200 protein-coding genes, 3 tRNA genes and 2 pseudogenes (2 of these 205 running past the window's edge) are annotated in these 227,459 nt (G+C 65.3%); 96 read left to right on the top strand and 109 right to left on the bottom strand.

What is annotated here, in order from left to right:
- From HHL27_RS11945 to HHL27_RS11930, 4 genes are all read left to right on the top strand, one after another.
- Positions 1-13, top strand: partial view of a hypothetical protein gene (locus tag HHL27_RS11945; protein WP_107968763.1) — the final stretch only. 314 nt of this gene lie to the left of the window's left edge; only the last 13 of its 327 coding nucleotides appear in the window; the start codon falls outside the window, past its left edge; the stop codon is at positions 11-13.
- On the top strand, positions 10-2,379 hold the full coding sequence (locus tag HHL27_RS11940; protein WP_169493611.1) for a type IV secretion system DNA-binding domain-containing protein: 2,370 nt from the start codon (positions 10-12) through the stop codon (positions 2,377-2,379). The genes HHL27_RS11945 and HHL27_RS11940 overlap by 4 nt, the downstream gene beginning before the upstream one ends.
- A 37-nt stretch (positions 2,380-2,416) precedes the next feature.
- Positions 2,417-5,353, top strand: a complete 2,937-nt coding sequence (mobF, locus tag HHL27_RS11935) for a MobF family relaxase (RefSeq protein WP_169493610.1) — start codon at positions 2,417-2,419, stop codon at positions 5,351-5,353.
- Positions 5,354-5,422: 69 nt separating this feature from the next.
- Positions 5,423-5,662 (top strand): hypothetical protein, encoded by a 240-nt coding sequence (locus HHL27_RS11930; protein ID WP_169493609.1) that lies wholly within the window; start codon positions 5,423-5,425, stop codon positions 5,660-5,662.
- Between the two features lie 24 nt (positions 5,663-5,686).
- Here HHL27_RS11930 and HHL27_RS11925 read toward each other — a convergent pair whose 3' ends face one another.
- The 4 genes from HHL27_RS11925 to HHL27_RS11910 are packed head-to-tail and all read right to left on the bottom strand — an operon-like array spanning position 5,687 to position 7,266.
- Positions 5,687-5,884: a DUF6961 family protein gene (locus HHL27_RS11925; RefSeq protein WP_169493608.1), complete on the bottom strand. Its 198-nt coding sequence runs from the start codon at positions 5,882-5,884 to the stop codon at positions 5,687-5,689.
- A complete protein-coding gene (locus HHL27_RS11920) occupies positions 5,884-6,192 on the bottom strand; it encodes a DUF5818 domain-containing protein (RefSeq protein ID WP_338114886.1) in 309 nt (102 codons plus the stop codon). The genes HHL27_RS11925 and HHL27_RS11920 overlap by 1 nt, the downstream gene beginning before the upstream one ends.
- Positions 6,183-6,608 (bottom strand): thermonuclease family protein, encoded by a 426-nt coding sequence (locus HHL27_RS11915; protein WP_169493607.1) that lies wholly within the window; start codon positions 6,606-6,608, stop codon positions 6,183-6,185. The genes HHL27_RS11920 and HHL27_RS11915 overlap by 10 nt, the downstream gene beginning before the upstream one ends.
- Before the next feature lie 13 nt (positions 6,609-6,621).
- On the bottom strand, positions 6,622-7,266 hold the full coding sequence (locus tag HHL27_RS11910; protein WP_169493606.1) for a S24 family peptidase: 645 nt from the start codon (positions 7,264-7,266) through the stop codon (positions 6,622-6,624).
- A 437-nt stretch (positions 7,267-7,703) separates the two neighbouring features.
- Between HHL27_RS11910 and HHL27_RS11905 the strand changes: the two genes are divergently transcribed.
- The 11 genes from HHL27_RS11905 to HHL27_RS11855 all read left to right on the top strand — a co-directional run bounded on the left by HHL27_RS11905 (position 7,704) and on the right by HHL27_RS11855 (position 20,886).
- The gene (locus HHL27_RS11905) at positions 7,704-7,910 is read left to right on the top strand and encodes a hypothetical protein (RefSeq protein ID WP_169493605.1); all 207 of its coding nucleotides are present in this window, start codon (positions 7,704-7,706) and stop codon (positions 7,908-7,910) included.
- A complete protein-coding gene (hsdR, locus tag HHL27_RS11900) occupies positions 7,900-10,269 on the top strand; it encodes an EcoAI/FtnUII family type I restriction enzme subunit R (RefSeq protein ID WP_169493604.1) in 2,370 nt (789 codons plus the stop codon). Before HHL27_RS11905 ends, hsdR begins: the two co-directional genes overlap by 11 nt.
- Positions 10,256-12,445: an N-6 DNA methylase gene (locus tag HHL27_RS11895; RefSeq protein WP_206069550.1), complete on the top strand. Its 2,190-nt coding sequence runs from the start codon at positions 10,256-10,258 to the stop codon at positions 12,443-12,445. The genes hsdR and HHL27_RS11895 overlap by 14 nt, the downstream gene beginning before the upstream one ends.
- A gap of 204 nt (positions 12,446-12,649) precedes the next feature.
- Complete coding sequence (locus tag HHL27_RS11890; protein WP_169493603.1) at positions 12,650-13,432, top strand: RNA polymerase sigma factor; 783 nt, start codon at positions 12,650-12,652, stop codon at positions 13,430-13,432.
- Positions 13,429-14,094, top strand: coding sequence for a hypothetical protein (locus tag HHL27_RS11885; protein ID WP_169493602.1), 666 nt, complete (start codon positions 13,429-13,431; stop codon positions 14,092-14,094). The genes HHL27_RS11890 and HHL27_RS11885 overlap by 4 nt, the downstream gene beginning before the upstream one ends.
- Before the next feature lie 3 nt (positions 14,095-14,097).
- A complete protein-coding gene (locus tag HHL27_RS11880) occupies positions 14,098-17,526 on the top strand; it encodes an ATP-dependent helicase (protein WP_169493601.1) in 3,429 nt (1,142 codons plus the stop codon).
- Positions 17,527-17,634: 108 nt separating this feature from the next.
- Positions 17,635-18,144, top strand: a complete 510-nt coding sequence (locus tag HHL27_RS11875; protein WP_169493600.1) for a hypothetical protein — start codon at positions 17,635-17,637, stop codon at positions 18,142-18,144.
- Entirely contained in the window at positions 18,141-18,614 is a 474-nt protein-coding gene (locus HHL27_RS11870) for a DUF7665 family protein (protein ID WP_169493599.1), read from the top strand. Before HHL27_RS11875 ends, HHL27_RS11870 begins: the two co-directional genes overlap by 4 nt.
- Positions 18,562-19,080, top strand: coding sequence for a hypothetical protein (locus HHL27_RS11865; protein WP_169493598.1), 519 nt, complete (start codon positions 18,562-18,564; stop codon positions 19,078-19,080). Before HHL27_RS11870 ends, HHL27_RS11865 begins: the two co-directional genes overlap by 53 nt.
- Positions 19,081-19,359: 279 nt before the next feature.
- Positions 19,360-20,451, top strand: a complete 1,092-nt coding sequence (locus tag HHL27_RS11860) for a thiamine biosynthesis protein ThiF (RefSeq protein ID WP_169493597.1) — start codon at positions 19,360-19,362, stop codon at positions 20,449-20,451.
- Between the two features lie 204 nt (positions 20,452-20,655).
- A complete protein-coding gene (locus HHL27_RS11855; protein WP_169493596.1) occupies positions 20,656-20,886 on the top strand; it encodes a hypothetical protein in 231 nt (76 codons plus the stop codon).
- A gap of 10 nt (positions 20,887-20,896) precedes the next feature.
- On the opposite strand, the gene HHL27_RS11850 is transcribed toward HHL27_RS11855, so the two are convergent.
- From HHL27_RS11850 to HHL27_RS11765, 18 genes are read right to left on the bottom strand one after another with little or no spacing between them, the layout of a single operon-like run.
- Complete coding sequence (locus HHL27_RS11850; protein WP_169493595.1) at positions 20,897-23,599, bottom strand: conjugal transfer protein TraG N-terminal domain-containing protein; 2,703 nt, start codon at positions 23,597-23,599, stop codon at positions 20,897-20,899.
- A 35-nt stretch (positions 23,600-23,634) separates the two neighbouring features.
- On the bottom strand, positions 23,635-25,059 hold the full coding sequence (locus HHL27_RS11845; RefSeq protein ID WP_169493594.1) for a conjugal transfer protein TraH: 1,425 nt from the start codon (positions 25,057-25,059) through the stop codon (positions 23,635-23,637).
- A 1-nt stretch (position 25,060) separates the two neighbouring features.
- Positions 25,061-25,897, bottom strand: coding sequence for a conjugal transfer protein TraF (locus HHL27_RS11840; protein ID WP_169493593.1), 837 nt, complete (start codon positions 25,895-25,897; stop codon positions 25,061-25,063).
- Complete coding sequence (locus HHL27_RS11835) at positions 25,878-27,599, bottom strand: conjugal transfer protein TraN (protein ID WP_169493592.1); 1,722 nt, start codon at positions 27,597-27,599, stop codon at positions 25,878-25,880. Before HHL27_RS11835 ends, HHL27_RS11840 begins: the two co-directional genes overlap by 20 nt.
- Positions 27,596-28,360: a type-F conjugative transfer system pilin assembly protein TrbC gene (gene trbC, locus HHL27_RS11830; protein ID WP_169493591.1), complete on the bottom strand. Its 765-nt coding sequence runs from the start codon at positions 28,358-28,360 to the stop codon at positions 27,596-27,598. Before trbC ends, HHL27_RS11835 begins: the two co-directional genes overlap by 4 nt.
- A complete protein-coding gene (gene traU / locus HHL27_RS11825; protein WP_169493590.1) occupies positions 28,357-29,385 on the bottom strand; it encodes a conjugal transfer pilus assembly protein TraU in 1,029 nt (342 codons plus the stop codon). Before traU ends, trbC begins: the two co-directional genes overlap by 4 nt.
- The gene (gene traW / locus HHL27_RS11820; protein ID WP_169493589.1) at positions 29,382-30,029 is read right to left on the bottom strand and encodes a type-F conjugative transfer system protein TraW; all 648 of its coding nucleotides are present in this window, start codon (positions 30,027-30,029) and stop codon (positions 29,382-29,384) included. The genes traU and traW overlap by 4 nt, the downstream gene beginning before the upstream one ends.
- On the bottom strand, positions 30,026-30,550 hold the full coding sequence (locus HHL27_RS11815) for a S26 family signal peptidase (protein ID WP_169493588.1): 525 nt from the start codon (positions 30,548-30,550) through the stop codon (positions 30,026-30,028). The genes traW and HHL27_RS11815 overlap by 4 nt, the downstream gene beginning before the upstream one ends.
- Complete coding sequence (locus tag HHL27_RS11810; protein ID WP_169493587.1) at positions 30,537-30,944, bottom strand: TrbI F-type domain-containing protein; 408 nt, start codon at positions 30,942-30,944, stop codon at positions 30,537-30,539. The genes HHL27_RS11815 and HHL27_RS11810 overlap by 14 nt, the downstream gene beginning before the upstream one ends.
- Positions 30,941-31,336, bottom strand: coding sequence for a hypothetical protein (locus tag HHL27_RS11805; RefSeq protein WP_169493586.1), 396 nt, complete (start codon positions 31,334-31,336; stop codon positions 30,941-30,943). Before HHL27_RS11805 ends, HHL27_RS11810 begins: the two co-directional genes overlap by 4 nt.
- 30 nt (positions 31,337-31,366) lie before the next feature.
- On the bottom strand, positions 31,367-33,913 hold the full coding sequence (gene traC / locus HHL27_RS11800) for a type IV secretion system protein TraC (RefSeq protein WP_169493585.1): 2,547 nt from the start codon (positions 33,911-33,913) through the stop codon (positions 31,367-31,369).
- Positions 33,913-34,680, bottom strand: coding sequence for a conjugal transfer protein TraV (locus HHL27_RS11795; protein ID WP_169493584.1), 768 nt, complete (start codon positions 34,678-34,680; stop codon positions 33,913-33,915). The genes traC and HHL27_RS11795 overlap by 1 nt, the downstream gene beginning before the upstream one ends.
- On the bottom strand, positions 34,673-35,554 hold the full coding sequence (locus HHL27_RS11790; protein ID WP_169493583.1) for a DsbC family protein: 882 nt from the start codon (positions 35,552-35,554) through the stop codon (positions 34,673-34,675). Before HHL27_RS11790 ends, HHL27_RS11795 begins: the two co-directional genes overlap by 8 nt.
- Entirely contained in the window at positions 35,551-36,888 is a 1,338-nt protein-coding gene (locus tag HHL27_RS11785) for a TraB/TrbI/VirB10 family type IV secretion system protein (RefSeq protein ID WP_169493582.1), read from the bottom strand. Before HHL27_RS11785 ends, HHL27_RS11790 begins: the two co-directional genes overlap by 4 nt.
- Positions 36,881-37,636: a type-F conjugative transfer system secretin TraK gene (locus tag HHL27_RS11780; protein ID WP_169493581.1), complete on the bottom strand. Its 756-nt coding sequence runs from the start codon at positions 37,634-37,636 to the stop codon at positions 36,881-36,883. Before HHL27_RS11780 ends, HHL27_RS11785 begins: the two co-directional genes overlap by 8 nt.
- Positions 37,636-38,208: a type IV conjugative transfer system protein TraE gene (locus HHL27_RS11775; protein ID WP_169493580.1), complete on the bottom strand. Its 573-nt coding sequence runs from the start codon at positions 38,206-38,208 to the stop codon at positions 37,636-37,638. The genes HHL27_RS11780 and HHL27_RS11775 overlap by 1 nt, the downstream gene beginning before the upstream one ends.
- A 12-nt stretch (positions 38,209-38,220) precedes the next feature.
- Positions 38,221-38,508: a type IV conjugative transfer system protein TraL gene (gene traL / locus HHL27_RS11770; RefSeq protein ID WP_169493579.1), complete on the bottom strand. Its 288-nt coding sequence runs from the start codon at positions 38,506-38,508 to the stop codon at positions 38,221-38,223.
- Positions 38,509-38,535: 27 nt separating this feature from the next.
- The gene (locus tag HHL27_RS11765) at positions 38,536-38,865 is read right to left on the bottom strand and encodes a hypothetical protein (protein WP_169493578.1); all 330 of its coding nucleotides are present in this window, start codon (positions 38,863-38,865) and stop codon (positions 38,536-38,538) included.
- Between the two features lie 348 nt (positions 38,866-39,213).
- On the opposite strand from HHL27_RS11765, the gene HHL27_RS11760 reads away from it, so the two are divergent.
- Together HHL27_RS11760 and HHL27_RS11755 are read left to right on the top strand one after the other, a co-directional pair.
- Positions 39,214-39,675 carry a transcriptional regulator gene (locus tag HHL27_RS11760; protein WP_169493577.1) on the top strand — a complete coding sequence of 154 codons (462 nt, stop codon included), beginning with the start codon at positions 39,214-39,216 and terminating at the stop codon, positions 39,673-39,675.
- Positions 39,676-39,722: 47 nt separating this feature from the next.
- On the top strand, positions 39,723-39,977 hold the full coding sequence (locus HHL27_RS11755) for an AlpA family transcriptional regulator (RefSeq protein ID WP_206069549.1): 255 nt from the start codon (positions 39,723-39,725) through the stop codon (positions 39,975-39,977).
- 258 nt (positions 39,978-40,235) lie between these two features.
- Here the strand turns inward: HHL27_RS11755 and HHL27_RS11750 are convergent, their stop codons facing one another.
- The 13 genes from HHL27_RS11750 to copC all read right to left on the bottom strand — a co-directional run bounded on the left by HHL27_RS11750 (position 40,236) and on the right by copC (position 55,374).
- Positions 40,236-42,062, bottom strand: a complete 1,827-nt coding sequence (locus HHL27_RS11750) for a UvrD-helicase domain-containing protein (RefSeq protein WP_169493576.1) — start codon at positions 42,060-42,062, stop codon at positions 40,236-40,238.
- 8 nt (positions 42,063-42,070) lie between these two features.
- Positions 42,071-43,903, bottom strand: coding sequence for an AAA family ATPase (locus HHL27_RS11745; protein WP_169493575.1), 1,833 nt, complete (start codon positions 43,901-43,903; stop codon positions 42,071-42,073).
- 285 nt (positions 43,904-44,188) lie between these two features.
- Positions 44,189-44,563, bottom strand: a complete 375-nt coding sequence (locus tag HHL27_RS11740; RefSeq protein WP_338114885.1) for a copper-binding protein — start codon at positions 44,561-44,563, stop codon at positions 44,189-44,191.
- The gene (locus HHL27_RS11735) at positions 44,560-47,694 is read right to left on the bottom strand and encodes an efflux RND transporter permease subunit (RefSeq protein ID WP_169493574.1); all 3,135 of its coding nucleotides are present in this window, start codon (positions 47,692-47,694) and stop codon (positions 44,560-44,562) included. Before HHL27_RS11735 ends, HHL27_RS11740 begins: the two co-directional genes overlap by 4 nt.
- On the bottom strand, positions 47,691-48,764 hold the full coding sequence (locus HHL27_RS11730; RefSeq protein ID WP_240959703.1) for an efflux RND transporter periplasmic adaptor subunit: 1,074 nt from the start codon (positions 48,762-48,764) through the stop codon (positions 47,691-47,693). Before HHL27_RS11730 ends, HHL27_RS11735 begins: the two co-directional genes overlap by 4 nt.
- A 158-nt stretch (positions 48,765-48,922) precedes the next feature.
- Positions 48,923-50,152, bottom strand: coding sequence for a TolC family protein (locus HHL27_RS11725; protein ID WP_169493572.1), 1,230 nt, complete (start codon positions 50,150-50,152; stop codon positions 48,923-48,925).
- Positions 50,153-50,290: 138 nt separating this feature from the next.
- On the bottom strand, positions 50,291-50,557 hold the full coding sequence (locus HHL27_RS11720; RefSeq protein ID WP_169493571.1) for a hypothetical protein: 267 nt from the start codon (positions 50,555-50,557) through the stop codon (positions 50,291-50,293).
- Positions 50,558-50,628: 71 nt separating this feature from the next.
- Positions 50,629-51,000, bottom strand: a complete 372-nt coding sequence (locus HHL27_RS11715) for a hypothetical protein (RefSeq protein WP_169493570.1) — start codon at positions 50,998-51,000, stop codon at positions 50,629-50,631.
- Positions 50,997-51,443, bottom strand: a complete 447-nt coding sequence (gene cueR / locus HHL27_RS11710) for a Cu(I)-responsive transcriptional regulator (protein ID WP_169493569.1) — start codon at positions 51,441-51,443, stop codon at positions 50,997-50,999. The genes HHL27_RS11715 and cueR overlap by 4 nt, the downstream gene beginning before the upstream one ends.
- Positions 51,440-51,643, bottom strand: coding sequence for a DUF2933 domain-containing protein (locus HHL27_RS11705; RefSeq protein ID WP_206069548.1), 204 nt, complete (start codon positions 51,641-51,643; stop codon positions 51,440-51,442). Before HHL27_RS11705 ends, cueR begins: the two co-directional genes overlap by 4 nt.
- Entirely contained in the window at positions 51,640-53,988 is a 2,349-nt protein-coding gene (locus HHL27_RS11700) for a heavy metal translocating P-type ATPase (RefSeq protein ID WP_169493674.1), read from the bottom strand. The genes HHL27_RS11705 and HHL27_RS11700 overlap by 4 nt, the downstream gene beginning before the upstream one ends.
- Before the next feature lie 63 nt (positions 53,989-54,051).
- Entirely contained in the window at positions 54,052-54,984 is a 933-nt protein-coding gene (gene copD, locus HHL27_RS11695; protein WP_169493568.1) for a copper homeostasis membrane protein CopD, read from the bottom strand.
- Between the two features lie 6 nt (positions 54,985-54,990).
- The gene (gene copC / locus HHL27_RS11690; protein WP_169493567.1) at positions 54,991-55,374 is read right to left on the bottom strand and encodes a copper homeostasis periplasmic binding protein CopC; all 384 of its coding nucleotides are present in this window, start codon (positions 55,372-55,374) and stop codon (positions 54,991-54,993) included.
- A 138-nt stretch (positions 55,375-55,512) separates the two neighbouring features.
- Between copC and HHL27_RS11685 the strand changes: the two genes are divergently transcribed.
- The 3 genes from HHL27_RS11685 to HHL27_RS11675 are packed head-to-tail and all read left to right on the top strand — an operon-like array spanning position 55,513 to position 56,806.
- Positions 55,513-55,791, top strand: a complete 279-nt coding sequence (locus tag HHL27_RS11685) for a hypothetical protein (protein ID WP_169493566.1) — start codon at positions 55,513-55,515, stop codon at positions 55,789-55,791.
- Positions 55,788-56,243 carry a periplasmic heavy metal sensor gene (locus HHL27_RS11680; RefSeq protein WP_169493565.1) on the top strand — a complete coding sequence of 152 codons (456 nt, stop codon included), beginning with the start codon at positions 55,788-55,790 and terminating at the stop codon, positions 56,241-56,243. The genes HHL27_RS11685 and HHL27_RS11680 overlap by 4 nt, the downstream gene beginning before the upstream one ends.
- A 2-nt stretch (positions 56,244-56,245) precedes the next feature.
- Positions 56,246-56,806: an RNA polymerase sigma factor gene (locus HHL27_RS11675; RefSeq protein WP_206069547.1), complete on the top strand. Its 561-nt coding sequence runs from the start codon at positions 56,246-56,248 to the stop codon at positions 56,804-56,806.
- Between the two features lie 94 nt (positions 56,807-56,900).
- Here the strand turns inward: HHL27_RS11675 and HHL27_RS11670 are convergent, their stop codons facing one another.
- From HHL27_RS11670 to HHL27_RS11655, 4 genes are all read right to left on the bottom strand, one after another.
- Complete coding sequence (locus tag HHL27_RS11670) at positions 56,901-57,371, bottom strand: DUF305 domain-containing protein (protein ID WP_240959701.1); 471 nt, start codon at positions 57,369-57,371, stop codon at positions 56,901-56,903.
- Positions 57,372-57,419: 48 nt separating this feature from the next.
- Positions 57,420-58,616 carry a copper resistance protein B gene (locus tag HHL27_RS11665; RefSeq protein ID WP_420874055.1) on the bottom strand — a complete coding sequence of 399 codons (1,197 nt, stop codon included), beginning with the start codon at positions 58,614-58,616 and terminating at the stop codon, positions 57,420-57,422.
- Entirely contained in the window at positions 58,613-60,574 is a 1,962-nt protein-coding gene (locus HHL27_RS11660) for a copper resistance system multicopper oxidase (RefSeq protein ID WP_169493668.1), read from the bottom strand. Before HHL27_RS11660 ends, HHL27_RS11665 begins: the two co-directional genes overlap by 4 nt.
- Positions 60,575-60,670: 96 nt before the next feature.
- Complete coding sequence (locus tag HHL27_RS11655; protein ID WP_169493563.1) at positions 60,671-61,084, bottom strand: MerR family transcriptional regulator; 414 nt, start codon at positions 61,082-61,084, stop codon at positions 60,671-60,673.
- A 75-nt stretch (positions 61,085-61,159) separates the two neighbouring features.
- On the opposite strand from HHL27_RS11655, the gene HHL27_RS11650 reads away from it, so the two are divergent.
- From HHL27_RS11650 to HHL27_RS11615, 8 genes are all read left to right on the top strand, one after another.
- The gene (locus HHL27_RS11650) at positions 61,160-63,133 is read left to right on the top strand and encodes a cytochrome c/FTR1 family iron permease (RefSeq protein WP_169493562.1); all 1,974 of its coding nucleotides are present in this window, start codon (positions 61,160-61,162) and stop codon (positions 63,131-63,133) included.
- A gap of 14 nt (positions 63,134-63,147) precedes the next feature.
- Positions 63,148-65,331 carry a heavy metal translocating P-type ATPase gene (locus HHL27_RS11645; RefSeq protein WP_240959698.1) on the top strand — a complete coding sequence of 728 codons (2,184 nt, stop codon included), beginning with the start codon at positions 63,148-63,150 and terminating at the stop codon, positions 65,329-65,331.
- Between the two features lie 527 nt (positions 65,332-65,858).
- Entirely contained in the window at positions 65,859-66,314 is a 456-nt protein-coding gene (locus tag HHL27_RS11640) for a hypothetical protein (protein ID WP_169493561.1), read from the top strand.
- Positions 66,314-67,516, top strand: coding sequence for a TolC family protein (locus HHL27_RS11635; protein ID WP_169493560.1), 1,203 nt, complete (start codon positions 66,314-66,316; stop codon positions 67,514-67,516). The genes HHL27_RS11640 and HHL27_RS11635 overlap by 1 nt, the downstream gene beginning before the upstream one ends.
- Before the next feature lie 11 nt (positions 67,517-67,527).
- Positions 67,528-68,712 carry an efflux RND transporter periplasmic adaptor subunit gene (locus HHL27_RS11630; RefSeq protein ID WP_169493559.1) on the top strand — a complete coding sequence of 395 codons (1,185 nt, stop codon included), beginning with the start codon at positions 67,528-67,530 and terminating at the stop codon, positions 68,710-68,712.
- A gap of 1 nt (position 68,713) precedes the next feature.
- Positions 68,714-71,965, top strand: a complete 3,252-nt coding sequence (locus tag HHL27_RS11625) for an efflux RND transporter permease subunit (protein ID WP_169493558.1) — start codon at positions 68,714-68,716, stop codon at positions 71,963-71,965.
- An 11-nt stretch (positions 71,966-71,976) separates the two neighbouring features.
- A complete protein-coding gene (locus HHL27_RS11620; RefSeq protein ID WP_169493557.1) occupies positions 71,977-72,939 on the top strand; it encodes a cation diffusion facilitator family transporter in 963 nt (320 codons plus the stop codon).
- Between the two features lie 18 nt (positions 72,940-72,957).
- Positions 72,958-73,644: a ZIP family metal transporter gene (locus HHL27_RS11615; RefSeq protein ID WP_169493556.1), complete on the top strand. Its 687-nt coding sequence runs from the start codon at positions 72,958-72,960 to the stop codon at positions 73,642-73,644.
- 251 nt (positions 73,645-73,895) lie between these two features.
- Here the strand turns inward: HHL27_RS11615 and HHL27_RS11610 are convergent.
- The 7 genes from HHL27_RS11610 to HHL27_RS11580 form a co-directional block, all read right to left on the bottom strand.
- Positions 73,896-73,971: transfer RNA gene (locus HHL27_RS11610), tRNA-Lys, on the bottom strand.
- Between the two features lie 39 nt (positions 73,972-74,010).
- Positions 74,011-74,086 (bottom strand) — tRNA-Lys (locus HHL27_RS11605).
- 84 nt (positions 74,087-74,170) lie between these two features.
- Positions 74,171-75,286: a rod shape-determining protein RodA gene (gene rodA, locus HHL27_RS11600; protein WP_169493555.1), complete on the bottom strand. Its 1,116-nt coding sequence runs from the start codon at positions 75,284-75,286 to the stop codon at positions 74,171-74,173.
- Positions 75,287-75,293: 7 nt separating this feature from the next.
- Positions 75,294-77,354 carry a penicillin-binding protein 2 gene (gene mrdA / locus HHL27_RS11595; RefSeq protein ID WP_206069568.1) on the bottom strand — a complete coding sequence of 687 codons (2,061 nt, stop codon included), beginning with the start codon at positions 77,352-77,354 and terminating at the stop codon, positions 75,294-75,296.
- 23 nt (positions 77,355-77,377) lie between these two features.
- A complete protein-coding gene (locus HHL27_RS11590) occupies positions 77,378-77,929 on the bottom strand; it encodes a rod shape-determining protein MreD (protein ID WP_169493553.1) in 552 nt (183 codons plus the stop codon).
- Entirely contained in the window at positions 77,926-78,834 is a 909-nt protein-coding gene (gene mreC, locus HHL27_RS11585) for a rod shape-determining protein MreC (RefSeq protein ID WP_169493552.1), read from the bottom strand. The genes HHL27_RS11590 and mreC overlap by 4 nt, the downstream gene beginning before the upstream one ends.
- An 82-nt stretch (positions 78,835-78,916) precedes the next feature.
- Positions 78,917-79,963 carry a rod shape-determining protein gene (locus HHL27_RS11580; RefSeq protein ID WP_169493551.1) on the bottom strand — a complete coding sequence of 349 codons (1,047 nt, stop codon included), beginning with the start codon at positions 79,961-79,963 and terminating at the stop codon, positions 78,917-78,919.
- Positions 79,964-80,157: 194 nt separating this feature from the next.
- On the opposite strand from HHL27_RS11580, the gene mutL reads away from it, so the two are divergent.
- Positions 80,158-81,984, top strand: coding sequence for a DNA mismatch repair endonuclease MutL (gene mutL / locus HHL27_RS11575; protein WP_169493550.1), 1,827 nt, complete (start codon positions 80,158-80,160; stop codon positions 81,982-81,984).
- A gap of 10 nt (positions 81,985-81,994) precedes the next feature.
- Here the strand turns inward: mutL and HHL27_RS11570 are convergent, their stop codons facing one another.
- Positions 81,995-82,591, bottom strand: coding sequence for a carboxymuconolactone decarboxylase family protein (locus tag HHL27_RS11570; protein ID WP_169493549.1), 597 nt, complete (start codon positions 82,589-82,591; stop codon positions 81,995-81,997).
- A gap of 109 nt (positions 82,592-82,700) precedes the next feature.
- Here HHL27_RS11570 and HHL27_RS11565 point away from each other — a divergent pair, with 109 nt between their 5' ends.
- Positions 82,701-83,195: a hypothetical protein gene (locus HHL27_RS11565; protein ID WP_169493548.1), complete on the top strand. Its 495-nt coding sequence runs from the start codon at positions 82,701-82,703 to the stop codon at positions 83,193-83,195.
- Positions 83,196-83,216: 21 nt separating this feature from the next.
- On the opposite strand, the gene HHL27_RS11560 is transcribed toward HHL27_RS11565, so the two are convergent.
- The 3 genes from HHL27_RS11560 to ychF form a co-directional block, all read right to left on the bottom strand.
- Positions 83,217-83,675: a MaoC family dehydratase gene (locus HHL27_RS11560; RefSeq protein WP_169493547.1), complete on the bottom strand. Its 459-nt coding sequence runs from the start codon at positions 83,673-83,675 to the stop codon at positions 83,217-83,219.
- A 40-nt stretch (positions 83,676-83,715) separates the two neighbouring features.
- Complete coding sequence (locus HHL27_RS11555) at positions 83,716-84,519, bottom strand: DUF1206 domain-containing protein (RefSeq protein WP_169493546.1); 804 nt, start codon at positions 84,517-84,519, stop codon at positions 83,716-83,718.
- 79 nt (positions 84,520-84,598) lie between these two features.
- Complete coding sequence (gene ychF / locus HHL27_RS11550; protein WP_169493545.1) at positions 84,599-85,699, bottom strand: redox-regulated ATPase YchF; 1,101 nt, start codon at positions 85,697-85,699, stop codon at positions 84,599-84,601.
- 174 nt (positions 85,700-85,873) lie between these two features.
- Here ychF and HHL27_RS11545 point away from each other — a divergent pair, with 174 nt between their 5' ends.
- Positions 85,874-87,403 (top strand): tetratricopeptide repeat protein, encoded by a 1,530-nt coding sequence (locus tag HHL27_RS11545; protein WP_169493544.1) that lies wholly within the window; start codon positions 85,874-85,876, stop codon positions 87,401-87,403.
- Positions 87,404-87,466: 63 nt separating this feature from the next.
- Here the strand turns inward: HHL27_RS11545 and HHL27_RS11540 are convergent, their stop codons facing one another.
- A complete protein-coding gene (locus HHL27_RS11540) occupies positions 87,467-88,180 on the bottom strand; it encodes a cistern family PEP-CTERM protein (RefSeq protein WP_240959696.1) in 714 nt (237 codons plus the stop codon).
- Between the two features lie 309 nt (positions 88,181-88,489).
- Here HHL27_RS11540 and HHL27_RS11535 point away from each other — a divergent pair, with 309 nt between their 5' ends.
- Positions 88,490-90,016, top strand: a complete 1,527-nt coding sequence (locus HHL27_RS11535) for a tetratricopeptide repeat protein (protein WP_169493543.1) — start codon at positions 88,490-88,492, stop codon at positions 90,014-90,016.
- Between the two features lie 27 nt (positions 90,017-90,043).
- Here the strand turns inward: HHL27_RS11535 and HHL27_RS11530 are convergent, their stop codons facing one another.
- From HHL27_RS11530 to HHL27_RS11515, 4 genes are all read right to left on the bottom strand, one after another.
- Positions 90,044-90,409, bottom strand: coding sequence for a PEP-CTERM sorting domain-containing protein (locus tag HHL27_RS11530; RefSeq protein ID WP_169493542.1), 366 nt, complete (start codon positions 90,407-90,409; stop codon positions 90,044-90,046).
- Positions 90,410-90,601: 192 nt separating this feature from the next.
- Positions 90,602-91,171 carry an aminoacyl-tRNA hydrolase gene (gene pth, locus HHL27_RS11525; protein WP_169493541.1) on the bottom strand — a complete coding sequence of 190 codons (570 nt, stop codon included), beginning with the start codon at positions 91,169-91,171 and terminating at the stop codon, positions 90,602-90,604.
- 143 nt (positions 91,172-91,314) lie between these two features.
- Entirely contained in the window at positions 91,315-91,920 is a 606-nt protein-coding gene (locus tag HHL27_RS11520; RefSeq protein ID WP_169493540.1) for a 50S ribosomal protein L25/general stress protein Ctc, read from the bottom strand.
- A 259-nt stretch (positions 91,921-92,179) separates the two neighbouring features.
- Positions 92,180-93,064, bottom strand: coding sequence for a TraB/GumN family protein (locus tag HHL27_RS11515; protein ID WP_169493539.1), 885 nt, complete (start codon positions 93,062-93,064; stop codon positions 92,180-92,182).
- A 102-nt stretch (positions 93,065-93,166) separates the two neighbouring features.
- Between HHL27_RS11515 and HHL27_RS11510 the strand changes: the two genes are divergently transcribed.
- The 3 genes from HHL27_RS11510 (at position 93,167) to ppdK (ending at position 99,215) form a co-directional block, all read left to right on the top strand.
- Entirely contained in the window at positions 93,167-94,087 is a 921-nt protein-coding gene (locus HHL27_RS11510; protein WP_169493538.1) for a glycine--tRNA ligase subunit alpha, read from the top strand.
- Between the two features lie 178 nt (positions 94,088-94,265).
- Positions 94,266-96,485, top strand: a complete 2,220-nt coding sequence (gene glyS, locus HHL27_RS11505) for a glycine--tRNA ligase subunit beta (RefSeq protein ID WP_240959727.1) — start codon at positions 94,266-94,268, stop codon at positions 96,483-96,485.
- A 66-nt stretch (positions 96,486-96,551) separates the two neighbouring features.
- Positions 96,552-99,215, top strand: coding sequence for a pyruvate, phosphate dikinase (gene ppdK / locus HHL27_RS11500; protein ID WP_169493536.1), 2,664 nt, complete (start codon positions 96,552-96,554; stop codon positions 99,213-99,215).
- Here ppdK and HHL27_RS11495 read toward each other — a convergent pair.
- On the bottom strand, positions 99,164-100,048 hold the full coding sequence (locus HHL27_RS11495; protein WP_206069545.1) for an SDR family NAD(P)-dependent oxidoreductase: 885 nt from the start codon (positions 100,046-100,048) through the stop codon (positions 99,164-99,166). The two genes, ppdK and HHL27_RS11495, sit on opposite strands and share 52 nt — an antisense overlap.
- Positions 100,049-100,141: 93 nt before the next feature.
- Positions 100,142-100,951 (bottom strand): class I SAM-dependent methyltransferase, encoded by an 810-nt coding sequence (locus HHL27_RS11490; protein WP_169493664.1) that lies wholly within the window; start codon positions 100,949-100,951, stop codon positions 100,142-100,144.
- Between the two features lie 64 nt (positions 100,952-101,015).
- Here HHL27_RS11490 and HHL27_RS11485 point away from each other — a divergent pair, with 64 nt between their 5' ends.
- The 5 genes from HHL27_RS11485 to HHL27_RS11465 all read left to right on the top strand — a co-directional run bounded on the left by HHL27_RS11485 (position 101,016) and on the right by HHL27_RS11465 (position 106,494).
- On the top strand, positions 101,016-101,816 hold the full coding sequence (locus HHL27_RS11485) for a ComF family protein (protein WP_169493535.1): 801 nt from the start codon (positions 101,016-101,018) through the stop codon (positions 101,814-101,816).
- Positions 101,817-102,295: 479 nt separating this feature from the next.
- Positions 102,296-102,634 (top strand): phosphoribosyl-AMP cyclohydrolase, encoded by a 339-nt coding sequence (gene hisI, locus HHL27_RS22435; RefSeq protein ID WP_240959695.1) that lies wholly within the window; start codon positions 102,296-102,298, stop codon positions 102,632-102,634.
- A 40-nt stretch (positions 102,635-102,674) separates the two neighbouring features.
- Positions 102,675-103,142, top strand: coding sequence for a MerR family transcriptional regulator (locus HHL27_RS11475; protein WP_169493533.1), 468 nt, complete (start codon positions 102,675-102,677; stop codon positions 103,140-103,142).
- A 28-nt stretch (positions 103,143-103,170) separates the two neighbouring features.
- Complete coding sequence (locus tag HHL27_RS11470) at positions 103,171-104,964, top strand: acyl-CoA dehydrogenase C-terminal domain-containing protein (RefSeq protein WP_169493532.1); 1,794 nt, start codon at positions 103,171-103,173, stop codon at positions 104,962-104,964.
- 72 nt (positions 104,965-105,036) lie between these two features.
- Entirely contained in the window at positions 105,037-106,494 is a 1,458-nt protein-coding gene (locus HHL27_RS11465; RefSeq protein WP_169493531.1) for a phosphotransferase, read from the top strand.
- On the opposite strand, the gene HHL27_RS11460 is transcribed toward HHL27_RS11465, so the two are convergent.
- From HHL27_RS11460 to tyrS, 6 genes are all read right to left on the bottom strand, one after another.
- A complete protein-coding gene (locus HHL27_RS11460; protein WP_169493530.1) occupies positions 106,491-107,192 on the bottom strand; it encodes a dienelactone hydrolase family protein in 702 nt (233 codons plus the stop codon). The genes HHL27_RS11465 and HHL27_RS11460 overlap by 4 nt on opposite strands.
- Before the next feature lie 5 nt (positions 107,193-107,197).
- A complete protein-coding gene (cysK, locus tag HHL27_RS11455) occupies positions 107,198-108,115 on the bottom strand; it encodes a cysteine synthase A (RefSeq protein WP_169493529.1) in 918 nt (305 codons plus the stop codon).
- Positions 108,116-108,166: 51 nt separating this feature from the next.
- A complete protein-coding gene (locus HHL27_RS11450; protein WP_169493662.1) occupies positions 108,167-109,450 on the bottom strand; it encodes an MFS transporter in 1,284 nt (427 codons plus the stop codon).
- 1,046 nt (positions 109,451-110,496) lie between these two features.
- Positions 110,497-112,668, bottom strand: coding sequence for a TonB-dependent receptor (locus HHL27_RS11445; RefSeq protein ID WP_240959693.1), 2,172 nt, complete (start codon positions 112,666-112,668; stop codon positions 110,497-110,499).
- Between the two features lie 136 nt (positions 112,669-112,804).
- A complete protein-coding gene (locus HHL27_RS11440; RefSeq protein WP_169493528.1) occupies positions 112,805-113,143 on the bottom strand; it encodes a PilZ domain-containing protein in 339 nt (112 codons plus the stop codon).
- Positions 113,144-113,262: 119 nt separating this feature from the next.
- Positions 113,263-114,492 carry a tyrosine--tRNA ligase gene (gene tyrS, locus HHL27_RS11435; protein ID WP_169493527.1) on the bottom strand — a complete coding sequence of 410 codons (1,230 nt, stop codon included), beginning with the start codon at positions 114,490-114,492 and terminating at the stop codon, positions 113,263-113,265.
- A 259-nt stretch (positions 114,493-114,751) separates the two neighbouring features.
- Between tyrS and HHL27_RS11430 the strand changes: the two genes are divergently transcribed.
- The 4 genes from HHL27_RS11430 to HHL27_RS11415 all read left to right on the top strand — a co-directional run bounded on the left by HHL27_RS11430 (position 114,752) and on the right by HHL27_RS11415 (position 118,769).
- Positions 114,752-115,138, top strand: a complete 387-nt coding sequence (locus HHL27_RS11430) for a GIY-YIG nuclease family protein (RefSeq protein ID WP_169493526.1) — start codon at positions 114,752-114,754, stop codon at positions 115,136-115,138.
- 170 nt (positions 115,139-115,308) lie between these two features.
- Positions 115,309-115,839 (top strand): DOMON-like domain-containing protein, encoded by a 531-nt coding sequence (locus HHL27_RS11425; RefSeq protein ID WP_169493525.1) that lies wholly within the window; start codon positions 115,309-115,311, stop codon positions 115,837-115,839.
- Complete coding sequence (locus tag HHL27_RS11420; protein WP_169493524.1) at positions 115,836-117,038, top strand: exo-beta-N-acetylmuramidase NamZ family protein; 1,203 nt, start codon at positions 115,836-115,838, stop codon at positions 117,036-117,038. Before HHL27_RS11425 ends, HHL27_RS11420 begins: the two co-directional genes overlap by 4 nt.
- A gap of 81 nt (positions 117,039-117,119) precedes the next feature.
- Positions 117,120-118,769, top strand: a complete 1,650-nt coding sequence (locus HHL27_RS11415) for a family 43 glycosylhydrolase (protein ID WP_169493523.1) — start codon at positions 117,120-117,122, stop codon at positions 118,767-118,769.
- Between the two features lie 296 nt (positions 118,770-119,065).
- On the opposite strand, the gene HHL27_RS11410 is transcribed toward HHL27_RS11415, so the two are convergent.
- Genes HHL27_RS11410 through HHL27_RS11400 form a run of 3 tightly spaced genes read right to left on the bottom strand, consistent with a single transcriptional unit; the run spans position 119,066 to position 121,598 of the window.
- Positions 119,066-120,247: a vWA domain-containing protein gene (locus HHL27_RS11410; protein WP_169493522.1), complete on the bottom strand. Its 1,182-nt coding sequence runs from the start codon at positions 120,245-120,247 to the stop codon at positions 119,066-119,068.
- A gap of 4 nt (positions 120,248-120,251) precedes the next feature.
- The gene (locus HHL27_RS11405) at positions 120,252-120,716 is read right to left on the bottom strand and encodes a GFA family protein (protein ID WP_169493521.1); all 465 of its coding nucleotides are present in this window, start codon (positions 120,714-120,716) and stop codon (positions 120,252-120,254) included.
- Positions 120,717-120,755: 39 nt separating this feature from the next.
- Complete coding sequence (locus tag HHL27_RS11400; protein ID WP_169493520.1) at positions 120,756-121,598, bottom strand: AAA family ATPase; 843 nt, start codon at positions 121,596-121,598, stop codon at positions 120,756-120,758.
- 147 nt (positions 121,599-121,745) lie between these two features.
- On the opposite strand from HHL27_RS11400, the gene HHL27_RS11395 reads away from it, so the two are divergent.
- Entirely contained in the window at positions 121,746-122,540 is a 795-nt protein-coding gene (locus HHL27_RS11395; RefSeq protein ID WP_169493519.1) for a hypothetical protein, read from the top strand.
- On the opposite strand, the gene HHL27_RS11390 is transcribed toward HHL27_RS11395, so the two are convergent.
- Positions 122,537-123,616, bottom strand: coding sequence for an acyltransferase family protein (locus HHL27_RS11390; RefSeq protein ID WP_169493518.1), 1,080 nt, complete (start codon positions 123,614-123,616; stop codon positions 122,537-122,539). The two genes, HHL27_RS11395 and HHL27_RS11390, sit on opposite strands and share 4 nt — an antisense overlap.
- A gap of 120 nt (positions 123,617-123,736) precedes the next feature.
- Here HHL27_RS11390 and HHL27_RS11385 point away from each other — a divergent pair, with 120 nt between their 5' ends.
- The gene (locus HHL27_RS11385; RefSeq protein ID WP_169493517.1) at positions 123,737-123,976 is read left to right on the top strand and encodes a hypothetical protein; all 240 of its coding nucleotides are present in this window, start codon (positions 123,737-123,739) and stop codon (positions 123,974-123,976) included.
- Between the two features lie 25 nt (positions 123,977-124,001).
- On the opposite strand, the gene parE is transcribed toward HHL27_RS11385, so the two are convergent.
- Together parE and HHL27_RS11375 are read right to left on the bottom strand one after the other, a co-directional pair.
- The gene (parE, locus tag HHL27_RS11380; protein WP_169493516.1) at positions 124,002-126,014 is read right to left on the bottom strand and encodes a DNA topoisomerase IV subunit B; all 2,013 of its coding nucleotides are present in this window, start codon (positions 126,012-126,014) and stop codon (positions 124,002-124,004) included.
- A gap of 107 nt (positions 126,015-126,121) precedes the next feature.
- On the bottom strand, positions 126,122-127,318 hold the full coding sequence (locus HHL27_RS11375) for a penicillin-binding protein activator (protein ID WP_338114884.1): 1,197 nt from the start codon (positions 127,316-127,318) through the stop codon (positions 126,122-126,124).
- On the opposite strand from HHL27_RS11375, the gene rsmI reads away from it, so the two are divergent.
- The gene (rsmI, locus tag HHL27_RS11370; protein ID WP_169493515.1) at positions 127,317-128,150 is read left to right on the top strand and encodes a 16S rRNA (cytidine(1402)-2'-O)-methyltransferase; all 834 of its coding nucleotides are present in this window, start codon (positions 127,317-127,319) and stop codon (positions 128,148-128,150) included. The two genes, HHL27_RS11375 and rsmI, sit on opposite strands and share 2 nt — an antisense overlap.
- Positions 128,147-128,518: a YraN family protein gene (locus tag HHL27_RS11365; RefSeq protein ID WP_169493514.1), complete on the top strand. Its 372-nt coding sequence runs from the start codon at positions 128,147-128,149 to the stop codon at positions 128,516-128,518. The genes rsmI and HHL27_RS11365 overlap by 4 nt, the downstream gene beginning before the upstream one ends.
- Before the next feature lie 48 nt (positions 128,519-128,566).
- On the opposite strand, the gene HHL27_RS11360 is transcribed toward HHL27_RS11365, so the two are convergent.
- Positions 128,567-128,728 (bottom strand): hypothetical protein, encoded by a 162-nt coding sequence (locus HHL27_RS11360; protein WP_169493513.1) that lies wholly within the window; start codon positions 128,726-128,728, stop codon positions 128,567-128,569.
- A 118-nt stretch (positions 128,729-128,846) separates the two neighbouring features.
- On the opposite strand from HHL27_RS11360, the gene gshB reads away from it, so the two are divergent.
- On the top strand, positions 128,847-129,794 hold the full coding sequence (gene gshB / locus HHL27_RS11355; protein ID WP_169493512.1) for a glutathione synthase: 948 nt from the start codon (positions 128,847-128,849) through the stop codon (positions 129,792-129,794).
- A 134-nt stretch (positions 129,795-129,928) separates the two neighbouring features.
- Positions 129,929-130,531, top strand: a complete 603-nt coding sequence (locus tag HHL27_RS11350) for a DedA family protein (RefSeq protein ID WP_169493511.1) — start codon at positions 129,929-129,931, stop codon at positions 130,529-130,531.
- Positions 130,532-130,588: 57 nt separating this feature from the next.
- On the opposite strand, the gene accC is transcribed toward HHL27_RS11350, so the two are convergent.
- From accC to HHL27_RS11325, 5 genes and pseudogenes are all read right to left on the bottom strand, one after another.
- On the bottom strand, positions 130,589-131,935 hold the full coding sequence (gene accC, locus HHL27_RS11345) for an acetyl-CoA carboxylase biotin carboxylase subunit (RefSeq protein WP_169493510.1): 1,347 nt from the start codon (positions 131,933-131,935) through the stop codon (positions 130,589-130,591).
- 10 nt (positions 131,936-131,945) lie between these two features.
- On the bottom strand, positions 131,946-132,431 hold the full coding sequence (accB, locus tag HHL27_RS11340; RefSeq protein ID WP_169493509.1) for an acetyl-CoA carboxylase biotin carboxyl carrier protein: 486 nt from the start codon (positions 132,429-132,431) through the stop codon (positions 131,946-131,948).
- 123 nt (positions 132,432-132,554) lie between these two features.
- On the bottom strand, positions 132,555-132,989 hold the full coding sequence (gene aroQ / locus HHL27_RS11335) for a type II 3-dehydroquinate dehydratase (RefSeq protein ID WP_169493508.1): 435 nt from the start codon (positions 132,987-132,989) through the stop codon (positions 132,555-132,557).
- Positions 132,990-133,059: 70 nt separating this feature from the next.
- On the bottom strand, positions 133,060-133,419 hold the full coding sequence (locus HHL27_RS11330) for a carbohydrate porin (protein WP_169493507.1): 360 nt from the start codon (positions 133,417-133,419) through the stop codon (positions 133,060-133,062).
- A gap of 84 nt (positions 133,420-133,503) precedes the next feature.
- Positions 133,504-133,746, bottom strand: a pseudogene (locus HHL27_RS11325) (3TM-type holin); the annotation flags it as partial.
- A 475-nt stretch (positions 133,747-134,221) separates the two neighbouring features.
- Between HHL27_RS11325 and HHL27_RS11320 the strand changes: the two are divergent.
- Both HHL27_RS11320 and HHL27_RS11315 read left to right on the top strand, forming a co-directional pair.
- Complete coding sequence (locus HHL27_RS11320) at positions 134,222-134,986, top strand: SDR family NAD(P)-dependent oxidoreductase (RefSeq protein WP_169493505.1); 765 nt, start codon at positions 134,222-134,224, stop codon at positions 134,984-134,986.
- A gap of 80 nt (positions 134,987-135,066) precedes the next feature.
- Positions 135,067-135,363, top strand: a complete 297-nt coding sequence (locus tag HHL27_RS11315) for a hypothetical protein (RefSeq protein ID WP_169493504.1) — start codon at positions 135,067-135,069, stop codon at positions 135,361-135,363.
- A 37-nt stretch (positions 135,364-135,400) separates the two neighbouring features.
- Here the strand turns inward: HHL27_RS11315 and HHL27_RS11310 are convergent, their stop codons facing one another.
- Positions 135,401-137,905: a TonB-dependent receptor gene (locus tag HHL27_RS11310; protein WP_169493503.1), complete on the bottom strand. Its 2,505-nt coding sequence runs from the start codon at positions 137,903-137,905 to the stop codon at positions 135,401-135,403.
- A gap of 146 nt (positions 137,906-138,051) precedes the next feature.
- On the opposite strand from HHL27_RS11310, the gene HHL27_RS11305 reads away from it, so the two are divergent.
- The 7 genes from HHL27_RS11305 (at position 138,052) to HHL27_RS11275 (ending at position 147,583) form a co-directional block, all read left to right on the top strand.
- The gene (locus HHL27_RS11305) at positions 138,052-138,729 is read left to right on the top strand and encodes an FCD domain-containing protein (RefSeq protein ID WP_169493502.1); all 678 of its coding nucleotides are present in this window, start codon (positions 138,052-138,054) and stop codon (positions 138,727-138,729) included.
- On the top strand, positions 138,729-139,637 hold the full coding sequence (locus HHL27_RS11300; protein WP_169493501.1) for a hydroxymethylglutaryl-CoA lyase: 909 nt from the start codon (positions 138,729-138,731) through the stop codon (positions 139,635-139,637). Before HHL27_RS11305 ends, HHL27_RS11300 begins: the two co-directional genes overlap by 1 nt.
- A gap of 20 nt (positions 139,638-139,657) precedes the next feature.
- Positions 139,658-141,706 (top strand): hydantoinase/oxoprolinase family protein, encoded by a 2,049-nt coding sequence (locus HHL27_RS11295; protein ID WP_169493500.1) that lies wholly within the window; start codon positions 139,658-139,660, stop codon positions 141,704-141,706.
- 16 nt (positions 141,707-141,722) lie between these two features.
- Complete coding sequence (locus HHL27_RS11290) at positions 141,723-143,609, top strand: hydantoinase B/oxoprolinase family protein (RefSeq protein ID WP_169493499.1); 1,887 nt, start codon at positions 141,723-141,725, stop codon at positions 143,607-143,609.
- Between the two features lie 3 nt (positions 143,610-143,612).
- A complete protein-coding gene (locus tag HHL27_RS11285; protein ID WP_338114882.1) occupies positions 143,613-144,800 on the top strand; it encodes a CaiB/BaiF CoA transferase family protein in 1,188 nt (395 codons plus the stop codon).
- Entirely contained in the window at positions 144,800-145,432 is a 633-nt protein-coding gene (locus HHL27_RS11280) for an N-carbamoylsarcosine amidohydrolase (RefSeq protein WP_169493498.1), read from the top strand. The genes HHL27_RS11285 and HHL27_RS11280 overlap by 1 nt, the downstream gene beginning before the upstream one ends.
- Positions 145,433-145,792: 360 nt before the next feature.
- Entirely contained in the window at positions 145,793-147,583 is a 1,791-nt protein-coding gene (locus HHL27_RS11275; RefSeq protein ID WP_169493497.1) for a flavin-containing monooxygenase, read from the top strand.
- A gap of 83 nt (positions 147,584-147,666) precedes the next feature.
- Here the strand turns inward: HHL27_RS11275 and HHL27_RS11270 are convergent.
- Positions 147,667-147,743: transfer RNA gene (locus HHL27_RS11270), tRNA-Pro, on the bottom strand.
- 257 nt (positions 147,744-148,000) lie between these two features.
- On the opposite strand from HHL27_RS11270, the gene yajC reads away from it, so the two are divergent.
- Genes yajC through secF form a run of 3 tightly spaced genes read left to right on the top strand, consistent with a single transcriptional unit; the run spans position 148,001 to position 150,948 of the window.
- On the top strand, positions 148,001-148,333 hold the full coding sequence (yajC, locus tag HHL27_RS11265) for a preprotein translocase subunit YajC (RefSeq protein WP_169493496.1): 333 nt from the start codon (positions 148,001-148,003) through the stop codon (positions 148,331-148,333).
- 22 nt (positions 148,334-148,355) lie between these two features.
- Positions 148,356-149,957 (top strand): protein translocase subunit SecD, encoded by a 1,602-nt coding sequence (gene secD / locus HHL27_RS11260; RefSeq protein WP_169493495.1) that lies wholly within the window; start codon positions 148,356-148,358, stop codon positions 149,955-149,957.
- Between the two features lie 13 nt (positions 149,958-149,970).
- Entirely contained in the window at positions 149,971-150,948 is a 978-nt protein-coding gene (gene secF / locus HHL27_RS11255; RefSeq protein WP_169493494.1) for a protein translocase subunit SecF, read from the top strand.
- Positions 150,949-150,965: 17 nt separating this feature from the next.
- Here the strand turns inward: secF and HHL27_RS11250 are convergent, their stop codons facing one another.
- Positions 150,966-152,153, bottom strand: coding sequence for a glycosyltransferase (locus HHL27_RS11250; RefSeq protein ID WP_338114881.1), 1,188 nt, complete (start codon positions 152,151-152,153; stop codon positions 150,966-150,968).
- A 25-nt stretch (positions 152,154-152,178) separates the two neighbouring features.
- Positions 152,179-152,751 (bottom strand): helix-turn-helix domain-containing protein, encoded by a 573-nt coding sequence (locus tag HHL27_RS11245; RefSeq protein ID WP_169493493.1) that lies wholly within the window; start codon positions 152,749-152,751, stop codon positions 152,179-152,181.
- Between the two features lie 502 nt (positions 152,752-153,253).
- Between HHL27_RS11245 and HHL27_RS11240 the strand changes: the two genes are divergently transcribed.
- Both HHL27_RS11240 and HHL27_RS11235 read left to right on the top strand, forming a co-directional pair.
- The gene (locus HHL27_RS11240; protein WP_169493492.1) at positions 153,254-155,065 is read left to right on the top strand and encodes a DUF885 domain-containing protein; all 1,812 of its coding nucleotides are present in this window, start codon (positions 153,254-153,256) and stop codon (positions 155,063-155,065) included.
- 25 nt (positions 155,066-155,090) lie between these two features.
- Positions 155,091-156,896 (top strand): DUF885 domain-containing protein, encoded by a 1,806-nt coding sequence (locus HHL27_RS11235; RefSeq protein WP_169493491.1) that lies wholly within the window; start codon positions 155,091-155,093, stop codon positions 156,894-156,896.
- Positions 156,897-156,934: 38 nt separating this feature from the next.
- Here the strand turns inward: HHL27_RS11235 and HHL27_RS11230 are convergent, their stop codons facing one another.
- Positions 156,935-158,746 carry an ABC-F family ATP-binding cassette domain-containing protein gene (locus tag HHL27_RS11230; RefSeq protein WP_169493490.1) on the bottom strand — a complete coding sequence of 604 codons (1,812 nt, stop codon included), beginning with the start codon at positions 158,744-158,746 and terminating at the stop codon, positions 156,935-156,937.
- Between the two features lie 119 nt (positions 158,747-158,865).
- On the opposite strand from HHL27_RS11230, the gene HHL27_RS11225 reads away from it, so the two are divergent.
- The 3 genes from HHL27_RS11225 (at position 158,866) to HHL27_RS11215 (ending at position 161,399) form a co-directional block, all read left to right on the top strand.
- Positions 158,866-159,168 (top strand): PepSY domain-containing protein, encoded by a 303-nt coding sequence (locus HHL27_RS11225; RefSeq protein ID WP_169493489.1) that lies wholly within the window; start codon positions 158,866-158,868, stop codon positions 159,166-159,168.
- 119 nt (positions 159,169-159,287) lie between these two features.
- Entirely contained in the window at positions 159,288-159,962 is a 675-nt protein-coding gene (locus HHL27_RS11220) for a response regulator transcription factor (RefSeq protein WP_169493488.1), read from the top strand.
- Between the two features lie 27 nt (positions 159,963-159,989).
- Positions 159,990-161,399, top strand: a complete 1,410-nt coding sequence (locus tag HHL27_RS11215) for a sensor histidine kinase (RefSeq protein ID WP_420874054.1) — start codon at positions 159,990-159,992, stop codon at positions 161,397-161,399.
- Positions 161,400-161,403: 4 nt separating this feature from the next.
- On the opposite strand, the gene HHL27_RS11210 is transcribed toward HHL27_RS11215, so the two are convergent.
- The 4 genes from HHL27_RS11210 to rph are packed head-to-tail and all read right to left on the bottom strand — an operon-like array spanning position 161,404 to position 164,800.
- Entirely contained in the window at positions 161,404-162,282 is an 879-nt protein-coding gene (locus tag HHL27_RS11210) for a tyrosine recombinase XerC (RefSeq protein WP_169493650.1), read from the bottom strand.
- Between the two features lie 14 nt (positions 162,283-162,296).
- Positions 162,297-163,460 (bottom strand): radical SAM family heme chaperone HemW, encoded by a 1,164-nt coding sequence (gene hemW / locus HHL27_RS11205; protein WP_169493487.1) that lies wholly within the window; start codon positions 163,458-163,460, stop codon positions 162,297-162,299.
- A 3-nt stretch (positions 163,461-163,463) separates the two neighbouring features.
- Positions 163,464-164,087 (bottom strand): RdgB/HAM1 family non-canonical purine NTP pyrophosphatase, encoded by a 624-nt coding sequence (rdgB, locus tag HHL27_RS11200; protein WP_169493486.1) that lies wholly within the window; start codon positions 164,085-164,087, stop codon positions 163,464-163,466.
- Entirely contained in the window at positions 164,084-164,800 is a 717-nt protein-coding gene (gene rph / locus HHL27_RS11195; RefSeq protein WP_169493648.1) for a ribonuclease PH, read from the bottom strand. Before rph ends, rdgB begins: the two co-directional genes overlap by 4 nt.
- 114 nt (positions 164,801-164,914) lie before the next feature.
- Between rph and HHL27_RS11190 the strand changes: the two genes are divergently transcribed.
- From HHL27_RS11190 to HHL27_RS11175, 4 genes are all read left to right on the top strand, one after another.
- Positions 164,915-165,388, top strand: a complete 474-nt coding sequence (locus HHL27_RS11190; protein ID WP_169493485.1) for a hypothetical protein — start codon at positions 164,915-164,917, stop codon at positions 165,386-165,388.
- Positions 165,385-166,449, top strand: coding sequence for a heat-inducible transcriptional repressor HrcA (gene hrcA / locus HHL27_RS11185; RefSeq protein ID WP_169493484.1), 1,065 nt, complete (start codon positions 165,385-165,387; stop codon positions 166,447-166,449). Before HHL27_RS11190 ends, hrcA begins: the two co-directional genes overlap by 4 nt.
- Entirely contained in the window at positions 166,446-167,018 is a 573-nt protein-coding gene (locus HHL27_RS11180) for a nucleotide exchange factor GrpE (RefSeq protein WP_169493483.1), read from the top strand. Before hrcA ends, HHL27_RS11180 begins: the two co-directional genes overlap by 4 nt.
- A 74-nt stretch (positions 167,019-167,092) precedes the next feature.
- Positions 167,093-167,347 carry a glycine zipper domain-containing protein gene (locus tag HHL27_RS11175; protein WP_169493482.1) on the top strand — a complete coding sequence of 85 codons (255 nt, stop codon included), beginning with the start codon at positions 167,093-167,095 and terminating at the stop codon, positions 167,345-167,347.
- Here HHL27_RS11175 and HHL27_RS11170 read toward each other — a convergent pair whose 3' ends face one another.
- Positions 167,348-167,812, bottom strand: coding sequence for a vgr related protein (locus HHL27_RS11170; RefSeq protein WP_169493481.1), 465 nt, complete (start codon positions 167,810-167,812; stop codon positions 167,348-167,350).
- A 7-nt stretch (positions 167,813-167,819) separates the two neighbouring features.
- Positions 167,820-168,362, bottom strand: coding sequence for a copper chaperone PCu(A)C (locus HHL27_RS11165; RefSeq protein ID WP_169493480.1), 543 nt, complete (start codon positions 168,360-168,362; stop codon positions 167,820-167,822).
- A 167-nt stretch (positions 168,363-168,529) separates the two neighbouring features.
- On the opposite strand from HHL27_RS11165, the gene dnaK reads away from it, so the two are divergent.
- Both dnaK and dnaJ read left to right on the top strand, forming a co-directional pair.
- Positions 168,530-170,437 carry a molecular chaperone DnaK gene (dnaK, locus tag HHL27_RS11160; RefSeq protein ID WP_169493479.1) on the top strand — a complete coding sequence of 636 codons (1,908 nt, stop codon included), beginning with the start codon at positions 168,530-168,532 and terminating at the stop codon, positions 170,435-170,437.
- Positions 170,438-170,507: 70 nt separating this feature from the next.
- On the top strand, positions 170,508-171,638 hold the full coding sequence (dnaJ, locus tag HHL27_RS11155; protein WP_169493478.1) for a molecular chaperone DnaJ: 1,131 nt from the start codon (positions 170,508-170,510) through the stop codon (positions 171,636-171,638).
- Positions 171,639-171,653: 15 nt separating this feature from the next.
- Here dnaJ and HHL27_RS11150 read toward each other — a convergent pair whose 3' ends face one another.
- The gene (locus HHL27_RS11150) at positions 171,654-173,981 is read right to left on the bottom strand and encodes a patatin-like protein (RefSeq protein ID WP_169493646.1); all 2,328 of its coding nucleotides are present in this window, start codon (positions 173,979-173,981) and stop codon (positions 171,654-171,656) included.
- A gap of 131 nt (positions 173,982-174,112) precedes the next feature.
- Here HHL27_RS11150 and HHL27_RS11145 point away from each other — a divergent pair, with 131 nt between their 5' ends.
- The 7 genes and pseudogenes from HHL27_RS11145 to HHL27_RS11120 all read left to right on the top strand — a co-directional run bounded on the left by HHL27_RS11145 (position 174,113) and on the right by HHL27_RS11120 (position 182,242).
- Complete coding sequence (locus HHL27_RS11145) at positions 174,113-174,397, top strand: hypothetical protein (RefSeq protein WP_169493477.1); 285 nt, start codon at positions 174,113-174,115, stop codon at positions 174,395-174,397.
- A gap of 187 nt (positions 174,398-174,584) precedes the next feature.
- Positions 174,585-175,970 (top strand): TIGR03013 family XrtA/PEP-CTERM system glycosyltransferase, encoded by a 1,386-nt coding sequence (locus HHL27_RS11140; RefSeq protein ID WP_169493476.1) that lies wholly within the window; start codon positions 174,585-174,587, stop codon positions 175,968-175,970.
- 13 nt (positions 175,971-175,983) lie between these two features.
- Positions 175,984-178,146: an XrtA/PEP-CTERM system histidine kinase PrsK gene (prsK, locus tag HHL27_RS11135; protein WP_169493475.1), complete on the top strand. Its 2,163-nt coding sequence runs from the start codon at positions 175,984-175,986 to the stop codon at positions 178,144-178,146.
- The gene (gene prsR, locus HHL27_RS11130) at positions 178,146-179,510 is read left to right on the top strand and encodes a PEP-CTERM-box response regulator transcription factor (protein WP_169493645.1); all 1,365 of its coding nucleotides are present in this window, start codon (positions 178,146-178,148) and stop codon (positions 179,508-179,510) included. Before prsK ends, prsR begins: the two co-directional genes overlap by 1 nt.
- A pseudogene (locus tag HHL27_RS22920) lies at positions 179,404-180,093 on the top strand (tetratricopeptide repeat protein); the annotation flags it as partial. The gene prsR and the pseudogene HHL27_RS22920, both read left to right, overlap by 107 nt.
- 201 nt (positions 180,094-180,294) lie before the next feature.
- Entirely contained in the window at positions 180,295-181,098 is an 804-nt protein-coding gene (locus HHL27_RS22915) for a tetratricopeptide repeat protein (RefSeq protein WP_420874057.1), read from the top strand.
- A gap of 76 nt (positions 181,099-181,174) precedes the next feature.
- Positions 181,175-182,242 (top strand): CaiB/BaiF CoA transferase family protein, encoded by a 1,068-nt coding sequence (locus tag HHL27_RS11120; RefSeq protein WP_169493473.1) that lies wholly within the window; start codon positions 181,175-181,177, stop codon positions 182,240-182,242.
- A 4-nt stretch (positions 182,243-182,246) separates the two neighbouring features.
- On the opposite strand, the gene HHL27_RS11115 is transcribed toward HHL27_RS11120, so the two are convergent.
- Both HHL27_RS11115 and panB read right to left on the bottom strand, forming a co-directional pair.
- Entirely contained in the window at positions 182,247-183,314 is a 1,068-nt protein-coding gene (locus HHL27_RS11115) for a DUF475 domain-containing protein (RefSeq protein WP_169493472.1), read from the bottom strand.
- A gap of 117 nt (positions 183,315-183,431) precedes the next feature.
- Positions 183,432-184,313 (bottom strand): 3-methyl-2-oxobutanoate hydroxymethyltransferase, encoded by an 882-nt coding sequence (gene panB / locus HHL27_RS11110; protein WP_169493471.1) that lies wholly within the window; start codon positions 184,311-184,313, stop codon positions 183,432-183,434.
- Positions 184,314-184,509: 196 nt separating this feature from the next.
- Here panB and HHL27_RS11105 point away from each other — a divergent pair, with 196 nt between their 5' ends.
- A complete protein-coding gene (locus HHL27_RS11105) occupies positions 184,510-186,087 on the top strand; it encodes an amino acid permease (protein ID WP_169493470.1) in 1,578 nt (525 codons plus the stop codon).
- Between the two features lie 73 nt (positions 186,088-186,160).
- Here HHL27_RS11105 and HHL27_RS11100 read toward each other — a convergent pair whose 3' ends face one another.
- Positions 186,161-186,643 (bottom strand): pyridoxamine 5'-phosphate oxidase family protein, encoded by a 483-nt coding sequence (locus HHL27_RS11100; RefSeq protein WP_169493469.1) that lies wholly within the window; start codon positions 186,641-186,643, stop codon positions 186,161-186,163.
- Positions 186,644-186,790: 147 nt separating this feature from the next.
- Between HHL27_RS11100 and HHL27_RS11095 the strand changes: the two genes are divergently transcribed.
- Positions 186,791-187,579: a hypothetical protein gene (locus HHL27_RS11095; RefSeq protein ID WP_240959691.1), complete on the top strand. Its 789-nt coding sequence runs from the start codon at positions 186,791-186,793 to the stop codon at positions 187,577-187,579.
- Positions 187,476-189,065: a DUF6504 family protein gene (locus HHL27_RS11090; RefSeq protein WP_169493468.1), complete on the top strand. Its 1,590-nt coding sequence runs from the start codon at positions 187,476-187,478 to the stop codon at positions 189,063-189,065. The genes HHL27_RS11095 and HHL27_RS11090 overlap by 104 nt, the downstream gene beginning before the upstream one ends.
- A gap of 18 nt (positions 189,066-189,083) precedes the next feature.
- Here the strand turns inward: HHL27_RS11090 and HHL27_RS11085 are convergent, their stop codons facing one another.
- A complete protein-coding gene (locus tag HHL27_RS11085; RefSeq protein WP_169493467.1) occupies positions 189,084-189,977 on the bottom strand; it encodes an alpha/beta fold hydrolase in 894 nt (297 codons plus the stop codon).
- A gap of 157 nt (positions 189,978-190,134) precedes the next feature.
- Between HHL27_RS11085 and HHL27_RS11080 the strand changes: the two genes are divergently transcribed.
- From HHL27_RS11080 to HHL27_RS11065, 4 genes are read left to right on the top strand one after another with little or no spacing between them, the layout of a single operon-like run.
- Positions 190,135-191,382: a putative DNA modification/repair radical SAM protein gene (locus HHL27_RS11080; protein ID WP_169493466.1), complete on the top strand. Its 1,248-nt coding sequence runs from the start codon at positions 190,135-190,137 to the stop codon at positions 191,380-191,382.
- On the top strand, positions 191,379-192,833 hold the full coding sequence (locus tag HHL27_RS11075) for a UdgX family uracil-DNA binding protein (RefSeq protein WP_169493465.1): 1,455 nt from the start codon (positions 191,379-191,381) through the stop codon (positions 192,831-192,833). Before HHL27_RS11080 ends, HHL27_RS11075 begins: the two co-directional genes overlap by 4 nt.
- Before the next feature lie 19 nt (positions 192,834-192,852).
- On the top strand, positions 192,853-196,332 hold the full coding sequence (locus HHL27_RS11070) for an error-prone DNA polymerase (protein ID WP_169493642.1): 3,480 nt from the start codon (positions 192,853-192,855) through the stop codon (positions 196,330-196,332).
- 38 nt (positions 196,333-196,370) lie between these two features.
- Entirely contained in the window at positions 196,371-196,859 is a 489-nt protein-coding gene (locus HHL27_RS11065) for a GNAT family N-acetyltransferase (RefSeq protein ID WP_169493464.1), read from the top strand.
- Between the two features lie 10 nt (positions 196,860-196,869).
- On the opposite strand, the gene HHL27_RS11060 is transcribed toward HHL27_RS11065, so the two are convergent.
- Positions 196,870-199,299 carry a coiled-coil domain-containing protein gene (locus HHL27_RS11060; protein ID WP_169493463.1) on the bottom strand — a complete coding sequence of 810 codons (2,430 nt, stop codon included), beginning with the start codon at positions 199,297-199,299 and terminating at the stop codon, positions 196,870-196,872.
- A gap of 182 nt (positions 199,300-199,481) precedes the next feature.
- On the opposite strand from HHL27_RS11060, the gene HHL27_RS11055 reads away from it, so the two are divergent.
- The 3 genes from HHL27_RS11055 to HHL27_RS11045 are packed head-to-tail and all read left to right on the top strand — an operon-like array spanning position 199,482 to position 203,098.
- Complete coding sequence (locus HHL27_RS11055; RefSeq protein ID WP_240959690.1) at positions 199,482-200,741, top strand: hypothetical protein; 1,260 nt, start codon at positions 199,482-199,484, stop codon at positions 200,739-200,741.
- A 9-nt stretch (positions 200,742-200,750) separates the two neighbouring features.
- A complete protein-coding gene (locus tag HHL27_RS11050; protein WP_169493462.1) occupies positions 200,751-201,716 on the top strand; it encodes a hypothetical protein in 966 nt (321 codons plus the stop codon).
- Complete coding sequence (locus tag HHL27_RS11045; RefSeq protein WP_169493461.1) at positions 201,713-203,098, top strand: sensor histidine kinase; 1,386 nt, start codon at positions 201,713-201,715, stop codon at positions 203,096-203,098. The genes HHL27_RS11050 and HHL27_RS11045 overlap by 4 nt, the downstream gene beginning before the upstream one ends.
- A gap of 15 nt (positions 203,099-203,113) precedes the next feature.
- Here the strand turns inward: HHL27_RS11045 and HHL27_RS11040 are convergent, their stop codons facing one another.
- The 3 genes from HHL27_RS11040 to gltX form a co-directional block, all read right to left on the bottom strand.
- A complete protein-coding gene (locus tag HHL27_RS11040; protein ID WP_169493460.1) occupies positions 203,114-203,302 on the bottom strand; it encodes a hypothetical protein in 189 nt (62 codons plus the stop codon).
- Between the two features lie 152 nt (positions 203,303-203,454).
- Positions 203,455-204,741 carry a citrate synthase gene (locus HHL27_RS11035; RefSeq protein ID WP_169493459.1) on the bottom strand — a complete coding sequence of 429 codons (1,287 nt, stop codon included), beginning with the start codon at positions 204,739-204,741 and terminating at the stop codon, positions 203,455-203,457.
- 57 nt (positions 204,742-204,798) lie between these two features.
- Positions 204,799-206,292 (bottom strand): glutamate--tRNA ligase, encoded by a 1,494-nt coding sequence (gene gltX / locus HHL27_RS11030; protein WP_169493458.1) that lies wholly within the window; start codon positions 206,290-206,292, stop codon positions 204,799-204,801.
- A gap of 140 nt (positions 206,293-206,432) precedes the next feature.
- On the opposite strand from gltX, the gene HHL27_RS11025 reads away from it, so the two are divergent.
- Entirely contained in the window at positions 206,433-208,589 is a 2,157-nt protein-coding gene (locus HHL27_RS11025) for a ComEC/Rec2 family competence protein (protein WP_240959689.1), read from the top strand.
- Here the strand turns inward: HHL27_RS11025 and lexA are convergent.
- From lexA to HHL27_RS10995, 6 genes are all read right to left on the bottom strand, one after another.
- A complete protein-coding gene (lexA, locus tag HHL27_RS11020) occupies positions 208,583-209,305 on the bottom strand; it encodes a transcriptional repressor LexA (protein WP_169493456.1) in 723 nt (240 codons plus the stop codon). The genes HHL27_RS11025 and lexA overlap by 7 nt on opposite strands.
- Before the next feature lie 90 nt (positions 209,306-209,395).
- Positions 209,396-210,652 (bottom strand): molybdopterin molybdotransferase MoeA, encoded by a 1,257-nt coding sequence (locus HHL27_RS11015; RefSeq protein ID WP_169493455.1) that lies wholly within the window; start codon positions 210,650-210,652, stop codon positions 209,396-209,398.
- Positions 210,649-211,140 carry a cyclic pyranopterin monophosphate synthase MoaC gene (gene moaC, locus HHL27_RS11010; RefSeq protein WP_169493454.1) on the bottom strand — a complete coding sequence of 164 codons (492 nt, stop codon included), beginning with the start codon at positions 211,138-211,140 and terminating at the stop codon, positions 210,649-210,651. Before moaC ends, HHL27_RS11015 begins: the two co-directional genes overlap by 4 nt.
- Before the next feature lie 246 nt (positions 211,141-211,386).
- Positions 211,387-212,103, bottom strand: coding sequence for an aspartate/glutamate racemase family protein (locus HHL27_RS11005; protein ID WP_277350567.1), 717 nt, complete (start codon positions 212,101-212,103; stop codon positions 211,387-211,389).
- Between the two features lie 5 nt (positions 212,104-212,108).
- Positions 212,109-212,363 (bottom strand): hypothetical protein, encoded by a 255-nt coding sequence (locus HHL27_RS11000; RefSeq protein WP_169493453.1) that lies wholly within the window; start codon positions 212,361-212,363, stop codon positions 212,109-212,111.
- Entirely contained in the window at positions 212,354-212,755 is a 402-nt protein-coding gene (locus HHL27_RS10995; protein ID WP_169493452.1) for a hypothetical protein, read from the bottom strand. The genes HHL27_RS11000 and HHL27_RS10995 overlap by 10 nt, the downstream gene beginning before the upstream one ends.
- A gap of 95 nt (positions 212,756-212,850) precedes the next feature.
- Between HHL27_RS10995 and HHL27_RS10990 the strand changes: the two genes are divergently transcribed.
- On the top strand, positions 212,851-213,441 hold the full coding sequence (locus HHL27_RS10990) for an NUDIX hydrolase (protein ID WP_338114879.1): 591 nt from the start codon (positions 212,851-212,853) through the stop codon (positions 213,439-213,441).
- 40 nt (positions 213,442-213,481) lie between these two features.
- On the opposite strand, the gene trpC is transcribed toward HHL27_RS10990, so the two are convergent.
- The 5 genes from trpC to HHL27_RS10965 form a co-directional block, all read right to left on the bottom strand.
- Positions 213,482-214,270 (bottom strand): indole-3-glycerol phosphate synthase TrpC, encoded by a 789-nt coding sequence (trpC, locus tag HHL27_RS10985; protein ID WP_169493451.1) that lies wholly within the window; start codon positions 214,268-214,270, stop codon positions 213,482-213,484.
- 56 nt (positions 214,271-214,326) lie between these two features.
- Positions 214,327-215,325: an anthranilate phosphoribosyltransferase gene (gene trpD / locus HHL27_RS10980; RefSeq protein WP_169493450.1), complete on the bottom strand. Its 999-nt coding sequence runs from the start codon at positions 215,323-215,325 to the stop codon at positions 214,327-214,329.
- 8 nt (positions 215,326-215,333) lie between these two features.
- Positions 215,334-215,921, bottom strand: a complete 588-nt coding sequence (locus HHL27_RS10975) for an anthranilate synthase component II (protein ID WP_169493449.1) — start codon at positions 215,919-215,921, stop codon at positions 215,334-215,336.
- A gap of 12 nt (positions 215,922-215,933) precedes the next feature.
- Positions 215,934-217,382, bottom strand: coding sequence for an anthranilate synthase component I family protein (locus tag HHL27_RS10970; RefSeq protein ID WP_420874056.1), 1,449 nt, complete (start codon positions 217,380-217,382; stop codon positions 215,934-215,936).
- Positions 217,383-217,491: 109 nt separating this feature from the next.
- Complete coding sequence (locus tag HHL27_RS10965; RefSeq protein WP_169493448.1) at positions 217,492-219,423, bottom strand: SurA N-terminal domain-containing protein; 1,932 nt, start codon at positions 219,421-219,423, stop codon at positions 217,492-217,494.
- A gap of 248 nt (positions 219,424-219,671) precedes the next feature.
- Between HHL27_RS10965 and tpiA the strand changes: the two genes are divergently transcribed.
- The 3 genes from tpiA to HHL27_RS10950 all read left to right on the top strand — a co-directional run bounded on the left by tpiA (position 219,672) and on the right by HHL27_RS10950 (position 222,736).
- Entirely contained in the window at positions 219,672-220,442 is a 771-nt protein-coding gene (gene tpiA / locus HHL27_RS10960; RefSeq protein ID WP_169493447.1) for a triose-phosphate isomerase, read from the top strand.
- 89 nt (positions 220,443-220,531) lie between these two features.
- A complete protein-coding gene (gene secG, locus HHL27_RS10955; protein WP_169493446.1) occupies positions 220,532-220,933 on the top strand; it encodes a preprotein translocase subunit SecG in 402 nt (133 codons plus the stop codon).
- 171 nt (positions 220,934-221,104) lie between these two features.
- Positions 221,105-222,736 (top strand): CTP synthase, encoded by a 1,632-nt coding sequence (locus HHL27_RS10950; RefSeq protein ID WP_169493445.1) that lies wholly within the window; start codon positions 221,105-221,107, stop codon positions 222,734-222,736.
- An 18-nt stretch (positions 222,737-222,754) separates the two neighbouring features.
- Here the strand turns inward: HHL27_RS10950 and HHL27_RS10945 are convergent, their stop codons facing one another.
- Positions 222,755-223,897 (bottom strand): aromatic ring-hydroxylating oxygenase subunit alpha, encoded by a 1,143-nt coding sequence (locus HHL27_RS10945; protein ID WP_169493444.1) that lies wholly within the window; start codon positions 223,895-223,897, stop codon positions 222,755-222,757.
- A 100-nt stretch (positions 223,898-223,997) separates the two neighbouring features.
- Here HHL27_RS10945 and HHL27_RS10940 point away from each other — a divergent pair, with 100 nt between their 5' ends.
- Positions 223,998-225,683, top strand: a complete 1,686-nt coding sequence (locus HHL27_RS10940) for an AmpG family muropeptide MFS transporter (protein ID WP_169493443.1) — start codon at positions 223,998-224,000, stop codon at positions 225,681-225,683.
- A gap of 45 nt (positions 225,684-225,728) precedes the next feature.
- On the opposite strand, the gene HHL27_RS10935 is transcribed toward HHL27_RS10940, so the two are convergent.
- Positions 225,729-226,283 carry a DMP19 family protein gene (locus HHL27_RS10935; protein WP_206069542.1) on the bottom strand — a complete coding sequence of 185 codons (555 nt, stop codon included), beginning with the start codon at positions 226,281-226,283 and terminating at the stop codon, positions 225,729-225,731.
- 344 nt (positions 226,284-226,627) lie between these two features.
- Positions 226,628-227,459, bottom strand: partial view of a bifunctional folylpolyglutamate synthase/dihydrofolate synthase gene (locus HHL27_RS10930; protein WP_169493442.1) — the 3' portion only. It continues 476 nt past the right edge of the window; 832 of the gene's 1,308 nt are visible here — the last part of the coding sequence; its start codon lies off the right edge, out of view — the gene reads right to left on this strand; its stop codon occupies positions 226,628-226,630.

Genomic DNA, 227,459 nt, shown 5'->3' with positions numbered 1-227,459 from the left:
AGGCGTCTCATGAAACGCAACCTCGTCAATTTCACCCGCGGCAGTCAGCTCCTAGGACACTTCAGCTTCATGTTCGCAGCCGGCCTCAAGGGGCCGTTGATCATCGCTGCCATCGTTATCGCATGGACCTCGTGGTGGACCCTTTCGACGGGTCTGACCGACCAGGAAGTCTATCTCGTCTGGATGCGGGCCTATGCCGCATTTTACGGCTTTATGGAGTTCGATCCGACCAAGAGGATCGCACTCGAAACGGCGTTTGGCGGATCCATTCAATTCCCCATCGCGATGCTCGACACCTTCCCGCCTGTGGTTCGCGCCTGGGAGCATATGCTCGATTTGCTTAGCGCCGCGCTTGTGCGATCGGCGCTGTTTCTCGTGCCCAGTTTCGCGTTGTTTTACTGGTTTGCCGCGCGGTTCGGCAGCCGCTCCAAGGAGCGCAAGCACGAGCGCGGCGCAATGCTTGTCACGCTTCCCGAACTCGTTGACGAATTGCGTGATCACAACCGGCGCGAGCGTGCCCGTGAATTGTCGGAAACGCTCGGGTGGAAATGGCGCCTGTGTACCCCGCGCGAACTGGCCCGGGCGTTTCCCTACCAGCCATCGCACCTCGCCACGGTCATCTATCCCTGGCGTCTCGAACAGAGCCACGCGATGCTCATCGGCACGACCGGAATGGGCAAGACCGTCGCCATGTCGGACATGCTGGCGGAGGCCCGGGCGAAATGGCAACGCTGCGTCGTCTTCGATCTCACCGGCGCGTACATCGAGCATTTTCACGAGGGCCATCGGGACACCATCCTCAATCCCCTCGACGCCCGCTGCCCGCAGTGGAGCCTGTTCGACGAATGCCGCACAGAGGGTGAGTTCTGGGCGGCTGCCGAAGCACTTGTCCCGCATGATGGCGGCGGGGAAGCACAGTTCTGGGTGATCGCTGCCCGTGCGCTGTTCGTCGAGTTCTGCCTGAAGCTGGTCGCCGAGGGCAGGGGTACGAACGAGGCGCTCGCGCGCGAATTGATGACTGCCGATCTGTCGCGCGTCCATGCCATGATGCGCGGCACGATCGCCGATCCGCTAACCGCGCCGGAAGCGGCCCGCATGGCGGAATCGATCCGTGCCGTGTTCAACGTGAACGCCAAGGCGCTGAAGCTCCTCCCGACTTCGGGGAGGCGCTTCTCGGTTCGCCAGTGGATCGAGAACGACGGTCACGACGCCGAGGGCAAGGGCTCGGTCGTGTTCATCTCGGCGCGCTATGTCGACATGAGTGTTTGCGCGCAGTTGCTCACGCTCTGGCTCGACATGGCGATGAACACGTTGATGACTGGCCCACGAACCCGGGACCTCAAGTGCTGGTTTTTCGTCGACGAGCTGGGAGCGCTGCACAGGCTTCCGGCGCTTGAGAAAGGGCTCCAGACCGTGCGCAATTTCGGCGGCGCGATCGTCCTGGGCCTGCACGCCTATGCCAAGCTCAAGGAGGTCTACGGCGAGAACATGGCGATGACCTTGTCGTCGCTGGCCCGCACCAAACTGATCCTCGGCACGGCCGACCGCGAGACGGCGACCTGGTGCTCGGATTTTATCGGCCACCGTCAGGTCCGGGACATGGAGGAGGGCTACACCTACGGCTACAACAACGCCCGAGATGCGGTCAGCCTGACGCCGCGCAAACATATCGAGCCGCTGCTCCTGCCCGATCAGCTGATGAACCTGTCCCGGCTTTCGGGGTACATCAAGTTCCCCGACGGCTTCCCGGCGGCTCCCATCAGGTTGAAGCCGATAAGTCGGCCGAGGTTGGCGGAGACCTTCATCGGGCGGGCCGAGGAGCGTCCTGTTGCCGCCTCGTCTCACCGGCAGAAGCCCCCCAGCTTTTCGCCCAATCCGTCGACCTCTACCGCTGCCGAGCATCCGTCTTCCAACGACGATGGGGCGGGCAAGCCGGTGGTGCCCAAACAGGGTGTTCTCGCGCTCGAGCCGGGCGCCAGCGACCTGACGCCGACGACACAGGAAGGCTTGAAGAAAGCCGATCGTGCGCGAGCGAATGATCCTACAGACAAGCCTTCCCGCGCCGCCCAACCGGGCGAGAAGACGAGGGGTGCGAAGGCGTCATCGGATGCCGCGCCAATCCCGATTGCGTCTCCCACGGGACTAGGATCTCGCAGCGATCGGACCACCGCCGAGAGCGATCCTGAAAGGGACGCGAGAGAAGCCGGCCGGCCGGATGCTCCACCGGCAAAGGCACCGGCAAGCCGGCCATCCGATTCCGACAAGGCGGCAGGTCGAACCGGTGAGCCCGAGGCCCGTCGGCTGATGGTCGAGGACGGATTGCCTGAGCGCGATACCCCGTCACGCGAAGGTCCCGATCTCGGCGATCTGGAACTGTGATGCGTGAGCTAGGCGCCGCACGGCCGGGTTGGGCATCATGCTCTCTGTAGCCAATGTCCGCACCGCCGGCGGCGCTGCCAATTACTTCGCCGCCGACAATTACTACACGCGCGCCGATGCCGACCGATCGGGCGAATGGCTCGGCAAGGGCGCCGACAGACTTGGCCTGCGTGGGCCAATCGAGGCGAAGCAGTTCGAGGCTGTGTTGAAGGGATTGCTGCCAGACGGGAGCCGCGTCGGCAGCGAAACCCGTGTTCATCGTGCGGGCACGGATCTCACCTTCTCGATGCCCAAAAGCTGGTCGATCCTCGCGCTCGTCGGCGGGGACAAGCGCATCCTCGATGCCTATGCCGCAGCGGTCAGGGAGACTCTGGTCTGGGCCGAGAAGAACCTCGCGGAGACGCGGATGGAGGTGCGCGGCAAGGAGCGGGTCGTCACGACGGGCAATCTCGTCGTGGGTCTGTTTCAGCACGACACGAACCGCAACCAGGAGCCCAATGCGCACCTTCATGCGGTCGTTGCCAATGTGACGCAGGGTCCAGACGGCAAGTGGCGGGCGCTCCGCAACGACAAGCTCTGGGAGCACAATACCTTGCTCAACGCGATGACCATGGCGCGCTTTCGGCTGGCGGTCGAAAAGCTCGGCTATGAGGTCGGCGAATATGGCAAGCACGGCAATTTCGAGGCCGTGGGCGTTCCCAAAGCCATTCGCGACGCCTTCAGTTCCCGGCGCGCGGAAATCCTCGATCGGCTTGCCACGATGGAGGGAAAAGGTCTTGCGGCACGCAATGTCGCGAACCTCATGACGCGAGCGGAGAAGGGCCGGATCGTGGATCGCGATGCGCTTGCGCGGCAGTGGGGAGAGGCCGCCGCCAGGCTCGGTTTCGATCCCGCACAGGTGATCGCCCGGGCCAACGCGCGCGCAGCGCAGGACATCGGCAACGTCGCGGGCTTTGGACAGGCGGCGCTCCGGCTCGTGCGGCAGGGCAGCGCGCTTGCCGCAGCCTTCGCGACCCGTCTCGGCCTCAGGGAGCGTGACCCGCTCCTGCCTGCGCGGATGGGGAACCGGACACCGGAGCAGATTGCCGCGGTCCATGCTGTTGCCTCCGCCATCCGCCACCTCGGCGAGCGTGAGGCGGCCTTCACGCGCGCCGATATATTCCGCGCGGCGCTCGGTTTCGCGCTCCCCACATCGATCATGGAAATCGAGAACCGTGTCGACCAGTTGCTGCGCCAGGGGCACCTCCTGAAGGGCAAGGGCGCCGATCGCGACCTTGTCACGACCCGCGATGCGCTCGGCCTTGAACAGCGCATCATAGCCGCCGTCGAAAGCGGGCGCGGCCTCGCTCCCGCGATCGTCCCGCCCGATGTTGCCGGGGAGCGGCTGCAGGCACTCTCCCAGCTCAAATACGGCATGACGCTGAACCCGGGCCAGGAAGGAGCGGGACGCCTGCTGCTGGCCTCGCACAACCGGATCGTCGCGATCCAGGGTGTCGCCGGCGCCGGCAAGAGCACCGTCCTGAAACCGGTTGCCGATGTGCTGCGCGAGGAAGGCAGGGCCGTGCTCGGCCTCGCGGTGCAGAACACGCTGGTCCAGATGCTCGAGCGTGAAACCGGCATTCCCTCGATGACGGTGTCGCGCTTCCTGCGCCAGCATCGAGACCTGCTCGAAGGGGCCGGCCCATCGCGGGTAGCGGAGGCAAAGGCCGCGATGCGCGGCACCGTCGTGCTGCTCGACGAAGCCTCAATGGTCGGCAATGCCGACAAGGAGAAGCTCGTTCGTCTGGCTAATCTGCTGGAACTGGACCGCTTCGCCAGCATCGGCGACAGGAAGCAGCTTGGCGCAGTCGATGCCGGGAAACCCTTCGACGTCATGCAGCAGGTGGGCGTCGAAACCGCAATCATGAGCGTCAACCTCCGCGCTAGAGAGAAGGCGCTGCGCGACGCCCAATATGCGGCCCAGGGCGGTCATATCGACGAGGCCCTGCGGCATCTGGGAACCCATGTTGTGGAAGCCGGAAATGGGGCTGCCGTCGAAGCGGCTGCGGCTTGGCTCTCGCTGTCGCCGGCCGAGCGCGAAAGGACGTCGATTTATGCTTCGGGCCGGGCGCTACGCGGTGAGGTCAACGAGGCCGTCCAGACCGGCTTGAAGGCCAATGGCGAACTGGGGCCAGGGCCGATGCGGCTCGGAACCCTCTCGCGCATCAACGTGACGCGCGAGGAGCTGCGCTATGCACGCAGCTATGCAGCCGGCACGGTGGTCGAGGTCGATCGGCGCCAGCGAGCCCAGGGTCTGCGGCCCGGGCGCTATCGGGTGGTCGAAACCGACATAGCGCGGGAGCGGGTCAGCCTCGAGAACGAACGTGGCCGCCGCTTCGAGTTCCGGCCCGGCCAGTTGCGCCCGCAAGGCGAGCAGGATCCGCTGCGCTTGTTCGAAGTTCGCGCGCTCGACATCCATGCGGGTGACCGGATCCGCTGGACCGAGACCGATCACAAGCGTGGCCTCCTTAATGCCGATCAGGCGCGCATCACCGCTATCGACGGCAAATCCGTCACGGTGAAGACTTCGCTCGGGGCCGAGCACACGCTGGGGCGCGATGATCCGATGCTCGAACGGCTCGATCTCGCCTATGCACTCAATGCCCATATGGCACAGGGCCTGACTTCCGATCGGGGGATCGCGGTCATGGACAGCCGGGAACGTAACTTGGCGAACCAGCAAACCTTCCTGGTGACGGTCACCCGCTTGCGCGATGGATTGACGCTGTTCGTCGATGACGCCGGCAAGCTCGAGGCCGCAGTCCAACGCAATCCGGGAATGAAGCGCTCGGCTCTCGAGACCGTCGATCTCCTGCGCGACGCAGCCGCGCGAGGCCAGGCGAAGGACCGAGCGCCGGCACCGGCACCGGCACCTGCGCGCGAACCGCCGGAACTGGACCGCTCGCTCACCAAGCCTTTCGAGATCGGAATCTGACCGGGCTTTCCGCATCCATCCGCATGCGGCTGATTGACTAAAAGTTCTATATTTGTTCTCATTGCGATCATGCCCCGAATCGCTGACGATGTCCTGCTGACCCATCTCGAAGTTGCGCTTGCTGTGGCGCCCGAGCCGACGCTCGCTGGTCTGAATGCCGATGATCCGCGCGCGCAGCGCAGCGCCCGTGTCGATCTTGCACGGCATCTGGTCGAGAGGATGCGTGGCTTCGTTATCGAGGGTGATGGCTATGCCAGTGGCGGAATTCAGCCCTGCCTGTTTCCGGGCGACCTGGCGCCGATCGGGTAAGCCGCATGTCGCGTGATGCTCTGCTCATTGCAGCGGCGTATCGCCATCTTTTCCGGTCAACTGCGCAATCCGTCGGGCGATAGCTTGCCAGGTTTGGATGCCTGCCTTGTCGCCGGCCAGCGCCTGAGCGCCAATCCGTGCGGCGACATGGAGCGGGGCCTTGTCGCCATGCGTCGTCAGCACCTGATTGGCACAAGCCCAGAGTTCCCACTCGCTGAGCATCAGTGGAGATGTCCGGCGAGGCCGAATAGCAAGGCTATGAAGCCGTAGCCTACGAATGCTGCGGTCAGCAGATATTCGACGTTGAGCCTGATCCTGCGAGGGCGGGGCTGTCCTGCCGGCCAAATCTGATCGCAGACGATCCCGTTGAACCCGGCACGCTGGCCCGTGACTTCGACCTCGCAGCCGATCAGACGATGCGACGGGCGGCGCGCGTCCAGTTCCCACACGCCGCCGCCACTACGAAGAAGCAGGCCATATGGTCCTTCGTCCAGGTATCCGGTGAGATGCAGGTCGGCGCCTAGCGGCACGCCGGACCCTTCCAATAGCGATCCCAGCGAAGAACCGTCCCCGTGCGGATCATGGCGCAGGAGAGATCGGCGCCCGAAGGCAGGCGGCACCAGGCGGCTGTCCTGCTGCCTCCGGCAGACCCTTCGGAGCGGCATGTCAGCCTCGGACCTCGAACGACGACATGACCTGTCGGGATGGTGCCGCGCGGCCCGCCCAGCAGGCCTACCAGCGCACCACGGGCTTCTACCGCCGAGGCAGAGGGGCAGGGCTGGTTGGAGCGGCATGTGCCATCCATTTCGCGCGCCGCGATCCCCGCGATGCGGAGATGTGGTCCCTCTGCGCACCAGACGGGGCCATCGCCGTCCCAGACATGGGTGGGCGTGCAAGTGAAGGTCTGCCCGGCGGCGACAATCGAGGCGGCAAGAATGACAAGCATCGGTATGGTGAGCCTAGCGCAGAGCTCGGCCGAACCAGAGAACGCGGCCGACGATATTGATGGTGCGCTTTTCGAGACCGCGCCAACTAGGATAGGCGGGATTGTCGCTCAGCACCGAGACCCGCTTGCCTTGCGGTTCGATCGCCACGCGCTTGACGTTGAGCATGTCATCCATGCGCATCACATAGATTCCGTCGCGCAGGCGCGATTGGCCATCGCCCAGATCGACCATCACTTCGTCGCCGTCATGCAAGGTGGGTTCCATCGAGTCTCCATGAACCGCGATGATCGACAGGTTCGTTGCCTTGCTGGCTGTCAGCCGTCGCAGCCATTTTTCATCGAATCCGAATTGGGCGCATTTGGCTTCCATTTCGGCGAGCGCACCGTGACCGGCGGACGCCTCGACCGCGAGAACCGGCACATGGACCAGTTCGACAACGGGTCCAGAACGCCGTTCCGGGGCGCCGAGAACCTTCTCATCGACGCCAAAGAAACGGGCGAGCACCGCGCGATCCTGTTCGTCCAGCTGCCTGGGGCTGCCGCGCCGAATGTACTGCTGGATATAGGCGGCATTGCGTCCCAGGAGGCGCGATATCGAGGAGTAATTGACCCCTCGCTTCTGGATCAGCTCGTCCAGGGCTCTACGTGCGTCTTCCATCGCGGGCAGTCCTATCGCATCCATCTAGGAAATTCGATCCTAGACTCTAGGAAGCCTTCCTAGTAGGAACATAACAAGAACACAAGCGCAAAGCGAGTCGAAGGCGATGGAGCTACTGGAGCAGATCGAGTCATATTTGGTGCGTAGCAGCGTGTCGCCCAGTACATTTGGCAGATTGGCGGTTGGCGATCCTAGATTTGTTGTGGATCTCCGCTCGGGGAGAACGCCTCGACGTAAAACACAGGAACGTGTGAGCCAGTACCTTTTGGCGAAAAGCTAAGCGAATTATCGGACGGAATCGCCAACATCTTGGTCGTGCTCGCCTGAAATTCAGAAGCCGGATAGCTGATCTCGTATGATTGATCGCGCGATCATGGCCTTCTCTCAATCTGATTTCTCGCTACCCATTTGTGTATCCTTTGGTTACACCGCAACCCATGAAGACCAAGGACGCGGGGTTGAGAATCCGGATTGACCGTGAGTTGCGCGAGGCGTTCGTGGAAGTGTGCCGAGGTCAGGACAAGCCGGCAGCCCAAGTTCTGCGCGAGTTCATGAAAGAGTACGTCAGCGCCCACCAGCCGCTTTCGAGCAAGCACAAGCGGGATAGGCAGCCGAGCGGCAAGGGGGCGGCTCATGAGCAATGAGGCGGACACCTGCCGCAAGCACGTCGTTCCGAAGCTTCAGGAAGCCGGGTGGGATAACGAGCCGCACTCAATCGCTGAACAGCGCAGCATTACGGACGGCCGCGTCATTCCCGTGGGCAAGGGCTTTATCAGAAAACCGCCAAAGCGCGTGGACTATCTTCTGCGTCACACGCGCGACTTTCCGATAGCCGTTGTCGAAGCGAAGGCGAGCTACAGGACGGCGGCTGACGCCGTGCAGCAAGCGCGCGACTATGCCCAGATGCTCGGCCTGAAGTTTGCCTATGCGACCAACGGCGCGGACATCATCGAGATCGACTATTTTACCGGGCGCGAGAACCGGGTCTCCGCCTATCCTACACCGGACGAGTTGTGGCGGCGCTATCAGGCCGGGTCGGGCATTACCAATGACTCGCAGGTTTCCCAACTTCTTGCGCCCTACAATCACGTCGGCGGCAAGACGCCGCGCTATTATCAGCAGATCGCCATCAACCGCACGATTGAGGCTATACTCGGCGGCAAGAAACGCGTGCTTCTCACCATGGCGACGGGCACGGGCAAGACCGTCGTTGCGTTCCAGATATGCTGGAAGCTCTGGTCAAGCCGCTGGAACATGAGCGGCGAGCACCGCAAGCCGCGAATTCTCTTCCTTGCCGACCGTAACATTCTGATCGACGATCCCAAGGACAAGACGTTCGCGCCATTCGGTGATGCGCGTCACAAGATCGCGTCAGGAGAAATCGTCTTTAGCCGCGAAATGTATTTCGCGATCTATCAGGCCCTCGCGGAGGATGAGCGCCGGGAAGGGTTGTTCCGCGACTACCCGCCGGATTTCTTTGACCTTATCATCGTGGACGAATGCCATCGCGGCAGTTCCCGCGATGACAGTTCCTGGCGCGTGATCCTCGATCATTTCAAACCAGCCTTTCAACTTGGCATGACGGCGACGCCGCTGCGCGATGATAACCGCGACAGCTATCTCTACTTCGGAAACCCGATTTACGAATACAGCCTGCGCCAGGGGATCGATGACGGCTTCCTTGCCCCCTACCGTGTCCACCGGGTGGTCACGGCATGGGATGCCGCAGGTTGGCGCCCCAGCAAGGATGAGCTGGATCGCTACGGCAGATCGATTCCGGACGATGAGTACCAGACCAAAGATTTCGAGCGCGTGGTTGCGTTGCGCGCGCGCACGCAGGCTATGGCTCGCCATCTGACGGACTTCCTCAAAAAGACGGATCGCTTCGCCAAGACCATCGTCTTCTGCGTGGATCAGGAGCACGCGGCCGAGATGCGCGAGGCTCTCGTCAATCTGAATTCCGATCTGGTGGCGCAGTTTCCCGACTACGTAGCCCGTGTGACCGCCGACGAAGGTGCGATCGGGCGCGGCCATCTGTCCCGCTTTCAGGATGTCGATAAGGAAACGCCAGTCATCCTGACCTCATCGCAGTTGCTCACCACGGGCGTTGACGCGCCAACCTGTAAGAACGTCGTGCTCGCACGGGTCGTCGGATCGATAAGCGAGTTCAAACAGATCATCGGACGGGGCACCCGCCTGCGTGATGATTACGGCAAGCTGTGGTTCAACATCATTGACTACACGGGGACGGCGACCCGCATGTTCGCTGATCCCGCGTTCGATGGCGATCCGGCGCGGATTACCGAGGAAGAGATTACGGATGAGGGGGAGACGATTTCGGTTACGGAGACCGAAGTCCGGCCTGAAGGCGATGATGACGCTCCGGCGGACGGAGACCCCGGCGTCATCGAGCCTTCTACCACCGAACCCCGCAAGTTCTACTTCGATGGGGGACAGGTTGAAGTGGTGGCCCATCTCGTCCATGAGCTTGATCCCACCGGCAAGCAGCTCAGGGTGGTCAAGTTCACCGACTATGCCGCTGAGAGCGTCCGGTCGATCGCAACATCATCGGCGGAGCTGCGCTCGCGCTGGGCCGATGCCGACAAGCGCCGCGACATCATTGAGGCGCTCGCCGAGCGCGGAATCGATTTTGGCGAGCTGATCGAACAGTCAGGCCAGCCGGACGCTGACCCCTTCGACCTGCTCTGCCATCTTGCCTTCAACGCCCCGTTGCGGACGCGGCGCGAGCGCGCGCAGCGTGTCAAGGCGGAGCGGAAGGATTTCTTTGAGCGGTTTTCGCCCGAAGCTCGGGAAATCCTGGACGAGCTTCTTGAAAAATACGCAGATCATGGCGATGCACAGTTCGTCTTGCCGGACGTTCTGCGCGTCCCGCCCATTTCCACCCACGGTCAGCCCGCGGAAATCATCAGGCTATTCGGCGGCGCCGATCAGCTCCGCGCGGCCGTGAACGACCTTCAGGAATTGCTTTATGGCCAAGCGTAAGAAGAAGACCGGCAAGAGCAGTGCGCCGATGACGACGGCGCAGATGCTGGGCAGTCTGCTCAAATCCGCGCGCGACATCATGCGTAAGGACAAGGGGCTTAACGGCGATCTTGACCGTTTGCCCCTTCTGACCTGGATCATGTTTCTCAAGTTCCTCGACGATCTTGAGCGGCAGCGCGAGGACGAGGCACTGCTCGGAGGCAACAAGTTCAAAGCCGCGATCGAGGCGCCGTACCGCTGGCGAGACTGGGCTGCGAACGCCCAGGGCATCACCGGTGATGAGCTGCTCGCGTTCATCAACAACGATGAAGCAATCCGGCCTAACGGGACGCGGGGGCCGGGCCTGTTCGCCTATCTGCGCTCGCTTTCCAGCTCCAACGGCGACAACCGCCGTGACGTCATCGCGACCGTCTTCAGGGGCGTCGATAACCGCATGAGGAGCGGTTACCTGCTCCGTGACGTCATCAACAAGATCGGCGCAATACATTTCACCTCCTCGGAGGAGCTGCACACGCTGGGCGCGCTCTACGAGTCGATGCTGCGCGAGATGCGCGATGCGGCGGGAGACTCTGGCGAGTTCTACACGCCGCGCGCGGTCGTCCGGTTCATGGTCGATATCATCGATCCGCGCCTTGGAGAGATCGTCCTCGATCCCGCGAGCGGCACGGGCGGCTTCCTGGTCGAGGCGTACACTCATCTTGCAAAGCAGGTGAAGACGGTCGCCGATCGTAATCGCCTGCAATCTGAGACCATCATGGGCTGCGAGCCAAAGTCGCTGCCCTATCTGCTCTGCCAGATGAACTTGCTTCTGCACGGTTTAGATGCGCCGCAGATCGATCCCGGCAACGCGCTCCGCTTCAAGCTCTCCGAGATCGGCGAAAAGGATCGGGTCGATGTGATCCTCACGAATCCGCCCTTTGGAGGCGAGGAGGAAAAAGGCATTCAGGGGAATTTCCCCGATGATCGCAAGACGGCCGAGACGGCGCTGCTGTTCCTTCAGCTCATCATGCGCAAGCTGCGGCGTCAGCCGACCATCGCCGGGCGGCCCGCGCGGGCGGCAGTTGTCGTGCCCAACGGCACGCTGTCGACTCCGGGCGTCGCCACGCGCATCCGGGAGAGCCTGCTTGCGGATTTCAGGATCAAGGCCATCGTCCGGCTGCCGCACAACGTATTTGCGCCGTACACGGACATCAAGTCGAACATCATCATCTTCGAGCGGGGCGAGCCTGCGGACGAGATTTTCTACTGCGAGCCTTCGCTGCCTCTTGGTTACTCCCTCAGCAAGACAAAGCCGCTGCTCTACGAGTGGATGGAGCCGCTCAAAGAACTGATCGAAACCCGCGAGGAAACGGAAAGCTCGTGGTCGGTCAAACGCGCGGAACTGGACGCTAGCCTCAACCTCGACATCAAGAACCCGCGCCGCCAGCTCGTATCACTGGAGGATCGCGGCGATCTTTCAGTGCTTGCCGCGCAGCTGCGGTCGTTCGCCGACGAGGCAGACGCAATCCATGCAGACCTTGACGAAACGCTCAAGCTTTTGAGCGAAGCTCCCCTTGAGCTGATTGGCAAATATACGGCTGAGTCCGATGAACGCATCGGCCTTGATTACAGCGATGAACTCGCCCTCGTGGGCGTTTCCGCAGAGGAGGGCCTGACGAATCCGAAGACGGCTATTGGCAAGTCGCCCGGACGCTACAAGGTTCTGCGAGCCGGTTACCTTGCCTATAACCCGATGCGCATCAACATCGGCTCGGTCGGCGTTGTCAGGGATTCATCGCAGGAAGGCATCACCAGTCCCGACTATGTTGTCTTCTACTGCGATCCCGATCTGCTGCCGGAGTACGTCTATCATTACCTGCGCAGCGAGGCCGGGCGGCACGAGATCAACCTCAAAACGAAGGGTTCTGTGCGCTTCAGGCTCTATTACGAGCAGCTCTCGCAGATATCGATCCCAGTGCCGGCCGACGTTGCGGTTCAGCAGCGCTTTGTGAATGCCTGCAACAGGCTCGAAGGCCTTAGACGCATGGTTTCCGCATCGGAAAGCGCGGTCGGCGATTGCCTGAATGCGGCAACGCGCGCGGCATTTCTGCCGCAGGATGCAGACAAGAATATACCTGAGCCAACGGCTGAACGGGATGTTTCAGATCGGACCATTGCCCATGAGCAGGCAGCATAACAGTGCGCCGGTAGTCAGGTGAGGCCTCGTCGAGCAATCGGGATATCGCCGGGCAACTAAATATCAGAGATAAACATCTGCGCGAAAAATCGCAAAAAAGCGAAAAACGGCTTTCCGGATTTCCGACACCGCCGCGATCAGCGGTGACGAGCGGGCTTATGGGACGCTCGCAGAACCGCTGTTGTTTGTTGCAAAGGGGGCAGGATGGCTCGACCGCTGACAAAAACTCAGGAGGATGACGATCCCCTTGTTCGCCCCCAGGCGATCGAGTCGCAGATTGACGACGCCCTCAAGCTCTCATCCTCCATGCTCCGGTCCCGGCTTTCGCTTGCCGATCGGCGAGACCCTGATCATCTAAGATCGGAGACGTTAGTGCATCTTGTCCGACATGGACGCCGAACGGGTGATCAGTCCCTCATAAGCCTTGCCCTACCGGTATTGCTGATGCGGTGCGAAGCCAACCTCTTCGTTAAGGTCCCGGACGGCCAGTTGCCGGAGGCGGCGACCATTCGTGAGGAGATATTGGGCGCATTCGGCGAACTGTTTGCGAGCGACGGAACCGGCGAAGCGCCCGACGAACTCGACTTTTATGAATGTAAATTCAACCGCGCGTTCAGGTTCTTTCGCATCGATGTCGTCCGGCGCGAGATCGCACGGCTGGCAAAGGTCGCGCAGATGCCGGAGCCGGATGACGAGGCTGAGCAAGGACCGTATGATGAGGTCTTCGCACGTGTCTCTGAGGCGTTCCGCTCACCGGCAACGCAAGAAGGCGATGTTCTCCGCGGTGAAATCTACGATGCAATTCTCGCGCTCCCTCCCGACGAGCGCGACGCCGTTATCCTTGTCCACGTCATGGGCTATCAAGAGGAGTCCGACGATCCGGACAAGGAAACCGCGGCGACGCGTTGCGACTGCAAAGGAAGGACTATCCGCAACCGACTGACACGGGCGGCAGCGAAGCTCGCCCGATTCAAGGAGGCTCTATGACCCCGACACTCACCGCGAGCCCCAGCGGCCTCCGCGATGCGCTCTACGCGTTGTCGATAGCGAAGGCCATTCCCGATGCTGCGCTGCTTGATGATATGGTGCGACGTTATCCGCAGTTCGCGGACGAACTCACCGAGCATGCCATTGCGATTGCGATCGACGCCCTCCGCGGCGAACTCGCTGTCGATGCGGCCGAGGCTGCGCTCGATCCGATGGTGGTGAGCCCGGCTGTTTCGCGTGCGATGAGCCGGTTTCAGAATCGCCTTCACGCGGTTTCTGCGCCAATGGCTGAGCAGGCTGTCGAGCCTGTGCGCGCCCGATCAACAGATGCGGCCAATCCATTCGCCTCGCTCAGCCGCACGGAATTTCGCGATTTCGCAAAACGGCTCGACGCGAACAGTGTATTCGTCGCCAAGCTTCGTGACAGGCAAATAGATCCAGGCACTTTTACTCCGGGCTTCCGCAAGCGGGTGTCAGACGATTTGCGAGCTCCGCTCGACGTCGTCGTTGCTCATTTTGCAGCGACCCAAACGGCCGGTGCATCGGCTCAATTCTTCAAGGCTGACGGCAAGCCAAACGAGGGCGGACGGCAGAGTTTTGAAGAGGCGGTGCGCAGCTCTGGTCTTACTGAGGCGCAGCAGAACGCCCTGTTGGCGCTTTAGGCGATGGATGCGTTCGAGCCGATCCGGATCGAGGCAGCGGCGCTCCACGATCGTCTGATCGCGACGGGCGTCGATTCGCTTGATCCGATGGCGCTCGTCCAAGCCGCAATCACGGATCTCGATCTCGAGCTAGTGTGGCTCTCTGCTGGCGATCCAGCGCTAAAGGGGGCTCGCGCACTCTACGACGACCAAAGTGGAACGATCTGCTGTGAGCGCGTCGGCGAACATGCCGCGCGTGCGCTGCTGGTCGCACACGAAATCGGGCATGCGCGGCTGCATGCGGGCTCGGCAACATGCGCGTCCGGGGACATAGATGTCACACGTTCAACGGAGTCAGCTCCTGTCGGGCTCCAGCGGGTCGAGGACTACGGGGCGCGAGAGCGGCGCGAGCTTCAGGCAAATGTCTTCGCCCGAGAGCTTGTGCTGCCACGCCCGCATGCCAAGGCGCTTCACGTCGATCAGGGTCTCGGCGCTGCGGATATCGCGCAGCGAACCGGCCTTCCGCTGCCGCTTGTACGGCAACAGCTTTTCGACGCGCTGCTCCTGCCACCGTCCGTGCTGGCGACCGAGATCGTCCCGTCGAGCCATGCGCCGCGACCCGATCCATCGCAGGATCGTGCTTCCGATCATCGCGGCTCGCCGTTTCAATTGCAAGCCGGTCCTGGCACCGGGAAGACGCGCACGCTCGTGAAGCGGATTTCGTCGCTTATACACGACGGCATCGACCCTGCGGCGATGCTTATCCTAACTTTCTCGAACCGGGCTGCGGGCGAGCTGTCGGAGCGCTTGTCCAGCACGGTCCCCCAAGCCGCGCCCAAGCTCTGGATTGGTACTTTCCATGCCTTCGGTCTCGACCTGGTACGCAGACATCATGACCGTCTTGGACTCAGCGCTAATCCGACGCTGTTCGACCGAAGCGATGCGATTGCGCTCCTCGAAGAAATTCTGCCGACACTGCCACTGGTCCATTACCGCAACCTGTGGGATCCCGCGATGGTGTTGCGAGACGTTGTGGCGGCAATATCGCGCGCCAAAGACGAAATAGCCGATCCCGCGCGCTACCGTGCGCTGGCTGTGGCGATGCGAGAGGCGGCCGGCGGTGACGAGGACAAGCGCATAGCCGCTGCCAAGTGCCTGGAGATCGCCGACATCTACGATCTCTATGAAGAGGCGAAAATACGGCATGGGGGCGTGGACTTCGGCGACTTGATCATGCTTCCGGCACGGCTGCTCGAAACCGATGAAGCGCTAAGAACGGCTGTCCAGCTTCGCCACCGGCACGTCCTGGTGGACGAGTATCAAGATGTGAATCGTGCGAGCGCTCGCCTGCTCAGGGCTGTCGCGGGCAATGGCGAGCGATTGTGGGTCGTGGGCGACTCCCGACAGTCGATCTATCGATTTCGTGGCGCGTCCTCGACGAATATGGCCCAATTTTCTGCCGACTATCCCGGTGCGACCGTCGATCAGCTCGGCGTCAATTATCGATCCACCGAGCAAATCGTTCAAACCGTCGTCGCAGTCGCGCCGCGAATGGGGGCGTCGCAGGGCATGCTCCCTCTGGCGCTGGAAGCCGACCGCGGCGCTGGCCCGAGCGCTCCAGACGTGCGCAGCTTCGAGACTCTGTCCGATGAGGAGGCCGGGATTGCGGCTCGCATAAAGGAACTGGAGGCTGCGGGTGTCGCGCTTCGTGACCAGGCCGTTCTCGCCCGGTCCAACAATCGGCTGAATGAAATTGCCGCAGCGCTTGAGGCGCGTGATATTCCCGTGCTGCACCTCGGGAGCCTGTTCGAGCGAGAGGAAGTCCGCGATTTGCTGGCGCTTCTTAGCCTTGCGGTCGATCCATTCGGTGACGCGCTGGTGCGCGTCGGCGCGATGCCGCGGTATGATCTTAGCCTACAGGATGTTCTGGCGGTGTCCCGACACTTGCGCACAGCCAATCGACCGGCCCTAACCGGCTTGGCCGATGCAGTTCATGCGCCGGGCCTTTCTCCGGATGGACAAGTGACGGTAAAGCGACTTGCTGCGGATCTGGTCGGCCTATCGACCGGTGCTTCGGCATGGGACTATCTTGCCACCTATCTACTCGATCGAACTGATCTTGCCCGTCGCGCGAGCATGGCGACAACCGTAACGCAGCGTATGCGCGCGGTGGCGACGTGGCAGTTCCTCAATTTCGTGCGCGAGCAGAGTCCCGTCGGGGCCGGCTCGCCCATTCAGCGCACACTCGATCGGGTCCGGCAGCTAGTATTGCTGGCCGAAGAACGCGACCTCAGACAAGTGCCGGCAGCGGCACTGCATTTCGATGCCGTGCGTCTGATGACCGTCCACGGCAGCAAAGGCCTGGAATTCGAGGCCGTGCACGTGCCGGGTCTCACTAAGGCGAGCTTTCCAACGTCGAACCGCGGTCAACGGTGTCCGCCGCCACTAGGAATGATTGAGAGCGCCGAGGATCAGTCAGTTGCCGATGAGGCCCGGCAAGCGCACGAGAAGGAAGAGGAATGCCTGTTCTTCGTGGCCTTATCGCGGGCGCGAACATACCTGACGCTGTCATTGGCCCGTAAGCAGCCCAACGGCAACAACCGGTCCCCATCACCGTATCTCGAATGGCTACCAAGTGGCCAAGTCAACACGATCACCCGCCCGCCGATGCTTCCCTTGGCGGATGATTTTGCGACTCCAGGACCTGTTTCCGTGCGCTGGCCGGACGACTGGGCGCTGACCGATCGCCGGCTCGGCGCTTATGACAAGTGCCCACGTCGCTTCTTCTATACCCATGTTCTGGGGCTCGGGAGCGCCCGAAAGCCTACAGCATTCACGCGCACCCACGATTGCCTCTATGATCTTCTACGGTGGCTGGCCGACACTCGCCGAACATCTGTGCCTTCGCTTGGCGAGACCGAGATCGCCTTCGAAACCATCTGGACGCAGCGCGGCCCCACCGATCATGCTTTCGCGGCTGAGTATCGACAGCTTGCGACACGCCTGATCACAGCCTTGGTGAATGCCGGCGCGGGAAGGCGCTTTCGCGAGGCGCAGCCGCTAGCGATCGACTTCGCCAACGGACGGGTGCTCGTTGAACCCGACGAACTTGCAGAACTGGCCGACGGCTCGGTTGTGATACTGCGGGTGCGTACAGGGCAGAAGCGGAGCGACGAATATGACCGCCTCGAATATACCCTCTACCAGCTCGCAGCGCAGGCGGAGTTCGGGCCGGGCGCCACAGTCCATGCGCTGCACTTGACCGACGAAACGGCCGAGCCCGTCGTGATCTCGCCAACTAAGGTCGGCAACCGTCGAACCAAGAGCGAGACCATGCTGGCCGGCATCGCCGCTGGCGCATTTCCCATCGAAGTCGACACGGTGACTTGCCCGCGCTGCCCGCATTTCTTCATTTGTGCCGCAACGCCCAAAGGCCCCCTCGACCTGACCTAAAAATCGACACACCCAGCTTTCCGGTTTCGCCACCCGCTTTCGATCAGGGAAGCGAGGGACGAAAGAGGGGCGATCAGGCCTCACACTTCGATCCCGGAGTGTGAAACCATGAAGACCATTGACCTTTTCTACCAGGGCGAGGGCGTCACCGAGATCGAGCACCTCGAGATCGAGCCCGACAGCACTTTTGCCGATATCAAGGCTCGCCTCATCGCGAAGCACGGCTGCGCCCACGATGCGCTGCTGTTCCTCGAAGATGAAGACGATCCGCTCGACGATGCGGTGAAGGTGAAGGAGCGCGACACCGGCAAGGGCCTCAAGCTGCACCTGAACCGCTGCCGTCAGATTGGGGTGTCGGTCTGCTACAACGGCGAGACCATCGACCGGAAGTTCGCGCCCGGCGCGACCGTGGCCCGCGTGAAGCGCTGGGCGGCCGAGCGCAAGTTCGGCATGTCCGACGAGGAGGCCGGCGAGCACGTCCTCCAGATCGCGGGCACGCACGAGCGCCCGGCTCCCGGCACGCACATCGGTACGCTCGCCAACCGCCAGTCCTGCACGCTGGCGTTCGACTTGGTCGCCGACGAGCGCGTCAACGGTGCGATCGAGGATGCGCAGTGATCGGCCCCGATCAGCGGGCCTTCGAGGCGGACGCGGCGCGAGCCGTGTTCCGCCTCGGACAGGCCGAAGGGCGGTGGCGGCTGATACAGGTACGTTGGCCGCACGTCTTCATCGCGGTCAAGGCCAAGGATGATCGCGAATTCGTGCTGCGCCTGAACTGCACAGGTTACCCGCAGACCCCGCCGACCGGGGGGCCGTGGGACATGGAAGCTGATCGCATTCTCGCGTTCGACCTCTGGCCGCGAGGTCAGGGTGGGCGGGTCTCGGCGGTTTTCCGCCCCGACTGGAAGAACGGCACCGCGCTGTACCTGCCGTGCGACCGCGAAAGCTTCGCCGGTCACGAGAACTGGCGTCACGAGATGCCGTCGAAAATCTGGCGCCCGGCCGATGGCGTCGTTCAATATCTGGAGCTTATCCATGAACTTCTCCATTGCCGCGATTATGCGCCGCCGCTTCGCGCCGCGGCATGAGCTGTCCTGTTCCTGGTGGCTCTGGTGGCGCCTTTGCCGCGCGCTCCGAGCGCGAGGTCGCCGCAATAGCCGCGAGAGCGGCGCTTTCCTGCTCGGGCACCAGGAAAACGGGCGGCGTCGGATCGTCGATTTCGTCCTCTATGACGACCTCGATCCGCACTGTCTCGACACCGGGATCGTGCGCTTCGACGGACGCCATTTCGGTGCTCTGTGGGCGCTATGTAAGGATCGGGCGCTGAGCGTCGTTGCGGACATCCACGTCCACCCGGGCGGGGCTGGTCAGAGCGACTCCGACCAAGATCATCCGATGATTTCGCGCGCGGGTCACGTCGCGCTGATCCTGCCCAATTTCGCCGCACCGCCGCAGCCCCGCGGGGGCATCGGCATCTACCGCTACCTGGGTGGCAAGCGCTGGGAAACGATCCCGCGCGGCGAGCGCCGGGCTTTCTTCCATATTGGATTCTGAGGTTTTGAGATGAACAAAACAATTTCGCCGGATTCGCTTCACCGCCTCGTCAAGCAGGCGCTCGACAGCGGTGCCGTCGCCAGCATTGCCGAGGCCGAGACGCTGTTTCAGGGCTTTCGTCTCGCCATCGCGTTCAACCCTGACGAGCCCTGCGATCCTGTCGAGCAGGCGATATTGCTCACGGCTGTAGCGCTTTCGCGGCGCGTCTTCCTCGGCGGCGTGTCCGTCTCGGGTCAGTTGGGAGCTGTAGTTACCGCGCCCTTGCCCTACGGTTCGACCTTGGCTGATGCCGTTGCAGCACTCGGCGGCCATATCGGCCGCGCCGCCAACGATGTACCGACGATCGTCATTGGCCCGCAACAGGCCTGCCGGGACGGCTTCGGCATCCGCGCCATCGCGCGTGGCTGGCGGGGCGGCATCGTCCCCGCCCATGCTGAGATCGAGGCTGCGGCCGGCGCTCGCAACCCTCTCGCGGGCATGTTGGCCGCCGGCCTTGCGGTCAATGAAGCCTTCAAACACGTCAATGGTGCCAAGGCCGCCGGGCGGGCGCCCGTCGGGCTATCTTTGTGGCGGCCCAGCGCGGCGATCGATTGGCTTGCGCCTGACCCTTCGGAACCAGCACTCACCTTCCTGCCGTCGCGCCTCTGGCTGATCGGCCTTGGTCATCTCGGTCAAGCCTATCTGTGGGGCTTGGGACTTCTGCCCTATGCAGCGCCCAGCGATGTCACGCTTGTGCTGCAGGATGTCGACGACATCACGGAATCGACCGAGAGCACCTCCATCCTGTCCGACGCCGCGATGATTGGGATAAAAAAGACCCGTGCGATGGCGGCGTGGGCGGAACGCCGCGGATTTCGCGGATCCATTCTGGAACGATTGTTCGCCGCCGACTTCAAGCGACAGCCTGACGAGCCGGCGATCGCGCTGTGCGGACTCGACAACGCAGTCGGGCGCCGCGCCCTCGACCAGGTCGGCTTCGACATGATCGTTGAGGCGGGCCTCGGGCGCGGTTATCGGGATTTCCGAACGATGCGCCTGCACACCCTGCCGGGCCGGCGGCCGACGACCGAAATGTGGAAGGCGGCGCCCAACGTCGAATTGGTCGAAGACCGCCCGGCCTATGCCAAGCTGTTGGCAGAGGGCACGCTCGATCGCTGCGGCATGACGCTCCTCGCCGGCAAAGCCGTGGGCGCGCCCTTCGTTGGCGCTGTCGCTGCATCGCTGGCGCTTTCTGAGATCCTTCGCTTGTTGCATGGCGGGCCGGTACATCGGTTGATCGATCTCGACTTGCTCGGCGTGGATCACCGTACCGTCGCGCCTCACGACGATGGGTTCGATCGCCTAAATCCTGGGTTTACAGCAGCCAGCTAGATCATTTTCGGCCTGCCGTTGGTGCCCCTTCGGTCATCGACCCGAAGGAAGGGCGAGTATCCGTAGCCGAAGCCTGAAAACGAGCTGATAGGGGATCGACAGAGTGGCGTCGGGAGGAGAGGTTGCCGCGGATAGGCGCAGCTAGGGGGGATCGAAATCTCTATGCCTCCTTTGTGTTTCTGCTATGTTCTAGGGAGCGATGAGATGAACGCCATTATGACGAATTTCGATATTGAAAGCGCCGAGGCGCGCGAAACCCGCAAGTGGGAGGGGCTGTCTGAGATAGATCAGGCAATCCGCGACAATCGCCTGATGGAGTATCGGATCAAGAAGTCTTGGGCCGACCCTTGGGGACGCAAGCTCACGATTATCGGGATTTTCGTCATTCTAGCCGTGTTTGCTTTTCTGGCTGGCGCTTCATTCGGATTGTGGTGATCTCGTTCAATCACCACTCCTTTACATCATCCGCTGACTCTGCACTGGCACCTTGCGCCCCCTTGGTAACCGCGTCCAGACTTCCCCTAGATCTGCTAATCTTCTGGCGGCCGGCAGCCTGAGCCCCTTGAACCTCATCATGAAGACTGCTGGGATGCACCTTGGGCACTGTTCCAGAGCCCCCTCCGCCAGTCTGCGCGCGCGCGCGTACTGATCCGGCGCCAGAGATAGCCGGACGGGACACGGGCTGTCCGGGGGGCAGGACCAGGCGATCTTCGATCCCGTCGCGAAGCTGCTCGGCATAACTGTCAATGAACTTGGCCTGCAACGCCTGGCCTTCCGGGCTGAGCTGGAAGGTCACGTCGTCAAACCGCACGTTGCCGTAGAAGTCTCGGTTGCGCTCGATCTCGACCAATCCCCATTCACGATAAGCCTGGGACAGATTGAGGCTTCCAGCTGCGCTGTTGCCTTTGAAGAACGATGCTTGGCTTTCAAGGCGGTTAGCAAGTTCCTCGGCGCGTCTTGCCTCGCGGCTGTAGCTTTGTGCTTCAGTGAGGGACCCGTTCATACCGCTTGCTGTGCTCGAAATTGAGGAGCTGCTCGAGGTGCTGACCGACCGAACGAACCCGTCGCGGGTGCTCGACCAATTCCTGCTGTCGGACATCTGGGCCAAGCTGCCGAAGATCCGCGAGCGGTCCTCCGACGCGATGCCAATGTCGCTGTCGGTCCATGTCCGCGTACCTCCGCCCTTGGCCCCAACATTGGCGGAGAGCACGCCGTTCGTGACGCCGGCGCTGGCGCCCGCCTCGCCGCCGAGGAACCAAGCCGTCGAGATGTCGTCCGCCGCCCGGCGCGAAAGTCCGAACTGCCGTTGCAGATTGGTCGAGGCCTGATCGACCTCGCTGAAGGCGGTCTGGATGCTGTCGGAATTGGATGTGCCGGTGGTGCTTTCGAAAGCCGAGCCGCGGCTGAACTGATCTCTCAGTTCCCGGAACCTCGTCACGGCGCTGGCGGTCGATTCCGTCGCGACATTCGCATAGGTCTCGCTGTTCGAACGAGCCTGCGATGCCATTGTTGACAGGCGCGCGGTAAACTCCTGGCCCAAGCTCGGCGTGAAGGGGTAGCTCGAGTTCGGGATTTGGTCGTAGCTGCCTTCGGGGAAGCTCGTGGTCATCGAGCCTGTCTCGCTGAAGGTTCGCGTCTGGGCGGCGCCATAGGTAAAGCTCGGCGCGATCGTCCCCTGCGCGAATTGCCGGGTCAGTACGGTCGAGTTCTCGATGCTGGTATTGCCAAGGGCGACGTTGCCGGTGCTTGCCTCGCGCGCGGCCTCTTCGGCGGCATTCTGGCTCGGATTGAGATAGCTGGTCGCGTGGTGCGAAATAGCCATCGCGCCCTTGGCGACCCCGCCGGCGAGAAAGGGCACCGAGGCTATAAGGTAGCCTGCCAGCAGCCCGATATCGCTGTTGACGTCGGCCATGCCAGTAAAGCTCGCAAGACTAAGGCCATTGGATCCGGCGACCGCCGTCATGTCGGTGGCGCCCTTATACATCAGCATCATGTGCAGGATCACAAAGAGCGGCCCCCAGGCGGCGAGATAGAAGAAGCCGGTGATATAACCCTTGAGGGCGACCGGGCCGCTCTTGGGCAGCAGGAACAACGGAAAGAGGACCGGGAAGAGGGCGTAGAACAGAACCGTCAGGACGATGTTCAGGAGCGGCACCCACTTCATCGCATTGCTGGCGATCGAGCTATAGGTGCGTTCGGTCTGGATGTCGGCACGCGTCTGGGAATAGACGTCGACACTCGACGCCCCGCTGCCGCCGGCCATCGAATGCATCGCCTGGCTCATCGCGTTGATCGTCAGGGTCTGCTTGAAGATTTCGGCCGCATTGGCCGAGACGCCGCTCAGATATTGATAGGCCACGGGCAGGTCGGCGAACAGCTTGGCCTTGGCGAGCGCTGCGGTCTGGTTGGGATAGAGCTGGCGGCCGAATGCAGTGCCCATGTCGTCGACAAGGCCTGCCCACTGATTGTTTAGCGCATCATAGGCTTCCCGGCAGGTCACGATGGTCGAGCTTACCTGGCCCGAGGTCGAATCGCGGGTCAGGAAGCGCTGTGCCCGGGCCTGACTGCCCGGCGCGATCGTTGCCCAGATGTCGTTGGATTCGGCGAGCTGCTTCATCGAATAGCGGCCGAGCAGCACATCGTAGAAGACGCATTGCCGGAAATGCTCGTCGAGGTTGGCGGCAAATTCGGGATCGGAGATGCGCAGCGACCGCGTGGCGTCATAGAGCCTGGCGCCATAGATCATGCCGTTCTTGGAGTAATTGAGATCGCCGGGTAGGCCGAACACGACCTCGGCCGAGCCGGTGAGATAGTCGCCCACCTGGCTGGTGAAGCTCGCCATGAGCGCGAGACCCAAGGGCACATTGCTGACATTAGCCGGAGCAAGACTGGGATTGAGCCGGTCGGTCACATGGACGTCGAGACGCGGCACCATCAGGCAGGAGTAAATCAGGGTCGCGCCCAGGAACCAGTTGATCCAGGCGCGCCAGTCCTGATTGAAGGCGAGCGTGAGGGCGGACAGGCCTAGGCCCATCACCATGACGACCTGAAGCAGGCTCTTGTAACCGCCATTGCCGGTCCAGGCCGCGACCGCCTGAAACACGTTCACCAGATAATCGCCGCCGCCGACCGTGAAGATTTCAACCATGTCTCGTGTCCCGCTTGGGTATGCGCTCTGGGGAATCAGTGGGTGAGGGCGCGGTTCTGGACGCCGCGCGACCAGTCGAGCGAGGCGGCCATGCCCGGAGACAGGGAGGCTGCGAGGACGTTCTCGATGAACGCCGTCTTCTCGATGATCTGCATGATCGCGTTGACCTTGAGGTGCGTGTTCGCCTGCCGGTCGGCTAGCGCCTGGCGCACCACGTTGACCTGGCCCTGCCACATGGCGATCTTCGCCTCGTCCGCGCCGATGAAGCTCGACATCGAGCGGCCGGCCTCCCCGACGATGCGGTCGAGAACGGCAAACAGCAGATCGACGCTTGCGATTTCGGCCAAGGTCTCACGATCATCAGTCGGCATGCCGCGGCCATAGGCAGCCTGCACCGTCAGGATCTTGTAGAGCGGCGCCGACGAGACCTGCAGCAGTTCCTTCTGCGCCTCGGTGATTGCCGTATCGTCGCGGATCGCCTGGACCATGCCGGCGATGAGCGCGGAGACACGCGGCCGCAGGGCCTTCGAGGCCGGCAGGCTCAGCGACTTGAATCCCGGATCAAGGCACTTGTCGGGCTCGTCGCAGTGAAAGATAAGGACATTGCTGCCGCTCGTGCCGTCGAGCAGCGACGTCACGAGGGTGGATGAGGATTCCCCGACGATCGGCACGAACTTGCCCGGCTCGTCATCCTTGGGCGGCACATAGATGATCGTGCCGAGGAGCGTCATGGCGTATTCGGCAAGCTCCTGGTCGAACGTGCCGTTCGGCGAGAAGAACGCGGACTTCTTGAGGATGGTCCAGGTGTAGTTGCGCGCGACGCCCGTGTTGACGTCGTCATACTTCCCTGCGCCCTGGGCGGTGGTACTGGCGCGCTGGCCTTTGGTCCCGCAGCCGTGCTTGGCAGCCGCATAGTCGGTGAAGATCCCCTCGGAATTGCCGATTGCCTCGCAGATCGCCTTGTCGGCGAGATCGCCCTTGGGCCAGATTCCGCCCACCAGACCCTGGGCCAGCTCGCAGCTGTTGATATTGAGATTGTTCATGAGCTGAGCCTTCTGGCTGAACTCCTGCATGATCTTCGAGCACTCGGGGCAGACCGTGTCGATCGCCAGGCTGAAGGCGAAGCCCACGGCATTGTTCGCGACCGCTTTCAGCATGGCCACGATCTCGCTCGCGTTGATGAAGCTGAAGGAGCCGGCAAAGATGTCGATGCCGCCGCAGCCGGCGCGGGCGCGTGGCAGTTGCAGGTTCGCGATATTGGTCGTCTTCTGCGGGAAGCGCGTCCAGATGTTGCCAAGGCTGTAATAGCCCGCCGATTGCCCCTGGAAGGCGGTCGGGCCGTTGACGTTTGCCGCGCCGCCGACATCGTTGAGGAACGAGTCCATCGAACTGCCGACGTCGGCGGAAACGCCGGCGAGGGGGAGGGTGGCCGCGACGATCGCGGCGATGACGCGTTTCATCCTAGTAGTCACGTCCGGCTTCCTTCGAAGTGAGGAGATAGATGCGGTCCTGAAGCTCGTCGGCGGACATCACGCCGTAGCCGATCGGTATCGCCTGGCCCTTAGCGGCATCCCACAGCACGACGGCCGGGGTGATCTTGGGCTCGAGCCCCATGCGGCTCCGCTGGTTGGTCTCGACCGTGTAAGCCGGGAAGTGCCGGGAGGGGCCGCCATCGGTCGAGATCGCGCGCACCGTGATATGCCAGGTCGTGGCGACGCTTTGCACGATCGGCGACATTACCTCACAGGCGCCGCAGCTCTGGGCGAAGAAATAGAACAGGCCGTAGCGTTCGGAGAGATGCGCCATCACCGCGTTGCGTTCCGCACCGCGCGCGTCCTGCCATTGTCGCTTGCCCAGCGTCGAAACCGGGCGCTGGAGCGTGTAATCGAGGTCTGGATCCTGCCAGATTGCCCGCTGCCAGACGTCGCTGAACAGTGATGCCCGGTCGAGCTGCTCGCGCTGGAAGCGAATGTAGGCCGTCACGTTGGCCGGTGTCGGCTCGAGGATCGCCTTCGCCTTGAGTTCCCGCAGTTCGGCGGTGACCGCGTCGAGCTGGCTTGTCGCGCTTGTCGCTGGCGGCGCCTGCGCGTTGTCTCGCTGGGGCGGCTTTGGCCGCGTACAATAGAACCAGTATCCGAGCCTGCGCTTCTGGCAGTAGAAGCTGTCCTGGCTGTCATCGGTTGTGACGAGCGGCGGCTCCCCGGCCCGCGCTGGAGCGGTGACAAAGGGATAGATGGTAGTGAAGGCGAGGCTGGCGGCCAGAAACCGCCGGCTGACCTTACTGGCGTGCGCGGGCATAATAGTCCTCGATCTTCTGCTGGATTTCTTGGGTTGCCTGCAGTTCGTCGGGCAGGCGGGCGGCATCGGTGAACTCGGCATAGACCTCGCTGAAGTCCATTTTCGAGAGGTCGAGCCGGGCAAACTCGTCGATGGTGAAGCCGAGGCACTGCTCGGTCTTGGGCTTGCCCCAGGGCTTGTTCAGCTGCTGGCGACCCTGCTCCTGGAGGATCCGCGACAGCTTGGATTCAAAGCAGCAGTAGACCTTCCGCTTGGTCAGGCACACGCCAAGGAACGAGGAGGAGCAATAGGTGCCGACGTAGGCGCACAGACCCTGCGCGTCCTTCTGATGAAGCAGCATCTCCTCGCGGCTGCAGCCGAGCGCCACGAGCAATTGGATGCCCGGGATGAGCGGGAAGCCCTTGCCCTTGCAGCAGTTGAGCACGCCGAAGACCTTGGATGAGCAGGTCTCGCGCGTTCCCTTGAACAGGGTGAGATTGTCGGGATCGAATTCGCGCCGGGCCTGGTTCATCGCGTTCAAGGCAACGACGGCATCCTTGAACTCGTCATTGGCCTCGCGCTCGATCGTCTCGCACGACCCGTCGATGCAGTAGACATCGCCATCGCAGATGAACTGATTGGTGGTCGCCGGCTGGTCGGGCACCGGGCAGTCGTAGACGCGCTCCCAGGTCCGGCAAGGCTCGTCGGTCAGGCAGTCTTCGCGCACCAGATTGCAGCCGGGCGTAGTTTCGAGCGCCTGGCAGTCCTGCGCTTGCGTGAACTTCGCACAGGTATAGCTGCGCGACCAGGCCCAGCATGGCTGTGTGACGGAAACCCCATCGACGATGCGCGTGACCGGATCGCTGTCGGTGCAGCTCTCGGTGTCCTGCTGGCAGGTGCTGTCTGATGCTAGCCCCGCGCATTGGCTCTCGTCGCGGGTTGTCGTGACGACGTTCTCGCCGGTCACCGTGTACGGCGTGGCGCCATCGATTGGCGCCGTGCAGCTCATTTCGTTGATCGTAAACGACGTACAGCCGAACGAGGGGTCGCAGATGTTGACGGGGATGGACTGAACGAGGCGGCATTGCGGCGCGGGGTAGCGCGCGCAGTCGTAAACCGCGTTGGGGTCGCCCGAGGCGGGCAAACAATAATAGCCGTAGGCCTGCCGCTGCTCGACTTTGGCGACCAGCGCGACCGGGCAGTTCCGCGTTTCCTGGGTTGCCGTATAGCCGGTGTTGCAGGTGGCCATGTACCGGCCGGCGGTGCCGCTCCCCGGAGGCAGGGGAACGCAGCGCCCCTGGCTGCCGCTTATGCCCATCCCGCTGGTATACGAGAGTGGGTCGCCGCCGATGACCTTGCTGCGCGCGATGGTGGCATCGAGGTCCTGCGGTGCGAAGCGCGCGCGCCGGTCCATTGAGTCCCGCATCGTCCGGTAGCCAGTGCTCGACGTCGCCTGACTGGCGGCCTCCCGGCTCATACGGTCAGGATCGTCGAAATAACCCGACTGGCTCGGCACGCCGCCGAAATTGGGGATGCGGCTCGCATCGGGATCGGTGGTGGCGGCCCCCTGTGCTGCGGCGGCCTTGTCGCGGCCGAAGGCCTTGCCGTCCGCTTTTGCCGCATCGGTCGTCGTCTGGGCACGAAGCGGTACGGCCGGGTTGAGGGCAGTGACAGCAAGGCAGGCAATGGCCCACTTACCAATCAAGGGGAGCAGCCGTTTCATGGGACGGGCCTTTCGAGGCGGGCAAGATGTTGGGCGGCGAGCAGCGCTCCGGGGCCGCCGCCGCGCGCGAAGGTCTCCAGTGCGTAGTGAGCCGTCACGTTGCCGGTCATCCGGTCGTGCGGGGGAACCTCGCTCTGGCAGTCAAATCCGTCGCACAGGTCGAAGTCGCTGCTGGTAACGACATAGGTCGGAGCGGTATCGATTCCGAAAGCGCGGAACAGCCGAGGATCGATCCCGACGCCGTCCAGTTGCTCGCCTTCACGGGCGACCTTGGACAGTGTGGCGGTCAGCGCCTTGGCGCTGTTTTGCGGCAAACCCCGAAAGACCACGACGCCGCCGGCGTGAGTCACATCCTCGATCATCGCGCGAAGCGCCGTCGGTGGCATCGAAGTGCTGGCGAAGGCGATGAACCGGGGCGCTTGACCCATGCCTTCGCTCGTCATCGCGCCCGCGGCGGCGACCATCTTGTCGAAATCGAAGGTGCTGTCTGGACCGAGCCGTTTGGCCGTCGCGGCTTCCTCGACGTAGCGCTTGCCGTGGGCCTCAGCGTCTGCCGCGCTCGTTTTTGCCTCGTCGGCCACCCTTTCGGCGCGGGAACGGGCATTCGCCGCGAGGGCGTCGGCTTCGGCCGCTTGCACGGCGGCACGCGCGCGGATCGCCTCCAGATCGAGGTCGGATCCTGCGGTCTGCGCCGCGGCGCCAGCAAAAGCGGCAACGCTTGCAATGCACGCGATTACAGCCAGATGAGGAAATGTCTTCATAGCGCACAACAGTTCCGCTTGCGCCAGACCAGATAGCCCATGTCCTCGCCGATGGCGGGGTAGACCTGGCCTGCCGACATGAATGTGGTGGAAGCGCCAATGGGCGCGCAGGCGTAGCGGCCCTTGGTCTGCGGATTGGGATTGGTGGCCTGAAAGCGGTATTGCTGCTTGCGCATCACCGGCATCAGGTATTTGCCGCAAAGACCTTTGCTGCCCATCGTGCCCCAGGCGACCAGCTCGCGGTGAAGCTTGTAGGAGAAGCGGGCAAGCGCGAGCCGAGAGGCCTGGACGTGACCGATCGTCGCCGAGACGTTGCCGTTGAGCGGGTACATGGTCCCCTGGCAGCCGGCGCACCAGAACAGTTCGTCGGTTGGCAGTTTCGCCGTCGCCGCCACGCAATCGGCGGCACATGCGGCAAGCGCCAAGGGATTGGCAAAGAGGACCGCCTCGGGATTGATGATCGCGGTGAGTTCGCTGTCCTGCCAGAGCGGGTCGATCTCGGTGATATAGAGAATGTCGATCGAGCCGGACTCAAGACACAGGAAATCCGCGACGATCTCCATCCAGTAGATCAGCGGATAGGCATACCAGTGGACGTGCCACTGCGAGTTGTACTGCGTCGCACCGCCCACGGCCGAGGGGCCGGCCATCGACTTGAAGCCGATGTTAAAACCGGGATCGAGCTTCATCCCACCCAGATTGACAAAGCACCACGGCTTCATGCTGACGTCGGCAAGCCGGACCGGCTCCCAAAAACCCATCGCGATCCCGGGCCTGAGGCCGCACAGACAGACAGGGAGCGCCGGATTACCCGTGTCGGGGCGGCTCGAGGGCCAGATCTTCAGGCCGCCGATCGAGATCGGGAACAGGCAGGACCAGCATATGTCGGTGATGGGGTTGACGAACTTGCCCGTGCAGCGGCCCGGCCCTGCGGAGGCTTGAGCGGGTGCGCTGACCGCAAGGCTCAGGCTCGCGAACAGCAATATGCCGCAAAGCCATGCGAAGATGCCCTTTTTCCTGTTCATGACGGGGTTCGCTCCTGCGGCTTGATCGGCAACTCCTTGACGATGAGGATGCGGCCCTGCTGCTCGACGGTGGCCGGCACCGCGCGAATGCCGAAGTGCTTCACGAGGGTGCCGCCCTGGTCGAAATAGAAGCGGCGCTGGCGGGCCTTCATGAGTTCGAGCGGGGCACCGCGCACGAGGATCAGCTTCGCGGCGGTTGGACCGAAACGTCGGCTCGCCCAGGCCAGCTGAGCGGGATCATCGCCGTCGAGGAAGACCAGGGGAGCACGCAGCGGAACCGTGTCGAGTGGATTGACCCGCGTACCAGCCGCGATGATGGTCCGCCCCTTGTCGTCGGCGATATCCCGTTCGACCGTGATCGTCGGATCGAACCGCCACACCCGGGTATCCGCGGCCAGGCTCACGCCGGCGACAGGTTCGGGCCGGTTGACCCGCGCGATGGTCCGCCGCTTCAACTCTTCGTTGAGCCTTGCGGTCTCGCCGGTCGCTTCCAGATGCTGGAGACGTGCGTGGATCTGTCGAAGCAGATCCGGCTCGATTACCGGCCAGACAGCGCCCTGCAGACCGTAGTCGCGCGCTGCGGCAGGGACTGCACCGACCGTGCAGCCAAGGAGGAGGCCGAGGGCGAGGAGGCGGTGTGTCACAGGATCGGCCTCCCCACACCCAGAATGCGCTGACGGCAGATCCAACCGATCGCCGCATAGCGACTGTCGAAGCCGTCCTTGTGCCCGGTCGTCACGAAGTAGCAGCCTCTGGGCACCGTGCCGGTAGGGCCGAGGGCCAGCGGCTCGCCCCGCCGGCTCTTGAGCTTCGCCTTGGCGACCTGGCGGCCGTTGACGAAGTAGACGCGGTCCTTTTCGGTGACGACGTCACCCGGCATGCCGCTGACACGCTTGCCGAAGGGTTTCGGCTCCTTGCCGAAATGCTTCGCGAGGAGCGGCGAGGCTGGCGGATCGAACAGGATGATATCGCCGCGCTGCGGAGCGGCTCCGCGGTCCAGCCAGATCGCCCAGTAGGGCAGGCTCGGGCTCGCGTTGATCATCAGCGCATGGCCTGCCGCAAAGGCGGCCAGCGACGAGAGCGCGAATGCCCCGGCGCCGAGACCACTCCAGAGCGCTACGCGGCGCCATGTCTGGGATCTGAGGATGATATCAGCGGCGCGCATCGGGAATGGCTCCCATCCGGCGCTCGACATCGACGCGCACGGTTTCGGTGAGGTCGGGGGTGCTGCCGGCAACCACAGCTTCGGCGACCAGGACCGTGCGTCCGTCGCGCGCCAGGCGCTGGACGGATGCCTCGACCGCCTGGAGGTAGGCTTGCACCCGCTGCTTGGTTTCTTCCGGCGTCCGCCCCGCGCGAGCTTCGGCTTCGATGAAGTCGCCCATGATGCGGCTCAGTTGCACCGTCACGACCTCGCGCTTGCGCAGATCGAGGAGTGCTTGGGTCGCCCAGACGCCCCAGAGGGTTGAACCGAGCATGCTCAACGCAAGCGCAATCGCAGTTAGGTTGAGCCCCGAAAACCGCCTCGAAATACTTGATGTTGCCAGAATGTTCTTCACAGCTCTTCCTCCCGGAGTCCGTCGGCGACCTCATTGAGGAAGCGCGGCATGCGCCAGATCGCCATCAGGGTGGCGAGACCGATGAGACCGAACTTCAGTTCTTCGACGAAGCCGGACTGGCGAGCGGCATCGGCCGACAGAAAGCGGTCGGCCAGATTGGCGATCTGCGCGAAAAACACGTCCACGCTGCCGCCCGAAATCATCAGGACGAAGAGCAGCGGCAGGCCAAGCGTCATCAGATAGGTCGAGGCCAGGAATCCGCCGGCCTTGATGAGGATGAAGCAGGTATCCGCGGCGTGCCGGCGCCAGGTGGGCCCGGGCGGAAGATCGAGGTCTTCGTCCAGCTGGGGTTCGTGAGCCCGATCGAAGGGAGTGACGACATGAAGAGGCATGGAAACAAAATCCTTTAATAAAGGGAGATTTCAGGAGCGATTGGCGAAGGCGATCCGCTCGATCGCGTCGGCGAGCTGGTGGCCTCGGGCGATCTCGGCGTCGATCGCGGCAAAGGTCTGCGGAGAGCTCGAAAAGAGCGTCGCCGAATAGTCGTCGAGGACGAGTCGGCCGATCGCCTCGGTTTCCGGCCCCTTGATGAACACTTCCGAATAGTCGTTGCCCGAGCGCTTGAGGCTGCGGATCAAGGTCTCGGTCCGGTCGTCCATGTCGAGGCGCTTCGATGCCTTGAAGTCGGCGATGGTCTCCGGCTTCTGCTGGAGGATCAGCATCCAGTCGCTGTTTTCGAGTGCGGCGGTCGCGCCATCGGACTTGTAATAGTCGTTGAGCGATTGGGTCGCGGTGGCGAGCGCCCCGCCGTATTTGCGGCAGGTGCGGGCATAGGTCTCGACAAACTCGCCCATCGAGCCGCCCTTCAGCATCGACCACGCCTCGTCGATCAGCAGCAGCTTCCGAACCGAGCGAGGGCTGCGGGTCATCGCCTGGCTGGTCATGAACATGATGGCGGACAGCACAACCGCGCGCAGTTCCTCCCGGCTCGCGAGGTCCGACATCTCGAAGACCGTGAAATCGGCATCGAGGTCGAGGCTGGCCTGCCCCTCGAAGAAGGCTCCGTAGGTCCCGCCGGCCATGAACGGAGCGAGAGCCGTCGCGAGATCCGCGGCGGCCTCGCTGCCGAGCGCCACAAGCGCATCGCCTACGGCGGTGATGCTCGCATCGGCGCCATGTTCGTTCCACACGGAATTGACCGCCCGGTCGATGAGGCCGCGTTCGGTATCGTTGAGGCGGGCGGAGTGCCGGGCCATCTGACCGACGATGGCCTTGATCATCCCGAAGCAGTCGAGGCGGTAATCCTCGTCGGCCTGAGCTCGCGTGGCATCGATCATCGAGAAGGGATTGAGGCAGAAGCCCGCCTTCATCGTGAACTCGACGAAGCGTCCGCCCTGAAGCTTGACCGAATGCTCGAAGCTGCGGCCATCGTCGATGACCACCACCTGCGCGCCCGCCCCGCGCAGCGCTGCGCACATCTCCTGGAGCAGCACCGATTTGCCCGAGCCCGACTTGCCGCAGATCGCGACATTGTGGTTCCCGGCATCATTCTCGAACGGCGACCAGAAGAAGGGCTGGCCCCGGCGTCCGACGAAGAGCAGATGCGGATGAGCACTGCCCAGATATTCGCCCTGCATCGGGGCGATGTTGGCGGCCGTCGTCGACAGCACCGTCTTGAACCGCTTTAGCCGCTCCATATCCGCGCCAAGCCCGTCGGCCAGCGTCAACGGCATGGCTGCCAGCAAACCCTGGACCTGGAGATAGCGCTCGTCGGCGAGATCCCAGCCGGCAGCCTTGTAGATCGACTTGATGGCCCGCTCGTGCCGGTCGCCCGATCCAAGCGGCGAGAAGGCCGTCAGGCCGTAGAAGACCCGGACAAGCCGGCGCCCTTCCTGGAGCTCGGACTGTACATGCTGCCACTCGGCTGCCTGCTCGCCGATGCGCGGCAGGAAACGGGCGCTGCGCGTGCCGGAAAGGCTCGTCGTGCGCATGAACTTGAATCCAGCCTTTGCCGCAGCGGCTTCCTGATCGGGATAGACCAGGCAAAGCATGGTCGCGGTGGGACATGGGAAACGCAGCTTGTCGGTGAAGAGGTCGCCGATCAGCCGCGCGCATTCCCACGGCGCCCATCGCTGCGGCATGTTGCGCGACGCATAGTGCCGCACGTCGAAGGCGTCGGGATAGACGGTGCCGATCTCGGGCACGCCGTCGTTGACCTTGCCAGTGGGTCGGAACCGCTCGGTGCGGAGCTGCATCCGGTCCTCGTGGACGACGAGTTCGATATCGTGACGGATGGCTTGGGCAGCAATCGGGTCGTTGGGATTGTAGGGAACCGCATCGTCCTGCGGTGCGGTTGTCGGCGAGGTCAGATCGTCGATCACCGCGATGAGTTCCTGCGGACCCACTTCGGCCACACCGAGGTTCAGGGACTTGAGCATCGCGATCAGGCCGTCGCGGGTGTGCTTGAGATCCTCGTTGCTCGTCGCCTTTGCGGCGGGAACGCCGACCGACACGATCACCTGGTGATGGCGGGCATGGAACGGGGCATCGCTCGAGCCCGACTGCCAGACGAGACTGTAGAGCCGCTTTGCGCGGTGCCGGGCGATCGCTTCATAGACGCCGCCCTGGACGTAGCGCGGTGCAAACCAGGGAGCGACGATCCGGCTGATGCGAGGGCTGGCAAGATGCAGCACCTGGAGGCAAGCGCCCGCGGGCAGCCCCTCGGAGAAAAACTGCCCCAGGATCTCGCCGGTCCGTTCGTCGGCGCCGATCAACGGGGTCACCGAAAGGATGAAGCCCTTCGACCGCGCGTTGAAATAGAGCCGGCTCTGGGGATCGTAGACCCGGTAGGGAAGCCAGTCCGACAGCATGTCGAGCATCAGCTGGGGGCGGCCCTTTTCGGCATGCTCCGCATCGCCCAGCAGACCCGAGAGGACCCGGTCGACAATCGACTTCAGTTTCTCGGCCATCACCTGTGATCCTTGTTGGGCGCGGCCTTGGCCGCTGCTGCCTTGGCGGCTTCGATCGCCTCGATGCTCGGGAAATTCGGGGGCGTCCCCTGGACAAGAGGCCGAGGGGTTCGATCATGCGGGGGCAGCACGTCGAACCCCTCGACCGCCGGCGCCTTGGCACCGGCAATGGCCTCGCGCGCCGTGGAGGGGAGGACCGGCGGCGAGGCAACTTGCGTGTCGGGGGCGGGAGGAGCGGCGAGTGAAAAGGGCGAGGCGTCTGGCACGGCATCGGATGCTCCGCGCGCCGGCTCGGACTCCTCGATCATGTTTGACGGCGCATCATCGGCAATGGCCTCCGTCCTTTGCTGCGCCGATTTGAGCTTTCGCCGCAGCTCGCGCATGAGCGGCGGTGCGGCATCGTCGCCGGGCCTGCGCCGCAGCTCGGCCGCCCAGCGCGGATTTTCGATGACGGCCCAGGCGACGGCTTCGTCGTGCAGCGTTCCCGCCTCATCGACATGCGCCGGAAACACGATCTTGAGCGTGCGCTCGGACGTACGCGACGTATCGCCTGCGGCGACCCCTGCTCGCACCCGGGCCAGCTCGGTAGACGCTGCCGCGCTATCGATTTCGGTGGTGGCACGCGCATCGATCACGTGGGAGGGGGCGCAGTCGCCCTTGGGCGCACGGCAGGTGAAATCGCCTTTGACGTTGGTGCCTAAGGTGGCGCAGCCGCTCACCAGGGCAGCGAGGCAGACGCACGCGGCTAGGCGCATGGGATTAGCCATGGGTTTTGTCCTTTCCGGAATCGGGGGTGGGGGCGCCGGAGAGGAAGGCGCGCAGTGCCGCCGCGGGGCGGAAGCCTTCGAGGACCGCGCCATCGGATGGGCGGACAATGACCGGCGTGCCGCCAAAGCCGTGCGCCTTCGCGAAAGCTTCGTTGGCGTCGAGGCCGCTGGTATCGCACGGCTTGGGATTGGCGAGCGCCAGCCCCGAATAGGCCATATGGAGCGCAATTTCCGGCCGGGCCGCGCAGATCACGCGCTCGGAGTCCTTGCGGCTTTCCGCCCCGAAGATCGAAATCGGTCGTTCCTCGACCCGCGCGCCGATCGCCTTCAATTCGGCTTCGAGCTTCTTGCAGTAGCCGCAGTGGAAATCGGAAAAGACGACCACCCTCGGACCATTGGCCGGTCCCCAGGAAATCGCGCCGCTGGCCGGAAGTTGGCCAAGCGAAACGCGCGCCGGAACGCTCGCGCGCTGCGGGGGAGGGGCATCCTCCCCGCCTGAACGCCGGGCTGCGCCTGCTGCGAGGAGGTCGGGATTAAGCGCCAGCAGACGGGCAGCCGTCAGGTCTTGGCGCGCCTCCATGTCATAGACCCGCCCAATAACCAGATATTTGGCCGCGCGGTCGACGTAGAAGAGCGTCGACTTCGAGGCGACCTCGCACAGGCCGCCAAGCCCCTTGCAGGTGATGGCGTCGATCGGCGTCTTGGGAAGGCGCAGCTTGAGCGCTGCGCGCACCTTGGCGGTATCGGGTCCGCTGGCAGGGGAGGCGAGACTGGCCACGCCCCAGCCGGTGGCGGCGGACAGGGTGATCAGAGCGGCAATGCCTGCCGCGGGACGAAGCCAGCGGCTTCGCCCTTGCTTGGGGGCTTCAATCATCGGGAGTTCCTCACGTAAACGCCGTCGAGAAAGACGATTTCGACATCGATGCCGGTCGGCATCTCGACCACGGGCTGGTACTGTTCGGCGCGTTCGATCAGGTATTTGCTGACCGTATCGGCGGCATCTGCCGCGCCCTGGCCGAACCCTCCGCCGACAATGTCGCCGGCGGAGAGTTTCGACCGGCTGCCGTCGGGATTGGTGCGCGTCGCGGAGAAGGTCGAATTGGCGTTGGCGGAAAAGCCGCGCCCGAACCCGCCGACGATCCCGGCGAGCAGCGCCTGTGTCACGAGATTGCCCTCGCGGCTCACGACACGCCCGCGCACCCCGGACTTGCCGGCAAAGCTGATGAAGCCTTTGACCTCGCTCACGGCGACGCGCCCGCCAGGCTGATCGCAGGTCATGCGGGCGAGCTTGACGTAGACCTTCTCCGACGAGAGATCTCCGCGCGCCGCGCCGTTGACCACGCAGCCCTGGATCCGGGTTGTCAGTACCTTGCCGTTTTGCAGGACCGATCGCGCCGGCCCGGTGATCCTCAAGACCACCGGAAGGGGATCGGTCTGGCTTGCAACCCCAGCAGAGGCATCGACGCCGACAATCACGCGCGCCGATGCGTAGGAGTTCGGCGGCAGATAGTCGGGCGAGTCCTCGACCACAACCGGCGGCGCTTCTGGTCTGGTTGCCTTCAGGCCGCCGGTGTTCGCCTTGTCCGAAGCAAAGCTCATCAGCTTCACTTCGCCGGGGGCAGGGACGGTCGTCTCCCCGCCAGCCACGGCGGCTGCTCCGGCCTGCGGCGGGAGCACAGTGCGGCCACGCGCGTCATACCCGCCCGCCTGCGGTCCGTATGCCGGCGCGGTGGAAGACGGTGCCGGGGCGGAACCTTGCGCAGCAAGCCGGGATTTGAGGTCCGCATTCTCGGCCGAGATCGCGTCGATCGCGGCCTGACCATCGACCCGCATGGCCTGGTTCTCCGCTTTGAGAGCAGCGAGCTGGGCCTCGACCTCGTTTCGTGGGACAGCCGCGTCCTTGAGCGCCTTCTGCTCGCGCGTCACCGCGTCGAGGCGGTTTCCATAGGTGGCGACAAATTCGCGCTGCGAGAGATCGCGGTTGACGAGCCCGGCCGTGTCGATGGTACGGGCCGCGTCGGGATCGTTCGACTTCGCCTTGTCGTCACTGCCCAAGATGAGCCAACTGCCGCCGGCCAGGGCAATCGCGCCGATGGAGGCGAGAAGCAGCTTCTGCCGTTTGGCGGTTCGGGCGTTGAGACCGGCCGCTTCCGACGGCGAAGCAGGTTCGGCCTGCAGGGGAGGCTGAAGGTCGTGCGTGTCAGTCATGGCTGCTCTCCCCGTTCATGCCGACCACGAAGGCGGTCGTGCTGGAGCCGGGGTCGAGCGCCGGATTGGCGATCGAGACGGCCAGGCTGTCCTTCGGCGCAAGGTCGCGCTCGGAGAGGTTCAGCCGTTTGGATCCGCGGTTGGTGACCCGGATGACCTTCCCGGCGAGGCTGGCGCCCCGATAGTCGGCGACGAGCTGGACCTCGATGTCGCCGATGCGGGCGGGCACGGCCGAGGACTGCCGTACCTCGAAGCCTTCGATGGTCCGATCGTTGGCCATCGCCTGGACAAGGCGAACCGCGCTCGTGGCGAGCGGGGTCTCGGCTTCCCAGCGGGCCGCGTCATTCTTGGCGATTGACGGATTGGTGATGAAAACCTGAGCCGCAGGGATGCTCTCGACCTGGCAGGCAATCTTGTAGACGAATCCCTTCTTGGTCGTGGCAAAGAAGCTGATTGACCTCGCCGCGTAGGTCTCTGGGACCGATACGTAGATGTCGCCGCGCAGCGGTTCGTTGGTGACCGCGAAGTCGTTGTACGGTGTGCCCGTCGATATCTTCGACACGCTGGCGAACTGATCGTCGACCAGGGCGAAGCGCGTGAGTTCGCGGGCCGAGACCACGCACTCGATGCCAGCGCCATCGGCGGCTTGCTTGAACTGGTCGGCGAAGGCCGGCCCGGCGACGCATGCGGCGATCGCCGCAAGACCATGCAGGGCGGCTCGCGCACGCCTCTGGGTTCGGTAAGCCATCACTGGGCCTCCTTGGCTTTGTCTTGGTTGGGGAGTTGGACGAAACCCGACAGCGCGAGGCGCAGTCCTCGGTAGGTCCAGTTGAAGCGGAAGCGGCGCTCGTCGCTGGCGATGACCTGAGCGCCAACAAACGTCTTGAGCGTGCCAGTCACGTCCGACGTCAGTCCCTTCGGGTCCACCTTCATCGAGCGAATGACGAACGCCTGGGTGACATCCGAACCGCGCTGCTCCTCGACGATGCGAACGAGGTCAGCCTTGAGACCCCCGTAGCTGGCCGGATCGGCAAGCTTCAGGATTTCGTTCATCCAATAGTCGAGGCCTTCTGGGCTCCGGTTCAGGAGAATGAGCGCGGTGTCACGGGTGACGAGCTCGAGATATTCGGCCTGCACGCCGGCGCTGGTCACGGTCAGTTGCTTGGGCAACGTCGGAAGCAGCACGACCTCGCGGTCGCGGGTCGCGGCAAGGCTGGTCGCGATGACCAAGGCAAACCCAAGTCCCGTGCTGGTCAAGGCCAGGAGATTACGCTGGCGCAGCAGCGATTGCTGGCGCTCGTGTGAAATGTCGGCAAACATGGGTTTCTCCCCTCAACCGGCAAGCAGACGGCAGTGGGAAGGCGGCGTCGACCTGAGACCCAGAAATCCGGCCGGCAGATACCAATATGCGGCATGGGCTACCCAGGAGCTGGCGCGTCCTGCTTTTGCCTTTCGCAGCGCGAACCAGGCGCCGAAGGCGACAACGATGCCGATGAAGATATGCTGGCTGAGGATCCCCCAGGTGAAGGGGACGATCATCCCGGCGAACTCGTCGATGGTCCAGAAGCCGATGAGCTCCGGGTCGTCGAGCCGACGAGGAATGATGTATGGGTCCGCCATGAAGACGCGCCTTCCCGTGCCCGACCGTCAGATGACCGCGGTCACGACCGAAGTGACGATCGGGACACCCGTGCCGACGCCGATGCCGACGCCGACCGGAACCGCGACCTGTCCGAGCGAGAACCGGCCCGAGGCGAGGCCGATGAGACCGCCGGCGAGACTGAGCACGGTGATGATCTTGCCGCCCGAGCCTTCGAGAAAGTCGGTGAACTTGGTCAGTGCCGGGGTGAACGTCGTGTCGGCGCCTGCGTAAGCTGCGCTCGCGGCAAGAGCGGCGAGCGCGACCGGGATGGCAAAGTTGACGGCCTTGCCAAAGCCGTTCGCGCCGATGCGCCGGGGGAGGGTGAGGGACTGCATATGGAGCTCCGTCTGGAGGGGGGAACACAGCGTCCTTTCGTTCGCTGTGCCTTCCACATGCATCTAGGAAATCGGTGTAGGAAAGATCGGGAGGTGCAAACGCCCGGAACGCGGACTGATGCGGACAGATCAAATCAGCACTGCCGGTGATTACCGCATCAAATGGCGGAATATGTGGAATGTTCTGGCGACGAAGTCCGTCATCTGCGTCGACGATCTCCGGCGACTCATCGTCTGGGAATGATTCGCCTACAAACGAGAAGTTCCGTATATGTTCTTTTCATTTTCCTACATGCGGGGGAACGGGATATGGCTGCGACTCATCCCTGCCAATGAGGAGAATCGGCCATGCACCCAACCCCATCAACGACCGGCCAGGCTAATCACAGCCTCGCACGCATCCTCGCTCACGCTGTTGAAGCGGCTGACAAACCGAAACACCAGGTCGCCCGCGAGGTCGGCATGCACAGGGAGACATTGCTGCGGGTCATGCGCGGCGAACGGCCGATAGGGCTTGATGAAGCCGCTTGCATTCTCGTCGTTTGCGGGGCTTTCCCCCGCGCCAGCATGATCCTCGCCCTCGCCGGGCAAGAAGATTTGGCGTGCGAGTGGATGCGCAGCGAGATGGGCGAGTTTCTCGAGGAATTCTTCAGCGCCTTGCCGGGCCACCTTGATCGAACCTTAGGTCGCAGGGTCGCGGATTTGAGGCCACGCTGGGCGAATGGCACTTCACAGCTCGTCGCGCGCATGCTGGCCAAGCACATCGACGACTTTGCCAACCGTGACATAGCGATGTCGTTGCCACGATGATCCGAAGCCTCGGAGGGGACCGAGCTTTACCAAGACAGGAATGAACAATGACGGCTGCTCCCCAGAACAAAGTCTCATCCTCCCCCTGTGAGGAAGCGGCAACTTTGCCTGCCCGTCTCCTGCGTTTGCCAGAGGTGATGGCGCGAGTGGGAATGAAGCGCTCTGCCATTTATCAGCGTATGAGCGAGGGCAGGTTTCCGAAATCGCGATCGCTTGGCCCGAAATGCGCCGTGTGGGTGGAAGCGGAGATCAACGACTGGATCCAGTCAATCGCGGAGTATTCGGGCCGCACAGATTCGTGAACTGTGCCATTCGGAATTCTCGCGCTTAGTCGCGCGGATGAGTCATCGATCCCCGTCGAGATTCTCACCATCCCAATGCTCTGAACGAGGAGCAACTCTTGCTTCGGGTGGCTCATCGTACGACTTTGCCTTTTTGACCGTTCTCGCCCCAGTTTCAGCAATTCAGAAGACCATTTCGAATTTTTGAAAGTTGCCACACATTCCGGAGACCGAAGGACGAGCCGGCTGCTTTCCAACACATGAGTAAGGGACGGCCCGTTAATCCGGTTCGGGGATAAGCAAGACGCAAACGTCGTCCTTCGGGGACATGATCGTCGTGCGAACCTTTGCGCGGGTGACGCTGACTCGGAGATTCTGTCGGGCCTGCGTCATCGCGCCATCACGGTAATTGCCGCCAACGATGCGGTCGGGATTGCCGACAATCTCGCCCTTCACCCGCTTCGGCCATCCCTCGAATATGATGACCTCATCAAACTGCTTTCCCTTGGCTTTGTGCATGTTCATCACAACGACGCCCGACTCAGGCTTTTGCGCCGTCGCGAAATGTTCCTGCACGAACGCTTGGCGCGTGATCCCGAGGGCATTTCGATAGCCCCCGAAGTTCCGCCAATCCTGAGATAGGCCTTGGCGGAGCTGGGTCCCCCGTTCCAGCAAGCGGACATTTCGAACTTCCTTGGCAATCTCGGCGAGGCGAGCACACCCTCCGCCCTCGAGGACCGCTCGTATCGCCAACCAATCAGCATTGGGGTCGCCGCTAAGCTTCACTGCCGCAACGGCCTGATGAACCGCAAACGTGGCTTGGAGGACGCTATTCGCCGCCGCAGGCTTGCCTTTCGCGACGCAGTCGTTCCACTTCGCCAAAGCGGCCCGGAAGCGAGCAGCTTCAGTCAGATCACCTTTGGTCGGCACCGCCCCGCCTCGCCCGTGGAAGAAGCTGCAAAGGACGTCGACGAACTCGTCGAAGCAGCTGTCATGATCGCGCTTCTGGAGCAGGAATGCGATGACCTCTGCCGCCAGGATCGGCCCCTCCATATCGACAGCCGCTGTGTGCGCTATTGGCGGCACGTTGCCGAAGGGTTCGCAAAGGTTGTCAGAAACGAGTCGGGTCATCCGCTTCGTGGGAACGAGGATCGCGAGCGACCAGTCTCGATGGCCGGATTCGATGAGCCGCTTCCTAGCCTTCAAGACCTGGGCGACCAACGAGGCAAAGGCTTGGTTGGGATTTGAAGCGAACCCCTCATAATCGATACCCTGATAGGGCTCTTGCCGAAATTTGCCTGTTAAAAGGTCGTTCCCGAAATGGGTAATATCCGTTCCCTTGCTCCGATGGTTCTCCCCAGCAAGATCGTGGGTGGACGGCTTGAATGCGTCCTTGAAGTGGTCGAGGCGCTTCGGATCAGCACCGATGAAATCAAAGATGCGCTGCTCGGGGTCGGCCAGCGCGATGAGCGTACTGCTCTTTCCAATCGCCTCGACTGCGCGCCATTGCTCGGCGCTGGTGTCCTGAAATTCGTCCAAGATGATGAATGGGTACATCGTCGAGATCAGCTCGCGGACCTTTGCGGAGCCATGAAGGAGGATGGCAACGCGCTCCGCAAATAGATCGAAGCATACTTTGCCCTCCTCGGTCGCCAGTCGCATGCGCTCAGCGACTTCAAGAGCAGCTTTTTGCGCCTTTTCATCGTCAGATAGTTTGGAATTGGACTTAAAGCCGCTTCGGATGGCCGACAACGCGATCGCCTCATTCGGTGGCGTCAGAATTGTCATCCTACGGGGAAATCCGACGAGGTATCCGTGGGCTTTGAGGATGCGCCAGAAGAAGGAGTGGTAGGTATCGACCTCGATCCTCTTTTTCACTTCCTTCGTAACCGACTGCTCCTCGTCGATGGCCTCGAACACGCGAGATACAGTCGCGCGCGCAAAGCTCAGGAAGAGAATGCGTTGCCCTGGCCTGAGCGTTTCACGAGAGATGTTCGCCGCTTTAAGGATCGAAACCATGGTCTTCCCAGAACCCGGCCCGCCAACGACAAGCTGGTGCCCGTCGGCCTTCAAGACGTCCTTCTGAGCTTCCGTCAGATCGACCATTGCGCCCTCTATTCGACAGGCTCAGCGTTGGCTTCCACTCCGTCCCCCGGGGGAGGCGCAGGCGGCATTGGCGGCGGATCGCAGATGGCCTTGAGCGAGATGCATGCATCCCGAATCCACGTCGGTATCTCAGCTTCCGTGCACTGGGCCAGGAAATCAGCGATCCCCCAGTTGCCCTTCGACCACCCGAAATATTCCTTCAGAGCTGCAATCGCGTTGGCTTTTGGATCGGGAAATTTCGCGGCCAGATGCGGCGGCCAATCAAGCGCATCGGCGAATCGCTCAAGGGCGGCTTGGGTCGTGTTCTTCAGGATGAGATCCTCGATCCCCTTTTCTTCGTGCATGAAAAGGCGCTCGACCTGCGCCTCAATGTCCGCCTTCGCGGGATCAGTCTGCTTGTCACACAGCCCGAACGTCCGCTTTCCGAGCCCCTTATAGAGGCCGGCGAGGTCCGCGATTTGGGTCTCAGTGCCAGCGTCGATTACGCAGATGCCGAGCGCCTCCAGCGAAGCATAAACGGCCGGGTTCAGCTCCGACAGCCGTCGCGCCGCGACTGGGAACGCACTTGCCTCGGTCGCGCCTTCTGCGATGAGCACCCGCCGTGACAGCAGGCCCTCGCAAAAGCGCGTGCGGAATTCCTGACGATAGCGCTTGTGCTTGACGCTATCGGGGAGAGCAATCTCGGCGTGCGATAGGACGCCATCGTTCGATCGCGACAGGATCACCGTCTCATCGAGCTTGAACTCCTCGAGGACGTAGGGCGAGTGCGATGTAACGATTGACTGGGCAGCGAGCTTGCGCAGCTCGTGGACAATGCGCTTCTGAGCATATGGCGGGATCGCTGTCTCGACCTCCTCCATCGCGAAAATGACGTTCTGCTTATCCTCGGCGATCTGCGAGAGCATTGCCAGGACGAGCATATTGATCGTCCCTGTTCCCTGTCGATAGAATGGTGCAGCGTGGTCGCCATCCCCTGTCGCGATGAAAGCGGTCACGACCTTACGGAGATGCTCCCGGGTTAAATTTGAGACCTTGAGATGGGGCTTCACGCCCCACTCACGCGGGACATACTTTTTCAGAGACTTGTCGATGCTTTCGAGAACCCCGGAAATCCCGATCGCTGGGTCGCTCGCCACGTCGAACGCGGCGAGCGTCCCGATCGTGCCTTCCCACATCTGCGGCCGAATCTCCTTCAGCCGCAGGATGATATCGAGCAGGCTTCCATGCTCAAGGCTCAGCGCCCGTGATCCAGTTCTTAACGAGCGCAGGAAGAGGAAACCGCAGTGTTGTTTGTCCTTCTTCGAGAAGGGCGTTGGTGTCTCTTCCTCCGTCAAACTCCGCGAATAATAGGTCTTGCCGACGAAATCGTCCTCATCGGGATCATATGAGCCGAGAAAGGTGACCCGAAGCGCCGCTCTAATATTCGAGGCATCGACACCCGCCGGATTTTCGTCAGTATAGAAAGCGCCGGATACAACGTCGAGCCATTCAATGCTCCCGCCAAACCGCGCCTGTTGCTCCTCGGAAAGGTCGGTGATGACTACTTCGACAGTGATCTTTGGCGCATCTGCCGGTTCTACTAGCGCTGCTCCAGCGGCCTCGCCCTCTACCTCTGCCTCCTGTGTGGCAACGGCTGCAAGATACTTGCCCCCATAGAAATCATGCTCGTCGACTGGTGGCCGGCGGCTCAGTCGATCAGGACCCAATGCAAGATCAATGGCTTCGAGGACCGTCGACTTGCCGGTGTTATTATCACCGATCAGTACGGCATGGTCGGGCAGTACCAGTTTGGTCAAGCGGATGCCGCGGAAATTCTCGATCGCAACGGAATAGATCTTCACGGTGTCCCCCTAGCGCAAATTGTCTATCCCAGTTGCGCTTACGAACATTAGCCCACTATCGCGGAGGCGTCATCCGATCCTGTGGACTGCCCGATCTTCGTAACGCCGAAGGGTACGAAACTATACCGTCAGGCTGAAGTCGTGTTGGACTTGCTCGACCGCAAACCTACTGAATTCACTCAGGGAGACGGGGAAATCGTGCAGCTCTGAAAATGCCGCTACGCCGATCAAGGGCGGGCAGAGCCAGCCCAGGATCCATCTAGGGCTTGCGCTGGCTTGCTCAGCTCACTTCGAGGCATTCTCAATTTTCGTGACTGTCCCGGCCTTGCCATCCCAGTCGATCTCGAAGCTCACCTTGTCACCGACCTTGATGCCAGAGAGCAGATCCGGCTTGATGGCAAATCCCATTTTCATGGCGGGCCACTGGAGTTCCGCGATCTCGCCGTGATCCAGCGTCACCATGCCCTTGGCCGCGTCGATCTCGGTCACAGTCCCGACACCCTTGCCATGCTTCATCTCCATGGCCATCGGCATGTCGGACATGCTGCCAGCATTTGCGGCAGCACTCTCAGCGGGTTTCGGCGCTTCGGCTTCCTTCTTACAGGCGGCGAGCGAAGCCACCAGGGCAAGGCTCGACGCAATTATCAGGGATTTTTTCACTTCACTTCTCCATCGGGTTGAACATGCGCTTGGGATTTGCGGCGCATCAGCAGATAGGCCGCGGGAATGATGAGCATCGACAACAGCGGTGCGGTCAGCATGCCGCCGACTATCGGGGCGGCAATGCGGCTCATGACTTCCGAACCGGTGCCGCCACCGACCAGAACCGGAAAGAGACCGGCGAGGATCACCGCGACCGTCATCGCCTTGGGCCGCACACGCAAAAGCGCGCCTTCGCGTACTGCTGCGGCAACGTCGCCATCTTCGCGCGCTTCCAGTGCCTGCTTGAGATAGATCAGCATCACCACGCCGAACTCGGCGGCAACGCCAGCGAGCGCGATGAACCCGACCGCGCTCGCCACCGACTGATTGTAGCCCAGCAAGTAGAGCAACCATAGGCCGCCGGTCAGCGCGAATGGCAGCGTGGCCATGATCAAGAGCGCTTCGTCCCAGCGGCGGAAGGTCAAGTACAGCAGGGCAAAGATGATCGCTAGCGTCACCGGGATGACCAGCTTCATCCGTTCCTTGGCACGGACGAAAAACTCGTACTGACCGGTATAAGAGATGCTGACGCCGGGTGGGAGTTTGACTTGGCTGGCGATCGTCTGGCTAATGTCATGGACCAGCGTCTGCATGTCGCGGTCACGGCCATCGACATAGATCCAGGTGACCGGCCGGCCGTTTTCGCTTCGCAGCATCGGCGGGCCGTCGCTGACTCTGATCGAGGCGACGGTTCCGAGCGTGATCTGCTGACCCGAGGGCGTTAGCACCGGCAGGGCTGCAAGTTTGTCCGGGCTATCGCGAATTTCGCGGGGATAGCGCAGACTGATCGGATAGCGGGCGAGACCTTCGACGGTCTGACCGATATTCTCGCCGCCGATCGCACCCGAGACCACTGCCTGGACATCGGCGACGTTCAGCCCGTATCGGCCCGCTGAGTTGCGGTCGACATCGACATCGATGTAACGCCCGCCGGTCAGCCTCTCGGCTAGCGCAGAAGCTACGCCGGGCACGCCCTTGACCACTTGTTCGATCTGCTTTGCCGTGCGGTCGATCTCGGCCAGGTTGGCCCCCGCGACCTTGATCCCAACCGGGCTCTTGATCCCGGTTGCGAGCATATCGATGCGGTTGCGGATCGGCGGAATCCAGAAATTGGCGAGGCCCGGCACTTTCACCCGTGCGTCTAGCTCATCGACCAGCTTCTCGGGTGTCATTCCCGGACGCCACTGGTCGCGCGGCTTGAAGCGGATCGTCGTCTCGAACATTTCGAGCGGAGCGGGATCGGTCGCGCTGTCGGCACGGCCGGCTTTGCCGAACACGCTCTCGACCTCGGGCACGGTCTTGATCAACCGGTCGGTCTGCTGAAGCAAATGGCCAGCCTCCGCCGGTGAGAGGCCCGGCAGCGCCGAGGGCATGTAAAGCAGGTCACCCTCGTTCATCTGCGGCAGGAACTCGCCGCCAATCCGGGACATGGGCCAGAGCGTGGTAGCGAAGATCAGGGCGGCGATCAGCAGTGCCTGCTTTGGCCGGTCGAGTACCCAGTCGATTGCCGGACGATAGATGTGCGCCAGCCAGCGGTTGACCGGGTTGGCTTCCTCGCTGGGAATGCGTCCCCGGATAAGCAGCCCCATCAGCACCGGGATGAGTGTGATCGAAAGGAACGCGGCCGCCGCCATCGCAAAGGTCTTGGTGAAGGCGAGCGGCGCGAACAGGCGCCCTTCCTGCCCCTGCAAAGTGAATATCGGCAGGAAGGAGAACGTGATGATGAGGAGGCTTAGGAACAGCGCCGGGCCGACTTCTTCGGCGGCGAGTGTGACAATCAGCCAGCGTGTGGGCTTGTCCGGCTCGCTGTCGGGATGGGCCTGACGCCAGCGTTCGAGATGCTTGTGGGCGTTCTCGATCATCACCACCGCCGCATCGACCATGGCGCCGATGGCAATGGCGATGCCGCCCAATGACAGAATATTGGCGTTGAGGCCCTGCAGCCGCATCACGATGAATGCGATCAGGATACCAAGCGGCAGCGTCAGGATTGCCACCAGCGCCGAGCGCACGTGCCAGAGGAACAGCGCGCAGACGAGCGCGACAATGACGAATTCCTCAACGAGCTTGTGGCCCAGGTTCTCGACCGCGCGGTCGATTAGCCCTGAACGGTCATAAGTCGAAACGATCTCGACACCGGGCGGCAGGCTCTTTTTGAGTTCCTCGAGCTTTGCCCTGACGCCGTCGATCACCGCCCTCGCGTTCTGTCCTTGGCGCATGACAATGACGCCGCCGGCAACTTCGCCTTCGCCATTGAGCTCGGCGATGCCGCGCCGCATCTCTGGTCCGACCTGGACGGTAGCGACATCGCCCAGCGTCACAGGGATGCCGCCCGCCGCAGTGCGGATCGGCACGGCGCGGAAGTCGTCCAGGGTTTTGAGGTAACCGCTCGCGCGCACCACATATTCGGCGCCGGCCATTTCGACACTCGCTCCGCCAGTCTCCTGGTTGGAACGCTTCAGGGCTTCCGCAACCTGATCGGCGGTGACCCCGTAAGCCGCGAGCTTCTGCGGATCGAGCACGATCTGGTACTGCTTGACCATGCCGCCGATGCTCGCGACCTCGGCGACACCGGGCACGGTCTTGAGCTCGAAACGCAGGAACCAGTCCTGGATTGAACGTAGTTGGGCGAGATCGTGCCGACCCGTCCTGTCGACCAGCGCATATTCGTAGATCCATCCGACCCCGGTTGCATCGGGACCGAGAGATGCCTTCGCCCCTTCGGGGAGGCGGCTTTGCACCTGGCTCAGATATTCGAGCACGCGGCTTCGCGCCCAGTAGAGATCGGTGCCGTCGTCGAAGAGCACATAGACGAAGCTGTCGCCAACAAAGGAATATCCGCGAACCACCCGCGCGCCCGGCACCGAGAGCATAGTCGAGGCGATGGGATAGGTGACCTGGTTTTCGACGATCTGCGGCGCTTGACCGGAGTAGGTCGTGCGGATGATCACCTGCACGTCGGACAGGTCTGGAACCGCGTCGACTGGCGTGGTCCTAACGGCCATTACGCCGACTGCCGTCAGCACCAGTGCCGCCGCAATCACCAGATTGCGCGCCCTGACCGAGGCGCGGATGATGGACGCGATCATTTGCCGCCTTCCAGCGAGCGCGCAGCGATGCCGGTCAAACTTGCTTCGGAATCGAGCAGAAACTGGCCCGAGGCGACGACCTTCTCGCCAATACTCAGGCCCTGAAGGATTTCGGTCTTGCCGCCACCTTCACGGCCCGTGCGAACCTCGGCAGGGCGGTATCGACCATCGCTCAGCGCGAGCATGACGAGGATGCGCGCGCCAGTACGGATCACCGCCTCGCTCGGAACGAGGAGGGCCTGGTTCTGATCGCCGCCGAGGGCCACACTTGCGAACATGCCAGGGCGGAGCCGTCCGCCGCGATTTGGGAGTTCGATGCGCACGGTCAACGTTCGGCTTTCGGGCTGCGTCGTGGGTAGGATGGCGATTATCCGCCCGGTGAAAGTCTCGCCGGGAAAGGCGGCAAGCGTCGCGTTCACGCTCTGGCCAATGCGAACTGCGCCAGTCTGCGCCTGCGGCACTGCGGCGTTGAGCCAGACCGATCCGATGCCAGTAACTTGCGCCAATGTCTGGCCCTGGGCGAGCGTCACGCCTGCACGAGCATCGAGTGTCTGGATCACGCCCGCTATCGGCGAAGAGATGGTCACTGTGCCATTGGTCCGTCCGGTGCGCTCGACCTGGGCGATCAAACCGTCTGACATGCCCATCAATTTGAGTCGCTGCCGTGCTGCGGCAGTCAGGTCCGGCCTACCGAGCCGTCTCACGGCAAGGAACTCGCCTTGTGCGCCACCCCATTCGGGCAGTTGCACATCGGCGATCGGTGTCCCCGCGCCGATTACATCGCCTGGGGCGCGGCCATAAACCCGAGTGACAAAACCGCCGGATCGCGCCTGAACGATCGCCACGTTCCGCTGGTTGAAATCGATCGTGCCGGTGACGCTGAGCGCGGACGGTAGGCTGCCGACCTCGGCTGCGACGACCCGCAGCCCAAGGTTTTGGCGCGCGGCGGGATCGATGTTGATTCCGGGCACTGCGTTCGCGGCAGGCGCTTCATCTGCGTACTTGGGGACGGTTTTCATCCCCATCGACGAAAGCGAATTGGGATTGTCGTAGTGCTCGGCCGGCACCATCGGATCGTACCAATAGAGGATCTTGCGTGCTGCTTGCGTCGATCCGGCTTCGCTTGCGGTTCCCCCGCGTTGACCAAGCCAATAGCCTCCGCCGCCCGCGATCAGTGCGATTGCCAAAACTCCGGCGCCCCAGCGCACGGCCTGCTTCGCGTCCATGCTCATGGCCGCATCTCCCCATAGGTGAAATTGATCCTGATCGCGTCGCGCGCGACGTCGGCCTCGCGCGACAGCGCATCGTCCTCGGCTTCGGCCAGCGCGAGCGTCGAAAGCAGCGCGCTGCCGAGATCGAGCTTGCCTGCGGCATAGCTCGCCATGTCTAGCTCAGCCCGGCGCTTGGCGAGCGGCACCAGCGTATTGCGCGCATTCATCAGCCGCTGGTGATGCATGACATGGTCGGCAAGATCGCCGTCGAGCGCGGCCACGAGTTCGCGTTCTCCCGCCGTGCGCAGCAGCCGAGCCCGCTCCGCCTCGCTCGCACTCGCGGCGATTTTCGGATCCTGTCTGCGCCTCGAAAAGAGCGGCAGATCGATGCTGACGCCGACCGACACCATATCCCCGTAGGCGGGGTCGCGGCGGCCATAGGAGGTGCTGACACGCCAATCGGGGCGCTTGTCGGCGCGGGCGAGTTCGGTTTCCGCGTCCGCAGCGACGACACTCGCGTCGAGCGCCTGTAGGCTCGGAAGCGAAGCAAGTCCCGCGACAAGCTTCGCGCGGTCGACCTCGAGGATGGGCGGATCGCCCGAAACGTCGACCTCAGGATCGCCGGTAAAGCGCGCCAGACGCGCCTGTGCCTTGGCGACATCGGCGGCAAGCTCGCTGCGCCGGTCGTTGACGGCAGCGCGCAGTTGGTCGGGTTCGAGCGCCGCGCTGGGTCGCGCCGAGCCGGAGGCCAGCCTGGCTGAAACGGTCGCCTGGAGCTCGCCGAGACTTTGATCGAGAACCTGCAACTGTGCGAGCCGTCGTTTGGCATAAAAGAGATCGACCCACGCAAGCGCGGTCTCAAGCCGGACGTTCTGCGCTTCGACCGCAGCCCCTGCCTCGGCAATGCCGATTTCCGCTTGTGCGCGGTCTCGCTGGGCGCGGCGCTTGGCAGGATTGGGGAAAGGCTGCTCGATCCCGATCCTCGCCATTGTCATGCTGTCGCCCTGGAAGGTGAAGGCGGGCGGTCCCGAAACCGGAAAATTGTCGATGCCGATATTGATTGTCGGATCGGGCAATCTGCCTGCGGCGACGGCAGACGAGCGTGCCGCATCGACACCGGATGTACTCGCCTTGAGCGATGGCGCCTCGCGTGCTGCACGCAGAAGTGCGGCATCGAACGTCAGCGGTTCGGCCAGCGCTACGCCCGGGATCGCCGCGAGCAGCGGCGCCAGAACAATCAATCGCATGGGAATCTCCTAATCGGGAGAGCCATGGCCAATGCCGAAACGTGAAGCTGGACAAACGGGCGCCGGCGAAGGGGGCATACTCCGCCGGCACCACGCGCCCGGCCGTGTTCATTGTCGGCTATCGGCCAGGCAATCGCCTCAGCCCGCCGACGGCGCCCCAGTCTTGCCGGGCATGTTCATCATGCAACCGGAAGCATCCGTCTTCATCATGGGGCAGTCGCAATTAGCCATGCTGGTCTCGCCGTCCTTGACCCAGACGCGGACGCGCGAGGGGCGGGTCGACTTGGGTCCAAAGGAGGGCTGGCTGCGCCATTCCCAATGGCCCCCGGCATTGTCATGAGCCGAGGCAATGGATGTGGTAGCGAGTGCTGCCGCAACAGCGGCGAGCGTCAAAATCGTCTTCATTTGAATAATCCTTGGTTGAACTGCGGAGAGACACGAGGCGAACGCACAGGTTCGCCACGCGCCGCTAATGTTCAGCCAAGGCGTGCGGGTGGTTCAGGCTCGGGGCCCAAACTGCGGCCCATCAAGGGCGATGCCGGGGCGAGTTCCGGGGTCATGGCTCGGAATTGCAGTGCTGAATCGGATGCCAGCGGCGGCAAAAGCGCCACCGGTACTGAACAGCCCATCTTGGCGATGCAGTCAGGCGTCATGCCCTCACAGGGCTTCCCGGACTGTGGCTTCTGCTTCGCGAGACCCATCATTTCCGCGCATTCGGGGCTCATCTGCGCGGCGGCCACCCCTTGCTCCGCCTTTTCGACCGGGATAACATGCGCGAATGCCGCTTCCTGGCCCATTAGGCCAAGCAGTGCTCCGACGAGCAACAGCAGAGAGAACCAGCGCTTCACATGACTTCTTTCGGCCTGCGATGGGCTACTGTCAATTCCTGGGGCGAGCGCTGCCGCTCTTCTGCAAGTCCCGCTAGAATTGGACAATCGGGCCGCGCATCACCGCTGCACCCTGCAACCAGTTCAAGCAAAGTGCCGCGCATCGCTTCAAGTGCCGCCGCCTTGCGGGCAAGTTCTTCGGCATGCACAAGGGCAATGGCCTTGACTTCGCTGCTGGCTCTTTCGCGGTCGTCCCAAAGACTGAGAAGTGCGCCTATCTCATCAACCGAGAAGCCAAGATCGCGGGCGTTAGCGATAAAGCGCAGGCGCTCGACCGAACGTGAAGGGTAATCACGATAGCCATTGTCGCGTCGATCGGGCGACGGCATCAATCCGATACCCTCGTAGTGACGGATCATCCGCTGCGACACGCCCGTCGCCTTCGAGACTTGTCCGATGTTCACGGGCGCTCCTCACCCGATTGTCGATGCTGGCCATGATGATGGCTGCCGTGGAAGAAGTGTAGCAGAGGACACGCGAAGAGAAAGGCATAGGGGACCAGGCCAAAAAGATGCTGTCGATGCTCAGGGTAGAGCAGATAGCCTGCGATCAGCGCGGCTGACACTGCCGCAAGCAGCCAGGCCCGCTTGTTGGACAAGTTCATAGCGCGACCCTCCTGAGGCGTAGGGAATTGCCGATGACGCTGACCGAGGAGAGGGCCATCGCCGCCGCCGCGATGATGGGTGAAAGCATCAGGCCGAACAACGGGTACAGCGCGCCAGCCGCCACCGGTATGCCTGCGACATTATAGGCAAAGGCGAAGAACAGGTTCTGGCGAATGTTTCCCATGGTCGCATGGCTGAGGTGGCGGGCGCGGACAATGCCGGTCAGATCGCCCTTGAGCAGTGTCACTCCCGCGCTTTCGATCGCGACATCGGTCCCCGAGCCCATGGCGATGCCGACGTCGGCGGCGGCGAGCGCGGGCGCATCGTTCACACCGTCGCCGGCCATCGCGACGATCCGGCCCTGTTCCCTCAGGCGCTTGACGACCGCGCTCTTCTGGTCGGGAAGAACGTCGGCCTCGATATCCGCGATACCCAGGCGGCGGGCGATCGCCTCTGCCGTGACGCGATTGTCGCCGGTCAGCATGATGACATGGAGGCCCGCCTCGGCGAGCGCTTTGAGCGCTGCAGGCGTTGTTTCCTTGATGGGATCGGCGATGCCGATGGCGCCTGCCATCCTGCCGTCGACGCCAAGGAAGATCGCGGTCGCGCCTCCGCTGCGAAGCCGGTCGGCCCGCGCGCCGAGATCGACCGTCGCAATGCCCTGCTCGTCCAGAAAGCGTGCATTGCCCGCGACAATGCGGCGCCCGTCGATGAGACCTGTGATCCCTTTCCCGACAGGCTGGTCGACTTCGCTGGGCTCGCTGATGGACAGGTTTCGGTCCTCCGCGGCCTTGACGATGGCAAGCGCCAGCGGATGCTCGCTGCTGCGTTCGAGACTGGCGGCAAGGCGCAGCACTTCGTCCTCGCCGAACCCTTCAGTCGTCTCGACAGCGACCACGGCCGGCTTGCCCTGCGTGAGCGTGCCCGTCTTGTCGACGACGAGAGTGTCGACCTTCTCCATGCGTTCGAGGCTTTCGGCGTTCTTGATCAGGATGCCCGCATGGGCACCGCGCCCAACCCCGACCATGATCGACATCGGTGTCGCGAGACCAAGAGCGCAGGGGCAAGCGATGATGAGCACCGCGACCGCTGCGATCAGGCCATAGCCCATGGCAGGGGGCGGACCGACGAGCGACCAGACGATGAAGGCCAGCACCGCGACTGCGATCACCGCGGGAACGAACCAGCCCGAAACCGTATCGGCTAGCCGCTGGATCGGCGCACGGCTGCGCTGCGCATCGGCGACCATCTGGACGATGCGCGAGAGCATGGTGTCGCGCCCGATCTTCTCGGCGCGCATGACAAGGCCGCCGGTTTGGTTGATCGTGCCTCCGATCAGCTTGGAGCCAGCTTCCTTGGTGACGGGCATGGACTCGCCGGTCACCATCGACTCGTCGACCGTGCCGCGGCCGTCGAGGACCACGCCGTCTACCGGCACCTTCTCGCCCGGACGAACTCGCAGAGTGTCTCCGACCAGAACCGCATCGAGAGTAATCTCCTCATCCGCTCCGTCGGCACGAACCCGTCGCGCGAGCTTGGGCGAGAGGTCGAGCAAGGCACGGATCGCGCCGCTCGTCGTCTCGCGTGCGCGCAGTTCGAGCAGCTGGCCGAGCAGGACGAGCACGGTGATCACCGCCGCCGCCTCGAAATACGCCGGAACCGCGCCGTGGGCCGTGCGGAACGCCATCGGGAAGACATCCGGCGCGAGCGTCGCCACCATGCTGTAGACCCAGGCGACACCCGTTCCCATCGCGATCAGTGTGAACATGTTGAGATGGCGGCTTTTCAGCGAGGCCCAGCCACGTTCAAAAAACGGCCAGCCCGCCCAGAGCACGACCGGCGTCGCGAGCGCCATTTGCAGCCAGTTCGACAACTGCTGGCCAATCACTTGGCTCAGGCCCAAAAGATGTCCGCCCATCTCGAGCACGACTACCGGCAACGCGAGGATGAGCCCGATCACGAAGCGCCGCTTCATGTCGGAGTATTCGGCGGATGGCCCGCTATTCAGCGTCGGGGTCATCGGCTCCAGCGCCATGCCGCAGATCGGGCAGCTCCCCGGACCCGGCCGCTGGATCTCGGGGTGCATCGGGCAGGTCCAGACTGCTCCTTCGGGCACGGGCTCCGATCGCTGCGGCGCGCCGCTTGCGTAACGTGTCGGATCGGCGTTGAACTTGGCGAGGCACCCGGCGCTACAGAAGTAATAGTGCGCGCCGGCTTGGGTCGCGACATGCGGTGTAACCGCAGGATCGACGCTCATTCCGCAGACAGGATCTACTGCCAGTTCCGCTACCGGCGACCCGGAATGGGCGCCGTGGCGGTGGTGATCGTGATGCGACTCGGCCATGCTAAATGCTCCTTCAGTCGCCACTTCATGGACCTTCACATCATGTCAGGGTCAATAGCCATTTCATCCCGTGGCGCTCAGCGGGTCCAGGGTGCCGAGCCAAGCGACCAGGGCGAGGATCGCAAGTGCGGCACTACCCTCAGCCAGCAGGCTTCGCCTGAGGCCGGTCACGGCCGAGGTCGGGTTGTCATCGCGGATTCCGAAGCTCAGCGCGGGTGTCAGGCGCCAGCGATTGAGCGCGGCGATAACTAGCATCGCGGCAAACAGCAGCAGCTTGCCAATCAGCATCTTGCCGTATGGCGTCAGGGGGAACTGCGTGAAGTGCGGGAAGCCCACGACCGCGAGGCAATTGATGCCGCCGGTGATGACAATCAGAGCCACCGCAAGCGAGCCGACCCGCGCAAACTGCTCGAGCGCGCGGTACGTCATCGTGAGCCGGGCCGCTGTCTGATGCCTCAAGGGACGGAATAGGAGCAGGGAGAGCGCGGCGATCCCGCCGATCCACACCGCCGCTGCCAGCATGTGGACCATGTCGCTGAGCCGGTGGATCGTACCCATCCAGCCTTCCGTGGCCCCGGCATGACCGGTCCAGACCATCGTTGTGATGGCGAGCGCCGTCGACCCGAGAAGGCCAATGCGGGCAATCGATCGACGCGGCTGCAGTGCAAATGCAGATAGGACCGCTACCGCAAGCGCGACCATTCGTACGATCCAGGCGCTGCCGATCGCGCTTTCAGCGATCAATTCCTTCAGAACCTCGTGGTCCACGGCCCAGATGCTGGCGCCGGTCATTGAGGCAGCGAGCGCCATCATGCCGAAACCGGAGAACAAAAATCCGACAAGCGAAAGGGCAATCGCCGGTTTCGCCAGCGGCAATTCGTCCGCATCGCGCTCCTGGCTAGTGAGCGCATAGAGGGAAAATGCGGACATGCCCGCCAACACCATCAGGTCGGCATAAAGGACGAACCGGATGGCGATGACGGGCAGGTTGTCCATGTGGTCTTACCGCACCGTGAAGCTGAAATTGCCGCCCATGTGGTGCGTGTCGGCTCCGGCAGTGTTCCAGGTGACTCTGTAGGTGCCGGCAGTGAGCGGCCGCCTCAGCAGCAACGTCATCGACTTGCGATCCTTGCCCATTTGGGCAGTGAAGCCGGTGATCGGCATCGGCGCGTGGCTGCCCATTCCGGGCATGCCCGTCATCGCGATCTCTGCCCGCGTCGTTGCAGCGATCACCGCCTCGCTGAAGCGAAGCTCAATTTTCGTCGGAGCGGCAACCGTGGCGTTGGCGGTAGGGCTCGAGGATACGAGCCTCGTGTGAGCAGCGGCAAGCTGTGGGAAAGCGAGTCCCATGGCGGCGATGGCGAGAACGAGACGGGGCAGGCGCATCAGCAAACTCCTTGGCTGCGTGTCATGGGCAAATACGCAGCCGTAAAGCGCATCCCTCACACGTCGCTCAATTCGATTTTACCGAGGGATCGGGCGATGGCCCGCGTATATGCTCACAAGGACCTTAGGAGACCGATTGTGTCCGACCTTGATCGAACGCTTCGCCGACTCGGCGCTTTGCCAGTTCCTGCTGATCTGGCGATGATCGATGGTACCGTGCTCGCCGGCCTTGCGGCCAGGCGCCAGGAGGCATCTGCCGCCCCCCAGCTCATGGGTTTTGCCGCCGCATTCGCATTGGCTCTCGGAATAGCCGGGGGCGGACTGATCGGCGGCGAACCGGCGGTCGCTCAGCCGCTCTCGCCATTCGCGCCCAACAACCCGCTGGCACCCTCGACGCTGCTGGATGTCCATCCGTGAGTTGGGGCAAACGTCTCGGTTTGATCGCGGTCGTTGCCTTCCTGGCGGCATTGGCGGGGACATATGCCGGCAGGACGATCTTCGCGCCTGAGCGGCAGACCGAAACCGAACTTCATGCACTGCTTCACCGCGAGCTGAATCTCGACGCGGCGCAGCGAGCCAAGATCGAGGCGATCGAGCAGCGCTTCGCCACGCGGCGCAGGGCGCTCGAACTCGAGATGCGCGCGGCCAATGCCCATCTCGCATCGGCGATGCAGGCGGAACACGGTTATGGGCCGGAAGTGACAGCCGCCATCGACCACACGCACATGGTCATGGGCCAGATGCAAAAGGAAACGCTCGAACACCTTTTCGCCATGCGTGCCGTGCTGCGGCCAGGTCAGGCTGCAATGTTTGATCGGACTGTCACCAAGGCTCTCGCGCCCGACAACACACCTTCAGACACGCGGTGAGCTTGTCGCTGTCCGATGGCAGCGACGCGGAGCTCGCGGCACTGGTACTTGCCGGTCAGCAGGACGCCTGCCGCGCGCTATTGGCCCGCCATCGCGAAGCCGTGTTCCGCCTCGTGCGAGCATCGATTGGCGATCAACACGAAGCGCTCGATCTGACTCAGGAAACCTTCGTTGCGGCCTTTGCCGCAATCGGCCGCTACGACGGAAACCGACCGTTTCCGGTATGGCTCAAGAGGATCGCGCTCAACAAATGCCGGGATTGGGCACGGCGGCGCAAGGTAAGGTCATTCTTCGTTCGCGCGGCGCCGATCGAAGACGCGGTCGACATCTCCGACGATGCCGCCCCCGCCGATGTCCTCGCCTCAGACCGGGCCGAGCTGGCCCGCGTGGTCGCCGCGATTTCAAGACTGCCTGCACGTCTGCGCGACGTCCTCGTGCTGCGGACGGTCGAGGAACTGAGCCAGGCCGAGGCCGCCGCCGTGCTCGGGGTCAGTGAAAAGACCATCGAGACGCGTCTCTACCGAGCCCGGGCCAAACTGAAAGCCATGCTGGGCGAGATTTGAGGGCGAGCGCTAGGTTGCATGCGATTCGATAACATCGAAAAATCTCTGGCAGCTCTCGCTCCTCGCAGAAAGCTTCAGGGCCGTGATGTTGATGTCACATGCGCTTCAGGATGGCTTCCATCTGATCGATCTCCTGGCGCTGCGAACGGATGATATTGCTGCAAAGCGTTTTGACTTCCGCATCTCGGATGGAGGCCTGTTGGCACATCAGAATCGCTCCAGAATGGTGCGGGATCATCGAGCGGAGGAATGCGCGGTCACCAATCGTCGTTTGGGTCCGGACAAGGGCGAAAGACCCGAGAAACACCACCGCCGAAATCCCGAGGATCGTCATGTTTGCGGTCGTGTTCGGGAACATGTGCTTCATCGCGACGATCATCAGTACCACCATCGGCGCGACCATCATCAGCGTCATGTAGACCATGTTGAGATTGTTGTAGAAGCTCGAGAGGCCGTCGATCATGACGAACATTACGAGATACATGATCACCCCGCTGACCAGCGTCTGGATCGCGAGGCTGATGTAGGGGTTCATCATCCCCGACTTCTCTTGCATCTGCTCCATTGTCCTCTCCTAACCATTTTACCGGCGGTTGTTTCGCTTCTCGCTCCGTCAGAACCAGAACCGAACGCCGGCGACCAAGCTCGTACGAGTGGGATCCTCACCCTCCGCGCGTGCGTAGCGCGCGGTTTGCCCCGTCTTCGCCTCGTATGAGACGCCGATATACGGCGCGAACTGTCGGCTGATTTCGTAGCGCAGACGCAGCCCCAGTTCGGCGCTCGACAAGCCTGCGCCGGTGCGGGTCGCGGGCACGTCCTGAGCGGCCAGGTTGAGTTCGACGCGAGGCTGCAGGACCAGGCGCTGGGTGATGCGCTGATCGTAATATCCCTCAAGCCGGGCGAGCAGATCGCCCTTGTCGGATAAAAACAATGCGCCCTCGACCTCGAACCAATAGGGAGCCAGGCCCTCGAAGCCCACGGCCGCGTAGGTCGTGGGTCGCCCGGGCTCGAAGTCGTGGCGGACACCGGCCTGCAGGTTAAAGTACGGGCCGATCGCGCGGCTGTAGAGCGCTTGGATCTCGGCGCTCTCGACGCCTTCGCGAAACGCACCCTCGCCTTCGGACTTGAGGGTCAGCCGGCTGACGTCGCCGCCGAACCACGCCTCTCCATCCCAACGGTAGCCATCGCGTCCCTTGTGCGCCTGGTACTCAGCTAGATTGAACATGACCTGGTTGAACGATTGGCCGCCGCTCTCCCTCATCATCGAGCTGCGCGACTGCTGCATGTCGCCGGCCGGAAACTGTCGGTCGGCGTAATGGTCCATTGGAGGCAGCGGCGCCGGTGCATTCCCGGCAGGCAGGTTGGTGCCCGTCTGTTCGGTGCTGGACATTCCCGACATATCATGGCCGGCCTGATCAGCAGGCATTTCCATCCCCGGCATGGCGCTATGATCCATGCCCTCCATCGTGCCCGACTGTGCTGGTGCGCCAGGCATCGGCATGGCGCGGTGATCCATTCCGGTCATCTGCGACTGAGCGGCACCGTCAGACATACCCGGTATGCCGGGCATATTTTCCATCGGCTCGCGACCGGCTTTGGCGGGCGGGTGGCGGGCGGGGGCGGTCCTCCGCGCGGTCGGGTGTCTCTGCGGGGTCGGCCGTTTAGCTGCGGGCCGCTTGGCTGCTGGCTTCTTGGACGGCATCGGCATCGACATGCCGGGCATGTTCTGCATGGACTGAGCCTGCGCGGGCGCCGCAACCGTTAGGGCAAGGGCCGACGTGGTCGTGAGCGCGGCGAAAAGGCGGTTCACGCCGCCTCTCCCTTGGGGCGCACGCTCACCGTGCGCATCATTCCGGCGTGCATGTGGTAGAGAAGGTGGCAGTGGAATGCCCAGTCGCCGACCGCGTCGGCGGTAAAGTCCCAGGTCACCTTGCCGCCGGGCTGGACGATGACGGTATGCTTGCGCGGCGCGCGGTCGCCATGCCCGGTCACGAGCTCAAAGAAATGGCCGTGAATGTGGATCGGATGCCCCATCATGCTGTCGTTGATGAGATTGACCCGAACGCGTTCGCCCTCGATGAATGGGATCGGTTCGTGAAAGTCTGACATTTTCTCGCCGTCGAACGACCACATGAAGCGCTCCATGTTGCCGGTGAGGTGAATGTCGATGCTGCGCGACGGCGCACGAACGTCGGGATTCCGTTCGAGCGCCATCAGGTCGCGGTAGGTGAGCACCTTGTGGCCGACGTTCTCGAGGCCCTGGCCGGGCTCGCCAGTTCGGTCCATTGGCATCGGCGAGATGGTTTGTACCCCAGGGCCTTTCTTAACCTGCGGCGCATTCGAGAAGTCGCGCATCTTCATCGACCCCATGTCCATGGAGCCATGATCCATCCCGGCCATTGGGCCCTGCGCCGTTCCCATTGCACCAGGGGCCATGCCGGCCATGGCGTCCGCGCCAGTTGCCGCGCCATGGTCCATTCCGGCCATGCCTGCATGGTCCATCGGCATGTCGCCGTGATCCATCGCCGCCGAGATCGCGGCCATCGCGCCGGTAGCGAGCTTGGCTGAGGAATTCTGTTCTGCGGTCGTGTCTACGCCGCGCTGAGCGCCCACCGACATGTCCATGCCTTCCATCCCGCCCATCGACATGTCGCCCATGCCCATGTCCTTCATCGTCGCGAGCGGGCGCTTTCTAAGCGGCGGAACTTCGGCCGCCATGCCAGGGCGCGGGGCGAGCGTCGCGCGCGCCATGCCCGATCGGTCGACCGCCTCGCCAACCAGTGTGAACGCCTTGTCTTCAGTCGGCGTCACAATGGCGTCGTAGGTCTCGGCGACCCCGATCTGGAATTCGTCGACCGCGACCGGCATCACGTTCTGCCCGTCGGCCTGAACTATGGTGAGCGGAAGCCCTGGGATACGCACGTTGAACGTGGTCATGGCCGACGCGTTGATGATCCGCAGCCGCACGCGCTGTCCTGGGGTGAAAAGCGCAGTCCAGTTGTCGAAGGGGCCGTGCCCGTTGACGAGATATGTGTAGGCGGGACCCGTTGCATCGGAGACATCGGTCGGGTCCATCCGCATTTTGCCCCATTCAAGACGGTCCTTCGCTGTCTGGTCGCGGCCCGCAAGCAGGCCGGCGAGCGTCTGACGCTGAAAGTTGAAGTGGCCCGGATCGACCTTCATTCGGCGAAAGATGCCCTCGGGCGAAATCTGGCTGTGGTCGGATAGGACGATCACGTGCTCGCGGTCGTATTTGATCGGGTCTTCGCCAGCAGGGTCGATGACGATCGGGCCGTAATGGCCGAGTTGCTCCTGGAGCCCCGAATGACTGTGATACCAGTAGGTGCCGCTCTGCTTGACGGGAAATTCGTAGAGGTAGCTTGAACGCGGGCGGATGCCAGGGAACGAGATGCCGGGAACGCCATCGAACTGCGGCGGCACGAGCAAGCCGTGCCAGTGGATCGAGCTGTCCTCGTCGACGAGGTCGTTGATGACATTAAGCCGAACGGTCTGACCTTCGCACAGCCGAATGAGCGGCGCCGGCACCGTGCCATTTATTCCGATCGCTTTCGACGGTCGCCCGTCGATCATCATCGTCTGCCGCGCGATCCGCAGCGTGATGTCGTTGCCGGACAACGTCGGCAAGGGCGCCGTTATGCCCGCCGAAACCGGTTGAGCCCATGCCGGAAAATAGTTCGCCAGGGCGAGACTGCCGCCGACCACGGCGCCGCTGCGCATAAACTGACGCCGACTAAAAGAATGCTGCATTGTCTCTCTTCGCCCGTTCCGACGAGGGGGTTCACATTCGTATACGCGGCAGACGCTGGCTTCCCTCAAAAAAGAAGTGCCCAGGGCGCCAGGAGATCACCGTGCTCGTGGAGCAAGTGTTTCGATAATTTTGCAATCTGCCACCGTTCCATGGCTGCACGAGCCGATAACACGTCCAAGCTCACTGCGCAGTGCAGAAAGGTCGGCGATCTTTCGGTCAATCTCGGTCAAATGAACGCGAGCGATGCGATCGACAGCATGGCAGGATTGATCAGCATCGTCGGCGAGAGTGAGCAACTCGCGCACGGCATCAAGAGGGAAGCCTAGAGCCCGGCTTCGACGAATGAAGGCCAACCGCTGAGTATCTCTGTCGCGGTAGATGCGCCGACCTGAAGACGATCGTTCGGCCTGGGGCAGCAATCCCGCGTCTTCATAAAAGCGGATCGTGTTGACCTTGGTTCCGGTCAATCGGGCCAGGTCGCCGATCGCCAAATGCGCTGCTTCTGCCATCGTAAAACCCCATATTGCGATTGGCTCGCAAAAACTGCTTGATCCTACAGTAGCTGGAGGTTGTATCGGACGTCTATGGCCAATCTCGAATCAAATAGTTCCTCGCAAAACCATGCGCTTGCGGCACGTAGCGTCCTGCGGACCATCCTTGCCTTCTTTGCGATCACGCTAGGATTGGCGACGTCTGCTCTTGCCGGAACAAGCGACGACGATGTGCAGACGGCATGGCGTCTGCTTGACTATGTGGCGGTCGATTATCCGGGTGCTGTGGCCGATGGGCAGGTGAAGAGCGCCCAGGAATATGCGGAGATGACCGAGTTCTCCGGGGCGGTCGAGGCCAAGATTACCGTGCTTCCCGTGACCGCCAATCGCGCGGGTCTCATTGCTGAAGCCAAGGCGTTTAGGCGCATGATTGCCGTGAAAGCTGCGCCCGATGATGTAGCGAAAGCCGCGCGGGCGCTCGGCAGCCATTTGCTCGCCACTTATCCTGTACCACTCGCCCCGGCCAAAGCGCCAGACCTTGCGCGTGGCGCGGCGCTCTACGCCGAAAATTGTGCGAGTTGTCATGGCCTCAACGGCGACGGTCACGGCCCTGATGCTGCGAAACTGAATCCAGCGCCTGTTGCCTTCCGCGACTTAGGCCGCGCCCGCGAACGCAGCCCCTTCGCCCTCTATCAGGTCATCGGTCAGGGTCTGGATGGGACGGCAATGCGCAGTTTCTCTGAACTGCCGTCGCAAGACCGTTGGAACCTGGCCTTCTACATTGGCCGGTTCGCATTCATCGATAGCGACAAAGGCGAGCAACTCTGGAAGACCGATGTTTCCTTGAGGAGCCGTATCCCCAATCTGGCCGCGCTCGCGGGTGTGACCCCTGCGGCGCTTGGACGGCAAATCGGTCAGGACAAGGCTGACTGGGTAATGGCCTATTTGCGAGCGCATCCCGAAGCCCTAACCGAGGTTCGGGCAGGATCACTGACGGTTGCTCATGAGAAATTGCAGGCAAGCTTTGCGGCCTACGCGTCAGGCGACAGCGAAACGGCAAAGAAGCTGGCGCTTTCCGCCTATCTCGATGGGTTTGAACCGGTCGAACCAGCGCTCGCGGCGCGCGACGCGACCTTGATGGGGCGGATCGAGGGCGAGATGGGCAATCTGCGCGCCATGATCGGTCGCGGCGCACCAGTTGCTAAGGTCAAGGATCAGATCGCCGTTCTCGATACGCTGTTCAGTGATGCAGAAGAAGTGCTGTCGCCCGATGCCGCCAGCACCGCATCTACGTTCATCGGCGCATTCACGATTCTATTGCGCGAAGGGCTGGAAGCACTCCTAATTGTCGTCGCCATGATCGCGTTCTTGCGGAAGGCCGATCGCGGCGAGATGGTTCGTCATGTCCATACCGGATGGGTGGCCGCCCTCATCGCAGGGGCCATTACGTGGGCCATTGCCACCTTCTTCATCGGCGTCAGCGGCGCGAGCCGCGAGCTGACTGAAGGGTTCGGCTCGCTGTTTGCAGCCATCGTTCTGCTATCAGTTGGCATCTGGATGCATGGCAAGTCTCAGGCCGGCGAGTGGCAGCGCTACATCACCGAGACGTTGGGCAAAGCGTTATCGCGCAGTTCAGCTTGGTTCCTGTTCGGCCTCGCCTTTATCGTCGTCTACCGCGAGGTTTTCGAGACTATCCTGTTTTACGCCGCGCTGACCGCTCAGGGAAGCGGCGCAGTCATTCTCGCTGGCGCTGGTTCTGCGGTTCTTGTCTTGGGGGTTATCGCATGGGCAATGCTCCGGTTCAGCGCCAAACTGCCGGTAGGCGAGTTCTTCAAATATAGCTCCGCGCTCATTGCAGTCCTCGCTGTTGTACTTGCAGGCAAAGGTGTGGCTGCCCTGCAGGAGGCCGGCATGATCGACATCGCGCCGCTCTCGCAAATACCACGCATCCCGGTGCTGGGCCTGTTCCCGACCTGGGAATCCGTAGGCGCGCAGCTTTTGACGGTGGCAATCGTGGCTGCGGGAGCATGGTACAATGGCAGGCTCGCCAAGCCCGCTGCCGCGTGACGGAGGACTCAGGGATGGCTGACAACTGCTCCGCTTCGTGCTCGGCGACCGTTGCGGCCGTTGCAGGATCAGAGCCTTTGGCATCAGCCTTGCCTGATGGCAGCAGCGTGACCCGCCTACGGATAGCCGAGATGGATTGTCCGACCGAGGAAGCGCTAATCCGCAAGAAGCTCGGCGGGATGAGCGAGATTCAGTCGCTCGAATTCAATCTGATGCAGCGCATGCTGACGGTCGTTCACCGAGCGGGCGCACTGCCGGCAGTCCAGGCCGCAATTCGCGAACTCGGCATGGAATCCGAAGCATTCGAGGCGGCCGCTGATCAGGAACCGAGCGAGGCGGAGCCCGCCGAGCCCTGGTGGCCATACGCAGCTGGCGGAATTGCCGCACTAGCCGCTGAGATCCTACATTGGACGGGAATGCCCGAGTGGGCTGTCGCCCTGCTGGCCCTGTTGGCCATCCTCAGCTGTGGCATCGATACCTACCGCAAGGGATGGATCGCGCTGCGCCACGGCAATCTCAATATGAATGCCCTGATGAGCATTGCGGTGACGGGCGCGCTGTTGCTCCGGCAGTGGCCGGAAGCCGCCATGGTCATGGTCCTGTTCGCGATTGCGGAACTGATCGAGGCGAAGTCACTCGATCGCGCTCGCAATGCCATCCGCAGCCTCATTCAGCTTGCTCCGGACTATGCCACCGTTCGGCAGCCCGACGGATCGTGGATCGATCGGCCCGCTGCCTCGGTCGCGATCGGCGAGGTCGTAAGGATCAAGCCGGGACAAAGCATCGGTCTCGATGGCACCGTGGTCAGCGGCCATTCCACGCTTAACCAGGCGGCGATTACCGGTGAGAGTTTGCCGGTCGAAAAAGGACCCGGCGATGCGGTATTCGCTGGCACACTGAACGAAGCCGGGTCCTTCGAATATGAAGTCACCGCAGATTCGGGTCACTCGACTCTTGCCCGGATCATTCAGGCTGTGGAGTCCGCACAGGGCGCCCGAGCGCCTACCCAACGGTTTGTAGACCAATTCGCGCGAATTTATACGCCGGCCGTGTTTCTGGTAGCGGTTGCCGTTGCCTTCGCTGCCCCGCTGCTGCTCGGCGCCAGCTGGCAGGAGTGGATCTATAAAGCACTGGTCTTGTTGGTGATCGCCTGCCCCTGTGCACTGGTCATCTCGACGCCGGTCACGATCGTCAGCGGATTGGCGGCTGCTGCACGCCGGGGAATCCTGATAAAGGGCGGGGTCTATCTCGAGCAAGGCCACAAGCTCACTCTGCTAGCCATCGACAAGACCGGGACGATTACCCATGGTAAACCCGCGCTGACCGATACCGTACAATTCGAGCGGGCAGACGGCATCGACGTTGTAAGCGTTGCAACCAGTCTCGCTGCTCGCTCGGACCATCCCGTCTCTTTTGCGGTTGCCGAAGCCGGTCGAAAGACTGGCGTAAAATTGCTCGAGGTGACCGGCTTTGCCGCGCTCCCGGGGCGCGGCGTGAAGGGCACAATCGCGGGCGCGGACTATTTGCTCGGAAATCACCGGCTGATGCACGAAACCGGAGTGTGCTTGCCAGAAGTCGAGGCGGAACTCGAGCGGCTGGAACAACAGGGCAAGACGGTCATCGTCCTGACAGACGGCAAGCAACCCCTCATTCTCCTCGCTGTTGCCGACACGATCAAGGATAGCAGCCGGTTTGCCATTCAGGCATTGCGCGAGCTCGGCATTGAAACAGTGATGCTCACAGGCGACAATGCACGAACGGCGAGTGCCATCGCACAACAGGTCGGGATCGATAAAGCGCTCGGCGACCAGCTTCCCGAAGACAAGCTCCAGGCGATTGAATCCTACATCCGCGAAGGCCGGTTCGTCGGCATGGTCGGTGACGGAATCAATGACGCACCCGCGCTCGCGCGCGCCGAGATCGGCTTTGCGATGGGTGCAGCCGGTTCGGATACCGCGATCGAGACTGCCGACGTCGCCTTGATGGACGATGATCTCAACAAGATCGGGCGCTTTGCCCGGCTGTCCCAAATGACCCGGACCGTGCTCGTCCAGAACATTACACTGGCGCTGGGTGTGAAAGCTTTCTTTCTCGGGCTCACGATGTTCGGATACGGAACCATGTGGATGGCCGTATTCGCAGACATGGGGGCCAGCCTTCTCGTGGTCGGCAATGGTCTAAGACTGGTGCGACAGTAGTGCGAAGCGTAGCGGCACGCATGACTTGGCCACCGCAAATGTGGATCAGAATACAGCTGGGCAGGGCTTCGCCGATGAGGTCGCGGTTGCCCAAATTTGATGGTCCTGCTACGCGCTTCGTGGTGCGGGGACGGTTTCTATCCTTTCTGGTGCTGATCGGCATCCTGTTCGGTGGCGTGGTGGCGCCAGCTGTCGCGCATGAGCGCGGCGCCGAATTTGGCCATGCCGGTGAGGTACTCGACATCCATGAGGCCACTTCCACGGCGGCCCATGATCCGACAGGCAAGGTCCCGGACATGCCTGGACAGCCGGCAACGCACCATCACTGTACGATTGCACTCGAGGTGGTCGCCCCGGCCGTTGTGCCTGCCTCGCGGATGAGTGAGGCGCTCCCGTCGCCTGCTATCAGCCGGAGCTTGGCCTCCCTCGCACAGGCACCGCCCACCGAGCCGCCCGCAGCCTGAAAATCCAGCTTCGCGAACGCCGTTTCTCGGCGTCGATTCTGGCTTTTTCAGGATTCTCATCACATGCGAATGTTGCTTCTTGGCGCTTTTGCGCCTGCGGTGCTCGTCGCCGCATCAACGGCTGTCGCGCGGCCGACCCGCGTCGATATCCCTGTTCAGATTGAACCGAATGCCTGGGTCTATGTGCAATGGGTGACTGTAAAGGCTGAGGCCGGACGCACGATCGTTTCCGGCTACGTTCGGAACAAAAAATGGTTCGCCAAAAAGTCGGGCGACTTACACGTACTGTTTGTCAAAAACGGTCGGTCAGTCGCATGTCAGGAAACCAGTTGGGGGCGATATAGATTTCACTCCCGCGGCCAATGGCGCTTCTCGGCCGAGGCCGACTTTCCCGCATTGAATATCGATAGCGTTCGGATCTCTCACGTCGTCCATGACCCCGGAAGCGAACCTTCCTCCCTACCGAATAGCTGCATCGGTGCGGACCCATCCGTTGACCCGTCTCACGGTGGCGCGTGATGCAGTTTCGATGGTTGATCGCGTCAGCCGTTCTGCTGACCGGTTCTCATGCCGGGGCCGCCGAGGTTTCCCTGCGTGATGCACTTGCGCAAGGTGCACAGAGTTCCCCGCGCATTGCGCAAGCGCGCGCGCAGGCAGAAGCTGCGGAGGCGAGAGCTCGGCAAGCTGGCGTCTCGCCCAACCCGGAAATCTCGCTCGAGGTCGAGAACTTTGCCGGCACGGGACCCTATCGCAACGTGCGCAGTGCCGAGACCACGCTCGCACTAAGCCAGCGGCTCGAACTCGGCGGCAAGCGCGGCGCTCGCATGGCGGTAGCAGGTGCCGAGCGCGATGCTGCACTGCTCGCCTACAAGCGCGCAGAGGCCGATCTCGCGCGTGACATCCGCATCGCTTATGCCGAACTGCGCGCCGCTGAGGACCGCGCGGTGCTCGCGCGCGACAATGTCGCACAAGCCGAGGAACTGGCGCGCTCTGCCGGGCTATACGTCGAGGTCGGACGCGACCCGCCCTTGCGGAAGCTGCGTGCTGACGCGCTGCTGGCCGAAGCGAAGGCCGAACAGGCCCGAACCTTCGGCGAGCTGCTGACCGCACGGCGCGCGTTGGCTGACTTGATCGGCAGCAGCGACTCCGAGTTATCGTCTGCAGGATTCGACGATGGCGTGACGCCGCCGCTCTTGCCCCCAGCCACGCCGACGCTCGACGAGCAAGTGGCAGCGGCGGAGCGCGATGCCGCCCGCGCCCGTATCCGGGTTGCGCAGGCCGACGCGGTGCCGGACCTCACTGCCAGTGCAGGAGTACGCCGGATCAGTGACGGGCGCGAAACCGCCTTCGTCGCAGGGATCGCGCTGCCGCTGCCGATCCGCGATCGCAACCGCGGTAACATCGCTGCGGCCGGGTCCGACAGCCTCGCAGCAGAAGCGGCGCTGGCGCAGGTCCGGCTCGATGCGAACCGCGCGCAGCACGACGCGCGGATGTTGCTCGGAGCCGCCAACGAGCGTGTCGCAGCCTTGTCGGGACCGGGCCTCGCGCAGGCCGAGGAGGCCTTGCGGCTTGCACGGATCGGCTACGCAGCAGGCAAGTTCAGCCTGATCGAACTCATCGACGCGCAATCTGCCCTCAATGCCGCGCGTGAAGCACTCATCTCGGCGCGGCTCGACCGCGCTCGCGCGCTTGCCGCGCTCAACCGCGCGACCGCGCAGTGAAGGACACAATCATGGACATCGAAAACACCCCTGAGAGGAAACGACTTATCGTCGTTTTCGCCGCCATACTGCTCTTGGTCGGCGGCGGCGGCATCATGATCGGGCGTACCTTGCTGGCGCCTGCCGATACCACAGCCACCGCGACCGAAGGCGAAGAAGCGGGGAAGGAAGAAGGGCACGTCGAAGGGTTTGTCGCGATGAACGCGGCGCGCGCCGGGTCGGCCGGGATCGTCACCGAGGTTGTCCAGTCAGGTACACTTGGCGCGGAGATTCTGGCGCAGGGGGTGGTCGCGCCCGCGCCTGACGGCGAGGCAGTCCTCACCGCACGCGCGGATGGTGCAGTGGTTCGGCTCACCAAGCGGCTCGGCGATCCGGTCGCGGCGGGCGAGGCTATCGCATGGCTCGAGAGCCGCGATGCAGCGGCACTTTCCGCCGAGCGCAGCACCGCAAGCGCGCGGGTAGCACTTGCCCGTTCGACCTATGAGCGTGAGCGTCGGCTGTTCGAAGCGAAGGTTACCGCCCGGCAGGATTTCGAGGCGGCGCGCGCGGCGCTGGCTGAAGCCGAAGCCGAAATGCGGCGCAGCCAGTCGGCGGCGAGCGCCTCGAAGGTGTCGGGCGACGGTCGCACGCTTGCCGTCACGAGCCTGATTTCAGGCCGCGTCACCAAAGCCGATGCCCGTCTGGGTGCCTATGTCGCGGCCGGCACCGAACTGTTTCGTGTCGCCGATCCCCGCAAGATCCAGGTCAACGCCTCGGTACTGCCCGCCGATGCGCGCCGTGTTTCACCGGGCGACCGTGCAGTGATTGAGCTAATCGGCGGCGAGACCGTCGGCGCGACGGTGCGTTCGGCTACTCCCAGTCTCGACGCGGAAAGCAAGGTCGCGACGATCGTGCTGGTTCCCGACAGCGGCTCCCAGCTCACTCCTGGTCAAGGCCTCAGGGTACGGATCATTCCGCGCGGCGCCTCGCCAACCGCCAGCATCGGCCTGCCCGAAGAGGCGGTGCAGAGCGTCGAAGGACGCGACGTGGTGTTCGTACGCACGGCAAAGGGCTTCCAGGCGACCAAGGTTACGGTCGGCCAGCGCAGCGCAGGCCGGGTCGAGATCGTCGCGGGGCTGAATCCGGGCAGCACGGTCGCAACGCGCGGCGCGTTCCTCCTCAAAGCCGAACTCGGCAAGGGCGAGGCGGAGCACTGAGATGATCGAAAAGCTTCTCGACGCGGCGATCCGCTTCCGCTGGGGCGTGGTCGTCGCCACGCTCATCGTTGCCGCCTTCGGCGCATTCCAGCTGCTCAAGCTGCCGATCGACGCCGTGCCCGACATCACCAACAAACAGGTGCAGATCAACACCGTCGCGCCTGCGCTCGGGCCGCTCGACATGGAGCGGCTGGTCACTTTCCCGGTCGAAACCGCGATGGCCGGGATCCCCGGTCTGGAAAGCTCGCGCTCGATTTCGCGCAACGGTTTCAGCCAGGTCACAGTGGTTTTCGATGAAGGCGTCGACCTCTATTTCGCGCGCCAGCAAGTTGCCGAACGGCTCAACCAGGCCAAGGACAATTTGCCGGCCGGCGTCGAGCCCTCGATGGGGCCGATCACCACCGGCCTCGGTGAAGTGCTCATGTACGTCGTCGATTTCGCGCCCGCCGGGTCGAAGTTTGCGCTCCGGGTCGCAGGGCGGCCCGGCTTCCAGCCTGACGGCAGCTACCTGACCGTCGATGGTGAAATTCTGACCGACGACGTTGCCAAGCTGGGTTACCTGCGAACCGTCCAGGACTGGATGATCAGCCCGCAGCTCAAGACCGTCAAAGGCGTAGCGGGCATCGACAGTATCGGCGGCTACGAAAAGCAGCTGTTGGTCGAGCCCGATGTCGCGAAGCTGGCGAGCTACGGGATTTCTTTCTCGGAGCTCGCCGAAGCACTCGAGAAAGCCAACGTTTCGGTCGGGGCGAACTTCATCCAGCGCGGCGGCGAGGCCTTTCTGGTCCGTGCCGATGGACGCATCCATACGATTGACGAGATCGGCCGCGCAGCGGTTGCAACGCGCGGCGGGGTGCCCGTGTCGGTGCGCGATGTCGCGACGGTACGCGTCGGCGGCGATCTTCGCACTGGGGCGGCGTCCAAGAACGGCAAGGAGGTGGTGATCGGCACCGCGCTGATGATCGCCGGTGGCAATAGCCGGATCGTTGCCGATGCGGTCTCAACCAAGCTCACGGAGGTCTCGAAGTCACTGCCGCCGGGGATCGTGGTCACGCCCGTGCTCAATCGCTCGACCCTGGTCAACTCGACCATTGCCACGGTTGAAAAGAACCTCACCGAAGGCGCGCTGCTGGTGATCGTCGTGCTATTCTGGCTGCTCGGCAACATTCGCGCAGCGGTCATCGCAACGCTCGTCATTCCGTTGTCCTTCCTGATGATGGCAACAGGAATGAACGCCACCGGCACGTCGGGCAACCTGATGAGCCTTGGTGCGCTCGATTTCGGCCTCATCGTCGATGGTTCGATCATCATCATCGAGAACTGCCTGAGACGTCTTGCCGAGCGACAACACCATGAGGGGCGGCTGCTCGACCTCAACGAGCGGTTGCACGAGGTGTTCGAGGCCGCGCGCGAAATGGTCCGCCCGACTATCTTTGGCCAAGCAATCATCTTCCTCGTGTTCGCGCCGTTGCTGACCTTCACCGGAGTCGAGGGCAAGATGTTCTCGCCGATGGCGATCACCGTGATGCTTGCCCTTGGCGGGGCCTTCATCGCGTCTCTGACCTTTGTTCCGGCAATGGTCGCGCTGCTCATCCGCGGAAAGGTCGGCGAGAAGGAAGTCAGGGCGATCGCTTGGGCCAAGCAGCGATACGAGCCACTGCTCGACAGGGCCGTGGCGCGGCCTTGGCCGTGGATCGGTGCTGGCGTCGGGACCTTCGTCCTTGCCGGGCTCGTTTTCATGATGCTCGGCCGCGAGTTCATTCCGCAGCTCAACGAAGGCAACCTGGCGATGCAGGGGCTGCGCATACCTTCAACCTCACTGGCGCAGTCGAAGGGGCTGCAGATGCAGATCGAGAAAGCGGTCGCGGGAATGCCCGAAGTGGCCTTCGTGTTCTCCAAAACCGGGACGGCCGAAGTTGCCACCGACCCGATGCCGCCCAATGCCTCGGACTCGTTCATCATCCTCAAGCCGAAGAGCGAGTGGCCCACCGGCGTCGACAGCAAGGAAGACGTGATCGAGAGGCTCGAGCAGCGGCTCAAGCCTATGGTCGGCAGCGCCTTTGAAGTCAGCCAACCTATCCAGCTGCGGTTCAACGAACTCATCGCCGGCGTACGCGGTGACATCGCGATTAAGCTCTACGGCGATGACCTGACCCGAATGGGCGGGGTCGCCCAGCAGGTCGCGAGCGTCCTGCGAACCGTTCCTGGTGCCGCTGACGTCAAGGTCGAACAAACCGAGGGATTTCCGACGCTCGACGTCCAGTTCGACCGCGATGCTATCGCTCGCTACGGCCTGTCGCTTCAGGACGTGACCGACACCGTCGCTGCCGCGCTCGGGGGGCGCGAGGCCGGGATCGTGTTCGAAGGTGACCGTCGCTTTGATATCGTCGTGCGCCTTCCCCATGCCATTCGCGACGATCTGAGCGCCGTGGCAGCTCTGCCGGTGATGCTGCTCAACGACGGTGATCGCGCCTCGATCCCGCTCGGCGCACTGGCGAGGTTCACCTTCTCGGAAGGCTTGAACCAGGTGAGCCGCGACAACGGCAAGCGCCGTGTCGTGGTGCAGGCCAATGTCCGCGGCAACGATCTAGGCTCCTTCATTGCCGAAGCCCAGGCCAAGGTCGGCGAGCAGGTCAAGTTGCCACCCGGCACCTTCATCGAATGGGGAGGGCAGTTCGAAAACCTCCAGGCTGCCTCGCGGCGGCTGACCATCGTCATCCCGCTAGTGTTTGCAGCGATCTTCGGCATTCTATTCATGGCGCTCAAAGGCGCGCGTCCGGCAATCGCGGTCTACTCGGCGATTCCGCTTGGCCTTGCCGGCGGTGTGTTTGGGCTGCTGCTAACCGGGTTGCCGTTCTCGGTATCGGCGGCCGTTGGGTTCATCGTGCTGGCGGGCGTGGGAGTCCTGAATGGCCTGGTGGTCATGACCGCCATCAACCAGCGGATCGATTCCGGGCTACCAGTCGATCGCGCGGTGACGGAGGGAGCAATCGAACGCTTCCGCGCCGTGCTTATGACCGGAATCGTGCCGGCGATCGGCTTCGTGCCGATGGCGCTGGCAACCGGTCAGGGCGCGGAGGTGCAAAAGCCGTTGGCGATCGTCGTGATCGGCGGCCTGATCACTTCGACCATCCTCACGCTCTTTGTCTTGCCCGCGATCAGCCATCTGCTGCTCAAGGGTCGGCATAAACAACATGTCGCAGGGGATTACACTGACGTCGACAGGTTCGGCGGCGAACTGGTCGAGAAGTAGAAGGAAAGCAGATGGCGGATGAACATGCACACGATCACTCGGGGCACGATCACAGCGATCATGCTGGTCACTCGCACGGCCACGGCCATAGCCATGCCCCCAAGGACTTCGGGCTGGCCTTCGCCATCGGCGTATCGCTCAACATGGGCTTCGTCATCGTCGAGGCGGTTTACGGCTTCCTCAGCAACTCGATGGCGCTGCTCGCTGACGCCGGGCACAATTTCAGCGACGTGCTGGGATTGCTGATTGCCTGGGTCGCGACGATCCTCGCCAAGCGAAAACCGGGAGGTCGGTATAGCTACGGCTTGCGTTCATCTTCGATCGTTGCTGCTTTAATTAACGCCCTGTTCCTGGTCGTCGCGATCTCGATCATTGCCTTCGAGGCTGTTGGGCGGTTCTCCGAGCCCGCGCCAGTCGCCGGCAAAACCGTGATCATCGTCGCGGCCATCGGCATAGCCATCAACACCGCTACGGCGCTGATGTTCATGCGCGGCAGCAAGGGCGACATCAACATTCGCGGCGCCTTCCTGCATATGGCGGCTGACGCGGCCGTATCGGCAGGCGTCGTGGTCGCGGGTTTCGTAATCCTTGCGACCGGATGGAGTTGGATCGATCCCGCGGTCAGTCTGGTGATCGTCGCGGTAATCGCGGTGGGCACCTGGGGATTGCTAAGGGACTCAGTGAACATGAGCCTGCACGCCATTCCACCTGGCGTCGACCAGGACGAAGTCGCTGAATTCATTAAAGGCCAGCCGGGGGTTGCCGCGATACACGACCTGCATATCTGGTCGATGAGTACCACTGAAACCGCACTTACCGTGCACCTCGTCGTGCCTGCCGGCTATCCGGGTGACGCATTCTCCGCCGATCTCGCTCGCGAATTGAAAAGCCGCTTTTCGATCGATCATCCTACCATCCAGATCGAGACCAGCGCGGCTGAGAATTGCGCACTCGAGCCCGATGATGTCGTCTGATCGAGAAAGGCCTAGGCAGTGCCGAACCTGATCTACGCACTGATTCCCGTCTTCGCCGTTTTTGTCGGTGCGGTCTTTGCGGTTTTGCAGCGCCCCGGACCAAAGCTTGTCAGCGCCGTGCAGCATCTAGCGGCGGGCGTCGTCTTCGCAGCCGCTGCTGCGGAAATCCTACCCCAGGTCAAGCACGGCGGGTCGCTCTGGGCGACATTCATCGGCGGCACACTCGGTGTTCTCGTCATGCTGTTCGTCAAGTCGCTTGAAGGTCGTTGGCAAGGCCCTGTCGGAATGGTCAGCGCCATCGGCATTGACATATTCATTGACGGCCTAGTGCTCGGGCTCGCCTTCCTAGCTGGCGAAAAGGCAGGCGTGTTGCTGACCATTGCCCTTACGCTGGAGGTATTGTTTCTGGGGCTCACCGTTACGGCGGAGCTTGGTGAGACGATCCGCTCGCGCGCGCAAATTGTCGCCCTTTCGGTCGCCTTGGCCCTGTTGCTCCCCTTGGGGACGCTCGCTGCTACGCCCGTCGCATTGCTCCCAGCTCAGGTGATCACCGGGTTCTTGGCTTTTGGACTGATCGCATTGCTGTATCTCGTTGCCGAGGAACTGCTCGTTGAAGCGCACGAGCAGCCAGACAGCCCCTTGATCACCGCCATGTTCTTCGTGGGCTTCCTCGCTCTGTTGATGATCGAAGAAAGCCTCGGCTGATCCGCCACGTCGTCGGGTCGAAGGGACGAGGGGTGTCATTCAATGCCAGCCAAATCGCCGCGGCATTCAAGCGGCCGCGTTCGGAACACCAACTCAATTCGCGCCAGGTTTCGGCCACAGTGCCCGAAGCGCTTTCTTTTTGCGGTGGGGCGATTTTATCGGCCTGCTACCTAGAGAGCTACCTAGAAGCAAAGGCTCCGCGGAAATCTCGAAGCGATTGACCTTTAGTATATTGATTTAATTAGAGAATTTGGTGGACGCACTAGGGCTCGAACCTAGGACCCGCTGATTAAGAGTCAGCTGCTCTACCAACTGAGCTATGCGTCCGTATCCCGATCGGGATGGCTGCCTTGGGGCAGGAAGGGATGGTGGACGCACTAGGGCTCGAACCTAGGACCCGCTGATTAAGAGTCAGCTGCTCTACCAACTGAGCTATGCGTCCATATCCCGTCTCGGCGTTGGTGCGCCGCGGAGCCGCCCCCATAACGATTCTGGCGCGCCTGCCAAGGGGGAAATTGAAAGTTTTCTACAACAGCCCTGTGCTGCCACGGCGCGACCAGCGGTCCACGGCCATGATCGTGCCGATGCAGATCATGTTGGTCATCATCGACGATCCGCCGTGGCTCATGAAAGGCAGCGGAATTCCGACCACGGGCGCAAGGCCCATGACCATCATCAGGTTGATGCACATGTAGAAGAAGATCGTCGTGACCATGCCCGCTGCCAGCAGGCGCGAGAACCGGTCGGGCGCATTGGTTGCGACCTTCAGTCCCCAGCGGAACACGAGGAAGAACACGGCGAGCACGAACAGGCCGCCGAGCATGCCCCACTCCTCGCTCATCGTGGCGAACACGAAGTCGGTGTGCGCTTCGGGCAGGTAATCGAGGTGGCTTTGCGAGCCGTTGCCGAACCCCTTGCCGAGAAGGCCGCCCGAACCGATCGCGATCTTCGACTGGGTGATGTGGTAGCCCGAACCCAGCGGATCGCTTTCGGGATCGAGAAACACCAGCACACGCTTGCGCTGATAGTCGTGCAGCAGCGTGAAGAACGCGATCGGCGCCGCAACTGCGCCGGCAAGCGCGCCCCCGATGAACAGGCGCAAGGGAAGGCCTGCCAGAAACATCATCACCACCGCGCCGAAGCTGATGGCAAGCCCGGTGCCAAGGTCAGGCTGCAGCATCACGAGGCCTGCAGGGAAACCCAGCAGCAGCAGCGCCGGCACGATCGCGCGCCAGCCGTTGATCTCGCCGACGGGCAGCACGGAGTAGAACCAGGCGAGCACCAGCACGATGCCGGGCTTCATCAGTTCCGATGGCTGGAGCGTCATGAAGCCGAGGTTCAGCCAGCGCTGGCTTCCGCCGCCAATCCCCCCGATCAGTTCGACGAGCACCAGCAGGACGCACAGGATCACGTAGATCGGCAGCGCGGCGCGCTTGAACCATTCCTGCGGCACCCGCGCGATCGTGGCGGCCATCACCAGGAAAACGATGAAGCGGGCAACGTGCATGCCGGCCCAGGGGCGGATGTTGCCGCCGGCCGCCGAATAGAGCACGAGGCTGCCGAACACGACGAGCGCGAACAGCGGCAGGATCACCCGCCAGGGCTGCCGCGCGATTATCTGCGGGATATAGGCGCGCTGCATCGTTGGCTCAGGTCCCTGGCAGCGGCGTTGTGCCGGGCGCAGCAGCGGGCGCTGCGGGCGAGGGGACGACGATTGGCGCAGGTTCGGGTTCGGGCGCGGGCGCTGCGGCATCGGTCTGCGCCGCGGTCGGTTCGGGCGCAGGCTTGTTTTCTGCCGCAACTTCCTCCGCCGCCTGGTCCTCGTCCGGCGCGGCAGGCGCGCTGGCGCCGAACCGGGCGGCATAGGCATCGTACTTGGCGCGCATCCGCGTGCGCACATCGCCGCCCCACTGCTTTTCGTATGCCTCGAGCGCTTCCATCGCCTTGGCCGGGTCGAAAAGGTACGTCATCACGTCGCGCGCGATGGGATACGCGGCGGGGCTGCCGCCACCGTGCTCGATGACGACGGCACAGGCAAAGCGCGGCTTGTCGAACGGGGCGAAGCAGATGAAGTGGCCGTGGTCGCGATGCTTCCACTGGCCGCCCTTGCCGTTGCCGATGTTCAGCCCGACGACCTGCGCTGTGCCGGTCTTGCCCGCCATCTGCACGTTGGCGAGCGGCAGGCGGGCGTGCCCCGCGGTGCCGCGCCCGTTCACCACCTCGTTCATGGCCGAATGGATCAGGTCGAGATGTTCCTGCTTGAAGCCCATCGACGGCGCGCGTGGCGCATTTCGATCGAGCAGCAGGCGCGGCTTCAGCTCAAGTCCCGAGGCAAGGCGCGAAGCCATCACCGCCTGCTGCAACGGATTGACCAGCATGTAGCCCTGGCCGATCGTTGCATTGACGGTGTCGTAGATCGCCCACTCCTTCTTGTACTTGCGCAGCTTCCACGCAGGATCGGGCACGGTGCCATAGGACTGCCCAGGATAGGGCATCTCGAATTCCTGGCCGAGGCCGAGGCGGCGCGCCATCTTCGCGATCGTGTCCATGCCGATCTGTTGCGCGAAGTGGTAGAAGTAGACGTCGCACGACTGGTAGATGCCCTTGGCCATGTCGACGCTGCCGTGGCCGCGGTGGTTCCAGCAGTGGAACACGCGGTTGCCTACGCGCAGGCCGCCGGCACAGCCGACGCTGGCGTTGGGGTCTAGCCCGGCTTCGAGGAACGAGAGCGCCACCATCGGCTTCACGGTGGAGCCCGGCGGATAGAGGCCGCGCAGCACCTTGTTGCGCAAGGGCACGTGGTCGTCCTCCGACAGCATCTTCCATTCGATGCGGCCGATCCCGTCGCTGAACGAATTGGGATCGAAGCTGGGCATCGAAACCATCGCCAGCACATCCCCGGTGGCGCAGTCCATCACCACCACAGAGCCGCTTTCGAGGCCGATGCGCCGCGCGGCGTAGTCCTGTAGGCCGGCGCGGATGGTCAGCTGGATCGGCTTGCCCGGCACGTCTTCGCGCGTGCCAAGGTCGCGCACCACGCGGCCCGATGCCGTCGCCTCGACGCGGCGGGCGCCGGGAACGCCGCGCAGGCGCTCCTCGAAGTGCTTTTCAAGACCATCCTTGCCGATCTTGAAGCCGGGCGTGATCAGCAGCGGATTGCGTTCGCGCTCGTAGTCCTCGGCCGAGGCCGGACCGACATAGCCGACGAGGTGGCCGACCGAGGGACCGGTGGGATAGAACCGCGAATAGCCACGCTGCGGGATAACCCCGGGCAGTTCGGGCAGGCGGACCGAGACGGCGGCGAACTTGTCCCAATCGAGGTTCGAAGCGACTTCGACCGGCTGGAATCCGCGCGCCTTGTCCAGCCGGGTCTTGATGTCGCTGACCTTGTCGGCGGTCAGGCCGAGCAGCGGCCCGAGCGTGGCGAGCGTGGCGTCGGCATCGACCACCCGGTCGGGGATCAGGTCGACGCGGAAATCGGCACGATTGGCGGCCAGGGCAGCGCCGCGTCGGTCGATCACCCAGCCGCGCCGCGGCGGGATCAGCGTCAGGTTGACGCGGTTGCTTTCTGAAGCGGCGCGGTACTTGGCATTCTCCGCCACCGACAGGTAGCCGAGACGCGTGGCGAGCAGCACGCCCACCGCCGCCTGCGCCGTGCCGAGCACGAACGTGCGGCGTTCGAACTTGTTGGTGAGGATTGCCGAGGTCATCGGCAGCTTCTGCTTCACCGGCGTCAGATCCTCTTGAGCGGCAGCAGGCGCAGGCGGTCGATCACCGCGACGATGCGGGTGACAGGCGGGAACAGCACCACGGCAAGAAGAAGCTGCGGCCCGATCGTCATGGGCAGCGGATAGCCGGCTGCAAGGCCAGCGAAGCCCGCCGAAAGCAGAAGATAGGCGGCGAGCAAGGCGGCGCCGGCCAGCCAGTCCTGTGCAAAGCCGCGCCACAGGAAGCGCGCGTCGATCGCCTCCATGGCCAGCATCGCCCCGGAAAACAGCACAATGCCGCTGCCGAACGGCTGCCCGCTGAACAAGTCGTCCCAGGCGCCGAGCGGCAGGCCGGCCCAGACCGGCAGCAGCGTCGGGCGCAGCATGCGCCAGCCGAGCAGCATCATGAATGATAGGGGCGGCAGCACCGGGGCCGACGCGATGATCGGTGAAAAGCTGGCCATTGCGGCGAGCATGATCGCCAGCCACGGCAGCCCTACCGCCAGCAGCAGCGACGGGGCCCGGTTGATCGGGTTGCGCACCCGCGCGGCACCGCCGGCGAAGCGGCCGCCGATCACGGCTTTTCGTCCTCGGGCGGGGGCGGGGCTGCCTTCTGGGTGGCTTCCAGCGCGCTGACCGCTGTCGGCTGATACATTGGCAGGACCAGCACGTAGTCGGCGTCCGACGGATCGCTGGCGAGATGCCCGGTCGCGCCATCGCGATGCGGTTCGGTAGCGACCGCGACCGGAATGCCCGGCGGATAGATGCCGCCCGAACCCGACGTCACGAAGACGTCACCCTTGTGCAGCGGGTTGATGCCCGAATTGATCAGGCGAATGTCGATGCGTCCATTGGCGCCGCCCTGGACGAAGCCCGGCAGTCCATCGCTGGCGCGTCGGACGGGCACCACGTTGTCGGGATCTGTGACCAGCAGGATCCGAGCGGTGTCGGGCCCGGTCTCGATCACCCGGCCGATAAGCCCGCCGCCCCCGCGAACGGGCTGGCCCTTGCTGACGCCTTGGCGACTGCCGACCGAAAGCACCGCGAAACGGCGCGAACTGGACGCGGTGGAGCCGATCAACCGCGCCGCCGCAATGGGTCGGGGCTGGGTTTCGGCAATGCCAAGCAAGACCTTGAGCCGCCGGTTCTCGGCTTCGATCGCGCGCATCGCCACGGCATTGGCGCGGGCTGCGGCGACTTCGCGGCTGAGTTCGGCGTTCTGGCGCCCGGCGTTGAGATAGGCGCCGATGGCGGCGAAGATGCCCTGGCTCGCCACGCGCGTCTCCGCCCCCGCCACGCCCAGCGGGCGCGCCACCTCGGCGGCACTGGCGCGCGCAAACGAGAAGGCACCGGGGTTGAACAGCGACACGACAAGCAGCACCGCGCCCAGCAGAACGCCGGCCACGGCGACCACGTAGCCGGTGAAGATCCCGACTTGCGCCCTGCGCGAAAAGCCCGGGCGCCTGTCCTGCGACCGCGCCATTGTCATCACCCCTTCGTCACCGCCGCCGACTGGCGCGCAGGTCTTGCCAGACGCAACGCACCCTGACGACTGAACCTGCGGTTTACGCGGTCATCAACACGCCGCGATAGATCGGATCTTCCATGGCACGGCCAGTGCCAAGCGCGACGCAGGACAGCGGATCCTCGGCCACGGAGACCGGCAGGCCGGTCTCTTCGCGCAGGTGTTCGTCAAGCCCGCGGATCAGCGCGCCGCCGCCCGTCAGCACGATACCCTGGTCGACGATGTCGGCCGCCAGTTCGGGCGCGGTGTTTTCCAGCGCGATGCGCACGCCTTCGACGATCGCGCCGATCGGTTCGGACAGCGCCTCAGCCACGTTGGCCTGGGTGATCGTGATTTCCTTGGGCACACCGTTGACCAGGTCGCGACCCTTGATGTGGATCGTCTCGCCAATGCCGTCGGCAGGCACGGTGGCGATGCCGTAATCCTTCTTGATGCGCTCGGCGGTCGCTTCGCCGATCAGCAGGTTGTGGTGGCGACGGACGTAGGAAACGATCGCTTCGTCCATCTTGTCGCCGCCGACGCGCACGCTGGTGGTATAGGCAAGGCCTCGCAGCGAAAGCACCGCGACTTCGGTGGTGCCGCCGCCGATGTCGACGACCATCGAGCCGACCGGCTCGGTCACCGGCATGTCGGCGCCGATCGCTGCGGCCATCGGTTCAAGGATCAGGTAGACCTGGCTGGCGCCGGCGTTGCTGGCCGCATCGCGGATGGCGCGGCGTTCGACCGAGGTCGAGCCCGAAGGCACGCAGATCACGATCTCGGGATAGCGCAGCAGGCTCTTCTTGCCGTGCACCTTCTGGATGAAGTGCTTGATCATCGCCTCGGCGACTTCGATGTCGGCGATGACACCGTCGCGCAAGGGGCGGATGGCCTCGATGTTGTCGGGCGTCTTGCCCATCATCATCTTGGCGTCGTCACCGACGGCCTTGACCTTCTTGATGCCATTCAATGTTTCGATGGCGACGACGGAAGGTTCATTCAGAACAATGCCGCGATCTTGCACGTAAACCAGCGTATTGGCCGTGCCGAGGTCGATCGCAATGTTCTGGGAACCGAACTTGAAGAATCGGGAAAACATCGAAGCCATCAGGGAATCCGTCGAGAATCAGGGGGTTTGCGCAAAAGCGATGCGCTTCCCCCTCCAGAAGTGAGCGTCCAGCGAAGGCGGCTCATTAGCGCAAGCCCTGCGCAAAACCCAATATTTTGTGCGAGGTCGAAGGGGATAAGTCGCACCGCTTGTCTCGAATTTTCGCACGCTCGTCGCTAGGATTGTCCGGAGCCATGTCGCAGCCTCCGCCAGCCTTGCCATCCCGCACCATTCGCCGCCTGCCCGAAACGCTGGTCAACCGCATCGCGGCGGGCGAAGTTGTCGAGCGGCCGGCCTCGGCGCTCAAGGAACTGGTCGAGAACGCGATCGATGCGGGCGCTTCTGCGATCACCGTTCGCCTCGGCGAAGGGGGCCTCGCGCTGATCGAGGTGACCGACGACGGCTGCGGCATGCGCGCCGACGAAATCGCGCTCGCGCTCGAACGCCATGCCACCAGCAAGCTGCCGGACGAAGCGATCGAGCTGGTGGCGACCCTGGGCTTTCGCGGAGAGGCGCTGCCCTCGATTGCCTCGGTCGCGAGGGTGACGATCGAAAGCCGCAGCCGCGAAACCGGCGAGGCCTGGAAGCGCGTGGTCGATCACGGCGCGCTCCTGTCCGAAGGCCCCGCCGCGCTGCCGCCGGGCACGCGGGTGCGGGTCGAAGACCTGTTCGGCAAGATCCCCGCGCGCCGCAAGTTCTTGCGCTCGCCTCGCAGCGAATGGGCGGCCAGCCTCGACGTCGTGCGCCGTCTGGCCATGGCTCGCCCCGACATCGGCTTCACGCTCGAACACGACGGGCGCCGCGCGCTGCAGGTCCAGCCGGGCGACAGTCTCGAGGCACGCGTCGCGCTGCTCGTCGCGCGCGAACTCAAGGACAATGCGGTCGCGGTCGACCTGGAGCGCGGGGAATATCGCCTCGGCGGCGTTGCAGGCCTGCCGACCTACAATCGCGGCATGGCCGATCACCAGTACCTGTTCGTCAATGGCCGCCCGGTGAAGGACAAGCTGATGGTCGGCGCGGTGCGCGGCGCCTATGCCGACATGCTGGCGCGTGATCGCCACGCGGTGCTGGCGCTGTTCCTCGACGTTCCGCCAAGCGAAGTCGACGTCAACGTGCACCCGGCGAAGACCGAGGTCCGCTTTCGCGATCCGCAGCTGGTGCGCGGGCTGATCGTCTCCGGGCTGCGCCATGCGCTCGCCGCCGGGGACAAGCGCAGCGCGCAGGCGCCCGATGCCGCCGCGATGGCTTCGTGGCGTTCCGAGCCGATCAGCACACCGACGTTCACGCCAGGCGCGCCCGTGCAAGGCAACATTTTCGCCCCCGCGCCGCAGCGACTGTCCGAAGCCGGCCGGGCCTGGCGCGGGTACGAGGCAAGCGTCATGGCGCCGCCGGTGGCCCGCGCCGAGGAGGCATCGGTGCCGGTTCCGCAAGCGGTCGAGCATCCGCTAGGGGTCGCGCGCGGGCAGGTCGCCAACACCTACATCGTCGCCGAAGCCGCCGACGGGCTCGTGCTGGTCGACCAGCATGCCGCGCACGAGCGGCTGGTGCTCGAACGGTTGCGCGCGGCCGGGGCGGGCGCGGGCGAGGCACCCAGCCAGGCGCTGCTGATCCCCGAAGTGGTGGAGGTGGAGGAACTCGCTGCCGACCGGCTCGAGGATGCCGCGCCCAAGCTTGCGCGTTTCGGACTGCTGCTCGAACGGTTCGGTCCGGCCGCCATGCTGGTGCGCGCCGTTCCCGCCGCGCTCGCCAAGGGCGATCCCGCGGCGCTGGTAAACGATGTGGCCGACGATCTCGCCCGCCACGGCGATGCGCTGCTGCTGGAAGAAAAGCTCGACCTCGTGCTCGCGACGATGGCCTGCCACGGCTCGGTGCGCGCGGGGCGGCAGCTGTCGGTGCCGGAAATGAACGCCCTGCTGCGCGAGATGGAAGTCACTCCGCGCTCTGGTCAATGCAACCACGGCCGGCCCACGTGGGTGAAGCTCGCCCATGGCGACATCGAGAAGCTGTTCGGGCGCAAGTAAGCGCCTTGGCTTAGCGCACGCCCACCACTTCGCGTTGACCCCAGGGCGCGATCGGCCCGCCCTCGCGCGCACGGAACGCTTCGGGCAGTTCCTCGACCATATCCCAACTCGCGCCCAGTCGACCGAAACCGACGCAAAGCGCGGCGAAGATGCCAAGTTCGACGATCTCGGCCTCGGTGAAATGTTTCTTCAGCCGCGCGTGATATTCATCGTCCAGCGATAGGTGGTTGGTTGCGAGCCGCTCGCCGTAATCGATCGCCAGCTTTTCCCGCTCGGTCAGGTTTTCCGCTTCCGCCGGCCGCTCGAGCGAGCAGACGAGGGCCTCGTCGACACCGTCCGCCGCGGCATCGCTGTAGCGCACTGCCATGCAGCTGCGGCACTGGTTGTGGAAGGCAATGCGCAGGCGCATCAGCTCTGTCAGCCGTTCGGGTAGCGTGCGCTCGCCTCGAAGGGCGCCGAAAAAGCCGACAAAGCCAAGGGCCGTTTCGGGCTTGTGCGCCATGATGCGCAAGGTGCCCCGCTCAAGCGAGGTCATCGCGTCCGGGTTGGTCGCGTCGCGCAGCGCCTTGCTCCAGCCATCGTGCTCGATCATCGAAATGCGGGTCATGTGGGCCTCTCCTGCCACCTTCTCTTGTATCCTCGATCACACGGCAGCGTGCTTCTTGCTGCAACGCGCCTTTGCGCTAGGCTCGGCTAAAATCGACGAGAGGATTGCGATGCGCCGCCTGATCATGCCGTTTGCCCTGCTGGCCCTGGCCGCCTGTTCCAGCAAGCCGAAGGAGAGCGACGAGCAGGCCATCGCGCAGGTCCAGGCGGCGCAGGACGCCAAGCCGCCGGCGCGGATGATCGATCCACAGCCGATCGGCTACTTCGACATACGCGACAACAAGCTGATCGCGGCCGGCTGCAACTTTGTCGCCGATGGCGGCGGGATGGGGGCCACCGCGCTGGCACAGGGCCAAAGGGCGGCGATCAAGCTCGATGGCCATATCGTCGTGCTGGCGGCCGACAAGGGCAGCGCCAGGCTGCCGCAGGAAGCGTGGTCGCATTACAGCGGCAAGGAATATTCGTTGCGGCTGACGCGGATCGACGGTGGCAAGCATGTCGTCAACGGCGCGGTCGAGATGTTCGATGCGCAGCTGACGGTGACCGATCCCTATGACCAGGTGGTCTACAACAGCAAGGGCACTGCCCAGTGCAAGCCGATGTAGCGGCGCGAAGGGCGCGTCGATTCAGTCGGTTCCGTTCGGATCGCGGGTGCGGATGAAACCGGTCGACTTCATCGTCATCACCACTTCGCCGTGCTGGTTGAGCACTTTGACCTCGTTGCGGAAGCTGCCCATCTCCGGCCGGGACTTGCTGCGCTTCTTGTCGATGGTGATGCGCTCGCAGGTCAGCGTGTCGCCGGGATAGACGGGCTTGACCCAGCGCAGCTCATCGACGCCCGGCGAGCCGAGCCCGGCCTGCTGGTGCTGCTTGAGTTGCTCCACCAGCATCGCCATGGTCATCGCGCAAGTGTGCCAGCCGCTCGCCGAAAGCCTGCCGAAATAGGTCTGCTTCGCGGCTTCGTCGTCGAGATGGAACGGCTGCGGGTCGTACTTCGATGCGAATTCGATCACTTCTTCGCGGGTCACGGCATAGGCGCCGAAGCGGTCGCTGCTGCCGGGGACGATATCTTCGTAATACTGCATGCGCTGAAACGTGCCTGCACGGCCCGACTGCGTCAACCGATCAATTAAATCGTCGGCGGGCCGCGTGCACCACGTCGACGGCGGGCACCACGCGGTAGCGTGCGCAGATGAGGCTGAAGAGGCCGAACACCAGAAGGCCTGCCGCCACGAGCAGATGGATCGTCTGCTGGGTGCGCAACTGTTCGAGCACGCCACCCAGATCGCGGACTTCGGCATGGCGCACCAGCCAGGCCGAGCGCAGCAGCGACCAGCCGACCAGTCCGAACACCACCGCCCGCGCGGCGAGGCCGATCCGGCCCAGCGCTTCCCTCGCGCGCGGTGCATCGCTGGCAATGCGCTTCATGAAGTGGCCCGTGGCGGCACCGAACGCCTGGAACAACGCCGCGATGACGAAGGCGATTCCGGCAAGCCCGATCAGCACCCAGCCCAGCGGCCAGGCCAGCACGCCGCCGGCCATCTCGGCCCCGCCATGCGCGCCCTCGTGCGCGAAGTGCCGATAGCCGAGCGCGAACTTGGCGGCCGCGAACGCCATGCCGAGATAGGCGAGCGCGCCGGCGCCCTGACCGATGCGCACCGCGACGCCCTTGGCATCGTGGCCGTGGCGTTCGAGATCGAACAGCGCGCCTGCCAGCTTGTAGATCCCGTATGCAACCAGGCCTGCGACCAGCAGCGCCAGCGCCAATCCGCCCGCCGGCATGTCCTGCACCATGTCGAACACCGCGTTCTGGCCATCGTCGGCGGCACTTCGCGTTTCCAGCGCCAGCCAGCCAAGCAGCGCGTAGACCACACCGCGCGCGGCATAGCCCGCGCGTGCCAGCACATCGGCCCGTGTCAATTTCGCCATCACATCCCCTTGTTTCGACAAGGGAACGGCAATTCGCCCGATTGGCTCCCGCCCAAATGGCGGGGCGTTCGTCAGCGGTTCAGACGTTGAACTTGAAGTGCATCACGTCGCCGTCGTGGACGATGTATTCCTTGCCTTCCTGGCGCAGCTTGCCTGCATCCTTGGCCGCCGTTTCACCGCCGAGCGTGACGTAGTCGTCGTAGGCGATCGTCTCGGCGCGGATGAAGCCGCGCTGCATGTCGGAGTGGATCTCGCCGGCCGCTTCGGGCGCCTTCGCGCCCTTGTGCACGGTCCAGGCGCGCGCTTCCTTGGGGCCGACGGTGAAGAAGGTGATCAGGTGCAGCAGGTCGTAGCCCGAGCGGATCACGCGGGCGAGGCCGGTTTCGTGCAAGCCCATTTCCTCGAGGAACACGGTGCGCTCCTCGGGATCCATGCCGACCAGCTCCGCCTCGATCGCGGCCGATACGATCACCGCGTTGGCGCCTTCGGCCTTGGCCTTTTCGAACACGCGGGCGGAGAAGGCGTTGCCTTCCGCTGCGCTTTCTTCCTCGACGTTGCAGACATAGAGCACCGGCTTCGAGGTCAGCAGCTGCGCCTGCGCAAACACGCGCGCTTCCTCGTCGTCCTTGGGCACGGTCAGCCGCGCGGGCTTGCCTTCGCGCAGCAGCGCCAGCGCCTGGCCCAGCACCGAGGCGACGATCTTCGATTCCTTGTCGCCCGCAGCGGCCTTCTTCTGGGCGGCGGGAACGCGCTTTTCCAGGCTTTCGAGGTCGGCCAGCATCAGCTCGGTCTCGACCGTGTCGGCGTCGGAGATCGGATCGACCTTGTTGTCGACATGCTGGATATCGTCGTTCTCGAAGCAGCGCAGCACGTGCACGATGGCATCGACTTCGCGGATGTTGCCCAGGAACTGGTTACCCAGGCCTTCACCCTTGGATGCACCGCGGACAAGGCCGGCGATATCGACGAAGCCCAGCTGGGTCGGGATGATCTTCTGGCTGCCGGCGATGGCCGCCAGCTTGTCGAGCCGCGGGTCGGGCACGCCGACGTTGCCGACGTTCGGCTCGATCGTGCAGAACGGATAGTTCGCCGCCTGCGCCGCCTGCGTTTCGGTCAGCGCATTGAACAGTGTCGACTTGCCGACATTCGGCAGTCCGACGATCCCGCAACGAAAACCCATCTTCAGCTCACTCCTGGTCTGCGCAGGCCCTTAGGCGGCGCGGACAAATTCCGCAACGGCAGCGCGGGTGCCGCGCCGCGCCGTGCCCGAATAATGTCGCGGACGATTGGAAACCTTCATCCAACGTTTATACCTTTCGGTGAGAGCGGGTCCGAAATGGTGAGAATCGTCCGGATGAACAGCGTTAATCGCCTGCTGGCTCCCGCGATCGGCGGCCTGTTGCTCGCCGTGCTGGCCGGCTGTGGCGAGGATCCGGCCAAGCGCTTCGCCCGCGCCGGGCAGGAGTTTGCCCATCACGATTACCTCGCCGCGCAGGCCGATCTTGCCGCCGCGCTGGCCGCCATGCCCGACGATCCGCGCGTGCTGGAGCTTCACGCCCGCAACGCGCTGGCCATGGGCGATGGCGTCGCCGCGGGTGCCAGCCTTCAGAAACTGCCGGCCAATCGTCGCCCCGCCGATTTCCGCCTGCTCGTCGCCGAAGCGGCGCTGCTCCGTGAAAAGCCGGCGGAAGCCTTGGCCGCGCTGGGGGACGACCATTCGGCTTCCGGTCAGCGGCTGCGGGCGCTCGCGCTGCTGGGCAAGGGCGACAAGGATGCGGCCGCGCGCGAATTCACGGCCGGCGTCATCGCGCACCCCAACGATGCCCGTCTGCTTGCGGCCGCCGCGCGCTATCGCCTTGGCGAAGGGGACCGGATCGAAGCGCGCGTCCTCGTCGACAAGGCGCTCAAGGCCGATGGCGGCAGCCTCGATGCCATGATCGCCGACGGCAAGGTCTCGACCGCCGAAGGCGATCTTTCGCGCGCGCTGGCCTCCTACGACAAGGCGGCGCGCGCCTATCCCGGCAACCTTCCCGCGCTGGTCGGCAGGGCAGGCGTGCTCGGCGATCTCGGTCGGCTCGACCAGCTCGAACAGGCTATCGGCGCGCTCAAGGGCGTCGGTAGCGATGCCGATGTCACCTACTTGTCCGCGCGGCTCGCCGCCGCGCGCGGCCAGTGGCAGAAGGTGCGCGATCTGCTGCAGGCGGCCGAGGGCCAGCTTGCCGAACGCGACGATGCCAACGTGCTCTATGCCCAGGCGCTCGTTGCGCTGGGGCAGCCGGAACAGGCGCGCGCGCGTCTTGCCCCGCTGCTGCTGCGTCATCCGGAAAACCTCGTCGTGCGCCGCGAACTGGCCAAGGCGCAGATGGCGGGTGGCGACAACGCCGGCGCGGTCGTCACGCTTCGGCCGTTCGCCACCAGCCGCACCGCCTTGCCCGACGATCTGCGCCTGCTGGCAAAGGCCGCCAAGGACGCCGGCGATGTCGACATCGCCTCGTTCGATGCCCGCGCCCGCTTCCCCAGTCCGCGCGCGATGGGCGCCCTTCTTGCCAATGGCGATATCGCCATGCGCCAGGGCAACTGGGCCAATGCGGTCGATGCCTACGAACGCATCCTCGCCGCCACCGACGGGCGCAACGCGATGGTCCTCAACAACATCGCCTGGGCCGAAGGACAGCTCGGCAATTTCGACAAGGCGATCGGCTATGGCGAGCGCGCCTTGAAGGAAGCACCGGGCAATGCGTCGGTGATGGACACGCTCGGCTGGCTGCTGTTGCAACAGGGCAGGGACCGCGCGCGGGGCGTGCAACTGCTGCGCGATGCCGCTGCAAAGGCGCCCCAGAACCCCACGATCCAGCGCCATTACGCCGAAGCGCGCAAGGGCTAGCGTCAAACGAAAAAGAGCCGACCTTGCGGGCCGGCTCCATCCGTTGTTGCCTCGTCGCTGCGATCAGGCGCGGCGCTGCTGCACCTGGCGCCGGCGGGCGAGGGCCATGCCGGCAAGGCCCATGCCGAACAGGCCCAGCATCCCCGGCTCGGGCACCGAAGTGCCGCCGCTGCTGGTGGTCGATCCCGAAGAGATCGTGCCCGCGCCGCTTGCCGAGCTGATCCCGGGAACGCCGGTGATCGACTGGTACCGCACGAAGAAGTCGCTCAGCGTCACCGCCGAAACGGGCGAGGAGAACGACAGCGAGAACGAGCCGGTGCCCGTCTGTCCCAACGTCAGGCCGCCGCTGCCACCACCGGCGCACGAACCGGTCGTCGCGTCCTTGAAGCAGACGTCGACGTTGCCGATGCCGTTGGGATAGTTCGAATTGAGCGTGGTCTGCGAGAACGCGCCTGTCGAGGTCGCGCTGGCGATCGTCGGATCGGTGTTGAACGCGAAGCTGGAGATGCGCGAGCCGGTGACCGGCGCGCTGCTCGTGTTCGAAACCGAATAGTCGAACGTGTAGGTGTTGTTCGACACGCCGGTCAGCGTGAACGTGGTCGAACCGGTCAGGCCGCTGATCGAGGATCCGCCGCTGCCGCTGTAGCCGTTGTAGTTCAGCGTCACCGACTTGCTGATGTCGGTCGAGCCAAAGGTCATAGAGTCGGCAAATGCCGTGCCGGCAAGCGCGAAGCTGGCAATCGCCGCGAGGCTGGCAATCGAGCGGGACAGGCGCATGAGCGGGACCTTCAATGGTTAAAGTTTGCTGAAAAAGTTATGAGCAAGACATGTGCCAAGCCCGGAAATGCTTGATTCCAGTTGGTTAACCACAGCATCGTTGTAAACCGGGCCGACACGTAACGAAGCGATCTGCGCCCTGCAACCGATCTTGGGCTTGCCAGCGCCACGGCTCGATGATGCGATCGGCCGGGCCGAAGGGCAGCTCGGCGGCATCGTCGCTGGAGAGATCGCCGGATGGCGGGGGAGCTGAAGGTGGACGGGATGCGGACAATTCACCGAAATTTCAGCCCTCGATGGCAGATCGTGATGCCCATGCGCCTCTCGAGACATTCGCTCGCCCTTGCTCCGCTGCTTCTCGCGCTCGCTGCCTGCGGGAAGGGCGGGGGCGATCATGCCGCCAACGCCCGTGCCGCCTATGCCGCCGACGATTTCGCCGGCGCGCGGGTAGAGGCGCTCGCCGCGCTCGATGGCGATAGCGGCAATGCAGACCTGCTGGTGCTGCTGATCCAGAGCCAGCTGCGGCTGGGTGATGGCGATGGCGCGCAGGCCACCCTGCAGCGGCTGGTCGATGCAGGCCGCAGCGGGCCCGAATTGACGCGCTGGAAGGCGGAGGCCGCACTGCTGCGCGGGCAGGCGCGCCAGGCGCTGGACTGGGTGGGTGACGATCGCAGCCCCTCGGGCTGGCGGATCCGCGCCGCGGCGCTCTATGCGCTCAAGGATTACCCCGGCGCGAACGAGGCCTATCGCCAGGGCATGGCGGGCCAGCCCGACCTGCAGCTTGCCCGCGATTACGCTCGCATGCTGATCGAGGCGCAGGACTGGACCGGCGCAGCCAACACGCTGGCGACGATGCAGCGTCTTGCCCCCAAATCGCTCGACACGCAGCTGATCGCGGGCGAACTCGCGCTCAAGCAAGGCCGGCGGGACGAAGCCGCGAAGATCTACGACGCGGCCATTGCCGATCACCCCAAGCGGATCGAGCCGCTGCTGGCGCGGGCATCGCTTGCCGACATGGCGGGCAAGGTCGACGATGCCGCAGGCTTCGTTTCGCGCGCCGCGGCGATCGCGCCCAACGATTCGCGCGTGGTCGAACTCGGCGTGCAGATCGCGGCGGAAAAGGGCGATTGGGAGAAGGTGCGCACCACGCTTGCGCCTATGGAAGCCGATCTCGATCCGCGCTCTGCCAACGGGCTCAAATATGCCGAGGCGCTGCTGGCGCTGAACCACCCCGAACAGGCGCGCGCCATCTTCGCCAAGGCGGCGTTGCTCTCGCCGCAGAACCCCTATGTGCGGATCATGCTCGGCGAATCCGAACTGGCGACGGGTGATGGCGCGGGTGCGTTGCGCACCATCCGGCCGCTGGCCGACGGAGTGACGGCGGGCCCGCGCGAGCTCGATCTGGCGCTGCGCGCGGCGCGCGCGGCCAACGATCCGGCGGCGGCGCAGTATGCCGCGCGGCTGTCATCGCCGGCGTTCAAGGCAGGGCAGCAGGCGCTGGGCGAGGCGAATGCGGCGCTGATGCGGCAGGACTGGGCCGGGGCGATCGCCGCAGTGCAGCGCATTCCCGGCTACGAGAACGACGCCGATGCGCAGAAGCTGATCGCGTTTGCCTGCAGCAAGGCGGGCCGGGCCGACGAGGCGATTGCCCATGCCGACCGAGCGCTGGAGCTTGCGCCGCGCAACCCCGACATGATTCACCTCGCGGGGCTGGTCCGGCTGGAGGCTGGACGCGACCGCGAGGTGATGGTTCGGCTGCTCAAGCAGGCGAGCGAGGCAGATCCTGCCAATCGCCTGTTCCGCGCCGATCTTGTCCGGAGCGGCACGGCGGGCTGAACCCGCACGCGCCGTCCTTTCGGGAAATCAGCGGCGGCGGCGACGCGCTGCGCCGAGGCCGACGAGGCCCATGGCCATCAGGCCGAGCATGCCAGGTTCCGGAACCTTGGTGCCGCCCGACGTCGTGGTGGTGGTGCCGCCCGAAGTCGTGGTCGTGCCACCCGAGGTGGTGGTGGTGCCGCCCGAAGTCGTGGTCGTACCGCCCGAGGTGGTGGTGGTGCCACCCGAGGTCGAAGTCGTGGTCGACGAGCTGGTGCTCGATCCCGGGCACATGCCGGCGCCGGTCGCGTCACCGCAGTTGCAGTAGTGCGTGTGGAACCAGGTGGCGTGGGCCGGAGCCGAAGCCGCGAGCGAGCCCATCAGGGCGGTGGCAATGACGAGCGAACGCTTCATGGTAGATCCCCTTGTACGTCTTGTTCGGTTAACCCGGTATTCTGCAAGAGCGGTGCCAAACTCGGAAAACCGCCAATCCTGTTGGTTAACGGGCTAGCGCAGCCAATTCGGTTGTAAACTCTGCCGACTATCCGGACCGGATAGATCGCCGGCCGTTCACAAACCGTTGCCCAAGGGAAAAAGGTTGTTCGCTCAGTCCTGCAGCCGCAGCGCGACATCGTTCATGAAGCGCGTGTCGTCACCCTTGGCGAGCCACTCCGCCTCGGCCGCCATCGCGCCCAGCATGTCTGCCAGATCGTCCTGCTCGGCCTTGGCATAGTTCCCCAGCACATAGCCGGTGACCCGGTCCTTGTGGCCGGGATGGCCGATGCCGATGCGTACGCGGCGGAAGTCGGGGCCCAGGTGCTGGTCGATTGATCGCAGTCCGTTGTGCCCGGCGGTGCCGCCGCCCTGCTTCACCTTGACCTTGAACGGAGCAAGGTCGAGTTCGTCGTGAAACACGGTGAGGGCATCGGTGCCCAGCTTGTAGAAGCGCAGCGCTTCTCCCACGGCGCGGCCGCTTTCGTTCATGAACGTCGCCGGCTTCAGCAGCAGCACCTTCTGCGTGCCGATGCGGCCTTCCTGGACCCAGCCCTGGAACTTCTTCTGCACCGGGCCGAAGCCGTGGACTTCGGCGATCGTGTCCAGCGCCATGAAGCCCACGTTGTGGCGGTTGAGCGCATACTGGGGGCCCGGATTGCCGAGCCCTGTCCACACCTGCATGATCAATTCCCGAAATGACGCCGCTGCGGCCATGCCAGAAGCGGGCGGGCAAAAAAAGAACCCCTCCGACCCGAAGGCGGGAGGGGCTCCTTTGTGCGTTCGCGGCCTTCCGCGCGCAGGCGGAAGTCCACCAGGCCGGACGATCAGTCCTCCTTGGTGGTGTCGCCTTCTTCGCTCTTGAGCGACGACGGGGCGACCAGCGTGGCGATGGTGAAGTCACGATCGGTGATCGCGCTCTTCACGCCGGCCGGCAGGGTCACCGCGCTGATGTGGATCGAATCGCCCACTTCATAGCCCGACACGTCGACGGTGATCTCGTCGGGGATCGCGTCCGGGGTGCAGACCAGTTCCAGTTCGTGGCGGACGATGTTCAGCACGCCGCCCTTCTTGAGACCGGGCGACTGCTCTTCGTTCGCGAACACGACCGGCACGTTCACGTGCACCGCGTGGTCGGCCGAAAGGCGCAGGAAGTCGGCGTGCTCGGGGCGGTCCGAAACGGGGTTGAAGGCAACGTCCTTGGGCAGGGTGCGAACGGTCTGGCCGCCCACGGTCAGCTCGACGATCGAGTTGAAGAAGTGGCCGGTGCCCAGCGCCTTGACCAGCGCCTTTTCTTCGACGTGGATCGCGATGGGTTCCTGCTTTTCGCCGTAGATCACGGCGGGGGTGCGGCCTTCGCGACGCAGAGTACGGGAGGCTCCCTTGCCAACCCGATCGCGCGTCTCGGCAGCCAGCGTAAGCGTCTCGCTCATGGACTGTACCTTCCGAAAATGCTTGTTGTTCCAATTCTCCCGCCACGCCTCCAGGGATGACCATGACGGGGAAGCGGCGGCCCATAGCCGATCGCGCGCGAAAAGCAAGGAAAAGCGCGGGCGGGTGGGACGCTGGTTGTGCCTCCCATCCAGTGTCTACCGTCACCCCGGGCTTGACCCGGGGTCCCGCTGTTCTGTGCGCTGGCAAGAAAGAAGCGGGATCCCGGGTCGAGCCCGGGATGACGTAGCTGGTCGGACCCTAATCCACCCGCCGCACTTTCCACCCGCGCGCCATCAGCATGCGCGGCAGTCCGTCGCTGCCCGCCACGTGCGCCGCGCCTACCGCGATGAAGGGCCTGGCCCCGCGCTTCAGCATCGCGTCGATCTCGTCCGCCCAGGCGCGGTTGCGCCCGGTCAGCAACGCTTCGTGCAGCTGCGCGTCGGCCAGGAAGCCGGTGGTCGATTCGCGCGCGATGCCGAGCTCGTCGCCGCGCAGCCACAGCTGCATCAGGTCGGCCTCGTCGTCCTTGTCGTCGGTCGCCTCCACCGCGACCTGTTCCAGCAGCACCTGCTGCGCGCGCGCGGGCAGGCGGTCGAACACGCCGAACTGGCCGTCGAGCGTCTCCAGCCCCTCTACCGGCCGCGCGCCGTTCATCCGCCGCAGTTCGGGCTCGACCCCGCTGTCGGGCATCATGCCTTCCTTCTGGCCGCTGATCGCCGCGATCTGCAGCGCCACGGCCCAGTCTTCCTGGTCCTTGAACTGATCGTCGGACAGGTTGAGCTTGCGATAAACCTTGGCCAGCGCATCGCGATACTTCGGACCCACCCGCTGCGACACCGGCGGCAGTCCGTCGGTGAAGGCCACGCGCCCCATCGCTTCGCCCGCGACCTTTTCGTCGAGCGGCTGCCCGATCTCGAGCACCAGCCGGTCGGCGCTGCCCAGGGCCCTCTCAATCGCGGGGCGCTGCCAGTGGAGGCTGGCGGGCAGGGCGTGCACCGTGCCGAACAGCCAGCCGTGCACGGCCCCGGTATCGTCGGAGATTTCCCACAGCGCGACTTTCGGCGCGGCCTCCGTGGGCGTTGCAGGGGCGTGGCAGCCGGCCAGCAGCAGCACGGCAAGGACAAGGCGGATCGCTCGGTTCATCGGCAAGCAGCGATGGACCAGCGCGTTCGGCGGCGCAAGCGGCCCGACGGTTGCGGCGAACGGTTGATTTGCGGGCCCTCATCGGCCAAAGCCCGCGCCACCATGGCCTCACCAGCAAAACCACCGCTCAGCCTGCAGGACATGATCCTGCGCCTCCACGCTTTCTGGGGTGAACAGGGCTGCCTGATCCTGCAGCCTTATGACATGCGCATGGGCGCCGGCACGTTCCACACCGCCACCACGCTGCGCGCGCTGGGGCCAGAGCCGTGGAACGCCGCGTTCGTGCAGCCCTGCCGCCGTCCGACCGACGGCCGCTATGGCGAAAACCCGAACCGGCTGCAGCATTACTACCAGTATCAGGTGATCCTGAAGCCGAGCCCGGAGAACCTGCAGGAACTCTACCTGCAATCGCTGGTCGAAATCGGCATCGATCCGCTGGTGCACGATATCCGCTTTGTGGAGGACGACTGGGAATCGCCCACGCTCGGCGCCTGGGGCCTCGGCTGGGAAGTGTGGTGCGATGGCATGGAAGTCACGCAGTTCACCTATTTCCAGCAGATGGGCGGGTTCGACTGCCGCCCCGTCGCGGGCGAGCTGACCTATGGTCTCGAACGCCTCGCCATGTACATCCAGGGCGTCGACAACGTCTACGACCTGGCCTTCAATGCGCCCAGGGGCAATCGCCCCGGCGTGACCTATGGCGAGGTGTTTCTCGAAAACGAGAAGCAGATGTCGAAGTGGAACTTCGAAGTCGCCGATACCGACAGCCTGTTCGAAGGCTTCCGCCGCGCCGAGGAGGAATGCCGCCGCTCATTGGATGCGAACGTGCCCATCGCCGCCTATGAACAGGCGATCGAGGCCAGCCACCTGTTCAACCTGCTGCAGGCGCGCGGCGTGATCAGCGTGCAGGAACGCGCCAGCTACATGGCCCGCGTCCGCGATCTCGCGCGTGGGTCCTGCGAAGCCTACATGGCGAAGTTCAAGGACGAATGGGCCGTGAAGTATCCGGAGTGGGCGGCATGAGCACCGCTGCGCTTCAACCGTCAGCCCCCCGTCCGTCAGCCCTTGGTCCGTTCGTGTCGAGCGAAGTCGAGACACGCCGCCCCCCGCTTCTTGACTTCGCTCGAAGCGAACGGAGTTCTTTCCTGTGAGCACCGCCGATTTCCTTCTCGAACTGCGCTGCGAGGAAATACCCGCGCGCATGCAGGCGGGCGCGCGCGCCGATCTCGAAAAGCTGTTCCGCAAGGAACTGGAGGCGGCGGGCCTCAAGGCCGGCGCGATCACCGTCTGGTCCACCCCGCGCCGCCTCGCGCTGATCGCGCGTGACCTGCCGCTGGCGACCGACGCCGTCAGCGAGGAAGTAAAGGGCCCGCGCACCAGCGCGCCCGAGCAGGCCCTGGAAGGCTTCCTGCGCAAGACTGGCCTTTCCAAGGACCAGCTGACCGAGCGCGACGGCGTGTGGTTCGCGATCACCGAAAAGCCGGGCCGCGCCACCGAGGACGTGCTCGCCGCCGCAATCCCCGCGATCATCCGCGCCTTCCCCTGGCCCAAGAGCCAGCGCTGGGGCGCCGCCTCGATCGCCACCGATGCCTTGCGCTGGGTGCGCCCGCTGTCGGGCATCGTCGCGATTCTCGGCGAAGACCTTGTCGAATGCGAAGTCGGCGGCATCCGCTCGGGCTACGCCACGGCGGGGCATCGCTTCCACCACCACGGCGAGATCACCATCGGCGGCGCGCACGACTATGCCGACAAGCTGCGCGCGTGCCACGTGATCGTCGACCATGCCGAGCGTGAAGGCATCGTGCGCGAACAGGCCAAGGCCGCTGCCGCCGCCGCCGGCCTCGTGCTGGTCGAGGACGAAGGCCTCGTCATCGAGAACGCCGGCCTCACCGAATGGCCCGTGCCGTTGCTCGGGCGTTTCGACGAAGCCTTCCTCGACGTGCCGCCCGAAGTCATCCAGCTCACCGCGCGCGTCAACCAGAAGTACTTCATCTGCGTAGAAAGTTCCTCCCCGAGCTTGCTCGGGGAGGGGGACCGTCCGCAGGACGGTGGAGGGGCCCCTCCGTCAGACGCTGCCGCGTCTGCCACCTCCCCGAGCAAGCTCGGAGAGGATCGCAAGCTCGCCAACGCCTTCGTCTGCACCGCCAACATCGCCGCCACCGACGGCGGCGCGGCCATCGTCGACGGCAACCGCAAGGTCCTCGCCGCGCGCCTGTCCGACGCCCGCTTCTTCTGGGAACAGGACAAGAAGAAGCCGCTTGTCGAGCACGCCGAAAAGCTTGGCCGCATCACCTTCCACGAAAAGCTCGGCACGGTCGCACAGCGGCAGGATCGGTTCGTTGCGCTGGTCGATGCCTTCCAAGGCCAGCTCGCCGATGCTGTTCCCGCTGCGAAGCAGGCGGCGGCCATTCTCAAGGCTGACCTCGTCACGGAGATGGTGGGCGAGTTTCCCGAACTCCAAGGCCTGATGGGCGGCTATTACGCACGGGCCGAAAGTCTGCCCGACGCCGTCGTCGCTGCAGTTCGTGATCACTACAAGCCCGTTGGGCAGGCGGATGCGCTGCCGGACGAAGACGCGGCAGTGCTGACCGCCCTGGTTGACAAGGTGGACGCGCTGGTCGGTTTCTTCGGAGCCGATCTCAAGCCAACCGGCTCGAAGGACCCGTTCGCGCTGCGTCGTGCGGCGCTCGGCGTAATCCGGCTGGTCACGGAGAAGGGCCTGCGTCTCGCACTCGGCCAACTCTTCGATGCGTCAGCTCAGCTTTATCGTCAGCAGGGCGTCGAGATGGAGAGCCCATCTTCCGACCTTCTTTCTTTCATCGCCGACCGCCTCAAGGTCCAGCAGCGCGAGGCAGGCGTCCGCCACGACCTCATCGACGCCGTGTTCGCTCTGGGCGGCGAGGACGATCTCGTCCGCCTGCTCGCCCGCGTCCATGCGCTGCAGGCCTTCGTCGGCACCGAGGATGGCACCAACCTGCTCGCGGGCTACAAGCGCGCCGCCAACATCCTCAAGAAGGAAGAGGCGAACGACCAGACCGCCGGCGCCCACGGCGAAGGCGTCGTGCCGCCCACCGGCGAGGAAGACCCGCTCGTGCTGGTCGACGATCCTGCGTTCAAGGACATCGCCGCGCAGTTCGCGCATCCCGAACGCACGCTTTCCTACCAGCCAGAGCCGGCCGAAGCCGCGCTGATCGCCGCGCTCGATGCGGCCGAACCCCAGGCGAGCGACGCCGTCGCGGCCGAGGATTTCACCGCCGCGATGGCCGCGCTGGCCAGCCTGCGCGCGCCGATCGACGCGTTCTTTGATCAGGTGACGGTCAACGATGCAGATGCGAACAAGCGCGCCTCGCGCCTCGGGATCCTGTCTCGCTTCCGTGCTGCAGTGCACAAAGTTGCAGACTTTTCCCGCATAGAGGGCTAATCGAGGGAACAAGGCCGGACGCCAAACGTCCGGCCCGAGACGTAGTTTGGGAGCATCGATACACCCATGAGCGCATACGTATTCCATTTCGGCGGCGGCGCAGTTTCCAGCGATCCGCGGTCGAAGGACAAGACCATCGTGGGTGGCAAGGGCGCAAACCTTGCGGAAATGGCCAGCATCGGCCTGCCGGTCCCGCCGGGGCTGACGATCAGCACCGAAGTCTGCGCGCTCTACAATGAAAACGGCAAGACCTTCGATGCCGACCTGCGCGCGGCGGTCGCCGCTGGCGTCAAGCACATCGAATCGGTCACCGGACGCAGCTTCGGCGATGCCGCCAACCCGCTGCTCGTCTCGGTCCGCTCGGGCGCGCGCGTCTCGATGCCGGGCATGATGGACACGGTGCTCAACCTCGGCCTCAACGACGCCACGGTCGAAGGGCTCGCTGCCGGTTCAGGCGATGCGCGCTTCGCGTGGGATTCCTACCGCCGCTTCATCCAGATGTACTCGGACGTGGTGCTCGGGCTCGATCACCATCGCTTCGAAGACGCGCTCGAAATCGCCAAGGAAGACAACGGCTTCTTCAACGATGTCGAGATGCAGGCCGAACACTGGCAGGCGCTGGTGGGCGAATACAAGGCTATCGTTGCCGAAGAGCTCGGCCGCCCGTTCCCGCAGGATGTCGAAGAACAGCTGTGGGGCGCCATCGCCGCCGTGTTCGAAAGCTGGGAATCGGATCGCGCCAAGGTCTACCGCAAGCTCAACGACATTCCGCAGAGCTGGGGCACCGCCGTCAACGTGCAGGCGATGGTCTTCGGCAACATGGGCGATACCAGCGCCACCGGCGTTGCCTTCACCCGCGATCCCGCGACCGGCGAGAAGGCCTACTATGGCGAATGGCTGGTCAACGCGCAGGGTGAGGACGTCGTCGCCGGCATCCGCACCCCGCAGTACCTTACGCTGCGCGCGCGCGAAGCGGCGGGGGCCAAGCCGCTGTCGATGGAAGAGGCGATGCCCGCCGCCTATGCCGAGCTCGCCCATGTCTTCGAGCTGCTCGAAAAGCACTACAAGGACATGCAGGACATCGAGTTCACCGTCGAGCAGGGCAAGCTGTTCATGCTCCAGACCCGCTCGGGCAAGCGCACCGCCAAGGCCGCGCTCAAGATGGCGGTCGACATGGTCGGCGAAGGGCTGATCGACGAAGCCACCGCGATCCGCCGGATCGACCCGATGGCATTGGACCAGCTGCTTCACCCCACGCTCGATCCCAAGGCCACGCGCGATGTGCTGACCAAGGGGCTGCCGGCATCGCCCGGCGCGGCTTCGGGCGCGGTGGTGTTCGATGCCGATACCGCCCAGACGCTCGCCGAACGTGGCGATGCGGTGATCCTCGTCCGCGTCGAAACCAGCCCCGAAGACATCCACGGCATGCACGCGGCCAAGGGCATTCTCACCGCGCGGGGCGGCATGACCAGCCACGCGGCGGTTGTGGCGCGCGGCATGGGGCGGCCTTGCGTTTCGGGCGCGTCCGCCCTGTCGATCGACATGAAGACCCGCACCGCGCGCATCGGCAACCGCGAGATTGCCGAAGGCGACGTCATCACGCTCGATGGCTCGAACGGCGATGTCATGGCGGGCAAGGTGCCGACCGTGGAGCCCGAACTGGTGGGCGACTTCGGCACGCTGATGGTCTGGGCCGACAAGCACCGCCGTATGAAGGTGCGCACCAACGCCGAAACCCCGCTCGATTGCCAAGTCGCGCGCCAGTTCGGCGCCGAAGGCATCGGCCTGTGCCGCACCGAACACATGTTCTTCGAAGCCGGCCGCATCAGCGCCGTGCGCCAGATGATCCTCGCCGAGGACGAAGCCGGCCGCCGCGCCGCGCTCGCCAAGCTGCTGCCCGAACAGCGCAGCGACTTCCAGGCGATCTTCGAGGTCATGGCGGGCCTGCCCGTCACCATCCGCCTGCTCGATCCGCCGCTGCACGAATTCCTGCCGCACGCCGACGCCGAGTTCGAGGAACTGGCCGAAGCGACGGGACTTGGCGTCAATCACCTCAAGCGTCGGGCCGGGGAACTGCACGAATTCAACCCCATGCTCGGCCATCGCGGCTGCCGCCTTGGCATCACGTTCCCCGAAATCTACGAGATGCAGGCCCGCGCGATCTTCGAAGCGGCCTGCGATGTCGCGGCGGCGAGCGGCGATGCGCCGATCCCCGAAGTGATGATCCCGCTCGTCGCCACCAAGCGCGAACTGGAAATCCTGCGCGCGCTGGTCGATCGCGTGGCGGGCGAAGTCTTTGCCGAAAAGGGCCGCACGCTCGACTACATGGTCGGCACGATGATCGAACTGCCGCGCGCCGCGCTGATGGCGGGCGAGATTGCCGAGGAAGCGAAGTTCTTTTCGTTCGGCACCAACGACCTTACGCAGACCACGCTCGGCGTCAGCCGCGACGATGCCGCGCGCTTCCTCAACCCTTACGTTGACCAGGGCATCTACCCGCGCGATCCGTTCGTCAGCCTCGACATCGAAGGCGTGGGCCAGCTGGTCGAACTCGCGGCGGAGCGCGGTCGCAAGACCCGGCCCGACCTCAAGCTCGGCATCTGCGGCGAACACGGCGGCGATCCCGCCTCGATCGCGTTCTGCGAAAAGACCGGGCTCGATTACGTCTCGGCCAGCCCCTACCGCGTGCCGATCGCCCGCCTTGCCGCCGCGCAGGCCGCGCTCGGCTGAATCGAAAAGGGCGGCGGGGCCATCCGGTCCCGCCGCCCTTTCGATCCTTCGATCTCGCGCCGATCAGTACTTGTAGGACTGGCCGCCGTCGATCGGCACGGTCGCGCCGTTGATGAACGGCGCTTCGCCCGAAGCAGGAAGGCCACCAGCGCGGCCACTTCCTCGGGCCGCCCGAAGCGCTTCATCGGGTTGACCGAAACGAACTGCCGCCCGGCCTCTTCCCAGTTCTCGCCGCCGATCTGGCGCAGCGATCCCTCGACCATCGCGGTCATGATCGCGCCCGGCGCAATCGCGTTGATCTGGATGCCGTGGACCCCGTACTCCACCGCCGAATTGCGGGTCAGGCCGACCACGCCGTGCTTGGCGGCGGCATAGCCGCTCTGGTTGCCAACGCCCCGGATGCCGCCCACCGATGCCGTGTTGACGATCGCGCCCGATCCCTGCTCGCGCATCACCTTGAGCACGGCGGCAAGGCCGAAGAACACGCCATCAAGGTTGACCGAGATCACGCGGTGGAATTCCTCCGCACCGAAGTTTTCGGTCAGGTTCTGGCGCCCTTCGATCCCTGCGTTGTTGAAGAAGCCGTCGATCCGGCCATGCGCCGCAACCGCCGCATCGACATAGGCCTGCACTTGCGCGGCGTCGGAAACGTCGGCCTGCACCAGCGTGACCTTGGCATCGGCGGGCAAGCTCGCCTTGGCGGCATCGAGCCAGTCCTGGCGCAGATCGACCAGCACCTGCGTTGCGCCCTCTGTCGCCAGCCGCTGCACGGTGGCAAGGCCCAGGCCCGATCCGGCGCCGGTGGTGATGACGACCTTGTCCTTGAAACGCATTGGGTAATCCTCTCGCTGGTTCCGGCCTGTGCCGGATCGCAGGCGAAGGTGGCGGCGCACGGGGGCCGCCTCAACTGATGGAAACGCGAGTTCTCAGAACTTGGGGGCGCGCAGCGGCTTGGCCCAGCCGCTCAGGGTCACGATCTCGAAGCGTTCGACCACGCGCCCGTCGCTGTCCGCCGCCGCGGCAAAGGCGGCCTCGGCCCGAGCCAGCTCCGCCTTGCCCAAGGCCGGGCCACCGCGCGCCAGAACCGCCGAAAGGCCCTGTTCGCGCAAGTCCGCGACCAGCCGGCGCAGTGATCGGAACGCCACTGTCAGCGCGCGCGAATCGGCCACCGGATCGGCAAAGCCGCAGCGCTGCACCAGCTGCGCGCCGGCGCGCACGTCGACTTGCGGATGGATGCGCGGGGCAGGGCGCTCGCCATCGGCGGCCAGCATGATCGCCCGCAGCGCCGGCACGCTGCCCGCGCCGATGAAGCTGATCACCGCGAGCCCGTCGGGCGCCAGCGCGCGCCGCACGTGAACCAGCGCGCCGGGCAGGTCGTTCACGCTATCGAGCGTGCCGAGGCTCACCACGAGGTCGAACCCGCCGAAGGGGTAGGGGGCTTCCTCGTCGAGTTCCTGTTCGCCTGGAAGCGGCGCGGGGTCGGCCACCACGACGTCGCACCCTTGCGCGCGCAGCGCCGCCGCAACCTGGCCGGTCACATCGCCGATCAGCAGCGCCCGGCGCGGTTCGTGGCGCAGGAAGCCAAGGCGCTCGAGCACGTCCTCGGCCATGTCCTCGGCCAGGTATCGCGCGGCATCGGCCCTTTGTTGCAAGCGCTGCATCCGCCGCCGCACGGCAAGGCGCCGGGCAGGGGAGAAGATCGTCGGCGGAGTCTGGGGGGGAAGCGCGCTGGCCATGGCGCGTGCCTGCCCGCCCGGCACGCTCTTGCCAAGCCCCCCGCTTTGCGCGGAGTATCGCGGCATGACCGCTCCCGCGCTGCTCGTGCCGCTGCTCGACCTGGTGTTCCCGCCGCGCTGTCCCTTGTGTGGCGAGGCGCTGGCCGAGCAGGGCGGCTTGTGCAGCGCATGCTGGAGCACGCTGGTGGTGCCGGGCGATCCGTCCTGCAGCCGCTGCCAGCGACCGCTTGCCCAGACCGACGCACCCGCCGACGCAGCGCGCGATTCGGACCGGCTGGTCTGCGCCGCCTGCCTGGTCCGCCCGCCGCGCCATCACGGGATCAGCGCCGCCACGCTCTACACCGCGCCCTCGCGCAAGCTGGTGCTCGCCTTCAAGCACGGCCGCCGCGTCGCGCTCGGCGCGCTGCTCGCGCGGCTGATGGCGGCGCGCGTGCCGCCGCTTGATGGGCCATGGCTGGTCGTGCCGGTGCCGCTGCACCGCTGGCGGCTGTGGAAGCGGGGCTACAACCAGTCGGCGGTGCTGGCGCAGCACATTGCCCGCGCGCTCGGCCAGCCGCTGTGCATCGATGCGCTTGAACGCACGCGCCGCACGCCCTCGCTGGGCGGGCTCGACCGGCGCAGCCGCGCCCGGGCGCTTGCCGGCGCAATCCGCGCCAACCCTGCGCGCAGCGGGCGAATCGCTGGCGCCAGCGTGCTGCTGGTCGACGATGTGCTGACCAGCGGCGCCACCACCGATGCCTGCATCAAGGCGCTGCGCCAGGCGGGCGCGGCGCGGGTGCGCATCGCCTGCTTTGCCCGCGTGCTGGACGAAGCGATCGACGATGCGACGCAGGCCGCCGGCCCGGAAAGCCAGGCAGCGGCGTGAAGTCCGGGCGAAGGAGTCCCGCATGCCGGGCGTTGAAGGGGGCAAAGCGGGAAGGGCCCTGAAACGAGAAACGCCCGGAACCGAAGTCCCGGGCGTCCTCGTGACGAAATGCTGGCGCCGCTCTCGCGTCTGGCTGATCCCCCCGAACCAGCCGTCGCCGTATCCCTCATCGTTCCAGTGCCCTGCCGCCCGGTGTCACCGCGGGATCGGCTCGGGCAAAGGCCCCTCGTTTTTTCCCTGAACTTTGGCGCTTCGCGCCGCCTTTCGGCGGTCCAGATGCGGCTCCCTCAAACCGCATGCTCTTCATCCACGATCCCCGCCCGCGACGAAAGTCCCATGTGCGCGGCGCATGGATTTTCGGCGCCATCTGTGGTTATCGTGCAACAAACCACCATTGTGGTGAGGTAACGATCCGAAAGGCCTGTCCCATTTCCGCGCATTCTTCCGAAACCGAGCTGCGCGAACAGGGCGCCGTGTTCATGCCCCGGTTCGATTCCGCCGGGCTCGTCACCGCAGTGGCGGTCGATCATGCCAGCGGCGCGCTGCTGATGCTGGCGCACATGGATGCCGAAGCGATCGCGAAAACGCGCCAGACCGGGTTCGCCCACTTCCATTCGCGTTCGCGCGGGCGGTTGTGGATGAAGGGGGAAAGCAGCGGCCACGTGCTCAAGGTGATCGAGATCCGCGTGGATTGCGACCAGGACGCGCTGGAACTGCGGGTCGAGCCGGCCGGCCCTGCGTGCCACACGCTTGCGCCCTCGTGCTTCTACCGCCGCATCGAAGACGACGGCAGCCTCGCCCGGATCGAGGACGCCTGACGGCATTGACGCTTACGTAAAGGTTAGCTAGGTTGCGGCCATGTCGTCGCAGCCGCTCACCCAGTCCGTCGCCCAAAGCGCCGATCACACCGGCCACCTCGACCAGCCCGATGCGCTGGCGCGCGAGAATTTCACCATTTCCGACCTCTCCGCCGAGTTCGGAGTGACCGCCCGCGCGCTTCGCTTCTACGAGGACGAAGGGCTGATCTCGCCGACCCGTGTCGGCCTGTCGCGCATCTACTCCAAGCGCGACCGCGCGCGGCTCGCCTGGATCATGCGGGCCAAGAACGTCGGTTTCAGCCTGTCCGAAATCCGCGACATGATCGATCTCTACGATCTCGACGATGGCCGCGCCGAACAGCGCCGCGTCACCATCGCCAAGTGCCGCGAACGGATCGACATGCTCCAGAAGCAGCAGGCGGACATTGCCGCCACCATCGATGAACTCACCAGCTTCGTCGATCTGGTCGTCTCGCGCGAACGCGCCGCCGGCCGCGACGTCGACTGACCCGTACCCTTAGCAGAAGGCACCCCTCATGCCCGTTTACAAGGCGCCCACGCGCGATACCCGCTTCGTGCTCAACGAACTCGTCCGCCTCGAATCCTATGCGAACCTTCCCGGGTTCGAAGGCGCCACCCGCGACATGACCGACGCGGTGATCGAGGAAGCGGGCCGCTTCACCTCCGAAGTGCTCGCGCCGCTGAACCAGGTGGGCGATCGCGAAGGCTGCACCCGCCATGCCGATGGCAGCGTCACCACGCCCACCGGCTTCAAGCAGGCGTACAACCAGTTCCGCGAAGCGGGCTGGGGCACGCTGACCGCGCCGCAGGAATTCGGCGGGCAGGGCCTGCCGCACGCGCTGGGCTTCGCCTTCGAGGAATACATGGGCGAATCCAACCAGGCCTTCGCGATGTATCCCGGCCTTGCCGCGGGCGCGATCTCGGCGATCCTTGCCAAGGGGTCTGACGAGCAGAAGGCCAAGTACCTGCCGCGCATGATCTCGGGCGAATGGACCGGCACGATGAACCTGACCGAGCCGCAGTGCGGCACCGATCTCGGCCTCATCCGCACCCGCGCCGAACCGCAGGCCGATGGCTCCTATGCCGTCACCGGCACCAAGATCTTCATCTCGGCGGGCGACCACGATCTTGCCGACAACATCATCCACCTCGTGCTCGCCAAGACGCCGGGCGCGCCGGATTCGACCAAGGGCATCTCGCTGTTCATCGTGCCCAAGGTGCTGGTGAACGAGGACGGCTCGCTGGGCGAGCGCAATGCCGTGTCGGTCGGCTCGATCGAGCACAAGATGGGCATCCACGGCAACGCCACCTGCGTGATGAATTACGATGGCGCCAAGGGCTGGCTCGTGGGCGAGGAGAACAAGGGCCTCGCCGCGATGTTCATCATGATGAACGCGGCGCGCCTCGGCGTCGGCATCCAGGGCCTCGCGCAGGCCGAAGTCGCCTACCAGAACGCGGTCGCCTATGCCGGCGAACGCCGCCAGGGCCGCTCGCTCACCGGCGCCAAGGACCCCGCCGCCAAGGCCGATCCGCTGTTCGTCCACCCCGATGTCCGCCGGATGCTGATGGACGGCAAGACCTTCATCGAAGGCATGCGCGCGCTGTGCCTGTGGGGCGGCCTTCTGGTCGACCTTTCGCACAAGGCGGCGACCGAGGCCGAACGGCAGGAAGCAGACGACCTGATCGGCCTGCTCACCCCGGTGATCAAGGGTTACGGCACCGACATGGGCTACAAGGTCGCCACCGACATGCAGCAGGTGTGGGGCGGGCATGGCTACATCGTCGAAAACGGCATGGACCAGTTCGTGCGCGATGCCCGCATCGCGATGATCTACGAAGGCGCCAACGGCGTTCAGGCGATGGACCTTGCCGGGCGCAAGTTGGCGCTCAACGGCGGCCGCGCGATCCAGGCGTTCTTCAAGCTGGTCGATGATGAATGCGCCGAAGGCAGCGACAACGACGCGGTCAGGCTCGTTGCCGAACGCCTTGCCAAGGTGAATGGCGAGCTGAAGGCATCGACCCTGTGGTTCATGTCCAACGCCATGGCCAACCCCGACAACCTCGGCGCCGGGGCCTATGCCTACATGACGCTGCTGGGCATTGCCGCCACCGGCTTGATGTGGCTGCGCATGGCGAAGATCGCCGCGCGCGCCGACGGGGGCGAGGAGCCTTCGTTCTATGCCGCCAAGCTCGTCTGTGCAAAGCACTGGGCGCTGCGTTTCGCTCCCCACGCAGGCGCGCTGCGTCGCGAGATCGAGGCGGGGGCGGATACCATCATGGCGCTGCCGCCCGAAGCTTTCGCGGCCTGACCGAATAGTCGTCCTTGACCAACTCTCTCCCGGCGGCTTAACCACGCGGTTAAGATTATCCGGGAGAGAGTGATGGCCAAGCGCAGCCCCAGGGAGCTTATCGAGCTTTACTGGACCGAGGTCTGGAACAACCGCAAGGTCGAGATGATCGCCGAGCTTTGCGCCGATCCGATCATCCGCCACGATCCCGGCAGCGTCACCGCGCTCAGCCTCGAAGACCAGATGGCCCGCGTGCGCCAACAGTCCGAGCGCGCCGAACCCTACTTCACCCACGAAGTGCTCTGTGCCGACGACACTTACGTCACCTCGGTGTGGAACATGCACACGCGCAAGGGCGAGCGGATCGACCTGTGCGGCATCGAGGTGTTCAAGGCGGTCGACGGCAAGTTCACCGACTGCTGGAATTCGAGCTACACCCCGGGCCGCTGGGGCGTGGAGGGTGACAGCTCGGTGCCGCAGGACCTGCCCGAACCGGCGCTGATCGCCACCGTCGACCAGATCACGCCGATCTGGATCCAGGCCATGCTGCAGCACGCGGGCGTTGCGTCACCGCGCGTCAGCCTGCTTGCCAACAAGGCGATCGGCCATGGCAACATGTCGCAGACCATCCGCACCCAGATCACCTACAATGCCAACGCCGCCGACGCGGTGGGCGCGGTGGTGTGCAAGATCACCTCGGCCATCCCGCAGGCGATCGAGATGGCGGGCGCGGCGCAGGTCTATGCCCGCGAATGCGCGGTCTACGAATTCCTCGGCGAGAACCCGCCGCTCGCCACCCCGCGTGCCTTCTGGCGCAAGGTCAGCGACGATGGGCGTGGCATCAACCTCGTGATGGAAGACTTGTCCGAACGGACTCGCGCGGGCGACCAGATCGCCGGCTGCTCGGTGGCAGAGGCCCATGCCGTGGCGGCCGAACTGTCCAAGCTCCATGCCGCGAGCTGGGGCGATCCGCGTCTCGAAGGCGCGTCCTGGCTGCAGGATCGCGCGGGCGGGGCCGCCGAATCGGCGCAGGGCTATGCCGCCGCCGCCGCTGAATTCCGCAACCGCTTCACCGGCCGCCTCGCTCCCTCCGTGCTCGACGCGATCGACGCCTTCGTGCCCCGCATGGAGGCCGCCATCCGCACCGCGGCGCAGGGCGAAACGCTGGTCCACGGCGAACCGCGCGTCGATAACGTGATGTTCGAAGATACGCCGGACGGTCCGCGCGCGTGGCTGATCGACTGGCAATTCGCCACCAAGGCCAGCCCGATGCTCGATCTCGCCTATTTCCTTGCCGGATCGCTCACCCCCGACGATCGCCGCGATTGCGAAAACGCGCTGATCGAAGCGAGCGTGGCGACCGTGGGCAAGGTCGCGCCGGAATGGACGCTGGAACGGGCGCGCACCGATTATGCCGCCGCACTGCCCATCGCGCTGCAGTTCACGGTCGGCGCGATCATGGCCATGCCTTCCACCGAGCACAATGACCGGCTGCTGATGACGCTGGCGGAGCGCAACGTCGCCGCGCTGAAGGACTGGAAGCTGGTCTAACCCAGCACTTCGTCGAGCAGCGAGGTCAGCGCCGCCCACGATTGCCGGTCGGCGCTGGCATCGTAGCCGATGGCCGGCAGGCCGCGCGCGTCGCTGCCGGGATCGGTGAAGCCGTGCTTGACGCCCGCATAGCTGTGGAAGTGCCACTTCGCGCCGACCGCGTCCATTTCCTCCCAGAAGGCAAGGACATGGTCGCGCGGGGCGAGCGGGTCGGCATCGCCGTGGCAGACCAGCACGCGCGGGCCGATCGCCTTGTCGGCCTTGCGGTCGGTGGTGAGAATCCCGTGGAAGCTCGCCACCGCCAGCAGGTCCTGCCCGTCGCGCGCGGCTTCGAGCACCGCCTGGCCACCCATGCAGTAGCCGATGGCCGCCAGCGGCAGGCCCGCCGCCGCCGGGTGCGCCCGCAGCGCGGCGATGCCCGCCGCGATCCGCGCGCGATAGGCATCGACGTCTGCCTTCAACGCGGCCGACAGCGTTTGCGATGCGGCGAAGTCCTCCGGCGTTTCGCCATAGAAGTCCGCGATCAGCGCGACGTAGCCGGCATCGGCCAGCATCTGCGCGCGCCGGTCCATTGGGGCGTTGCGGTTCATGATCGTGGGAAAGATCACGATGCCCGCGCGCGCCGCGCCCTGGGGCAGCGCGAGCCACCCCGTGAGCGCGACGTCGCCGTCCTGGTAGTCGACCTGCTGGAGCGCCACGCGGCTTACTCCGGCAGGAAGTCGGGCACCGACAGGTAGCGTTCGCCGGTGTCGTAGTTGAAGCCGAGCACGCGGCTGCCGGCGGGAAGCTCCTTCAGCTTCTGCGCGATGGCGGCCAGCGTCGCGCCCGAGCTGATGCCCACCAGCAGGCCTTCTTCGCGCGCAGAACGACGCGCCCATTCCTTGGCGTCGGCCGGATCGACCTGGATCGCGCCGTCGATCGACTGGGTGTGCAGGTTGCCGGGGATGAAGCCGGCGCCGATGCCCTGGATCGGGTGCGGCGCGGGCTGCCCGCCCGAGATGACCGGCGACAGCGTGGGTTCGACCGCCCAGGCCTTGAGGTTGGGCCAGCTCTTCTTGAGCACTTCGGCGCATCCGGTGAGGTGGCCACCGGTGCCGACGCCGGTGATCAGCGCGTCGATCGGCGTGTCGGCGAAGTCCTTCAGGATTTCCTGCGCCGTGGTGCGCACGTGGACAGCGATGTTCGCGCCGTTCTCGAACTGCTGCGGCATCCACGCGCCGTCGGTCGTCTCGACGATTTCCTGCGCGCGGGCGATCGCGCCCTTCATGCCCTTTTCGCGCGGCGTCAGGTCGAACGTGGCGCCATAGGCCAGCATCAGCCGGCGCCTTTCGATCGACATCGATTCGGGCATGACCAGGATCAGCTTGTAGCCCTTGACCGCCGCCACCATGGCGAGGCCGATGCCGGTGTTGCCGCTGGTCGGTTCGACGATGGTGCCCCCGGGCTTGAGGCTGCCGTCGGCTTCGGCGGCCTCGATCATCGAAAGGGCGATGCGGTCCTTGATCGAGCCACCGGGATTGGTGCGCTCGCTCTTCACCCATACCTCGTGGTCGGGAAACAGGCGGGACAGGCGCACGTGCGGGGTGTTGCCGATGGTGGCGAGAACGGAATCCGCTTTCATGTCGCTATGCTCCCAGGTGTTGAGCGTTGAATGTGTGTTGCGGTTGAAACGTCAGGTGTACTTCGCCGCGAACGTCCGGGCCCGGCGCAGTTCCGGGAACCAGAAGGCCCACAGCACGGTAACGACTATCGCACCCACCCCGCCGAACACAACCGCTCCGGTTGCGCCAAGCAGGGCGGCGGCCACGCCGGACTGCATTTCGCCCAGCTCGTTCGAGGCCGAGATGGCAAGGCCCGAGATCGACGAGACGCGCCCGCGCACGCCGTCGGGGGTGTGCAGCTGTACCAGCGTGTTGCGGATGAACACCGAAACCATGTCGCTCGCGCCGATCAGCGCCAGGAACACCAGCGACAGCGCGAAATTGCGAGACAGGGCAAAGCCGATGGTGGCCGCGCCGAACGCGATCACCGCGAGCAGCATCTTGTTGCCGACTTCCTGCTCGATCGGGCGGCGCGAAAGGAACGTCGCCACCAGCGCCGCGCCAAGGCCCGGCATCGCGCGCATGAAGCCCAGGCCATACGAGCCGACCGCGTGCCCGTCGATCGTCAGGATATCGCGCGCGAACACCGGCAGCAGCGCGGTCGCCCCGCCCAGCAATACGGCGAACAGGTCGAGCGTGATGCAGCCCAGCAGGAAGCGCTCGTTCCACACGAACGACAGTCCTTCGCGGATCTGCTTGATCGGATGGACGTTGCGGTTGTCCTCCTTGGGGGGCAGCGGGCGGATGCCGAAGATGCGCACCGCACCCACCGCCAGCAGCACGGTCGAAACCGCATAGGGCGCCGGGGCATAGGCCGCGAACATCAGGCCGGCGAGGGCCGGGCCGCCCAGCGAACCGATCTGCCACGCCATCGCGTTGATCGCGACGGCGCGCGGCAGCAGCGCCGGCGGCACCACGTTGGGCGCGATCGAGGACAGCGCCGGCCCCAGGAACACGCGCGCCGTGCCGTGCAGCGCGCCAAGGCCGAACAGCAGCGGCAGGTTCAGCACCTGCAGCCACGTCGCCAGCGTCAGCACCAGCGCCACCACCGTGTCGATCAGCATCGAACACGTCACCACCAGCCGCCGGTCGAACCGGTCGGCCACCACGCCCGCGACCGGGGTCAGCAGGAACAGCGGCAGGAACTGCACGAGCCCCAGAAGGCCGAGCTGGAACGAAGCCTTGCCGATGCTCATGCCATAGGCGCCGCGCGCCACGTCGTAGAGCTGGTAGCCCAGGATCACCACCATGCCGGTGGTGGCAAAGGCAGAGGCCAGCCGCGCCGTCCAGAAGCGGCGGTAATCCGGGATCTGCAGCGGGGATGTGGGTTCAGGGGTAGGGGCAGTGTCTGACACCGCCTTCAAGTGGCAGCGCGCAAGGCGCTTGCCAAGCAACGAAAACTAATGAGCCGCGTAAATCGAGACATAAGTCGCCAGCGGTTTACCTTGGGCACGCCTTCTTATCCGGCGGCGAGCCCGGACGATAACGCCGTTGGGAAGTGTACGGACCTGCGCGACCGGCGCGGGCGCCATGCGTGGCGCGTGCGCGTGGAGGGCAAGAGGAACGCTGTGGCGAGTGGCCGGCGGGGCGTTGGCTATCCCGGATCGGCTCAGCCTGTAGTCGGACGGGGGCTCGAAACCCGGGCGGCGGCTCGCAAGGCGGCCCGGTCCGTAGCGATAAGTCCCGCGAGGATAAGTTCCGGGATTGGTCGCGGCCCCATGAAGGGGCCGGACCGGACTGGAACCGGACTCGCAAGGGAGCGCTGCCACGCGGTTGAACCACCGCACCACATCCGCCCGTCCGTTGCAGTGGCGTTGGGTTGCCCTGAGGGACTTGGGGCTTAACGCCCTCGCTGACCGGCAGAGCCGGCCTCCCGCAGCGCCGACCCGCGCCGGTCGCGTCGGGCCTTTCCCCACGTGGAGATTGGCCCGAAGGAGCGAAGAGCAAGCCGGCCATGCCGCTCCCGGTCCGTGGGGGTGGCGTATAACCTATATGGTACGTTTTGTCAAGTTTGGTGGGGGAAGGCCAGAGAACAGAGCAGATGCGAGGGGGTCACCCCCTCGCGCTCCCGGGACGTCTTCCGGCGCTGGTCAAGCGCTTTGGGGAGGTGCTGCGTGCTGTCTCGCTGTTGCGCTTGGGAGAACAAGGGCGGCCCTTCGACAGGCTCAGGGCAGGCGGTGTGGGGGTGTGGGGTGAGTTTGCCTTCTGGAGTCGTCATGCCAGCGTAGGCTGGCATCGCTCTCGGTTTGCGGAACGGTTGGGAGGCGCTTGCTGGCCAGCGATCCCAGCCTTCGCTGGGATGACGCTATGGTGCGGGCGGAGGTGGGCGCCACGCCTTACCCCCGCCCATCCTGAGCTTGTCGATGGATCGCCCTTTTCTTCCGAGCGCGCGAAATGCTCGTCAGATCTTCAGCGACACCGTGATCCGCACGTCGCGCCCGGCAATCGGCACGAAGTCGCGGGTTTCGGAAGTGGCGAGGCGGCCCGAGACGTCGAGCAGGTTGTCGCCCGACAGGATCAGCGACAGCGGGCCGTCCTTGCCCTTGGGGCGCCAGGTCAGGCTGGCGTTGACCAGCGTGAAGCCGCCCACCGGGTTCTCGTTCGCGGCCACGCGGTTCTGCGCGGCGTTGCGCACCACTTCGGCCCGCGCGTCGAACATGTCGGAATCGAACTCGATGCCGCCACGCACCCGCAACGGTGGAATGCGCGGTGCGGCGCCAAGGCCGGTCAGGCTGGCGTGGACGTAATCGACGCTGCCATCGATGCTGACCGAACTGCCATTGTCCCACTGCAGCGCCTTGGCCGATGCTTCGGCCTCGATGCCGCGGAACTTCGCCGGCACCTGCGTGAACTGGTAGACCGGGTAGCCTTCGATCAGCTCGCCGGTGGGCAGCGGCGCGATGTAGTCCTTGAAATCGGTGGCATAGGCGGTGACCGCCGCGGCGAAGCGTTCGCCGTGGAAGCGTGCGCCGGCTTCGACCGTGTTCGAACGCTCCTTGCGGAAGCCGGGGTTGCCGCGCTCGTAGGACTGCGTCGCATCGTGGATGCCGTCGATGTACAGCTCTTCCGATGTCGGCGCGCGTTCGCCGTGCGCCGCCGAAAGGCTGAGCGTCAGGCTTTCGACCGGATGCCAGGCAAGGCCGATGCCGCCCGAATACTGGTTGAAGCTGCTGCGCTGCGTCCCGTCGATCGTGGCGACGGCGGTGTGCTCGTAGCGCGCGGTGCCTTCCAGATCGACCGTGCCGAGCTTCAGTTGCTGGCGCGTGAAGGCGGCGAAGCGATCGGTATTGGTGTCGGGGATAAGCCGCTCGTCGCCGACCACGGTCAGCTTGCGGGTTGAAACCTGCACGCCGCTCTGGCCGCTCCAGGCGCCGTGCCTTGCCTGCACCAGGTCGAGCCGGCTTTCGATCGCCTTGTTAAAGAAGCGCGTTGCGGGGACGCCCGCGTCCAGTTCGGCGTGGGTGTAATCGCCATAAGCCGCGCGCAGGTCGATCCGGTCGAGGAAGCCGGTGGCGTTGAGGCTGGCGCGCAGGTCATAGCGCGTCTGGCGCAGCGACAGCGAGACGGGGTCGGAATCGCCCACCGCCGGGCGCGGCGGAATGCCGTAGTCGCTGGCAAGGCGCTGCACCGAAATGCCGATGCTGCCGCCATCGTCGATGAAGGCCAGGCCCCCGCCGAAGGTATAGCCCTTGGCCCACGAATTGCTCAGCCGGCCGCGCTGGTTGGCCTGCGTCGTCAGCTGGTCCGCCCCGGCCTGATCGCCATCGGCGGCAAGGTCTGCTGCAGAGGCCAGCGTCTGCGCGCGCAGCTGCGGCGACAGCGCATAGCCGCCGATGCGCAGGTCGCCCGCGTGGTTGTAGCTGCCATCGACATGCGCCACGAGGCGCGGCGCGATGACAACGTCCGCCGCGGCGCCCAGGTTCACCGCATCGGCCGCGGTGCCATAGGAGCCGAGCGCCGTGAGCGAGATCGTCTTGTCGGGCACGCTGCGCGGAATGCGCTTGTCGATCGCGTTGACCGCGCCGCCGGCGGGATCGCTCGCATAAAGCAGCACGGCGGGGCCGTGGAGCACGTCGATGTGGTCGACGTTCAGCGTATCGAGCGCGACGCCGTGGTCGGCCGAAACCGATGCCGCGTCGAGCGAGCCGATGCCGTCGGTCAGCACCTGCACGCGCGGGCCGTCGAAGCCGCGCAGCACCGGACGGCTGGCGCCGGGGGCAAAGCCGCTGGTCGAAACGCCGGGCAGCTTGGCCAGCATCGTGCCGATCTGCGGCGCGACGTTGCGGGCCAAGGCATCGCCGGTCAGCACCACCGGGGCCGAGATCGTGTCGCGATCGCCGCTTATCAGGCGGCCCGACACGATGATCGGCGGGTGGCCGGCATCGTCGGGCGTGGCCGGATCGGCGTGCGCTTCGGTATCGCCGCTGGTCGGGGCGGGGGCAGGCGCGTCCGCCTCGGCGGCGAGCGCCGGCGTCACGCCGAACAGACCGCCGGCGGCAAATCCCGCAAGCAGCGCGCTGCGCAGCGTCTGGGAGGGGGCGGAGCGACGGGGAAGGGGGGAGAGAGCGTTCAAGGTTGCAACCCGCTGTTTGTTTCTGCGGATGCTGCTTAGCGTGATGATATAATATATCAACACCTGATCGACGAACCGCGCAACAAGGGCATTCCTGCCCCTGCCGCGCGGCGCGTCGTCTTCAGGTCCTGTTCCGTCAGCGGCTCTGGCGCAGCCTGGGATTGGGCTGCAACGCCTTGATCAGCTTGATGAAATCGTCCTGCCGGACGATTCGCTCGAACTGGAAACCGGCGCGTTCGCCGTCGTTCCACACCAGGAACGCCTCGATCCGCCCGATCACTTGCAGGCGAATGGTGACGCGTTCGCCGCGCCCCAGTTCGATCGCGCCGCTGGTCATGAAGCCCGTCGACGAGATGTTGACGATCGTCAGCATCACATCGCCGAGCTGCCGGTGCTCGCCGATCACGGGCAGGTTCACCGGATGCCGCGCGGCGCGGCGCTGGTCGGTGACGGAAAGCTGAGCTCCTCCGGACATCTTTCCTCCTTGCCGGTGTCAGTTGATCAGCAAGGTTTTGATCCGGATTGGCTTATATTTCGTAAAGGGGTCGGCACGTTTAAGCCGGTCCGTTGCCGGGGTACGGCAGAATTCTTCCGTTAACGGCTGCGCAGCACCCCGTGCTTCTTCTTTCCGGACGAAATGCGAATTTCGTTTTCGCCCATGACGATGCGATGCGAATCATCGGTCACCGCAATCCCGTCGACGCGCGCGCCGCCGCCGGCCACCAGCCGCTTGGCTTCGCCCCGGCTGCCGGCAAAGCCCAGCCCGACCAGCGCATCGACAATGGATACATCTGCATCCGAAACGACCAGGCTTGGCAAGTCCTCGCCCAGGCCCCCGCCGGCAAAGGTCGCCGCCGCGGTGGCTTCGGCCGCCCTGGCCGCTTCTTCGCCGCGCACCAGCCGCGTCACTTCGTTCGCCAGCACCACCTTGGCGGCGTTGATCTCGCTGCCCTCAAGCGCTTCCAGCCGGGCGATCTCGTCGAGCGGCAGGTCGGTGAACAAGCGCAGGAACTTGCCCACGTCGCGGTCATCGGCATTGCGCCAGTACTGCCAGAAGTCCCAGGCGGGCAGGGCATCTTCGTTGAGCCACACCGCACCGGCGGCGGTCTTGCCCATCTTCTTGCCATCGGCGGTGGTCAGCAGCGGCGTGGTCAGGCCGAACACTTCCTTGCCATCCTTGCGGCGGGTCAGTTCGATGCCGTTGACGATGTTGCCCCACTGGTCGGAGCCGCCCATCTGCAGCCGCACGTCCATCGCCTTGTTCAGGTGGCGGAAGTCGTACCCCTGCAGGATCATGTAGTTGAATTCGAGGAACGTCATCGGCTGTTCGCGATCGAGCCGCAGCTTGACCGAATCGAACGTCAGCATCCGGTTGACGGTGAAGTGCGTGCCGACTTCCTGCAGCAGCTCGATGTAACCCAGCTTGCCCAGCCAGTCGTGGTTGTTGACCATGACGGCGTCGGTCGGCCCCTCGCCGAAAGTCAGCAGCTTTTCGAATACCCGCTTGATCGAGGCGATGTTGTCCTCGATCGTCTGGTCCGACAGCATCTTGCGGCTTTCGTCGCGCCCGGTCGGATCGCCGATCCGCGTGGTGCCGCCACCCATCAGCACCACCGGCTTGTGCCCGGCCTGCTGCAGGCGGCGCAGCATCATGATCTGCACGAGCGAGCCCACGTGCAGCGATGGCGCGGTGGCGTCGAAGCCGATATAGCCCGGAACCACGCCCGCGCTCGCCAGCTTGTCGAGCCCTTCGGCATCGGTCAGCTGGTGGATGTAGCCACGCTCTTCGAGCAGGCGGAGCAGGGTCGACTGGTATTGGGTCATCGCGGCCTTCTTTCTGGTGGCGGCGCGCCTAGCACGGCTGCTGCGCGAAATGAACCCGGCGGCGGGACTTCGGCTGATGCCTTGGCGGAAAGTGAAGTTCGGTGCTTCGACAGGCTCAGCACGGGCGGGGTAGGGCAAGCGTTGCGGGGGAGTGGTTGACGTTTCGACAGGCGCGTTATGGCTTGGGAGGGGAACCGGTCCGTCAATATCCGTCTGCCCTGAGCTTGTCGAAGGGCTGCCCTTTTCCTAGCGTGCGGGCATGGGGTTCTGGGCCTACATGCTCCACTGCCGGGGCGGCGCGTTCTATGTCGGGCAGACCGACGATCTCGAGCGCCGCATCGCAGAGCACACCAGCGGTGCGATCCCCGGGTTTACGCGCGACCACTTGCCGGTCGACCTGGTCTGGTCCGAGCAATTCTCAACGCGCGACGAGGCGAAGGCCGCCGAACGGCAGATCAAGGGCTGGTCGCGGGCGAAGAAGCTTGCGCTGATCCGCGGGGATTGGGTGCGGATTTCAGACCTCGCGAAGAACAAGGGCAGTGCTTCGACAAGCTCAGCACGGACGGGGGAAGGGGCAGGCCGTGCGTGGGGCGCCCCGAAGAAGGACGGTGCTTCGACAAGCTCAGCACGGACGGAGGAGGGATAGCGTTGGGTTGTGGCGGAGTAGCACGGACGGAGGGGGGGTCGCGTTGGGTTGTGTCGGATTAGCACAGAGGGGGAAGGGATGACTGTTCTCCCAGACACCGCCCGCCCTGAGCTTGTCGAAGGGCCGTCCTTCCCCCTTCCGTCCTTCCCCTGCGCCACGGAGCCCTTGCCATGCTGATCCACCACCCGGCACGCCCCCCGCTGCAGGTCACGGCGGTTTCCGCGCGGATCATCGGGTTCGATGCCAACTGGCTCAGCATTCGCTGGCGCGTCGATGGCACCGCCGCGCTGGTCGTGCCGCCGTTCGCGGGCAAGCGCCGCGCCGACGGGCTGTGGCAGGCGACCTGCTTCGAACTGTTCGTGCAAGGGGCCGATGCCCCGGCCTATGCCGAATTCAACTTCAGCCCGTCCGAGCGCTGGGCCGCCTATTCCTTTGCCGACGTGCGCGCCGGCATGGCCGATCGGCCGGTGGCGCCCCAGCCGACGTGCACCCCGCGCCGGGGGCAGAACGTGCTGATCTTCGATGCCGTGCTGCCGGCAAGCGCGCTGCCGCCGCTGCCGGCGCGCTATGGCCTGACCGCGGTGATCGAGGAGGAGGGCGGTCACAAGTCCTACTGGGCGATGGCCCACGGAGGCGAGGCGCCCGACTTCCACGACCCGGCTTGCTTCCACGGCCACCTTACGGCACCCAGCGGCCCATGAAGTTCGGTATCGATCGCCTGCTGGCGGACCCCACCTTGCGCGCCCCGCTCGCCGGCCGCCGCATCGCGCTTGTCGCGCATCCCGCTTCGGTCACCGAAGACCTGGTCCATTCGCTCGATGCGCTGGCCGGCCTGCCCGACGTGAACCTGACCGCCGCCTTCGGCCCGCAGCACGGGCTGAAGGGGGACAAGCAGGACAACATGGTCGAAACCGCCGACGAGCTCGATCCCGTCTACGGCATCCCGGTGTTCAGCCTTTATGGCGAAGTCCGCCGCCCCACCGCGCGGATGATGGACAGCGCCGACGTCTTCCTGTTCGATCTGCAGGACCTGGGCTGCCGCATCTACACCTTCGTCACCACGCTGCTCTACCTGCTCGAAGCCGCATCAGGCACGGGCAAGGCGGTCTGGGTGCTCGATCGGCCCAATCCTGCCGGCCGCCCCGTCGAAGGCACCACGCTGCTGCCCGGCTGGGAAAGCTTCGTGGGCGCCGGGCCCATGCCGATGCGCCACGGGCTGACGCTGGGTGAGATGGGCCACTGGTTCGTCGATCACTTCAAGCTCGATGTCGATTACCGCGTGATCGCGATGGAGGGCTGGCAGCCCGAAAGCGGCCCCGGTTTCGGCTGGCCCGAAAGCCGCATCTGGGTCAACCCGTCGCCCAACGCCGCCAGCCTCAACATGGCGCGCGCCTATGCCGGCACGGTGATGATCGAAGGCGCGACCGTTTCGGAAGGGCGAGGCACCACCCGCCCGCTCGAAGTGCTGTTCGGCGCGCCCGATATCGACGCCAAGGCCGTGCTGGCCGAGATGCGCACGTTCGCCCCGCAGTGGATGGAAGGCGCCGCGATCCGCGAATGCTGGTTCGAGCCCACCTTCCACAAGCACGCGAAGTCGCTGTGCAGTGCGCTGATGGTCCATGCCGAGGGCCGCTTCTATGACCACCACGCCTTCCGCCCGTGGCGGTTCCAGGCGCTGGCGTTCAAGGCGATCCGGCGGCTCTATCCGGACTACCCGCTGTGGCGCGATTTCCCGTACGAGTACGTGTTCGACAAGCTCGCCATCGACGTGATCAACGGCGGCCCCGCCTTGCGGGAATGGGTCGACAACCCTGCCACCACCGCCGCCGACCTCGACGCGATCGCCACGCCCGACGAAGCGGCGTGGATCGAGGCGCGTCGGCCGCATCTGCTTTATTGAGGCGGCAAGGCCCCGCCAAACGTCTTGCCTGCACACGCTCCCTAAATTAGAGCAAACATTCTAATAATCGGGAGAAGTTGCATGGAATCGCGCCGATCGGCCCTCAAGCTGACTGCCTTGGGAGCCTTGGCAGCAGGCGGTAGCGCCACTGCGCGCACGCTGCCCAGGGCGACGGTCCCGGCGGCCCGGTGCGCGACCGCAACCGACGCCGCGCCGCAATGGCGCCGTGGCATCGAAGGCCAGCGGATTGCCGATCTGGGCGATGGGCGCTTCCTCAATCCCGTGCTGTCGGGCGACTATCCCGATCCGTCCGTGCTCAAGGACGGCGACGATTATTACATGACGCATTCGTCGTTCGATTCCGCGCCCGGCCTGCTCATCTGGCATTCGCGCGATCTGGTGAACTGGCGCCCGCTCGGCCCGGCACTGGCCAAGCCGCTGGGCACCGTCTTCGCGGTCGATATCGCGAAGCACGACGGGCGCTATTTTATCTACATTCCCTTCATGAAGGCGCCCTGGTCGCCCGACCTGCCAAGCTTTGCCAACACCTATGTCATCCACGCGCCGTCGATGGCGGGGCCGTGGAGCGATCCCATCGACCTGAAGATCGGCGGCCTGATCGATCCCGGCCATGTCGTGGGCGAAGACGGCCATCGCTACCTGTTCTTCAACGACGGCAAGCGCGTGCGCCTGACCCCCGATGGCCTCGCCACGGCGGGCCCGGTAGAAGATGCCTACAAGGCGTGGCACTATCCCGACGACTGGATCACCGAAGCCTTTTCGCCAGAGGGGCCCAAGCTGTTCCGGCGGGGCGACTGGTTCTACCTGGTCAACGCCGTGGGCGGCACCAGCGGCCCGCCGACCGGGCACATGATCGTCGCGGCGCGCTCACGCTCGATCCACGGGCCGTGGGAGAACTGCCCGCACAACCCGATCCAGCGCACCCGTTCGCGCGACGAGATGTGGTGGTCGCGCGGCCACGCCACCTGCGTCGAAGGGCCGGGCGGGCAATGGGTGATGGTCTATCACGGCTACGAAGCGGGCTTCACCACGTTGGGGCGGCAGACGCTGGTCGAACCGATCGAATGGACCGCCGATGGCTGGTTCCGCGCGGTCGGCGGCGATCTTTCGCAGCCGCTGCCCAAGCCGAAGGGCGCGGCCGTGCCGCACGGCATGCCGCATTCTGATGATTTCGCGTCTTCGCGCCTCGGCACCTTGTGGAACCTCTACAACAGCGCGCCGGCCGAAGCAGCGCGCGTTGCGATCGGCAATGGCGCACTGGCGCTGCAGGCACGGGGGAAGGGGCCGTCGGACGGCACCGTCGTTACCCAGCAGGTCGGCGATCGCGCCTATGAAGTCACCGTGGAAGTCGAACTCGAAGGCGGGGCGCAGGGTGGCCTGCTGCTGCTGTTCGACGATCGCCTGTTCCTGGGCATGGGCATCGATGGCAGCCGCATGGTCAGCTATCGCGGCGGCAAGGCGTCCTATTGGCCGGAGCCTGCGCCGGCGGTGCGCAAGATGCACATGCGCATCGTCAATCAGGACCAGATCGTCACCATGTACTACAGCCTCGATGGCAAGGCGTGGACGCGGCACGGGGTCAGGAGCGAAGTCTCGGGATACAACGCCAATACCGTCGACAACCTGCTCAGCCTGCGCCCGGCGCTGTTCGCCAGCGGCCCGAATGGCCGCGTCCTGTTCCGCAATTTCCGCTATCGCGCGCTGGCCTGACTGGTTGCGGCGCATGTCCTGAAAATGCCATCCACCCGCGAGGTGGATGGCTGAAGTTGACACATGTCTTGCATATGCAGCATTCGGCGCGCCTGTCCTACAGGTCGGGCGGCCGGTATGCTGCGTCGATGCAAACCTGCTGCGCTCTCGGGAAAGCCCGATATTTCAGTGGCATCGGTCGGATGTCGGCGAAACCCGGCCGGCGTAGACGCGTCCGCCGGGTGCAAGCCCAATTTTTCGCTCAGAAGTCTGTCAACTTCGTCAACTTGGGTGCCGCAGCAGTGGTGCCTGCGCGCTCAGTGCTTCTTGCGCGTCAGTTCCCGCATCGCGCCGTCGAGTCCTTCAAGTGTCAGCGGGAACATCGATCCGTTCATGATGTCCTTGATCATCTTGGTGGACTGCGAATAGGTCCACTGCTTCTCGGGCACCGGGTTCAGCCACACCGTCGCCGGATAGGTTTGCGCCACGCGATGCAGCCAGACGGCACCGGCTTCCTCGTTGAAGTGTTCCACGCTGCCGCCGGGATGGCTGATCTCGTAGGGGCTCATCGCCGCATCGCCCACGAACACGATCTTGTAGTCGTGGCCGTACTTGTGGAGGATGTCCCAGGTCTTGGTCCGTTCCGACCAGCGGCGCTTGTTGTCCTTCCACACGCCTTCGTACAGGCAGTTGTGGAAGTAGAAGAATTCCATGTTCTTGAACTCGGCCGTGGCCGCGCTGAACAGTTCCTCCACCATGCGGATGAACGGGTCCATCGATCCGCCGACGTCGAGGAACAGCAGCAGCTTGACCGCATTCTTGCGCTCGGCGCGCATGCGGATGTCGAGCCAGCCCTGCTTGGCGGTGCCTTCGATCGTGCCTTCGAGGTCCAGCTCGTCCGGGTTGCCTTCGCGGGCGAAGCGGCGCAGCCGGCGCAGCGCCACCTTGATGTTGCGGGTGCCCAGTTCCTTGGTGTTGTCCAGGTTCTGGAATTCGCGCTTTTCCCAGACCTTGATCGCGCGGCCGTGCTTGCTTTCGCCGCCGATGCGCACGCCTTCGGGATTGTAGCCCGAATTGCCGAAGGGCGACGTGCCGCCGGTGCCGATCCACTTGTTGCCGCCCTGGTGGCGCTTTTCCTGCTCCTCCAGCCGCTTCTTCAGCGTGTCCATGATCTCCTCCCAGGAGCCCATGGCCTTGATCTTTTCCATTTCCTCTTCGGTGAGGAACTTCTCGGCGACGGCCTTGAGCCAGTCCTCGGGAATGTCGACCGGGCGCTGGCCGTAATCGGTCAGGATGCCCTTGAACACCTTGTTGAACACCTGATCGAAGCGGTCGAGCAGGCCTTCGTCCTTCACGAAGGTGGCGCGCGAAAGGTAGTAAAACGCCTCGGGCGTCTGCTCGATCACGTCCTTGTCGAGCGCCTCCAGCAGCACGAGGTGCTCCTTGAAGCTGGCGGGAATGCCCGCCGCGCGCAGTTCGTCGACGAAGTTGAAGAACATCGGTTCAGGTCCCTGAAGGGGGAGTGGAGGGCGCGGCGGACGGTTGGGCAGGTGGCTGAGCAGGCGGCTGCTGGGGCCAGCTTTCGCGCGCCGGATCGATCTGCGCCCAGGCGGGGGCATCGTCGGTCCAGATCACGACTTCGGGTTCCAGCCCGTGCCCCGCATCCAGCGCGCCGAAGCGCACGGTCTTGAGATGCGGGCGGGCCGAACTCTGGCCATAGATCTGCGTGCCGCAGGCCGGGCAGAAGTGGAAGGTCAGCGTGTTGCCGCTTGCCGCCTGCCACCCGCCGCTCGCCAGCGTGCCCTCGATCGCCACGGCCTCGGCCGCGAAGATCGCGTTGTGCGTCGGACCGCCGGCGGCGATCTTCTGGCACTGGCGGCACCAGCACTGGCGCGTGGTCATCGGTTCGGCCGAAATCGCCAGCGTGACCGCGCCACAGGCGCAGCGCCCGGAATAGGGTGCGGTCATCGTCTGGCGGCTCCTTCCTCTGGATCAGCCCAACTGGTTTCAGCTCGGGCGGCGGGCCATGAAGGCCAGCTTCTCGAACAGCATGATGTCCTGCTCGTTCTTGAGCAAGGCCCCATGCAGCGGCGGGATCGCCTTGGTCGGATCGCGGTTCTGCAGCACGTCGAGCGGCATGTCCTCGTTCAGCAGCAGCTTGAGCCAGTCGAGCAGTTCGCTGGTCGAGGGCTTCTTCTTCAGCCCCGGCACGTCGCGCACTTCGTAGAACACTTCCATCGCCTTGGTCACCAGCGTCTTCTGGATGCCGGGGAAGTGGACGTCGATGATCGCCTGCATCGTGTCGCGGTCGGGGAACTTGATGTAGTGGAAGAAGCAGCGGCGCAGGAACGCGTCGGGCAGTTCCTTCTCGTTGTTCGAGGTGATCACCACGATCGGGCGTTCCTTGGCCGCGATCCGCTCCTGCGTTTCATAGACATCGAAGCTCATGCGATCGAGCTCCTGCAGCAGGTCGTTCGGGAACTCGATGTCCGCCTTGTCGATCTCGTCGATCAGCAGCACGGGAAGCTGCGGCGCGGTGAACGCTTCCCACAGCTTGCCCTTCTTGATGTAGTTGCGGATGTCGTGGACGCGTTCATCGCCCAGCTGGCCGTCGCGCAGGCGGGCCACCGCGTCGTATTCATAGAGGCCCTGCTGCGCCTTGGTCGTGGACTTGATGTTCCATTCGATCAGCGGCGCGCCGACGGCCTTGGCGATTTCGTGCGCCAGCACGGTCTTGCCGGTGCCGGGCTCGCCCTTGACGAGCAGGGGGCGGCGCAGCAGCACCGCGGCGTTGACCGCCACCTTGAGATCGTCGGTGGCGACATAGTTCTGGGTACCTTCGAAGCGCATCGGCTGTCCCTTGCTCTGTTCTGGTCGGGTGTCTCTGAGTTAATCGGTTGGTTAAACGATAGCAGGCGGTTGGCGGCTGGCAAGACTCTCTTGCGCTTCATGTGCCGTACATTGTCCTGTCAGAATTGAGGGTCTAGGCGGCAGGCAATGAATGTCGAGGCCCAACCGTTTGCCCCTTCGCGCTATGGCGCCTCCAAACGTGACCGGCCGCGCGCCATCGTGCTTGCCGCCGCGGTATGCTTTGCGCTCGCCGCGATCGTGGTGCGGATGGGCGATTACATCGAGTTCGGCGGCGAGGGGAAGGGCCAGCTGACCGCCGTGAACCTCAGCCAGGACAAGGGCGAGGAGAAGAAGGCGGAGCGCGAGCAGCCCGAAAAGAAGAAGGCGGTGGCGCAAAAGCAGCCGGTCCAGCCGCAGCCCGAGCCGGTGCGCCAGGCGGTGAAGATCCCGCCGCGCGTGATCGTGCCCACCGAAAGCCCGACCCTGCCGCCGGGCTTCATCGTGATGAGCCGCAAGGATTTTGCCGCGGCCGACATCGGCAAGATGGCCAAGGCCGCGCCACCGGCGGCGGGCGGCGCGGGCGACAGCGGCAGCGGCGGCGCCTCTGCGGGCGTGGGCGAAGGGCCGGGCGGGGCGGTGCTTTATGCCGCGCAGTGGTACCGCGAACCGCGCGATGCGGAATTGGCGCCCTATCTGCCCGCCGGCCGCGCGCCCGGATCGTGGGCGATGATCGCCTGCCGCACGATCCAGGACTATCATGTCGAGGATTGCCGCGAGCTGGGCGAATCGCCCCCCGGATCGGGCCTGGCGCGCGCGCTGCGCCAGGCCGCGTGGCAATTCCTGGTCCGCCCGCCGCGCGTCGATGGCAAGCCGCAGCTGGGCACCTGGGTGCGCATCCGCTTCGACTTCCGCCAGCCGGCCAAGGACAGCGACGGGCGCTAGGCTTTGAGCCGACGCGACAGCGCGGCGCGCAGCGGTTCGTCCCACAGCCGCAAGCCCGCCCAGCCCAGCGCGATCATCGCGGGCGGAATGACCAGCGCCACTGCGAGCACGGCGCCGGGCTTTGGCTCGGTCAGGATCACCCAGTCGGCGAACTTGTAGATGAACGGGTAGTGCAGGATGTAGAGCGGGTACGACAGCCGCCCCAGCACGCGCGCCGTTGCCAGCGTGCGCGGCCCGACGTCGGAATGCGCGCCGAACAGCACGATCAGCGGGAACAGCACGATGACCATCGCCGCTTCAAGCAAGCCGTTGGCCGTGGCGGCATCGGCCGTGCCGAGGAACGGCAGGGCGAGCGCGCCAGTCATCAGCAGGCCCAGCGGCACGAGGCCGAGGCGCAGCCTGGGCAGCGCGGGGAGCATCCGGTGCAGCCAAAGGCCGAAGATGAACGGGAAGGCCAGCCGGACGAAGGCGTAGGGAAAGGTCTCCCAGCCGAAGCCGAGCGACAGCTTGCCGTGGCTGACCGCGGCCCAGCCCAGCACGATGGCAGCGATTGCCGCCAGGGCCAGCAGCACGCGGTTGCCAAGGTGGCGCAGCACGAGCGCATAGGCGAGGTTGCCGACATATTCCTGGAACAGCGTCCACGTGGGACCATCGAGCGAATGGGTGTCTTCGAAGCGGCCGGGCAGGCCGGGATAGGGAAGGACCAGCAGGGCGAGCGCGATCGTGGTCGCCGCCGCCACCGGCCCGATGTCCCAGCCGGGCCCGCGGAACGGCCCCAGGAAATAGACCGCAGCGCCGATCGCGGTAGCGAGGATCACCAGCGGGTGAAGCCGGATCAGGCGGCGCTTGACGAATTCGCCAAAGCCCATGCCCCGCGCCCAGCGCCGGTCATAGGCGTAGGACACGACGAAGCCCGACAGGCAGAAGAAGAAATCGACCGCCAGCGCGCCATGGGGAAGGATGTTGCGGGCAGGGTCGCCCATCACCGGGATTTCGTTGACGTGAAATACCAGCACCAGCAGCGCTGCGATCCCGCGCAACCCGTCGAGCACTTCGAAGTGCGGTCGTTCCGTCATGTCCTGATTGCCTCCCCCTTATTGGTGACAGCGTGAGACAAATCTCTGCGGCGCGCAAGGGGGAGCCGATGGCAGCGTGATGCGTTCTGAAGCCGGATGGAGAGCAATGGAGCGATCCCCATGGCCAAGACGTTCAAGTTGCCGCGCAAGATCAACGGGTTCCGCCTGCCGAAGAAGGCGCGCAAGCAGGCCAACGCGTTCATTGCCCGCCTTCAGGGCGAAGAGCTTGAGGCGCTGGCCACCGCCGTCCTCGGCGCGATCCTGATCCACTTTGCCGACCGCGCCGCGCGCAATGGCGAGCCCGGTGATCCGCTATCGAAGCGGCTTATCGATGCGGTGGGCAGCCACCTGAAGCATTAGGCGGTGGAGGCCGATCAGGCCCCGATCACGCGTCGATCAGTTCGGGGTCGATCTCGCTGGCGCGGTTCTGGATGAACATGAAGCGCTGCGCGGGATCGCGGCCCATCAGGCGGTCGACCAGGTCCTTCACCGCCGCGCGGCCTTCGTATTCGGGCGGCAGCGTGATGCGGATCAGGCTGCGCGTGGCGGGCGCCATGGTGGTTTCGCGCAACTGCTGCGGGTTCATTTCGCCAAGGCCCTTGAAGCGCCCGACTTCGACCTTCTTGCCCTTGAACTTGGTGCGTTCCAGTTCGGCGCGGTGCGCGTCGTCCTTGGCATAGGCCGACGTGCTGCCGCTGGTCAGGCGATAGAGCGGCGGCTGGGCGAGGTAGAGGTGCCCGCGCCGGACGATCTCGGGCATTTCCTGGAAGAAGAACGTCATCAGCAACGTGGCGATGTGCGCGCCATCGACATCGGCGTCGGTCATGATGATCACGCGGTCGTAGCGCAGCGCATCGGCGTTGCAGTCCTTGCGCATGCCGCAACCCAATGCGAGCGCAAGATCGGCGATCTCGCTGTTGGCGCGGATCTTGTCCGCCGTGGCGCTGGCGACGTTGAGGATCTTGCCGCGGATCGGCAGGATCGCCTGCGTCTTGCGGTCGCGCGCCTGCTTGGCGCTGCCGCCGGCCGAATCCCCTTCGACGATGAACAGCTCGGTTTCGCCATCGCCTTCGCCCGAACAGTCGGTCAGCTTGCCCGGCAGGCGCAGCTTGCGCGCGTTGGTGGCGGTCTTGCGCTTGACCTCTCGCTCCTGCTTGCGGCGCAGGCGTTCGTCCATGCGCTCCATCACCGCGCCGAGCAGCGCCTTGCCGCGTTCGAGGTTGTCGGTGAGGAAGTGGTCGAAGTGATCGCGCACCGCGTTTTCGACCAGCCGCGCGGCTTCGGGGCTGGTCAGGCGGTCCTTGGTCTGGCTCTGGAACTGGGGATCGCGGATGAACACCGACAGCATGATCTCGCTGCCGGTGATCATGTCTTCAGGCGCGATGTCCTTGGCCTTCTTCTGGCCGACGAGTTCGCCAAAGGCGCGGATGCCCTTGGTCAGCGCGGCGCGCAGGCCCTGCTCGTGCGTGCCGCCATCGGGCGTGGGGATGGTGTTGCAGTACCAGCTATACGATCCGTCGGACCACAGCGGCCAGGCGATGGCCCATTCGACGCGGCCCATCTCCTCGCCGCCGGGGCCAGCCGGGAAATCCTGCCGTCCAGAGAAGGGCAGCGTGGTGACGCATTCGCGGCCCGAAACCTGTTCAGCGAGGTGATCGGCAAGGCCGCCGGGAAACTGGAACACCGCTTCGGCCGGCACATCGTCGCTGGCGAGGCTGGCCGCGCACTTCCAGCGGATTTCGACGCCGGCGAAGAGATAGGCCTTGGACCGCACGAGGCGGAACAGGCGCGCGGGCTTGAACTTCGCATCCTCGCCAAAGATTTCGGCATCGGGCACGAACGTCACCTGCGTGCCGCGCCGGTTGGGGGCATTGCCGATGCGCTGCAGCGGGCCGGTGGGCAGGCCCCGGCTGAACTCCTGCGCGTAAAGCTCCTTGTTGCGGGCTACCTCGATCCGGGTGAGCGTGGACAGCGCGTTGACCACGCTGACGCCCACACCGTGCAGGCCGCCACTGGTGGCATAGGCCTTGCCCGAGAACTTGCCGCCCGAATGGAGCGTGGTGAGGATCACTTCGAGCGCCGACTTGCCCGGATACTTGGGATGTTCGTCGACCGGGATGCCGCGCCCGTTGTCGCTGATCGTCAGGCGGCCGGCGCTGCCCGGAGCTTCTTCCAGCGTGACTTCGATGCGGTTGGCATGGCCCGCCACCGCTTCGTCCATCGCGTTGTCGAGCACTTCGGCGGCGAGGTGGTGCAGCGCGCGTTCGTCCGTGCCGCCGATGTACATGCCCGGTCGGCGACGGACCGGTTCGAGCCCTTCGAGCACCTCGATCGCGGAACCGTCGTAGCTTTCGGAAGGGGTGCTGGCGGGCAGCTTGTCGAACAGGTCATCGGACATGCGAACGTGTATAGAACACGCGCGAATCCGCACGCAAGCCGGACCGTGTCCTTATCCCGCCCTTTTCGAAGCGTTCGCGCGGCCTAAGGCGCCGCCCGATGCGCGGATCAGAAGCGTGAAGGCGCCGGGCTGACGGTGACGAAGGTGCCGCCCGATACCTCGCGCACTTCCATCGCCCGTTCGGCAACGCCGTTGGCGTTGAAGCGGAACACGCCGTCGAGCCCGATGTAGCCATCGCGATCGGCCAGCCGCGCGGTGGGGAAGGCGGTGCCCGGGCGCCAGTTGCGCGCCACGTTGAGCGTCAGCAGCACGGAATCGTAGCCCAGCGTGGCAAGCCGCGCTGGCGTGGCGCCGAAGCGATTGCGGTAGGACTGTTCGAACTGGCCGAAGCGGCGGTCGGACACGGCGGCGAACCAGGCGCCCTTCATCGCCGGGCTCTTGGCCACGGCGGCATCGCCACTCCACAATTCGGTGCCGATCAGGCGCGTGCCGCCGGCCTGCGGCGCGGCGGTCAGCGCAATGCGCGGGCCATCGGCGATCAGCAGCGCATCGACCGGGCCCTTGGCCTTGATCCGGCGCACCGCGCTGGCGACCGAGGTATTGCCGCGGGCATAGCTTTCGATGCCGGTAACGGTCAGACCTTCGCGCTGCGCGCTGGCCGAAAGCGCGGCGGACACGCGTTGGCCATAGACGCCGCCGGGCACCAGCGCGCCCACGCGGTTGACGCCGTGCGACTTGGCATATCCCAGCACGCGCGCGACCGACTGGCCGGGCACCTGGCCCAGCACGAAGACGTCGCTGGTGGCGACGCTGGCATCGTTGGAATAAGTGATCATCGGCACCTTCGCGGGCCGCGCCACGGCGGCGACGGCGACGACATCGTCGGCCATCAGCGGCCCCAGGATCAGCTTGTTGCCGTCCTGGATCGCCCGCGTGGCGGCGACGCCAGCGCCGGCCGACGTGTCGTAGGTGGTGATGCGCAGGCTTTGCGCGTTGGTATCGAGCAGCGCCATCGTCGCGGCGTTGGCGATCGCCTGGCCGACGCTTGCGTTGGGGCCGGTCATCGGCACCAGCAGGGCGATGCGGTGGCGATCGGCATCGGTCGGCAGCACGTTGGAATCGGGCGCCGCCTCGGTCGGCCTGGGCGCGGGCGCCGGGCCGGTCTTGGGGATCACCGCGCAACCTGCCAGCAGCGAAAGCGTCGCCAGCACCGCAAAGCGCCGGGTCATGACCGTGGTCGCTGCCGGATTGCCTTCATTCATGCTCTTGCCGCTCCCCGTCGCCCGGTCCATTGGAATGCGCATGGATACGCCTGCGCTCCCGCCGGGGCTCTACATTGTCGCTACACCGATTGGCAATCTCGGCGACCTGACGCGTCGCGCCGCCGAGGTCCTTTCGGGCTGTGCCGTGATAGCGTGCGAAGACACCCGCGTCACGGGCAAGTTGTTGAATCATCTGGGGATCAAGCGCCCGATGCGGCGCTATGACGATCACGCGAGCGAAGACGCGCGCGATAAGCTGCTCGCCGAAATGTGCGAAAAGCCCGTCGCGCTGGTATCGGACGCGGGCACGCCGCTGATCTCCGACCCGGGCTACAAGCTGGTGCGCACCGCGCGCGAGCGGGGGATCGCGGTGACCAGCCTGCCCGGGCCGAGCGCGCTGGTGGTGGCGCTGACGCTGGCGGGCCTGCCGACCGACCGCTTCATGTTCGCCGGATTCCTGCCTTCCAAGGACAAGGCGCGCGGCGATGCGCTGGGCGAACTCGCCGCCGTTCCGGCCACGCTGGTGTTCTACGAGACCGGGCCGCGTTTAGTGGATAGCCTGGAGGCGATGGCGCGGATCATGCCGGGGCGCGAGATCGCCGTGGCGCGCGAGCTGACCAAGCTGCACGAGGAATGCCGCACCGGCACGGCCGTGGAGCTGGCCGCGCACTACACCGCGCATCCGCCCAAGGGCGAGATCGTGCTGCTGGCCGGGCCTCCGCCCGCGCCCGCCGCACCGGGCGAGGCGGACGTCGACGCCGCGCTGCGCCAGGCACTCGAAACAATGAGCGTGAGCCAGGCCGCGGGCAGCGTGGCCAAGGCTTTGGGGATCGATCGCAAAGCGCTTTATGCGCGGGCAATGGAACTGAAATGAGCAGCAGACGACGCAGACGGGTGCAGGCCGAGGAAAACGGCCGCAAGGGCGAAACGCTGGCGTGCTGGTACTTGCGGCTGACCGGCTGGCGCGTGCTGGCGCGCCGGTTGCGGGTTCACGCTGGCGAGCTCGATATCGTCGCGCGCAAGGGGCGCACGGTGGCTTTCGTCGAGGTGAAGTGGCGCAATTCGGTGGCCGAGCGCGACCGGGCGGTGGATCCGCGGCGCTTTCGCAGGGTGGCCCGCGCGGCTGAAGGCGTGGCCGGGCGGTTCCTGAAGGACAGGGACAGTGCGCAGCTAGACGTGATCTTGCTGGCGCCCTGGGCATGGCCGCGCCGGCTTACCAACGTGTGGCAACCCGGCGCGTGACATGATGGCCCGAGCCGTTGGGCTCAGGCCGGAAGCTTCAAGCCTTGCTCAGTGCGGCTTGTGCTCGTCCTTGTGCTCGCCGTCCTTGTGGTCGCCGGCGTGATCGTCCTTGGGGTGTTCGGTCGGGTGCGGGGCGGGGTTGGCGATTGCCGAGGCGCTGAAGCCCAGAACGGTTGCGGCAGCAGCGGCGGCAGTGATGATCTTGCGCATGGAAGGTCCCTTTTCCTGTGCGGGTTGCGCCGCGGACTGCGGCTGCGCGAAAGTGGTCGCACGCCTGCCAATTCGGCCTTAAGGGCTGCATCAGAGATTTGACTGAGGTGCTTGCCCGATGACCCTTCGCGTCGCTGTCCAGATGGACCCGCTCCATTCGATCAACATCGCCGGGGATTCGACCTTCGCGCTGATGCTTTCGGCGCAGGAACGCGGGCACGAGATCTTCCACTACGACGTCGGCGCGCTGAGCCTCGACGAAGATGACCGCCTGATCGCGCACGCCCATCCGGTAACCGTGCAGCGCGTGGTGGGCGATCACTACAAGGCGGGCGAACGCCGCCGGCTGGACCTTGGCCGCGATGTCGACGTGGTGCTGATGCGGCAGGACCCGCCGTTCCACATGGGCTATATCACCGCCACGCACCTGCTAGAACGCATCGAGCGCGAGACGCTGGTGGTCAACAATCCCCGCAGCGTGCGCAATGCGCCCGAAAAGGTGATGGTGCTCGATTATCGCCGGTTCATGCCGCCCACGCTGGTGACCCGATCGGTGGAGGAAGTTCGCGCCTTCCAGAAACGTCATGGCGCCATCGTGATCAAGCCGATCCACGGCAACGGCGGCAAGGCGATCTTCCGCGTTTCGGAAGAGGGCGAGAACCTGGGCGCGCTGTTCGAGGTGTTCAACCAGACCTGGCCCGAACCGCACATGGTGCAGGCCTTCCTTCCTGAAGTCGCCAACGGCGACAAGCGTATCGTGCTGGTCGATGGCGAAGTGGCGGGCGCCATCAACCGCAAGCCGGGCGAGGGCGAATTCCGCTCCAACCTCGCCGTCGGCGGCTATGCCGAAAAGACCGAGCTGACGCCTCAGGAGCAGGAAATCTGCGCCGCGCTGGGGCCCGAGCTGAAGCGGCTCGGCCTGATCTTCGTCGGCATCGACGTGATCGGCGGCAAGTACCTGACCGAAATCAACGTGACGTCGCCCACCGGCATCGTGGCAATCGACCGGTTCAACGGCACCGACACGGCGGGCATGATCTGGGACGCGATCGAGGGGCGGCTGTAAGCCTTACCCCTCCACCACCCTGCGGGTGGTCCTCCTCCCCTTGAAGAGGAGGTGGCAGGCCGAAGGGCTGACGCAAGGGTATTGGGCCGACAGCCGCCCGGATCAAGAAGGCCCTTGTAGGTGTTCCACCAGCCATGAACGACTGGATCTTCCACCTGATCGAGGGTGGCGGCTATTGGGGCATCGCGTTCCTGATGGCGCTCGAAAACATTTTTCCGCCGATTCCGTCCGAGGTGATCATGGGCATCGGCGGCATTTCGGTGGCGCACGGGCGCATGGCGGTGGCGCCGCTGATGATCGCCGGGACGATCGGATCGACGCTGGGGAACTATGCCTGGTTCCTGCTCGGGCGGGCGCTGGGCTACGAGCGGCTGAAGCCCTTCGTCGACCGCTTCGGGCGCTGGCTTACGATGGACTGGGAAGACGTGGCGCGGCTGGTCGTGTTCTTCCAGAAGCATGGGCAGTGGGTGGTGTTCGTGATGCGCTTTTCGCCGTTCATGCGCACGCTGATCTCGCTGCCGGCTGGGCTCGCCCGGATGGGCCATGTGCGGTTCCTCGTGTTCACGCTGGCGGGTGCAGCGGTGTGGAACGCGATCCTTGTCTGGGCGGGATGGCACCTGGGCCGCAACTTCGGCGCGCTGGAGAAATACACCGGGCCGGTCGCGGCGGCGGGGATGGTGCTGCTGGCGCTGGTCTATGCCTGGCGGGTGGTGCGCTGGAAGCCGCGCGAGCGCTGACAAAAAACCCCCGCACAGGGCGGGGGCTTTCGTGTCGGGTCGTACGTTGCGGAGCGGTCAGGCGTCCTTCGCCAACCACTCTTCCAGGTACTTGATGGTGTAGCCGCCATCGAGGAACGTGGGATCGTTCAGCAGGCGCTGGTGCAGCGGAATCGAGGTCTTGACCCCATCGATCACCATTTCCTCCAGCGCGCGCTTCAGCCGCATGATGCAGCCTTCGCGGGTGCGGCCATAGACGATCAGCTTGGCGATCATCGAGTCATAGTACGGCGGGATCTTGTACCCGGCGTAAAGTCCGGAATCGACGCGCACGTGCATGCCACCGGCCGCGTGGTAGCTCTTCACCAGGCCCGGCGAGGGGGCGAAGGTGAAGGGGTCTTCCGCGTTGATGCGGCATTCGATGGCGTGGCCCTTGAACTCGATTTCGTCCTGCTTGACCGACAGCGGCTTGCCATCGGCGATGCGGATCTGTTCGCGGACCAGATCGACACCGGTGATCGCTTCGGTCACCGGGTGTTCGACCTGCAGGCGTGTGTTCATCTCGATGAAGTAGAACTCGCCGTTCTCCCACAGGAACTCGATCGTGCCCGCGCCGCGATAGCCCATGTCGGCCATCGCCTTGGCCACGACGCCGCCCATGCGGTCGCGCTCTTCGGCGGAGATGACGGGCGAGGGGGCTTCTTCGAGCACCTTCTGGTGGCGGCGCTGCAGCGAGCAATCGCGCTCGCCCAGGTGGATGGCATTGCCGTTGCCGTCACCGAAGATCTGGAATTCGATGTGACGCGGATTGCCGAGATACTTTTCGATATAGACCGTGGCATCGCCGAACGCGGCCTTGGCTTCGCTGCCGGCCTGCTGGATCAGCGTTTCGAGCTGTTCGGGGCCGGTGCACACCTTCATGCCGCGACCGCCGCCGCCCGATGCGGCCTTGATGATCACGGGGTAGCCCGCCGCCTCGGCAATCGCCTTGGCTTCCTCGATGTCCGACACCGCGCCGTCCGAGCCGGGGACCAGCGGCAGGCCGAGCGCGCCGGCCGTGCGCTTGGCCTCGATCTTGTCACCCATCGTGCGGATGTGTTCGGGCTTGGGGCCGATCCAGATCAGCCCGTGCGCCTCGACGATCTCGGCAAACTTGGCGTTTTCCGACAGGAAGCCGTAGCCCGGATGGATCGCGTCGGCGCCGGTGATCTCGGCCGCCGAGATGATCGCCGCGACGTTGAGGTAGCTGTCCTTGGCCGCCGGCGGACCGATGCACACCGCCTGGTTGGCCAGGCGCACGTGCATGGCATCGGCATCGGCGGTGGAGTGGACCGCCACCGTTTCGATGCCCATTTCGTGCGCGGCGCGGTGGATGCGCAGCGCGATTTCGCCGCGATTGGCGATCAGCAGGCGCTTGATGGCCATTCGGCGGGCCTTACGCGATCACGACCAGCGGCTGGTCGAATTCGACCGGCTGCGCGTTTTCGACCAGGATCGCCTTGACGGTGCCGGCGGCAGGCGCGGTGATCGCGTTCATCACCTTCATGGCTTCGATGATCAGCAGGGTTTCGCCCGCCTTCACCGCCTGGCCCACCGACACGAAGTTCGGCGCGCCCGGCTCTGCCGCGAGGTAGGCGGTGCCGACCATCGGCGACTTGAGCGCGTTGGCGTGGTCGGCCGCAGGCGCGGCTTCGGGCGCGGCAGCCGGGGCAGCGGCGGCAGGCGCGGGGGCGGCCGGGGGGGCGGCGTAGGTGACCGGCGCGGCGGCAGCGGTCAGCGTGCGCGCGACGCGGATCTTGCGTTCGCCGTCTTCGACTTCGATTTCGGATAGGCCGGTGTCGGCCAGAAGCTCGGCGAGTTCGCGCACCAGCGCGCTGTCGATCGCCATGGTTCCGGCCTTATCGCCGCGGTCGTTACCCATTTTCTTTCCTCGCGGGAATGGTGAATTCAAGCTGCGCGCCATGCCCGCGCTTGTCCCTAGTGGCAAGAGAAAGCGCTTGCCGCAGGGTGGAAAAGTCGCGTTTGCGCCGATTCCGGCGCCGCCTTAGAGCTTTGCGGCGGCTTCCAGCGCCAGCAGGTAGCTGGTCGCGCCGAACCCGGCGATGGTGCCCTTGGCGGCCATGCCGACGTAGGACTTGTGGCGGAAGGCTTCGCGCGTGTGCGGGTTGGACAGGTGCACTTCGATCACCGGGGTGCGGATCGACTTGATCGCATCGTGCAGGGCGACCGAGGTGTGGGTATAGGCCCCGGCATTGAGCAGCACCGCCTTGGCGCCGACCGCCTGCGCTTCGTGCATCCAGTCGACAAGGTGGCCTTCGTGGTTCGACTGGCGAACGTCGATTTCAAGGTCGAGTTCGCGGGCGCGATCCTCCAGCATGCCGGCGATGTCGTCGAGCGTCTGCGTGCCGTAGATCTCGGGCTCGCGCAGGCCGAGCAGGTTGAGATTGGGCCCGTTGAGGACGAACACGGTCTGGGTCACGCTGGAACTACCCTTGCTGCAGAGCGGGGAAACGGCGGCTTATTCGCACTGCCGCCCCGCCGGTGCAAGCTCAGCCGTTGGGGATGAGCGGCGAGGGTGGCGGCGTGTTGCCGTTCTGGAACTGCGGATCTTCGGTGGTCGGATCGGTGACCTGGTTCACATCGGGGTCCGGCCCCGGGAACGCATCGTTGCTGACGAAGGGCTGGGGCGCGGCGTGGCGGGCCATGTCCTCGGCGCTCTTGGCGCGCTTTTCGGCGGCATCGGCGCGCTGTTCGACGGCGGCGAGGCGCTGTTCGAGCGCGGCGACGCGATCTTCCTGCGGCGCTGCATTGCAGGCGGGCAGCAGAAGGGCGAGGCCAAGCCCGAAGCTGGCGCGCAGGGCGGCAGGGCGACGGGCGAAAGGACGGGCGGGCTGGCGGCGCTGTTGCATCGTCCTGATGGTGTAGCAGGGAAAAGTTACCCGAAACTAACCAGACCTTGCGCCGCGCACCGGGGATATCCCGTAACAGGCATTTCAGGGCGCAGCGCGCGTCTTGCCCCACTGGCGCGCCACCGTGTAGCCGACATAGCCGGTGCCGAAGAGGGCGTAGAGCGGTTCGGGAAGCCCGCGAAAGTAGGCGGTCATCGCGCCGATCACCGCATCGGCCATGGCCGGACGGACCGCGGCGAGCAGGCCGAGCGGGATCGACCAGAGCATCAGGCCATACATCACGTAAAGGAATGTCGGCCGCGCCCGCTCGACATAGGGATCGTGCGATGCGGTCGTGATGTCGGGCTGGCTGGTGGACATGGGTGGCGCTCCATCGCTGCGGCAGAACGCACGACCAGATATACCCTTGGCGCTGTGTAGGAAAATCGAAAGCACGCAGCAGCGGGTGCCGGCGGCCCGGATGAAGCAGCGCCAGGTGCCCAAGTTGACGAAGTTGACAGACTACTGAGGCAAGAGTCGCAGGCTGCGCGATGGACGCGCCGTGACGACCATCTCTGCATGGAACCTATTGATGTTGCTGGGTTCCTCCGGGGCCATCGTCCCGTTGTAGCAGCCAGCAAACGTGTAGGACATGGGCCGGGCAGGCCTGATCAATGTCAAGTTTGATGTTGTATACGCAACATCGTAAACGGGGGTGCTGCCATGCCTGCTTGGGGCCGGTTGGCGATCAGGGCTTTACTCTTGCTTGCGCCGACCTAGCCTTGGGACGGATCGCGGCGCGAGACCGCTGGAGGAGAGAGGCATGAGTCTGTTCGACATGACCGGCAAGGTTGCCGTGATCACCGGTTCCACGCGCGGCATCGGGCGCGCCATCGCCGAGGAGATGGCGACGCAGGGCGCGCGGGTGGTGATTTCCAGCCGCAAGCAGGATGCCTGCGATGCCGTCGCTGCCGAGATTAACGAACGCTTCGGCGCGGGCACGGCGACGGCGATTGCGGCCAGCATCTCTTCCAAGGACGCGCTCGAAACGCTGGTTTCGCGCACGCAGGCCGAAGTCGGGCCGATCGACGTGCTGGTCTGCAACGCGGCGAGCAATCCCTATTACGGCCCGATGAGCGGGATCGCCGACGAACAGTTCCGCAAGATCATGGACAACAACGTGCTGTCCAATCACTGGCTGATCCAGCTGTGCCTTCCCGGCATGATCGCGCGGCGCGACGGCGCGGTGATCGTGGTCAGTTCGATCGGCGGCTTGCGCGGATCTTCGACCATCGGCGCCTATTGCATTTCCAAGGCGGCGGACATGCAGCTGGTGCGCAATCTGGCGGTCGAGGTGGGGCAGCACAACATCCGCGCCAATGCCATTGCGCCCGGCCTGATCCGCACCGACTTTGCCCGAGCGCTGTGGGACAATCCCGAAGCGGAGAAGGCCTACAATTCGGGCCACCCGATGCGGCGGATCGGCATGCCCGAGGAAATCGCCGGCGCGGCGGTGTTCCTCGCCTCGAAGGCGGGCAGCTATGTCAACGGCCAGACAATCGTCGTCGATGGCGGGTCTACTGTATGATTTTAATGTAAAAATCGGGAACAAGGAACCCGCGCGCCGCGTTTCGCGTTCGTAACGTTGCGATCGCGGGGACTGCGGGAATGAATTTATACGAAGCCTGGCTGACGCCATCGTGGAAGTCTGCCCGGCCGCTCAATGAGGCGGACGAGCGGTTTCGCGAGCTGCTGGGCGATCTGGGCCCGGCGATGCCCGGCCATATCGTCGGCGATCTGAGCCAGGTCTATCTCGACACGCTGCTGCGCACGTCGGTGCCCAGCTGGTTGCGCGCGCGGCTGGTGGCCGAGCGCGACCGCCGGGCGCGGGGACTGCTGCTGACGTGGTACGATCGCGCGCGCGCCGCACTGCTGCCAAGCGGGGGTGCGCCGTCGGGAGCCTGAACCGGCTCCGTCCGACGCACCCTGATCCCGGCAGCGATCAGAACTTCACGCTGCCTTCCACGCCGATCAGGCGGCGCGTGCCGGGCGTGATGAACGATCCGCCGAATTCCACCGCCGTGATGACCTCGTTCAGGTACTGCTTGTCGAACAGGTTGTTGGCGAAGACCGACAGGCTGAAGCGATCGGTCTGCAGCCCGGCGCGGACGTTGACGATGCCGAAGGCCGCGCGGCGGGCGACATCGTACTTGCCGTCGCCGACGAAGCTCGGCAGGCCGAGCGCCGAGATCGGCAGCAGGCCAGAGAACAGCGTCGGGATCGACTGGTCCTGCACGGTGTGGAACCAGGTGGGGCCGGTCAGGCGGTAATCGGTGCGGGTGAAGAAGCGCAAGCTGTCGTTGACCGGCTGTTCGATCTCCATGCCCACGTTCAGTGTGTAATCCGCCGTGTAGGGCGACTTGTTGCCGACGGTGTAGGGGCGCGAGGAGTTCTTCTTGATCTCGCTGTCGGTGTAGTTGAACGAGCCGAACAGCTTGAAGCCCTGCGTCGGCTTGATCGTGACGGTGGCCTCGATGCCCTTCAGATCGACGCGATCGATGTTCGAGACCACGCGCAGCAGGCCGAAGCTGCCGACGAAGAATTCGAAGAACTGCATGTCGTGGACCTGGGTGTAATACCCGGCCAGATCAAAGGTCACTTTGCCATCGAGCAGGTTGCCCTTGAGCCCGGCTTCCCACGCGCTCGACCATTCCTTCTTGTACTGGTCGTTGACGGTGACGTTGGCGCCGAAGAAGTTGACGAAGCTGTCCTTGATCAGCTGCGCCGAACCCTGGTTGTTGAAGCCGCCCGATTTGAAGCCGATGCCCCAGTTGGCATAGAGGTTGAGGTCGCTGGTGGGCTTGTAGCTGAGGGTGACCTTGGGTTCGAACTGTTCGAAGCGGGCGTGCTTGTCGGACAGAGCGCCGAAGGCCTGGCCGGGATTGATCGGGCCGCCCGTGAACGGATCGGTGGCCGTGGGCACGAGCGAGGACGACTTGCGATCCTCGATATCGTAACGCACGGCGACGCCGGCATCGAACTTGTCGTTGGGCTTCCATTCGACCGAGCCGAACGCTGCGTAGACGTTGGTCTTGAAGCGGTCTGCCAGCAGCAACGTGGTCGGGTTGGCGGAATCGGGCGCGTTGTAGAGCTGCTTGATCACGCCGTTGCCGGTATCGGCCCCCAGGCTGACGCCGACGGTGCGCTTGATGTGCAGGTAATAGGCACCCAGCTGCCAGTTGATCGCCCCGGCATCGCCGATAAGGCGCCATTCGGTGCTGATGTCCTGCTGCTTGCGCACCTGGTACTGCGTGCCGTCGCAGGTGGTGGGGCTGTAGGGGCCGAAGGTCGAACCGGTGGCCGGCGCGAAGATGAAGGGCACGGGGATCTGGCCGATGAAGCCGGGCGCGTTAACCTTGTACCCGGTGAGCGCGGCGGTGCTGGCGAAGCAGGCGTTGACCGCGCTTTGTGCTGCGGGATTCGCGGCAGAGAGGAAGCGACCGAAATCGGCCGAAGTGCCATCGGCGACGAGATCCTGGTTGACGTTGGAATAGAGCGCCCAGCCGACCAGCTTGAGGTTGTCCGACAGCTGGTGATCGAGCTTGATCGAGGCGTCGAAGCTGGTCTGGTCGTTGGTGGGGCGGATGTTGCTGTAGAAGTTGAACGGGTGCTTGTTGACGTCTTCGTAGAAGGCGCCGCCGAAGTTGGGCAGGTGGAAGGCTGCGTTGAACGGCAGCGAAGCGCCGTGGAATTCGCCGTAGCGGGCCTTGATGTCGAGCTGGGTGGGGCCGCCTTGGCCGATCACGACGCGGCCATCGACCGCCCAGTTCTCCTTGTCGTCCACCGTCTTCGAGTTGGTGAAGACGTTCTTATAGAAGCCGTCGGTCTTGTAGTAATAGCCCGACAGGACGAACCCGGCCGCCCCGCCCAGCGGGCCTGCGACATGCGCGCTGGCTTCCCAGGTGTTGTAATCGGCATAGGACAGCTTGGCCGCGCCGGTCAGCGTGTCGGTGGGCTTCATCGTCTGGATGACGATCGCGCCGGCGGCGGCGTTGCGGCCATAGAGCGCGCCCTGCGGCCCCTTGAGCATTTCGACCTGGCTGATCGTGCCCTGCGGCTGGTTCAGCTGCGCCGTGTTGGTCTTCAGAATACCGTCGACGATCAGTGCGACCGAGCTTTCGGCATCGCGCGCGCCGTTGATGCCGCGGATGTTGATCTGGGTATCGCCGGCTTCGGCCGTGCCGGTGACGATGGTGACGCCAGGGGTCAGGCGCACGAAGTCCTCCGCCTTGACCGCGCCGGTGCGGGCGAGCGCATCGGCGGTGATCACCGCGACCGACGCGGGGACATCCTGCAGGCGTTCGTTCTGGCGACGCGCGGTGACGATGATGCCGCCATCATCGGCCGGTGCGGCGGCATCGGCCTGCGGCGCTTCCTGCGCATGAGCTGGTGCGGTGATCCCGGCGAGAGCCGAGGCGGCGAGAAGGGTCCAGTGGGAACGTCGCATTGAAAACTCCCTGTTGTCGGCGTCCCCGGACAGGGATGGCCGTTGCACCCGCCGCGTCTTTTTTATGCCCCCATGGCAAACGCGGCTTGATGAGTTGGGATCGTATTGTATACAAATATGGAAGGTCAAGTTCTTTGGAGTGATCCGTGTCCCGCGCTTCCGACCGCGCTTACGAGGCCATCCGCAGCATGATCCTGTCGGGCGAACTGCCGGCGGGCGCGCAGCTTGCGGAAGAGGCGCTGGCGGAAAAGTGCGGGGTATCGCGCACCCCGGTTCGCGAGGCGCTGCGGCGGCTGGAATCCGATCTTCTGGTCACCCGCACCGACACCCAGCGCAGCTTCGTGGCGGACTGGTCGATCGACGATGTGGCCGATGCCTTCGAACTGCGCGCGATGCTGGAAGGCAAGGCGGCGCGCCGCGCGGCCGAGCGCATGACCGATGCCGCGCTCGATCGCATTCGCGCCGCGAATCGGCAGATCGGCGAGGCTGTGCGGGGCGCGTCCGCCGACGTGGTAGGGTTCCTCGAAGGCAACCGCGAATTCCACGCGGTCATCCTTGAAGTGGCCGCCTCGCGCCGCCTTGCGGCGCTGCTCGGCACGCTGGTGGAGCAGCCGGTCGTGTGGCGCACCGCGCACCATTACAGCCGCGAAGCGCTGCTGCGGTCTTTTGGTGAGCACGAGGAATTGATCGCCGCCTTTGCCCGGCGCGACGGGGCCTGGGCCGAGGCGATCATGACCGGCCACATCCTGCGCGCCTATCACGCCTATGCCGACGCCCATCGCGGCCTCGCCGAGCAGGGTATTATCCGGGAAGCTGCTGAGTAATGTATACAGAAGCCATCGAAATGGTCGAGGTTGCCCCTCGGGACGGATTGCAGAACGAAAAGGCGCTCGTCTCGACCGCCGACAAGCTCGCGCTCGTTGAAAGGGCGATCGCGGCGGGAAGTCGGCGGATCGAGGTGACGAGCTTCGTCAATCCCAAGGCCGTGCCGCAGATGGCCGATGCCGAAGCGGTGTGCGAAGGCCTGCCCGAGCGCGACGACGTGACCTACATCGGCCTGGTGATGAACGCGCGCGGCGCCGGGCGTGCGCTGGCGACGGGCCGCATCGACCAGCTGGGCGCGGTGTCGGTGGCGACCGATACCTTTGCGATGGCCAACCAGGGCCAGACCAGCGACGGTTCGGTCGAGGCCGCGAAAGAGATCATCACGATGGCGCGCGAGGCGGGCAAGACCGGCCAGGTGACCATCGCCGCATCGTTCGGCTGCCCGTTCGAAGGCGAGGTGGCCGAGGAGCGGATCGTGGCGATGGCGGTTGCGCTGGCCGAAGCGGGTCCGGTGGAGATCGGGCTCGCCGACACGATCGGCGTGGGCAACCCGGCGCATGTCACCTCGCTGGTGGGCAAGGTGCGCGCCGCGGTGCCGCACGCGCCAGTGCGCGTCCACTTTCACAACACGCGCGGCACGGGCTTGGCCAATGTATGGGCGGCGGTTCTGGCCGGCGCGGTGACGGTCGACGCCGCGATTGGCGGCCTTGGCGGCTGCCCGTTCGCGCCGGGCGCGGCGGGCAACGTGTCCACCGAAGATGTCGTCTACATGCTCGAGCGCGCCGGGGTGCGCACGGGCCTTGATCTTACGAGCCTGGTTTCGGCCAATCACTGGCTGGGCGAAGTGATGCAGCGTTCCCTGCCGGGGATGGTGGCGAAAGCGCCGTCGTTCCCGAAGCAGGCTTGAGAAAAAGGGGTCTCAGATCGATGGGTTACCGGCTTGGCGTGGACGTCGGCGGCACGTTTACCGACCTCCTGCTGTTCGATACCGACACGGGTGCGTTCTGGCGGCACAAGACGCCATCGACCCCGCACGACAGTTCCGAGGGCATCCTCAACGGCGTGACCGCGATCTGCGAGAAGGCGGGGATCGGTGCGGGCGCGATCGACTACTTCCTGCATGGCACGACGGTTGCCACCAACGCTGTGCTGGAAGGGAAGGGCGCGCGCGTCGGCCTCGTGACCACAGAGGGCTATCGCGACATCATGCAGATCGCCCGCAGCTATGTGCCCGGCGGGCTGGCCGCGTGGATCATCTGGCCCAAGCCGCAGCCGCTGGCCGCGCTTGAGGATACCGTCACGGTCAAGGGCCGCATGAACGCCGAGGGCCACGAAGTGCGGCCGCTGGACGAAGCCGACGTGCGCTTCCAGCTGAACCGGCTGAAGGACAACGGTGTGGAAGCCGTGACCGTCAGCCTGATCAACGCCTATGCCAATGGCGCGCACGAAGCGCGGATCGGCGAACTGGTGGCCGAAGTGCTGCCGGGCGTGCCGGTGTCGCTTTCCCACGAAGTCCTGCCCGAAATGCAGGAATACGAGCGAACGCTGACCACGGTGGCCAACGCTTCGGTCCGGCCGGTCGTGGGCAAGTATGTGTCCAACCTGCGCAACCGGCTCGCCAGCGAAGGGATGACCGGCAAGCTTTCGCTGCTGCGGTCGGACGGCGGGCTGATGAGCGCGCAGAAGGCCGAGGAGCATCCGGTCAACATCCTGATGTCGGGCCCCGCCGGCGGCGTGACCGGCGCGATCTGGGTGGGCCGCAATGCGGGCATCAAGAATATCCTCACGCTCGACGTCGGGGGCACCAGCACCGACGTTGCGCTGATCGAAAACCTCGAACCGCGCCGCCAGCGCACCACCGAGGTCGGCCATCTTTCCGTCCGTGCCTCGGCGCTCGACGTGAAGACGGTAGGCGCGGGCGGCGGTTCGATCGCTTATGTTCCTGAGCTGACAAGAGCCCTTCGGGTCGGGCCGCAGAGCGCAGGAGCGGTGCCGGGGCCGGTCGCCTATGGAAAGGGCGGCACGGCCCCCACCGTCACCGACGCCAATGTCGTTCTGGGATATCTGCCCGAGAACCTGCTGGGCGGCACGTTCAAGCTCGATCGTGAAGGCGCCAAGGCAGCGGTGCAGACCGTGGCCGATGCGCTGGGCATCGACCTGATGGCTGCCGCGCGCGGGATCATCGACATCGTCAATGAAAACATGTTCGGCGCGCTGCGCATGATTTCGGTGCAGCAGGGTTATGACCCGCGCGACTTCGCGGTGATGGGCTTCGGCGGTGCCGGGCCGCTGCATGTCAACGCGGTGGCGAGGCTCATGGGCAGCTGGCCCGCAGTCTCGCCGGTTTCGCCGGGCGTGCTTTGTGCGCTGGGCGATGCGACGACGCGGATGCGCACCGAAACCGCGCGATCATGGTCGCGCCTTGCCAGGGACACGAAGGCGGAGGACCTCGTCGCCGTGCTCGACGAGATGGCGACCCAGGTGAAGGGGGAGCTGCTGAGCGACGGCGTGCCCGAAGCCGAGATCACCACCGCTTTCGAAGTCGATGTGCGCTATGCCGGGCAAGCCTTCGAAGTGCCGCTGACGATCACTGCCGAGGCGCTTGCCGGCGACGGCATTTCCGGCGTGCTTGCGCGCTTCGATGAAGAGCACAAGCGGCTGTTCACCTTCAACATGGACACTCCGCACGAGATCGTGAACCTGCGCGCCGTGGCGCTGGGTCGCGCGCTCGACCTGCCGGCGGCGGAGCTGGAGAAGGGCGATGGCGATCCGTCCGCCGCCAAGATCCGCGACCATGTGCTGTGGATGGACGGGCGCGAACAGGCGGCGGTGATCTATGACCGCGCGAAGCTGCGCGCCGGGGACGTGATCCCTGGCCCTGCGATCGTGTGCGAAATGGATTCAACCACGCTGATCGAAAGCGGCTGCGTCGCCACCGTCGACCATGTCGGCAACATCCTGATCATGCCTGTCTGACGAAAGGGACGAAACCATGCCTGCCACCATCGTCCAGACCAATTCCACCCCGTTCGAGACCGTCGCGATCGATCCGGTGACGCTCGACATCATCGAGAACGCGCTGCGCAACGCGCGCGTCGAGATGGACGCCACGCTCGTGCGCACGGCGATGTCGCCGGGCATCCGCGAGCAGGGAGACGCCTTTCCGCTGATCGCCGATCCCGAAGGCCGCATGATCGTCGGCCAGTTCGGCAGCTTCATCGGCGGCTTCCTCAAGAACTACGAAGGCACGCTCGAGGACGGGGACATGATCTTCCTGTCCGACCCGTACTCGGTCGATGGCGCAATCAGCCATTCGAACGACTGGCTGGTGCTGCTGCCGGTGTTCAAGGACGGACGCCTGATCGCCTATACCTCGATGTTCGGCCACCAGAGCGACATCGGCGGCAAGGTCGTCGGCTCGATGCCGATCAACGCGCGCTCGATCTACGAAGAAGGCGTGCGCATTCCCCCGGTGAAGATCTGGAAGAAGGGGGAATACAACGAAGACCTGATGAAGCTGGTGATGCACCAGACGCGCAAGGCGGACTGGTGCGCGGCGGACCTCAACGCGCTGATCGCATCGTGCCGCGTCGCCGCGCGCCGGGTGATCGAGATGGCGAACCGCTTCGGCGACGATGTCTATGTCTCGGCCACGCAGGAACTGCTGGCGCGCAATCACCGCGCGATGAAGACGCTGCTGTCGCAAGCGGTGAGCGAGGAGCCGGTGAGTTTCGAGGACTACATCTGCGACGACGGCATGGGGTATGGCCCGTACCGCATCAAGTGCACGATGTGGCGCGAAGGCGAGAAGGTGATCCTGAATTTCGACGGCACCGATCCGCAGTCTTCGGCGTCGATCAACTTCTTCCTGAACGAGAACATGTTCAAGATGTTCTTCGGCATCTACATGATCATGGTCTTCGACCCGATGATCCTGTTCAACGACGGGTTCTATGACCTGATCGACGTGCGCATTCCCGAAGGATCGCTGCTGAAGCCGAAGTTTCCTGCCGCGCTTTCGGGCCGCACCCATGCACTGGGCCGCATCTTCGACATCCTTGGCGGGCTGCTGGGACAGAAGACGCCGGAATTCCTCAACGCCGCCGGCTTTTCGTCGAGCCCGCACCTGTTCTATTCGGGCTATGACCAGCGGCCAGGCAAGGGCAATGCCTGGTTCCAGCTGTTCCAGATCGGCTTCGGCGGCATTCCCGGGCGGCCGCTGGGCGACGGGCCGGACGGCCATTCGCTGTGGCCGGGCTTCACCAACGTGCCGAACGAATTCCTCGAACGCTACTTCCCGATGATGATCGAACGCTACGAGACCGAGCCGGATTCGGGGGGGGCAGGGCTGCATCGCGGCGGTAACGGCATCCACATGACCTACCGCTTCCTGTCGCCCGGCACGATCTCGATCCACGACGACCGCTGGTTCGTGCCCCCCTGGGGCGTCAACGGCGGCGAGCCGGGCAAGCGGGCGAAGAAGCTGCTCGAAAAGGCCGACGGCACGATGACGATCATCGGCAACAAGGTGGAAGACGTCGAAGTGGAGGTGGGCGACCAACTGCACTTCGTCACCTGGGGCGGGGGCGGCTGGGGCGACCCGCTGGAGCGTGATCCTGCGCTGGTGGCCAAGGAAATCACCCAAGGGCTGGTCACGGCCGAAGGCGCGCGCGCCTATGGCGTGGTCATCGCAGGCGATGGCAGTGTGGATGCGGGCGCGACCGAAGCACTGCGCGCCGAGCTGCGTACATCGCGCGGGGCGCTCCCCGTGTTCAACACGGGCCCCGGCATCGAGGCCCTGCGCGCCGCGTGCGAGGCCGAGACCGGGCTTGCCGCGCCGATCCAACCCCAATGGCCGCACCTCGAAGCGGCGGAGTAAGACGTGAACAACGGTGCATTGAAGGACATCCGCGTCGTCGAACTGGGCCAGCTGCTGGCGGGCCCGTTCTGCGGCCAGTTGCTGGGCGACATGGGCGCCGACGTGATCAAGGTGGAACCACCCGTGACCGGCGACCCCATGCGCGAATGGGGGCAGGGCGCGGAAAAGGTGCAGTGGGAGGTGATCGCCCGCAACAAGCGCTCGGTCAGCGCAAACCTGCGCGTGGCCGAAGGGCAGGCGCTGGTGAAGAAGCTGATCGCGCACGCCGACGTGCTGATCGAGAACTTCAAGCCCGGCACGCTGGAGAAGTGGGGGCTGGGGCCGGACGTGCTGCTCGCCGAGTTCCCGCACCTGATCATCGCGCGCATGTCGGGCTATGGCCAGACCGGGCCCTATTCGGACCGGGCCGGCTTTGGCGGCATTGGCGAGGCGATGGGCGGCTGGCGCTACATCGTCGGCGAACCCGACCGCGCGCCCAGCCGAATGGGCGTGTCGATCGGCGATACGCTGACCGCGACCTATGGCTGCATGGGCGTGCTGGCTGCGCTGCACGTCAAGGAGAAGACCGGCAAGGGGCAGGTCATCGACACCGCGCTTTACGAAAGCGTGCTGCAGGTGATGGAAGGGCTGGTGCCGGAATACGACCGCATGGGCCTGATCCGCGAACGGTCGGGATCGATTTTGAAGGGCATTGCGCCGTCCAACGTATATTCCTGCAAGGACGGCGAGTTCATGATCGGCGCCAACAAGGATTCGCTGTGGAAGCGGCTGGCAACGGCGATGGGCCGGCCCGAGCTGGGCGACGATCCGCGCTATGCGACGCACCTCGCCCGCGGTGAGAACCAGGACGAGCTCGACGCGCTGATCAACGCATGGACAGCCACGCTGACCATGGACGAGGTCGACGCGCTGATGATCGAGCATTCGATCCCGGCAGGCCGCGTGTATCGCGCGCCCGACATGCTGGCCGATCCGCACTTCCAGGCACGCGAGGCAATTATCGAGGTGGAAACCGAGCGGTTCGGTCCGCTCAAGATGCAATCGAGCTTCCCCAAGTTCTCGGCAACGCCGGGCAGCGTGCGGCGGCCGGCACCTTCGGTGGTCGGGCAGCACAACGCCGAAGTCTATGGCGAACTGCTCGGCCTGTCGGAGAGCGAGCTTGCCACGATGGCAGACAACGGGGTGATCTGATGGGGCAGGAAAACGCGGACCTCACCGAAAACTATGCGGGCGCCTTCGACGGGCGCCTGCCGTTCGGACAGCGTCCGGCGCTGCTGCTGATCGATCTGGTCGAAGCCTACCTCCAGCCGGGCTCGCCGCTGTATGCCGGAATCGAGGACGCGCTGGCGAGCGCGGTGCGGATGACGGCCGCGGCGCGCGCGATCGGAATCCCGATCGTGTTCACCAATGTCGAATACCAGCCCGGCGGCGCGGACGGCGGCGTGTTCTTCCGCAAGGTGCCGGCGCTCAAGGTGTTCGAGAAGGGATCGCCGCTGGGCGCCTTTCCCACCGTGCTGGCGCCGCAGGACGGCGATATCGTCGTGACCAAGCGCTATGCCTCGGCGTTTTTCGCCACGCATCTTGCCGCGACGCTGACCTCTATGGGCGTCGATACCGTGCTGGTCTGTGGCACGTCGACGTCCGGATGCATCCGTGCGACGGCGCTCGACGCCTGCCAGAACGGTTTCCTGCCCTTTGTGGTGCGCGATGCGTGCGGCGACCGACACCGGGCCCCGCACGAGGCCAACCTGTTCGATCTTCAGGCCAAGTATGCCGAAATCGTCAGCGAAGCCGAGGCGCTGTCGCTGCTCGCCGCGATCTGAATTCTTCCGAGTCGCGGCTGGATTTGGTCCGGCCACAGCCGCGTACGATCGGCATCCTGCCTGTTCGAGGACTGACGTTCAGCTCTTTCGCGTCAGCCTGAATTTCCGTTCGAGGACTGCCGAAAACCATCGCATGCCGCAGGGGAAAGCCCCTTCTGCCACCATGCTCGAAGAGCCGCAGGCGCAGCTCGATCCCCGCGTTCTGTGAGCGCCGGGGCTGCTTTTGCGCTTTACAGTTAAGTCATTTGACCTAGCATTTCCGGCAGTGGCGGCGTCAGACCGCCCGAGGAGAGGCCCGCGCATCGAAGTCGGGCGATCACGTCAACGACTGGCCCTGCCGGTCGATGGAGTATGGGTGAGATGACCGACCTGAACCTGGGCTTCGACCCGGCGGCGCTGAAGCAGCGCTATCTTTCCGAGCGGGACAAGCGGCTGCGCGCCGACGCCAACGAACAGTACGTCGAGATGGCGGGCAAGTTCGCGCACTTCCTGAGCGATCCATATGTCGAGCGCCCGATCGAGCGAGAGCCGGTAACCGACGAGCGCGACGCGGTGGTGATCGGCGGCGGCTTCGGCGGACTGCTTGCCGGCGCGCGGCTGCGCAAGGCGGGGATCGACGATATCTGCCTGATCGAGAAGGGCGGCGAGTTCGGCGGCACGTGGTACTGGAACCGCTATCCCGGCGCGGCCTGCGACATCGAAAGCTACGTCTACCTGCCGCTGCTGGAAGAGACGGGCTTCATGCCCGAGCGCAAGTATTCGGGCGCCGACGAGATCCGCGCCTATTCGCAGCGGATCGCGGACCATTTCGACCTGACCCGCCGGGCGCTGTTGCAGACCGAGGTGACCGGTGTTGCCTGGGATGAAGCGGCACGCCGCTGGATCGTTTCGACCAACCGGGGCGATGCGATCCGCGCGCGGTTCGTGATCATGGCCAATGGCCCGCTGCACCGGCCCAAGCTGCCCGGCATTCCCGGCATCGAGGAATTCGAAGGCCACACCTTTCACACCAGCCGGTGGGATTATGGCTATACCGGCGGTACATCGAAGGGTGGGCTGGACAAGCTGGGGGACAAGGTCGTCGGCATTATCGGCACCGGCGCGACCGCGGTGCAGGCGGTGCCGCACCTGGGGGCTGCGGCAAAGCAGCTCTACGTCTTCCAGCGTACACCGTCCTCGATCGACGTGCGCAACGACCGGTTGACCGACAAGCAGTGGGCGGCCTCGCTCCAACCGGGATGGCACCGCCACCGCATGGAGAACTTCAACACGCTGGTATCGGGCGGCTGGGCCGAAGAAGACCTGGTGGCCGACGGCTGGACCGAAATCATCCGCAACCTGGGCGTGATCGCGCGGATGAAGGCGGTGAAGGAAGGCGCCGCCGATCCGGACGAACTGGTGCAGCTGGCAGACTTCAAGAAGATGGAAGCCATCCGCGCGCGGGTCGATGAAAAGATCGCCAACCCCGCCGTCGCCGAAGCGCTGAAGCCCTGGTACAACCAGTTCTGCAAGCGGCCGTGCTTCCACGACGAATATCTCGACACCTTCAACCGGGACAGCGTCACGCTGGTCGACACCAACGGCAAGGGCGTGGAGCGGATCACGCGTGAAGGCGTGGTCGCCAACGGGCAGGAGTACAAGCTCGACTGCCTGATCTTCGCCACCGGTTTCGAGGTGGGCACCAGCTATGCCAGGCGCGCAGGCTACGATGTGACCGGGCGCGACGGGCGCACGCTGGAGCAGAAGTGGCAGAGCGGGGCGCGGACGCTGCACGGGATGACCGTCAACGGGTTTCCCAACCTGTTCATCTTCTCGGTCATCCAGTCGGGCTTCACCGCCAACTATCCGCACTCGCTCGACGAACAGGCGTGCCACAGCGCGCACATCATCGCCGAAGCCATGGGGCGGCAGGCGACGCGAGTGGAGGCGACGGTGGAGGGCGAGGAGGCCTGGACGGCAGAGGTGCTCGATTCCCTGCTAGACCGGCGCAAGTTCCTCGAAGAATGCACGCCGGGATACTACAACGGCGAAGGCAAGATCAGCCCGCTTGCAGCGAGCTTTGCTTCGTACGGAAAGGGCTCGCCGGCATTCTTCCGCATTCTAGACGAATGGCGGGCCGCCGGGGATTTCCAAGGGATCGAAATGGATTGAACAGCAGTCCTGCTCGCCCGACAGGGCGACAGAATGCAAAAAAAGCCGGGCCATCCGCGAAAGGATGGCCCGGCTTTTTTGATTGGTCGGGACGAGAGGATTCGAACCTCCGACCCCCACACCCCCAGTGTGATGCGCTACCAGGCTGCGCTACGTCCCGACCGGAGCGGCGGCCTATAGGCAGCGCATTTGCGCATGGCAAGAGTCTTGGCGGGGGTTTGTGCGGGTTTGTCGCGCATCGCTGTCGGCGGGGCGGCAGGCCAGTGCGGCAAGATGGGGCGGAGCGCGGTTCGATTGCCTTGGCGCGGCAAGGCTGCTAGGCGCGCGGCCACGCTGTTTTTCCATGGGATGCGTGCCCCATCGCTGTGCGCGCTTCCCGCAAGACGAGTTTTCCCCGATCCCATGAACGGTCCTGCCATGTTCGCCCTTCTCGCCTCCGCCGCGCCCGCCGCCGCGTCGTCCGAGCCGCCCGCCTATCTGCAGTTCCTGCCTCTGATCGCGATGGGCGCGGTGTTCTACTTCCTGATCCTGCGCCCGCAGATGCGCCGGCAGAAGGAACAGCAGGCCAAGCTGGCCGGGATCCAAAGGGGCGATCAGGTGATTACCGCCGGCGGGCTGCTCGCCAAGGTGATCAAGGTCGAAGACACCATCGTCGAACTCGAGCTTGCGCCCAACGTGCGGGTCAAGGCGGTGAAGTCGACCATCGGCGACATCGTGCCGCCGGGTGGCAGCAAGCCCGCCAACGACTGATCTTTCCAGCAGGACGATACCGATGCTCGAATTTCCACGCTGGAAGGTAATCTGGCTCTGGGCGCTGACCATTGTCTGCGCGCTGGCCGCGGTGCCTTCGCTGACCTCGATGACCAACATCCAGCTGCCAGCCTCGCTGCCGCAGCCCAAGGTCAATCTCGGTCTCGACCTGGCCGGTGGCAGCCATATCCTGCTTGAAGCCGATCCTTCGCAGGTGCGCCAGCAGCGCATCGAGGGCATGGACGAAAGCGTGCGCGGCAAGCTGAAGGCGGAAAACATCCGCATCAGCGACATCTCGAACAACAACGGCTCGCTGAGCTTCCTGGTCGAGGATCCGAGCAAGGTCGATGCCGTGCGCGAGGCGATCCTGCCGCTGACCAACGGGGCGGGGTTGACCGGCAAGCGCGACTGGACGATCACCGTCGCCGACGGCAATCGCTTCGTGCTGACGCCGACGCAGGAAGGCATCGACCAGGCGGTGAGCCAGGCGATGGACACCGCGGTGGAAGTGGTGCGCAAGCGCATCGACGCACTGGGTACCAAGGAACCGACGATCATTCGCCAGGGTGCGCAGCGCATCGTGGTGCAGGTGCCCGGCTTGCAGGATCCGCAGCAGCTCAAGAACCTGCTGGGCCAGACCGCCAAGCTTGAATTCAAGCTGGTCGACACGACCGCGCTGCCGTCCGACGTGGCGCGCGGCGTTGCGCCTCCGGGAAGCGAGATCGTGCCTTATGCCACTGCCAGTGAAGGCGGCGGTGTGGCGTCGATCGCGGTCAAGCGGCTGGGCGGCATCCGTGGTGACGAACTCACCAACGCGCAGATGACGAACAACCAGCAGACCAATGAGCCGGTCGTCAACATCACCTTCAACACCGAGGGCGGCAAGAAGTTCGCCAACCTGACCACGCAGAACGTGGGCAAGCCCTTCGCCATCATCCTCGATGGCAAGGTCCTGTCGGCACCGAACATCAACGAGCCGATCCTGGGGGGCAGTGCTGTCATTTCGGGCCGCTTCACCGCCGAAAGCGCCAATGCGCTGGCCATCTCGCTGCGCTCTGGCGCGCTGCCCGTCGACCTCAAGGTCGTCGAAGAGCGCACCGTCGGGCCGGACCTTGGTGCGGATTCGATCCGCAAGGGCATGATCGCGATGGGCGTCGGCACGCTGGCGCTCGCCGTGTTCATCCTGGCGACCTATGGCCGCTTCGGCGTCTATGCCTGCCTTGCGCTGGTGCTGAACGTCCTCATGATCCTTGGCATCATGGGCATCATTGGCACCACGCTGACGCTGCCCGGCATCGCCGGCTTCGTGCTGACGATCGGTGCGGCGGTCGATGCCAACGTGCTGATCAACGAACGCATCCGCGAAGAGCGACATCGGGGCCGGCGCGTCGTCGCCGCGGTAGAGATGGGCTACAAGGAAGCCAGCCGAGCGATCTTCGATGCCAACATCACCAACGTGATCGCGGCGGTGCTGATGTTCGCCTTCGGCTCGGGCCCGGTGAAGGGCTTTGCCGTGGTGCTGATGATCGGCATCGCGACCTCGGTGTTCACCGCGGTCACGCTCACCCGCCTGTGGGTCGCGCAATGGTTGCGCCGCGCCCGCCCGGCCGAACTGAACCTGTAAGAGGAGAAGAGGCATGAAGCTCCTCAAGCTCGTTCCCGACAACACCAACATCCACTTCCTCAAGTGGCGCTTGCCCTTCTACATCGTCAGCATCGTGCTGATGGCGGCGAGCTGGGGCCTGGTGCTGACCAAGGGCCTGAACCTGGGCGTCGATTTCGTCGGCGGCCAGATGATCCGCGTGACGTTCGAGCGCAGTGCAGAGGCGCCGGTCGCCACGTTGCGTGATGAAGTCGCCAAGCTCGGCTATGGCGAGCCGATCATCCAGCGCTACGGCAAGCCCAACGAGATCTCGATCCGGATGAAGCTGCCCGAAGGCGCGGATCACGATGCATCGCTGTCGGACAAGATGGCGCGCACGATCACCGCCGACGTCAAGAAGAACCACGCCGATGCGCGGATCGATGGTGTCGATTCGGTTTCGGGCAAGGTTTCGCGCGAGCTCGGCTGGGATGCGTTCAAGGCGCTCGGCTTCGCGGCGCTGGCGGTGGCGGCCTATATCTGGCTGCGTTTCGAGTGGCAGTTCGGCATCGGCGCGCTGTTCGCGCTGATCCACGACGTGACGCTGACACTGGGCATGTTCGCGCTGACCCAGCTGGAATTCGACCTCAACATCGTCGCCGCGCTGCTCACGCTGATCGGCTATTCGCTCAACGACACGATCGTCGTCTATGACCGCATCCGCGAGAACCTGAAGAAGTTCCGCAAGATGCCGATGCCCGAGTTGCTCGACTTGTCGGTCAACGAAACGCTGGCGCGCACGATCGTGACGTCGCTGTCAATGCTGATCACGCTGGTGGCGCTGCTGCTGCTGGGGCCCGAAGTCATCTTCGGCTTCACCGCCGCGATTACGCTGGGCATCTTCGTCGGCACCTACAGCTCGATCTACATGGCCGCGCCGATCCTGATCTGGCTCAAGGTCAATCCGAAGAGCTTCGTCCCGACCGAGACCGCGCTCGAAAAGCAGGAACGTCTGGCCCGCGAAGGCGTCTGAGCGACGCCTTTCGCGGATCAGGAATTGATGGCCCTGCGGTAGATCCGGTTCAGCGCCTCGGCATTGGCCGACCAGCTGAACCGCGCCGCGTAGGCCGCGACATCGTCCTGCGCGGGCGGATCTTCGAGCAGTTCGGAAACGCCGCGCGCGATGTCTTCCGGCGTGCGTTCCACAATGCGGCCGGCGGCAGGTGCCGAAACGACTTCGCGCGCGCCACCGATGTCGGGTATGACGACCGGCGTTCCGCAGGCGAGCGCCTCGATCCAGGCGTTGGCGAGGCCTTCGCGCTCTGACGGCAGGACCATGGCATCGGCGGCGCTGAGCAGCACGGGCATGGCTTCGTGCCCGACGGAGCCGAGAAACTGCACACGCTGTTCAAGGCCGCACTGGCGCGTCAGAGCGCGCAGGGCATCAAGCTCAGGACCTTCGCCGGCAAGGACCAGCCGCACGTCTTCGGGCAGGTGGCGCAGCGCGCGAATGGCGATGTCCTGGCCCTTGATCTTGAGCAGCGCGCCGACGCAGGCGATCATCCGCCCTTGCGACCAGATGCCGAGTTCGGGGATGGCCGAGGCGAGCTGCCGGGCCGCGGCGCGGGCGACCGGCTTGAAGCGTTCGTGATCCAGCCCGGTATAATGCACCTCGACACCACGGGGCGCGAGGCCGAGCACCTGCATATCCTGGCCGAGGGCGGCTGAGACCGCCAGCACGGCGCGGGCTTCGTTCGCGGCGCGGCGCATCTGGCGCAGGGCGAGGCGGCGCTTGCCCCAGTAGTGGACGTCAGAGCCGCGCGCCTTGATCGCAAAGGGCAAGTCGAGTGCCCTGGCCACGCGGCGGGCGACGGGGCCGTCGGGGAAGAAGAACTGCGCATCGACCATGTCGAAGGGCTGCATCGCGTGTAGCCTGCGGGCGAGCGGCAGGATCGCGTGGGCGATCAGGGCCGGGTTGAACGGTGCCGACAGCCCGGGAATCAGGGTAAAGCGCGGATGGTGGACGGCGACGCCGTCGACATGTTCCTCAAGCGGAATGTCTGCCAGCCGCGCATAGCGCTGCAGCTTGACCGGGGGCAGGCCGACCGGGTTGATCACGGTGACGTCCCAATCGCCCCGCGATGCCAGCGCCTGCATCTGGCGTGCCACGAAACGGCCGAAACCCGGACGCTGCGGCGCCGGGTAGAGCGTGGAGATCGACAGCAGCCGGCGCTTCACGGGCGCAAACCCGCTCCATTGAAATTCACAGTCGGCGCACCAGCATTTCCGAAACGGCGATCCAGGCTGGGGCGTCCACCGTCACCTGGCGATGGCCGGTGCCTGGCGGCAGCAGCGTGACCCGTCCGTCTTCGCAATCGAGCAGGCGGCCAAAGGCGAAGCGACCCGCAGGGCGGGGCACCAGCACATCGCGGTTGAGCGCGCGGACAAAGTCTTCGGGCGCGAACTGGCGCAGCCAAACCTGATCGCCGGCGCGATATTCGCCGACGCTTGCGTCCACGCCCATGACCACGACCGGCGTGTCGCCATCGGGGGCGAGCGGGAAAACAGCTTCCAGCGGACGTGTCAGCGCTTCGGCACCGCTGGCGCCAAGTTTGGCGACCATCGCCGTCGGCTGATCACTTTCGGCACCCACCAGGAGCTGGGGATCGACATCGAGCGCGGCGGCAATCCGGTTCATCCAGGCGAGCGAAAGCGAGCGCATGCCGGTTTCGAGCCGTCCGATCGTCTGTGCGGTCGTCGGCGGAGTGCAGCGTGCTGCTACATCGGCAAGGGTCAAACCCTTCTGGCGACGGATGTCGCGAATTCTATTGATCATGGCACGGCGGCTCTCGTCAGAGGATCGGCTGAAGCGCGCGACTTTATGCTTTCCTACAATTCACGATTTCGGGCAAGCGCTTCTGTCTTTCACTGTAGGTTCCTTGCGATTTCGGGCAGATCATTCCGCAGCCGTCTCAGCACAAGTGCTTGAAGCGCGAGAATTGAAACGTGAAAATGCGTTGCCTCGCCAAAATGAAGCTGCCAACTCCCGAAGTTTAAAAGCAAATTTTGCTGCCGGTCAGCTTATTCGGTTGCAAGGATGCGGATGTCTCTTCAATCGACGGTTCTTGATTGGCACGTGACTGCGCCTTGAATTGGTGCGGACGCTGCGCTGGCCGATGCATGGCACCAGGCTGGTGCGCAGCATCGTGCTGGACCGGAGTACGGACTTCAACAGCATCCGTTGAACCGCTGACCGGTATCGACGAACGACATTTGCAAGCTTCCCGAACTGGCAGGCAGGCGGTAACCACTGCAACGACCTGTTCGGGGAGCACAAAATGGAACGACGTGATTTTCTGGCATTTTCCGGGAGCGCTGTCGCAGCACTCGGTCTCAGCTGGCCCGCGCGATTGCTGGCGCAAGGCACCGCGGATGCCGCGCTCAACGCCCTGCTTGACCGGATCTTCTACGACGAGCTGCTGATCAGCCCCGAACAAGCGACCAGCATGGGTCTGGACACCGGTCCGCGTCGCGAGCTTCGCAGCCGATTGAGCGACAGCAGCGAGGCCGGGCAGGACATGGCCGAGGCTTTCAACCGCAAGGCGCTGCAGCAGATCCGCAGCTTCGATGCGAGTGGTCTTAGCGATGCGGGCAAGCGCATTCGCGATATTGCCGCCTACAAGTACCAGCAGGAACTGGTCGCCAAGCCGCTCGGCGTGGACAGCGTGCAATCACCCTATCCCATCACGCAGCAGGACGGCGCGTACTTCGGCATCCCCGACTTCCTCGACAGCCAGCACCCGATCGAAACCACCGACGATGCCGAGGCGTACCTTTCGCGCTTGCGGTTCTTCCGCTTTACCCTTGACGATCAGACCGAGGATCAGCGGCGCAAGGCGGCAAAGGGCATTCTGGCGCCGGGCTGGTCGCTCGATCTGGCGCTGGGGCAGATGAAGAAGCTGCGCCAGCCGGCCCCCGAACAGAGCGGCATGGTCCGTTCGCTGGTCACGCGCGCGGCCGAAAAGAACATCGCCGGGGACTGGGAAGCCCGCGCTGCGAAGATCGTCGCCAATGACATCTATCCCGCGCTCGACCGTCAGATCGCGCTCGTCGAACGCTTGCGGCGCACGACGCGGCCCGGCGATGGCGCGTGGCGCATCCCGCGCGGCGACGAAATCTACCGCGCGGCCCTCGCGCAGGCGACCACGACGACAATGACGCCCGAGGAGATCCACAAGATCGGGCTGGAGCAGGTGGCGGACATCACCGCGCAGCTCGATGCCATTCTCACAAAGGCTGGCTACACCACCGGCAATGTCGGCGAGCGGCTGACGGCGCTCAACCACGCGAGCGACCAGCTCTATCCCAACACGGACGCTGGCCGGGCGGAGCTGATCAAGGACCTGAACGCCGGCGTTGCCGCGATGCAGGGCCGCCTGCCGCGCGCGTTTTCGGACATTCCGCACGAAAAGCTGGAAATCCGGCGCGTACCCGTGGAAATCCAGGATGGGGCGCCCAACGGGTACTATTATTCGGCGACGCTCGATGGTTCGCGCCCGGCGATCTACTGGATCAACCTCAAATCGACCGCCGACTGGCCGCGCTATTCGCTGCCGGCGTTGACCTATCACGAAGGCATTCCCGGCCACCACCTGCAGGGCGGGTACAGCCGCACCGAGAAGTCGCTGCCGATGATGCTGAAGGACTTCTTCCTTTCGGCCTATGGCGAGGGCTGGGCGCTCTATGCTGAACAGCTGTCCGACGAACTGGGCGGCTATTCGGGCATCGAGCGGGCCGGGTACCTGCAGTCGTTCCTGTTCCGCGCGGCGCGGCTGGTGGTCGATACCGGGCTCAATCACTACAAGTGGAGCCGCGAGAAGGCGACCGACTACCTCGTTGCGACGGTGGGCTTCCCGCGGGCCCGCGCGCAGCGAGAGATCGAGCGCTATTGCGCCTCGATTGGCCAGGCCTGCAGCTACAAGATCGGCCACACCGCGTGGGTACGTGCGCGCAAGAAGGCCGAGACGGCGCTCGGCGACAAGTTCAGCCTCCCCTGGTTCCACGAAGTGCTGAAGGAAGGTGTCATGCCGCTCTCGATGCTCGAGGCGCGGATCGAGCAGCGCACGGCCGAACGCCTGCGCAACGCCTGACCTGACACGAAGAAGGACCACATTAATGGAACGCAGACACTTTCTGGCAGGCACTGGCGCGCTCGGCATGATCACTCTGGCGCGGCCGGGCCTTGCGCTTGCGGCGGGTGATGCCGACGTGGCGCTGAACGCGCTGTTCGATCGCATCTTCAAGGACAGCCTTGCGCTCTCGCCCGAAGGCGTAAGTTCGCTCGGGCTCGACAAGGGCGAATGGGCGGGGATGAAGTCGAAGCTCGACGACCGTACCGAGGCGGGCGTCGCGGCAAGCGTGGCCCAGACGCGGCAGGCACTGGCCGATCTTGGCAAGGTGGACCGCGCGGCGTTGTCGAGCGCCAGCCGGCTGAACCTCGACGTCGTGACCTACCAGCTCGAATCGCGGCTGGATTCACCGCGTCTTCATGTCGATTCGGTGCAGCGGCCCTATCGTCTTTACCAGCAGGGCGGGGCGTATTTCTCGCTGCCCGACTTCCTCGACAGCCGGCACACGATCGAGAACGCGGCCGATGCCGAGGCCTATCTCGCCCGCCTTGCGCTGGTGGGCAAGGCGCTCGACGAGGACAGCGCCGAGCAGAAGGCGCAAAGCGCGCGCGGACTGATCGCGCCGGGCTGGTCGCTCGACCTCACGCTCGGCCAGATGCAGAAGCTGCGCGCGGTGCCTGCGGGGCAGAACACCGTGGTCGCCTCGCTCGTGCGGCGCACCGCCGCCAAGGGCATTGCCGGCGACTGGCAGGCGCGGGCGGAGAAGATCGTCGCCGACAGCGTCTACCCCGCGCTCGACCGCCAGATCGCGCTGGTGCAGCAGTTGCGTGCACAGACCCCGGCGGGCGACGGCGCTTGGCGCCTGCAGAATGGCGATGCGATCTACGCCGCCGCGCTGCGACAGGCGACGACGACCGAATTCACGCCCGAGCAGGTCCACAAGATCGGACTCGAGCAGGTGGCGGACCTGACCGCCAGGCTGGACGCCGTGCTCAAGGCTGCGGGCATGACCAAAGGCACCGTCGGCGAGCGGCTGGCGGCGCTGAACGCACAGCCGGACCAGCTCTATCCGGAAACGGACGAAGGGCGGGCCGCGCTGATCGCCAGCCTGAATGCCGGCGTGGCGCGGATGACGGGCCTGCTGCCCAAGGCCTTCGCGACGCTGCCCGGCCAGCCGCTCGAGATCCGCCGCGTGCCGGTCGAAATCCAGGACGGCGCGTCGAACGGTTATTACTACCGCGCCGCGCTCGATGGGTCGCGGCCGGCGATCTACTGGATCAACCTGAAGGAAGTTGCCGACTGGCCCAAGTATTCGCTGCCATCGCTCACCTATCACGAAGGCGTGCCGGGGCATCACCTGCAGATCAGCATCGCGCAAACGTCGAAGGATATCCCGATGCTGCGCAAGGTTGGCGGTTTTTCGGCCTATTCGGAGGGCTGGGCGCTCTATTCCGAGCAGCTGGCCGACGAGCTTGGCGGATACGACGGGATCGAGAAGGCTGGCTACCTGCAGTCGTTCCTGTTCCGCGCGGCGCGGCTGGTGATCGATACGGGGCTGCACACCAAGCGCTGGAGCCGTGAGCAGGCGACCGATTACATGGTGGCGACCACCGGATTTGCCCGCCCGCGCAGCCAGCGCGAGGTCGAGCGCTATTGCACCATGATCGGCCAGGCGTGCAGCTACAAGATGGGGCACATCGCCTGGACCCGCGCGCGCGAAAAGGCGCAGAAGACGCTTGGGCCGAAGTTCGACATCAAGCAGTTCCACGAAGTGCTGCGCGAAGGCGCGATGCCGCTGTCGATCCTGGAAAAGCGCATCGACGAACGCACCGCGGCGGCGCTGAAGGCGTAACGGCGCGATTCCCCTCCCTGTCGCGGGAGGGGCCGCTTTCAGCCTTCTACCATCTCGGCGAGTTCCAGCCAGCGCTCTTCCGCGGCATCCTTGTCCGCGCGGACCTTTTCGAGCGCGGCCATCAGCGCATCGAACTTCTTCGGGTCCTTGGCATAGAGGTCAGGATCGGCGAGCTGCGCTTCGCCACGCGCAATCGCCGCGTCGAGCTCCTCGATCCGCGTGGGCAGCAGTTCGTAGTCGCGCTGGTCCTTGTACGAAAGCTTGCCCTTCCTTGCCGGCGGCGGGGGAGGGGGCGGTGCGGCTTCGCTGGCGGCTCCGCCTGTGCGCGCTACGGGCTTGCCGGCTTCGCGGCTCTTGCGGATCTTTTCCCAGTCAGCATAGCCGCCCGCCACGATATCCACCTTGCCCGAACCATCGAGGCCGAGCGTGATCGTCACCGTGCGATCGAGGAAGTCGCGGTCATGGCTGACGATCAGCACGGTGCCTTCGTAATCGGCAATGACTTCCTGCAGCAGATCGAGCGTTTCGAGATCGAGATCGTTGGTCGGCTCGTCGAGCACCAGCAGGTTCGACAGGCGCGCGAATTCGCGGGCGAGCAACAGGCGCGAGCGTTCGCCGCCCGACAGCGTGCCGACGCGGGCCTCGACCAGGCCCGGATCGAACAGGAATTCCTTGAGATAGCCCTGGATGTGCTTGCGCGTGCCCCGCACGTCGATCCAGTCGCTGCCTTCGGCCAGCACGTCACGCACCCGCTTGTCGGGCGCCATCAGGCTGCGCTGCTGGTCGATCATCACGCCCGAAAGCGTCTTGGCTAGCGTGACCGTGCCCGTATCGGGCGCAAGTTCGCCGGTCAGCAGCTTGAGCAGCGTGGTCTTGCCCGCACCGTTCGCGCCGACCACGCCGATGCGGTCCTTGCGGGTGATGCGCAGCGTGAAGTCCTTGATGATCGTGCGCTCATGTCCCTTGGCGCCGAACTTCTTCGATACGTTTTCGGCGACGATCACCGCCTTGCTCTTGGCCTCGTCATCGGTGCCCAAGGCCAGTTTGGCGGTGCCTTGCGGATTGAGCATCGCCGCGCGGGTGGCGCGCATCTCGTAGAGCTTTTCGAGCCGGCCCATGTTGCGTTTGCGCCGCGCCGTGACGCCGCGTTCCAGCCAGTGCGCTTCGATCTTCAGCTTGGCGTCGAGCTTGTCGGCCGCGCGCGCCTCTTCGGCGTAGACCTGCTCCATCCAGGCTTCATAGCCGCCGAAGCCGATCTCCTTGCGGCGCAGTGATCCCCGGTCGAGCCACAGCGTCGCGCGCGTCAGGCGTTCGAGGAAGGTGCGGTCGTGGCTGATGACGACGAACGCGCCCTTGTACCGCTGCAGCCAGTCCTCCAGCCAGTCGATCGCGGCAAGGTCGAGGTGGTTGGTCGGCTCGTCGAGCAGCAGCAGGTCGGGATCCTGGGCCAGCGCGCGGGCGAGTGCGGCGCGGCGCCGTTCGCCGCCGCTGGCGCTTTGCGCCTTGCGGCTCATGTCGATGCCGAGCTGCCCGGCGATCGCCTCCACCTCGTGCCGTTCCGGCGCATCGCTTCCGGCAAGCGCGAAGTCCATCAGCGTGTCGAAGCCGGTGAAGAAGGGGTCCTGTTCCAGCGTGACGACCTTGACGCCCGGCTGGATCGAGCGCTTGCCCTTGTCGCCTTCGATCTGCCCGCCGATCAGCTTGAGCAGCGTGGATTTGCCGGCGCCATTGCGACCGATCAGGGCGAGGCGGTCGCGCGGGCCGATGTGGATGTCGATATCGCGGAAAAGCCAGCTGGTGCCCTGGTTGAGGCCAAGGCCTTCCCAGCTGAGGATCGGTGCTGCTGCCATAGCCCTTGCGCCTAGCGGGCTGCGCGAAGTGATGCAATCGCGCCACCGGTTGAATGAACCTCGCCGAACGGTGGCATTCAGAGCTTGTTCAATGCCCCCGGGCTAGGCATTCCAGCATCATGCATCGGAAAACTCCCCTGCTCGCGGCTGTCGCCGCGCTGGCGCTTGCGCCGCTCGTCCCTGTCCACGCCGAACCGCGCGGAGAACAGGACGAGGCCCGCCGCGACCTGCGCGCCGGCAACGTACAGTCCCTGCGCGACATTGAACGCCGCGTCCTCCCGACGAAGCAGGGAATGCAGTACCTCGGCCCCGAATACGATCCGGCGGCGATGGCCTATCGCCTCAAATTCATCCGCGATGGCAGGGTGGTTTTCGTCGATGTCGATGCCCGGACCGGCAGGGTTCTCGGCGAATCCCGCTGAACGCTGGCTTTTCGGCCTGTTTCTTGACCGTTCAGGTTCTTGGGACCATCTAGCGCCTGACAACGTTTGGCGCTGAAAGCTCCGCCTATGGAGCGCAGCGCAAGAAGGGGCAGCCGCGAATGCGTATCCTGATCGTCGAGGACGAACCGACTCTCGGACGTCAGCTGAAGACCACGCTCGAACAGAACGGCTATGCCGTCGATCTTTCCGTCGATGGCGAAGACGGCCACTTCATGGGCTCCACCGAGGAATACGACGCGGTTATCCTCGACCTTGGCCTTCCCGAGATCGATGGCCTGACCGTGCTCGGCATGTGGCGCAAGGAAGGACGCAAGTTTCCCGTGCTCGTGCTGACCGCGCGCGACAGCTGGTCGGACAAGGTGGCGGGCCTCGATGCCGGCGCCGACGATTACCTCGCCAAGCCGTTCCAGACCGAAGAACTGATCGCCCGCCTGCGCGCGCTGATCCGTCGCGCTTCGGGCAATAGCTCCAGCGAGCTGATCGCAGGCGACGTGCGGCTTGATACGCGTTCGGGGCGCGTCACGCTGAATGGCGAGCCGGTCAAGCTGACCGCGCAGGAATACAAGCTGCTGTCCTACCTGCTGCATCACAAGGGCAAGGTGGTCAGCCGCACCGAGCTGATCGAGCATATCTACGACCAGGACTTTGACCGCGATTCGAACACCATCGAAGTGTTCGTGACGCGCATCCGCAAGAAGCTGGGGCCGGACGTCATCACCACCATTCGCGGGCTGGGCTACAGCCTCGACGATCCGGCACAGCCGCGCGGGTAAGGGCCCGCGCGCCAGCACGCCCCAGCTATGACGACGCCCCCGGCGCAAACTGTGGAGACCATGCCGGAGGCGCCCGCGCGCGCGCCGCACACGGGATCGCTGGCGCGGCGCATGTTGCTGATCGCGTTCGCGTGGATCACGGTGCTGCTGCTTGGCGGTGGTATCGCGCTCGACCGGACGCTGTCCGGCCTTGTCGTGCGCAACTTCGACGAACAGCTCGGCTATATGCTGACCGCAATGGTCGCGTCGGCTGAAATCGGGCCGGACGGGGAGGTGTTCTTCAACCGGCCCTTGGGGGACCAGCGCTTTCTTGAACCAAACTCTGGCCTGTATTGGCAGATTTCGGGGCAGGGGCACGAAGACTTTCCCTCCCGCTCGTTATGGGATCGCACGCTCAAGCTGCGCAACGACCATTTCGACACCGAGCCGCACGTTTACGACTCCGACCAGTTCGAAGGTGAGCGGTTGCGGGTGATCGAACGCAGCGTGATCCTGCCGGGTAGCAATACGCTGTGGCAGTTTTCCGTGGCGGCTAGCCGGGGCGAAATCGACGCGCAGATCCGCCGCATCCGGTCGATCCTTGTGTGGTCCTTCGTGGTCCTTGGGCTGGGCCTGATCGGTATGGCATCGCTCCAGACATACTATGGCCTCTCGCCCCTGCGCCGGGTTCGCCGGGCCATCCAGCGCATGCGAGAAGGCGGTGCGGCGCGAGTGGATGAGCCGCTGCCGCTCGAGGTGCAGCCGCTCGTCGTCGAATTGAACTGGCTGCTGGAACACTCCGAGCGCCAGGCCGAAGAAGCGCGCACCCATGCCGGGAACCTCGCACATGCGCTGAAGACGCCGCTTACCGTGGTGATGAACGCTGCCACGGCAAAGGCGGACGACCTGGCCGACACGGTCATCCGTGAAGCGGCGGTGATGCGGCGGCAGGTCGATCACCATCTGGCGCGCGCGCGTGCGGTCGGGCGCCGGGCCACCGGGCTTTCACGCGCGACGGTGTGGGAAAGCGTCGAGGCGGTCGAGCGCGCGGTGTCCCGGCTCTACCCCAAGGTGCGGTTCGACATGGACGGCAACAAGGAAGCGCTGGTCGCGATCGAGCGGCAGGACCTCGACGAAATTCTCGGCAACCTGATCGAAAATGCCGCCAAGTACGGCGGTGGTTCGGTGTTCATTACTGTCGATGCATCGCCGCTCGATCCCAAGTATTGCGACATCTGGGTCGAGGACGATGGGATGGGCATTCCCGAGGAAGCGCGCGAGCGGATCTTCGATCGGGGCGCCCGGCTCGACACCGGCAAGCCGGGGACCGGGCTTGGCCTTGCCATCGTGCGCGACGTGGCCGAGCTCTATGGCGGCTCGGTCGATCTGGGCGAGAGCGAGGACCTGGGCGGGCTGCAGACAACGCTGCGGCTGCCGCGCGTTGCGGTAGCGCGTTAGGCGGTCACGCCCGGGGATGGGCGCTGCGGTAGACGTCGAGCAGGGTTGCCGCATCCACTTTGGTATAGATCTGCGTGGACGACAGGCTCGCGTGGCCAAGCAGTTCCTGCAGCGAACGCAAGTCGGCCCCCGCGCCAAGCAGGTGAGTGGCGAACGAATGGCGCAGGGCATGCGGTGTCGCCGTCGGGGGCAGGCCCAGCGCGACCCGGGCGCGGGCCACCGCCCGCTGGATCATCGCCTGCGCCAGCGGCCCGCCCTTGGCCCCGCGAAAAAGCAATTCGTCCTTTGCGAGAAGATAGGGAACTTTCACCGCATAATCCGCAACCGCATCGCGCACGATCGGCAGAATCGGAACGATCCGCTCGCGCCTGCCCTTGCCTTTGACCAGCAGCGTTTCGCCCAGCGGCAGCACCGAAGCAGGCAGCGACAAGGCCTCGGCAATGCGCAGGCCCGCGCCATAGAGCAGCAGAAGGACAGCGCGATCGCGCGCGGCAATCCATTCCTCGGCCGCGTCTTCGGACACGGTGGCCGCGAGATTGACTGCGTCGTCGGGCGTGACCGGGCGGGGGAGCCCCTTCTTCACGCGGGGTCCGCGCATGCGTGGAGCCCGTGCCTCGGGTTCGCCAGCCTGAACACGCGCAAAAGCTAGGAAGGCCTTGAGCGCCGACAGTTCGCGCGCGGCCGAGACATTGCCGATCCCTTCGCCCCGCCGTGCCGCGAGCTGCGCGCGCAGCGCCGGGGCTTCCAGGCGAGCAAGCGAAGACCACGTCTGGCCTTCCGGCAGGGCATCGAGCAGGCGCGCAGCAGTGGCGTGGTAGGCGCGTACCGTGTGGGGCGAGCGGCGACGCGCGTGGGAAAGATGGTCGTGCCAGATGCGGAGCATGTCGCCCCGGTCGATCACGCGACGAGTTCTTCGGGCACGAGTTCACCCAGCAGCCCGTCGAGAACGGCCATTCCGCGCTCCGTCACACGCAGGACTTGTGTGTCGGTGTCAGGCTCTGCTTCTTCGAGGTAGCCCATTTCGCGATAGAAGCGCCTTTTCGCCGGGACGATCAACTGGTCCTGCGTCAAACCGAAACGCCCGGCTAGCGCGGCCGGGCGGATGCCTTCGGCGAGACGCAGGCCCATCATCACCGCTTCGGCAGCCTGTTCGCGCGGGCCCAGCGCGCGCGTTTCGCAAATGCCCTGGCCTTGTTCCTCTACTGCCTTGAGGAAGTTCTCGGGCTTCTTGTGCCGCACCGTCGCAACCCCCAGCCGGCGGCCATGCGCGCCCGGGCCAACGCCGATGTAATCGCCATAGCGCCAGTAGGTGAGGTTGTGGCGGCTCTCTTCCCCCGGCCGTGCGTGGTTGCTGATCTCGTAGGCCGGGAGGCCGGCTGCAGCGGTCATCTCTCGAGTGAGGGCGAAAAGCTCTGCCGCCGCGTCATCGTCCTGCGGAACGAGCTTTCCCTGACGAACCAGTGTCGCGAACTGGGTCCCCGGTTCGATCGTCAACTGGTAGAGCGAGAGATGGCCGGTTCCGTACGACAAGGCCTGCGTCAGCTCCGCCTGCCACGATTCGGGCGTCTGACCCGGGCGCGCGTAGATCAGATCGAAACTGACGCGCGAGAAATGCGACTGTGCGATTGCCAGCGCGTCCAGGCTTTCCGCAAGCGAATGCAGGCGGCCAAGAAACTTCAGCGTCTGATCGTCGAGCGCCTGCAGGCCAAGCGAGACGCGGTTGACCCCCGCCAAGGCCAGATCAGCAAACCTGCTCGCCTCGACCGAGGACGGGTTGGCTTCCAGCGTGACTTCGATGTCATCGGCAAAGCGCCAATGCGCCGCCGCCTGATCGATGATGCGGGCGACGAGTGCAGGGGGCATCAGCGACGGCGTGCCGCCGCCGAAGAAGATCGAGCTGATCTCCCGGCCGCCGGTCAGTTCGGCTTCGAACGCCAGATCGGCCAGCAGGGCCTGTTCCCACGCGGACGGATCGAACCTGTCGCGGACATGACTGTTGAAGTCGCAGTAGGGGCACTTTCTGAGGCAGAAGGGCCAGTGCAGATACAGTGCCAGCGACATCGCTTATTCGAACTGGGCGGCAACCAGCTTGGCAAACGCATCCGCGCGGTGGCTGATGGCGTGCTTTTCAGCCGGATCAAGCTCTGCAAAGGTGCGCGTGTCGCCCGTCGGCACGAACACCGGATCGTATCCGAAACCCAACGTGCCGCGCGGCGGCCAGGTCAGCGTTCCCGGAGCGCGGCCTTCGTAGACCGCTTCCGACCCGTCTGGCCAGGCAATGGCAAGCGTGCAGGCGAACCAGCAATCGCGGGGCGTGGACGGTCCCTTCTCGGCAATCTTCCCCTCGACCTTGCCCATGGCCATGTACCAGTCTCGTCCCGGCCCGCCTTCGTACGGTGCGGCTTCGGCCCAGTCGGCGGTATAGACGCCCGGCGCGCCATCGAGCGCGACGACGCAGAGGCCTGAATCGTCGGCGAGCGCAGGAAGATGCGCCGCTTGCGCAGCCGCATGCGCCTTGATCAGGGCATTCTCGGCAAAGGTCGTGCCGGTCTCAGCAGGTTCGGGCAGGCCAAGGTCCCCGGCAGCGAGGCATTCCATGCCATAGGGCGCGAGCAGGGCCTGAATTTCCCTGAGCTTGCCCTTGTTGTGCGTGGCGATGACGAGCTTGCCGGGGGTCAGTTTGTTCACCGTGACACGGCCTTTTCCTGGGCGGCGAAGATTTCGGTGCAACCCATCCGGGCAAGGCGGAGCAGGCGAAGCAGGCCTTCCTCGTCATAGGTGGCGCCTTCGGCCGTCGCCTGCACTTCGGCGATGTGGCCACCCTCGATAAGGACGAAGTTCGCATCGGCATCGGCCGACGAGTCCTCGATGTAGTCAAGGTCGAGGACCGGCGTGCCCTGGTGGATGCCGCACGAGATCGCGGCGACCTTGCGGGTGAGCGGATCCTCCTTGATCGCGCCGCTGTCCAGCAGCTTCTGCACGGCAAGGCGCAGGGCGACCCATGCGCCCGAAATCGATGCGGTGCGCGTGCCGCCATCGGCCTGGATCACGTCGCAATCGAGCGTGATCTGGCGCTCGCCAAGCTTCTTGAGGTCAGTCACGGCGCGCAAGGAACGTCCGATCAGGCGCTGGATTTCCTGGGTGCGGCCCGACTGCTTGCCCTTGGCGGCTTCACGGCTGCCGCGCGTGTGGGTGGCGCGGGGAAGCATCGAATATTCCGCCGTGACCCAGCCTTCGCCCTTGCCGCGCAGGAACGGCGGCACGCGTTCTTCGATCGACGCGGTGACGAGCACCTTGGTGTCACCGAAGCCGATCAGGACCGAGCCTTCGGCGTGCTTGGTGAAGCCGGTTTCGATCGAGATGGCGCGCATTTCATCGGCGGCACGGCCGGAGGGTCGCATGATCATGTCCTTGTCCATTCTGGTCAGCGCGAGCGCTTAGCCGCGAAGCCGGGCGAAAGCCAGAGCGGCGCACGCTTCTGCGCGCCATGTTGAGTAGGACAAGAGGATCGCTACATGTGGGGTATGCCGATTCCCTTCCTGTCCACCCTTCTTGCAGCGGCGACCGTTGCCGAGCCAAGCGTTGCACCGGACAGCGTGTGGGTCGAGGTGGGCACGCCGGGCAGTTGGGATGCGTTCGCGATCAATGCCGACGCTACGGGCGAACGGGTGTCGCGCAACGCGCTTACCCATCCGGATGCCGAGCCGGATCGGACCCGCTTCCCGACCGAGGCCGGGCTGTTCGAGCGCGCCCGCTCGCAATTCGCCCGCTTCCGCAAAGCTGCCGAGCCGGGCGAGGGATGCAAGCCTGCGGACAAGGACCCGATCTACACCCGGCTGCGCTGGCGCGAAAATGGGCAGACCTGGACCGCGACCTATTCAGATTCATGCGCTGCAATGCCAAAGGGCTTCTTCGAGACCGTAAGACCGATCGGACAGGCGCTCGATCGGTTCGTGCCCATGGTCGTACCCGTGCCGGATCGGCCATGACAGGGGCGACGCTTTCAGAGCTCTCGGCGCGCGCGCGGGACATCTTCCGGCTGGTGGTCGAAGGCTACATTGCGAGTGGCTTGCCAGTCGGCTCGAAGACGCTGGCTGGCTCGGGTGCGGTAAATCTCTCGCCGGCCTCGATCCGCTCGGTGCTTCAGGAATTGCAGGATGCAGGGTTGCTGGCGGCACCGCATACCAGCGCCGGACGTATGCCGACCGAAATCGGCCTGCGCCTGTTCGTGGACGGCATAATGCAGGTTGCTGAGCCTTCGATAACCGAACGCGAGCAGATCGAACGCGGCCTTGCCAGCGGCGGGACGATCGAGGCCGCGCTCGCCGCAGCCTCGTCGGCCTTGTCAGAGCTTTCTGCCGGGGCGGGGGTCATCATGGTACCCCGGCGCGAGGCGCGGCTGGTGCAGCTCTCGTTCGTGCCGCTCGGCCCGGCGCGCGCCCTTGCAGTCATGGTCGCCGAAGATGGCAGCGTTGAAAACCGCGTGCTCGATCTTCCGGCGATGGCGGGCGCTGGCACGCTGGAACAGGCATCGAATTACCTGACGAGCCGGCTCGCCGGCCGCACTCTGGCCGAGGCGGTGGCGATGATCCGTGACGAAATTGCCGGTGGGCGCTCCGCGCTTGATGCGGTGAGCGCTGATCTTGTCCAGCGCGGCCTTGCAGTGTGGTCGATCGATGCGGCGCAGCGTCCTGTGTTGGTGGTGCGAGGACAGGCCAACCTGCTCGATGAGGCGGCGCTGCATGACATCGAGCGCGTGCGGTTGCTTCTGGAAGAACTGGAAGGTGCCGAAGCCATCGCAGGCGTTCTGGATGCGGCGCGCGAAGCGGAAAGCGCGCGCATTTTCATTGGCAGCGAGAACCGCCTTTTCTCGCTTTCCGGCTCGTCGGTCATCGCGTCGCCGTGGCGCGACGGCGACGGGCGCGTTGTCGGCGTGGTGGGGGTAATCGGCCCGACGCGGTTGAATTATGCCCGGGTTGTCCCCATGGTGGATTTCACGGCTCAGAGCTTGAGCAAACTCATCGCACAGGATGGATTTTCCAGAAAATGACCGAGAACGAGACGCGCCCGCAGGATGCCGAAGCCAAGGCCGAACTGGAAGGCGTGCCAGAGGAACTGGTGCTTGGCGCGAACGACGAACAGGCGTCGGCCAGCGAGCTTGAGGCCGTGAAGGCCGAACTCGAAGCCGCCAAGCAGGACGTGCTCTATGCCAAGGCAGAGACGCAAAACCTGCGCCGCCGAATGGAAAAGGATATCGCCGACACGCGCGCCTATGCTGCGACGTCTTTCGCGCGTGACATTCTGTCGGTGGCTGACAACCTTTCGCGCGCGCTGGATTCGATCCCCGCTGATCTGCGCGAGGACGACAAGATGAAGAATCTGGTCGCGGGCCTCGAAGCGACCGGCCGCGAGATCGAGAAGGTCTTCGGCAGCCATGGCATCGTGCGCATTGCCGCCAAGGGCCTGCCGCTCGATCCGCACCAGCACCAGGCCATGCTCGAAATCCCTTCGGCCGATGTCGAGCCGGGCGTGGTGATCCAGGAACTGCAGGCAGGCTACATGATCAAGGACCGCCTGCTGCGCCCGGCCATGGTGGCAGTGGCCAAGAAGCCCGACTGACCCCCAAGGGCTTTACGGGAACCGTTCAAGCGTTCTCCTCGTAGTCCCATCAACGGGTTGCGAGGAGAATGACGATGGCTTCGAAGCTTTTGATTCCGGTGTTTGCTGGTGCGCTGGCGCTCGGCGGATGTGCCAGCAATTACGCCGGTGAAGGTGCGTTGGCTGGCGGCGCAGGCGGTGCACTGATCGGCGCTGCGACCGGTGGCGACGTCGCAACCGGCGCGGCGATCGGCGCGGCAGCCGGCGGCGCCGTCGGGTCGCTGATCAAGAAGAACGGTCGCTGCTATCGCCGGGATGCGAACGGTTACGAATACCGCGTCCGCTGCTGATCAGGCGCGAAACGGCACCAGCGCTTCCAGCGCGGCCAAGGGCGGTGCACCTTGCTGGGGTGTGCCGCTTTTTGCCATGAACAGGTGCCTCACGATTTCAGCCTGCTGTTCGATGCCGTACTTCTCGAACGGTTTGCCGGCCACGTAGCTGTAGTCGTATCGGCAGAACGGATGGCGCGCCAGCGGCAGCCACCATCGCCCGCGTTGCTGCGATTGCCACACATGCACCATTTCGTGAATGAAGAGCCCTTGTGCAGCGAGGGACGACAGCGCGAAATCATCGCGCCAGTGCGGCCCGTCCGGGTGGAAATGGATGTGCCCCATCGGTGCCATCACGGTGTTGCGCGGCTGGAACGGGAAAAAGCGGCGCGGCCTGAGCCGCACCGGGTCCAGTGCGATGGCATCCCCGAACACGTGACGAACGAGCGCGCGCTCGTTCGTCGTCAGCGCCCTGTCTTTCGGCATTAGCCAATCACATCTTCATGTCATGGCCGCCCATGTCGTCGCTGCCACCGCCGACCCCTTCGACCTTGGCCGAGACGCTGACCTTGTCACCATCGTCAAGGGTTACGGTCAGTTCAGTGGTGCCCCCAGCCTTGAGCGTCGGCGCGGTGCCGAACAGCATGACATGGTAGCCGCCGGGCGCGAACTGGATCGCCTTGCCCGGTTCGAGCGCGACTTCCGTCACCGCGCCCATGCTGGCAATACCGCCTTTCATGGTGCTCTCGTGCATCTCGGCACGTTCCACGCCCTCGACATGGATCGCTGCGATCTTGCGCGGTGCGCCAGATCCTTGCGCAATGGTGAAATAGGCGACACCCGGATTGCCGGAAACGGCTGGCAGGCGAACCACTGCGTCGGACACGGTAATGCCAGGTGCGGCTTCCGGCCCCGCCGCGGCAGGGGCCGACGCAGTCGCCTCGGGGGCTTCGCCCGGCTGCTTCGAGCAACCGGACAGCACGAGCGCGATGCCGGTCGCGGCCGTGAGCGACTTGGCGAAAGAGTTGGCGCGCATCGGTTTTCTCTCCATTCCTTGAACTGTGCCCGACCTAGTGCGGGCAGGGCCTTGTGCCAAGTCGAAGCGCACCTATATCGCCCCTCGTCGGAGCCGCACAACGCCGCCTGCCCGGCAGGGGGGCGAGCGATTTCGCGGTGTCTCATTTGGAAGGAATTGGGGAAACCATGGCTAAAGTTATCGGTATTGACCTCGGCACGACCAACAGCTGCGTCGCGGTGATGGACGGGGGCACGCCCAAGGTCATCGAGAATTCCGAAGGCGCGCGCACGACGCCTTCGATCGTCGCCTTCACCAAGGACGGCGAACGCCTGATCGGTCAGCCGGCAAAGCGCCAGGCGGTGACCAATCCGGACAACACCATTTTTGCGGTCAAGCGTCTGATCGGCCGTCGTTTCGACGATCCGCTGACCCAGAAGGACACCGAGCTGGTTCCCTATTCGATCACGAAGGGGAAGAACGGCGACGCATGGGTCAAGGCCGGTGGCCAGGACTACAGCCCGTCGCAGATTTCGGCCTTCACCCTGCAGAAGATGAAGGAAACCGCCGAGAGCTATCTTGGCGAGACCGTCACGCAGGCGGTGATCACGGTGCCTGCCTACTTCAACGACGCGCAGCGCCAGGCGACCAAGGATGCCGGGCAGATCGCGGGTCTGGAAGTGCTGCGCATCATCAACGAGCCGACCGCGGCGGCGCTGGCCTATGGCCTTGACAAGCAGGACGGCAAGACGATCGCGGTCTATGACCTTGGCGGCGGCACGTTCGACATCTCCATCCTGGAGATCGGCGATGGCGTGTTCGAGGTGAAGAGCACCAACGGCGACACCTTCCTGGGCGGCGAAGACTTCGACACCGCGCTGGTCGAATACCTGGCGGACAAGTTCAAGTCGAAGGAGAACATGGATCTCCGCGGCGACAAGCTTGCCCTGCAGCGGCTGAAGGAAGCGGCGGAAAAGGCCAAGATCGAACTGTCGTCGGCCCAGACGACCGAGATCAACCTGCCCTTCATCACCGCGCGCATGGAAGGTGGCAGCACCACCCCGCTGCACCTCGTCGAAACGATCACGCGCGCCGACCTCGAAAAGCTGGTCGCAGGGCTGATCCAGCGCACGCTTGAGCCTTGCAAGAAGGCGCTGGCCGACGCCGGCGTTTCGGCCAAGGACATCGATGACGTGGTGCTGGTGGGCGGCATGACCCGCATGCCGCGTGTTCGCGAAGTGGTGAAGGAGTTCTTCGGCAAGGATCCGCACACCGGCGTGAATCCGGACGAAGTCGTCGCCATGGGCGCGGCGATCCAGGCCGGCGTGCTGCAGGGTGACGTCAAGGACGTGCTGCTGCTCGACGTGACCCCGCTTTCGCTGGGTATCGAAACGCTGGGCGGCATCATGACCAAGATGATCGACCGCAACACCACGATCCCGACCAAGAAGAGCCAGGTCTATTCGACCGCCGAGGACAATCAGCAGGCGGTGACCATCCGCGTGTTCCAGGGCGAGCGAGAAATGGCCCAGGACAACAAGCTGCTCGGCCAGTTCGACCTTGTCGGCATTCCGCCTGCGCGTCGCGGTGTGCCGCAGATCGAAGTGACGTTCGACATCGACGCCAATGGCATCGTGAACGTCAGCGCGAAGGACAAGGGCACCGGCAAGGAGCAGCAGATCCGCATCCAGGCGTCTGGTGGTCTTTCGGACGCGGACATCGATCAGATGGTCCGCGATGCCGAGAAGTTTGCCGAAGAGGACAAGAAGCGTCGTGAGGCCGCCGAGGCCAAGAACAACGCCGAAAGCCTCGTCCACGCGACCGAGCGTCAGCTTGAAGAGAACGGCGACAAGATCGACGCCGCGCTCAAGGGCGAGATCGAAGCGGCAATCGCCGAAGCCAAGGCTGCCATCGAAAGCGGCAATGCCGACGAGATGAACGCCAAGACCCAGGCGCTGACCGACAAGGCGATGAAGATGGGTCAGGCGATCTACGAGAAGGATCAGGCTGCTCAGGCTTCGCCAGGTGCCGAAGCGCCGAAGGCGGATGACGATGTGGTCGATGCCGAATTCTCGGAAGTCGACGACACCAAGTGATGTTGCGATGATTTCGACCCGCCGTCTGCGTTTCAGCGTGGGCGGCGGGTCGTCTATGTAAGGAACCGCAATGTCGGCCGAGATTGATTTCTACGAACTGCTCGAGGTCGAGCGCACCGCAGACGACAAGGTGCTCAAGTCGGCCTACCGCAAGCTCGCGATGAAGTTCCACCCGGACAAGAACCCGGGTTGTGCGGACAGCGAAGCCAAGTTCAAGCAGATCAACGAAGCCTACGCCTGCCTCTCCGATCCGCAGAAGCGTGCGGCTTATGACCGTTACGGCCATGCTGCGTTCCAGCAGGGCGCTGGTGGTGCCGGCGGTGGCTTCGGCGGCGGCGGCGACTTCGGAGATCTTGGCGACATTTTCGAGAGCATCTTTGGTGGTGGCTTTGGTGGCGGCCGGAGCCAACCGCGTCGTGGCGCGGACTTGCGTTACGACATGGAGATCACGCTCGAAGATGCCTTCCACGGCAAGCAGGCCGAAATCGAGGTGGAGATCTCGCAAAAGTGCGATCCGTGCGACGGCACGGGCGCACAGCCGGGCACCTCGGCGCGGCGCTGCAATCTGTGCGGTGGCCACGGCAAGGTTCGCGCGCAGCAGGGCTTCTTCATGGTCGAGCGTCCGTGCCCCAACTGCCACGGGCGCGGCGAAGTGATCGAGAAGCCCTGTCGGCAATGCCGCGGCGAAGGTCGCGTCGATGCCGAGCAGAAGCTGGAGGTGCAGATTCCGCCGGGTGTCGACAATGGCACTCGGATCCGCCTTGCGGGCAAGGGGGAGGCGGGGCCATTCGGGGCGCCGGCCGGCGATCTTTACATTTTTCTCCATATCAAGCGCCACCGCGTGTTCGAGCGGGACGGCACCACGCTGCTGACCCGCGCGCCGATCAGTTTCACCACGGCGGCGCTTGGCGGCTCGATCGAGATTCCCGGTCTGGATGGGGCCCGCCACGCGATCGACATTCCCGCCGGCATCCAGTCCGGCAAGCAACTGCGCAAGCGCGGGGCGGGCATGCCCGTGCTGCAAGGGCGTGGGCAGGGGGATCTTGTTGTCGAGATCCAGGTCGAGACGCCAACCAAACTCTCCGCCCGGCAAAAGGAATTGCTGCGAGAGTTCCAGGGAACCGAGACCGGCGAAGAATGCCCGCAGTCCAAGGGGTTCTTCGAACGCATCAAGGATGCCTGGACCGACCTGACCGAGTAACGCGCGCCTGCGTCTTCACGCTTCAGCGAAGGCTGCGCGTACTTCCTGTTCGATACCGGCGACAAGGCCCGGCTCGGCAACGAGGCGGGCCTTTTCCTCGTCGAGGATTGCGATAAACGCATCGCGCTTGAAACGGCGCACGACCACACCATCGAGCGGTGGCTCGATCGTCGAGGCGATCAGGTCGATGGTTCGCTCGGCCCCGTGCAGCCGGCCCCAGAGGTAGTCGTTCTCGCGATAGGCGCGGCTGAAGAACGCGCCGAAATTGAAGAATTCCACCCCGCGCAGGCAATCGAACGTGCCGCCGGGCCGGATCGAAGTGGCGTCATCGGGCGAGATTCGGTCGACCTTGACCGGATCGAATTCGCCCATGCCTTCGCCCTGCAGCAGGGGAAGTGTCGCAACGTCGTAGAACGGGAAGCCGAGGTAGGCATAGAGAAAGCGTCGGCGCAGCGGCTTCTCCATCGCTTCGAGCGCGGCGACGATCATCGCGTCAACTTGCAGGTCGATGCTCATGAGATCGCGGCGTGCGGCGATTGCGGCCAGTGCCGCAGCAGGATCACGCGTGGCGACGGCAGCTGTTTCGGCGAAGCCGGGCCCAAGACCCGTTGCCGTTTCACGCCCCTGATACAAAGCTTGCGCGCGATAGACCATGTCGCGCGCTGCTTCGCGGGCTTCGGGAGCGGTGCCTTCCGCTTCGTCCCAATCGTGCGTCAGGCGGCGGGCCAGCAGCTTCAGGCGGCGAATGCGAAAGGCCAGATCGTGGTTCCGGAACAACGCGATGGCCTCAGGCCGCGCGCCGCCGCGAAGTTCTGCCAAGCGGTCCAGGCCTTGCGCCGAGAGGTGACCCCACAGCGCGGTTTCGACCGCGCCACGGGTTGCCGCTTCCGGCGCGGCCTCGCAGATCACTTCGGCCAAGTCGGCAACGATCCCGGCCAGCTTGACCTGGGCATAACCGTGAAAAGCAAAGCCGGCCTGTTCTGCAGCGGCTTGCTGCGCCTTGTTGCGCCAACCTGTGAGGCGCTTGAGCGTGGGGGAGTCGAAGAAGAGCGTGAATCCGAACAGCTTCTCGACCGTTTCCTCGATCTCCGGCTGCAGTGCATCGACTATGGCCCGCATGCGGGCGCGTTCGCGCGATTGCTGTTCCAGCGCCTCCAGATTGTCGCGGATCGGCTGTTCACGCGGGATGGAGGACAGCGATCCGAAAATCGCCGAAAAGAAACCGACCGTGGCCCCTCCCCGCGGGGCGATGCGCATGTGGTCCGGACTGGGGTCGATGTAGACGAAGCGGCGGTCTACCTCGCGCTGCGCTGGCCGATCGCGCAGGACGCCGATCGCTTGGGCGAACGGTCGGTTGACGAGAACGGCACCGTCAACAAGTGCAGCACCTTCGATTTCGCCGCGCTTCCAGCGGACCGGCATGATCCTTTGCAGGAACGAGGCGCGTGTCGGCCAGTCGAGCGATCGCTCTTGCACGAGCTGTTCGGCCTCGTTGACAGTCAGCGGCGGAAAGGCGCCGGGAAAGCTGGCGGTCGCGCGGGCCGCAAAGACCAGTTCGGGAACAGGGGCGAGGCCAGCATCCTGCCCATCGCCGGCCGCCTTGCGAAATCCGATGGTCAGCCGATGCTCGCTCTCGACCACCAGCGGCGGGCTGTTCAGCCGCAACTCCTCCGGGTGGCCGTTGAAGTCGGTCGCGGTCACCTGCAGGTCGAGCGGGTGGCCCGGCGGCAGAAGCGGCTGGCCGTCGGCGTCTTCGTCGCCAACGCTGCGCGCCATGGCATCGAGCGCTTCGGTTATCAGGCGCGAGAAGCCGATGCCGCTGAACGGCGGAGCAAACCAGCGCGCGCGGATAAGCCGCGAAACCTTGCGTCGCACTTCGGCGCGCGTGTGGGACGCGACCGTTCGGGAAACCACGTTTCCGGGCCATTTGAGCACGAACCAGACGATCGGCTGGGCCCAGAATTTGGCAAAGCGACCCCAGGGCTTCGCGTCTGGATCCAGCAGCACGTCCACATCTGCACGATCGAGCCAGAGTCGCGTCAACGGTTCGAGGCTTTGACCGCTGGCAAGCGCTTGGCCGAGGAAAACGCCGTTGATGCCGCCAGCGCTTGCGCCCGAGATGATGTCGGGCAGGAGCCGCAGCCGCACGCCTCGCGTCAGCTGTGCGGTCTCGAACATCGCGCGATAGACGCCCTCGATTCCGGAAGAGCGGGCGTCGCTGCGATGGAAGGCCCGGCTCGCACGGGTGGCGTGCCAGATCTCCTTCGTCACCCCATGCATGTACACCGCAAGGCTGATACCGCCGTAGCAGACGAGCGCGATGCGGAGTTCCTTCTGGCGCATACGGCGGAACATGGCAGCAGGTGAATGGTCTGGCCAGAGTGCAGGACGCCAAATCAATCGGCAATCGCGGAACCTGTAGCATTTCCGGGCATTTGTGCCGCAACATGAAAATCTTCTGAAAGGCACCAGTCATGGTCGAAGAACGCGTAGTTGAAGTCGAACGTCCCGCCGGCGCGACGCACACTCACACCACCGTTTATGACGATCGCCCGCGGTCTGGCGGAGGTGCGGGCTGGTTCATCGCAATCGTGCTGGTGCTTGCGCTGGCAGCGGGCCTCTACTTCTTCGCCAACATGTCGAACAGCCGCGCCTCGCGCGATAACGCGATCGCCGGGGCTGCCTCCGACGTGGGTGCGGCGGCCAAGAAGGTAGGGAGCGCAGCCGAAACCGCTGCCGACAAGGCGACCGACAAGTAAGTCACCAACCTGTAAGTTTGGGCGACATGTGGGCGCGTCGGAGTTTGCCGGCGCGCCCTTTTTCATGAATTTTATTTCTTGCGCCGCCGGATTTCACTGTCAAATTTACCGACGCTTTACGTCCGAGGGCTAGGACCGACGAAAGCGGCGGGCCCTGACCGGCCGTGATCGGGGTGACAACAGGCAGATGTTCCGGCTCTTCAAGCACTACATTCCCAACGCGGTGCTCGTGCTGGCGCTCGTGGACTTCGTCCTTCTGCTTGTGTCGGGCGAACTAGGCTGGCTGCTTCGTGCCCGACAGATCGGCATGGATCCCGGTCTCGTCACGCAGCGGTGGGTGCCGCTGCTCAGCTATGCCCTGCTGACCCAGTTGGCCATGATTGCAGTTGGCGTTTACGGTTCGGATGCGCTGCGGTCGATGCGCTATGCCACGGCTCGCCTGCTTGTTGCGATCAGCCTGGGCATCATCGCGCTGTCGGTGGTCTATTTCATTCTGCCGGGCCGCACGCTGTGGCGTTCGAACCTGTTCTACGCGATGGGCATCACGATCGTTCTGCTGGTATTCGTGCGACTGGTGCTCGGCAACGTGCTCGGTACGGCCCCCTTCCGACGCCGCGTGCTGGTGCTGGGGGCAGGCGATCGGGCAGAACGGCTTCGCCAGTTGGCCGAGCGGCCCGAAGCAGGGTTCCTTATCGTCTGCTTCGTTGCGATGAGCGACCAGAAGCCAGTGATCGAGGAAGCCATCGGGCGACATGCAATCCACAACCTGACGCGGTTTGTCGACAATCTCGGCGTGGGCGAAGTGGTGCTTGCGCTGGAGGAGCGGCGCAATTCACTGCCCCTGCAGGATCTGTTGCGGATCAAGACCACGGGCGTTCACGTCAGTGACTTCTCCACGTTCCTGGAACGCGAGACGGGCCGGATCGACCTCGATACGGTCAATCCAAGCTGGCTGATCTTTTCCGACGGCTTTTCGTCGGGCCGTATGTTCTCGAGCGTGTTCAAGCGCCTGTTCGACGTCATCGTCAGCCTGGCGCTGCTGATCGTCACCCTGCCGCTGGTTCTGGTCTTCGCGATCATCGTCAAGCTTGACAGCCGCGGGCCGGCCTTCTTCCGCCAGACGCGCGTCGGGCTCTACGGCCAGACGTTCAATCTTATCAAGCTGCGATCGATGCGGGTCGATGCCGAGGCGGGTGGCGCGCAGTTTGCGCAGGAGAACGATCCGCGAGTGACGCGGGTCGGCCGCTTCATCCGCAAGGTGCGGATCGACGAGCTGCCGCAGGTCTGGACCGTTCTCAAGGGGCAGATGAGCTTTGTCGGCCCGCGCCCCGAGCGCCCCGAATTCGTCACCGATCTGGAAGAGAAGCTGCCGTTCTACGCCGAACGACACATGGTCAAGCCCGGCATCACGGGCTGGGCGCAGATCAACTATCCCTACGGCGCCTCGATTGAGGATTCGCGGCACAAGCTCGAATACGATCTGTATTACGCCAAGAACTATTCGCCTTTCCTCGACCTGATCATCCTGCTGCAGACGTTGCGCGTGGTGATCTGGCGCGAAGGTGCGCGCTGAGGGGCGCGGCGCGATGGCCAACCCTCTTGGCTGGGCCGGGCTTGCGCAGTGGTCCTTCCTGCTGGCCGCGTTCGGCGCCATGCTGCTTGCGGTCTGGCTGGTCGATCGGCGCCGGCGCGGAAAGCCGTCCGCACGGACCGAAATTGCCGCGCTCGGGCTGACCGCGCTGTGGGCCATGCTGGCTGCGGGCGTTGGCCAGACGTATTTCGTGACCCAGGCGGCAGAGGTTCTGCGCAACCTTGGCTGGCTGGCTGTCGTCTACGCCTCGTTCGCAAGGGACGGGCGCCACACCAGTGTGGGGCCGGTGCGTCCAGTGCTGATTGTGCTGGCGATGCTGGAGCTGTTCCAGCCGGGGCTGTTGTTGCTCAACGTGCGCTATGCCGGCAACGCCAGCGCCCAAGGCATGATTTTCCAGATGTCGGTCATGTTCCGGCTGCTTCTGGTCACCGGCGCCCTTGTGCTGGTTCACAACCTCTACGTCGGCTCCGTAAGCGCCCAGCGCGGCGCGGTTCGCTGGATCTGCGGGGCACTCGCGATCATCTGGGGATACGACCTCAACTATTACACGATCGCCTACCTCGGCAGCCAGGTGCCAATAGAGATGGCCGCGATCCGGGGCCTCGCAACTTTGATTGCGGTGCTGCTGCTATGCATCGGCGCCTTGCGCGGGCAATCGACCCTGCGCTTTTCCCCGTCGCGCACGATCGCATTCCAGTCGCTGTCGCTGCTGGTGATCGGTGGCTACATGATCGCGATGGTTGCGGCAGCGCAATCGCTCGCCTGGCTTGGCGGCAACGTCGGGCAGCTGGCGCAGCTGGGCTTTGCCTTTGCGACCACGATTGTCGTCGTCGCCCTGGTGCCCTCGCGCCGCTTGCGTGGCTATCTCAACGTCTGGCTTGCCAAGCACTTCTTCCAGCACCGCTATGACTACCGCGCCGAATGGCTGCGCTTTACCCGCACGATCGGGCGAGGGGGGGCGGGGGCCACGCCGCTGCATGATCGCGTGGTCCAGGCCGTGGCAGACATCACCGACAGCAGTCGCGGCCTTCTTCTGGTTCCGGGCGAGCATGGCGACCTCATGCTCGCCGCGCGCTGGCAATGGCCGACGCTCGAGGTTCCTGCAGAAGCGATGGCCGCCGCCAGCGCAGCCTTCTTCGAACGCCGCGGCTTTATCGTGGATTGCGACGAAATTCGCGACGGTGTCGATCACGGTGGCGAGGCGACGCTCATGCCCCGCTGGCTGATCGAGGACGACAGCGTCTGGGCGCTTGTTCCGCTGCTTCACTTCGACCGTCTGGTCGGTCTTGTCGTGCTTGGCCATCCGCCGTTGCCGCGCAAGCTGGACTGGGAGGACTTCGATCTTCTGCGCGTAGTGGGGCAACAGCTGGCAAGCTATCTTGCCGAGCATGGCGGGCAGGTTGCCCTGCTGGAGGCCAGTCGCTTCGACGAATTCAACCGCCGCATCGCCTTCGTGATGCACGACATCAAGAACCTTGCGAGCCAGTTGGCGCTGCTTTCGCGCAACGCCGAACGCCATGCCGACAACCCGGAATTCCGCAAGGACATGCTGGTTACGCTGCGCAACGCGGCGGACAAGCTCAACGCTTTGCTGGCGCGCCTGTCGCGGTATGGCGCGGGAAATGTCGAACGGCTGGAGGAGGTTGAGGCCGCCGACGTCATCCGTGCCATCGCCTTGCGCTATGACCCGGTGCAGAACGCCGCAACCGGCGATGGTCCTCGGGTCTTCGTGACAGACGCCCAACCCTGCAAGCTACTGGCCAACCGCGAGACGCTGGAGCAAGTGCTTCTTCATCTCGTCCAGAATGCGATCGACGCGAGTCCGCCGGGCATGGCCGTTTTCCTCCAGACCCGCAGCGAAGGGCTGTGGGGCTATGTCGAGGTGATCGATACTGGCTGCGGCATGAGCGCCGACTTCGTTCGCAACCGCCTGTTCAAGCCGTTCGTATCCACCAAGAACGGCGGCTTCGGCATCGGCGCCTTCGAAGCGCGCGAGCTGGTCACCGCCATGCGCGGACGGCTCGATGTCGAAAGCCGCGAAGGGCTGGGCAGCCGCTTTACCGTGCGCCTGCCGCTGGCTGCGACGGCAAGCCTCATTGATTCCCTGTCGTCGCCTTCGGGCGGCGGCGGCAACGATAGTGCAAAGAAGGTGGCATGATGGCGGACGACCGTCCGAAACTGCTGATCGTCGAGGACGATCCGGGCCTGCAGGCCCAGCTCAAGTGGGCTTACGAGGACTTCGAGGTGTTCATTGCCGGTGATCGTGCCAGTGCGCTTGCGCTGCTGCGGTCCGAGGAGCCACCGGTCGTCACGCTCGATCTCGGCCTGCCGCCCGATCCGGACGGGACGAGCGAAGGGTTTGCCGTGCTTGACGAGATCATGGCGCTGAAGCCCGATACCAAGGTCGTGGTCGCATCCGGCCACGGTGCGCGCGAAAGCGCGCTTCGGGCCATTTCACATGGTGCCTACGACTTCTACCAGAAGCCGGTGGATATCGATGCACTCGGCCTGATCGTGCGCCGGGCATTGCATCTGCACCGTATCGAGCGCGAAAATCGCATGCTGGCGGAGAAGGCGCCAGCCGATAACCGCGTGCTGGGTCGTCTGGTCACCGGCGCGCCGGAGATGGTCAAGGTCGCCCGCACCATCGAACGAGTGGCCAATACCAATGTATCGGTGATGCTGCTGGGCGCCAGCGGCACGGGCAAGGAACTGCTGGCGCGTGGTCTGCACGATGCCTCGATCCGCTCGAAGGGCGCGTTCATCGCGATCAACTGCGCGGCTATCCCGGAAAACCTGCTCGAAAGCGAGCTGTTCGGACATGAAAAGGGGGCTTTCACCGGCGCGGTCAAGACGACCGAAGGCAAGATCGAGCTGGCCAACGGTGGCACGTTGTTCCTGGATGAAGTGGGCGACATTCCGCTCCAGCTCCAGGTCAAGCTGCTACGCTTTCTGCAGGAGCGCACGATCGAACGCATCGGCGGGCGCAAGTCGATAGAGGTCGATACCCGCATCGTTTGCGCAACGCACCAGAACCTCGAGGCCATGATCGCCGATGGTCGTTTCCGCGAAGACCTCTACTACCGCCTTGCCGAAATCGTCGTCCGCATTCCCAGCCTTTCGGACCGCCCGGGTGATGCCGCGCTTCTCGCCAAGGTCTTCCTCACCCGCTTTGCCAAGGAAATGAATCCACAGGTCAAGGGGTTCGCACCCGATGCGCTCGCGGCGATCGATTCGTGGGGCTGGCCGGGCAACGTGCGTGAATTGGAAAACCGGGTGAAACGCGCGGTGATCATGGCCGATGCCAAGCTCGTAACCGCTCTGGATCTCGATCTGGAAGGTGGGGACAACGACGGAGAAACCCCGCTCAATCTGAAGTCCGCGCGCGAAGCGACCGACCGCAAGGTGATCCGCCATGCCCTCGCACGCAGCGAAGGCAATATCTCGAGCACCGCGCGTCTGCTCGGTATCAGCCGTCCGACCCTGTACGACCTGCTCAAGCAGTACGATCTCCAGGCCTGACGTGCGGCGTGTGGTTCGCCTCCTTGTTCCGCTGCTGCTGGCGGCCACGGTTGGCGCGCCGGTCAGCGGCGGGGCTACCCCGCTGGATGAAGCGCGGGCGGCGGCCGGCAAGGCGCTGGAGCGGCGTGACCCGATCGCAGCCGAAGTGATCCTGCGCAAAGCCATAGCGGCAGGGGTTCCGGCTGATGCGCTGCGGGCGCAATTGGCCGAAGCGCTGCTGCGGCAGGGCGACCGGGGTGAAGTCCGCCGTGTCCTGGCGCAAGGCAGTTTCACGCCCGAAACGAGCGGGCTTGGCTGGCGCGTGCGGGGGCAACTCGAAATGTCGTCGGGGAATCTGCCTGGCGCAGCGCAGGCCTTTGACAAGGCGCTGTCGTTCACGCCGCGCGACGCCGATCTGTGGACTGCGATCGCGTCCCTGCGCTTTTCGGGTGGCGAGCAGGCGCAGGCCGTTGCGGCGGCCGACTTTGCCGTTCAGCTTGACCCGCACAATCCGCGCGCACTTGCGTTGCGGGGCATGTTGATCCGTGAACAGTACGGGCTGCAGGCTTCGTTGCCCTGGTTCGAGGCTGCGTTGCAGCTTCAGCCCGAGGATCCCGGCCTGCTGGCTGAGTATGCAGCGACGCTCGGCGATATCGGCGAATATCGCGCGATGTTGATCGTCTGTCGCAAGATTGCGCAGATCGATCCCCGAAATCCCCGCCCGCTTTTTCTGCAGGCCGTGCTCGCAGCCCGTGCGGGTGAAACAGAACTGGCGCGCACGCTGCTGCTGCGCACCGGCAATGCCATGCGTGACGTGCCCGCAGCGATCCTTCTCAACGGTGTGCTCGAATACCGCGCCGGTAACATCAACCTCGCCGTGGAGCAGTTCGATCGGTTGCTCCGTGCGCAACCCGACAATCTGCAGGCGCGCGAATTGCTGGCACGGGCGCTGAGCCGCATGGGCGATGCGCGGCAGGTGGTTAGCCGCTTCGATGCCGATGCGCGCCAGCCCTATGCTTCTCCGTACTTGCTGGACATCGTCGGCCACGCGTGGCTGCGGCTTGGCAATCGGGCGCGAGGGCAGGAGCTGCTCGCCCGGGCCGACTTGCGCGGGACCAGGCCGGCGCAGCCGCTGGCCGCCGATCTGCCCTTGCCCGTCCTTGCCGCGCGCTATGCCGATGGGCCGCGCTTTGCTTTCAACGCGGTTCCCTATGTCCGCGCCTTGCTGGTGGCGGGACGCAAGGACGAGGCGCAGGAGGTGGCCGACAGGCTCAGCGATGCCAACCCCGGTGCTGCTGAAGCCTGGCTGCTCTCGGGCGATGTGGAGATGGCGCGCGGCAGGACGGCCGATGCGCTCGAGGATTTCGGGAGCGCTGCGGCCATCCGCTTCAACGAGCCAGTCCTGCGCCGCATGGATGCGGCGCTGCGCGCCCTTGGTCAGCGTGACAAGGCCGACGGCATGACTTCGCGGTTCCTCGCGCAGAACCCCTCCAGCATTGTCGCAATGAAGCTGCTCGCGGCCTCGTGGGCTTCGCGCGCTCCGTCGCCGGCGCGCGACCAGCTAGAAAACGCGCTTGGTGCGCGCGGGCAGGGGCGCTCCCTGCGCTGATTTTGCACTCGACAGCCGCGCCGGCGTGCGGCTATCGCCTTTTCAATCGATCAATTAAATTACGATGGAGAGGGCAATGGCCGGCGCGCTTGAGGGTCTTACCGTTCTGGAATTCGCGGGCATCGGGCCGGGGCCCTTCGCCTGCATGATGCTGGCCGACCATGGCGCCAAGGTGATTCGGATCGAGCGTCCGGGCGTTACCGGTCGTCATGGTGATGCCGGCCAGCGTGACATCCTCAATCGCAACCGCGTTCGTATCGAACTCGATCTCAAGGATCCTGCCGCGATCACCCGTATCCGGGAGCTGGTCAAGCAGGCCGATGCGATCGTCGAGGGCTATCGTCCCGGGGTGATGGAACGGCTTGGCCTTGGCCCCGACGTCCTCCTCGCCGACAATCCCAAGCTCGTGTACGGGCGGATGACCGGCTGGGGCCAGGATGGCCCGATGGCGCCGCTCGCCGGCCACGACATCAACTATATCGCGCTGTCCGGCGCGCTCCATACCTATGGCCAGGCTGGCGGCAAGCCGCAGTTCCCGGTTAACGCCGTGGGCGATTTCGGCGGCGGCGGCATGGTGCTCGCCTTTGGCATCATGGCAGGTGTTTTCTCGGCCCAGCGCACGGGCAAGGGCCAGGTGATCGATGCCGCGATGGTTGACGGCGCCGCGATCCTTTCGGGCATGACCTGGACGTTCTACGGCAACGGCACCTGGAAGGACGAACGCGGCACCAACCTGCTCGATGGCGGCGCGCACTTCTACGACACGTATGAGACGTCGGACGGCAAGTGGATCTCGCTGGGCTCGATCGAGCCGCAGTTCTACGCGCTTCTGATGGAAAAGACGGGCCTTGCCGAAGATCCGCAGTTCAAGCGCCAGATGGATGCGAGCCAGTGGCCGGAGCTCAAGGAGCGGATCGGCGCGCTGATCAAGACCAAGACCCGTGACGAATGGTGCGCGATCATGGACGGCACCGACATCTGCTTCGCACCTGTGCTGAGCCTCGCCGAAGCACCTTCGCACCCGCACAACGCCGCGCGTGGCACGTTTACCACTGTGGACGGCATGGTCCAGCCGCGCCCGGCGCCACGCTTCCTCGGAACGCCCGCGCCTGAGCCCAAGCTCGCGAGCGTTCCGCTCGATTGATAAATCAGTCGGCCCGGACGGCGGCTTCGATCTCGCCGTCCGGGAACTTCCGCTTGCGGCGGATCGACCAGTACAGCGAAGCGGCAATCAGAACCGCGCCGATCAGGCCGGTAATCGTCTCGGGAATTTCGTAGCGGGCCGAGGCGAGCATGATCCCGCCAAGCGCGATGATCGCCCAGAACGCACCGTGTTCGAGATAACGATATTCAGCAAGCGTACCGCGCTCGACCAGCAGGATGGTCATCGAACGCACGAACATCGCGCCGATCGACAGGCCGAGCGCGATCACGATCATGTTGTTGGAAAGCGCGAAGGCGCCGATGACTCCGTCAAAGCTGAACGATGCGTCGAGCACGTTCAGGTAGAGGAAGCCGCCAAGGCCTGAACGGACCACCGCGCCGGCGGCTTTCTGGGCTTCTTCGCGCATTTCCAGCACCGTACCGATCGCCTCGACCGCAATGAAGGCGACGATGCCGAGCGCGCCTGCCACCATGAAGGTCAGCGCCTCGTCCATTGGCAGCAGCAGCGATACCCCCCACAGTGCAAGCAGCAACAGCGCGATTTCGGCGGCCTTCACGTTGGAAAACAGGGCCAGCTTCTCTTCGATCCAGTCGATCCAGTGCACATCCTTTTCATCGTCGAAGAAGAAGGACAGGCCGACCATGGCGAGGAACGCGCCACCAAATCCTGCAATGCCGATATGCGCGCCGCTGACGATCTCCTCGTAACGCCGGGGTTCGCGCAGCGACAATTCCAGCGCTTCGATGGGGCCGATTCCGGCAGCGATGGCCACGATGGCGAGTGGGAACACGATTCGCATGCCGAAGACCGCGATCACCATGCCCCAGGTGAGGAAGCGCTTGCGCCACACCTCGTCCATTTCCTGCAGCACGCTGGCGTTCACCACCGCGTTGTCGAACGACAGCGAGATTTCGAGGACCGAAAGCACGAGCACGATCCACACCAGCGACAAGGTCGCCTGTGCCGAATGGGTTTGCCACCAGCCGTAGCCCACAGCGAGCAGGAGGCAGGCGAAAGTGAAGAGGAAGGATCCCTTGAACTGGCTGAGCAAGGCTTGCGCACTTTCGTATGAGACGGTCCGGGGCGCGCCTCTACCCCGGCAGGCCCGCGTTCGCAAAGCCTTCCGGGGGCATAAGGTTCCGGACGCGCAGCCTACGTGTCTGGTGCTTCAGGCCTTGGGAGCGCGCGGCTGGTACGTCTGCTCTTCGCCCGGGAAGCTGCGCGCGCGCACTTCCTCGGCATACTTGGCCGCTGCGCCAGAGATGACTTCGGCAATGTTTTCATAGATTTTGACGAAGCGGGGAACGCGCTCGAACATGCCCAGCATGTCCTCGGTCACCAGCACCTGGCCGTCGCACTGGGCAGAAGCGCCGATGCCGATCGTGGGGCATGCCACTGCCTGGGTGATGGCGATGGCGATCGGTTCGACCACGCCTTCGATCACCACGGCAAAGGCGCCAGCCTTGTCGAGCGCCTTGGCATCGCCCACGATCTTGGCCGCCTCTGCCTCGCTGCGGCCGCGCGCGTTGTAGCCGCCAAGCACGTTCACCGCCTGTGGCGTCAGGCCGACATGGCCCATCACCGGGATGCCGCGCTGTGTCAGGAAGGCAACCGTGGGCGCCATGGCTTCACCGCCCTCCAGCTTGATTGCGGCGCAGCCGGTTTCCTTGAGGACCCGGCTGGCACTGGCAAAAGCCTGCTCGGGGCTCTGTTCGTAAGTCCCGAATGGCATGTCGACCACCACCGCCGCGTGATACGATCCGCGCACCACGGCCGCGCCGTGCGCGATCATCATGTCCAGCGTGACGGGTACACTGGAAGGCAGGCCATAGATGACCTGGCCAAGGGAATCACCGACCAGCAGCAAGTCGCAATGCGCGTCGAGCAACTGGGCCTGCCGCGCGGTGTAGGCCGTCAGCATCACCACCGGTTCGGCAGTGACCCCGTCCTTCTTGCGCTGGCGGATCGCCGGCACGGTCAGGCGCTTCATCGGCGCCGGAGTTGGGTTGGCGCGGCTGGTTGCCGTATCGAGCTGGAAGGTAGTGGACATATTGAAAGGTTCTCTCCCGTCGGGCCTTGCGCTTCTACCCGCTGCACCAAATGCCGCAAGCAGCCGCGCAAGGCTGGGGAAAAAGCGCTTTGCGGCACAGGCGCTTCCCGCTAGCGTCCGTTTGCATAACCTGGTTACCGGTGCAACGACCGCAAGGGGGTGGTGCGTTGCGCCGCCCCGCGTTCGGGAGAAATGCATGTTCGGTCGCGTCAAACCACTCGACGCCATTCTAGCCACCGCCGAGAAGAAGGGCCTTCATCGCTCGCTCGGCCCAATCCAGCTTACCCTCCTCGGCGTCGGCGCCATCATCGGTACCGGCATCTTCGTTCTGACGGCCGCCGCCGCACAAAAGGCGGGCCCGGGCATGATGTGGAGCTTCGTCATCGCCGGCTTCGTCTGCGCGGTCGCGGCCCTCTGCTATTCTGAACTCGCGTCGATGGTTCCGGTCTCCGGCTCGGCCTACACCTACAGCTACGCGGTCGTGGGCGAATTGCTGGCCTGGATGGTCGGCTGGGCGCTCATCCTCGAATACGCCGTCGCCGCATCTGCGGTTTCGGTGGGCTGGTCCGGCTATTTCATGGGCCTGGTGAAAAGCCTGACAGGTTTTGAGCTACCTGCCATGCTGCGAGCGGGGCCGACCTGGACGATGAACGGGGTCATTCCCCATCCTGATTTCTCGACAGGCCTGATCAACGTCCCGGCGATCTTCGTTGCGCTTGCCGTTACCGCCCTGCTGGTGCGTGGCACCAAGGAAAGTGCGACGTTCAACGCCGTGCTGGTGGCAATCAAGGTTGCCGCACTCACCATGTTCATCATTCTAACCCTGCCTGTGCTCGACCGTTCGCACTTCATGCCGTTCGCGCCGAATGGCTGGTTCGGCCCTGCCGGTACCTCGGGCATGGGCATCGTTGGCGCAGCATCGTCGATCTTCTTTGCTTATGTCGGCTTCGACGCGGTCTCGACTGCGGCCGAAGAAACCAAGGACCCGCAGCGCAACGTGCCGATCGGCCTGATCGGTAGCCTTGCGCTTTGCACGATCTTCTATCTGCTGGTTGCGGCTGGGGCGATCGGTGCGATCGGTGCGCAGCCGACGGGTATGGGCGTGCCTCCGGGTTCGGCCGAGTTCACCCAGCAGTGCGCTGCGCTCGCCGCACAAGGCCAGGAACCGCTGGTGTGCTCGAACGAGGCGCTGGCGCACGTCCTGCGCGCAGTCAACTACTCGTGGGCAGGGGATCTCATCGGTCTTGCCGCGAACCTTGCGCTGCCTTCGGTCATCCTGATGATGATGTTCGGCCAGACCCGCATCTTCTTCGTGATGGCGCGTGACGGCCTGCTGCCCGAAAAGCTCGCCAGCGTTCACCCCAAGTGGAAGACTCCGCACGTCGTGACCATCGTCACCGGCGTGTTCGTGGCAATCGCGGCGGCGCTGCTGCCCGTGGGCCAGCTGGCGGACATTTCCAACTCGGGCACGCTGTTCGCGTTCTTCATGGTCGCGCTTGCGGTGTTGATCCTGCGCCTGCGCGATCCCAACCGCGTTCGTCCTTTCCGCACCCCGCTGGTGTGGGTGATCGGTCCGATTGCGGCGGTGGGTTGCGTGTTCCTGTTCTTCAACCTGCCGTTCGAGGCGATGATCGTTCTGCCGGTCTGGGGGGCGATCGGCTTGGTGTTCTACTTCGCCTATGGCTTCCGCATGAGCCACGTCGGGCGCGGGCTCGTCGAAGTCCATGAAGAGGACGAAGACGTGCCGCCCCAGTCGGTACCGCCGATCAGCTGATCGATCGGTCCAGGCCAGAAAAAAGGGCGTCTCCCGCGTGGGAGGCGCCCTTCTTCTTTCGGGGGACGTTTGCTTAGAGCGTCGTCTCGGCAAATCCGCCCTTGATGTCGTCGGTCACGTTCATGCCGAGCGCCATCTTGACGGTGGCGAGAACGCCAAGGTCACCGCCCCAGATCGAGGCGTCGCCCAGATCCATGCGCAGCATCAGCAGGTTGGGATCGTCTTTCCCGCCCGGGAACCAGGCCTCGACGAAGTTCGACCACTGTTCGTCCAGACGCTCGCGGCTTGTTTCCTCGACCAGATTGCCGGCAAAGCGCGCGAACACGTCATGGCCCTTGGAAGCGAACGTGGCAGTGGCCGCGCCCATCGCCGCAAAGCGGTTATCGCGCGAAGTGAAGAACCAGATCGCGCTGTTGGCATCCTTGTCGAGCTGTGCGGTCATCGGCGCGGCCGAATCGGGATCCTGATCGAGCTGGAGCATCACGTAAGGGGAGGCGGCCAGCGCCTTCCAGAACTTGTCCTTGAGCTCCTGCGGGTCGCCCTGGTCGTATTTCATGGCATTCCATCCTGTTGTTTTGCTTAGGCCTGCAACGGGAGCCTGACGCACTTGGTTCCGCTTTCTCCTCAAGGGGAAGTCCTGTGGACATCCGGATTGCATCGTTCCGATGTTGGAACATAATAAGAACATCGGAGTCGAATCGCCATGCAGTCCCTCAATCCCTCCATCCCGCCCGGCCTGCCGCCAGCGCTTGTCCGCGGGCTTTCTGCCTCTGAACGCACCGCGCGCTGGCGACCCGGTATCGCCACCGGTTGCCGCCATGCCGAAATCTTCGCTTCTGGCGGGGAAGGGAGCAGCGCAGGCTTTGCCCTCTCGCTCGCGCGTGAAGCGCTGCGCAACGAAGGCTGGCGCTGTGCCCCCGGTGATCCTGCGGCTGACACGCCCGACGAACGCGCCTGGCTGTGGGTGCAGGACAAGGCCGCGCGCCGTCTCTCGGGCCGGCCCTATCGCCCCGGCCTTCCGCCCGACTTGCGCCATCGCCTGATCCACGTGGCCGCCGACAAGGCCGAGGATGCGCTGTTCGCGCTCGAGGAAGGATTGCGTTGTCGCGATCTTGCCTTCGTCATTGGCGAGATTGCGGGCAACCCCAAGGCGCTTGATTTCACCGCTTCGCGCCGGCTCAGTCTGGCGGCGGAAAGGCATGGCGTCCCCTTGTGGCTGGTGCGGCTCGATGCGGCGTGCGACCTCGGCTCGGCGCGGATGCGCTGGAAGGTCGTGGCCGCGCCTTCCCTTGCGCCGCGCTGGAACGCTCACGCACCCGGCGCCGCAAGCTGGCGCGCCGAACTGTTCCGCGCCCACACTTTCCAACCCGGACAATGGACCTTGCGCGATGAAGGCTCCGAACTCGCTTTCAGCCCCGCCACCATTCCCGCCACGTCGGGTGCTGGCGATCTGGTGCGCGCATCTGGCGATCGATCGCTGGCGGCAGGCTGAAGGCTGCAGACGGGGGGAGGGCGCCGATGCCGCCCCGGTCGTGCTCGTTGGCGAAAGCGCGCATGGCCCCCGCATCGCTGCGGTCAACGCTGCCGCTCATGACCAGGGCGCCGCTGCCGGCATGATGCTGGCCGATGCCCGTGCGCTGTGCCCGGGACTCGTGGTGCATCCGGCGGATCCAGGCGGCGATCTCGCCTTTCTCGAACGCCTGGCGCTGTGGGCGCAGCGCTGGGGGCCGTGGAGCGCGCTCGATCCGCCCGATGGCCTGATCGTCGACATCACCGGCGCGGCACACCTGTTCGGCGGCGAGCAGGCGCTGGTCGCCGATGCCGTGCGCCTTATGCAGGGGCGGGGCCTTGCCGCGCGCATTGCACTCGCTCCCACGGCAGGGGCCGCCTGGGCGCTCGCCCATTTCGGCCCGCAAGGTGCGATTCTCTCGGGCGAGGAGGATATTGCCCGCCGCCTCGGCCCGCTGCCGGTCGCGGCGCTGCGCCTGGACGATGATGTCCAGCTGCTGCTGCGCCGGCTGGGGCTCAAGCGGATCGAGGATCTTGCCATGGTCGAGCGCGAGAACCTTGCTCGCCGTTTTCGCAATCGCCGCGCGCCCGCCGCCAATCCGCTCGTCCGGCTCGACCAGTTGCTCGGCCGCCTGCCTGAACCGGCCCTGCCGGTGATCGGCGTGGAAGCGCCGATGGTTCAGCGCCGGCTAATGGAGCCGATCCGCCATCGCGCCCTGCTCGATCGGGTCGCCGCCGATCTCGCCGATGACATGGCGCGCGTGCTGGAAGGGCAGGGGCAGGGCGCGCGCCGGCTCGAACTCGGGCTGTGGAAGGTCGATGGCGATGTCATTTTCCGTCAGCTCGAGATGTCTGCCGCATCGCGCGATCCGGCGCATCTCGTCCGCCTGTTCGCCGCGCGGCTCGACGATGTGGATGCAGGCTTCGGCATCGAGATGGTGCGGCTGCGCGCTTCGTGGACCGAGCCACTGGCGCTGGCGCAAAGCGATCTCGAAGCGGCGGCAGAGCGGCACGGCACGAGCCTTGCCACATGCATCGATCGGCTGACGGTGCGCCTGGGATCGCAGGCGGTGCGGCGCCCGGTGCCACAGGCAAGCCATCTGCCCGAACGCGCACAACGCTGGCAGCCGCCCTTGGCGCCCGTCAGAACTTCACAGGAAGAATTCGAATTTCATCACAGGCCCTTGAAAATACTGGATCGTCCTGAATCGATTGCGGTGATCTATGCCGCGCCCGATGGCTTGCCGCGCGTGTTCGGCTGGCGGGGACGGCGGCACGTGATTGCGCGTGCCGAAGGGCCTGAACGCATCGCACCCGAATGGTGGCGCGAACGCTCCAGCGTGCGCCTGCGCGACTACTACCGCATCGAGGATGAAGAGGGCCGGCGCTTCTGGATCTACCGCCACGGCATCGCAGGGGATGGCCGTGGCGGCTTGCCCGAATGGTTCATCCAGGGTCTTTCGGCCTGATCGATCTCAGACGGCCCCTCACACAGGCGGCGTTACCATCGCGCTTGCGGTCATGGCATCCAGCACTTCCTGCCGATCATCCGGATCGCGTCCGGCAAGGAAGTCGAGCAGATTGGCTTTGAGCCGTTCGACCTGCGTCGCAAACACGCCGTGCGGTTCGCCATCGTATTCGATCAGCGTCGCGTGGGGCACCGCCCGCGCCACCGCGCGTCCCGTTGCCTCGATCGGCACGGTCTTGTCCGAAGTACCGTGAATGACCAGCGTCGGCACGGTAAAGGATGGCAGGTCAGGGCGGAAATCCGTGGTGGCAAAGGCCTTCGCCGCGGCGAGCGTAGGGCGCAGTCCTGCCATCATCGCGGTCGCCCACGAAAGCTGCAGGACCTCGTCGCTCACCGGCTGGCTGATCCAGCCCACGCCATAGAAATCCTTGAAGAACGAGGCCATGAACTTGGCCCGATCCTCCAGCATGCCATCGGTCATCTGGTCGAAGGTCGATTGCGGCACGCCTTCGGGATTGTCTTCGGTCTTGAGCATGTAGGGCACGACCGAGGACACCAGCGCCACCCGCGCAACCCCGCGTCCGCCGTGGCGCGACATGTAGCGGGCGATCTCGCCGCCGCCCATCGAGAAGCCCACCAGCGTCACGTTGTCGCTTGCCCCGGTCGCGGCCATGACGTCAGCCAGATCGTCGGCGAACGTGTCATAGTCATAACCGCCCGATGGCTGGTCGGAACGTCCGAACCCGCGCCGATCATAGGCGATCGCGCGATATCCGGCCTCGGCCAGGGTGTGGCTGATCGGATCCCAGGAATCGCCCGACAGAGGCCAGCCGTGGATCAGGATGACGGGCGCGCCCTCACCCCAGGACTTGACGTAGAGGCTAGTCCCGTCGCGCGTTTCGATCATCGGCATGACATTGAATCTCCAAGGGTCCCGTCCACTCGCCAATCAACCGCGCAGGGCTCTGCCCGGTTCCTCGCGCCAAGGCACTCGCATTTCCCCAACGGGCTGTCTCAGCGAGCAAGGCTTCCCTCTGGCCATACCCAACATTGGAACGTATAGAGAACGAATGGCCCAGCAAACCGTCATGGAACGACTCGAAATCCTGGCTGATGCCGCCAAGTACGATGCCTCCTGCGCATCGTCGGGCACGGCCAAGCGCAACAGCAAGGGCGGGAAGGGCATCGGCTCGACCGAGGGCATGGGCATCTGCCACGCCTATGCGCCCGATGGCCGCTGCATCTCGTTGCTCAAGATCCTGCTGACCAACCACTGCGTGTTCGATTGCCACTACTGCATCAATCGCAAGAGCTCGAACACGCGGCGCGCGCGCTTCACCCCGCAAGAGGTCGTGGACCTGACTCTGGCGTTCTATCGCCGCAACTATATCGAAGGGCTGTTTCTCTCCTCGGGCATCGTCAAGAGCTCCAGTCACACCATGGAGCAGTTGATAGAAGTCGCGCGCATCCTTCGGGAAGAACACGATTTTCGAGGATATATCCACCTCAAGACGATCCCCGAGGCCGATCCCGAACTGGTCGCCCGGGCGGGGCTCTATGCCGATCGCGTGTCGATTAACGTCGAACTGCCGACGGTCGCCGGGCTCACCCGCCTCGCGCCGGACAAGTCGGCCGGTCAGATCGAAGGAGCGATGGGCACGGTCAAGGACGCGATCGTCGAAGCCCGGGATGCGCGCCGCAAGTTCAGATCGGCTCCGAAGTTCGCCCCTGCCGGGCAATCCACCCAGATGATCGTCGGCGCCGATGCGGCCAGCGATGCCGATATCGTCGGTCGCGCCAGCACGCTCTACGATCGTTTCAGCTTGCGCCGCGTCTACTATTCCGCGTTCAGCCCGATCCCTGACGCCAGCGCCGTCCTGCCGCTCAAGCGCCCGCCGCTAATCCGCGAACACCGGCTTTACCAGTCCGACTGGCTGATGCGCTTTTACGGCTATGCCCCGGGTGAAGTGCAGCAGGCGACCGATGCCGGCGGCATGCTTCCGCTCGATATCGATCCCAAGCTCGCCTGGGCTCTGAAGTTTCGGGATCGCTTTCCTGTCGATGTCAATCGTGCCCCGCGCGAAGCGCTGCTGCGCGTGCCGGGCCTTGGCGTGCGGGCGGTCAATGCGATCCTCGCCGCTCGCCGCCAGCGCCGCCTGCGGCTTGATGACATTGCCCGGCTTACGGTCTCGCTGGCGAAGGTGCGGCCGTTCCTTGTCGCCGAAGACTGGCGCCCGGTCCTCCTGACCGACAAGGCCGACTTGCGCACGCTCGTCGCGCCGAAGAAGGCGGAGCAGCTCGAGCTGTTTGCGGCATGAAGCCGTTTCGCGACATGCGGCTGCCCCACGCCTGGCTTGTCACGCTGGCAGCGCCCGACGATTTTGATGGCTGGCGCGATCAGGCGCGGCGTCTGGTCCAGTGCGACGTTCCGCCAGACCGCGTGGTATGGGAAGCGCCCCACGGAGCGGGGGGCAGTGCGGGCGGCGACCTGTTCGCGCAAGGGGACCGCCGCCTGCCCGTGCCCCCTGCGGAAGCGCCGCAACCACGCGTGTCTCGGCAGTTCCTGCAGATTGCCCAGAGCGTCATCCTGCATTCTGATTCTAAAAGATTTGATCTGCTTTACCGGCTGCTCTGGCGTTTGCAGTCGCGCCCCCGTTTGATGGAGGATGCCGCCGATGCCGATGTGGGTCAGGCTGACAGGCTGGCCCGCCAGGTGCGGCGCGATATCCACAAGATGCGCGCCTTCCTGCGTTTCCGCGTTGTCGAGGAAGAAGATGGCGCGGAACGCTATGTCGCCTGGTTCGAACCCGAACATCATATCCTGCGCGCCAATGCCGGGTTTTTCGTCCGGCGCTTCACCACCATGCGCTGGTCGATCCTCACCCCGCAGGGCACGCTTAACTGGGATGGGGAGACGTTGCAGGAAGGGCCGCCGGCCGAACGCGCCGATGCCCCCTCCGGCGATCCCACCGAGGACCTGTGGCGGCGCTATTATGCGTCGATCTTCAATCCCGCGCGTTTGAAGATCGGGGCCATGCTCAAGGAGATGCCCCGCAAGTACTGGAAGAACATGCCCGAAGCGACGCTCATTCCCGAGCTCGTCGCCACGGCCCAGGCGCGCGAGGCGACGATGGTGGAAAGCGGAAAGCCGGTGTTCCAGGATCAGGAACGCCCCGTAAACCTCAAGCAGATTGCGAAGGACATCGAAGCCTGTCGCCGATGCCCAATCGGCTGCAACGGCACGAGTGCGGTGGCAGGCGAGGGGCCTTCGCACGCGCCGTTGATGATCGTCGGCGAACAGCCGGGCGATGTCGAGGAACAGCAGGGCCGGCCTTTCGTGGGCCCGGCGGGGCAGGTTCTGCGATCCCATCTCGAACAGGCCGGGATCGATCTTGGCGACGCCTGGCTCACCAATGCGGTCAAGCATTTCAAGTTCGTCCCAAGGGGCAAGCGGCGGCTGCACCAGTCGCCCACCGCCAAGGAGATCGACATCTGCCGCTGGTGGGTCGAAAGCGAGCGCTTGCTGGTCCGCCCGCGCCTGATCCTTGCGCTCGGGGCCAGCGCGGCGCGCTCGCTGCTGGGCCGCACGGTCAGCGTGCAGAAGGAGCGCAGCCGCCCCCATGTGCTGGATGACGGAACCGAACTGTGGCTCACCACGCACCCGAGCTACCTGCTGCGGCTTCAGGACGATGCCCGGGCCGGTGAGGAGCAGCGCTTTGCCGAGGATTTGCGCGCGGTTGCGGCGCGTTTGAAGGAACTGACGTCATGACGTCAGTGTGTCCAGGGCGATGCCCGAAGGTGCGCTGACCCCCGAGCGGCGGCGGATTGATCCCGAAGAGAACCAGGCCCCACCGCCCCGCGCGCCCTTCGTCGAACTTGGCCTTGTCACCTGCTTTTCGTTCCTGCGGGGAGCATCCGATCCGGTCGATCTCGTCATGCAGGCGCGTGCCCTGGGCTACGACGCACTGGGCGTGGCCGACGTCAATTCGATGGCCGGCGTCGTGCGTATCCATACCGAGGCGGAGGCGGCGCGGCTGCGCCCGGTGATCGGCTGCCGGATCGAAACGACAGAGGGGCTCGTCTTCCTGGCGTACCCCTCCGACCGCGCCGCCTACGGGCGCCTGTGCCGCCTGATCTCGACCGGGCGCATGGCAACGCTCGATGGGGAATGGCAGGCCAAGGGCGTATGCGAGATCGATCTCGCCCTGCTCGCCGCGCATGCCGAGGGCATCCACCTCGTGCTCGTCCCGCCGCGCGATCTGGACCGGCGCTTTTCCGTGCATGGCGGGACCGGCAACGTCGTCGCCCTGCACGATGGCGTGCAGCTGGCAGAGCAGGCGTCCACCACCTTTGCCGATCTTGTCCCCCGGCTTGTCCACAGCTTGTCCACATTGCGCCACATCGCCGCCTGTCACTTCCATGGCGGCGACGACATGGCCCGGATCGAGCGGCTCGATGCGCTGGCTCGGGCGCACGGCCTTGCGCTGCTCGCCACCAACGACGTGCTCTACCATGCGCCTGAATGTCGGCCGCTGCAGGACGTGATGACCGCGATCCGCCACAAGACCACGGTCGATCGCGCGGGCTACCTGCTCGAAGCCAATGGCGAACGGCACCTCAAGTCGCCCGAGGAGATGGTTCGCCTCTTTGCCAGATGGCCCCATGCGATCGCCGCTGCGCGCGATCTGGCCGATGCCTGCCATTTCAGTTTGCGCGAGCTGCGTTATGAATATCCCGAGGAAATATGCCCTTCAGGCCATGATCCTCAGACATGGCTTGAAGAACGGACATGGGCTGGTGCCGCAGTCCGCTATCCCACCGGCGTGCCCGATAGCGTCGCCGAAACCCTACGCCGCGAACTCGCGCTGATCGGCAGGCTCAATCTCGCGACCTACTTCCTCACGATCAAGGATATCGTCGATTTCGCCCGCAGCTGCGATCCACCAATCCTGTGCCAGGGGCGTGGTTCTGCGGCGAATTCGGCGGTGTGCTACTGTCTGGAGATCACCGCGGTGGACCCTGCCAAACACGCGCTGCTGTTCGATCGCTTCATCTCCGAGGAGCGCAAGGAGCCGCCCGACATCGACGTCGATTTCGAACACGAACGGCGCGAGGAGGTGATCCAGTACATCTACCGCCGCTACGGCCGCCAGCGCGCCGGGCTCTGCGCCACGGTGATCCACTATCGCCCGCGCATGGCCGTGCGCGAGGTGGGCAAGGCGATGGGCCTGACCGAAGACGTCACCGCCGCGCTCGCGCGCACCGTCTGGGGCGGGTGGGGTACCGAGATTGCCGAAAGGCACGTTGCCGAAACCGGGCTCGATCTGACCGATCCACACTTGAAGCGTGTTCTGAAGTTGACGCAGCAGATGATCGGAATGCCGAGACATCTTTCCCAGCACGTCGGCGGCTTCATCCTAACCCACGGGCCACTTACCGAAACCGTCCCGATCGGCAACGGGGCCATGCCCGAACGCAGCTTCATCGAATGGGACAAGGACGACATCGACGCATTGGGCATCCTCAAGGTGGACGTGCTGGCGCTCGGCATGCTCACCTGCATTGCCAAGTGCCTCGACCTGCTGCGCGCGCACCACGGGCAGGACCTGACGCTCGCCAGCGTCCCGCGCGAGGATCCGGCGGTCTACGACATGCTGTGCAAGGGGGATTCGCTGGGCGTCTTCCAGGTCGAGAGCCGCGCGCAGATGAACATGCTGCCCCGCCTGCGCCCCCGCGAATTCTACGATCTTGTCGTGCAGGTGGCGATCGTCCGGCCCGGGCCGATCCAGGGCGACATGGTCCACCCCTATCTCAAGCGGCGGCGCGGGGACGAGGCGGTGACGATCCCCGCACCCCATCCCAGCCATGGCCCACCCGATGAACTGACCTCGATTCTCGGGCGGACATACGGCGTGCCGATCTTCCAGGAGCAGGCGATGAAGATCGCGCTCGATGCGGCGAAGTTCAACAGCCTGGAAGCCAACCGCTTGCGCAAGGCGATGGCCACCTTCCGCAGTCGCGGCATGGTGGACGAACTGCAGGACATGATGGTCGGCCGGATGATCGAACGCGGCTACGATCCCGACTTCGCCGCGCGCTGCTTCGACCAGATCAAGGGCTTTGGCGAATACGGCTTTCCCGAAAGCCACGCGGCAAGCTTCGCGCACCTCGTCTACGTATCGTCATGGCTCAAGTGCCATTACCCCGCCGCCTTCGCCTGCGCGCTGCTCAATTCGCAGCCGATGGGCTTTTACGCCCCGGCGCAGATCGTCCGCGATGCTGCCCAGCACGGTGTCGAGGTGCGCCCGATCGACGTCAATCATTCCGACTGGGACTGCACGCTGGAGGAAAAGCGCCCCGGCGTCGTCGCCCTGCGGCTCGGCCTGCGTCAGATCGATGGCCTTGCCGAACACGCTGCCGCCGCGCTGGTGTCCGCGCGGGCGGAAGGCGGGGCCTTCGCCGATGCCGCCGCGCTCAAGGAACGGGCGGGCCTGTCGCCGGCAATCGTCGAGCGCCTTGCCGCCGCCGATGCGCTGGGCTCGCTCGGCCTCTCGCGGCGCCAGGCGCTATGGGATGCGCGCAGCCTGATCGCGGCGCCAGACCTGCCGCTGTTCGCCGCTGCGGCCGCGCGCGACCAGGGCGTGGAGCGCAGCATCACCCGCCTGCCGACGATGCCGCTGTCCGAGGAGGTCGTCGCCGATTACCAGACCCAGCGCTTGTCGCTGAAGGCGCATCCGATGGCCTTCCTGCGCGCCAGCCTTGCTGATCGCGGTTTCGTGCGCGCCTGCGACCTGCGCCAGCGCAAGTTCCGCGCCATGGTCCATGTCGCGGGCGTGGTGCTGATCCGCCAGCAGCCCGGCTCGGCCAAGGGAGTGTGCTTCATCACGCTCGAGGACGAAACCGGCGTGGTCAACATCGTCGTCTGGCCCGATCTCAAGGAAAAGCAGCGCAAGGTGGTGATGGGCGCGCGGCTGATGGAAGTGCGCGGCCGCGTCGAATACGATGACGAGGTCATCCACGTGATCGCCGCCCACCTGACCGATGCCAGCGCTTCGCTCAATGCCCTTTCCGAAGCCACGTTGGCCCCGCCGCTGGCCCGTGCCGACCATGTCAACAACCCGTTGCCCAGTCACGCGCGTGCGGTTTCCCCCACGGCCATGCCGCCCGAGGAGCCTTTCGTCGCGCCTCCGGGCAATCGCGAATGCGGCTATCACCGGACCCATCCGCGCAACGTGCGGATCATCCCCAAATCGCGCGATTTCCATTGAGCGCGACGGATGCGGCTTGCGCCGCTAAGGTCCAGCGCATGGAGATCATTCGCCTCACACCTGACGACGCCGAACGTTTTCTCGCCATGCGCCGCCTCGCTCTCGATGGCGATGCGCAGAACTTTCGCGGGGCAAGCGTCGATGATGCCGCGCTCGGGCTACAGGCCTGGCGCGATCGCCTGGCGCGCGATCATGTCGTCGCGCTCGAAGCCGATGGCGCTTGGCTAGCCGTTGGAGGCCTGACCCGCTTCCCCGGCGTGAAGCTCGATCACAAGGGGCTGATCTGGGGCATGTACGCCGTGCCTGCCGCGCGGGGCACGGGCGCTGCGGCGCGCATTCTCGATGCCCTGGAACAGGCCGCCCGCGCCATGCCCCTACGCCAGCTGCAACTGACGCTGATGGCCGACAACCTGCGCGCGCGTCGGCTCTACGAACGCCATGGCTTCGAACTCTATGCGATCGAGCCGGATTCGGTCTGCCGCGAAGACGGCTACGCCGACGAAGCGCTGATGTGGAAGCGCCTGTAAGCCCGCCAACTTAGGCCCGCAGCCGCTCGATCCCCTGCGCCAGCGCGACGTAGAGCTTGCCCATGTCGGACGAAAGCAGCGTCACGCCCAGCGCGTTGCCATCGCGCGTCGAAAGCAGCTGGCGCAGCATCGCCTCGAAGTCGTGGATGAAGCGGTTCACGTGCTCGCGGAATTCGGGATCGCCTTCGTAGTGCTGCTGCACCGTACGCGCTTCGGCTGCTTCGAGCAGCGATACCGCCCGCCGGGTGAAGATGCCCCGGTCGCCCCGCAGGTAGGATGCCCACGCGGTTTCGGACACATCGGCCGACAGCGCCTTGGTGATGTCGATCGCGGTCGAATTGAGCGATTCGGTGATCAGCGCGGCGCGGCGGGCGAAGTCGTTGTCGACCTGCTCCTCGGCTCGCTCGCGCGCCCGTGCCACGCGGTCTTCCATCGCCGTTGCCAGTTCGCCGACCTTGGCCAGTTGCTCGGTCATCTGCAGCGCGGTGTCGCGGCTGGCCGAAGCGGCCGTGTCGATCGCTTCCTCGAGCCGGGCCACAAGCTCCGCCCCGCGACCCTGCAAAACCTTCACGATCGCCGCCTGGCTTTCCTGGCCGAGCCTTGCGGCAAGGGCGGAAACTTCGGCACCGGCGCCATCGCGCAACGCTTCACCGGTGTGAATCGCGGCATCGCTCAAGTGCGCGATCGCGGTCGAAAGGCGTTCCTCGATCTCGCCCGAAAGCGCTTCGCTGTCGGCCTTGGCGCCGGCCATCGTCGTGCGCAGCGCGGCAAGGCGCGCCTCCTGCTCGCTCGCGCGGCTGGCAAAGGCCTGCTGCAGATCGGCGATCTCGCTGGTGATCGATGCGACGTTGCCACGCGTGCCGACAATGGTTTCGGACAGGACGCGGCCCGTGTCGCCAGCCTCGCGCAGCGTGTCGCGCAGCGCCACGACGCGGTCCTCGATCTTGTTGAGCCCGGCTTCGGTGCTGCGCAGCGCTTCGGGGATCTGGGTGCGGGTATGATCGCCACCGGCGCGGATCAGTTCGAGCAGACGCACGGCGGATTCGGTCAGTTCGCCGATCTGCAGGTCGGTGCCCGAAAGCGCCTCGCGCATGTTGGCAAGGCGGTTGTTGAGCATCTCCATTGCCTTGTCGACCGTTGCCGCGGTCGCCGCGCCCTGTTCGCCAGAGGCGCGCAACGTGGCGGAAAAGCCCGCCACGCGCTCGGCCACAGTATCGCAGTGGAGCGAAAGCTGGCGTGCCTCCTCGCGCTGCTTGGCGCGCTGCGCATCGACTGCGGTGTCGAGCCGCGCCAGCGTTTCGGCCAGCGCTTCGGTGGCTTCGGCACTGGCCGCGGAAATCATCGCGCGCCGCTCGCCGATCTGCTGGTCGAGCTCGGCGAGGCGGCGCTCCACCGCCTCGCGCTGTTCGGCGAATTCGGCATCGAGCAGCGCGCGGCGACGTCCGATCTCGGCGTCGAGCCGTTCGGTCTCGTTCGCCAGCGCGGCGATGCGACGGCCAATCGCGGTGAGCGCGGATTCCTCGCTCGCCTCGAGCGCGGCGCGGCGGATGGCGCTGTCGCGGTCGAGCGCGTCGAAGCGCTGGGCGGCGAGCGAGGCCATGCGCTCGGCGGCGTCGCTGAACCCGGCCAGCGCGGCGTCGACGCGTTCGCGGATCTGCGCCACCTGCCGTTCGCTTGCGACGCCGAATTCGTTGAGCCGCTGGAATCCGCCGATCAGATCCTCGATCTGGACATGCGCGGCGCGGCCGGCGTTGCCGATGTTGTTGGTCAGGTCCTTCGCCGAATTGGCGATGACCGGCAGCTGCCCCCGCAGCTTTTCCATGTTGGCAAGGGCAAAGCTCGACACTTCACCGATTCGGTCCACTTGCGCGCCGTTTCCGGTGATCAGGTCCTGCAACCGATCAGCCGAGCCCGAAAGCCGGTCCACGGCGATTCGGCCCAGCGACTCAAGATCGCGGCTCTGCGCGGCGATGAACTCGCGGGCCAGCGAAAGCTCGGTGTTCACCGAAGAAAGGCGGGCTTCGAGCCGCTCCGATTCGAGCGAGAGCTGCCGCGCCGCGTCGTTGAAGCGGCTCGTTTCGCGCCGCGATCCGCGCAGCACCAGCAGCAGGCCCAGCAGCGCCAGCACCACCGGCGTTGCCCAGCTCGTCGTCAGCTGCGCGCCTTGCGCCGGGGTCACGCCCGATTGGAAAGCGGGCAAATTCGCCCACACGAAGAACGCGGTCCAGCCGGCCACGGCAACGGCGGCAATCCACGGCGCACGGGGGGCGGGAAGAGCGGGTTCGCCGTCCTCGCCCGCTTCGTCGAAAACGTCGTCCAGCGTGGTGTCGAGCGTGGCCGGCGCGGCGTCGTGCGCCTCCGGCTCGATGCGCGTGGCTCCTGCGCCCGGCGCATCCGCACCGCCGCCGTCAATCGGAATGATCCGCGATCCCCCAGTCATGGCGACGTCATATCATGGCTCGCGCCGATCCCGAAACCCGGCTTGGCCCGGATGGCCCCGATCTCGTCGCAATGTCGGGGGAAAGTGGATGCCTTTGGGCTTGCACGCCAAGGGTCATGCGTACCGCTTGGCAGTCACGTTACTCGGCCCTACGATGCGCCGCCCCCAGGAGAACCCACCGCTTGCGCGTCGCTTTACTATCGTCGCTCGATTCCGTGCCCGGCGAACCGCAGACCCTGCGCGGGGGACTGCTCGTGGGTGGCCGCACGGTCCTGCGCCACCAGCTCGCGCTCGCGCTTGCGTTCGGGTGCAAGCGGATCGTGGCACTGAGCGAGAACCTGACCGGCGATCTCGTTGAATTGCAACACGTTGCCGAACAGCAGGGCGCACGGTTTCACGTCGTTGCCAACACCCGTGCGATCGTTCCGCTGGTCTCGCCCGAAGACGAATTGCTGGTCATTGCCGATGGCCTGCTCGCGCTTCCGGTCGAAGCTCTCGAACTGGTCGAAAAGGCGCCCGGCATCGTCACTCTTCCGGTCGAAGCGGGCATCGTCGCCGGATTCGAACGGATCGATATCAACCACGCCTTTGCCGGCATGATGCGCCTGCCCGGGCGCATCGTTGCCGGCCTTGGCGATCTGCCTTCCGAATGGAACCCGGTCTCGGCCCTGCTTCGGCTCGCCGTGCAGGCACGCCAGCCGATGCGCGATCTGCCTGGTGCGTCGCTCGCCGAAGGACGCTGGCAACTCGTCCGGACAGAGGCGGAGGCCCAGGTGGTGGAGCGGCGCTGGCTCGCCCACAATGCCGCGCGCGATTCATCCGATGCGCCGGCGACTGTGCTCGCGCGCATTGCCCTGCGCCATGCCGGGCCCTCGCTGCTCCACGCCGGAACCCGCCCACCGCTACTGCAGCTTGCGGCCCTGGTCCTGCTGCTCCTGGCGCTCGGCGCCGGGCGGTTCGGCTGGATCGCCGGGGCGCTGTGCATCACCGGTCTGGCCGCCGGCGTATCGAAAATCGGCCAGTTGCTGGCGCAAGTCGAACGCAATGCCCTGCTGGCATCGCCCGGGCGCCTGGCGCTCGACGGGCCGATCGCGATCGCCCTCGATGCGACGCTGGTGGCGCTTTGTGCCTGGCGCAGCGGCCTGCCGATGGATGCGGGGGCCATGTCGCTGCTGCGCTGGTTTGCTCCGGTCGTGCTGATCCTGCTGCTGCGGCTGCTGGTGCTCGCAGCGCCGCCGTCGCGCGCGGTCGACTGGCTGGGCGACCGGCTCGCGCTTGGCCTTGGCCTGGCGGTGGTGGCCATGTTCGCTTCGTTCGACGTGGTGCTGGCGGGCCTGATCGTCGCGCTTCTCCTGTCCAGCCTGCTCTGGTTGCGGAAGGTCCGCACCGGAGCGTCCGGCGATAGACAAGCACCTAACCCGCCATTAACCAGCAGCGCCTAAGAGCGTCGCATGGCATTACCCGCACCCTCTGACGGCGCACCTCGGGCAATCGAGGCCTTGCTGCGCGACGAGCTCGTCGCGGCAGATCGAGTCATCGCCAGCCACGGCCCGATCCTGGCGCACCTTTTGCGCAGCGACGACAACTCGATCTTCAGCGACGAGATCGTCGCGCGGGTGCGCGGCATGTTCCAGGATGTCTCGCGCCAGCTGGTCATGGCGCTGGCGGAAGCCGCAGGGCAGGGCGATCCGCAGGAGTGGGCGCAGACCGGGGCAGACGAGCTCGCCACGCGGCTCATGGCCGATCCTTCGCTGCTCACGCATTTCCACGGCCTCGCGCTCGAATGGCAGCTGACCGAGCGGCTTCACTCCCGGCTCGCGCTCGATCCCGTGCTGCCGCCGCTGCTGCAGGCCTGCATCGCCTCTGCCGATGGCACCGCTTCTGCCACGGCGATGAGCCTGCTGGCCGCGCAAGCCCGTTTCGGCCAGGCGCAGCGCCGCATGCAGCTGTCTGCGGGTGAGCTGCCCGAACCGCTCTTTGCCGCCGCGATCCGCGCGGTTGGCGCCGTGGCCGGTGGCGAAGGCGATGCGCAGCGCGCCGTCGCGCTTGCCGCCCAGCGCGTGCGCCAGCGGCTCGATGCCGATCGCACCCGCCTTGCCCTGATCGACCAGGTGATTGCCGCGTTGCCCGCCGAGGAGGCCGCGCGCGCGCTGTCGATCGAGAATGCGGGCGTGGCGATCTTCCTCTCGGCGCTCGCCTCGGGCGCGCACCTCTCGCGCGAGATGGCGATCATGGCCACGACCGAGACCCAGCTCTCGCGGCTTGCCCTGGCGCTCGGTGCCTGCGGCGTTGGCGCCGAAGTCACCGCCGCGCAGTTCATGGCGCTCCATCCCGACATTGGCCTGCCCGAGGGGCTCGGCGGGCTCCACCCCGATCGCGCTGCCGCGATCCTGGCTGAGGCGGCCAACGACGGATGACCACGCCGGGCCCGATCCGGGCACGATCCGATGCGGCGAACTGGCTGGTCGAGGCGGACGAACCGCTTGCCGGGCTGCAGCTGCGCTGCGGTGGGCGGATGCCCGGGTTGATCGCCATCCCCGCGCTACTCGCGCTGGTGCGCAAGGCCCGCCGCGCGCGCCTGCCGCTGTCGCGCATGATCGTCGCCGTGGATGAAGGCCGCTCGATTTCCGCCTGGGTCTCGGTCCGCCCGACCGCCGATCTCACCTATATCGAGGCGAGCCAGTGGCGCCCTACCGGCGACGTGCAGCCCGTAGCGGAATTGACCCCTGACGAGGACCTGCTGCGCCAGCTGTCCGAGGGCGAGATCCTGCTCGATGCCGAACAGCGCGTCCTTGCCGCCCATTTGCGCGCCAGCGATCTGCACGATCTGTCGCTTGCCTTGCAGGACGGCATCGGCCGTTTCTGGACCGACTTCATCCGGCTCGACCGCGCCGGGCAGAAGCAGCCGCTCCACTGGCGCCTGCTCGATGATGCCACGTTCACCGCGCCCGGTTCGATGCGCCGCTGGCACGCGCGCATCCTGCCGCAGGTCGGCGGCGGGTTCGAACTGCTGGTCATCCCCGAATCGATCGAACGCCTGCCGCACGAACTGCCCGACACGGTGACGACGCACCCGGCGTGGAACACGCTGCTGGGCCGCGACCTTGCCCCGGCGCTGCGCCAGCCGATCACCCGCATCATCGCCAACGCCGAAACGATCCGCACGCGGCTCGCGGGTCCCCTGGCCGAGGAATACGCTTCCTACGCCACCGACATTGCCGAGGCGGGCCGCCACCTGATGGGGCTGATCGAGGATCTGGCCGATCTCGAAGCGGTCGAATCCGCCGATTTCAGCCCAGCGCCCGATCGCATCGACCTTGCCGATTGCGCGCGCCGCGCCGTCGGCATCCTCTCGGTCCGGGCCAAGGAATCGGGGATCGAGGTGGATTGCCCGGCCGCCGACGAAAGCGCCCCGGCCATCGGCGAGTTCCGCCGCGTCCTGCAGGTGCTGCTCAACCTGCTGACGAACGCGCTGCGGTATACGCCGGCCGGCTCGAAGGTGCGTCTCGGGGTCGGCGTCGAAGGGCGCACGGCGTGGATCTCGGTTGCCGATCAGGGCGAAGGGCTGACCGAAGCCCAGGCGATCCGCGTATTCGACAAGTTCGAGCGGCTCGGTCGCAGCGGCGATGGCGGCAGCGGCCTTGGCCTCTACATCTCCCGCCGGCTCGCCAAGGCGATGGGCGGCGACCTTCAGGTCGCACCGACGCCGGGGCAGGGTGCCTGCTTCATCCTCACGCTGCCCGCGGACCTCGCCGAAGAGGCCGCGTTCCAGAACGACGAGCGTTCGCTCACTCGATAAGGAACGCTGCTGCGATCAGCGCCGCCGGGCCACGCGCAGCAACAGCACGACGCCGAGAACAGCGAGCAGCAGGCCCCAAAGCGCCCACTGCTTTTGCGCCACCATGAAGGATGCAGGCCAGGTCACGAGGCCCGTGCCCTGGCCGATCCAGAGCAAGCCGATCATCAGGGCCGCCATGCCGACGATCCGGAACAGGAGTTTCATGTCCGGAAACCCGTCGTCATGGCGTCATTGCCCTGCGCTGCTCAGCGCTGCGAGATTGGCACGTAATCGCGCGCCGTCCGGCCGGTGTAGAGCTGGCCCGACCGGTTTTGCTGGGAAAACCGGCACACCTGGACTCCGCGCCGTCCAATGCCTCAGCGCTGCGAGATCGGCACGTAGTCGCGCGCCGTCGGGCCGGTATACAGCTGGCGCGGACGACCGATCTTCTGGCCGGGATCGCTGATCATTTCGTTCCACTGTGCAACCCAGCCCACGGTGCGGGCGAGGGCGAACAGCACGGTGAACATCGTGGTCGGGAAACCGATCGCGGACAGGATGATGCCCGAATAGAAGTCGACGTTCGGGAACAGCTTCTTCTCGATGAAGTAGGGATCGTTCAGCGCGATCTCTTCAAGGCGCAGCGCGGTTTCGAACAGCGGATCGTTGACCTTCAGCGCATCGAACACTTCGCGCACGGTCTTCTGCATCACGGTCGCGCGCGGGTCGTAGTTCTTGTAGACGCGGTGACCGAAGCCCATCAGGCGGAACGGATCGTTCTTGTCCTTGGCGCGCTCGATGTAGTGCGGGATCTTGTCGGGCGTGCCGATTTCCTTGAGCATGTTGAGCGCGGCTTCGTTCGCGCCGCCATGCGCCGGGCCCCACAGGCAGGCGATGCCCGCGGCCATGCACGCGAACGGATTGGCGCCCGACGAACCGGCAAGGCGCACGGTCGAGGTCGAGGCGTTCTGTTCGTGGTCGGCATGGAGGATGAAGATCCGGTCCATCGCCTTTTCGACTTCGGGGATCACCTCGTATTCCTCGGCGGGAACGCCGAAGGTCATGCGCAGGAAGTTACCCGTGTAGGACAGCTTGTTGTCCGGATAGAGGAAGGGCTGGCCGACCGAATACTTGTAGGCCATCGCCGCGATCGTCGGGATCTTGGCGATCAGGCGGTGCGAGCTGATCTTGCGGTGCACCGGATCGGAAATGTCGGTGCTGTCGTGATAGAACGCCGAAAGCGCGCCGACCACGCCGCACATCACCGCCATCGGGTGCGCATCGCGACGGAAGCCGCTGTAGAAGCTTGAAAGCTGTTCGTGCACCATGGTGTGGCGCGAAATGGTGCGGGTGAACTCGTCCAGCTCGCCCTGGTTGGGAAGCTCGCCATTCAGCAGCAGATAGCTCACTTCCATGAACGAGCTGTGCTCGGCCAGCTGGCCGATGGGGTAGCCGCGGTGCAGCAGCACGCCTTCGTCACCGTCGATGTAGGTCAGCGCGGAATCGCAGCTGGCGGTCGAGGTGAAGCCCGGGTCATAGGTAAACATGCCCGTCGCGCCATAGAGCTTGCGGATGTCGATGACGTCCGGGCCGATCGTGCCGCTCTTCACCGGCATGTCGATGGTCTTGCCGTCGGCGGTCAAAGTAGCCTGGTTCTCGCTCACGCTATGCCCTCCTAATTGTCTGTTTGTCCGTGCGGTTGTTCAGTCGCATCCGTTGGGTCACGCGGCCTGGTCACGGATCCGAGCCAGCGACTCGTCCCGTCCAAGCAGCGTCAGTACGTCGAAAATTCCGGGTGAGGTAGTCGTCCCGGTCAAGCTTGCGCGCAAGGGCTGAGCGAGCTTGCCTAGCCCAAGTCCGAGGTCCTCGGCCATCGCCTTGAGCGATGCCTCCAGCGCCTCGTTGGTCCACTCGGCCTCGCCGGCGATCCGCTCGGCGATCTTGCCCAGCAATGCGCGGGCATCCTCGGTCAGCAGGCCGCTCGCCTTTTCATCGATGGACAGCGGGCGCTGCGCGAACAGGAATACGCTGCCGCGCGCCAGTTCGTTGAGATCGGCGGCGCGAACCTTCAGCACCGGCATCGCCCTGGTCAACAGGTCCAGGTCGCGCCCCCCCAGATCGGGACTCGCATCGAACGTGGGCGAAAGCGCCGGCAGCCGCTCGGCCACCAGCGCCGCCAGCCGGGCGTCGTCGGCTTCGCGGATGTAGTGGCCGTTCAGGTTCAGCAGCTTCTTGAAGTCGAAGCGCGATGCGCCCTTGTTCACGTTGCCGATGTCGAACCATTCGATCGCCTGCGTCGTGCTGATGATCTCCTCGTCGCCATGGCCCCAGCCAAGGCGCATCAGATAGTTCAGCACCGCTTCGGGCAGCAGGCCCATCTCATCGCGATAGGCATCCACGCCCAGAGCGCCGTGGCGCTTGGACAGCTTGGCGCCATCCGCGCCATGGATCAGCGGGATGTGGGCATAGGCCGGATCCGGCCAGCTGCCTTCGATCGCGTCCATCGCGCGGATCAGCACGATCTGGCGGAAGGCATTGTTGATGTGGTCGTCGCCGCGGATCACGTGGGTCACCCCCATGTCGTGGTCGTCGACTACCACCGCCAGCATGTAAGTCGGTGTGCCGTCGCTGCGCAGGATCACGTAGTCGTCGATCTCGACGTTCTGGACCGTGATCGTGCCCTGGACCAGATCCTCGATCACCGTCTCGCCCTCGCGCGGCGCCTTGATGCGCACGACATAGGGCTTGTCCGCCGGCCAGCTCGCCGGGTCCGCATCACGCCACGGGCTGGCGATGCGGAACGGGCGCTTTTCGGCCTGCGCCTTCTCGCGCATGGCAGCCAGTTCTTCCTGTGTCAGGTAGCAGCGATAGGCGTGGCCCGCTTCCAGCAGCTTGTGGGCCACTTCCGCGTGACGCTCCGACCGGGCGAACTGGAACACCGCCGGCTCGTCGCCGCCAAGGCCCAGCCATTCCAGCCCGTCGAAGATCGCCTCGATCGCCGCGTCGGTGGAACGGGCGCGGTCGGTATCCTCGATCCGCAGCAGGTACTTGCCGCCGTGGTGGCGCGCGAACAGCCAGTTGAACAGCGCGGTGCGCGCCCCCCCGATATGGAGGTAGCCGGTCGGGGAAGGGGCGAAACGGGTAACGACGCCGGTGCGGTCACCACCGCCGGCAAGAGCCGATCCTGCAGAAACGGTATCAGTGGCACTTGCCATTTGCGGAACGCGATCCTTCCAGTGTCAACATGGCGACGCGAGCCGAAGACTCGTCCGCGGCAGATCCGCAAGACTGGCTCGCGACATCTTCGCCGCGGCCTTGGGGCAATCTGCGCCGCTTGTCCAGTGTGCAGCGCACCATGGACGAATTCCTCGCCCGCCGTCCGCTCGAACGCGGATCGTGGCTCGTCGTGGGCTTTGGCGTTGGAATCGCTACATGGCTTGTCCTGCCGGGTCCGCCGCAGTGGCTGGCGTTTCTGGCCCTGTGCGCTGCGGTGGGGGCGGGCGCGTCGCTGATCGATGCGCAGGGCGATCTTTCGCACTTGCGGGCAGCGATTCTCGGGCTGCTGGTGATGCTCGTCGGCGGTCTGGGGCTGGTGTGGGCCAAGTCGACCTTCGTCGGCGCGCCGCCCATCGCCCGGCCGATGGTGGTGACGATCGAAGGGCGGGTACTTTCGCGCGAGGATCAGGGGGCCAAGGATGCGATCCGGCTCGTCCTCGCCGCCCGCCTGCTGCCACGTTCGCCGGGCGGCCGCGATGCGCAGGATCTGCCCCTGGCGCCGCAGCGGGTGCGTGTGAACGTACCGGTGGAGCAGGACCGGCCCGGCATGGCCGAGGGCGCCACCGTGCGGCTCGACGCCCGGCTCATGCCGCCCGCGCCGCCAATGCTGCCCGGCAGCTACGACTTCGCCCGCGCCGCCTGGTTCCAGGGCCTTGCCGCCACCGGCCGCGCGCTGGGCCCGGTCGAGGTGCTGGATCCCGGCCCCGGCGATGGCTCGCTCGGCGAAGTGCGCAGGGCCCTGTCGCGCCACGTGCGCAGCCAGCTCGGCGGTTCGCCCGGCACTATCGCCGCCGCCTTCGCCAGCGGTGATCGGGGTGCGATCGCGCAAGACGACGAAGACGCGATGCGCGATGCCGGGCTCACCCACCTCCTGTGGATCAGCGGCCTGCATGTCAGCGCGGTGATCGCGGGGGTCTATGCCCTTGTCATGGGGTTGCTCGCGCTCATTCCCGCCATCGCGCTGCGTGTCCGCCTGCCGCTCGTGGCGGCGGCTGCGGGGGCGCTCGCGGGGATCGGATACACCCTGCTGACCGGTGCGGAAGTGCCGACGGTGCGCAGCTGCGTTGGCGCGCTGCTGGTGCTCGTCGCCATGGCGCTGGGCCGCGATCCACTGTCGCTGCGGATGGTTGCCGTCGCGGCCTTCGCCGTCCTGCTGTTCTGGCCCGAAGCGGTGTGGGGCCCCAGCTTCCAGATGAGCTTCGCCTCGGTCATCGCCATCATCGCGTTCCACAATTCCGCCCCTGCGCGCCGCTTCCTGTCCCCTCGCGACGAAGGCTGGTTCGTGCGGACGGGCCGCCACCTTGCCATGCTGCTCGTCACCGGCGTGGTGATCGAACTGGCGCTGATGCCGATCGCGGTGTTCCACTTCCACCGCGCCGGGCTCTACGGCGCGCTGGTCAATGTCGTGGCGATCCCGCTGACCACCTTTGCGACGATGCCGCTGCTGGCGCTGGCGCTGCTGCTCGATCTGGCGGGGTGGGGCGCGCCGGTATGGTATCTCGTCGGCAAGTCGCTCGACCTGCTGCTGTGGATGGCCCACGAAACCGCCGCACAACCGGGCGCGGTGACGATGCTGCCGGGGATGGACCGCATCACGTTCGGCCTGTTCATCGCCGGCCTGCTGTGGCTGGCGCTGTGGAGCGGGCGGGTGCGGCTGTGGGGCTTCGCGCCCATCGCGCTGGCCACCGTGCTGGTGCTGACCGCGCCGACGCCCGACGTGCTGGTTTCGGGCGATGGGCGGCAGGTCGGCATCACGGCTGCGGATCCGGGCGGCGGGCTGCTGCTGCTGCGCGAAGGGCGGAGCGACTTTGCCCGTGACACGCTGATGGAAGCTGCCGGGATCAAGGACCTTTCATCACCGATCGAGGAAGCGCCGGGGGCCGAATGCAACGCCGATTTTTGCCGTCTGGCGATCGTTCGTCAGGTGTCGGGCCGGCCCCGCCGCTTCGTGCTGCTGATGAGCCGGGGCAGGGACCTGACGCCGTGGGCGCCGCTGGTCGAGGCTTGCGCGGCCGCGGATATCGTCATCGCCGATCGCCGCCTGCCCGATGCCTGCAAGCCCCGCCTGCTGAAAGCCGACCGGCGCCTGCTGCGCCAGACGGGCGGTCTTGCCATCGAGCTTGGCAGCGGCCGGGTGCGCACCGTGGCCGAAACGCAGGGGCATCACGGCTGGTACCGCTGGCCTGCCCCCGGCGCCCTGGCATCACGGCCCCGTCCGCCGTCGCCGCCTCAGTGATAGCGGCGCAGAAGGCCGGCGAGCTTGCCCTGGATCTGCACTTCGTGGGGCGCGTAGTACTGCGGATCGTAGGCAGCGTTGGCCGGATCGAGGCGCACCATGCCCTTTTCGTGGCGCAGCGTCTTGAGCGTGGCTTCCTCGCCCCGGATGAGCGCGACGACGATTTCCCCGTCGCGGGCGACTTCGGTGCGGCGCACGAGGGCGTAATCGCCATCGAGAATGCCGGCCTCGACCATCGAATCCCCGGACACCTCGAGCGCGTAATGTTCGCCCGCGCCGAGCAGCGCCGCAGGGACGGGAAGCGTCGAGGTGCCTTCCAGCGCCTCAATCGGGGCGCCGGCGGCGATGCGGCCGTGGAGCGGCAGTTCGATCACGTCGTTGGCGGGTTCGGGCGCACGGGCCGGGGCGCGCAGCGGCGGCACCCCCGTGTTCGCATTGGCGGTGTTCGCATTGGCGGCGAGCGGTGCGGGCGCAGCGGGGGCAACGCCCTTCACCGCATTGCCGTCCGCCATGCGCAACACTTCGAGCGCGCGGGCGCGGTTGGGCAGGCGACGGATGAAGCCGCGTTCTTCCAGCGCGGAGATCAGGCGGTGGACCCCGGACTTGGACTTGAGGTCGAGCGCTTCCTTCATCTCTTCAAAAGAGGGAGAAATGCCGGAGTCCTCGAGGCGGTTCTGGATGAAGGTCAGCAGCTCATGCTGCTTGCGCGTCAACATCACGCTTGCTCCCTATTGCCGTTTCCTTCGCCCCTTGTTCTCATCACTGGCGAACGAATGCGGAACGAATAAGCAACTCCACCAAACCCGTCAAGCAATTCTGCCAGTTTCGAGCAGATAGACCGGCACTTCGCTTCCGGCAGGCAGCGCGGGCGCACGTGCCTCACGCACGACCAGGGCGTTGGAGCGGGCAAGCGCAGTGATTGCGCCCGAATCCTGCAGCGGATCGAGCGTGACCGCACCACCTTCGAAGCGGGCGCGCAGGAATTCGGCGCGGCTGCCCCCGGCGGGCAGATCGGCGGCAAGGCGCGCCGGTATCGTGCGCGGCAGCGCCTCTGCGGCGCCGAGCGTGGCGCGCAGCAGCGGCAGCATGAACAGGAAGCCGGTGACGAAGGCCGAAGCCGGGTTTCCCGGCAGGCCGAGCACGATCTGTGGACTGGCGAATTCCGGACCGGCGCCATGATCGCGCCGCCCGACGAGCAGCGGCTTGCCGGGCTTGATCGCGACCCGCCAGAAATCGAGCGTGACGCCCGCCGCGGCGAGCGCGGGGCGCACGAGATCGTGATCGCCGACCGAGGCGCCGCCGCTGGTGACAATGATGTCGGCCCCGCCGGCCTGTTCGAGCGCCGCGACGATATCGTCGATCCGGTCGGCCACCGGGCCGATGCGCGTGACCTGTACCGGAAGTCCGGCGGCCATGGCGGCGAGCATCGGACCGTTGCTGGCGGGGATCTGGTGGGCCGCAAGCGGCTTGCCGGGACCGACAAGTTCATCGCCGCTGTCGATGATGGCGAGCCGGAGCGGGCGGCGGACGGGCAGGTGCTGATGACCGCCGGCCATGGCGAGCGCGATCTGCGCAGGGCCAATGCGGGTGCCGGGGGCGAGCAGCTGGGCATCGGCGACGAAGTCCATGCCGGCGGGGCGGATGTGGCGCCCGGTGGGCGAAGGCGGCGTGCCGGTGAGCGTGACGCGATCGCCAGCGCGCGCCGCATCTTCCTGCAGCAGGACCATGTCCGCGCCATCGGGCAGGACGGCGCCGGTGCTGATCCGCACGGCCTGCCCGGCGGCGACGGTGCCGCCAAAGGGATGCCCGGCCGCGCTTTCGCCGATGACCTGCCAGGGGCCGGGCAAATCGGCCGCGCGCATGGCGTAGCCATCCATCGCCGAGAGCGGCGCATCGGGCTGGGTGCGGTGCGCGGTGATCGGGTGGGCGAGGTAGAAGCCGTTGCAATCGGCCACCGCGCGGTGTTCGATGGCGAGATCGGGCGCCAGCGATACCAGCCGTTCCTGCGCAGTGCGCAGCGGCAGCGGCGGGGTGCGGACGGACGGTTCGGCGCCTGCGTTCATGCGGTGCGGTCGGGCACGTCTGCCGCCTTCCAATCGCCAGACTTGCCGCCGCGCTTTTCCAGCAGGCGAACCTGTTCGACGACCATGCCCTTGTCGAGCGCCTTGGCCATGTCGTAGATCGTCAGCAGCGCGACCGTGGCGGCGACGAGCGCTTCCATTTCCACCCCCGTGCGCCCGGTGAGCGAGGCGCTGGCGGTGACCGAGACGCCGGTTTCGGTCAGCACGAAATCGACCGTGACCGCATCGAGCGCCAGCGGGTGGCACAGGGGGATCAGTTCGCCGGTCTTCTTCGCGGCCATGATCCCGGCGATGCGTGCGGCGGCGAGGACATCGCCCTTCGGCACTTCGCCGTCACGGATCGCGGCGAGCGCTTCCCGGCTCATCCGGATATGGCCACCGGCGATGGCGAGGCGCCGGGACTCGGCCTTCCCGCCGACGTCCACCATGCGGGCATTGCCGTCCGGGTCGAGATGGGTGAGGCCGGTCATGCCGGGGCTCCGCAGCAGGAGGGGGTTGACGGGGTTGACACGGTCCTGGAGAAAATCTGGCTGCGGGCCCAAGTTGACGAAGTTGACAGTGTCCTGGACGAGAACTCCGTCGGTCGGGCGAGCGGGTTCGGGAAGAGCCAAAGCGACGGTGTTCCGCGAGTTTTCATGGGCCAGGCTGTTGCCAGAAAGGTGCGGCGTAGGACAGTGCAAATTGACGCGCACGCCGATAAATAACTGACGCGTCCGTTATTTATCGCAGCCCAGCGCCACTGCGGCGGCGGCGCGGGCGTGGAGCGCGGTGGTATCGAACAAGGGCACCGCGCTATCGCTCTGGTCGATCAGCAGCATGATTTCGGTGCAGCCCAGGATCAGCCCCTGCGCGCCGCGCGCGACAAGGCGGGCGATGACCGCGCGGTAGGCTTCACGCGAGGTGGGTGAGATCACCCCGGCCACGAGTTCGTCGTAGATGACGCGGTGGACGAGCGCACGGTCTTCGGCATCTGGGACGAGAACATCGAGCCCGTGCCGATCGCGCAGGCGGCCGGTGTGGAAATCCTGCTCCATGGTGAAAGCCGTGCCGAGCAGCGCGATTCGGGTGATGCCCGCCGCGACCACCGCCTGTGCCGTCGGGTCGGCGATATGGAGCAGGGGAACGGAGGTTGCCGCCTCGATCGCCGGGGCGAGCAGGTGCATGGTGTTGGTGCACAGCACCAGCGCCTGCGCGCCGGCATCGGCCAGCAGCCGCGCCGAAGCGGCGAGCTGGCGGCCGAGATCGTCCCAGCGGCCATCGCGCTGGGCCTGCGCGATGGGGGCGAAATCGAGCGAATGGAGCACGATGTCGGCCGAACTGGTGGGCCCGCGCGCATCGCGCACGTGGGCGTTGATCAGACGGTAATAGTGCGCGGTGCTTTCCCAGCTCATCCCGCCGATGAGGCCGAGCCGGCGCAAGGGGGTGTGTTCCATGCCGCTCATCTGGCGGCTGGTGTGGGGATGATGGCGACAGGGCCGAAGGTGCGGGCGAGGGTTGCCCGGGCATCGGCCAGCGACAGCGGGGGCTTTCCGCCGCGGAAGGACGGGCCGCGTACCGCGTACTGCACCGAATAGAGGTTTTCGGCATCGCGATAGAGCGCGATCACGTCGATCTCTCCCGAGCCGGCCTGCGCCTGGGCATAGGCGTTGGCGGGCGTGTCGGCGCAGCCGATGGCGATGTAGGTCAGCTCCATGCCGCCGGCGGTCTGTTCGGGCGGGGCGGCTTCGAAGATCGCGCCGCTGGGGCACGCGCGCGGTTCGAAAATGGCGCGGGCGAGATCGGGCGGGCCTTGGCGATGCCGCCGAAGCCCTGAAAGCCGCGCACCGTCAGCAGCGTGCGCCAGGTGGCGAAGGTTTCGCCATCGCGCAGGAATTCGAGCAGGAACTGGCCGCGCGCGAGCTGGGCCGGCTGCGCCGTATAGGCGGGGGGCACGCGGAAGGTGATCGTCTTGCCGAACAGCGGCAGGGCGATGGGCTGACCTGCCGGCGCCGCACGGGCGGGTCCGACGCACACGAGCGACGCGGCGGCCAGGATCGGGGCCAAGGCGAGGATCGGGGCGAGGATCGAGGCGGGGCGCAGGCGCATGTCGGGCCGAGCGTAACGCCCTTCTTGCGGTGCAGCAAACGGTCGTTGCATCGGGCCGGGCGGGGCGGCTAGGCCGATTGCGTGGCGGAGCGGCCGTGGCGGAGATTGGGACGATCATGGGCGAGATCATCGGGCAGGAGCTGGTCTACGACGGCTGGTACAGGTTCTCGCGGCTGAAGGTGCGGCTGCCCGACGGCGTGGTGGTGGAACGCCATCTGCTCGACAATGGGCAGGCGGTGGCGGTGCTGCCCTATGATCCGGTGCGGCGCTGCTGCCTGCTGATCACCCAGCCGCGCGCGCCGGTGATCGCGGCGGGCGAGGCGCCGGTGCTGGAGGCGATAGCCGGCGGTCTCGACGGCATCGCGCCCGAGGATCGCATCCGCGAAGAGGCGATGGAGGAAGGTGGCCTGCGGCTGGGCCAGCTGGAGCCAGTGGCCAACATCTGGCCGATCCCGCCGGTTTCGACCGAGCGGGTGATGCTCTACCTTGCCGAATACACTGCTGCCGACCGCGTGGGCGAAGGTGGCGGGGCGGAAGGCGAATTCGAGGCGATCAGCGTGCACGAGATCACGCTGGACGCCTTGCGCGACATGGTGCTGGCAGGCGAGCTGACCGATGCCAAGACGCTGGTGCTGGCGCAGGCCCTGCTGCTGCGGCGGCCCGAGCTGTGGAGCGGCGGGCGGTAGGCAGGGCAGCCCATCGACAGGCTCAGGGCAGGCTGCGGGCTTAGCCCTCGAGCAGGGTGCGGGTCGCCGCTTCGACGTCGGGCTGGCGCATCAATGCTTCGCCGACGAGGAAGGTGCGCGCGCCGCACTTTTCCAGCCGCAGCAGGTCTTCGTGGGTGTTGATGCCGCTTTCGGCCACGAGCAGCGTGCCTTGGGGAGCCAGCGGGGCAAGGCGCTCGGTGTTCGCGAGGTCGGTGACGAAGCGCTTCAGGTCGCGGTTGTTGACCCCGATCAGGCGCGATTGCAGGCGGGCGGCGCGCTCCATTTCGGCTTCGTTGTGGACTTCGACCAGCACGTCCATGCCCTGTTCGCGCGCGGCGGCCTCGATCTCGGCCATCTGGGCGTCTTCGAGCGCGGCGACGATGATCAGGATGGCGTCGGCGCCGATCGCGCGCGCTTCGGCGCACTGCCAGGGATCGACCATGAAGTCCTTGCGGATCACCGGCAGGGCGCAGGCGGCGCGGGCGTCCATCAGATAGTCTTCGTGGCCCTGGAAATAGGGCGCATCGGTCAGCACCGAAAGGCACGCAGCGCCGCCCGCCTGGTAGGCGAGCGCATGTTCGGCGGGGCGGAAATCGGGGCGGATCAGGCCCTTGGACGGGCTCGCCTTCTTGATCTCGGCAATGAGCGCGAAGCCGGTCGCGGCGCGCTGGCGCAGGGCGGCCTCGAACCCGCGCGGCGGGGTCTGTTCGCTGGCGCGCGCGGCGAGGTCGGCGAGCGTGGCGAACCCCTTGCGGGCGAGCACTTCGTCGCGCTTGGTGGCGCAGATTTCGGCGAGCTTGTCGGTCATCGTGCGAAGCGCCTTGCCGCGGGCGGGGCGGTTTGTCGAGGGGGCGTGGGGGAAGGTCAGCGCAGCGCGGCGATCCAGCAGTTGAGCAGGGCGTTGGCGAGGCCCTTGTCGATGGCTTCGGCCGCTTCCTCGACCCCTTCGTGGAACGAATGCACTTCGCCCGCGACGATCAGCGCGGCGGCGGCGTTGAACAATACGGCATCGCGATAGGGGCCGGGCTCGCCGTGGAGCAGGCGGCGCAGCGCGGCGGCGTTGTAGGCTGCATCGCCGCCCTGGATCGCTTCGATCGGGTGAACCGGAAGATCGGCATCGGCGGGGTGGACGCGGCGCATCAGCACCACGCCGTCCTTCAGTTCGGCCACTTCGTTGCCGCCGGCAAGGCTCAGCTCGTCCATGCCTTCATCGCCCGAGACGACGAGGCTGTGCGCGCTGCCCAGCGCACGCAGCGCTTCGGCATAGATCGGCACGTAGGCAGGCCGGGCAATGCCGACGAGCTGGCGCGACACGCCCGCCGGGTTGGCGAGCGGGCCCATCAGGTTGAAGATCGTGCGACGGCCGATTGCCTTGCGGATCGGCATGATCCGCCCCATCGCCGGGTGGTGGCGCGCGGCGAAGAGGAAGCCGATCCCCAGATCGTTGAGCGTTTCCTCGGCCGTTTCGCCCGCACGATTGAGATCCAGCCCAAGGGCTTCGAGCGTATCGGCGGCGCCCGCCTTGGAACTGGCGGCGCGGTTGCCGTGCTTGGCGACGGGTACGTCGCAGGCCGCGACGACGAGCGCGACGGCGGTCGAGACGTTGAGCGTGTGCAGGCCATCGCCACCGGTGCCGCAGACGTCGATCGCATTGGCGGGGCCAGATACCGGGATCATCCGCGCGCGCATCGCCTGTGCAGCGCCCGCAATCTCGCTCGCCACTTCGCCGCGATCGGACAGCGCGACGAGGAAGCGGGCGATATCGGCAGCCTCGGGCGTGCCGTCGAGGATCTGGCCGAACAGGTGCTCCGCCTCGTCCGCCGCGAACGGCGTGGCGGTAACGTCGGGGAGGTGCAGCGTCATCGGGCCGATCAGGCGGCGCGGGCGAGCGGGACCAGTCCGCAGACGCGCAGGAAGTTGGCGATCATCGCATGGCCGTGCTCGGTGGCGATGCTTTCGGGGTGGAACTGCACCGAATGGATCGGCAGCGACACGTGGCGGAAGCCCATCACGTGGCCATCGTCCGACCGCGCATTGACGATCAGCGCGTCGGGCACGTCCTCGACGATCAGCGAGTGATAGCGCGTGGCGGTGAACGGCGAGGGCAGGCCTTCGAACAGGCCGGTACCGTCGTGCGTCACCTGGCTGGTCTTGCCGTGCATCAGCCCGCCGCGCACGACCTTGCCGCCGAAGTGCTGGCCGATCGACTGGTGGCCAAGGCACACGCCGAGCAGCGGCTTTTCGGCCTGCGCACAGGCGGCGACGAGATCGAGGCTGATGCCCGCTTCGTTGGGCGTGCAGGGGCCGGGCGAGAGCAGGAAGCCATCGGCGCCGGTGGCAATGGCTTCAGCCGCGCTCATCGCGTCGTTGCGCACGACTTCGACCTTGGCGCCCAGCTCCATCAGGTAATGGACCAGGTTCCAGGTGAAGCTGTCGTAGTTGTCGATGACGAGGATCATGGAGCTTCGGCCTTACTGTCCGAACCGGGGTTCGCTGGCGACGCGGATGGCTTCGCGGGCGGCGGCGAAGAGCGCGCCGGACTTGGCTTCGCATTCGCGCTGTTCGTATTCGGGGTTGCTGTCGGCGACGATGCCGGCGCCGGCCTGGACGTGGAGCACGCCATCCTTGAGCACGCCGGTGCGCAGGATGATGCAGCTGTCGACCGAGCCATCGGGGGCGAAGTAGCCGACGCCGCCGGCATAGGCGCCGCGTGTTTCGGGCTCCAGCTCGGCGATCACTTCGCAGGCGCGCACCTTGGGCGCGCCGCTGACGGTGCCTGCGGGAAAACCTGCGAACAGCGCATCGACGCTGTCGGCGCGGGTGGTGTCGAGCTTGCCCACCACGTTCGACACGATGTGCATCACGTGGCTGTAGCGTTCGATGGTGTAGCTTTCGGTGACCTTGACCGTGCCCGCCTGCGCGACGCGGCCGACGTCGTTGCGGCCGAGATCGAGCAGCATCAGGTGCTCTGCGCGTTCCTTGGGATCGGCCAGCAGGCTGACTTCGTTGGCCTGGTCTTCCTCCGGCGTGCCGCCGCGCGGTCGCGTCCCGGCGATCGGGCGGATGGTGACTTCGCCGTTGCGGATGCGGACGAGGATTTCCGGGCTCGAGCCGATCAGCGCGAAGCCGGGCAGATCGAGGAAGTAGAGGAACGGCGACGGGTTCACGCGGCGGAGCGAGCGGTAGAGCGCCGAGGCCGGGAGCGGGAAGGGCGCGGTGAAGCGCTGTGCCAGCACGACCTGGAAGATGTCGCCCGCTTCGATGTAGTCCTTGGCCCGGCCGACCATGCCCGCATACTGTTCGGGCGCCATGACCGGGGTGCGCTCGATGTCAAGCGGCTGGTCGAGGCGCGGTTCGGCTGGCGCTGCTTCGGACAGGCGGCGCAGCGCTTCGTCGATGCGGTCGGCGGCGGCTTCGAGCAGATGCGACGGATCGCCCGCGCCAGCCCAGACCGGCGCGACGGCGTGGAGTTCGTCGGTCAGGCGGTCGAACACCAGCACCACGGTGGGCCGCACGAACAGCATGTCGGGCAGCACCAGATCGCTGTCGGGCGCGCGGGGCAGCTTTTCGACAAGGCCGATGGTTTCGTAGCCGAAGTAGCCGACGAACAGCGCCAGCACCGGGGGCAGGCCCTGCGGCACGTCGATGCGGCAGGAATCGACCAGCGCGCGTAGTTCGACCAGGGCATCGCCGGCAAGCGGGGCGAAGGCGGCGCGATCGTGCCGCCAGATGCGGTTCACTTCGCAGGCGTGGCCGGTGGCGCGGAAGACGAGGTCGGGATCGAGCCCGAGCAGGCTGTAGCGCCCGCGCACTTCGCCGCCCTGCACGGATTCGAGCAGGAAATCGCCACGACCCGACTGCATCAGCTTGAGCGCGGCACCGACCGGGGTTTCGGTATCGGCGATCAGGCGGCGCCAGATCAGCGCCGGCTTGCCAGTCTGCAGCGCGGCGGCAGCAGCGTCCCAGTTCTCCGGACGCCCGGTTTGGGCGGGCGTCCGGTCGAGCGTGGCGTTGGCGGCCGTCACGGACTTACTGCCCGCCGAGGAGCTGCGTGCGCACGGCGCGGATGCCGGCTTCGTTGCGCTTCACGCCGACATCGTTGCTGATCGCGCGGCGCAGCGAAGCGCCGTATTCGGGGCCGAGCGCCTGCGACAGTTCCTGCGCGGCGGCAGGAACGATCGGATCGTTCGCGGCGACCACGCCGGGAATGACCTTGCCCAGCGAGACGACGATCCAGCCCGAGCCATCGGGCGCGGCGATCGACTTGGCCGTGCCCTGCGCCATCGAGAACATCAGCGCGAGCGCTTCGGGAATGCGCGGCTGCATCGCGTTGAGCTGTTCGCGGCTCATCGTCACGGGGCTGGGCGCGGGCAGGGTGGCACCGGTTGCCTTCATCGCATCGGCGAGCGGCGTGCCCTTGCGCAGCGCGGCAAGGATGGTGTCGCGCGCGGCCTGGGCCTTGGCGCTGCCGGCATCGACCTGCCAATCGCGCGCGACGCGATCGCGGATTTGCGCGAGCGGGGCGGGGGCGGCGGCATCGATGCGGGCCACATCGAACATGACCAGCTTGCCATCGGCGCCCTGGCTGATCTGCGGCTGGCCTTCGCGTTCCATCGCGAACGCGGCCTGGACCAGCGCGGCGACTTCGGGCGCAGGCTTCACGCCGGGCTTGCCGAACACGGTGCCATCGGCCTGGAGCGGATCGGAAGCGACGGGCGCAAGGCCGAGCGACTTGGAGGCGTCGGCAAGGCCGGTGCCGTTCTCGAACTGCTCCTCGATCTTGGCGGCAAGGTCGGTCAGCGCGGCGCGGCGCTTTTCGACGGCGAGCGCGGCGACGATTTCGCCGCGGGCCTGTTCGAGCGTCTTGCCGGGATTGTCGTGGACGGCATCGACGCGGACGACGTGCCATCCGATCGGGCTCTTCGCCGGAGCAGCGACCTTGCCCTGCGCCGTGGCGAAGGCGGCGTCGGCGACGGCCTTGGATGCCTGCGAGGTCAGGGCATCACGGGTGAGGCCGGGCAGCTTGGCGGCGGACAGGCCCTTGGCCCTGGCGGCGGCGTCGATCGGCTTGCCCGCGGCAACCTCGGCGGCGAGCGCCTTGGCGGTGGCTTCGTCGGCGACGATCACCTGGCTGAAATCGCGCGTCTGGCTGGGGGCATAGGTCGCGGCGTTCAGCTTGTAGCGCTGGGCGATTTCGGCGTCGGTCGGCGCAGGCGCGTTCTGGACCGCCTTTTCATCGAGCACGGCATAGCGGATCGTGCGGCGTTCGGGCAGCATGTAGCGCTGCGAATGCGCCTTGTAGAAGGCGGCGAGCGCGGCATCATCCGGCCCCTGCTTGGGGGCGAAGGCGGTGGCGGGGACGAAGGCGAGCACGCCTTCGCGCTTTTCCTTGAGCAGCGCGGCATAGCGCAGCGCGACGCCCTTGGGGAACTGCGCGCCGAAGCTGCCGGGAACGAGCAGCTGGCGCGCCATCAGGCCCTGGCCGATGTCGCTGCGCACGAGCGCGTCGGTCAGGTTGCGCTGGGCTAGCAGCTGGCGGTAGGCGCTTTCGCTGAACTTGCCGTCCGGGCCCTGGAAGGCGGGAATCTTGACGATTTCGCTGTCGACCAGGCGATCCGACACGGCAAAGCCATGCTTGGCGCCCCATTCCATCATGGCCGCGCGATCGATCAGGCCGTTGAGCACCTGGTCGATGGCGCCGCTGGCGACGAAGTCCTTCATCATCAGCGTCGGGGTCTTTTGCCGTTCGCCTTCGAGCGCGTTGGTTACCGCCTTGCCAAGCTCGGCCGTGCCGATGCGGCTGCCGCCAACCGAGGCGACGCGGTCACCCCCGGCAATGCCGCCAAAGCGCGAGCCGGTGACGTCGGCCCCCGCAAAGGCCAGCGCGATCAGGCCGAGAAAGACCAGCGCAACCAGCGCGCCGATGCGGGAGTGAATAAGGGAACGCAGGAAACCGAGCATCGCAGGCGATCGTCCAGACGGGGAATGGATACCAAGGGCGCTGCCTTAGGCGGCGTGGATAAATTCCGCAACGCCACATCTGGCGTCCCGATGGCGCACGGCAGGCCGCTTTCCCGCAGGTGTGCCACGGCATCGGCCGGGCAAAGGGCGTGCAAAAAGCGGCCAAGCGTTTTGCATTCGTATCTTCATTTTGTTAGCCGCGCCGCAGGTTCACGGGAATCACCATTTCGAGGGGGCAGTCGAAGCCAATGCCGCACCGACCCTATATTGTAGGCAACTGGAAGATGAACGGGACGCGCGCCATGCTCGCCGAAGCACGCGCCATTGCGCGCGGCGCTGCCCGCTATCCCGACGTCGACATCGCGCTTGCACCGCCGTTCACGCTGATCGGCGCCCTGCGCGCCGAAGTCAGCGAGATCGGCGTGGGCGGGCAGGATTGCCACGTCGCAGTCAAGGGCGCGCACACGGGCGACGTTTCGGCCGCGATGCTGGCCGATATCGGCGCCGACTTCGTCATCCTGGGCCACAGCGAGCGCCGCAAGGACCATGGCGAAGGCGACGCGCTGATCCGTGCCAAGGCCGAAGCGGCGCTGGCCGCCGGGCTGGGCGTGATCGTCTGCGTGGGCGAGACGCTGGAAGAGCGCGACGGGGGCAAGGCCGAGGCGGTCGTCTCGGGCCAGGTCGATGGCTCGATCCCGCTGGGCGATGCCGCCGCCGAAGCCGTGGCGACGGGCAAGGTTGCCGTGGCTTACGAGCCCGTCTGGGCGATCGGCACCGGCCGCGTCGCGGCGGTCGAGGACGTCGTGGCGATGCATGCGGCCGTGCGCGCGCGGCTCGTCGCCGCTTATGGCGAGGCGGGCGAGAAGGTGCGCATCCTCTATGGCGGTTCGGTCAACGCCGGCAACGCGGCCGACCTGCTGGCGGCCGAGGGCGTCGGCGGGGCGCTGGTCGGCGGGGCGAGCCTGACGGCCGATGCCTTCCTGCCGATCGTGGCGGCGGCCGGCGCGGGCGAAGGATAAGCCCAAGGCCACCAGAAGGGGCGCGGCGCGGGTTGCGCTCGTGGCCCCTTGCGCCTAGATGCGCCGCAACAGCTTTCAGCGAGACTTGAATGTCGCTCTTCATTTTCCTTACCGTCGTGCAGGCGCTGGTCGCAGCTTCGCTTGTCGGCGTGATCCTGATCCAGAAGTCCGAAGGCGGTGGCCTCGGCGTTGGCGGCAGCCCTTCGGGCTTCATGTCGGCGCGCGGCGCGGCGGACTTCATCACCCGCCTGACCTCGATCCTGGCGACGCTGTTCGTCGTCCTGTCGATCGTCCTCGCCGCGCTGGCGGTGAGCCAGAGCGGTGGCCGCAAGATCGACACCTCGCTCGATCGCACCGTTCCCGCAGCGCCGGCCGATCCGCTGGCCGCTTCGCCGGCGCCGGCCCAGTCGCAGGCGCCCGCCGCCGGCGCCAGCCAGGCTCCGGGCCAGGCTCCGGTTACCGATCCGCTCGCGCCCGCCGCGAAGCCGTAATGCTCCGGCACTAGCCGGGGTTCAACTCAAGCAGCCACGTCCGACTGCTCGCCCGATGGGGCGGGTGGCCGGGCTTGTGCCGTTTTCGATCTTACGCTTGTGGATTGCCGCGATCATTTCAGCGGCAACCGCTTGCGCGTGTGCAACTTCTGACGCTAAGGCCCAACTCCCATGGCGCGGTACATATTTATCACCGGCGGCGTGGTTTCCTCGCTCGGCAAGGGACTCATGGCAGCGAGCCTCGCGGCGCTGCTGCAGGCGCGCGGCTATCGCGTGCGCATCCGCAAGTTCGACCCCTATCTCAACGTCGATCCGGGCACGATGAGCCCGTATCAGCACGGCGAGGTGTTCGTGACCGACGACGGCGCGGAAACCGACCTCGATCTTGGCCACTACGAACGCTTCACTGGCGTTTCGGCGCGGCAGGCGGACAACATCACGAGCGGCCGCATCTATCGCGACATCATCGCCAAGGAGCGCCGGGGCGATTACCTGGGCGCGACGGTGCAGGTGATCCCGCACGTGACCGACGCGATCAAGGACTTCGCGCAGGACGAGACCGACGACCTCGACTTCGTGCTGTGCGAGATCGGCGGCACCGTGGGCGATATCGAGGGCCTGCCGTTCATCGAGGCGCTGCGCCAGCTCCACAACGAGCTTGATCGCGACCAGACCTGCTTCGTCCACGTGACGCTGGTGCCCTACATCGCGGCGGCCGGCGAGCTGAAGACCAAGCCGACGCAGCACAGCGTGCGCGAACTGACCGGCCTTGGCATCCAGCCCGATATCCTGTTGTGCCGCTGCGAGAAGCCGCTGCCCGAAAGCGAGCGCGCCAAGATCGCGCAGTTCTGCAACGTGCGGAAGTCCGCCGTCATCCCGGCGCTCGATGCCAAGAGCATCTATGCCGTGCCGCTGCAGTACCACGCCGAAGGGCTCGACAACGAAGTGCTGCGCCACTTCGGCCTTACCGCGCCGAACCCCGATCTTGCCCGCTGGCACGACATCGTCGACCGCCACCAGAATCCCGAAGGCGAAGTGACCATCGGCGTGGTCGGCAAGTATGTCGGCCTGCAGGATGCGTACAAGTCGCTGAACGAAGCGCTGGTCCACGGCGGCATGGCCAACCGCGTGAAGGTCAACGTGCGCTGGATCGACGCCGAACTGTTCGAGAAGGACGACGCCGAGATCGCCGCCCACCTCGAACCGATGCACGGCATCCTGGTGCCCGGAGGCTTCGGCGAGCGCGGATCGGAAGGCAAGATCGCCAGCGTGCGCTTTGCCCGCGAACGCGGGGTGCCGTTCTTCGGCATCTGCCTCGGCATGCAGATGGCCTGCATCGAAGGCGCGCGGAACACCGCCGGGATCAAGGCGGCAAGCTCGACCGAGTTCGGCCCGACCGAGGAGCCGGTGGTGGGCATCATCACCGAGTGGATGACGGCCGAAGGCCTCGAGACGCGCCAGGCCGGCGGCGATCTTGGCGGCACGATGCGGCTCGGCGCCTATCCCGCGGCGCTGGCGGGCAACAGCCATGTGGCGCAGGTCTATGGCGCGAGCGAGATCAGCGAGCGCCACCGCCACCGCTACGAAGTCAACGTCGCCTATCGCGAGGCGCTGGAAAAGGGCGGACTCGTCTTTTCCGGCATGTCGCCCGATGGCCTGCTGCCCGAAATCGTCGAGCGGCCCGACCATCCGTGGTTCATCGGCGTGCAGTTCCACCCGGAGCTGAAGAGCCGCCCGTTCGACGTCCACCCGCTGTTCCGTGGCTTCATCGAAGCAGCGGTGAAGCAGGCGCGTCTGGTCTGATCCTTATCGGGCGGCGGGTCAGCCGTCGCCCATCATCTCGGCGCAGATCTCGTGAAAGCGGCGGATTCCGGTTTCGAGCGTGCCCAGTGTCAGCTCCGTGATCGCGCCCGAGGACAGGCCCTGCTGGCCGAGTTCGGCGGCGCGGAAGTCCTCTGCGCCGAACACGCGGCCGTCCAGTAGCTCCCAGCTGCGCTGCCAGTGGTCGCGCGCTTTGTCGGTTGCGGGCGCTTCGGGGATCAGCATGAAGTCTTCGACCAGCGTGCGGTCGACGCCGCGCGGCATGATCGTCATCAGGTTCACGTAGTCCGGGCTCACGACGACGACCGTCGCCGGAAACAGCTGGTAAGCGAACGTGCCCAGGCGGCGCAGCGTGGACCAGTCGGCGAGGTCGAGCCCCTCCATCTCCGCCGCGCGGCCGACGAGCGAGCGCTGGTGCGGACCGATGCGGTCCCCGGCGGTGACGCCATCCTTGAAGAAGGGCGCAATCGATCCGGAATGGAGCCTCAGGACATGGTAGCTTTCGAGGAAGGCATCCATGATGAGCTTCCAGTTCGCCGCCACATCGTGCGTGCGGCGCGCGAAGAGGTGGTGGCCGCCAAGGTCGACCGCGCCGAAGTCCGCGCTGATCGCGGCGGCGTCGGCGAAGTCGGCCTCGACCGGCGCAAACCAGATGAGGCCGCCTGCTTCGAGGCTGGGCAGTTCGACCAGCCCGTGCGCGGCCTTGTCGAAACCGGGGAAGGTTTCGGGGCGGGGCAGGGCGAGCAGGCGGCCGTCGGTGGCGTAGGTCCAGGCGTGGTAGGGGCAGACCATGCGCGCGCTGCACTGGATATCGCTGCCTTCGACCAGGCGCGTGCCGCGATGGCGACAGACGTTAAGGAACACGTGTGCGCGGCCTTCACCATCGCGCGTGACCAGCAGCGGACGGCCGGTGGCATCATGCGGCAGAGCCATGTGGCGATCGGGCAGCAGGGCCGAGGGGATCAGCACTTGCGGCAGGCGGTCGAACAGGCCGGCCTTCTCCCGCGCGAAGTGCTGCGGATCGACATAGGCGGCGGCGGGCACGTGGGTGACGACGCCCGCAGATTCGCCGACGCCGGCGGCGATGCGCCGGGCCAGCGCGATCTGGCCCTCGGTGGGCCGCAGGTCGAGCGTTTCGCTCATCGTCCTCTCCTTCTGCCCGGCTTTTCGCCGTTATCGGCCTAGCCTTACCCCGAAACGCCGCTAATCTCCTACGACAATTGGACAAGGGACACCGGATCGCATGGCATCGAGTGCCGCCAACGACGGCGCAAAGCCGGCTCGCCCCAAGGGGTTGAAGCTGCTCAGGATCGCGCTGCGCCAGCGCAAGTCGGCCACGATGCTGGGCTTCGGGTTCTCATCGGGCCTGCCCTATGCGCTGCTGATCGGCACGCTCAACGCCTGGCTGGGCGAGGAAAAGATCGACCTGGCGACGATCGGCGTGCTCAGCTGGATCGGCCTGTCCTATTCGTTCAAGTTCCTGTGGTCGCCGCTGGTGGACCGGATGCCGCTGCCGGGGCTCGACCGGCTGGGGCGGCGCAAGAGCTGGATCCTCTTGTGCCAGATGGTGCTGGTGCTGGGCTTCGGCGGGCTTGCCGCGACCAATCCCGCGACCGCCATCGGCACCTTCGCGCTGTTCGCGTTCTTCGCCGCCTTCGCTTCGGCGACGCAGGACGTGGCGGTGGATGCCTGGCGGATCGAAGTTGCGGACGAGGCGACGCCGGTCGAGCTGCTCTCGTCGATCTACCAGTTCGGCTATCGCATCGCCTCCATCGTCGGTGGCGCGCTGGCGCTGGTGATGGCGGGTCGGATGAGTTGGCCGCTGGTCTACCTGTCGATGGCGGGGCTGATCGTGGCGATCATGCTGGTGGTGACGCTGCGTGCGCCCGATACGCCGCGCGCCGAACAGGGCGCGCTTCATGCGGCGCTGGCGCAGCCGGGCGAACTGGCGCCCTCCGCGCGCTGGGCGGCGCTGGCGGTGGTCGGCGTCAGCTGGGCCTGGGCGATCGGGACGATCGGGCACTTCATGGTCGGCATGCTGGCGCCTGCCGATCCCGCAAGCCCGCACCCTTCGGTGAGCGATTTTACCCGCAGCTATGGTCCGTGGATCGTGGTCGCGACGGTGGTGGTGCCGCTGGTGGTCGCGGCGCTGACCAACTGGCTCAAGGCGCATGGCCGCGCCGTGCTGACCGCGCCCGATGCGCGCGTTTCGCCGCTGCGCACGGCGGCGAACCACCTATATGTCGCGCTGGTATCGCCGTTGGCCGAGCTTTCGGGGCGGCTGCGCTGGGGCGTGCTGATCGTGATCGGCATGATCCTGACCTACACGCTGTGCTACAACATCTGGTCGAGCTTCGCCTTCCCGTTCTACCTCGAGCACCTGAAGTACACCAAGGACGAGGTCGCCTTCGCCTCGAAGCTGTTCGGCATCTTCATGACGATCCTCGGCATCAGCCTGGGCGGCTACCTTTTCACCGCGCTGGGGCGGATGCCGACGATCCTGATCGGCGCGATCCTGCCGATCCTGGGCAACTTCGTCTATGCCGACCTTGCCGAAGGCGCGCGGCACATCGACGCGGTGGGCAACGCCACCGGCCTCAACGCGCTGTTCGCCCTGTTCGGCTTCGACGCGCGGATGGTGCGGCTGCTGCTGGCGATCAGCTTCGAGAACGTTTCGACCGGGATCGCCGGCGCGGCTTTCGTCGCCTACATGTCGGGGATCGTCAGCAAGAGCTATACGGCGGTGCAATACGCGCTGCTGTCCTCGCTCACCTTCCTGATCGGCTCGCTGGGGCGTGGCATCGCGGGGGAGGCGTTCGACACCTATGGCTACGCGACGGTGTTCCGCTGGACCGCGGCGGCGGGGCTGGTGGCGGTGGTGATGGTGCTGCTGGAGTGGGTGCGGGTGGCGCGAGCGGAGAGGAAATAGGTGCGCGTGGAAGGACAGGTTTTGGACAGGACGATGTTGCTGGCGCTAAAAACGGAGGCCACCATCATCTTTCAAAAATGGCGTGATTAGTTCTTGCGGATTTGCATAACTGGTTAGACGATCATTTAGAGTATCAGGATCAGCACAGAATTGTTTGTCCAAGGCCTCAAGGCATAACCTCTTGCGGTGGCCAATGAAAAATTCCTGTAGGCGATAAGTTTTCGATTTTAAAATTCGCCAGCGTTTTCGTTGATCCGGAGATGGCTCTGACCGACCAAAAATAACCCGAGCTGCCTCTCTGGCAATACGGAGGGACGCGGTTGCGCCTATCTCTTCCAGCCCATCTAAAGCGATTTTGTAATAGTTGCCTGCGCTGTTCCAAAATAGTTGATCGAACCCGCCATTATAGACTTCACCTTCGAGCAACCCAACCGTGAAGTATGTCTTCTCAGCGCGCGTGAAATCGAGCAGGCTTGGATCTTTGGAACTCCTCTCGACTAATGATTTCCATAGTTCGCGATAGGGGTCATACTGTTTGATTCTCTGGTAGTAAGCCCGAGAATCATCTATGTTTTTTCTTATGCCTTGCTTGCAGGCCATGCAGATGCCGCCTGTGCTCTCCGCGGTAGCGGGCCGGATCAAAGCCCCACATTCGTTGCACGGTATCTTTTCCACCAGCTTAGTCTGGCAGGCACGATGGACCCTCGCAAGATATGTCCGCTACCTCCAGCTTTGCCGCCTTTTTCGCACACCGCTCCATCATCAAAAGCTCCCGTCGCCCCGTGCTTGACACGGGGCTTGGCTATTTTCTGTGCGGGCTCTGCTTTCTCGAACTGAGTCCGATGCCAAATGGCACGCCGGGCGAAAAGCCCAGCCCCGTGTCGAGCACGGGGCGACGGAGAGGCTATGTTGCGCACTGCAGCAGTTGCCCGCGCAACCCCGCGTCAGTCCGGCACTTCCTCGTTCTGGCGCAGCACTTCGCCCGCTAGGTAGAGCGAGCCGGCGATGAGGACGTCGCCTTCGGGCGGCAGGGCGCGCAGGGCGGAGGCGACGTCGGGGAAGCTCTGCACCGGCAGCGCGCTGAACGGGGCGAAGTCTTCGGGGCTGTGCGCGTCGTGGCCTGGGGCGGGGACGATCGACAGCGACAGGGCGTGGCTGCCCAGGGGGCGCAGCAACGCGCCGGGGTCCTTGGCCTTCAGCATGCCCATGACGATGTGCACCGGCGGTTGCGCGGCGAGGTGGCGGGCGATGGCTTCGCCCGCGTCCGGGTTGTGGCCGCCGTCGAGCCAGACGGTGCGGCCGGCGACGATGTCGGTGAGCGGGCCGTGGCCCAGGCGCTGCAGGCGGGCGGGCCAGCGCGCGTCGACGATGCCCTTGGCCATCGCGGCATGGCCGACCTCGATCACACTCTGGTGACGCAGCATGGCGACGGCGAGCGCGGCGTTGTCGGCCTGGTGCGCGCCGGCGAGGGCGGGGAGGGGGAGCAGCAGTTCGCCGTTCGCGTCGCGGTAGTGGATCGCGCTGTCGGCGCGCGCGTCCCAGTCGCGGCCGCGCATGACCACGCTCGCGCCAAGCTTGGCGGCGGTTTCCAGCACCGAGGCGGCGGCGTTGGCGGGATAGGCTTGCGTCACCAGCGGCACGCCCGCCTTGGCGATGCTCGCCTTTTCGAACGCGATGCGGGCGAGCGGATCGGTGGGGACGCCGTCCTCTGGCGCGAGGAGGAAGGCTTCGTGGTCCATGCCCAGCGTCGCGATGCCGCAGGCGGCGGCGGTCTTG

The organism is Novosphingobium olei, from assembly GCF_012927405.1.
Classification (GTDB): domain Bacteria; phylum Pseudomonadota; class Alphaproteobacteria; order Sphingomonadales; family Sphingomonadaceae; genus Novosphingobium; species Novosphingobium olei.
This window is presented reverse-complemented; position numbering and strand designations above follow the sequence as displayed.

Excerpts from the sequence above, each read along its gene's own strand:
- traL (WP_169493579.1), bottom strand. The coding sequence starts at position 38,508 with ATGGCGGACCCATACATCATTCCTCGTCGGCTCGACGACCCGGAGCTC.
- HHL27_RS11930 (WP_169493609.1), top strand. The coding sequence starts at position 5,423 with ATGCCCCGAATCGCTGACGATGTCCTGCTGACCCATCTCGAAGTTGCG.
- HHL27_RS11555 (WP_169493546.1), bottom strand. The coding sequence starts at position 84,519 with ATGGCGAAATTGACACGGGCCGATGTGCTGGCACGCGCGGGCTATGCC.
- HHL27_RS11750 (WP_169493576.1), bottom strand. The coding sequence starts at position 42,062 with ATGGTCGATCTGACGGAAGCTCAGAAGGACGTCTTGAAGGCCGACGGG.
- HHL27_RS11645 (WP_240959698.1), top strand. The coding sequence starts at position 63,148 with ATGGCTGACAACTGCTCCGCTTCGTGCTCGGCGACCGTTGCGGCCGTT.
- HHL27_RS11905 (WP_169493605.1), top strand. The coding sequence starts at position 7,704 with ATGAAGACCAAGGACGCGGGGTTGAGAATCCGGATTGACCGTGAGTTG.
- HHL27_RS11925 (WP_169493608.1), bottom strand. The coding sequence starts at position 5,884 with ATGCTCAGCGAGTGGGAACTCTGGGCTTGTGCCAATCAGGTGCTGACG.
- pth (WP_169493541.1), bottom strand. The coding sequence starts at position 91,171 with ATGCAGGTGTGGACAGGGCTCGGCAATCCGGGCCCCCAGTATGCGCTC.
- HHL27_RS11015 (WP_169493455.1), bottom strand. The coding sequence starts at position 210,652 with ATGAACGCAGGCGCCGAACCGTCCGTCCGCACCCCGCCGCTGCCGCTG.
- rsmI (WP_169493515.1), top strand. The coding sequence starts at position 127,317 with ATGGATACGCCTGCGCTCCCGCCGGGGCTCTACATTGTCGCTACACCG.
- secG (WP_169493446.1), top strand. The coding sequence starts at position 220,532 with ATGTCGCTCTTCATTTTCCTTACCGTCGTGCAGGCGCTGGTCGCAGCT.
- dnaK (WP_169493479.1), top strand. The coding sequence starts at position 168,530 with ATGGCTAAAGTTATCGGTATTGACCTCGGCACGACCAACAGCTGCGTC.
- HHL27_RS11890 (WP_169493603.1), top strand. The coding sequence starts at position 12,650 with ATGGCTCGACCGCTGACAAAAACTCAGGAGGATGACGATCCCCTTGTT.
- HHL27_RS10975 (WP_169493449.1), bottom strand. The coding sequence starts at position 215,921 with ATGATCCTCGTCATCGACAACTACGACAGCTTCACCTGGAACCTGGTC.
- HHL27_RS10965 (WP_169493448.1), bottom strand. The coding sequence starts at position 219,423 with ATGCTCGGTTTCCTGCGTTCCCTTATTCACTCCCGCATCGGCGCGCTG.
- HHL27_RS11875 (WP_169493600.1), top strand. The coding sequence starts at position 17,635 with ATGAAGACCATTGACCTTTTCTACCAGGGCGAGGGCGTCACCGAGATC.
- HHL27_RS11090 (WP_169493468.1), top strand. The coding sequence starts at position 187,476 with ATGAAGGCTCCGAACTCGCTTTCAGCCCCGCCACCATTCCCGCCACGT.
- HHL27_RS11275 (WP_169493497.1), top strand. The coding sequence starts at position 145,793 with ATGACCGACCTGAACCTGGGCTTCGACCCGGCGGCGCTGAAGCAGCGC.
- mrdA (WP_206069568.1), bottom strand. The coding sequence starts at position 77,354 with ATGACCTCGGCAATCCTCACCAACAAGTTCGAACGCCGCACGTTCGTG.
- mobF (WP_169493610.1), top strand. The coding sequence starts at position 2,417 with ATGCTCTCTGTAGCCAATGTCCGCACCGCCGGCGGCGCTGCCAATTAC.
- HHL27_RS11855 (WP_169493596.1), top strand. The coding sequence starts at position 20,656 with ATGAACGCCATTATGACGAATTTCGATATTGAAAGCGCCGAGGCGCGC.
- HHL27_RS11775 (WP_169493580.1), bottom strand. The coding sequence starts at position 38,208 with ATGTTTGCCGACATTTCACACGAGCGCCAGCAATCGCTGCTGCGCCAG.
- HHL27_RS11245 (WP_169493493.1), bottom strand. The coding sequence starts at position 152,751 with ATGATCAATAGAATTCGCGACATCCGTCGCCAGAAGGGTTTGACCCTT.
- HHL27_RS11465 (WP_169493531.1), top strand. The coding sequence starts at position 105,037 with ATGGCCAAGCGCAGCCCCAGGGAGCTTATCGAGCTTTACTGGACCGAG.
- panB (WP_169493471.1), bottom strand. The coding sequence starts at position 184,313 with ATGTCCACTACCTTCCAGCTCGATACGGCAACCAGCCGCGCCAACCCA.
- HHL27_RS22915 (WP_420874057.1), top strand. The coding sequence starts at position 180,295 with ATGCGTGACGTGCCCGCAGCGATCCTTCTCAACGGTGTGCTCGAATAC.
- prsK (WP_169493475.1), top strand. The coding sequence starts at position 175,984 with ATGGCCAACCCTCTTGGCTGGGCCGGGCTTGCGCAGTGGTCCTTCCTG.
- dnaJ (WP_169493478.1), top strand. The coding sequence starts at position 170,508 with ATGTCGGCCGAGATTGATTTCTACGAACTGCTCGAGGTCGAGCGCACC.
- HHL27_RS11430 (WP_169493526.1), top strand. The coding sequence starts at position 114,752 with ATGGGGTTCTGGGCCTACATGCTCCACTGCCGGGGCGGCGCGTTCTAT.
- HHL27_RS11620 (WP_169493557.1), top strand. The coding sequence starts at position 71,977 with ATGGCGGATGAACATGCACACGATCACTCGGGGCACGATCACAGCGAT.
- HHL27_RS11140 (WP_169493476.1), top strand. The coding sequence starts at position 174,585 with ATGTTCCGGCTCTTCAAGCACTACATTCCCAACGCGGTGCTCGTGCTG.
- HHL27_RS11215 (WP_420874054.1), top strand. The coding sequence starts at position 159,990 with ATGACGACGCCCCCGGCGCAAACTGTGGAGACCATGCCGGAGGCGCCC.
- HHL27_RS10995 (WP_169493452.1), bottom strand. The coding sequence starts at position 212,755 with ATGCGCCTGCGCCCCGCCTCGATCCTCGCCCCGATCCTCGCCTTGGCC.
- HHL27_RS11040 (WP_169493460.1), bottom strand. The coding sequence starts at position 203,302 with ATGAAACTCCTGTTCCGGATCGTCGGCATGGCGGCCCTGATGATCGGC.
- HHL27_RS11520 (WP_169493540.1), bottom strand. The coding sequence starts at position 91,920 with ATGAGCGAGACGCTTACGCTGGCTGCCGAGACGCGCGATCGGGTTGGC.
- HHL27_RS10945 (WP_169493444.1), bottom strand. The coding sequence starts at position 223,897 with ATGAGCGAAACGCTCGACCTGCGGCCCACCGAGGGCCAGATCGCGCTG.
- HHL27_RS11320 (WP_169493505.1), top strand. The coding sequence starts at position 134,222 with ATGAGTCTGTTCGACATGACCGGCAAGGTTGCCGTGATCACCGGTTCC.
- HHL27_RS11510 (WP_169493538.1), top strand. The coding sequence starts at position 93,167 with ATGGCCTCACCAGCAAAACCACCGCTCAGCCTGCAGGACATGATCCTG.
- HHL27_RS11655 (WP_169493563.1), bottom strand. The coding sequence starts at position 61,084 with ATGGCAGAAGCAGCGCATTTGGCGATCGGCGACCTGGCCCGATTGACC.
- HHL27_RS11755 (WP_206069549.1), top strand. The coding sequence starts at position 39,723 with ATGACGGCTGCTCCCCAGAACAAAGTCTCATCCTCCCCCTGTGAGGAA.
- cysK (WP_169493529.1), bottom strand. The coding sequence starts at position 108,115 with ATGAAAGCGGATTCCGTTCTCGCCACCATCGGCAACACCCCGCACGTG.
- HHL27_RS11815 (WP_169493588.1), bottom strand. The coding sequence starts at position 30,550 with ATGCGCGCCGCTGATATCATCCTCAGATCCCAGACATGGCGCCGCGTA.
- HHL27_RS11540 (WP_240959696.1), bottom strand. The coding sequence starts at position 88,180 with ATGCGCCTGTCCCGCTCGATTGCCAGCCTCGCGGCGATTGCCAGCTTC.
- gshB (WP_169493512.1), top strand. The coding sequence starts at position 128,847 with ATGACCCTTCGCGTCGCTGTCCAGATGGACCCGCTCCATTCGATCAAC.
- moaC (WP_169493454.1), bottom strand. The coding sequence starts at position 211,140 with ATGACCGGCCTCACCCATCTCGACCCGGACGGCAATGCCCGCATGGTG.
- HHL27_RS11045 (WP_169493461.1), top strand. The coding sequence starts at position 201,713 with ATGACCACGCCGGGCCCGATCCGGGCACGATCCGATGCGGCGAACTGG.
- HHL27_RS11940 (WP_169493611.1), top strand. The coding sequence starts at position 10 with ATGAAACGCAACCTCGTCAATTTCACCCGCGGCAGTCAGCTCCTAGGA.
- HHL27_RS11865 (WP_169493598.1), top strand. The coding sequence starts at position 18,562 with ATGAACTTCTCCATTGCCGCGATTATGCGCCGCCGCTTCGCGCCGCGG.
- HHL27_RS11025 (WP_240959689.1), top strand. The coding sequence starts at position 206,433 with ATGGACGAATTCCTCGCCCGCCGTCCGCTCGAACGCGGATCGTGGCTC.
- tyrS (WP_169493527.1), bottom strand. The coding sequence starts at position 114,492 with ATGACCCAATACCAGTCGACCCTGCTCCGCCTGCTCGAAGAGCGTGGC.
- HHL27_RS11395 (WP_169493519.1), top strand. The coding sequence starts at position 121,746 with ATGAATGTCGAGGCCCAACCGTTTGCCCCTTCGCGCTATGGCGCCTCC.
- HHL27_RS11705 (WP_206069548.1), bottom strand. The coding sequence starts at position 51,643 with ATGAACTTGTCCAACAAGCGGGCCTGGCTGCTTGCGGCAGTGTCAGCC.
- HHL27_RS11070 (WP_169493642.1), top strand. The coding sequence starts at position 192,853 with ATGCCCGAAGGTGCGCTGACCCCCGAGCGGCGGCGGATTGATCCCGAA.
- HHL27_RS11720 (WP_169493571.1), bottom strand. The coding sequence starts at position 50,557 with ATGAAGACGATTTTGACGCTCGCCGCTGTTGCGGCAGCACTCGCTACC.
- HHL27_RS11530 (WP_169493542.1), bottom strand. The coding sequence starts at position 90,409 with ATGAAGCGTTCGCTCGTCATTGCCACCGCCCTGATGGGCTCGCTCGCG.
- HHL27_RS11415 (WP_169493523.1), top strand. The coding sequence starts at position 117,120 with ATGGAATCGCGCCGATCGGCCCTCAAGCTGACTGCCTTGGGAGCCTTG.
- HHL27_RS11300 (WP_169493501.1), top strand. The coding sequence starts at position 138,729 with ATGTATACAGAAGCCATCGAAATGGTCGAGGTTGCCCCTCGGGACGGA.
- HHL27_RS11100 (WP_169493469.1), bottom strand. The coding sequence starts at position 186,643 with ATGAAATACGACCAGGGCGACCCGCAGGAGCTCAAGGACAAGTTCTGG.
- HHL27_RS11000 (WP_169493453.1), bottom strand. The coding sequence starts at position 212,363 with ATGGAGCTGACCTACATCGCCATCGGCTGCGCCGACACGCCCGCCAAC.
- HHL27_RS11290 (WP_169493499.1), top strand. The coding sequence starts at position 141,723 with ATGCCTGCCACCATCGTCCAGACCAATTCCACCCCGTTCGAGACCGTC.
- HHL27_RS11650 (WP_169493562.1), top strand. The coding sequence starts at position 61,160 with ATGGCCAATCTCGAATCAAATAGTTCCTCGCAAAACCATGCGCTTGCG.
- HHL27_RS11235 (WP_169493491.1), top strand. The coding sequence starts at position 155,091 with ATGGAACGCAGACACTTTCTGGCAGGCACTGGCGCGCTCGGCATGATC.
- HHL27_RS11580 (WP_169493551.1), bottom strand. The coding sequence starts at position 79,963 with ATGGCTTCGATGTTTTCCCGATTCTTCAAGTTCGGTTCCCAGAACATT.
- HHL27_RS11700 (WP_169493674.1), bottom strand. The coding sequence starts at position 53,988 with ATGGCCGAGTCGCATCACGATCACCACCGCCACGGCGCCCATTCCGGG.
- trpC (WP_169493451.1), bottom strand. The coding sequence starts at position 214,270 with ATGACCGACAAGCTCGCCGAAATCTGCGCCACCAAGCGCGACGAAGTG.
- HHL27_RS11420 (WP_169493524.1), top strand. The coding sequence starts at position 115,836 with ATGAAGTTCGGTATCGATCGCCTGCTGGCGGACCCCACCTTGCGCGCC.
- HHL27_RS11080 (WP_169493466.1), top strand. The coding sequence starts at position 190,135 with ATGGCCCAGCAAACCGTCATGGAACGACTCGAAATCCTGGCTGATGCC.
- HHL27_RS11295 (WP_169493500.1), top strand. The coding sequence starts at position 139,658 with ATGGGTTACCGGCTTGGCGTGGACGTCGGCGGCACGTTTACCGACCTC.
- trbC (WP_169493591.1), bottom strand. The coding sequence starts at position 28,360 with ATGAAGACATTTCCTCATCTGGCTGTAATCGCGTGCATTGCAAGCGTT.
- HHL27_RS11835 (WP_169493592.1), bottom strand. The coding sequence starts at position 27,599 with ATGAAACGGCTGCTCCCCTTGATTGGTAAGTGGGCCATTGCCTGCCTT.
- accC (WP_169493510.1), bottom strand. The coding sequence starts at position 131,935 with ATGGCCATCAAGCGCCTGCTGATCGCCAATCGCGGCGAAATCGCGCTG.
- HHL27_RS11350 (WP_169493511.1), top strand. The coding sequence starts at position 129,929 with ATGAACGACTGGATCTTCCACCTGATCGAGGGTGGCGGCTATTGGGGC.
- HHL27_RS11050 (WP_169493462.1), top strand. The coding sequence starts at position 200,751 with ATGGCATTACCCGCACCCTCTGACGGCGCACCTCGGGCAATCGAGGCC.
- ppdK (WP_169493536.1), top strand. The coding sequence starts at position 96,552 with ATGAGCGCATACGTATTCCATTTCGGCGGCGGCGCAGTTTCCAGCGAT.
- copD (WP_169493568.1), bottom strand. The coding sequence starts at position 54,984 with ATGGACAACCTGCCCGTCATCGCCATCCGGTTCGTCCTTTATGCCGAC.
- HHL27_RS11670 (WP_240959701.1), bottom strand. The coding sequence starts at position 57,371 with ATGGAGCAGATGCAAGAGAAGTCGGGGATGATGAACCCCTACATCAGC.
- HHL27_RS11490 (WP_169493664.1), bottom strand. The coding sequence starts at position 100,951 with ATGGCCAGCGCGCTTCCCCCCCAGACTCCGCCGACGATCTTCTCCCCT.
- HHL27_RS11660 (WP_169493668.1), bottom strand. The coding sequence starts at position 60,574 with ATGCAGCATTCTTTTAGTCGGCGTCAGTTTATGCGCAGCGGCGCCGTG.
- HHL27_RS11400 (WP_169493520.1), bottom strand. The coding sequence starts at position 121,598 with ATGCGCTTCGAAGGTACCCAGAACTATGTCGCCACCGACGATCTCAAG.
- HHL27_RS11365 (WP_169493514.1), top strand. The coding sequence starts at position 128,147 with ATGAGCAGCAGACGACGCAGACGGGTGCAGGCCGAGGAAAACGGCCGC.
- HHL27_RS11120 (WP_169493473.1), top strand. The coding sequence starts at position 181,175 with ATGGCCGGCGCGCTTGAGGGTCTTACCGTTCTGGAATTCGCGGGCATC.
- HHL27_RS11005 (WP_277350567.1), bottom strand. The coding sequence starts at position 212,103 with ATGGAACACACCCCCTTGCGCCGGCTCGGCCTCATCGGCGGGATGAGC.
- HHL27_RS11175 (WP_169493482.1), top strand. The coding sequence starts at position 167,093 with ATGGCTTCGAAGCTTTTGATTCCGGTGTTTGCTGGTGCGCTGGCGCTC.
- HHL27_RS11390 (WP_169493518.1), bottom strand. The coding sequence starts at position 123,616 with ATGACGGAACGACCGCACTTCGAAGTGCTCGACGGGTTGCGCGGGATC.
- HHL27_RS11425 (WP_169493525.1), top strand. The coding sequence starts at position 115,309 with ATGCTGATCCACCACCCGGCACGCCCCCCGCTGCAGGTCACGGCGGTT.
- HHL27_RS11190 (WP_169493485.1), top strand. The coding sequence starts at position 164,915 with ATGTGGGGTATGCCGATTCCCTTCCTGTCCACCCTTCTTGCAGCGGCG.
- HHL27_RS11805 (WP_169493586.1), bottom strand. The coding sequence starts at position 31,336 with ATGCCTCTTCATGTCGTCACTCCCTTCGATCGGGCTCACGAACCCCAG.
- HHL27_RS11635 (WP_169493560.1), top strand. The coding sequence starts at position 66,314 with ATGCAGTTTCGATGGTTGATCGCGTCAGCCGTTCTGCTGACCGGTTCT.
- HHL27_RS11440 (WP_169493528.1), bottom strand. The coding sequence starts at position 113,143 with ATGTCCGGAGGAGCTCAGCTTTCCGTCACCGACCAGCGCCGCGCCGCG.
- HHL27_RS11515 (WP_169493539.1), bottom strand. The coding sequence starts at position 93,064 with ATGAACCGAGCGATCCGCCTTGTCCTTGCCGTGCTGCTGCTGGCCGGC.
- tpiA (WP_169493447.1), top strand. The coding sequence starts at position 219,672 with ATGCCGCACCGACCCTATATTGTAGGCAACTGGAAGATGAACGGGACG.
- yajC (WP_169493496.1), top strand. The coding sequence starts at position 148,001 with ATGTTCGCCCTTCTCGCCTCCGCCGCGCCCGCCGCCGCGTCGTCCGAG.
- HHL27_RS11535 (WP_169493543.1), top strand. The coding sequence starts at position 88,490 with ATGCCCATGCGCCTCTCGAGACATTCGCTCGCCCTTGCTCCGCTGCTT.
- prsR (WP_169493645.1), top strand. The coding sequence starts at position 178,146 with ATGGCGGACGACCGTCCGAAACTGCTGATCGTCGAGGACGATCCGGGC.
- HHL27_RS11060 (WP_169493463.1), bottom strand. The coding sequence starts at position 199,299 with ATGACTGGGGGATCGCGGATCATTCCGATTGACGGCGGCGGTGCGGAT.
- HHL27_RS11145 (WP_169493477.1), top strand. The coding sequence starts at position 174,113 with ATGGTCGAAGAACGCGTAGTTGAAGTCGAACGTCCCGCCGGCGCGACG.
- secF (WP_169493494.1), top strand. The coding sequence starts at position 149,971 with ATGAAGCTCCTCAAGCTCGTTCCCGACAACACCAACATCCACTTCCTC.
- traU (WP_169493590.1), bottom strand. The coding sequence starts at position 29,385 with ATGAACAGGAAAAAGGGCATCTTCGCATGGCTTTGCGGCATATTGCTG.
- HHL27_RS10950 (WP_169493445.1), top strand. The coding sequence starts at position 221,105 with ATGGCGCGGTACATATTTATCACCGGCGGCGTGGTTTCCTCGCTCGGC.
- accB (WP_169493509.1), bottom strand. The coding sequence starts at position 132,431 with ATGGGTAACGACCGCGGCGATAAGGCCGGAACCATGGCGATCGACAGC.
- rph (WP_169493648.1), bottom strand. The coding sequence starts at position 164,800 with ATGCGACCCTCCGGCCGTGCCGCCGATGAAATGCGCGCCATCTCGATC.
- mutL (WP_169493550.1), top strand. The coding sequence starts at position 80,158 with ATGTCGCAGCCTCCGCCAGCCTTGCCATCCCGCACCATTCGCCGCCTG.
- HHL27_RS11765 (WP_169493578.1), bottom strand. The coding sequence starts at position 38,865 with ATGCAGTCCCTCACCCTCCCCCGGCGCATCGGCGCGAACGGCTTTGGC.
- HHL27_RS11630 (WP_169493559.1), top strand. The coding sequence starts at position 67,528 with ATGGACATCGAAAACACCCCTGAGAGGAAACGACTTATCGTCGTTTTC.
- HHL27_RS11180 (WP_169493483.1), top strand. The coding sequence starts at position 166,446 with ATGACCGAGAACGAGACGCGCCCGCAGGATGCCGAAGCCAAGGCCGAA.
- HHL27_RS10940 (WP_169493443.1), top strand. The coding sequence starts at position 223,998 with ATGGCATCGAGTGCCGCCAACGACGGCGCAAAGCCGGCTCGCCCCAAG.
- HHL27_RS11850 (WP_169493595.1), bottom strand. The coding sequence starts at position 23,599 with ATGGTTGAAATCTTCACGGTCGGCGGCGGCGATTATCTGGTGAACGTG.
- lexA (WP_169493456.1), bottom strand. The coding sequence starts at position 209,305 with ATGTTGACGCGCAAGCAGCATGAGCTGCTGACCTTCATCCAGAACCGC.
- HHL27_RS11280 (WP_169493498.1), top strand. The coding sequence starts at position 144,800 with ATGGGGCAGGAAAACGCGGACCTCACCGAAAACTATGCGGGCGCCTTC.
- HHL27_RS11330 (WP_169493507.1), bottom strand. The coding sequence starts at position 133,419 with ATGCAACAGCGCCGCCAGCCCGCCCGTCCTTTCGCCCGTCGCCCTGCC.
- HHL27_RS11410 (WP_169493522.1), bottom strand. The coding sequence starts at position 120,247 with ATGTTCTTCAACTTCGTCGACGAACTGCGCGCGGCGGGCATTCCCGCC.
- HHL27_RS11210 (WP_169493650.1), bottom strand. The coding sequence starts at position 162,282 with ATGCTCCGCATCTGGCACGACCATCTTTCCCACGCGCGTCGCCGCTCG.
- HHL27_RS11220 (WP_169493488.1), top strand. The coding sequence starts at position 159,288 with ATGCGTATCCTGATCGTCGAGGACGAACCGACTCTCGGACGTCAGCTG.
- HHL27_RS11570 (WP_169493549.1), bottom strand. The coding sequence starts at position 82,591 with ATGACCCGCATTTCGATGATCGAGCACGATGGCTGGAGCAAGGCGCTG.
- HHL27_RS11475 (WP_169493533.1), top strand. The coding sequence starts at position 102,675 with ATGTCGTCGCAGCCGCTCACCCAGTCCGTCGCCCAAAGCGCCGATCAC.
- HHL27_RS11780 (WP_169493581.1), bottom strand. The coding sequence starts at position 37,636 with ATGGCTTACCGAACCCAGAGGCGTGCGCGAGCCGCCCTGCATGGTCTT.
- HHL27_RS11880 (WP_169493601.1), top strand. The coding sequence starts at position 14,098 with ATGGATGCGTTCGAGCCGATCCGGATCGAGGCAGCGGCGCTCCACGAT.
- HHL27_RS11165 (WP_169493480.1), bottom strand. The coding sequence starts at position 168,362 with ATGCGCGCCAACTCTTTCGCCAAGTCGCTCACGGCCGCGACCGGCATC.
- HHL27_RS11795 (WP_169493584.1), bottom strand. The coding sequence starts at position 34,680 with ATGGCTAATCCCATGCGCCTAGCCGCGTGCGTCTGCCTCGCTGCCCTG.
- HHL27_RS11085 (WP_169493467.1), bottom strand. The coding sequence starts at position 189,977 with ATGCCGATGATCGAAACGCGCGACGGGACTAGCCTCTACGTCAAGTCC.
- HHL27_RS11845 (WP_169493594.1), bottom strand. The coding sequence starts at position 25,059 with ATGAAACGCGTCATCGCCGCGATCGTCGCGGCCACCCTCCCCCTCGCC.
- HHL27_RS11075 (WP_169493465.1), top strand. The coding sequence starts at position 191,379 with ATGAAGCCGTTTCGCGACATGCGGCTGCCCCACGCCTGGCTTGTCACG.
- HHL27_RS11725 (WP_169493572.1), bottom strand. The coding sequence starts at position 50,152 with ATGCGATTGATTGTTCTGGCGCCGCTGCTCGCGGCGATCCCGGGCGTA.
- rodA (WP_169493555.1), bottom strand. The coding sequence starts at position 75,286 with ATGCAGCGCGCCTATATCCCGCAGATAATCGCGCGGCAGCCCTGGCGG.
- HHL27_RS11310 (WP_169493503.1), bottom strand. The coding sequence starts at position 137,905 with ATGCGACGTTCCCACTGGACCCTTCTCGCCGCCTCGGCTCTCGCCGGG.
- HHL27_RS11625 (WP_169493558.1), top strand. The coding sequence starts at position 68,714 with ATGATCGAAAAGCTTCTCGACGCGGCGATCCGCTTCCGCTGGGGCGTG.
- copC (WP_169493567.1), bottom strand. The coding sequence starts at position 55,374 with ATGCGCCTGCCCCGTCTCGTTCTCGCCATCGCCGCCATGGGACTCGCT.
- gltX (WP_169493458.1), bottom strand. The coding sequence starts at position 206,292 with ATGGCAAGTGCCACTGATACCGTTTCTGCAGGATCGGCTCTTGCCGGC.
- HHL27_RS11565 (WP_169493548.1), top strand. The coding sequence starts at position 82,701 with ATGCGCCGCCTGATCATGCCGTTTGCCCTGCTGGCCCTGGCCGCCTGT.
- HHL27_RS11735 (WP_169493574.1), bottom strand. The coding sequence starts at position 47,694 with ATGATCGCGTCCATCATCCGCGCCTCGGTCAGGGCGCGCAATCTGGTG.
- glyS (WP_240959727.1), top strand. The coding sequence starts at position 94,266 with ATGCAGGCGGGCGCGCGCGCCGATCTCGAAAAGCTGTTCCGCAAGGAA.
- hrcA (WP_169493484.1), top strand. The coding sequence starts at position 165,385 with ATGACAGGGGCGACGCTTTCAGAGCTCTCGGCGCGCGCGCGGGACATC.
- HHL27_RS11150 (WP_169493646.1), bottom strand. The coding sequence starts at position 173,981 with ATGCGCCAGAAGGAACTCCGCATCGCGCTCGTCTGCTACGGCGGTATC.
- HHL27_RS11360 (WP_169493513.1), bottom strand. The coding sequence starts at position 128,728 with ATGCGCAAGATCATCACTGCCGCCGCTGCTGCCGCAACCGTTCTGGGC.
- HHL27_RS11640 (WP_169493561.1), top strand. The coding sequence starts at position 65,859 with ATGCGAATGTTGCTTCTTGGCGCTTTTGCGCCTGCGGTGCTCGTCGCC.
- HHL27_RS10935 (WP_206069542.1), bottom strand. The coding sequence starts at position 226,283 with ATGGCCTGCAAGCAAGGCATAAGAAAAAACATAGATGATTCTCGGGCT.
- mreC (WP_169493552.1), bottom strand. The coding sequence starts at position 78,834 with ATGGCGCGGTCGCAGGACAGGCGCCCGGGCTTTTCGCGCAGGGCGCAA.
- HHL27_RS11760 (WP_169493577.1), top strand. The coding sequence starts at position 39,214 with ATGCACCCAACCCCATCAACGACCGGCCAGGCTAATCACAGCCTCGCA.
- secD (WP_169493495.1), top strand. The coding sequence starts at position 148,356 with ATGCTCGAATTTCCACGCTGGAAGGTAATCTGGCTCTGGGCGCTGACC.
- HHL27_RS11375 (WP_338114884.1), bottom strand. The coding sequence starts at position 127,318 with ATGCGCATTCCAATGGACCGGGCGACGGGGAGCGGCAAGAGCATGAAT.
- HHL27_RS11545 (WP_169493544.1), top strand. The coding sequence starts at position 85,874 with ATGAACAGCGTTAATCGCCTGCTGGCTCCCGCGATCGGCGGCCTGTTG.
- HHL27_RS11240 (WP_169493492.1), top strand. The coding sequence starts at position 153,254 with ATGGAACGACGTGATTTTCTGGCATTTTCCGGGAGCGCTGTCGCAGCA.
- HHL27_RS11895 (WP_206069550.1), top strand. The coding sequence starts at position 10,256 with ATGGCCAAGCGTAAGAAGAAGACCGGCAAGAGCAGTGCGCCGATGACG.
- hemW (WP_169493487.1), bottom strand. The coding sequence starts at position 163,460 with ATGTCGCTGGCACTGTATCTGCACTGGCCCTTCTGCCTCAGAAAGTGC.
- HHL27_RS11105 (WP_169493470.1), top strand. The coding sequence starts at position 184,510 with ATGTTCGGTCGCGTCAAACCACTCGACGCCATTCTAGCCACCGCCGAG.
- HHL27_RS11840 (WP_169493593.1), bottom strand. The coding sequence starts at position 25,897 with ATGCCCGCGCACGCCAGTAAGGTCAGCCGGCGGTTTCTGGCCGCCAGC.
- HHL27_RS11405 (WP_169493521.1), bottom strand. The coding sequence starts at position 120,716 with ATGACCGCACCCTATTCCGGGCGCTGCGCCTGTGGCGCGGTCACGCTG.
- HHL27_RS11560 (WP_169493547.1), bottom strand. The coding sequence starts at position 83,675 with ATGCAGTATTACGAAGATATCGTCCCCGGCAGCAGCGACCGCTTCGGC.
- HHL27_RS11915 (WP_169493607.1), bottom strand. The coding sequence starts at position 6,608 with ATGCTTGTCATTCTTGCCGCCTCGATTGTCGCCGCCGGGCAGACCTTC.
- HHL27_RS11495 (WP_206069545.1), bottom strand. The coding sequence starts at position 100,048 with ATGCGTTTCAAGGACAAGGTCGTCATCACCACCGGCGCCGGATCGGGC.
- HHL27_RS11225 (WP_169493489.1), top strand. The coding sequence starts at position 158,866 with ATGCATCGGAAAACTCCCCTGCTCGCGGCTGTCGCCGCGCTGGCGCTT.
- HHL27_RS11385 (WP_169493517.1), top strand. The coding sequence starts at position 123,737 with ATGGCCAAGACGTTCAAGTTGCCGCGCAAGATCAACGGGTTCCGCCTG.
- HHL27_RS11170 (WP_169493481.1), bottom strand. The coding sequence starts at position 167,812 with ATGCCGAAAGACAGGGCGCTGACGACGAACGAGCGCGCGCTCGTTCGT.
- hisI (WP_240959695.1), top strand. The coding sequence starts at position 102,296 with ATGCCCCGGTTCGATTCCGCCGGGCTCGTCACCGCAGTGGCGGTCGAT.
- HHL27_RS11910 (WP_169493606.1), bottom strand. The coding sequence starts at position 7,266 with ATGGAAGACGCACGTAGAGCCCTGGACGAGCTGATCCAGAAGCGAGGG.
- HHL27_RS11065 (WP_169493464.1), top strand. The coding sequence starts at position 196,371 with ATGGAGATCATTCGCCTCACACCTGACGACGCCGAACGTTTTCTCGCC.
- parE (WP_169493516.1), bottom strand. The coding sequence starts at position 126,014 with ATGTCCGATGACCTGTTCGACAAGCTGCCCGCCAGCACCCCTTCCGAA.
- HHL27_RS11730 (WP_240959703.1), bottom strand. The coding sequence starts at position 48,764 with ATGGTGCCGGCCGAGCACTACGACAATCCCAATTCGCTTTCGTCGATG.
- HHL27_RS11885 (WP_169493602.1), top strand. The coding sequence starts at position 13,429 with ATGACCCCGACACTCACCGCGAGCCCCAGCGGCCTCCGCGATGCGCTC.
- hsdR (WP_169493604.1), top strand. The coding sequence starts at position 7,900 with ATGAGCAATGAGGCGGACACCTGCCGCAAGCACGTCGTTCCGAAGCTT.
- traC (WP_169493585.1), bottom strand. The coding sequence starts at position 33,913 with ATGGCCGAGAAACTGAAGTCGATTGTCGACCGGGTCCTCTCGGGTCTG.
- ychF (WP_169493545.1), bottom strand. The coding sequence starts at position 85,699 with ATGGGTTTTCGTTGCGGGATCGTCGGACTGCCGAATGTCGGCAAGTCG.
- HHL27_RS11485 (WP_169493535.1), top strand. The coding sequence starts at position 101,016 with ATGACCGCTCCCGCGCTGCTCGTGCCGCTGCTCGACCTGGTGTTCCCG.
- trpD (WP_169493450.1), bottom strand. The coding sequence starts at position 215,325 with ATGACGCTGCACCTCCCCGACGTTACCGCCACGCCGTTCGCGGCGGAC.
- HHL27_RS11230 (WP_169493490.1), bottom strand. The coding sequence starts at position 158,746 with ATGGCAGCAGCACCGATCCTCAGCTGGGAAGGCCTTGGCCTCAACCAG.
- HHL27_RS11315 (WP_169493504.1), top strand. The coding sequence starts at position 135,067 with ATGAATTTATACGAAGCCTGGCTGACGCCATCGTGGAAGTCTGCCCGG.
- HHL27_RS11095 (WP_240959691.1), top strand. The coding sequence starts at position 186,791 with ATGCAGTCCCTCAATCCCTCCATCCCGCCCGGCCTGCCGCCAGCGCTT.
- HHL27_RS11785 (WP_169493582.1), bottom strand. The coding sequence starts at position 36,888 with ATGACTGACACGCACGACCTTCAGCCTCCCCTGCAGGCCGAACCTGCT.
- HHL27_RS11790 (WP_169493583.1), bottom strand. The coding sequence starts at position 35,554 with ATGATTGAAGCCCCCAAGCAAGGGCGAAGCCGCTGGCTTCGTCCCGCG.
- HHL27_RS11470 (WP_169493532.1), top strand. The coding sequence starts at position 103,171 with ATGCCCGTTTACAAGGCGCCCACGCGCGATACCCGCTTCGTGCTCAAC.